This is a genomic window from Niveispirillum sp. KHB5.9 (genome assembly GCF_048066115.1).
Lineage (GTDB): Bacteria > Pseudomonadota > Alphaproteobacteria > Azospirillales > Azospirillaceae > Niveispirillum.
This window is the reverse complement of sequence record NZ_JBLTYX010000017.1, coordinates 1-166110: the sequence shown is the minus strand read 5'-3', so window position 1 is coordinate 166110 and position 166110 is coordinate 1. Positions and strand designations below refer to the sequence as shown.

141 protein-coding genes and 1 tRNA gene are annotated in these 166110 nt (G+C 65.2%); 70 read left to right on the top strand and 72 right to left on the bottom strand.

The genetic code is table 11. From position 1 onward, the window contains the following. Window positions 1-7: 7 nt before the first annotated feature. Complete coding sequence (locus ACM9HJ_RS23520; RefSeq protein WP_416574211.1) at window positions 8-808, bottom strand: DUF2189 domain-containing protein; 801 nt, start codon at window positions 806-808, stop codon at window positions 8-10. A gap of 448 nt (window positions 809-1256) precedes the next feature. Between ACM9HJ_RS23520 and ccoN the strand changes: the two genes are divergently transcribed. The 16 genes from ccoN to ACM9HJ_RS23440 all read left to right on the top strand — a co-directional run bounded on the left by ccoN (window position 1257) and on the right by ACM9HJ_RS23440 (window position 15589). Further along, window positions 1257-2738 (top strand): cytochrome-c oxidase, cbb3-type subunit I, encoded by a 1482-nt coding sequence (ccoN, locus tag ACM9HJ_RS23515; RefSeq protein WP_416574210.1) that lies wholly within the window; start codon window positions 1257-1259, stop codon window positions 2736-2738. Window positions 2739-2752: 14 nt separating this feature from the next. Continuing rightward, window positions 2753-3481, top strand: a complete 729-nt coding sequence (gene ccoO, locus ACM9HJ_RS23510) for a cytochrome-c oxidase, cbb3-type subunit II (protein WP_416574209.1) — start codon at window positions 2753-2755, stop codon at window positions 3479-3481. Window positions 3482-3495: 14 nt separating this feature from the next. Then, complete coding sequence (locus ACM9HJ_RS23505; protein WP_416574208.1) at window positions 3496-3666, top strand: cbb3-type cytochrome oxidase subunit 3; 171 nt, start codon at window positions 3496-3498, stop codon at window positions 3664-3666. A gap of 4 nt (window positions 3667-3670) precedes the next feature. Continuing rightward, window positions 3671-4540 (top strand): cytochrome-c oxidase, cbb3-type subunit III, encoded by an 870-nt coding sequence (ccoP, locus tag ACM9HJ_RS23500; protein WP_416574207.1) that lies wholly within the window; start codon window positions 3671-3673, stop codon window positions 4538-4540. Between the two features lie 119 nt (window positions 4541-4659). Beyond that, window positions 4660-4896: a hypothetical protein gene (locus ACM9HJ_RS23495; protein ID WP_416574206.1), complete on the top strand. Its 237-nt coding sequence runs from the start codon at window positions 4660-4662 to the stop codon at window positions 4894-4896. Continuing rightward, window positions 4893-5219, top strand: a complete 327-nt coding sequence (locus ACM9HJ_RS23490) for a type II toxin-antitoxin system RelE/ParE family toxin (RefSeq protein WP_416574205.1) — start codon at window positions 4893-4895, stop codon at window positions 5217-5219. The genes ACM9HJ_RS23495 and ACM9HJ_RS23490 overlap by 4 nt, the downstream gene beginning before the upstream one ends. A 167-nt stretch (window positions 5220-5386) precedes the next feature. Then, window positions 5387-6922 carry a cytochrome c oxidase accessory protein CcoG gene (gene ccoG / locus ACM9HJ_RS23485; protein ID WP_416574204.1) on the top strand — a complete coding sequence of 512 codons (1536 nt, stop codon included), beginning with the start codon at window positions 5387-5389 and terminating at the stop codon, window positions 6920-6922. Window positions 6923-6925: 3 nt separating this feature from the next. Next, complete coding sequence (locus tag ACM9HJ_RS23480) at window positions 6926-7405, top strand: FixH family protein (protein ID WP_416574203.1); 480 nt, start codon at window positions 6926-6928, stop codon at window positions 7403-7405. Then, the gene (locus tag ACM9HJ_RS23475) at window positions 7402-9792 is read left to right on the top strand and encodes a heavy metal translocating P-type ATPase (RefSeq protein ID WP_416574202.1); all 2391 of its coding nucleotides are present in this window, start codon (window positions 7402-7404) and stop codon (window positions 9790-9792) included. Before ACM9HJ_RS23480 ends, ACM9HJ_RS23475 begins: the two co-directional genes overlap by 4 nt. Continuing rightward, a complete protein-coding gene (ccoS, locus tag ACM9HJ_RS23470) occupies window positions 9789-9974 on the top strand; it encodes a cbb3-type cytochrome oxidase assembly protein CcoS (protein ID WP_416574201.1) in 186 nt (61 codons plus the stop codon). Before ACM9HJ_RS23475 ends, ccoS begins: the two co-directional genes overlap by 4 nt. After that, on the top strand, window positions 9967-10146 hold the full coding sequence (locus tag ACM9HJ_RS23465; RefSeq protein WP_416574200.1) for a hypothetical protein: 180 nt from the start codon (window positions 9967-9969) through the stop codon (window positions 10144-10146). The genes ccoS and ACM9HJ_RS23465 overlap by 8 nt, the downstream gene beginning before the upstream one ends. Before the next feature lie 172 nt (window positions 10147-10318). Further along, complete coding sequence (locus ACM9HJ_RS23460; RefSeq protein WP_416574199.1) at window positions 10319-10957, top strand: helix-turn-helix domain-containing protein; 639 nt, start codon at window positions 10319-10321, stop codon at window positions 10955-10957. Between the two features lie 281 nt (window positions 10958-11238). After that, window positions 11239-12063 carry a ParB/RepB/Spo0J family partition protein gene (locus ACM9HJ_RS23455; protein WP_416574198.1) on the top strand — a complete coding sequence of 275 codons (825 nt, stop codon included), beginning with the start codon at window positions 11239-11241 and terminating at the stop codon, window positions 12061-12063. Between the two features lie 136 nt (window positions 12064-12199). Next, window positions 12200-12709 (top strand): GAF domain-containing protein, encoded by a 510-nt coding sequence (locus tag ACM9HJ_RS23450; RefSeq protein WP_416574197.1) that lies wholly within the window; start codon window positions 12200-12202, stop codon window positions 12707-12709. Window positions 12710-12938: 229 nt separating this feature from the next. Next, complete coding sequence (locus tag ACM9HJ_RS23445; RefSeq protein WP_416574196.1) at window positions 12939-14651, top strand: MFS transporter; 1713 nt, start codon at window positions 12939-12941, stop codon at window positions 14649-14651. Window positions 14652-14923: 272 nt separating this feature from the next. Continuing rightward, on the top strand, window positions 14924-15589 hold the full coding sequence (locus ACM9HJ_RS23440) for a response regulator (RefSeq protein ID WP_416574195.1): 666 nt from the start codon (window positions 14924-14926) through the stop codon (window positions 15587-15589). 232 nt (window positions 15590-15821) lie between these two features. On the opposite strand, the gene ACM9HJ_RS23435 is transcribed toward ACM9HJ_RS23440, so the two are convergent. Both ACM9HJ_RS23435 and ACM9HJ_RS23430 read right to left on the bottom strand, forming a co-directional pair. Next, window positions 15822-17423, bottom strand: a complete 1602-nt coding sequence (locus ACM9HJ_RS23435; RefSeq protein WP_416574194.1) for an alkaline phosphatase D family protein — start codon at window positions 17421-17423, stop codon at window positions 15822-15824. 391 nt (window positions 17424-17814) lie between these two features. Further along, entirely contained in the window at window positions 17815-19860 is a 2046-nt protein-coding gene (locus ACM9HJ_RS23430) for a PhoX family protein (protein WP_416574193.1), read from the bottom strand. 276 nt (window positions 19861-20136) lie between these two features. Here ACM9HJ_RS23430 and ACM9HJ_RS23425 point away from each other — a divergent pair, with 276 nt between their 5' ends. Genes ACM9HJ_RS23425 through ACM9HJ_RS23410 form a run of 4 tightly spaced genes read left to right on the top strand, consistent with a single transcriptional unit; the run spans window position 20137 to window position 24848 of the window. Continuing rightward, complete coding sequence (locus tag ACM9HJ_RS23425) at window positions 20137-21144, top strand: BMP family lipoprotein (RefSeq protein WP_416574192.1); 1008 nt, start codon at window positions 20137-20139, stop codon at window positions 21142-21144. Window positions 21145-21180: 36 nt separating this feature from the next. Continuing rightward, entirely contained in the window at window positions 21181-22752 is a 1572-nt protein-coding gene (locus tag ACM9HJ_RS23420; RefSeq protein ID WP_416574191.1) for an ABC transporter ATP-binding protein, read from the top strand. Further along, window positions 22749-23873, top strand: coding sequence for an ABC transporter permease (locus tag ACM9HJ_RS23415; protein ID WP_416574190.1), 1125 nt, complete (start codon window positions 22749-22751; stop codon window positions 23871-23873). Before ACM9HJ_RS23420 ends, ACM9HJ_RS23415 begins: the two co-directional genes overlap by 4 nt. 3 nt (window positions 23874-23876) lie before the next feature. Next, window positions 23877-24848 carry an ABC transporter permease gene (locus ACM9HJ_RS23410; RefSeq protein ID WP_416574189.1) on the top strand — a complete coding sequence of 324 codons (972 nt, stop codon included), beginning with the start codon at window positions 23877-23879 and terminating at the stop codon, window positions 24846-24848. Between the two features lie 26 nt (window positions 24849-24874). Here ACM9HJ_RS23410 and ACM9HJ_RS23405 read toward each other — a convergent pair whose 3' ends face one another. After that, the gene (locus ACM9HJ_RS23405; RefSeq protein WP_416574188.1) at window positions 24875-26743 is read right to left on the bottom strand and encodes a hypothetical protein; all 1869 of its coding nucleotides are present in this window, start codon (window positions 26741-26743) and stop codon (window positions 24875-24877) included. Here ACM9HJ_RS23405 and ACM9HJ_RS23400 point away from each other — a divergent pair. After that, window positions 26703-30200, top strand: coding sequence for a NahK/ErcS family hybrid sensor histidine kinase/response regulator (locus tag ACM9HJ_RS23400; protein WP_416574187.1), 3498 nt, complete (start codon window positions 26703-26705; stop codon window positions 30198-30200). The genes ACM9HJ_RS23405 and ACM9HJ_RS23400 overlap by 41 nt on opposite strands. A 171-nt stretch (window positions 30201-30371) precedes the next feature. Here the strand turns inward: ACM9HJ_RS23400 and ACM9HJ_RS23395 are convergent, their stop codons facing one another. Continuing rightward, window positions 30372-30821: a hypothetical protein gene (locus tag ACM9HJ_RS23395; RefSeq protein ID WP_416574186.1), complete on the bottom strand. Its 450-nt coding sequence runs from the start codon at window positions 30819-30821 to the stop codon at window positions 30372-30374. Window positions 30822-30916: 95 nt separating this feature from the next. Beyond that, entirely contained in the window at window positions 30917-31393 is a 477-nt protein-coding gene (bfr, locus tag ACM9HJ_RS23390) for a bacterioferritin (protein ID WP_416574185.1), read from the bottom strand. Window positions 31394-31563: 170 nt separating this feature from the next. On the opposite strand from bfr, the gene ACM9HJ_RS23385 reads away from it, so the two are divergent. Together ACM9HJ_RS23385 and ACM9HJ_RS23380 are read left to right on the top strand one after the other, a co-directional pair. Next, complete coding sequence (locus tag ACM9HJ_RS23385; protein ID WP_416574184.1) at window positions 31564-32037, top strand: MaoC family dehydratase; 474 nt, start codon at window positions 31564-31566, stop codon at window positions 32035-32037. Window positions 32038-32183: 146 nt separating this feature from the next. Then, a complete protein-coding gene (locus tag ACM9HJ_RS23380) occupies window positions 32184-32393 on the top strand; it encodes a hypothetical protein (protein WP_416574183.1) in 210 nt (69 codons plus the stop codon). A 19-nt stretch (window positions 32394-32412) separates the two neighbouring features. On the opposite strand, the gene ACM9HJ_RS23375 is transcribed toward ACM9HJ_RS23380, so the two are convergent. Both ACM9HJ_RS23375 and ACM9HJ_RS23370 read right to left on the bottom strand, forming a co-directional pair. Beyond that, window positions 32413-32946: a nucleoside 2-deoxyribosyltransferase gene (locus tag ACM9HJ_RS23375; protein ID WP_416574182.1), complete on the bottom strand. Its 534-nt coding sequence runs from the start codon at window positions 32944-32946 to the stop codon at window positions 32413-32415. Beyond that, window positions 32943-34904 carry a bifunctional 2',3'-cyclic-nucleotide 2'-phosphodiesterase/3'-nucleotidase gene (locus ACM9HJ_RS23370; protein WP_416574181.1) on the bottom strand — a complete coding sequence of 654 codons (1962 nt, stop codon included), beginning with the start codon at window positions 34902-34904 and terminating at the stop codon, window positions 32943-32945. Before ACM9HJ_RS23370 ends, ACM9HJ_RS23375 begins: the two co-directional genes overlap by 4 nt. Window positions 34905-35190: 286 nt before the next feature. On the opposite strand from ACM9HJ_RS23370, the gene ACM9HJ_RS23365 reads away from it, so the two are divergent. The 3 genes from ACM9HJ_RS23365 (at window position 35191) to ACM9HJ_RS23355 (ending at window position 40659) form a co-directional block, all read left to right on the top strand. Next, window positions 35191-38439 carry a TonB-dependent receptor gene (locus ACM9HJ_RS23365; RefSeq protein ID WP_416574180.1) on the top strand — a complete coding sequence of 1083 codons (3249 nt, stop codon included), beginning with the start codon at window positions 35191-35193 and terminating at the stop codon, window positions 38437-38439. Between the two features lie 178 nt (window positions 38440-38617). Continuing rightward, window positions 38618-38950, top strand: a complete 333-nt coding sequence (locus tag ACM9HJ_RS23360; RefSeq protein WP_416574179.1) for a PilZ domain-containing protein — start codon at window positions 38618-38620, stop codon at window positions 38948-38950. Between the two features lie 380 nt (window positions 38951-39330). Then, on the top strand, window positions 39331-40659 hold the full coding sequence (locus ACM9HJ_RS23355) for an MgtC/SapB family protein (RefSeq protein WP_416574178.1): 1329 nt from the start codon (window positions 39331-39333) through the stop codon (window positions 40657-40659). Window positions 40660-40737: 78 nt separating this feature from the next. Here the strand turns inward: ACM9HJ_RS23355 and ACM9HJ_RS23350 are convergent, their stop codons facing one another. After that, entirely contained in the window at window positions 40738-40878 is a 141-nt protein-coding gene (locus ACM9HJ_RS23350; RefSeq protein ID WP_416574177.1) for a hypothetical protein, read from the bottom strand. Between the two features lie 406 nt (window positions 40879-41284). Between ACM9HJ_RS23350 and ACM9HJ_RS23345 the strand changes: the two genes are divergently transcribed. Then, complete coding sequence (locus ACM9HJ_RS23345) at window positions 41285-41893, top strand: DedA family protein (protein WP_416574176.1); 609 nt, start codon at window positions 41285-41287, stop codon at window positions 41891-41893. A gap of 44 nt (window positions 41894-41937) precedes the next feature. Here ACM9HJ_RS23345 and ACM9HJ_RS23340 read toward each other — a convergent pair whose 3' ends face one another. The 4 genes from ACM9HJ_RS23340 to ACM9HJ_RS23325 all read right to left on the bottom strand — a co-directional run bounded on the left by ACM9HJ_RS23340 (window position 41938) and on the right by ACM9HJ_RS23325 (window position 47783). After that, window positions 41938-42735 (bottom strand): siderophore-interacting protein, encoded by a 798-nt coding sequence (locus ACM9HJ_RS23340; protein WP_416574175.1) that lies wholly within the window; start codon window positions 42733-42735, stop codon window positions 41938-41940. A gap of 2 nt (window positions 42736-42737) precedes the next feature. Further along, window positions 42738-43325: a PadR family transcriptional regulator gene (locus ACM9HJ_RS23335; RefSeq protein WP_416574174.1), complete on the bottom strand. Its 588-nt coding sequence runs from the start codon at window positions 43323-43325 to the stop codon at window positions 42738-42740. A gap of 262 nt (window positions 43326-43587) precedes the next feature. After that, window positions 43588-46680, bottom strand: coding sequence for an efflux RND transporter permease subunit (locus tag ACM9HJ_RS23330; protein ID WP_416574173.1), 3093 nt, complete (start codon window positions 46678-46680; stop codon window positions 43588-43590). Beyond that, on the bottom strand, window positions 46677-47783 hold the full coding sequence (locus ACM9HJ_RS23325; RefSeq protein WP_416574172.1) for an efflux RND transporter periplasmic adaptor subunit: 1107 nt from the start codon (window positions 47781-47783) through the stop codon (window positions 46677-46679). The genes ACM9HJ_RS23330 and ACM9HJ_RS23325 overlap by 4 nt, the downstream gene beginning before the upstream one ends. A gap of 127 nt (window positions 47784-47910) precedes the next feature. On the opposite strand from ACM9HJ_RS23325, the gene ACM9HJ_RS23320 reads away from it, so the two are divergent. Then, entirely contained in the window at window positions 47911-48552 is a 642-nt protein-coding gene (locus ACM9HJ_RS23320) for a TetR/AcrR family transcriptional regulator C-terminal domain-containing protein (protein ID WP_416574171.1), read from the top strand. 200 nt (window positions 48553-48752) lie between these two features. On the opposite strand, the gene ACM9HJ_RS23315 is transcribed toward ACM9HJ_RS23320, so the two are convergent. Further along, window positions 48753-49745 carry an aldo/keto reductase gene (locus ACM9HJ_RS23315; RefSeq protein ID WP_416574170.1) on the bottom strand — a complete coding sequence of 331 codons (993 nt, stop codon included), beginning with the start codon at window positions 49743-49745 and terminating at the stop codon, window positions 48753-48755. Between the two features lie 103 nt (window positions 49746-49848). Here ACM9HJ_RS23315 and ACM9HJ_RS23310 point away from each other — a divergent pair, with 103 nt between their 5' ends. Next, window positions 49849-50739, top strand: a complete 891-nt coding sequence (locus tag ACM9HJ_RS23310; RefSeq protein ID WP_416574169.1) for a LysR family transcriptional regulator — start codon at window positions 49849-49851, stop codon at window positions 50737-50739. On the opposite strand, the gene ACM9HJ_RS23305 is transcribed toward ACM9HJ_RS23310, so the two are convergent. The 6 genes from ACM9HJ_RS23305 to ACM9HJ_RS23280 form a co-directional block, all read right to left on the bottom strand. Continuing rightward, window positions 50705-51298, bottom strand: coding sequence for a hypothetical protein (locus tag ACM9HJ_RS23305; protein ID WP_416574168.1), 594 nt, complete (start codon window positions 51296-51298; stop codon window positions 50705-50707). The two genes, ACM9HJ_RS23310 and ACM9HJ_RS23305, sit on opposite strands and share 35 nt — an antisense overlap. Window positions 51299-51303: 5 nt before the next feature. Beyond that, window positions 51304-51849, bottom strand: coding sequence for a hypothetical protein (locus ACM9HJ_RS23300; RefSeq protein ID WP_416574167.1), 546 nt, complete (start codon window positions 51847-51849; stop codon window positions 51304-51306). 124 nt (window positions 51850-51973) lie between these two features. After that, window positions 51974-52558 (bottom strand): hypothetical protein, encoded by a 585-nt coding sequence (locus ACM9HJ_RS23295; RefSeq protein WP_416574166.1) that lies wholly within the window; start codon window positions 52556-52558, stop codon window positions 51974-51976. A gap of 266 nt (window positions 52559-52824) precedes the next feature. Continuing rightward, window positions 52825-54159, bottom strand: a complete 1335-nt coding sequence (locus ACM9HJ_RS23290; RefSeq protein WP_416574165.1) for an amidohydrolase family protein — start codon at window positions 54157-54159, stop codon at window positions 52825-52827. 68 nt (window positions 54160-54227) lie between these two features. Next, complete coding sequence (locus tag ACM9HJ_RS23285; protein ID WP_416574164.1) at window positions 54228-55724, bottom strand: MFS transporter; 1497 nt, start codon at window positions 55722-55724, stop codon at window positions 54228-54230. A 107-nt stretch (window positions 55725-55831) separates the two neighbouring features. Next, complete coding sequence (locus tag ACM9HJ_RS23280; protein ID WP_416574163.1) at window positions 55832-56698, bottom strand: hypothetical protein; 867 nt, start codon at window positions 56696-56698, stop codon at window positions 55832-55834. Between the two features lie 187 nt (window positions 56699-56885). Here ACM9HJ_RS23280 and ACM9HJ_RS23275 point away from each other — a divergent pair, with 187 nt between their 5' ends. Both ACM9HJ_RS23275 and ACM9HJ_RS23270 read left to right on the top strand, forming a co-directional pair. Beyond that, entirely contained in the window at window positions 56886-58070 is a 1185-nt protein-coding gene (locus ACM9HJ_RS23275; protein ID WP_416574162.1) for an FAD-dependent oxidoreductase, read from the top strand. A gap of 78 nt (window positions 58071-58148) precedes the next feature. Next, entirely contained in the window at window positions 58149-58850 is a 702-nt protein-coding gene (locus ACM9HJ_RS23270; RefSeq protein WP_416574161.1) for a sulfite exporter TauE/SafE family protein, read from the top strand. 149 nt (window positions 58851-58999) lie between these two features. Here the strand turns inward: ACM9HJ_RS23270 and ACM9HJ_RS23265 are convergent, their stop codons facing one another. From ACM9HJ_RS23265 to ACM9HJ_RS23240, 6 genes are all read right to left on the bottom strand, one after another. Beyond that, window positions 59000-59734, bottom strand: coding sequence for a DUF6065 family protein (locus tag ACM9HJ_RS23265; protein WP_416574160.1), 735 nt, complete (start codon window positions 59732-59734; stop codon window positions 59000-59002). Window position 59735: 1 nt separating this feature from the next. Next, the gene (locus tag ACM9HJ_RS23260) at window positions 59736-60929 is read right to left on the bottom strand and encodes a DUF2336 domain-containing protein (RefSeq protein WP_416574159.1); all 1194 of its coding nucleotides are present in this window, start codon (window positions 60927-60929) and stop codon (window positions 59736-59738) included. 3 nt (window positions 60930-60932) lie between these two features. After that, window positions 60933-61472 carry a MarR family transcriptional regulator gene (locus ACM9HJ_RS23255; RefSeq protein WP_416574158.1) on the bottom strand — a complete coding sequence of 180 codons (540 nt, stop codon included), beginning with the start codon at window positions 61470-61472 and terminating at the stop codon, window positions 60933-60935. 263 nt (window positions 61473-61735) lie between these two features. Next, window positions 61736-62158: a VOC family protein gene (locus ACM9HJ_RS23250; protein ID WP_416574157.1), complete on the bottom strand. Its 423-nt coding sequence runs from the start codon at window positions 62156-62158 to the stop codon at window positions 61736-61738. A 95-nt stretch (window positions 62159-62253) separates the two neighbouring features. After that, the gene (locus tag ACM9HJ_RS23245; RefSeq protein ID WP_416574156.1) at window positions 62254-62721 is read right to left on the bottom strand and encodes a spore coat protein U domain-containing protein; all 468 of its coding nucleotides are present in this window, start codon (window positions 62719-62721) and stop codon (window positions 62254-62256) included. A 74-nt stretch (window positions 62722-62795) separates the two neighbouring features. After that, entirely contained in the window at window positions 62796-63704 is a 909-nt protein-coding gene (locus tag ACM9HJ_RS23240) for a spore coat protein U domain-containing protein (RefSeq protein WP_416574155.1), read from the bottom strand. A gap of 157 nt (window positions 63705-63861) precedes the next feature. Between ACM9HJ_RS23240 and ACM9HJ_RS23235 the strand changes: the two genes are divergently transcribed. Continuing rightward, window positions 63862-65211 carry an amidase gene (locus tag ACM9HJ_RS23235; RefSeq protein WP_416574154.1) on the top strand — a complete coding sequence of 450 codons (1350 nt, stop codon included), beginning with the start codon at window positions 63862-63864 and terminating at the stop codon, window positions 65209-65211. Here ACM9HJ_RS23235 and ACM9HJ_RS23230 read toward each other — a convergent pair. Next, window positions 65192-67801 (bottom strand): fimbria/pilus outer membrane usher protein, encoded by a 2610-nt coding sequence (locus tag ACM9HJ_RS23230; RefSeq protein WP_416574153.1) that lies wholly within the window; start codon window positions 67799-67801, stop codon window positions 65192-65194. The genes ACM9HJ_RS23235 and ACM9HJ_RS23230 overlap by 20 nt on opposite strands. A 26-nt stretch (window positions 67802-67827) precedes the next feature. Next, entirely contained in the window at window positions 67828-68559 is a 732-nt protein-coding gene (locus tag ACM9HJ_RS23225; RefSeq protein ID WP_416574152.1) for a molecular chaperone, read from the bottom strand. Window positions 68560-68945: 386 nt separating this feature from the next. Between ACM9HJ_RS23225 and ACM9HJ_RS23220 the strand changes: the two genes are divergently transcribed. The 3 genes from ACM9HJ_RS23220 to ACM9HJ_RS23210 all read left to right on the top strand — a co-directional run bounded on the left by ACM9HJ_RS23220 (window position 68946) and on the right by ACM9HJ_RS23210 (window position 72129). Then, window positions 68946-70820, top strand: coding sequence for an ATP-binding protein (locus ACM9HJ_RS23220; RefSeq protein WP_416574151.1), 1875 nt, complete (start codon window positions 68946-68948; stop codon window positions 70818-70820). A gap of 182 nt (window positions 70821-71002) precedes the next feature. After that, window positions 71003-71524, top strand: a complete 522-nt coding sequence (locus ACM9HJ_RS23215; protein WP_416574150.1) for an RNA polymerase sigma factor — start codon at window positions 71003-71005, stop codon at window positions 71522-71524. Beyond that, entirely contained in the window at window positions 71521-72129 is a 609-nt protein-coding gene (locus ACM9HJ_RS23210; protein ID WP_416574149.1) for a hypothetical protein, read from the top strand. Before ACM9HJ_RS23215 ends, ACM9HJ_RS23210 begins: the two co-directional genes overlap by 4 nt. 95 nt (window positions 72130-72224) lie before the next feature. On the opposite strand, the gene ACM9HJ_RS23205 is transcribed toward ACM9HJ_RS23210, so the two are convergent. Then, window positions 72225-73820, bottom strand: coding sequence for a tyrosinase family protein (locus ACM9HJ_RS23205; RefSeq protein ID WP_416574148.1), 1596 nt, complete (start codon window positions 73818-73820; stop codon window positions 72225-72227). 341 nt (window positions 73821-74161) lie between these two features. On the opposite strand from ACM9HJ_RS23205, the gene ACM9HJ_RS23200 reads away from it, so the two are divergent. Then, window positions 74162-76084 (top strand): Calx-beta domain-containing protein, encoded by a 1923-nt coding sequence (locus tag ACM9HJ_RS23200; protein ID WP_416574147.1) that lies wholly within the window; start codon window positions 74162-74164, stop codon window positions 76082-76084. A gap of 177 nt (window positions 76085-76261) precedes the next feature. On the opposite strand, the gene ACM9HJ_RS23195 is transcribed toward ACM9HJ_RS23200, so the two are convergent. Further along, window positions 76262-77248 carry a helix-turn-helix domain-containing protein gene (locus ACM9HJ_RS23195; RefSeq protein ID WP_416574146.1) on the bottom strand — a complete coding sequence of 329 codons (987 nt, stop codon included), beginning with the start codon at window positions 77246-77248 and terminating at the stop codon, window positions 76262-76264. A 170-nt stretch (window positions 77249-77418) separates the two neighbouring features. Here ACM9HJ_RS23195 and ACM9HJ_RS23190 point away from each other — a divergent pair, with 170 nt between their 5' ends. From ACM9HJ_RS23190 to ACM9HJ_RS23180, 3 genes are all read left to right on the top strand, one after another. Next, complete coding sequence (locus tag ACM9HJ_RS23190; protein ID WP_416574145.1) at window positions 77419-77688, top strand: ribbon-helix-helix domain-containing protein; 270 nt, start codon at window positions 77419-77421, stop codon at window positions 77686-77688. After that, window positions 77685-77993, top strand: a complete 309-nt coding sequence (locus ACM9HJ_RS23185; RefSeq protein ID WP_416574144.1) for a type II toxin-antitoxin system RelE/ParE family toxin — start codon at window positions 77685-77687, stop codon at window positions 77991-77993. Before ACM9HJ_RS23190 ends, ACM9HJ_RS23185 begins: the two co-directional genes overlap by 4 nt. A gap of 63 nt (window positions 77994-78056) precedes the next feature. Further along, a complete protein-coding gene (locus ACM9HJ_RS23180) occupies window positions 78057-78500 on the top strand; it encodes a DUF29 domain-containing protein (protein WP_416574143.1) in 444 nt (147 codons plus the stop codon). Window positions 78501-78506: 6 nt separating this feature from the next. Here ACM9HJ_RS23180 and ACM9HJ_RS23175 read toward each other — a convergent pair whose 3' ends face one another. Then, window positions 78507-78689, bottom strand: a complete 183-nt coding sequence (locus tag ACM9HJ_RS23175) for a hypothetical protein (RefSeq protein WP_416574142.1) — start codon at window positions 78687-78689, stop codon at window positions 78507-78509. A gap of 141 nt (window positions 78690-78830) precedes the next feature. On the opposite strand from ACM9HJ_RS23175, the gene ACM9HJ_RS23170 reads away from it, so the two are divergent. From ACM9HJ_RS23170 to ACM9HJ_RS23160, 3 genes are all read left to right on the top strand, one after another. After that, window positions 78831-80600 carry a hypothetical protein gene (locus tag ACM9HJ_RS23170; RefSeq protein ID WP_416574141.1) on the top strand — a complete coding sequence of 590 codons (1770 nt, stop codon included), beginning with the start codon at window positions 78831-78833 and terminating at the stop codon, window positions 80598-80600. Window positions 80601-80718: 118 nt separating this feature from the next. Further along, on the top strand, window positions 80719-80892 hold the full coding sequence (locus tag ACM9HJ_RS23165; protein WP_416574140.1) for a hypothetical protein: 174 nt from the start codon (window positions 80719-80721) through the stop codon (window positions 80890-80892). A 36-nt stretch (window positions 80893-80928) separates the two neighbouring features. Then, the gene (locus ACM9HJ_RS23160) at window positions 80929-81483 is read left to right on the top strand and encodes a Fic/DOC family protein (protein WP_416574139.1); all 555 of its coding nucleotides are present in this window, start codon (window positions 80929-80931) and stop codon (window positions 81481-81483) included. A gap of 82 nt (window positions 81484-81565) precedes the next feature. On the opposite strand, the gene ACM9HJ_RS23155 is transcribed toward ACM9HJ_RS23160, so the two are convergent. Beyond that, window positions 81566-81916, bottom strand: a complete 351-nt coding sequence (locus ACM9HJ_RS23155) for a helix-turn-helix domain-containing protein (protein ID WP_416574138.1) — start codon at window positions 81914-81916, stop codon at window positions 81566-81568. Between the two features lie 161 nt (window positions 81917-82077). Between ACM9HJ_RS23155 and ACM9HJ_RS23150 the strand changes: the two genes are divergently transcribed. Next, on the top strand, window positions 82078-82425 hold the full coding sequence (locus tag ACM9HJ_RS23150; RefSeq protein ID WP_416574137.1) for a hypothetical protein: 348 nt from the start codon (window positions 82078-82080) through the stop codon (window positions 82423-82425). A gap of 532 nt (window positions 82426-82957) precedes the next feature. Here the strand turns inward: ACM9HJ_RS23150 and scpA are convergent. From scpA to ACM9HJ_RS23125, 5 genes are all read right to left on the bottom strand, one after another. After that, complete coding sequence (gene scpA / locus ACM9HJ_RS23145; RefSeq protein ID WP_416574136.1) at window positions 82958-85114, bottom strand: methylmalonyl-CoA mutase; 2157 nt, start codon at window positions 85112-85114, stop codon at window positions 82958-82960. Then, window positions 85111-85596: a hypothetical protein gene (locus ACM9HJ_RS23140; RefSeq protein ID WP_416574135.1), complete on the bottom strand. Its 486-nt coding sequence runs from the start codon at window positions 85594-85596 to the stop codon at window positions 85111-85113. Before ACM9HJ_RS23140 ends, scpA begins: the two co-directional genes overlap by 4 nt. Window positions 85597-85701: 105 nt before the next feature. Beyond that, complete coding sequence (locus ACM9HJ_RS23135) at window positions 85702-87702, bottom strand: acetyl-CoA carboxylase biotin carboxylase subunit (protein ID WP_416574134.1); 2001 nt, start codon at window positions 87700-87702, stop codon at window positions 85702-85704. A gap of 32 nt (window positions 87703-87734) precedes the next feature. Next, window positions 87735-89267, bottom strand: a complete 1533-nt coding sequence (locus tag ACM9HJ_RS23130; protein WP_416574133.1) for an acyl-CoA carboxylase subunit beta — start codon at window positions 89265-89267, stop codon at window positions 87735-87737. A 229-nt stretch (window positions 89268-89496) separates the two neighbouring features. Then, window positions 89497-90024, bottom strand: a complete 528-nt coding sequence (locus tag ACM9HJ_RS23125; protein WP_416574132.1) for a hypothetical protein — start codon at window positions 90022-90024, stop codon at window positions 89497-89499. 425 nt (window positions 90025-90449) lie between these two features. On the opposite strand from ACM9HJ_RS23125, the gene ACM9HJ_RS23120 reads away from it, so the two are divergent. After that, window positions 90450-91871, top strand: coding sequence for a helix-turn-helix domain-containing protein (locus ACM9HJ_RS23120; RefSeq protein ID WP_416574131.1), 1422 nt, complete (start codon window positions 90450-90452; stop codon window positions 91869-91871). Window positions 91872-91990: 119 nt separating this feature from the next. Here the strand turns inward: ACM9HJ_RS23120 and ACM9HJ_RS23115 are convergent, their stop codons facing one another. From ACM9HJ_RS23115 to ACM9HJ_RS23090, 6 genes are all read right to left on the bottom strand, one after another. Further along, entirely contained in the window at window positions 91991-92428 is a 438-nt protein-coding gene (locus tag ACM9HJ_RS23115; protein WP_416574130.1) for a YbjN domain-containing protein, read from the bottom strand. 65 nt (window positions 92429-92493) lie between these two features. Then, entirely contained in the window at window positions 92494-92892 is a 399-nt protein-coding gene (locus ACM9HJ_RS23110; protein ID WP_416574129.1) for a globin family protein, read from the bottom strand. A 108-nt stretch (window positions 92893-93000) separates the two neighbouring features. Further along, window positions 93001-93717: a hypothetical protein gene (locus ACM9HJ_RS23105; protein WP_416574128.1), complete on the bottom strand. Its 717-nt coding sequence runs from the start codon at window positions 93715-93717 to the stop codon at window positions 93001-93003. Between the two features lie 151 nt (window positions 93718-93868). Further along, window positions 93869-94465 (bottom strand): hypothetical protein, encoded by a 597-nt coding sequence (locus ACM9HJ_RS23100; RefSeq protein WP_416574127.1) that lies wholly within the window; start codon window positions 94463-94465, stop codon window positions 93869-93871. Next, window positions 94458-95330, bottom strand: coding sequence for an AAA family ATPase (locus ACM9HJ_RS23095; protein ID WP_416574126.1), 873 nt, complete (start codon window positions 95328-95330; stop codon window positions 94458-94460). Before ACM9HJ_RS23095 ends, ACM9HJ_RS23100 begins: the two co-directional genes overlap by 8 nt. Beyond that, on the bottom strand, window positions 95320-95760 hold the full coding sequence (locus ACM9HJ_RS23090) for a hypothetical protein (protein ID WP_416574125.1): 441 nt from the start codon (window positions 95758-95760) through the stop codon (window positions 95320-95322). Before ACM9HJ_RS23090 ends, ACM9HJ_RS23095 begins: the two co-directional genes overlap by 11 nt. Before the next feature lie 259 nt (window positions 95761-96019). Between ACM9HJ_RS23090 and ACM9HJ_RS23085 the strand changes: the two genes are divergently transcribed. From ACM9HJ_RS23085 to ACM9HJ_RS23075, 3 genes are all read left to right on the top strand, one after another. Further along, window positions 96020-99130 (top strand): efflux RND transporter permease subunit, encoded by a 3111-nt coding sequence (locus ACM9HJ_RS23085; RefSeq protein WP_416574124.1) that lies wholly within the window; start codon window positions 96020-96022, stop codon window positions 99128-99130. 214 nt (window positions 99131-99344) lie between these two features. Then, window positions 99345-100409 (top strand): efflux RND transporter periplasmic adaptor subunit, encoded by a 1065-nt coding sequence (locus ACM9HJ_RS23080; RefSeq protein ID WP_416574123.1) that lies wholly within the window; start codon window positions 99345-99347, stop codon window positions 100407-100409. 197 nt (window positions 100410-100606) lie between these two features. Further along, complete coding sequence (locus ACM9HJ_RS23075; protein ID WP_416574122.1) at window positions 100607-101827, top strand: DUF3667 domain-containing protein; 1221 nt, start codon at window positions 100607-100609, stop codon at window positions 101825-101827. A 154-nt stretch (window positions 101828-101981) separates the two neighbouring features. On the opposite strand, the gene ACM9HJ_RS23070 is transcribed toward ACM9HJ_RS23075, so the two are convergent. From ACM9HJ_RS23070 to ACM9HJ_RS23060, 3 genes are all read right to left on the bottom strand, one after another. Then, complete coding sequence (locus tag ACM9HJ_RS23070; protein WP_416574121.1) at window positions 101982-102950, bottom strand: glucokinase; 969 nt, start codon at window positions 102948-102950, stop codon at window positions 101982-101984. Window positions 102951-102992: 42 nt separating this feature from the next. Next, window positions 102993-104072 carry a LacI family DNA-binding transcriptional regulator gene (locus tag ACM9HJ_RS23065; protein WP_416574120.1) on the bottom strand — a complete coding sequence of 360 codons (1080 nt, stop codon included), beginning with the start codon at window positions 104070-104072 and terminating at the stop codon, window positions 102993-102995. Between the two features lie 113 nt (window positions 104073-104185). Next, window positions 104186-105463, bottom strand: a complete 1278-nt coding sequence (locus ACM9HJ_RS23060; protein WP_416574119.1) for a sugar MFS transporter — start codon at window positions 105461-105463, stop codon at window positions 104186-104188. A gap of 251 nt (window positions 105464-105714) precedes the next feature. Between ACM9HJ_RS23060 and ACM9HJ_RS23055 the strand changes: the two genes are divergently transcribed. From ACM9HJ_RS23055 to ACM9HJ_RS23035, 5 genes are all read left to right on the top strand, one after another. After that, window positions 105715-107067, top strand: coding sequence for an MFS transporter (locus ACM9HJ_RS23055; protein ID WP_416574118.1), 1353 nt, complete (start codon window positions 105715-105717; stop codon window positions 107065-107067). Window positions 107068-107447: 380 nt separating this feature from the next. Then, window positions 107448-108566 (top strand): hypothetical protein, encoded by a 1119-nt coding sequence (locus ACM9HJ_RS23050; RefSeq protein WP_416574117.1) that lies wholly within the window; start codon window positions 107448-107450, stop codon window positions 108564-108566. A 151-nt stretch (window positions 108567-108717) separates the two neighbouring features. Then, complete coding sequence (locus tag ACM9HJ_RS23045; RefSeq protein WP_416574116.1) at window positions 108718-111102, top strand: glucan 1,4-alpha-glucosidase; 2385 nt, start codon at window positions 108718-108720, stop codon at window positions 111100-111102. Between the two features lie 78 nt (window positions 111103-111180). Further along, window positions 111181-111432, top strand: coding sequence for a hypothetical protein (locus ACM9HJ_RS23040; RefSeq protein WP_416574115.1), 252 nt, complete (start codon window positions 111181-111183; stop codon window positions 111430-111432). Window positions 111433-111443: 11 nt separating this feature from the next. After that, window positions 111444-111878: a putative toxin-antitoxin system toxin component, PIN family gene (locus tag ACM9HJ_RS23035; RefSeq protein WP_416574114.1), complete on the top strand. Its 435-nt coding sequence runs from the start codon at window positions 111444-111446 to the stop codon at window positions 111876-111878. Window positions 111879-111885: 7 nt separating this feature from the next. Here the strand turns inward: ACM9HJ_RS23035 and ACM9HJ_RS23030 are convergent, their stop codons facing one another. After that, a complete protein-coding gene (locus ACM9HJ_RS23030; protein WP_416574113.1) occupies window positions 111886-113073 on the bottom strand; it encodes a HupE/UreJ family protein in 1188 nt (395 codons plus the stop codon). 240 nt (window positions 113074-113313) lie between these two features. On the opposite strand from ACM9HJ_RS23030, the gene ACM9HJ_RS23025 reads away from it, so the two are divergent. Further along, window positions 113314-114429, top strand: a complete 1116-nt coding sequence (locus ACM9HJ_RS23025) for a diguanylate cyclase domain-containing protein (RefSeq protein WP_416574112.1) — start codon at window positions 113314-113316, stop codon at window positions 114427-114429. A gap of 17 nt (window positions 114430-114446) precedes the next feature. Here the strand turns inward: ACM9HJ_RS23025 and ACM9HJ_RS23020 are convergent, their stop codons facing one another. The 4 genes from ACM9HJ_RS23020 to ACM9HJ_RS23005 are packed head-to-tail and all read right to left on the bottom strand — an operon-like array spanning window position 114447 to window position 117731. After that, on the bottom strand, window positions 114447-115817 hold the full coding sequence (locus ACM9HJ_RS23020) for a CAP domain-containing protein (protein ID WP_416574111.1): 1371 nt from the start codon (window positions 115815-115817) through the stop codon (window positions 114447-114449). A 4-nt stretch (window positions 115818-115821) separates the two neighbouring features. Then, window positions 115822-116970 (bottom strand): hypothetical protein, encoded by a 1149-nt coding sequence (locus tag ACM9HJ_RS23015; protein ID WP_416574110.1) that lies wholly within the window; start codon window positions 116968-116970, stop codon window positions 115822-115824. Next, window positions 116967-117338 (bottom strand): helix-turn-helix domain-containing protein, encoded by a 372-nt coding sequence (locus tag ACM9HJ_RS23010; protein WP_416574109.1) that lies wholly within the window; start codon window positions 117336-117338, stop codon window positions 116967-116969. Before ACM9HJ_RS23010 ends, ACM9HJ_RS23015 begins: the two co-directional genes overlap by 4 nt. Window positions 117339-117374: 36 nt before the next feature. After that, window positions 117375-117731 carry a helix-turn-helix domain-containing protein gene (locus ACM9HJ_RS23005; protein WP_416574108.1) on the bottom strand — a complete coding sequence of 119 codons (357 nt, stop codon included), beginning with the start codon at window positions 117729-117731 and terminating at the stop codon, window positions 117375-117377. 398 nt (window positions 117732-118129) lie between these two features. Here ACM9HJ_RS23005 and ACM9HJ_RS23000 point away from each other — a divergent pair, with 398 nt between their 5' ends. After that, a complete protein-coding gene (locus ACM9HJ_RS23000; protein ID WP_416574107.1) occupies window positions 118130-119425 on the top strand; it encodes a hypothetical protein in 1296 nt (431 codons plus the stop codon). Between the two features lie 557 nt (window positions 119426-119982). Here ACM9HJ_RS23000 and ACM9HJ_RS22995 read toward each other — a convergent pair. From ACM9HJ_RS22995 to ACM9HJ_RS22985, 3 genes are all read right to left on the bottom strand, one after another. Then, window positions 119983-121233, bottom strand: a complete 1251-nt coding sequence (locus ACM9HJ_RS22995) for an MFS transporter (RefSeq protein ID WP_416574106.1) — start codon at window positions 121231-121233, stop codon at window positions 119983-119985. Between the two features lie 315 nt (window positions 121234-121548). After that, window positions 121549-123525 carry a glycoside hydrolase family 97 protein gene (locus ACM9HJ_RS22990; RefSeq protein WP_416574105.1) on the bottom strand — a complete coding sequence of 659 codons (1977 nt, stop codon included), beginning with the start codon at window positions 123523-123525 and terminating at the stop codon, window positions 121549-121551. Window positions 123526-123543: 18 nt separating this feature from the next. Further along, a complete protein-coding gene (locus ACM9HJ_RS22985) occupies window positions 123544-125154 on the bottom strand; it encodes an alpha-L-fucosidase (RefSeq protein WP_416574104.1) in 1611 nt (536 codons plus the stop codon). Window positions 125155-125396: 242 nt separating this feature from the next. Here ACM9HJ_RS22985 and ACM9HJ_RS22980 point away from each other — a divergent pair, with 242 nt between their 5' ends. The 10 genes from ACM9HJ_RS22980 (at window position 125397) to ACM9HJ_RS22935 (ending at window position 142727) form a co-directional block, all read left to right on the top strand. Further along, window positions 125397-127949: a glycoside hydrolase family 3 protein gene (locus tag ACM9HJ_RS22980; protein WP_416574103.1), complete on the top strand. Its 2553-nt coding sequence runs from the start codon at window positions 125397-125399 to the stop codon at window positions 127947-127949. Window positions 127950-127994: 45 nt separating this feature from the next. Continuing rightward, complete coding sequence (locus tag ACM9HJ_RS22975) at window positions 127995-130961, top strand: TonB-dependent receptor (RefSeq protein WP_416574102.1); 2967 nt, start codon at window positions 127995-127997, stop codon at window positions 130959-130961. Window positions 130962-131211: 250 nt separating this feature from the next. Beyond that, a complete protein-coding gene (locus ACM9HJ_RS22970; RefSeq protein WP_416574101.1) occupies window positions 131212-132723 on the top strand; it encodes a tryptophan halogenase family protein in 1512 nt (503 codons plus the stop codon). A gap of 17 nt (window positions 132724-132740) precedes the next feature. Continuing rightward, complete coding sequence (locus ACM9HJ_RS22965) at window positions 132741-134363, top strand: DUF5597 domain-containing protein (RefSeq protein ID WP_416574100.1); 1623 nt, start codon at window positions 132741-132743, stop codon at window positions 134361-134363. A gap of 187 nt (window positions 134364-134550) precedes the next feature. Next, on the top strand, window positions 134551-137457 hold the full coding sequence (locus ACM9HJ_RS22960) for a TIM-barrel domain-containing protein (RefSeq protein WP_416574099.1): 2907 nt from the start codon (window positions 134551-134553) through the stop codon (window positions 137455-137457). Between the two features lie 188 nt (window positions 137458-137645). Next, on the top strand, window positions 137646-138359 hold the full coding sequence (locus tag ACM9HJ_RS22955; RefSeq protein ID WP_416574098.1) for a GDSL-type esterase/lipase family protein: 714 nt from the start codon (window positions 137646-137648) through the stop codon (window positions 138357-138359). Between the two features lie 29 nt (window positions 138360-138388). Then, a complete protein-coding gene (locus ACM9HJ_RS22950) occupies window positions 138389-139924 on the top strand; it encodes a carboxylesterase/lipase family protein (RefSeq protein WP_416574097.1) in 1536 nt (511 codons plus the stop codon). A gap of 396 nt (window positions 139925-140320) precedes the next feature. Then, window positions 140321-141241: a 2-dehydro-3-deoxygalactonokinase gene (locus ACM9HJ_RS22945; protein WP_416574096.1), complete on the top strand. Its 921-nt coding sequence runs from the start codon at window positions 140321-140323 to the stop codon at window positions 141239-141241. Between the two features lie 4 nt (window positions 141242-141245). Beyond that, window positions 141246-141878: a 2-dehydro-3-deoxy-6-phosphogalactonate aldolase gene (locus ACM9HJ_RS22940; RefSeq protein WP_416574095.1), complete on the top strand. Its 633-nt coding sequence runs from the start codon at window positions 141246-141248 to the stop codon at window positions 141876-141878. A gap of 105 nt (window positions 141879-141983) precedes the next feature. Beyond that, window positions 141984-142727, top strand: coding sequence for a FadR/GntR family transcriptional regulator (locus ACM9HJ_RS22935; protein ID WP_416574094.1), 744 nt, complete (start codon window positions 141984-141986; stop codon window positions 142725-142727). Between the two features lie 219 nt (window positions 142728-142946). On the opposite strand, the gene ACM9HJ_RS22930 is transcribed toward ACM9HJ_RS22935, so the two are convergent. The 6 genes from ACM9HJ_RS22930 to ACM9HJ_RS22905 form a co-directional block, all read right to left on the bottom strand. Continuing rightward, window positions 142947-145013 (bottom strand): prolyl oligopeptidase family serine peptidase, encoded by a 2067-nt coding sequence (locus tag ACM9HJ_RS22930; RefSeq protein WP_416574093.1) that lies wholly within the window; start codon window positions 145011-145013, stop codon window positions 142947-142949. Between the two features lie 218 nt (window positions 145014-145231). Further along, a complete protein-coding gene (locus tag ACM9HJ_RS22925; RefSeq protein ID WP_416574092.1) occupies window positions 145232-146011 on the bottom strand; it encodes a MetQ/NlpA family ABC transporter substrate-binding protein in 780 nt (259 codons plus the stop codon). Between the two features lie 11 nt (window positions 146012-146022). Then, window positions 146023-146688 carry a methionine ABC transporter permease gene (locus tag ACM9HJ_RS22920; RefSeq protein ID WP_416574091.1) on the bottom strand — a complete coding sequence of 222 codons (666 nt, stop codon included), beginning with the start codon at window positions 146686-146688 and terminating at the stop codon, window positions 146023-146025. Continuing rightward, window positions 146657-147712: a methionine ABC transporter ATP-binding protein gene (locus tag ACM9HJ_RS22915; protein ID WP_416574214.1), complete on the bottom strand. Its 1056-nt coding sequence runs from the start codon at window positions 147710-147712 to the stop codon at window positions 146657-146659. The genes ACM9HJ_RS22920 and ACM9HJ_RS22915 overlap by 32 nt, the downstream gene beginning before the upstream one ends. A 190-nt stretch (window positions 147713-147902) precedes the next feature. After that, a complete protein-coding gene (locus ACM9HJ_RS22910; protein ID WP_416574213.1) occupies window positions 147903-150143 on the bottom strand; it encodes an LPS-assembly protein LptD in 2241 nt (746 codons plus the stop codon). 155 nt (window positions 150144-150298) lie between these two features. Continuing rightward, window positions 150299-151402 (bottom strand): serine hydrolase domain-containing protein, encoded by a 1104-nt coding sequence (locus ACM9HJ_RS22905; protein WP_416574090.1) that lies wholly within the window; start codon window positions 151400-151402, stop codon window positions 150299-150301. Between the two features lie 91 nt (window positions 151403-151493). Between ACM9HJ_RS22905 and ACM9HJ_RS22900 the strand changes: the two genes are divergently transcribed. Next, window positions 151494-152153, top strand: coding sequence for a GntR family transcriptional regulator (locus ACM9HJ_RS22900; protein WP_416574089.1), 660 nt, complete (start codon window positions 151494-151496; stop codon window positions 152151-152153). Between the two features lie 171 nt (window positions 152154-152324). Here the strand turns inward: ACM9HJ_RS22900 and groL are convergent, their stop codons facing one another. Both groL and groES read right to left on the bottom strand, forming a co-directional pair. Next, window positions 152325-153971 carry a chaperonin GroEL gene (gene groL / locus ACM9HJ_RS22895; RefSeq protein ID WP_416574088.1) on the bottom strand — a complete coding sequence of 549 codons (1647 nt, stop codon included), beginning with the start codon at window positions 153969-153971 and terminating at the stop codon, window positions 152325-152327. A gap of 50 nt (window positions 153972-154021) precedes the next feature. Continuing rightward, a complete protein-coding gene (gene groES, locus ACM9HJ_RS22890) occupies window positions 154022-154312 on the bottom strand; it encodes a co-chaperone GroES (RefSeq protein WP_094458166.1) in 291 nt (96 codons plus the stop codon). Between the two features lie 205 nt (window positions 154313-154517). Here groES and ACM9HJ_RS22885 point away from each other — a divergent pair, with 205 nt between their 5' ends. Then, window positions 154518-155441 carry a methyltransferase domain-containing protein gene (locus ACM9HJ_RS22885; protein ID WP_416574087.1) on the top strand — a complete coding sequence of 308 codons (924 nt, stop codon included), beginning with the start codon at window positions 154518-154520 and terminating at the stop codon, window positions 155439-155441. A gap of 124 nt (window positions 155442-155565) precedes the next feature. Here ACM9HJ_RS22885 and ACM9HJ_RS22880 read toward each other — a convergent pair whose 3' ends face one another. Next, window positions 155566-155967: a hypothetical protein gene (locus tag ACM9HJ_RS22880; RefSeq protein ID WP_416574086.1), complete on the bottom strand. Its 402-nt coding sequence runs from the start codon at window positions 155965-155967 to the stop codon at window positions 155566-155568. Between the two features lie 208 nt (window positions 155968-156175). Here ACM9HJ_RS22880 and ACM9HJ_RS22875 point away from each other — a divergent pair, with 208 nt between their 5' ends. From ACM9HJ_RS22875 to ACM9HJ_RS22860, 4 genes are all read left to right on the top strand, one after another. After that, entirely contained in the window at window positions 156176-156379 is a 204-nt protein-coding gene (locus ACM9HJ_RS22875; protein WP_416574085.1) for a hypothetical protein, read from the top strand. A gap of 119 nt (window positions 156380-156498) precedes the next feature. Then, a tRNA-Arg gene (locus tag ACM9HJ_RS22870) sits at window positions 156499-156575 on the top strand. Window positions 156576-156841: 266 nt separating this feature from the next. Then, window positions 156842-157060 (top strand): hypothetical protein, encoded by a 219-nt coding sequence (locus tag ACM9HJ_RS22865; RefSeq protein ID WP_416574084.1) that lies wholly within the window; start codon window positions 156842-156844, stop codon window positions 157058-157060. A gap of 88 nt (window positions 157061-157148) precedes the next feature. Continuing rightward, window positions 157149-157631: a transposase gene (locus ACM9HJ_RS22860; protein ID WP_416574083.1), complete on the top strand. Its 483-nt coding sequence runs from the start codon at window positions 157149-157151 to the stop codon at window positions 157629-157631. A 22-nt stretch (window positions 157632-157653) separates the two neighbouring features. On the opposite strand, the gene ACM9HJ_RS22855 is transcribed toward ACM9HJ_RS22860, so the two are convergent. The 9 genes from ACM9HJ_RS22855 to ACM9HJ_RS22815 all read right to left on the bottom strand — a co-directional run bounded on the left by ACM9HJ_RS22855 (window position 157654) and on the right by ACM9HJ_RS22815 (window position 166068). Further along, window positions 157654-158418 carry an SDR family NAD(P)-dependent oxidoreductase gene (locus tag ACM9HJ_RS22855; protein WP_416574082.1) on the bottom strand — a complete coding sequence of 255 codons (765 nt, stop codon included), beginning with the start codon at window positions 158416-158418 and terminating at the stop codon, window positions 157654-157656. Then, a complete protein-coding gene (locus tag ACM9HJ_RS22850) occupies window positions 158415-158906 on the bottom strand; it encodes a DUF3833 domain-containing protein (RefSeq protein WP_416574081.1) in 492 nt (163 codons plus the stop codon). The genes ACM9HJ_RS22855 and ACM9HJ_RS22850 overlap by 4 nt, the downstream gene beginning before the upstream one ends. Beyond that, window positions 158899-160224 carry an MFS transporter gene (locus tag ACM9HJ_RS22845; RefSeq protein WP_416574080.1) on the bottom strand — a complete coding sequence of 442 codons (1326 nt, stop codon included), beginning with the start codon at window positions 160222-160224 and terminating at the stop codon, window positions 158899-158901. The genes ACM9HJ_RS22850 and ACM9HJ_RS22845 overlap by 8 nt, the downstream gene beginning before the upstream one ends. After that, on the bottom strand, window positions 160221-160736 hold the full coding sequence (locus ACM9HJ_RS22840) for a chalcone isomerase family protein (RefSeq protein ID WP_416574079.1): 516 nt from the start codon (window positions 160734-160736) through the stop codon (window positions 160221-160223). The genes ACM9HJ_RS22845 and ACM9HJ_RS22840 overlap by 4 nt, the downstream gene beginning before the upstream one ends. Continuing rightward, entirely contained in the window at window positions 160726-161817 is a 1092-nt protein-coding gene (locus ACM9HJ_RS22835; protein WP_416574078.1) for a class I SAM-dependent methyltransferase, read from the bottom strand. The genes ACM9HJ_RS22840 and ACM9HJ_RS22835 overlap by 11 nt, the downstream gene beginning before the upstream one ends. Window positions 161818-161878: 61 nt before the next feature. Continuing rightward, entirely contained in the window at window positions 161879-162715 is an 837-nt protein-coding gene (locus tag ACM9HJ_RS22830) for a DUF1365 domain-containing protein (RefSeq protein ID WP_416574077.1), read from the bottom strand. Further along, entirely contained in the window at window positions 162709-163977 is a 1269-nt protein-coding gene (locus ACM9HJ_RS22825; protein WP_416574076.1) for an NAD(P)/FAD-dependent oxidoreductase, read from the bottom strand. The genes ACM9HJ_RS22830 and ACM9HJ_RS22825 overlap by 7 nt, the downstream gene beginning before the upstream one ends. A gap of 89 nt (window positions 163978-164066) precedes the next feature. Beyond that, window positions 164067-165419, bottom strand: coding sequence for an ATP-binding protein (locus ACM9HJ_RS22820; protein WP_416574075.1), 1353 nt, complete (start codon window positions 165417-165419; stop codon window positions 164067-164069). Continuing rightward, window positions 165388-166068, bottom strand: a complete 681-nt coding sequence (locus tag ACM9HJ_RS22815; protein WP_416574212.1) for a response regulator transcription factor — start codon at window positions 166066-166068, stop codon at window positions 165388-165390. Before ACM9HJ_RS22815 ends, ACM9HJ_RS22820 begins: the two co-directional genes overlap by 32 nt. Window positions 166069-166110 lie beyond the last annotated feature (42 nt).

The following is a 166110-nucleotide window of genomic DNA, read 5'->3' as shown; positions in this document are numbered from 1 at the left end:
GATGACGTTACCCCTCCACCACCAGTTCCTTATACGCGTGCCAGCTGGCATGGCCGATCAGCGGCAGGGTGATGATCAGGCCCACGAACATCGTGGCGATGCCCAGGCCGGTCAGGAAGACGATGATGAAGGCCCAGAGCGCCATGGCCGGGGCGTTGACGCGCACGGCCATGATGCTGGTGGCCATGGCGGTGAAGGCGTTGGTCTGGCGGTCCATCAGCATGGGGATGGACACGACGGAGACGGCAAACGCCACGCCGGCGAATCCGGCGCCGATGATGGTGCCGGCGATCAGAAAGGGCAGGCTGGCGCCGCTATGCAGGATTGTGGCGGTGAACCCGTCCAGGGTCGGCGCCATGTCGGCGAAGAACAAAGCATACATCAAGGTCGCCACCCGCACCCAGAACAGGTGCAGCATCAGCAGCAGAACGCCCAGGAACCCCACCTGCAGCGGGTTCTCCCGCCAGGCATGCAGGGCCCGGCGCAGGTCGGGCGTGCGACCCTGGCCCAGGTCGCGGCTGGTGGCGTAAAGGCCGACGGCGATCAGGGGCGCGACCAGGGTGAAACCCGACGTCAGGGGCAGCAGCAGCATGATATGCCCGGACCCCACCACCAGCAGGGCCAGCGCCAGGCTGAAGCCCGCGATCAGCGCGCCATAGGCCAGGCTGACCCGCCAGGCGGACAGCATGTCGGCCATGCCCAGTTGCAGCCAGTGCCAGGGCCGGTCCACGGGCACTGGTCTTATATACGGGACCGCCCCGCTGAACACGGGCACGGGACCTGTTTCGCCGCCTTGTTCGGCCATCATCATTTTCCTCCCTGAACCATTGCCTGGCCGCCTTATTTCCCGGCCTTTTCAAGGGAGTATGACAGGTTTTCGGTCCCCGTGAAGGGGTGTGTCCCCTTGCCTTTTGGCCCAGCCCGCCTTGCCTGTGAAAGCTTTGGGCACCCACGATATCGCCCTCACTACCGTCACCCCGGCGAAGGCCGGGGCCCAAGTGACAAGCGCTTCGCTCTACGACCTGGGCCCCGGCCTTCGCCGGGGTGACGGTAGTGAGAGGGAACAATCCTCTCAGCCCAAGCTCTCGCGGGGGCCAAGTCAGTCCTTATGGCCCACATACCGGCGTCCAACCCCCCGGCCGCTTGATGCATGTCAATGCGCGTTCCCCGGATCGGGCCCATGAAGGCACGGTCGGGGATCGGGCACGGGTCCGGTCCCCTTAGAGGATTTGTTCCGCCGATACCGGGGGTTAGTCATGGGTGTAGCAATCGCCGACGGGGCGTATGGGGGAACGGCAAGGGCCGTGCCCGTCGAGGCGTATCACGAGGATGTCATCCGCGCCTTCGTGGTCGCCGCCATGTTCTGGGGCATCGCGGCCTTCGCCGCGGGTGTCTATATCGCTTTCCAGCTGGCCTTTCCCGACCTTAACCTGGGTCTGGAATGGACCAGCTTCGGTCGGCTGCGGCCGCTGCACACATCGGCCGCCATCTTCGCCTTCGGCGGCAACGCGCTGATCGGCTCCTCGCTGTACGTGGTCCAGCGCACCTGCCGCGCGCCCCTGTTCGGCGGGCGCGAATGGGGCTGGTTCGTGTTCTTCGGCTACAATCTGTTCATCGTGATGGCCGCCACCGGCTATCTGCTGGGCATCACCCAGGGCAAGGAATATGCCGAGCCGGAATGGTATGTCGATCTGTGGCTGACCATCGTCTGGGTGGTCTATCTGGTCGTCTTCGGCGGCACGATCATCAAGCGCCGCGAGCCGCATATCTATGTGGCCAACTGGTTCTATCTGGCCTTCATCCTGACCATCGCGCTGCTGCACATCGTCAACAACACGGCCGTGCCGGTCAGCCTGACGGGCACCAAGTCCTATGTGGCCTGGGCCGGCGTGCAGGACGCGATGATCCAGTGGTGGTACGGGCACAATGCCGTCGGCTTCTTCCTGACGGCCGGCTTCCTGGGCATGATGTATTATTTCATCCCCAAGGCGGCGGGGCGCCCGGTCTATAGCTACCGCCTGTCGATCATCCATTTCTGGGCGCTGATCTTCCTCTATATCTGGGCCGGCCCGCACCACCTGCATTATACGGCGCTGCCCGACTGGACGCAGACGCTGGGCATGGTGTTCTCGGTCATCCTATGGATGCCCAGCTGGGGCGGCATGATCAACGGCATCATGACCCTGTCGGGCGCCTGGGACAAACTGCGCACCGATCCCAGCCTGCGCTTCTCCGTCACTGCCGTCGGCTTCTATGGGATGAGCACGTTCGAGGGCCCGGTGATGTCGGTGAAGGCGGTCAACGGCCTGTCGCACTATACCGACTGGACCATCGGCCATGTGCATTCCGGGGCCTTGGGCTGGGTCGCCTTCATCTGCTTCGGCATGATCTATTACCTGGTGCCGGTGCTGTGGAAGAAGCAGCGCCTCTATTCAACCAGGCTGGCGGAATGGCACTTCTGGACGGCGACGCTGGGCATCGTCTTCTACATCACCGCCATGTGGGTCAGCGGCATCATGCAGGGCCTGATGTGGCGCGCCTATGACGAGTACGGGTTCCTCCAGTACTCGTTCGTGGAGACGGTGCAGGCCATGCATCCCTACTACGTGATCCGTGGCATCGGCGGCCTGCTGTTCCTGGCCGGCGCCATCCTGATGGTCATCAACCTGATCCGCACCGTGCGCAGCGCCCCGGCCCTGGAGCCGGTGGTCGATGGCGCGGCCGTGGCGGCCGAATAAGGAGGGCCGTCCCCATGAAATTCTCCCACGCGATCATCGAAAAGAACGTGCTGCTGATGGCGGTGCTGACGCTGATCACGGTGTCCATCGGCGGGCTGGTGCAGATCGTGCCGCTGTTCACGGTGGAAACCACGATCGAGCGGGTGGACGGCATGCGTCCCTACAGCCCGCTGGAGCTGGCCGGTCGCAACATCTATGTCCGCGAAGGCTGCTACACCTGCCACAGCCAGCAGATCCGCACCTTCAAGGATGAGGTCGAGCGCTACGGCCATTACTCCCTGGCGGCGGAAAGCATGTTCGACCACCCGTTCCAGTGGGGGTCCAAGCGCACGGGTCCCGATCTGGCCCGTGTCGGCGGCAAATATTCCAACGACTGGCATGTGGCGCATCTGAACAATCCGCGCGCCCTGGTGCCGGAATCCATCATGCCCACCTACGCCTTCCTGAACCGGCCGTTGCAGTTCGACGATGCGGCCGAGCATCTGAAGACCAACCGCATCGTCGGCGTGCCCTACACGGACGAGATGGTGGCCGAGGCGCTGAAGGACCTGAAGATCCAGGCGGGGGCTTTGCCCGACGAGGACAATGCCGCCTTCCTGGCCCGCTATCCCAAGGCGCATCTGGGCGATTTCGACGGCAAGCCGGAGCAGGTGACGGAGATGGACGCGCTGGTCGCCTACCTCCAGATGCTGGGCACGCTGGTCGATTTCACCAAGATCAATCCCGAAGACCTGAAGCAGTGAGGAGGATTTGAGCCATGCATGAAGTTCTCCCGCTGCTGAAACAGCTCTGGCTGGTCTGGTTCCTGGTGCTGTTCGTGGGGATCGTCATCTGGGCCTTCCGCCCCGGCGCCAGGCGCCGGTTCGAGGCCGACGCCATGATCCCGCTGAACGACGATGCCGGGCCTGCCGCCCGAAACAACAGGTGATCCCATGCCGACCAAGATCGAAAAGGACGCCGCCACGGGCACGGACACGACGGGCCATGAGTGGGACGGCATCAAGGAACTGAACACGCCGCTACCCAAATGGTGGCTCTACACCTTCTATGCCTGCATCGCCTGGGGCCTGGTCTACACCGTACTCTATCCATCCTGGCCCACGCTCAGCAGCCATTTCGGCGGCACGTCGGGCTGGACCCAGCGCGCGGAGGTGGCCGAGGCGCTGGCCAGGCAGAAAGAAGGCCAGGCCGAGCTGCGCGAGAAGATCGTGGCGCTGGATATCGACAGCATCCGCAAGGACCCGGCCTTGATGGGCTATGTCCAGGCGGCGGGCCGCGTGGCCTTCGCCGATAATTGCGCGGGCTGTCATGGCGCGGGCGGTGCCGGTGCCACGGGCTTCCCGGTGCTGGCCGATGATGACTGGATCTGGGGTGGCAAGCCGGACCAGATCCTGCAAACCATCACCTACGGCATCCGCAACAGCAACGAGAACAGCCGTATCTCCGACATGCCGCGCTTCGGCGCCGACGGCATGCTGACCAAGGAACAGATCGGCGACGTGGCCGACTATGTCCTGTCGCTGTCGGGCCAGGGTGGTGGTGCGGCGGCGGTGGAGCGTGGCTCGGTGATCTTCGCCGAGAACTGTGCGGCCTGCCATGGCGAGAAGGGTGAAGGCGTCCAGGACATGGGCGGCCCCCGCCTGTCGGACGGCATCTGGCTCTATGGCGGCGACCGCAAGAATGTGATCGAAACCATCACCTACGCCCGCCGCGGCAACATGCCGGCCTGGATCGAACGCCTGGACCCGGCGACGGTGAAGGTGCTGGCCACATATGTTCACGCCCTGGGTGGCGGGCAGTAACCCTCCCTGTCCTTCGAAGTGCCCCCACCTTGAAACTTCCACCCGTCCGGCGCGATCCGGGCGGGTGTTTTGTTGGGGGGTGGCTTCAAAAGTCGCGGCCGGCAGTGTAGGATGGGACTATGGCGGATACGATCATCCATATGACTGCCGAACGTCTGGCCCATGAGCAACTTCCCATCGCCGGTGAGCGGCGGGTGGAGGTGCGGATCATCGACGCCACCGCCGAGGAAGAACGGGCCCTGCTGATCCGTGCGCTGGAAGAAGCGGCGGCCGATCCCGTCCGTCTCAGCGAGGAAGATGTTTTCGGCGGCCTTTATGCCATGTTGGAAGCCAAATATGGCGTCCGTAACGGATGACGAAGGTTCGGTTCGCGCCATCGGCCAATGTCGATCTGATGCGGATCACCGAACATATCGCTGAAGACAATCCGATTGCGGCCCTGGATTTCGTCAATCGCCTGCGTGCGGCCTGTCAGGCCAAAGCCCGATTTCCTGCCATCGGCAAACGCGAACCCGACCTGCCGGCGGACATGTACTGGTTTCCGTTCACCCGCTATGTGATCTATTACAAATTCTCGACGGATCGCGGCAGACTGGACATCCTTCGCGTCATCCACTCTGCCCGGGATCATCATGCGGTTATCCGTGGCACGGTTCCATCCGTGCGGGACGATGATTGAACAGGCTTGTCCCCAATGTCCGCACCCCCTGCGACCTTTCATCCATCCCCCAACCATTCCCCGATCATTTGATTTAGCGCAAAGCGCACCCCGTGGCGGGGGCCTAGGGTACGGTCAGGGTGGCTTGGCTACCGAACTGTTTCAGACTGTTCCCAAGGGGTGCGCCCATGTCCGGGCCGTCGACATTGCTGGAGAAGGCGGCCGCCGCCGATGCGCAGCAGGCTTCGTTCGAGAGGGCGCGAAAGCCGGCCCCGCCGCCGCGTGAGCCTTCGCCGCCGTCGCTCTATGCGAGCCGCGTCAAGGTGCAGCCCAAGTCGGTGAGCGGCAAGTACCGCACCATCAAATGGGCGGTGCTGACCTTCTGCCTGACGCTCTATTACCTGGCGCCCTGGATCCGGTGGGACCGCGGGCCGGACGCGCCGGGCCAGGCGCTGCTGATCGATGTGGTGGCGCCGCGGGCGTATTTCTTCGGGATCGAGATCTGGCCGCAGGAGGTCTATTTCATCACCGGGCTGCTGGTGCTGGGCTCGCTGGCCCTGTTCCTGGTCACGGCCCTGTTCGGCCGGCTCTGGTGCGGTTATGCCTGTCCGCAGACGGTGTGGACCGACCTGTTCATGCTGGTGGAGCGCTGGATCGAGGGTGACCGGGGTGCCCGCATGCGCCTGGACAAGGCGCCGATGAGCCTGGAGAAGGCGGCCAAGCGGGCGGCCAAGCATGTTTCCTGGCTGGTGATCTCGCTGGCCACGGGCGGTGCCTGGGCGCTCTATTTCAATGATGCGCCGAGTTTCGTGGTGGCGTTTTTCACCGGCGACGCCTCCCTGGTCCAGTATTTCTTCGTGGGCTTGTTCACGGCCACCACATATCTCCTGGCCGGCTGGGCGCGCGAGCAGGTCTGCACCTATATGTGCCCCTGGCCGCGCTTCCAGGCGGCCATGCTGGACGACCAGTCCAAGGTCGTCACCTATCAGGGCTGGCGTGGGGAGAAGCGGGGGCCGCACAAGGCCGGCACCGGCTGGGAAGGGCGCGGCGATTGCATTGATTGCGCCCAGTGCGTGGCCGTCTGCCCCACGGGCATCGATATCCGCGACGGCTTGCAGCTGGAATGCATCGGCTGCGGCCTGTGCATCGACAGCTGCAACCAGATCATGGACAAGGTCGGCCGCCCCCGCGACCTGATCACCTTCGATACCGAGGCGCGGCAGCGGGCCAAGGCCGTGGGCCGGCGCGCCGGGTGGAAGATCGTGCGTCCGCGCACCATCATCTATGCCGCATTGCTGGTCATCGTCTCGGCCATCATGGCCATCGCCCTGATGCTGCGCACCACCGTGGAAGTGAATGTGCAGCGTGACCGGGCACCCCTGTTCGTGACACTTTCCGATGGCGGCGTGCGCAACGGCTATACGCTGAAGGTGCTGAACAAGCGCCGCGAGGATGTGGATTTCCTGCTGGCGCTGAAGGGCCTGCCCCAGGGCCAGCTTCTGGTGCAGGATGTGGGCGAGGCGGGCGATGGCCAGTCGGTGATCCTGCATGCCAAGCCCGACAAGGTGGCCACCTTCCGCGTCTTCGTGACGGCCCCACCCGACAGGAAGCGCGACGAGCGGGTAGAGATCGAGTTCGTGCTGACCAACCCGGTGCGCGGGGAGGGCGACGCCTATGACGCTGTGTTCGTCGGTCCCCATATCGCCGGCCGTGAGAGGGATTGAGCCATGACCATGATCGCCGAACAACCGCGCAAGAGCGCCTGGATCCCCTGGGTGTTCGTGGGCTGCATGCTGGTCGTCATCGCCGTCAATGCCGTGATGGTGACCTATGCCCTGAAATCCTTCTCCGGCCTGGCGGTGGACAAGCCCTATGAGCGGGGTGTGAACTATAATGCCGTGCTGGCCGCCCAGAAGGGCCAGGACGCGCTGGGCTGGCGGGTGTCGGTGAATGTCGAGGGGGGACAGGTGGTGCTGCGCCTACAGGACCGCGACGGCCAGCCGCTGAACGGTGCCGGCATCACGGGCAGGCTGGAACGCCCGGTCAGCAACGAGGCGGCACTGCCGCTTTCCTTCACCAATATGGGCGGGGGGCGCTATGTGGCGCAGATGCACGCCACCCATCCCGGGCAATGGGATGTGAAGGCCGCCATCCGCCGGGGGGAGGACCATTACCTGCTGGTCCACCGGGTGATGGTGGCGAAATGAGCCAGGTGATCGCCTTCACGCCCGCCACGCCGGAGGGCTGCGTCCATTGCGGCCAGCCCGTGGCGGGCGGGGAGCGCTTCTGCTGCACCGGCTGCGCCGGGGCCTATGCCTTGATCCATGATCTGGGGCTGGATGCCTATTACGCCCGCCGCGATGCCAATGCCCCGGTGCCGGCGGGGGAGGAGGCGGTGCCGCTGGACCTGTCGTCCGCCATCGAGACGGGGGCCGACGGGGCGCATTGCCTGCGGCTGGTCGTGGATGGGGTGACCTGCGGGGCCTGCGTCTGGCTGATCGAGAGCGCCTTGCGGCGCGAGGCGGGCGTGACGGCGGCGCGGGTGAACCTGACGACACGGCGCCTTTCGGTGACCTGGACGGGCGAAGCGGGGATGGCCGAACGGCTGGCCGGCATCGTCCGCCGTCTGGGCTATCGCCCCGCCGTGGCCGGGACCGAACAGGCCGACGATCCGCAGAAGAAATCCGAGCGCGAGCTGGTGCGCGCCATGGCGGTAGCCGGGTTCGGCATGATGAACATCATGCTGCTCTCCGTCTCCGTCTGGTCCGGCCATGCCGGCAGCATGGGGGAGGCGACACGCACCCTGATGCATTGGCTGTCGGCGCTGATCGCCGTGCCCATCGTCGCCTATTGCGCCCGGCCCTTCTTCCGGTCCGCCATCACGGCGCTGCGGGCCGGGCGGACCAACATGGATGTGCCGATCTCCCTGGGCGTGACGCTGGCGACGACCGTCAGCCTGTGGGAAACGGCGCGGCACGGGCCACACGCCTATTTCGACGGCGCGGTCATGCTGCTGTTCTTCCTGCTGATCGGGCGGTTCCTGGATGCCCGCGCGCGCGGCCGCGCCCGGTCGGCGGCGGAGCATCTGCTGGCCCTGGGCCGTGCACCGGTGATGATGCTGAACGAGGCCGGGATGGCCGTGCCCATGGCCCCGGCGCAGGTGCCGGTGGGGGCCACGGTGCTGGTGGCGGCGGGGGAACGGATCGGCGTGGATGGTGCCGTGGCCGATGGCGTGTCGGATATCGACACCTCCGTCGTGACCGGCGAAAGCCATCCGCAGCCGGCGCGGCCCGGCGACAAGCTGTTTGCCGGCATGGTCAATCTGACCGCACCCTTGCGCCTGAGGGTGACGGCGCGCGGCGAGGGCACCTTGCTGGCGGAGATCGTGCGCCTGATGGAGGCGGCCGAACAGGGCCGCGCCCGGTTCGTGGCCCTGGCCGACCGGGTGGCGCGGTCCTATACGCCGGTGGTGCATACCGCCGCCCTGGGCACTTTCCTGGTCTGGGTGCTGTGGGTGGGCATCGCCTGGCAGCAGGCCCTGTTCATCGCGGTTGCCGTGCTGATCATCACCTGCCCCTGCGCGCTGGCCTTGGCCGTGCCGGCGGTGCAGGTGGTGGCGACGGGAAGATTGTTGCGTAGCGGCATATTGCTGAAATCCGCCACGGCGCTGGAGCGGCTGGCCAAGGTCGATACGATCGTGTTCGACAAGACCGGTACCCTGACCCTGGGCCGGCCCGACCTGCTGCCCGATGCGACCCTTGATCCGGCCGATCTGGAACTGGCCGCGACGCTGGCCCGGTCCAGCCGCCACCCCCTGTCGCGCGCCATCGCGCGGGCCGCGGGGCCGGGTCCAGTGGTGGAAGGCGTGCGGGAGGTGCCGGGGGCGGGCCTGGAATGGCAGGGGTCGGACGGCGTGGTCCGTCTGGGAAGGCGTGGCTTCGTCGGGCCGGTCAGCCTGCCCGGTGGCCTGATCGAGGGTCCGGAATTGTGGCTGGCCCGGCCGGGGCGGCAGCCGCGGCGCTTCACCTTCGCCGACGCGCCCCGCGCCGATGCGGCGGACGTGGTGGCGGGCCTGCGCGACAAGGGCTATCGCCTGGCGCTGATTTCCGGCGACCGGGAACCGGTGGTGGCCGCCATGGCGCGGCGCCTGGGCATCGCGGATTGGCGGGCCGGCGTGGATCCGGCCGGCAAGGCCGCAGCATTGGCCGCCATGAAGGCCGAGGGCCATTGCGTGCTGATGGTCGGCGACGGGTTGAACGATGCGGCGGCGCTGTCGGCGGCGGATGTCTCCGCGTCGCCCGGCAGTGCCGTGGATGTGGCGCAGACGGCGGCGGATGCCGTGTTCCAGGGTGAAAGGCTGGCGCCGCTGGCCGAATTACTGGCGGTGTCGGTCAAGGCCGACCGGCTGGTCATCCAGAATCTGGGCTTCTCGCTGTTCTACAATCTCTGCGCGGTCCCCATCGCCATGCTGGGCCATGCCACGCCGCTGATCGCCGCATTGGCCATGTCCAGCTCGTCGCTGGTGGTGCTGGGCAATGCGCTGCGCCTGTCGCGGGGCGGCAAAGGGGGATCGCCCAAAGGGGGGGTACGATGACCAGCCTGCTGTTCCTTATTCCCATCGCGCTGGGCATGGGCCTGATCGGCCTTCTGGCCTTTCTCTGGTCGGTGCGCAGCGGACAGTTCGAAGACCTGGACGGGGCGGGTGCCCGCGTCCTGTTCGATGACGGGCGGCCGCTGCCGCCGCCCACCAATCCTGAGGAGAAGAAGCATGAGTAACGTTGTTCTGCGCCTGCTGGGCGTTCTGATGGGCTTCCTGGGCCTGTTCCTGGCGGCGGGCGCCAAGGATCAGGGCATGTTCCTGGGCGGCATGTTGTTCTGCCTGTTCGGTGTGGCGCTGAATTTCTGGTTGATCGCCCAGGATTACCCGCACCACCCGAAAGGTGCCTGAAGGCAAGGACGGGGATGGCGGATGCCGCTATTCCCGTCTTCCTGAACATTGATTCAGCAGCTTTTTCATTTTTTATTTACCTTGCCCATTTCCCGCTTCATGCGAACTCTGGAATCAGTGTAAAGAAACAATAGCAATCAGCGACGGCATGTTGGGGCACATGGACGGGCAGGTGGTTGGGGGCGATCGGGTCTGTTGGCCGGACATGCTGCGCATGGTGCGCGGCACGCGCTTCTGGACGCTTGCCCAGATGGCGGCGCAGCTGAAGGTCTCGCCCACCGCCCTGCGCAGCTGGGAGACCGGCGCCGACCTGCCCGACCCCGCGGTGCAGCGCCTGGTGCGCGATCTGCTGGGGCAGCCGGTGGGTGATGCGCAGCTGGCCTCCCTGGTCCGCGACAGCAAGGCATCCCGCTATCTTTTCCGCACCGACCGCGATCCGCAGGTGGGCAGGCCCAGCCGTATTCTGGAACTCAGCAACGCGCTGATCGCCGAACAGCCGCTGGGGCGGGACGTTTTCTTCACGCCGCGCACCTATCAGCAGGTGGAACTGACGGCGGAAGCCGACGCCATGCTGAACAGCCAGGGCAGTTTCTTCGGCGGCGAGATGGTGATGGCCACCATGCGCCTGATCTGGCTGCAATATGTACAGGGCGGCATGACGGTGCGCCATGCGCTGACCCGCTGGGTGCCGATGCGCCTGCCCGACGGCACGCCGGTCTGCCTCTATGAGCGACGCACGGTGACGCCGTCGGCCTATCTGTCGCTGCCGGCCGTGCCCACCTTCACGCCGCTGGACGCCATGGTGGCGTGAGGCTGTTATTGCTTTAAGAACCCGGTTCCGCTGGGTGCTTTCGTTCCAGCCTTCTTTACCGTCATTCCCGCGAACGCGGGAATCCAGCGTGAGGCGCGATCAGCGCCGGTATAGCTTATATCGCGGCAGACGCCGCTCTTGCTGGATCCCCGCGTTCGCGAGGATGACTGTGGAGAGCGCCAGTGCCCGGATCGGTCCGGAATTTTGCATGCGCCCCTTCGTTGACGGCGGGGGCCGATTGATCTAAGGGCATCGCAGCGATTCTGCCGTGGTGTCTGCCCATGCTGCCGACCTCCCCCCTTCCCGCCGATCCGGATGATGCCGAATTCCAGGCCCCCCAGGTCCTGACCCTGGAACTGGACCGGCTGCGCCCGCGCCCGGACCAGCCGCGCCGGTATTTCGACCTGGATGCGCTGGACGAGCTGGCGGCCAGCATGGCGCGGGTGGGGGTGCTGCATCCGCTGCTGGTGCGCCCGGCCGGGGATGGGGACGATATTTTCGAGATCGTGTCGGGGGAGCGGCGCTGGCGGGCGGCCCGCCGGCTGGGCTGGGACTGGCTGCCGGCCCTGGTGACGCGCGGCGACGTGGACGAGATCGCGCTGATCGAGAACCTGCAACGCCAGGATCTGAACGCGCTGGAGGAGGCGGCCGCCCTGCAGCGCCTGATGGACAAGCATCATTACACCCAGGATGCGCTGGGCCGGGCCATCGGCCGCACCCAGGGCCAGATCAGTTCCACCCTGCGGCTGCTGACCCTGCATCCCGACATTCTGCAGGGCTTCCCGCAGCATGAGCGGCTGGTGTCGCGGTCCATGCTGGTGGAACTGGCCACCATCGATGAACCGGAGCGCCAGTTGGCCCTGTGGGAGCGCGCCTGCCAGGGGTCGCTGACCGTGCGGGCGATTCGCGCCGAAAAGGCGGGCGATGCGCCCGCCAATCCGGCCACGGCCGGGCTGTCCAACGACAAGGTGACGGTGGCCCTGCGCCATGTCGATCGCACCGTCACGGCGCTGGAGCAGTTGCAGGTGGGGCCGTCCGGCCTGACCGATGGCCAGCGTGCGCATCTGTCGGCCCTTTCCCGCCGGATCACCGCCTTGATGGGGTGAAACCCGGCCTGGACCAAGGTCCACCCGATGCGGTCCCGCATAATGTTGCATTGCGATACCGGGTTGCGGTCTCCCCCGCGGCGATGAATACTCAATCACGCAGCCGGAGGGCTGTGGGGATGGGACGGGGGCGTGCATGCGGCATGTGCGGACGGCCCTGGCGGCGTTTCGCGGACGGGCGGAGGATTTGCCGCCGGTCTTCGATGCGGCCTGCCGGGACATCGTGGAGGATCTGGGCGTCAGCAGCGGCAGCGTCTGGTTCTTCGATGATGACGCAACCGCCATCGAATGCGCCGCCCTTTACGATGGGCGCGATGCCCGCCTGCTGCGCGGGACAAGGCTGCGGGAGGCGGATTCGGGCGCCTATTTCCAGGCATTGCGCCGCGACAGCCGGGTGATGGCCGATGACGCGGCTGCCCATCCCGCCACATCCTGCCTTGCCAATTATCTGCTTTATCGCGACGTGCGCTCGCTGCTGGACCATGTGGTCTGCACCGACGGGCGGGCGGTGGCCGTGTTGTGCTGCGAACAGGGCGGGCGGGCGCGCACATGGTCGGAAGAGGATGCGGCCTATCTGGAGCAGATGGCCATCCTGCTGGGCGTGGCTTTCGACCTGCACCGCGATATGCGAAAGCGCACGTCATAACAATTATTAACAACCGATTATATTGCGGCGCACAAATTTCATAATGGTTTCAAGCCTCTGGACCAAGGTCGCAGCGACCAAGGTCGGGGCTGCGTTAACCTTCCGCCTGTCCCATCGTGCAAGCCTCAAGACCGACCCGGACGCCTAAGAAAGGCCGCCCGGCGGGGTGGCGCATAACAACGCCAGGGCCGGTTCCGTCTGACGCGACGTGCGAATAAAGGGAGGGCACATGGCTAATGTGGCAGTGGGCGGGGCGACCCCGGCCCCGATGACCAAGGAAGAGCGTAAGGTTATCTTCGCCTCTTCGCTTGGCACCGTGTTCGAATGGTACGACTTCTACCTGTACGGCTCGCTCGCGGCCGTCATCGCCAAGCAGTTCTTCTCCGGCGTGAACCCCACCGCCGGGCTGATCTTCGCCCTGCTGGCCTTTGCCGCCGGTTTCTTCGTGCGCCCGTTCGGTGCGCTGGTCTTCGGCCGTCTGGGCGACATGATCGGCCGCAAATACACCTTCCTGGTCACCATCCTGATCATGGGCGCGTCGACCTTCATCGTCGGTGTCCTGCCCAACTATGCCTCCATCGGCATCGCCGCCCCGATCATCCTGATCATCCTGCGCCTGCTGCAGGGCCTGGCGCTGGGCGGTGAATATGGCGGTGCGGCGACATATGTGGCCGAGCACGCGCCCCATGGCCGTCGCGGCAACTACACGGCCTGGATCCAGACCACGGCGACGCTGGGCCTGTTCATGTCGCTGCTGGTCATCCTGGCCTGCCGCTCCAACATGTCGGTCGAGGATTTCGAGACCTGGGGCTGGCGCATTCCGTTCCTGATCTCGATCCTGCTGCTGGGCATCTCGGTCTGGATCCGCCTGATGCTGAATGAAAGCCCGGCTTTCGTGAAGATGAAGGCGGAGGGCAAGCATTCCAAGGCGCCGCTGACCGAGGCCTTCGGCCAGTGGAAGAATCTGAAGGTGGTCATTCTGGCGCTGCTGGGCCTGGTCGCCGGTCAGGCCGTGGTCTGGTACACGGGCCAGTTCTACGCCCTGTTCTTCCTGACCTCGATCCTGAAGGTCGATGCCTTCACGGCCAACATCCTGATCGCCATCGCGCTGGCCATCGGCACGCCGTTCTTCATCTTCTTCGGCTCGCTCTCCGACAAGATCGGCCGCAAGCCGATCATCATGGCGGGTCTGGCGCTGGCCATCGTCACCTACTTCCCGCTGTTCAAGGGCATCACCCACTTCGCCAACCCGGCCCTGGAAACGGCCGTCGCCACCTCCCCGGTGGTGGTGATCGCCGACCCGAACGAATGCTCGTTCCAGTTCAACCCGACGGCGACGGCGAAGTTCACGTCGAGCTGCGACATCGCCAAGTCGGCCCTGGTGGCCAAGGGCGTGCCCTACAGCAACGAGGCGGCCCCCGCCGGCACCATCGCCCAGATCAAGGTCGGCGACACCGTCATCGACAGCTATGATGGCAGCGGTATCGCCACCAAGACCGAGGTGAACCTGGGCCATACCCCGTCGGCCGCCCCGGTCGACACCAAAGCCGCCGGCGCCGCCTTCACCAAGTCGGTGGGCGATGCGCTGGTCGCCGCCGGCTTCCCGGCCAAGGCCGACAATGCGGCCATGAACAAGCCCATGGTCGTGCTGCTGCTGACCATCCTGGTCATCTATGTGACCATGGTGTACGGCCCGATCGCCGCCATGCTGGTGGAAATGTTCCCCACCCGCATCCGCTACACCTCGATGTCGCTGCCCTACCATATCGGCAATGGCTGGTTCGGCGGGTTCCTGCCGACCACCAGCCTGGCCATCGTGGCGGCCACCGGCGACATCTATTCCGGTCTCTGGTACCCGATCATCATCGCGGCCGGCACGCTGGTCATCGGCCTGCTGTTCGTGAAGGAAACCAAGGACGTGGATATCTACGCCGACGATTGATCCTTGTTCCCGGTGGTCGCCAAGGCGATCACCGGGCCTGGAGGTGCCGCGGGGCCAAATCCCGACAAATCATACTTATCGGGATCGGGTACAGGCACCAGTTCTGTCGATTTCCCCCTAAACAACTTGGCGGGTGGTGCAAAACCACCCGCCATATTCTTTTTGGGCAAATGCGTGCTTGCGTCCGTGTCCGGATGCGCATTCAATCCTTCATAAAGACAGTGGCGAAAAACAGCCACGGCGGTAATGGGATTTCGGGAGGGGCAAAGGGAATGGCGATCCGGGTTCTGGTGGCCGATGATCATCCATTGATGCGTGCCGCCCTGTGCCAGTCGGTGACGGGCAATGTGCCCGACCTGTCCACCGTGGAAGCCTCCTGCTTTTCAGAGGTGGAGGACGCGCTGAAGCGCGAGCCGGGGATAGACACGATCCTGCTGGACCTGCACATGCCGGGGATGAACGGCCTGATCGGCCTGGCATTGCTGCGCAACGAATATCCCTCCATCCCCATCATCGTGGTCTCGGCATCCGAAGACGCGGCCACCATCCACCGCGCCATGGAATATGGGGCCGCCGGCTTCGTGCCGAAATCCGCCCCCATCACCCATATCGGGGAGGCGATCCGCGCCGTGCTGGACGGGGCCGTCTGGTTGCCGCGCGTCGGCACCGGGTCCGGCACCGTGGCGCCGGCGCCCGACGCCGACATGGCCGCCCGCGTGGCAGGATTGACGCCGCAGCAGCTGCGCGTGCTGGCCGGCATCGCCGAGGGCAAGCTGAACAAGCAGATCGCCTATGAGATGGGCGTGGTGGAAACCACGGTGAAGGCCCATGTCACGGTGATCCTGCGCCGCCTGGGCGTCGTCAGCCGCACCCAGGCCGCCATCGTGGCCAGCAAGCTGGCCCTGACGCCGGTGGAGGCGCAGGCGGAGGCGTCTTGATATTTTGTTCCCTCACGCGCCGGGCGCCGCCTCCGGCGGCTTGGCTTGCGCGGGCACGTGCCCGCGGGCGCTCAACGCGCCAACCAACCTGTCAATACAGGTTGGTATAGCGGGTTCAAGGTACCAGCCGTAGGTCAGGTCGAGGCGTCAGCCGAGCCCTGACAGCATTGCTTTCAATCCGTTTCTGTCAGGGCTCGCCTTCGGCTCGACCTAACCTACGGCCGTCCGCCCCTCACCCCTTCTGCACGCCCGGCTTGTTGGGATCGACCGCGAACTTGGCGCGGCTCGACAGCTTGCCGCCCGGCGTGGTCACCTGGTCCAGGACCTTCAGATCCATGGTCAGCTGCTTAGGTGTGACCTCGCAGATGCCATAGCCGCGCTGGTCGTTGATCATCTTGATATGGGGGTTCTCGGCCAGCATGCCCTTGGCCGCCGGCCGTTCCAGCCCGCCATCGCCGCCGGAAGAGATGGAGGTGATGACGAACTCGCTGGCCACGACCTTGCTGGCCGGGTCCTTGTCGTCATAGATGACATTGCCGATGATGTTCTGATGCTCGTCGCCGGTCAGGACCACGGCATTGCGGATATTGTTGCCCTCGATCTGGCGCAGCAGGCGGTTGCGGGCGACGCGGTACGGGTCCCAGGTGTCGAGGTTGCGGATATTGGCCTCGCCCGGCTCCCGGTCGCACGGCATCAGCATCACCTGCTGGGCCAGCAGGTTGAACCGCGCCTTGCCGTTGGCCAGACCGTCGAACAGCCATTTCTCCTGCGCCTCGCCCAGCACGGTGAGCGCCGGGTTGTCGACATCGGGGCAGGCGGGGCGGAAGCCGTCGCGGCAGGGCTGGTCGCTGCGATACTGGCGGGTGTCCAGCACATGCATGTCGATCAGGTCGCCGAAGGCGAACTTCCGGTAAAGCTGCATGCGCGCCCCGTCGGGCAAGGAGGCGCGGCGGAAGGGCAGATGTTCGTAATAGGCCTGGGCGGCCGCCGCCCGGCGCAGGCGGAAGATGTCCGGCGGGGTGGCATCCCAGTTGAAGTCGCTGGCCCAGTTGTCGACGATCTCATGATCGTCCCAGACGGCGATCCAGGGGGCCGCGGCGTGCGCCTTCTGCAGGTCGGTGTCCAGCTTGTACTTGGCGTAGCGGCGGCGATATTCGTCCAGCGACACCGGGTCGGGCAGGTCGGCCCGGCGCGGCGTGGGCACGGTATCGTCCAGATGCCGGCTGAAGAAGAACGGCCGGGACACGCCCTCATAGATGTAGTCGCCGTAATGATAGACGAAATCCACCTCCTCCCGCGACAGATGGTCGAAGGCGGTGTAGAGGCCCTGGTCGTAATTCTGACAACCGGCGATGGCGAAGCGCACCTTCTGCGCCGATGAACCTGCTGCCGGCGCCGTCACGGCGCGGCCTTGCAGGGACCGGTGGTCGCCGCAGCGGAAGCGGTACCAGTAGGGCCGGCCGGGCAGCAGCCCCGCCACCTCCACATGCACGGCATGGCCCAGCTCGGGATGGGCGAGCGCGGTGCCCTTGGCGGCGATCTTGCGGAACTGCCGGTCCTCCGCCACTTCCCAATCCACGGGCACGATGTCGCTGGACATGCCATAGCCGGGGTCCAGCGGCTTGGGCGCCAGACGCGTCCAGATCACGAACCCGTCGGGCCAGGGTTCGCCCGAGGCCACACCCAGCTGGAACGGATAGTCGATGAAATTGACCGCACCGAAGGCCAGGCGCGGGTCCGCCGGGATCGCCAATGCCGTCACCGCCAGGGCGCCGGCCCCGCGCAGCAATTGGCGGCGGGACAAGGCGAGCGTGGACGGCAGCACGGATTTCATCAAGGCGACCCATGAAAAACGCCCCGGCCAGGCCGCCGCCACGGCGGGCCGGTCAGAGGGCGCATGTGCAAAGGGGGACGACCCGGCCGGCCGGTTTCGTCACCTTTGCTTGTGACAGAGGTCGGGGCGGATTTGCAAGTGTCCGATGCGTTGCAGCATGATGACGGAATGGGGCGGTGGCGGGTGGAGCACAGGGGGGATGGGCTGAGGCTACGTGCGTGTCGCTGACGTCGTGGAAGTTGGGCTGTAAGGTTCCAGCAATATCTACCGTCACCCCGGCGAAGGCCGGGGCCCAAGTGACAAGCGCCCTGCTCTACGACATGGGCCCCGGCCTTCGCCGGGGTGACGGTAGAGCGACGGAAATGAAGGTGCCCAAAGTTCGCGGGTACCCTCACGCCCCGATCACACCCCCGCCCTTCTTGGTGATGGCGACCACCGATGGGCGGGCCGGCATGCTGTCCTTGAAGTCGGGCCAGCGGGTGCCGGGGTCGGCGAAGGTACCCTGCTTGTTGCCGGATCTGGTGAACCGGTCCACCGCGTCCGATCCCGGGTGCTGGACGGAGATGAACAGGCTCTGGTCGTCGGGCGTGAAGCTGGGGCCGGTCAGTTCCGCCCCCACCGGCACGCGGAAGAACAGCCGGGCGGTACCGCGCAGCGGTCCGTCGGTTTCCACCGCCCAGATGCCGTCGGACGAGCCCGAGGTCCATTGCCATTTGCTGCCCTGGTCGGTGCCCACCCACAGGCGGCCCATGCTGTCGAAGGCGCAATTGTCGGGGCAGGAGAACCAGCCATTTTCTGTGGTCGCCTTGTTGAAATTGGCACCGGTCCTGGGATCGGCCGGGTTGCCGGCCTTCACCAGGATCTCCCACTTGAACTTCTGTGCAGCGTGGTCGCCGCCGGGCGGGTGCATCTCGATGATATGACCCCAGCTGTTGGCCGGGCGCGGGTTGGCGACATTGGGGCGGGCCTGGGCCGGGTGGATCGGATCGTCGGGCAGCCGGTCGTCATTGTTGGTCAGCATGACATAGACCAGCCCGGTTTTGGGATTGACCTCCACATCTTCCGGCCGGTCCATGCGGGTGGCCCCCAGCAGGGTGGCGGCGATGCGGGCGGAGATGACGACGTCGCCCTGGTCCTTGAAGCCGTTGGCGGCGGTTAGCGGCCCCTGGCCATGGACCAGCGGCAGCCAGCTGACGGTGCCATCGGCATCGAAGCGCGCCACGGACAAGGTGCCCTCGTCCAGCAGCTTCATGTTGGCCTTGCGGTCGGCCGGGTTGAAGGTGCCCTTGGAGATGAAGCGGTACACATGCTCGAACCGCTGATCATCGCCCATATAGACGACGGCGCGGCCATCCCTGTTGAGCGTGACGCCGGCCCCTTCATGCTTGAAGCGGCCCAGGGCGGTCAGCTTGCGCGGCGTGCTGGTCGGATCGTACGGGTCGATCTCCACGATCCAGCCATAGCGATTCGCGGCGTAGATTTCCTTGTTGATATGGAACCGGTCATGGAACCGGCCCCACTGGTACCAGGGGGACGGCACCGTCATGCGGTCATAGTTGCGCTGTTCGGGATGGGACTGGTCGATCGTGCCCATGAAATAGCCGTCGATATTCTCCTCACCCGACAGGACCGTGCCCCAGGGGGTGACGCCGCCGGCGCAATTGTTCAGCATGCCGATGACGGTGCGGCCTTCCGGATCGTCCCTGGTCTTCATCCGCGCATGGCCGGCAGCCGGACCGGTCACGGTCATCTTCGTGTTCAGCGCGTTGATGCGGCGGTTGAACTTGCCGCCCTTCACGTAGGTCCACTTGCCGTCGGCGCCGCGCTTGACCTCCACGATGGTGCCGCTATGGGCCGCCATCTCGATATCCACCATCTCCTTGGTGACGGATTCGGGCGGGTACTTGTCCTGGCCCTCGGGCGCCAGGCCGGGGAACATCATCTCCGCCTGGGTATATTCATGGTTCACCCACAGCAAGCCATGATCGGCGCTCTTGGAGCCCTGGGGCAGCGGGTAGAAGGCGGTGAAGTCGCAATTATAGCCGAACTGCTTCAGCTGGGCCTCGGCTGTCTGCTTCATCGGGTCGAATTCCGGGCTGTCGGCGAACAGGGGATCGCCCCAACGGATCAGCACGTCGGCATCATAGCCGGGGGCCACATGGTGCTTGCCATCCACACCGCGGGCCAGTTCCTCGAACTTGAAGCCGAATCCGGCGCTGCCGGCCGTTTGGGCCTGGGCCTCACCGGTCAGGAAAGGCGCCGAGATGGCCGGCGCGAAGGCGGCGATGGCGCTGGTGCCCAGCATGCCGCGCAGGATGTCGCGCCGCCCCAGCCGCTGCTGCACCACCTCACCAAAGGTGGGCTCGGTTTCCGGAGAAGAGCCCCGGTCCTGGATGGCCTCGAACTCTTCATGGGTCAGGAAACGATTATCGGCCATGGGCGGGGGCTCCAGTGCGAAGAAGGGTATGACTTGTCAGGTTTCATACGCCCCGGATGCTACAGTTATTTGACAGTGGCAAGCGATGTGGCCACGGCGGCGATGTGACACAGGACAGAGATTCCGCATCGCGAAGGAAGCGGATGGGCTTTGTCACCTTGCCGTGCGCCTGCGAACTGGCTAGCTTCACAGGCTGGTATGATTGCTGGGACCCTTTCCCGGTGGTGCCCTGGAACCGGGGTGCCGCCCGCGGGCCCGCTGTTCGGAACGGAGCCGATGAAGTTTACCCGTCGTGCCGCCTGTGCGGCCCTTGCCCTGTTCATGTCCACCGCCGCCACGGCCATTCCGGCGGCGGCGTTCGAACCCGCCATCGTTTTCGACATGGGCGGTCGTTTCGACAAGTCCTTCAACGAGGGCGCCAATAACGGGGCCGAGAAGTTCAAGAAGGATACCGGCGTCAATTTCCGCTGGTTCGAGGTGACGAACGAGGCGCAGCGCGAGCAGTTCCTGCGCCGCCTGGCCAGCCGCAACGCCGACATCATCGTCTCCGTCGGTTTCTCCATGGCGCCCTCGGTGGAGAAGGTGGCCAAGGAGTTCCCGAACGTCCGCTTCACCCTGATCGACGGCAATGTCGACCTGCCCAACGTGCAGTCGATCGAATTTGCCGAGCATGAGGGTTCCTACCTGGTCGGCGTGCTGGCCGCCATGGCCAGCAAGACCGGCACCGTCGGTTTCGTCGGCGGCATGGACATCCCGCTGATCCGCCGCTTCGCCTGCGGGTATGAGCAGGGCGTGAAGGCCACCAATGCCAAGGCCAATGTCGTCGCCAACATGGCTGGCAGCACGCCCGCCGCATGGGCCGATCCCACCCGCGGGTCGGAGCTGGCCAAGAGCCAGTTCGACCGCGGGGCGGACGTGATCTTCGCCGCCGCCGGCCAGACCGGCATGGGCGTTCTGCAGGCGGCATCGGATGCCGGCAAGCTGTCCATCGGCGTGGACAGCAACCAGAACCACCTGTTCCCCGGCAAGGTGCTGACCAGCATGGTCAAGCGCGTGGACGTAGCCGCGTACGAGGCGTTCAAGACCGCGCAGGACGGCACCTGGAAGGCCGGCCATCGCCGCCTGGGCCTGAAGGAGGACGGCGTGGGCTGGGCTTCCGACGAGAATAACAAGGCCCTGATCACGCCCGCCATGCAGGCGGCCGTGGACAAGGCCACGGCGGAGATCAAGGCCGGCACCCGCACCGTCGCCAATTACGACGATGCCAAGGGCTGCAAATACTGATCGCCTCGTTCCGATCTCCGCGTTTGAGCAGGTACCATGTCGGCCGCCCATAACCATGTTTCCCCCGCCTGGGCGGTCGAGCTTGTCGGCATCGACAAGCGATTCGGCCCCGTCCATGCCAATCGCGACGTGACGCTCCGCTTCGCACCCGCCAGCATCCATGGGCTGGTGGGCGAGAACGGGGCCGGCAAGTCGACGCTGATGAGCATCTTGTACGGTTTCTATGAGGCCGATGCCGGCGACATCCTGGTGCGCGGCAAACAGGTTTCCATCCGCACGCCGCAGGACGCGATCAAGCTGGGCATCGGCATGGTCCATCAGCATTTCATGCTGGTGGAGACCTTCACCGTGCTGGAGAACCTGCTGCTGGGCCATGAGGGCGGGCCGGTCCTGGGCCCGGCCATGCAGCGTGCCCGCGCCGAGGTGCGGGCGCTGGAACAGCAGTTCGGCCTGGAAGTGCCGCTGGACGCGCTGGTCTCCGACTTGCCGGTGGGTGTGCAGCAGCGGGTGGAGATCCTGAAGGCGCTGTATCGCGGGGCCGAAGTGCTGATCCTGGACGAGCCGACGGCCGTGCTGTCGCCGCCGGAGGTGGAGCAGTTGTTCCGCATCCTGGAACGGCTGCGCCAGCAGGGCCGCACCGTGCTGCTGATCACCCATAAGCTGAAGGAAATCATGGCCATCACCGACCGCGTGTCGGTGCTGCGCCGGGGCCAGGTGGTGGCGGAGTTCATCACGGCGGAAACCGACCGCCAGGCCCTGGCCGACGCCATGGTCGGCCGCAAGACCTCGCTTTCCGTGGACAAGGCGCCGGCCACGCCGGGCGCGGTGCTGCTGTCGGCGCGGAATGTCAACGTGGTGGACGGGCGCGGCGTCACCACCCTGAAGGATGCCTGCCTGAGCGTGCGGGCGGGAGAGATCGTCGGCATCGCCGGCGTGGCCGGCAACGGCCAGTCGGAATTGTTGGAAGTCCTGTCTGGCATGTCCCGTTTCGAAAGCGGAACGGTCACGCTGAAGGGCGGGGAAATCACCCCTTCCACCAAGTATGATGCAGCCGAGGCCCGCCGCCGTGGCCTGGCCCATGTGCCCGAAGACCGGCTGAAGCTGGCCGTGATCAAGGAATTCCCGGCACATGAGAGCGCCATCCTGGGTTATCACCAGGACAAGAGCCTGTCCAAGGGCTGGCGGCTGGACTGGAAGCGGGTGGTTGCAAAGACCGTTTCGTTGATGGAGCGGTTCGACGTGCGCCCCGGCAACCCCAATCTGCGCACCGCCCTGTTCTCCGGCGGCAACCAGCAGAAGCTGGTGATGGCGCGCGAGATGGAGCGGGAGCCGGATATATTGCTGGTGGGGCAGCCGACCAGGGGCGTGGATATCGGCGCCATCGCCTTCATCCACCGCCAGCTGGTGGGTCTGCGCGACCGGGGCAAGGCCATCCTGCTGGTTTCGGCCGAACTGGACGAGATCCTGGCCCTGTCCGACCGCATCCTGGTGATGTGCGACGGGGAGATCGTGGGTGAGCTGTCAGCGGCCGAGGCCAATGAAAGCCGGATCGGCACGATGATGGCGGGCATCAAGGACGTCCCCGTCACGGAAGGGGTTTCGGCATGAGTGCGGGCGGTTCCGACAATCTTCCCTGGTGGGTGACGGGCCTGCTGCTGCCGGTGATCAATGTCACCCTGGCGCTGCTGGTCTCCGCCCTGGTCATCCTGGCCATCGGCGAGGACCCGGTGGGGGCGCTCGGCACCATGCTGCGGGGTGCCTTGGGTACCGGTGAGGGCATCGGCTATACGCTGTATTACGCGACCAGCCTGATCTTCACGGCACTCGCCGTGGCCATCGCCTTCCATGGCGGGCTGTTCAATATCGGCGGTGAGGGGCAGGCCTATATCGGGGGCCTGGGCGTCGGCCTGGTCTGTCTGGCGCTGCCCGGCTGGCCCTGGTGGGCGGCCTTGCCGCTGTCGGTGCTGGGCGGGGCGGCGTTCGGGGCGCTGTGGGCGGCGATCCCCGGCTGGCTGCAGGCCTATCGCGGCAGCCACATCGTCATCACCACCATCATGTTCAATTTCATCGCGTCCTCGCTGATGGTCTATCTGATGGTCAATGTGCTGATCAAGCCGGGCCAGATGTCGCCGGAAAGCGAGGCGTTCAGCGCCTCGATGTTCCTGCCGATGATGGCCGACATGCTGGCCGCCATCGGTATCGAGATGGACAGCTCGCCGCTGAATTTCTCGCTGTTCCTGGCGCTCTTGGCCTGCCTGGCCGTCTGGGGCTTCATCTGGCACACGCGCTGGGGCTTCGCGCTGCGCGCCACGGGGGCGAACGAGAATGCGGCCCTTTATGCCGGCATCGACCCCAAGAAGATCATCGTCGTCACCATGGCCCTGTCGGGTGCGCTCGCCGGCCTGCTGGGCGTGAACGAGCTGCATGGGGTGCAGCACCGGCTGATGCTGAATTTCCCGGCCGGGCTGGGCTTCACCGGCATCGCGGTCGCCTTGATGGGCCGCAACCATCCGGCCGGCATCATCCCCGCCGCCATCCTGTTCGGCGCGCTGTACCAGGGCGGTACCGAACTGGTCTTCGATTATCCCAACATCAGCCGGGAGCTGGTGGTGGTGATCCAGGGCACGGTGATCCTGTTCGCCGGCGCCCTGGAGCATATGTTTCGCCCGGCGCTGGTGCGCCTGTTCACGCGGCGCGCGCCCGTCGCGGCCAAGCCGGCGGGGGCCTGAGCCATGGATACGCTTCTGGGCCTTCTGTCGCTGCTGGACAGCACCGTCCGCCTGGCCACGCCGCTGCTGCTGGCGGCCTTGGCCGGCTTCTATTCCGAACGGGCCGGCGTGGTGGATATCGGGCTGGAGGGCAAGATGCTGGTGGCGGCGTTCGCGTCCGCCGCCGCCGCCGCCATTTACGGTTCCGCCTGGGCGGGCTTGGGTGCGGGTATCCTGGCCTCGCTGGTCCTGGCCCTGCTGCACGGCTTCGCCTGCATCACGCACAAGGGCAACCAGGTCGTCTCCGGCGTGGCGCTGAACATCGTGGCCCTGGGCCTGACAGCGGTGCTGGGCCAGGCCTGGTTCGAGATGGGGGGCCGCACCCCCAACCTGCCGGCCGATGCACGGTTCGGGGAGATCACCCTGCCGCTGGCGGAAACGCTGCGCGGCGTGCCCCTGATCGGCCCGCTCTATTACGAACTGATCAGCGGCCATAATGTGCTGGTCTATCTGGCCCTGGCCATCGTACCGCTGACCTGGTGGATCGCCTACCGCACCCGTTTCGGCTTGCGCCTGCGCGCGGTGGGGGAGAACCCGGCCGCCGTGGATACGGCCGGCATCCCGGTCACCGCACTGCGCTATCAGGCGGTGCTGATCGCCGGCCTGTTGTGCGGCATCGCCGGCAGCTATCTGTCCACCGCGCAAGGGGCGGGGTTCCAGACCAACATGACGGCCGGCAAGGGCTTCCTGGCGCTGGCCGCCTTGATCCTGGGCAAGTGGAAACCGGTGCCGACCCTGTTCGCCTGCCTGCTGTTCGCCTTTGCCGACGCGCTTCAGACAAGGTTGCAGGGCGTGTCCCTGCCCGGCATCGGCGAAGTGCCGGTGCAGCTGATCGAGGCGCTGCCCTATCTCTTGACCGTGCTGCTGCTGGCCGGCTTCGTGGGCAAGGCCATCCCGCCCAAGGCCAGCGGCCGGCCCTATGTGAAGGACCGGTGAGGGTTTCTCACCCGTCCGGCGGGTCTTTACTGGCAGGAAATGGGCTTCGCTTCCGTTTCGAACCTCTCCCCGCGCAGCAGGGCTGTCAGCATGGCGAAGCTGGCATTGGCAGTGTGCGACATCGGCTGTGCCTGCTTGCGGGTATAAATCTGCGCCAGCGATCGCGCGAGGACCAGCCGCTCCAGTTCCGTAAGCTGCTGTGAGGCGCCGATGCGTTCGGCGAGATAAAGTACGCGCAGATCGCTTCCAAGCGCCGTGAGCAGAAGCAGACGGGCGCCGTTGCCCTGGCAGTAAAGCTCGAACAGTTCGGGTGAAGCGGAATCCTGGTAGTAAGACGCAACCAGAACCTGGATGGGCAGCAAGGCCGGGTTCGGCTTTCCGGCGTCATCAGTCACCGGCTGGCTGAACCAGTTCCGGGCGCGGGCCTTGTCCGACAATTCCGACTTCGCCCAGGCCTGGACGGCGGGTTCGAACATGGCGGCCAAAAGGCGCGTCTTTTCACCGTCCCGGCGATAATCCGCGACCTGAATGGCACTGGCCGCATCCGTAAAGGCCCGTCCCCATTCATCGCCCAAGTCCTTTCGAAACCGAAAAGCCAGTTCCGGCCAGCGGGCGGCCAGCACGGGATCATCGCGCCACGCCGGTGCCTCATCCTTCTCGCGGCCCGGGGGACCATCCATGGCCCTGGCCAGCACACCCAGCTGGTAGGTTTCCGCCGGCCTTGTGTCGAGGAGGGCGAAATAATACCGGTACATCAGATCGGTTGCTTCAACCCGCTTCCCATGCCACGCCAGGAAGGCCAGAGCCTCTATCAGGGCGCTACCGTGGGGACGCTCGGCCAGGATCTGGCGAAAGAAGGGTTCCGCATCGTCATGGCCCGGCCGGGCCAGCTTCTCCAGCACCATGCGCTGCATCGCCTCCCAATCGTCCTTTTCGGGAAAACTCGGGTCGTCGATGATCGGGGACGGGTCACGCACCACCTGCGCCCACGGGCGGTCATCCCATTTCTCGTGATACCCACCCGTTGTACGCAGACCCCAGGATGGTATGCGGTGTGCTGCCAAGTCGTGGTAGAGCGCTATCAGTCGGCCCGTTGTATGATGGGCCGAGATGGAGCGGAGATGATCCAGGATATGCCTTGCTTCCGCCTGTTCCTGCGGGCTCGCGCCGATATGCAGACGCTGTTTCAGCATATCCTCCAGTGACCGCCACTGCTGATCGCCATCGCCCTCCTGCTGCAGCCGCGCGAAGGTTCGCACCAGCGACAGCGGCGTCTGGATACCGGCAAGCCATATCGATGTCCCGCTGGCCTTGGCATAGCCGCGAGCCATGAAATGATCGCCGCGATCCTCCAGGACCAGCAGATAGGTTTCGACCCTTTCGAAGGAATGGGACTTGCACATGCCGGGGCCATCCGTCCAGAGCCCCTCGATCCGCCCGCTGACGCCGACGAAGGCCGGTACCTTTCCCTTCAGCACCTCAAGTGGTTTGAAGGCGACAAGCCCATCCGCGAGGGGCTGCTTTCCCCAATCCGGGCGTGCGGGAAGGCTGTCCTGCACCCGGCCGACAATGATCGCATCGGCTTGAGAGACGATGTCGAAAGCGGAAGGCCGTTCGGGGTCCGTGTGGATGGAGCAGGCCAGAGCTGGCATCATCGGCAGCCAAGGCAGCAGCATGGCGAACAGAAGGCGACGCACGGCAAGGTTCATGATGGCTCCGGCGGCGTGGGCAATTGCCAGACTGGGGCAGCCGGTGCCGGTTTTGCAACCACTCTCCGTCCCCCCGACCATCGCCGCCATGACGTTTTCCCCTGAACCGGCGTAGACTGCCCGCAAAACAGGCGAAGGGGCATCCATGTCGAACTGGCCGGTTCTGGGGTTGGCGCTGGGGTACATCGCCGCGCTGTTCGCCATCGCCTGGTGGGGTGACCGCCATGCGGCGCGCCAGCCGCAGGTGCAGGAACGCCGCGCCCCCCTGCTCTACGCCATGTCGCTGGCCGTCTATTGCACCTCCTGGACCTTCTACGGCGCCATCGGGCGGGCGGCGTCCAGCGGCTGGGACTTCCTGTCGATCTATGTCGGGCCCATCCTGCTGTTCGGGCTGGGCTGGCCGATCCTGGCCAAGATGGTGCGGGTGGCCAAGGCGGAGAACACCGTTTCCATCTCCGACTTCATCTCCGCCCGCTATGGCAAGAGCCGGGCGCTGGCCGCCATCATCACCATCATGGCCGTCACCGTGGTGCTGCCCTATTTCGCGCTTCAGCTGAAGGCCATCACCATCAGCCTGGAGGCGCTGGCCGGCGATCCGTTTGCCAACCGGGTGATGGATATTCCCGGTGAGACCACCTTCATCATCACCTGCGCCATGGCCCTGTTCGCCATCCTGTTCGGCGTGCGCAACATCCATGCGAACGAGCATCATCGCGGCCTGATGATGGCCATTTCCACCGAAAGCTTCGTGAAGCTGGCCGCCGCCATGCTGGTGGGGGCGGGGATCGTCTTCGCGGTGGCGGGCGGGCCGGCCGGCATTTTCGAACGCGCGGCGGGCGATCCGCGGCTGGCCCACCTGCTGACCCCGCATTTCGGCCTCAGCTGGTGGTCCATCACCCTGCTGGCGGCCTTGGCCATCCTGTGCCTGCCGCGGCAGTTCCATGTGACGGTGGTGGAGAATACCCATGTCGGTGATATCCGCACCGCCAGCTGGCTGTTCCCGCTGTATCTGGTGGCCATCAACATCTTCGTGCTGCCGGTGGCGCTGGCCGGGCTGATGATGTACCCGGATGGCAGCGTCAATGCCGACACGTTCCTGGTCACCCTGCCGATGGAGCTGGGGATGGACTGGATGGCGGTGCTGGCCTTCCTGGGCGGGCTGTCGGCGGCGACCAGCATGATCATCGTGGGCGCCGTGGCCCTGTCCACCATGGTCTGCAACGACCTGATCGTGCCGATCCTGATGGCCTATCCGCCGGCCATGCGCCGCTGGCACGATGATCCCAAACCGATGCTGCTCACCGTGCGGCGGCTGGCCGTGGTGGCGCTGCTGGGCATGGCCTATCTCTATTACCTGCTGATCGGCACCACCTTTCCGCTGGCCACCATCGGCACGGTCAGTTTCGCGGGCGTGGCGCAGTTCGCGCCGGCCCTGCTGATGGGCCTGTTCTTCCGGCGGGTCACGAAAGCGGGCGCGATTACCGGTCTGGTCACGGGTTTCGGCGCCTGGGTCTATACGGTGCTGATCCCGTCCTTCGCGGTGGCCGGCCTGATCCCGGCGCATCTGATGGACCAGGGGCTGTTCGGGCTGGACTGGCTGATGCCCACCGGGCTGGGCGGCATCCACGACCTGGACACGCTGGCGCATGGTGCGCTGACCAGCCTGATGCTGAACCTGTTCATGATCGCCCTGGTATCGGGCATCACCGGACAGTCGGAGCTGGAGAAGCAGCAGGCCCGCCGCTTCGTCTCCATGCGCCATGATGCGCATGACGGGGTGGCGCCGACGCGCGGCGCCACCCTGGCCGACCTGTATGAACTGGCCGCCCGCTATGTCGGAAGGACCCGCGCCGACCCGGTCTTCCGCGAACTGGCCGCCACCCGGACGCCCGGTGAGGAGGATTTCGAGGAAGGGCTGAAGCTGCGCATCGATGAGGAGGCGGTTGCCGCCACCGAATGGCTGCTGGCCGGCGCCATCGGGTCGGCCTCGGCCCGCGTGGTGGTGGCCAGCCTGCTGTCCGACCGGCGCCTGTCGCGGTCCGACGCGCGGTCGATCATCGACGAGGCCTCACGCGCCATCCTGGACAGCCATGTCCTGATGCGCTCCACCCTGGAGAATGTCGGCAAGGGCATCTGCGCGGTGGACAAGGATTTCCGACTGCGCCTGTGGAACCGCCGCTTCCTGGAGATGCTGGAGGTGCCGGACGGGCTGATCAAGGTGGGCACGCCCATGGGCGAACTGGTCAATTACCTGCAGGGCCAGGGCGAGTTCGGGGAAGGGGGGGAGGTGGAGACCCTGTTTGCCCGCCGTCTGGACCCCAGGCGCCGTGACCAGCCCGACAGTTTCCACCGCGTGCGGCCCGACGGGTCGGTGCTGGAAATCATCTCCAACCCGCTGCCCGACGGGGGCTTCGTGGCCGTCTATACCGACGTCACCGAGCGCCACCGCGCGGCCGAGGATCTGCGCGCCGCCAATGAAGGGCTGGAGCGCGGCATCGCGGAGCGCACCATCGACCTGGCCGTCGCCAAGTTGGAGGCCGACCGCGCCAACCAGTCCAAGACCCGTCTGCTGGCCGCCGTCAGCCATGACCTGCTGCAGCCGCTGCACGCTGCCCGCCTGTTCATCTCCGCCGCATTGGACCGGGGGCCCGACGCGCTGGTCAACCAGGCGGATGCCGCCCTGCGCTCGGTGGAACAGCTGTTGGGCGACCTGCTGGACATCACCAAGCTGGATACGGGCGTGGTCAAGCCCAACCGCACGGCGGTGGCCATCGATGATGTGCTGCGTCCCCTGACCGACGAGCTGGCGGTGGTGGCGCAGCGCCATGGCTTGCGGCTGGACTGGGTGCCGTCGAAGGTCACGGTGGATACCGACGCCGTGCTGCTGCGCCGCATCGTGCAGAACCTGCTGGCCAATGCGCTGCGCTATACCCCGCGCGGACGCATCCTGGTGGGCTGCCGCCGGCTGGCCGGCGCCGTGCGGGTGGAGGTGTGGGATACGGGGCCCGGCATTCCGGAGGAGAAGCGGCTGGAGATCTTCCAGGAGTTCCGCCAGCTGGGCAACGGACAGGGCGACCGCGACAAGGGGCTGGGGCTGGGCCTTTCCATCGTCGAACGCTTCGCCGCCATCCTGGGGCACAAGGTGTCCTTGCGGTCGGAAGTGGGCAAGGGCTCCTGCTTCGCGGTGGAGGTGCCGCTGTCGGCGCGCGCCGCCGATCCGGCCCGGCCCGTGGTCGGGGCCAGCGTCACCGGGCTGGAAGGCACGCTGGTCCTGTGCGTGGAGAATGAGCCGGCCATCGCCCAGGCCACCATGGCGCTCTTGTCCGGCTGGTCGTGCGAGGTGGTGTGGGGGGCGACGGGGGTGGAGGCGCTGGCGGCCCTGGGGGACAAGGTACCCGATGTGGTGCTGACCGATTACCACCTGGACCATGGCTTGAGCGGGCTGGAGGCCCTGGCCCTGATCCGGGCGACGTTCGGTGCCGACCTGCCGGCGGCCGTGATTACCGCCGACCGCACCGACGCGGTCAAGGACAGCGTGGCCCATGCCGGCTGCCGCATCCTCTACAAGCCGGTGAAGCCGGGGGCACTGCGGGCGCTGTTGTCGCACATGCTGGCGGAGAAGCGGCGGGGCAGGGCAGCATAGGTCGGTTTGGGCACTTTCCCAACCGTCATCCCGGCGCATGCCGGGACCCAGGGGCCACAGGAACAAACCTTAACGCAGCGTCAATCAACGCTGCCGACAGGTCGGGCACGCCGCCCCTGGGTCCCGGCTTTCGCCGGGATGACGGGAGAGGGGTGCTGAAAGGTACCTGCCTCAAACCCCCCGCCATTTCGCCACGGCGGCGATGGCCATGGCCACACCGATATGGGCGGCGATGTCGGTGACGGAGAACAGGCCGGTCCAGCGCGGGAAAACCTCCGGCCAGCGCAGCGGCAGCACCACAAGATACATGAATGCGTAGAGCCCCAGCCCATAGGCGGTGGCCGCCGCCCAGCGGTGGCGCCGCAACGGTTCCAGCCGCGCCAGCGCCAGCACGAAAACCGCCGCCATCACCTGGGCGATGGCGATATGGGTGGCCACGCCCAGCAGGGCGGTGGCGATCCCGCCCTCGCGCGCGGCCGGACCGATCCAGCCGCCGGCCACGCCCTGCCAGACGCGCATCACCCCGATGTCGCGGATGATACCCAGGGAAGAGGCATAGGCCCCGTCGATGGCGGCACCGGCCAGACCGGCCAGGATGATCGTCGGTGCCAGTCGTGCCATCGCCCATTCCCCCGATTGATTTGGAGGAAGCTTAACCCAGGCCCCCCTGTTCGATGGACCCAATTCGGGACCCGTCAGGGGGGCCTGGAAAGGGATTATTCATCCCGGCCGATCTGTTCCTGCAGATAGTTCTGGATGCCGACGCTCTTGATCAGGCTCAGCTGCGTCTCCAGCCAGTCGATATGCTCCTCCGTATCCTCCAGGATGCGGCGGAAAATCTCCTTGGACTGATAGTCGCGCACCGTCTCGCAATACTGCATGGCTTCGATCAGCTCGGTGCGGTTGCGGGTCTCGATGGACAGGTCGCCCTCGAAACATTCCGGCACATCCTCGCCGATCTTCAGCTTGTGCAGGTCCTGGAGGTTCGGCAGCCCTTCCAGGAACAGCACGCGTTCGATCAGCAGGTCGGCATGCTTCATCTCACCGATGCTTTCCTCGTACACCTTCTTGCCAAGGCGCAGGAAGCCCCAGTTCTTCAGCATGCGGGCATGCAGGAAATACTGATTGATCGCCGTCAGCTCGTTGACCAGGATGGTGTTGAGATGGCGGATGACGGTAGCGTCGCCTTGCATGGGAACCTTCACTGAGTTCGGTTTGGAATTTGTTCGGATCGGGTGCGCAGCCCGTTTCCATGCCCCGATACTGGCACGCCCAAACGGCTTTGTCTTCTGATAACGTCTTGCAATTGAAGGGAAAAGCGACTGATAACCAATCGCGTGCATCCCGATCTGAAAGGAGTAGCATGAGCCCGCCAGCCCGTTATCTGGAGGATTTCGTCCCCGGTATGGTATTCGAATTCGGTGACCGTCTGGTCACCGCCGAGGAGATTGTGACCTTCGCGCGTGAGTACGATCCGCAGCCCTTCCACCTGGATGATGATGCTGGCAAGCAGACCCATTTCGGCGGGCTGGTGGCCAGTGGCTGGCAGACGGCGGGCTTCATGATGCGCATGCTGGTCGATCATATGCTGTCGCCGGAAACTTCGCTGGGCTCTCCCGGCCTGGACCAGCTGCGTTGGCTGAAGCCGGTGCGGCCGGGTGACCGTCTGCGCGCACGGGTCAGCATCCGGGAAGTGAAGCGCTCGCGCTCGCGTCCCGACATGGGCACCATCCACCAGACGACGGAAGTGCTGAACCAGAAGGATGAAGTCGTCATGTCGACGATTTCCATCGGCATGGTCCGCGCCCGTGCCAGTGCTGAAAATTCGCCAGGTTAACTTGTTAAAATCGGATCACAGGGGTGTTTTGACATGGGTCTGTCCTCGGGTTACTCCGATTGGACTAGCCCATCTTTCTAGCACTCTTCCCAAAAGGTTGGGAAATCGCGTATGATGTCCCCAAGAACGGTGCAATGGGAGCCATCATGGCGCGGGAAGTGATTGATTTTTCTCCGGGGGAATGGGTGGAAGAACTGATGCCGCCCAAGCGGCGGTTCCAGATCATGGCCGTCCATGTCAAGCCGGGCACCCCGGCCCCGAATGTCGAGCTGGCGGTCGACGGCAATCCCGTCCACCGGCTCAGCCTGTCGATCTTCGCCCTGGCCGACTTGCAGCGCTTCCGCCGCGTGCGGTGAGGGGGGCGCTGCTCCCCCTTTAAGCCGCCTTGAACCACGCCGCCGCGGCGCGGGCGGCCTGGGTGAAGCTGGGATGCACCGGCCCCGTGGCCGGGTCGACCAGCATCAAATTCACCGGCAGGCCGAATTCCTCCACCTCCATCTGGTCGGCATCGCGCCAGACGCGGCCATCATGGGCCAGATACTGGCGCGACTGCGTGCGCTGCAACAGCGGGCGGATGTCGCCCGACCAGGGGAAGACGGGTTTGTTCAGGGCGGCCGCATAGCCCATCTCATAGGCCGTACCGTCATCCACCGAGGGCCCGCGAAAGGGCATGCAATTGGCGATGACCCCGTCGGCGCCCCGGATCAGGTCCAGGTTGGCCTGGCGGATGCGGGCGGCGAAGGCCGCCCCGCCCTCACCCCCGGCGGGGGACAGGGCATTGTCCATGGGGAACACGCCCTCCAGCCCCAGCTCATCACAGATGGCCTTCATCGCCTGGGAAGCGGCCAGCGGATCGGGCAGGAACACGTCGGGGCCGGCCAGATAGAGCCGGGGGCGGGCCGCCGTCACTTGGCCCCCCCGATCTTCACCGGATCGACGCGGAAGCGGGCGAAGCCGTTCTCGCCAGGCCCCTCATAGGTCAGGGCCGGCTGCTCGGCGATCAGTTCCTGGGCGAGCGGCGAGCTTTCATAAAGCAGGTTCACATTGGACGGCATCGGCGCCAGACGGAAGCTGTGGTCGGTGGACGGATCGATCACGCCCTTGGCGCGGATATAGTCGATGACCGCTGACTGCACCGTGTCGGGCGACTGATAGATGACGGTGGTGCCATCCAGGCCGGGATAGGAGCCGCCGCCATTGGCGCGGTAATTGTTGGTGACGACGATGAAGACTTGGCTGTCGTCGATGGGCTTGCCCTGGAACATCACATCCTTGATGCGGTGGGCCTGGTCATTGGCCAGCTTGCCGTCGCGATCGAACCGTTCCGGCTGGGTCAGGTCGATCGTGTAGGTGATGCCGTCCATGATGTCGAACACATAGGCCGGCACGCGCGTGTTGACCAGGGGCTGCTGCATCGTGCTTTTCGGGTCGATCACTGACAGGGCCCTCGAGGCCATTTCCAGCCAGTCCTTGACCTGGGCGCCAGTCAGCTTCACCGCCGCGATCTGGTTGGGATAGACATAGAGATCGGCGACATTGCGGATGGCGATCTCACCCGCCGCGATGTCGGTATAGAATTTCGGCCCCGGACGGCCGCCCGACTTGAACGGGGCCACGGCCGACAGGAGGGGCAGGCTGGCATCCGGCGTGCCGGCCAGCGCCTTGGCCACATAGGCGCGCTGGGCTTCCGCCACCAGTTCCACCCCGGCGCTGTCGCCCAGGAAGCTGAAGAAGGAATGGATGCGGCCCGTGGTCTTGCCCACCGGGCGGCGAACATAGGCCAGCGTGCCCTCATGGCTGGGCGCCAGCAGGGTCGCGACCTCGGCATCGGGGTCGGTGGCCACCGTGCGGCCATCCTGGCGGTCCTGGATGGGCCGCACCTCGCCCTTGCCGCCGGTGACGGTCCAGCCCTTGCCCTTGGTTTCCAGCGACAGGGTGATCACGCCCAGATGGGAACCGTAATAACCGGCCATCACCACCGGCTTGCCATTGACCGTGCCCTGCTTCAGGTCGGACTTGGGCAGGCCCTCATATTCCCGGCTCGGGAAGACGCGGTGGCTGTGGCCGGTGACCAGGGCATCGATGCCGGGGACTTCCACCAGATAATTGGCGGCATTCTCTTCCCCGCCCTCGCGGTTCAGGAAGGTCAGGCCGGTATGGGCGACGGCGATGACGATGTCGGCTCCTTCCTTCTTCATCTGCGGCACATGGATCTTCGCCATGTCCACCATGTCGCGGGTGGTGACGCGGCCTTCCAGCTTGTCCTTGTCCCAGATCATGATCTGGGGCGGCAGCAGGCCCAGGATGCCGACCTTGATCTTGTGCTTGGCACCCTTGGCGTCCACGACCTCGCGATCCAGGATCGCATAGGGCTTGAACATCAGCTGGTCGCTCTTGCCACCCTCGACCTTGAACACATTGCCCGACAGGACGGGGAACTTGGCGGTGGCATAGACATTGTGCAGCACCTCCAGCCCGAAATTGAATTCGTGGTTGCCCAGGATGGCCGCGTCATATTTCAGCAGGTTCATGGCCGCCATGGCCGGATGGGCCGGCTTGTCCTTCGTCACCCCGCGCTCGCGCACCACCCAGTCGCCCATGGGCGTGCCCTGGATCAGGTCGCCATTATCGACCAGCAGCGTGTTGGGATTGGCCGCGCGCGCCGCCCGGATCAGCGGTGCCACTCGGACCAGGCCGACGCCCGCATCCGTATGGTCGGCATAGTAATCATAGTCTTCCAAATACATATGCAAGTCGGTGGTCGACAGGACTTGCAGTTCGACCTTCTCCTGGGCAGCTGCATTGCCCGCCAGGGCCAGGAACAGGGCACCCGCCATCAGGGTGCTTGCAGGGAAGCTACGAATCACGGGACACGCTCCATCGGGCTCTGTTGCCGCCAAGCAGCAGGTGCATCGCAGCAATCACGGTTAAAAAATGCAGGGGCTGCGGGTCGAGACCCCCGGAACCGGCATGCTGCGCCGCAAAACTGTGGCGGTAATGATACGCTGGTCGAGATATAGCCGCTCAGGCCTCCCAAGGCATAGCTCGGGAGGTGCTTGTCATGGAACTGTAATTTATTCGTTACCTAAGCGTCATGGGCATCTGGTGTTGTCCGCGCAATCCGATCCGGTCCGGCTTATTGGGGGCTTTCGTATGACCATTGAAAACAAGAAGGCGGCGGCAATCCTCCGCCGTCAGCTGTCCGCTTTGAACATCGGCACGGGCGCCCTGGCGCTGGCCGTCGCCTCTTCCTGGGCCATTCCGGCCATCGCGCAGCAGACGACCTCGTCCATGACGGGTCAGATCACGACCGCCGCCGGCGCGCCCGCCACAGGCGCCGAGGTGACGATCGTCCATACGCCGTCGGGCACGCGCTCCGTCACCACCGTCAACGACCAGGGCCGTTTCCAGGCCGGCGGTCTGCGCGTCGGTGGCCCCTACACCGTCACCATCACCTCCTCCGGCTCCGAGCCGCAGGTGCTGGAAGGCATCTTCGTGTCCCTGGGCGAGCCGTTCGCCCTGGATCTGGCGCTGGGCGCCAAGATGGAAGAGATCGTGGTGACCGGTGAGCGCACCGCGACGACCACGACGGTGGGTATCGGCACGAATTTCAACCAGCAGCAGATCAACAATGCACCGTCGATCAGCCGCGACCTGAAGGACATCGTCCGCAACGATCCGAAGGTCTTCATCGACGTCACCAATTCGTCGGCCATCCAGATCGCTGGTTCCAGCAACCGCTTCAACAGCCTGACCATCGACGGCGTGAAGCAGAACGACGATTTCGGCCTGAACGCCGGTGGCTACCCGACCCAGCGCTCGCCGCTGTCGATCGACGCCATCGAAGGCCTGTCGGTGCTGACCGCGCCCTATGATGTGGAATATTCCGGCTTCCAGGGCGGCACGATCAACATCGTCACCAAGTCCGGTGAGAACACGCCGCACGGTTCGTTCTTCTACTATTATGGCGATGACAGCCTGTCGGGCACCCGCTCCGGCAACAATCGCAACCTGATCAGCCCCTATAAGGAAAAGACCTGGGGCGGTTCGCTGGGCGGCGCGCTGATCGAAGACAAGCTGTTCTTCTATACCAGCTACGAGAAGTTCAAGAGCCAGGCCCCGGTGGTGTTCGGCACTTCCGACAGCGGCCTGGGCAACCCCGTCGCCGGCATCACCTCGGCCCAGGTCGCGCAGATCCGCGCTATCGCCCAGTCTGTCTATGGCTATGACACGCTGGGTCTGGCCGATGGCAGCCTGCCGGAAGAGGATGAGAAGATCCTCGCCAAGCTGGACTGGAACATCAGCGACGCGCACCGCGCTTCGTTCGCCTATCAGCGCAACGAGGGCAACAACATCCGCGACGCTTCGTCCAGCACCAGCGCCACGCCGCGCACGCTGTCGTTGCAGTCGAACATGTACAATTACACCCAGATCATGGACAGCTACTCGTTCCAGCTGTTCTCTGACTGGTCGTCCGACTTCTCCACCGAGGTCAAGCTGGCCCGCAAGGAAGTGGACAGCCTGCGTCTGCCGCTGAACGGCATGGGCTTTGGCGAAATGCGCATCAGCACGCTGGCCACCGGCCTGACGCCGAACAACACCAATAACGGCCAGGTCGTTATCGGTCCCGACATCTCGTCGCACAGCAACGTCCTGAACACCAAGACCGACAGCGCCAAGCTGAAGGGCACGTACCTGCTGGGCGATCACAAGATCACCGGCGGTTACGAGTACGAGAACGTCGACTATTACAACCTGTTCCTGCAGCGCAGCCTGGGCTACTGGGAATTCGCCTCCATCGAGGCCTTCCAGAACCGTCAGGCCCAGCGCTTCCGCTATGCCAACGCCGTTTCGGGCAACCCGGAAGACGCGGCGGCGAAGTGGGACTACACGGTCCATTCATTCTACCTGCAGGATACGTGGGACATCAACCCGGACTTCCAGCTCCAGGGCGGCCTGCGTTACGAGCTGTACAAGACCAACGACGAGCCGCTGGCCAATGCCAACTTCCTGACGCGCTACGGCTTCTCCAACAACGCGACGATCGATGGCATCGACCTGTGGCTGCCGCGCCTGGGCTTCAGCTATGACGCCACGGAAAGCACGGTTGTCCGCGGTGGCGCCGGCCTGTTCTCCGGTACCGGTGCGGCCGTGTGGCTGTCCAACGGCTACAGCAATGACGGCGTGACACAGCGTTCGCTGGACATCACCCGCTCCGGCACGCTGACCGCCGCCAACGCCCTGCTGCTGAACGGTGTCACCGGTCAGGTGCCCAGCGCTGCGACCACCCGCCTGACGACCGTCGGCGAGGGCTTCGTCAACGCGCTCGACCCGAACTACAAGATGCCGTCCTCCTGGAAGTTCAGCATGGCTGTCGACCAGAAGGTGGACATCCCGGGCCTGGGTGACGACTGGCTGTTCACGGCCGAGGCGATCTATACCCGCGTGAAGGACGCCAACTTCTATCGCGACCTGCGTCTGGTGAAGACCGGTACGGCCCCCGATGGCCGCCCGATCTATACCCAGAACATCCAGGCCGGCGATACGCGCGGCAACGGCTCCGACCTGCTGCTGACCAACACCGACAAGGGCAAGAGCCTGATCCTGACCCTGTACGGCTCCAAGTACTGGGAGACGGAGTACGGTGATGTCGATTTCGGCGCCGGCTACGCCTATCAGGACAGCGACGATGCCAGCCAGGGCACCAGCTCGGTGGCCGGTTCCAACTACGAGCAGTTCGTGACCACCGATCCGAACTCGGATCTGCTGGGCACTTCGTCCTACGAGACGAAACATCGCTTCACGATGAACACGAGCTACAGCGTCGAGTATTTCGATGGGTTCAAGTCGTCGCTGAGCCTGTTCGGCCAGGCCTATTCGGGCAAGCCTTACACGTTCAGCTTCACCTGCTCGTCCACGGCCAACCCGTTCGGCGATCCGGCCTGCCGGTCCAACCGTTCGCGTGAAGCCATGTATGTGCCGACCGGCGCCAGCGATCCGCTGGTCAACTGGACGGCCAGCACGGTCAAGGCCGACGTGATGGATGCCTACATCTCCCGCAACGGCCTGGACAAGTACCGTGGCGGCATCGTTCCGCGCGGCGCGTTCGAGAGCTCCTGGACCTACTCGGTCGATGCCAAGCTGGCCCAGGAAATCCCGGCGCCGATCGAAGGCCACAAGGCCATCATCACCATGGACATCATCAATCTGACCAACCTCCTGAACAAGGATTGGGGCCGTCAGGAAGCCGTTCCGTTCTTCCAGTCGATCGCCGGCCCGACCGCGACGATCGGCACCGACGGCAAGTACGTGTTCACCGCCGCCGGTCGCGATGTGACCGAGCAGCTGAGCAACCGCGCTTCGGTGTGGAAGATCCAGCTGGGTGTGAAGTACGAGTTCTGATCCGCGTTCCAAACGGGATCAAAGCGTTGGGAAAGGGCGGCCTCCGGGCCGCCCTTTTTCATTAGGGCAGCTTATTCAAGGCAGCTTTGCATTGCGCGCGGCCGGTAATGATCTTTCTATATCCTCCGGGCAGTATCGGATTTGGGCACATTTTGATAAATTTGTATCCATGATCGCCATGTCCGATACCCCGGCCGAACGCCGGATTCATCCGCGCAACCCGACGGAGCCCATCTATCTGATGGTGGCCGGCCGTCCCGCACGCCTGCTCGACTGGTCGTTCGGGGGCCTGCGCGTGCGGACGGAGGAAGCGTCGGGCGGCTTCGTCATCGGCCAGCGCGTGGATGTCACGGTGCTGCGGCCCGATGGGCACAGCTGGGCCCGGCTGCCCGTCACCATCCGCCATATCGACCATGAGGATCGTGGTGCGCTGGGTGTGATGCTGGTCGATCGCCTGTCGGCCTTCCCGCTGCTGCTGGAACTGTTCAACCATTCCCTGGCGCGGGCTTGAGTGGCTCTTTCCTCCCGCGAAGGGACCGGTTTGCCAGAGATTTCATCTCTCTACCGTCACCCATGCTGCGGCCGGGGCCCATGTCGTAGGGCGAAGCGCTTGTCACTTGGGCCCCGGCCTTCGTTCGCCGGGGTGACGGTGGAAGGGGCTTCTACGGAAGTGCAAATCCCTTAAGTTAGTGCCTCCGCCGGGGTGACGGTAGGGAGAGTGGCAACGGTAGTGCCCAACAGTTTCGCGGAAGCTTCGTGTTCGCACCGGAACAACCGCCCCACCGCCTTGTTCCCCATGCTCAAATTGACAAGGCGCAAGGCGGCATGCACGCCAATGCGCTCCTATGGCAGTTGGGCGGGACCGGCCAAGGTTTCCGCGGGGGAAGCGACGTGACCGATCTTGAGATATTGATGCGCCTGGGCGTGGCCCTGGCCATCGGCCTGCTTGTGGGGCTGGAACGCGGCTGGCAGCAGCGCGAGGTGCCGGAAGGCCAGCGCGCGGCCGGCCTGCGCACCTTCGCCATTTCCGGCCTGCTGGGCGGCGTGGCCGGCGCCTTGGCCCATGGGCTGGACAATCTGCCCTTCCTGGGCATGGCCTTCCTGGGCTTCACCGGCGCCTTCACAATGTTCCACTGGATGGAATCGCGGGAGGAGGGGCGGAATTCCGTCACCGGGGTCGTTTCCGGCCTGCTGGTCTTCCTGCTGGGCGCCTATGCCGTGCTGGGCGAGGTGCGGGTGGCGGTGGCCGCGGGCGTGGCCGCCACCTTGCTGCTGCTGCTGCGCGACCAGCTGCATGGCTGGCTGAAACGGCTGAAATGGGTGGAGATCCGCGCCGTCCTGATCCTGGCGGTGATGAGCTTCCTGGCCCTGCCCGTGCTGCCCAACCGGCCGCTGGACCCGTGGGGCGTGCTGAACCCGGCGGAGATCTGGTTCCTGGCCATCCTGATCGCCGCCATCTCCTTCGGCGGCTATGTTGCCGTGCGCCTGTTCGGGGAAAAGGCCGGCATCCTGGTGGCGGCCACGGCGGGCGGGCTGGCATCGTCCACCGCCACGACCCTGACCCTGTCGCGGCTGGCCCGGCAGCAGGAGGGCGGTACCGGCCTGCTGGCGGCAGGTGTGCTGATCGCCGGCATGGTGATGATGGGGCGCGTCGTGCTGGTGGCCGGCATCCTGAACCGGTCGCTGCTGCTGCCCCTGGCCGGGCCGGCGGGGGCCATGCTGGTGGTGCTGGGTCTGGCCGTCGGCCTGCTGATGTGGCGGGGCGACAAGGAAGGCGGCCTGCCGGGCGGCAAGCAGGATGGGGAGGAGGACAAGGAGGGCAATGGCCTGACCCTGTCCAATCCACTGGAACTGGCCACGGCGCTGAAGCTGGCGGCCTTCATCGCCATCGTGCTGATCGGGGCGGAGCTGTTGCGCCGTTTCGTGGGTGATGCCGGCCTGCTGCTGGGGGCGGCCGTGTCGGGCATCGCCGATGTGGATGCCATCACCATCGCCATGGCGCGACAGGGCGGCGGGCCGGTCGAAGGGGCTGCCTTCCACCTGCCGACGGCGGCCATCCTGCTGGCCGTTGCGGTCAACACGATGTCAAAGGCGGTGATGGCCGGGTCGGTGGGCGGCGGGCGGCTGGGCCTCTATGTCGGGCTGCCCAGCCTGCTGGCCGTGCTGGCGGGTGGGGCCGCCTGGTGGCTGCTGGCGTTTCAGGTGCAGGCAGCCGGGTAAACCTCGCCCCCCAATCAAAACGCCGCCACGGCCCCGCAGGGTCTGGCGGCGTCCATCATTCCGGGATCGCTTCCGTTGTCAGGCCGCGTGCTGGCTGTGCCCCAGGCGGCGGAAGCGGGTGGCGTCCAGCACCACTTCCAGCGCCAGCGACAACCGGTCGCTGTTGCGGCCCTCGACCAGGAACTCCACATGCGTCGGGCGGGCGGTGTGCTGATGCACGGCGTGCACCAACAACCGGCGCCGCGGCATCTTCAGCTCTTCCAACCATTCCCCGGCCTTTGGGGGCTCCGCCACACGCCTGGACAATACCATAGCCACTCTCCTGAACGACGCGCCGCCGTTTCCAAACCGGAACGGCGGGTGAAACCGGTTACCACCGCCAACCGGCCGCCAGACCATATCAGGTCGGCGCCATTGAACGGGGATCACGCAAGGATACCTTACCCACGTCCTTATGATAGCCGAAATTTGCCCCTAAGGAATAGACCATCCGGCTTAGGTCATGGGGAGAAGCATGCGTGAACCTGTGCCGAACGGGTAGAGGGGCTGAAACCACCTTTGCCATGGCGGCGGATGCGGCGATGCGCTACAGGGACGATAAGCAGGGCGCCGACTGGAAAGACAGATGTTCGACAATCTTTTGAACCTGGTGGATCAGATGGGCTATTGGGGCCTGCTGTTCCTGATGTTCCTTGAAAACCTGTTCCCGCCCATCCCCTCGGAACTGATCATGCCGCTGGGCGGCTTCCTGGCCGCGCAAGGCAAGATGGACCCGATCCTGGTGGTGCTGGTCGGCACGGCCGGGTCGGTGCTGGGGGCGCTGCCCTGGTATTATCTGGGCCGGTTCTTCGGCCATGACCGGCTGATCGCCCTGTCGGAGCGGTTCGGCTTCATCATGACCATGGACCCGCCGGATGTGGAGATGGCCTTCGGCTGGTTTCAGAAGCATGGGCGCAAGGCCGTGCTGCTGGGCCGCATCGTGCCGGCCATCCGCACCCTGATCTCCGTGCCGGCCGGCATGGCCCGCATGTCGATGCCGCTGTTCCTGGCGCTGACCACCATCGGGTCGCTGGTCTGGACCGGCTTCCTGACGGCGGCGGGCTATCTGCTGGAGAACCATTACGACCGGGTGGAAGGCTGGGTCGACCCGGTGTCCAAGGTCGTGGTCTATGGCTGTATCGCGATCTATCTGGGCCGCATGGCCTGGCGGCTGGTGCGTGGCAAGCGCTCATAACAACAGGGGCCCGGTGATCGTCAAATCACCGGGCCGTTTCGTTTCTACTCGATCTTGCTATGGGCCCCGGCTTCGCCCTTGTGCCAATAGCCGGCGGCCTTCATGTGGCGCGGGTCCAGCCCCTGTCGGCCCACCAGTTCCTCGCGGATCAGGCGGGCCTGTGCCGCCTCCGTCGCCACCCAGGCGAAGACATCGCGCTCCGTCAGGCACAGGCCGGCGACGGCCGCCGCCAGATCGTGGCCGCCATGGGCCGGGTCGCGGAACACCCAATGGATGCTGGCATCGGCCCTGGTGTTGAAGGACAGCCGGTCGTCGGGACTGTCCACGGCGGCCAGCACGATGGCCCGGGCCCCCGCCGGCAATTCCGCCAGCCGGCGGGCGATGGCGGGCAGGGCCGTGTCATCGCCGATCAGCAGATGCAGGGCGAAATCCAGCGGCCAGACGGAAGACCCGCGCGGGCCGCCCAGCACCAGCCGGTCGCCGGGCCCGGCACCATGCGCCCAGCGCGTGGCCGGGCCGGCGGTCCCTTCCTCGATCCCGTGCAGGGCGAAATCCAGCACTAGGGTGCCGGCGGCCACGTCGAAGAAACGGGGAGTGTAATCCCGCCCGACGGGCTTGGCCTCGCCGCCGGGCAGGGCGACCTCGCCGGTTTCCGGATCGGGGAAGAACAGCTTGATATGATCGTCGAAGCCCAGCGACTGGAACCCCTCCATATCGCCCGACAGCGCGATGCGCTTCATATGCGGGGACAGCAGGCTGGTGGCGGTGACGGTCAGGTCGCGGCGGCGCGTGTCGTAGCGCACACGGCGCGGCTCCCGCGCCGGAATGATGGTATCGGGCATGCTTATTGCCTTTCGATCTTGCGGGCCAACTCGTCGATCCAATCGACGATGGTCTCCACCTCTGTCTTGGAAAACGGGCGCAGGCCGCGGGTGCGCAAAGCGGCCTTCAGGTTATGCATGGCGCGGAACAGGGCGGCGTATTCATGGATGCCGCCCCGCCCCTCCTCCTCGCCGCCCTGCATCATGGCGGCCAGACGGTCGACCTCACCGGCCTGTTCGGCCAGGAACGTCTCTCCGGCCGGCGTGATGCGGGCCAGCTTGCGGCCATCCTCCCCCGCCTCGATGGTGATGAAGCCGCCATCCTCCAGCCAGCTCAGCGCCGGGTAGACCACGCCGGGTGAGGGGACGTAGCGGCCCTGCGACCGTTCCTCGATCGCCTTGATCAATTCATAGCCGTGGCTGGGCTTCTCACCGATCAGCTTCAGCAGCACCAACCGCAGCCCGCCATGACCGAAGCCGCGCCCGTGCCGGCCGCGCCCGCCGCCATGATGACCGCCGCGGCCGAAACCGCGCATATCGTCATCATCATCTCCACCGCCGAAGCCCCCGCCCCGGCCGAACCCGCCACCGCGTCCAAAGAAACCGCGCATGTCGTGTCTCCCTATCAGATCGTAATTCGATATATCTGATATGAGGTCGCGCGACGGTAAAGTCGATAGGGATTCGATGCATATCAGATATATCTAGTTATGACGGAGATGCATGCGCGCTGCCTAAGGGCTGCCAGGGTTCCCTCAATATAAACCGTCACCCCGGCGGAAGCCGGGGCCCAGTTCGTAGAGCAAAGCGCTCGTCACTTGGGCCCCGGCTTCCGCCGGGGTGACGGTGGAGAAGGTTGGAGGGCGTGGCGCCCTACTCCGCCGCACCCCATCCGCCCGGCGCCGTCGGGCCGGTCTCGTCCGCCTTCACGCGGAACCAGGCGGCATACATGGCGGGCAGGGAATAGATGGTCAGCGCCGTGGCCACGATCAGGCCGCCCATGATGGAGATGGCCATGGGACCCCAGAAATTACTGCGCGACAGCGGGATCATGGCCAGCACGGCCGCCGCCGCCGTCAGGGCGATGGGCCGGGCGCGGCGCACCGTGGCATCGACCACGGCGTCGAAGCGGCCATGGCCGGCGGCGATGTCCTGTTCGATCTGGTCGACCAGGATCACCGAATTGCGCATGATCATCCCGGCCAGCGCGATCACGCCCAGCTGCGCCACGAAACCGAAGGGCTGGTTGAACAGCAGGAGCGCCAGGGTCACCCCGATCAGGCCCAGCGGTGCGGTCAGGAACACCAGCACCACCCGCTGGAAGCTTTGCAACTGCACCATCAGCACGGTCAGCATCAGGACGATCATCACCGGCACCACGGCCATGATGGACGCCTGGCCCTTGGCGCTTTCCTCCACGGCCCCACCGACCTCGATCCGGTACCCGGTGGGCAGCTTGGCGCGCATCGGGCCCAGCACCGCCTCGATCTCCGCCACCACGGTCGGGGCCTGGACATTGCCCTTCAGGTCGGCACGCACGGTCAGCGTCAGATCGCGCGACCGGGTCCAGAGGATGCCATCCTCCAGCCCATATTCCAGCCGAGCGACCTGCGACAGCGGCACCGGCCCGTTGGGGCCGCGCAGGCGCAGTTCGGCCAGCCGGTCGGACGCCACCCGCTCATCCTGCCCGGCGCGCAGGACCACGTCGATCAGCTCGATCCCCTCGCGATACTGCGTGGCGGTATAGCCGGTCATCACCGTCTGCAGCGACTGGGCCAGATCCTGGCTGGTCACGCCCAGCGCGCGGGCGCGGTCCTGGTCCACCACCAGCCGCACGGATTTCACCTTCTCCGTCCAGTCCAGGTTGACGTCGGTCGTGTGCTTGTTGGTGCGCATCAGGTCGCGCAGCTCGCCAGCGATGCTGCGCAGCAATTCCGGATCGCGGCCCATGACGCGGAACTGCACCGGATAGCCCACGGGCGGGCCATTCTCCAGCCGCGCCACGCGGGTGCGCACGTCGGGGAAGCGGGCCTCCAGTTCGCCGGGCAGGCTTCTGGCCATCTCGATGGTGCGTTCCAGCGACTTGGTGACGACGATGAACTGCGCGAAGTTCGGCCGCCTCAGCTCCTGGTTCAGCGGCAGGTAGAAGCGCGGGGCGCCGGTGCCGACAAAGGCGCTGTAGCTTTCGATGCCCTGGTCCTTGGCGAACAAGGCCTCCAGCTCATGCACGCGGGCCGCCGTGACGCCGATGGAGGTGCCTTCCGGCAGTTCCAGATCGACCACCAGTTCCAGGCGCGCGGAATTGGGGAAGAATTGCTGCTGCACGAAGCCGAAGCCGACGATGGACAGCACGAACGCCCCCACCGTCGCCGCGATCACGATGAAACGGTGGCGCACGGTCCAGACCAGGCTGGCGCGCAGCTTGCGGTACATGGGCTTGTCGTACGCGGCATTATGGTCCACCGCATGCGCGCTCTCATGCGCCTGCGGCAGCATCTTGAAGCCCAGATAGGGGGTGAAGATCACCGCCACGAACCAGGAAACCAGCAGTGCGGTGGCCACCACCCAGAAGATGGCGCCGGTATATTCACCCGCCGCCGAATGGGCGAAGCCCACGGGCACGAAGCCGGCCGCGGTGACCAGCGTGCCCGACAGCATGGGAAACGCCGTGGAGGTCCAGGCGAAGGCCGCCGCCTTGGCCCGGTCCCAGCCCTGTTCCAGCTTCACCATCATCATCTCCACCGCGATGATGGCGTCGTCGACCAGCAGGCCCAGCGCGATGATCAGGGCGCCGATGGAAATCTTGTGCAGGTCGATGCCCACGCCCTTCATCACCGCGAAGGTGACGGCCAGCACCAGCGGCACCGACAGGGCCACGACGATGCCGGTGCGCAGGCCCAGCGACAGGAAGGTGACGACCAGCACGATGGCCAGGGCTTCGGCCAGGGCCGAGGCGAACTCATCGATGCTTTCGCGCACCACCGTGGGCTGGTCGGCGACCAGGGAGATGTCGATGCCCTGCGGCAGGGCCGCCTGGATCACCGCCATTTCCGCCTTCACGGCGTCGCCCAGCTTCAGGATGTCGCCACCGGCGGCCATGGCGATGGCCAGGCCCGTCACCGGCTGGCCATTATGGCGCATCAGCGTGTCGGCCGGGTCCTGCGACGTGCGCCGCACATCGGCGATATCGCCCAGGCGCAGCAGGCGCCCGCCCGCCTGGATGGGCAGGTTGCGGACCTGGTCCTCGGTCTTCAGCGCCCCGGTCACCCGCACGCGGATACGGTCGGTGCCGGTATCGATGGTGCCGGTGGGGCTGACGGCGTTCTGGGCGGCGAGCGCCTGACCGATCTGCTGGACACTGATGCCCAGGGAGGCGAGGCGACCGGTGTCGAACTCGACATAGATCTTCTCCTCCTGCACGCCCAGCAGGTCGACCTTGCCGATGGACGGCAGCATCAGCAGCCGCTGGCGCGCGGCCAGCAGCACCTGGCGCATTTCCGTCTGGCTGAACCCGTCGCCGGTGAAGGCATAGATGATGCCGAACGTGTCGCCGAACTCGTCATTGAACTGGGGCCCGATGACCCCGGCGGGCAGCGTATGGGCCATGTCGCCCACCCGCTTGCGCACCTGGTACCAGATGTCGGGCAGGGTGTCGGAGCGGGTGTAATCATGCAGGTTGATGAAGATCACCGTCTCCCCCGGCCGCGCATAGGACCGGGTGAAGTGGTAATTGGGCACCTGCTGCAGGGTCTGTTCGATGCGGTCGGTGACCTGTTCCTGCACCTCGCGCGCCGTCGCCCCCGGCCACTGGGCCGTGACCACCATGGTGCGGATGGCGAATTGCGGGTCTTCGGCGCGGCCCAAGGTCACGAAGGCATAGGCGCCGACGGCCAGCGACATGACGATCATGAACAGCACAAGTGCCTGGTGCCGGATGGCCCAGGCGGAAAGGTTCAGTCCGCTCACGGCAGGCCCCCATCCCAGACGCGCACGGGCAGGTTGGCGTCAAGCCGGTGGGCGCCGGCGGTGACCACCAACTCACCCTCCTTCACGCCCCCCGTCACCGCCACCCCGTCGGGGCGGTAGGATGCGACCTCCACGGGGCGCAGTTGCACCCGGTCGCGCGAGGGGGCCAGGACCCAGACGGCCGGCTTGTCCCCCTGCTGGAACAGGGCGGACGAGGGCAGCAGCGCCAGCGACGGCGCGCCGGCATCGGGGAAGCGGACATTGGCGGTCATGCCCAGGCGCACGGCCTCGGGCGCATCGGCCGGCAGGGTGACGCGCAGGCGGAAGGTGCGGCTGGCGGCATCGGCCACCGGCGTGATCTCCCGGATCGTGCCGGCCAAGGTCAGGTCGCGGTCGGCCCACAGGGCGATATGCGCGGCCCCGCCCACCGACAGGCGGGCCAGATCAGCCTCCGCCACGTCGATCGCCACTTCCTTGCCCAGGTCGGTGGCCATGCGCAGCACGGTCTGCCCGTCGCCCACCATCTGCCCGGCATCGGCCAGCACGGCGGTGACGACCCCGCCCTGGTCCAGGGTCAGCGACCCATAGGCCCGCTGGTTGCGCGCGATCTCCAGCCCCGACTGCGCCTCGCGCCGCTGGGCCGATGCCGCATCGGCGGCGGCCTTCACCCGGTCGAACTGCGCCTGGGAAACCGTGCCGCTGGCCAGCAGCGGGGTATAGCGCTTCAGGTCGGCGGCCGCCTGGCGCGACTGGGCGTCCGCCTGGGCCAGCCGTGCCTCGGCGGCCTGCAACGACAAAGCAAGGTCGGTCGGGTCCAGCCGCGCCAGCACCTGGCCGGGCTTCACCCGGTCGCCCACCTCCACCAGACGGGCGGCGATGCGCCCGCCGACGCGGAAGCCGGCCTGCACCTCCGTCCGGGGCACGATGGTGCCGGTGAAGCCGCGATCGGCATGGCTGTCCTTGAAGCTGACCGGCGCCACGCGCACGGGCCGGACCTGGGCGGTCTCCGCCTCCTTGCCCCCGCAGCCGGCCAGGACCAAAGGCAAAAGCACGGCCAGAACCGCCCCCCGCCGCACGCCGCCGGCGCCCCGAACCCAAGCCATGTCACGATCCCCCGGAAAGCACTATGATGATGCGCAGGATAATGTAACCTACATTACACTTCGCCAGTGACGGCGATCACGCCCCGCACCATTGCGGTGCCGGAACCGGAAATGCCATGATCCGCCGATGACGACCGAACACGCCGCCGACAGCGCCGACCACTCTCCCCGTATGGTTGCGCGGCGCCAAGCCATGATCGACGCCGCCGCCGCCATCTTTTTCGAGCACGGGTTCGAGCGCGCCAGCCTTTCCGCCATTGTCCGGCGGTCGGGCGGCTCGCTGTCCACACTCTATCAACTTTTCGGCAGCAAGGAGGGGTTGTTCGAGGCCATGATGACGCAGCGCTGCGGGGAGATCATGGAGCCGTTATCGGCCCCCGATCTCTCGGCCCTGTGTCCGCGCGAGACGCTGACCCGCATCGCGCGCGCCTTGCTGGATCTGCTGATGGACCCGGAGGCGCAGGGCCTGTGGCGCATGGTGATGGGGGAGGGGATCAAGTTCCCCGGCCTGGCGGAGATTTATTTCCGCTGCGGCCCGGACATCCTGCTGGCCGCACTGCGCAATTATCTGGCGGGGCTGCATGAACGCGGCGCGGTCTATTGCCCCGACGCGATGGCCGGGGCGCAGTCCTTCTGCATGATGGTGCATGGCGAACAATTCTTCCGCATCGCCACAGGTTTGTGCCCACCGCTGGATGATGGGGAGCGGGAACGGCATGTGCGGACGATGGTGGAGATGTTCATGCGGATGGTGGGACCGGAGCGGTAGCGTAACTCTGGGCACCTCGCATGCCGCCAACTCTACCGTCACCCCGGCGAAAGCCGGGGCCCAGGCGCAGAGCGGCGTCAGCCGCGACATGAGTCATATCGGCGCTGACCGCGCCTCACGCTGGGCACCGGCTTGTCACCGGGGTGACGGTGGATATTAATGGGGCTCTGGCACCCAAACGTCCCCGCCTTACACCCCCTTCACCGCTCACTATCCAGATGCGCCATCTGCACCGTCGGGTATCGGTCGCCCGCCGCCGCATCGGCCGGGATCGCCGCCTCGATGGCGGCCAGCTCATCCGCCGACAGCACCAGCGCCGCAGCACCCAGGCTCTCCGCCAGCCGATCCCGCCGCCGCGCGCCCACCAGCGGCACGATGTCGGCCCCGCGCGAGGCGACCCAGGCGATGGCCACTTGGGCCACGCTGGCGCCGATGCGCTGGGCCACGCCGCGCAGCACTTCCACCAGCGCCAGATTATGGTCCAGGTTCTCCCCCTGGAAGCGCGGGCTCATGGCGCGGAAGCCGGCGCTGCTCTTGTCCCTGGTCCAATGCCCGCTGATCAGGCCGCGTGACAGCACACCGTACGCCGTGATGCCGATGCCCAGTTCGCGGCAGGTGGGCAGGATCGCATCCTCGATCCCGCGGCTGATCAGCGAATATTCGATCTGCAGATCGCTGATCGGATGCACCGCGGCGGCGCGGCGGATGGTGTCCGCGCCCATTTCCGACAGGCCGATATGGCGGACATGGCCTTCCTTGACCAGATCGGCGACCGCACCCACCGTATCCTCGATCGGCACGTCGGGGTCCAGGCGGGCGGGGCGGTAGATGTCGATATGGTCGGTGCCCAGCCGCTTCAGGCTGTAGGCGACGAAATTGCGGATGGCCTTGGGCCGCGCGTCATAGCCCTGGAAGGCGCCTTCCGGTCCGCGCAGGGCGCCGAACTTGACGCTGATCACCACATCTTCGCGCCGCCGATCCTTCAGCGCCTCGGCGATCAGCATCTCGTTATGGCCCATGCCATAGAAATCGCCGGTATCCAGCAGGTTGATGCCGGCATCCAAGGCGGCATGGATGGTGGCGATGCTTTCGGCCCGGTCGGCGGGGCCGTACATGTCGGACATGCCCATGCAGCCAAGGGCCAGCGGGGCGGTGGCGGGCCCATGGGCCCAGAGGGTGCGTTGGTTCAGCATGGTTGCGGCTCCGGCAATCGAATTGCGATGGGGCCATTCTGCCAGGGGTGAGATTATGCGATAATCCGGCTATATCTGAATGACCTGTTCGGAAATCCGTACAATGAAGCCGCATTCCCTGTCCGATCTCGACGCCTTTCTTGCTGTGGCGCGGCACCGCAATTTCCGCCGTGCGGCACGTGAACGCGGTGTTTCCGCCTCCACCCTGTCGCAGGCCGTGCGCGATCTGGAGGAGGCGACGGGCATGCGTTTGCTGCACCGCACAACGCGCAGCGTGACGCCGACGGAGGCCGGCCAACGGCTGGTGGACAGCCTGACCCCGGCCATGGCGGCGGTGACCCAGGCGCTGGACGGGCTGGACCAATATCGCGGTACGGCGTTCGGCACCCTGCGCCTGAACGTGCCCGGCATCGTGGCGCGGGTGGTGCTGCCGGATATATTGGGGCCGTTCCTGGCGGCGCATCCCGGTGTGCGGGTGGAGGTGGAGGAGGAGAACGCCTTCGTCGATGTCTTCGCCGCCGGCTTCGATGCCGGTGTGCGCTATGAGGAGGCGCTGGCCCAGGATGTGGTGGCGGTACCGATGGGGCCGCGGGTGCAGCGCTATCTTCTGGCTGCGTCACCGGCCCATATTGCGCAGCATGGATTGCCGCAGCATCCCACCGACCTGCTGTCGCGCCCCTGCCTGCGCCAGTCCTTCCCCGGCGGCGCGCTGCTGCCCTGGGAGTTCGAGTGCGACGGGGAGGGGGTGAAGCTGAACCCGTCCGGCCCGCTGGTCGCCTCCAACAGCCACCTGCTGACCGGTGCGGCGATGGACGGGCTGGGCTGGATCTACACCTTCGCGGAATTGCTGGCCCCGCATATCGCGGCGGGGGAACTGGTGGAGGCGCTGCCCGACTGGTCGCTGCGTTTTTCGGGTCCGTACCTCTATTACAGCAGCCGCCGGCATGTGCCGGGGCCGCTCAGGGCGCTGGTGGAGTGGCTGCGGAACCGGTGAGGCCTGTCACCGCCAGCTTTATCGCCTTGCGTTCCCGTCTCCAGCGCCACGCCTGCCGCCAGACCAGCCAGGCCAGCAGCAGCAGGACGAACACCGACCGCCCGGCTCCGCCCATGACATCCAGCCCCGGCGCCCAGAACAGGGCATGGGCCGGCCCGGCCATGGACAGGACCAGACCCAGTCGCAGCAGGCCCGGTGCCCAGGGCTGGGTGGGCGCCAGGGTCAGCGGCCGGTCGAACCGCACGCGCTCCGTGCACAGCGTGTCGATGAAGAAGAGTTTGGCAAACGCCGCCACGGCGAAGCCCAGGACGGCCAGCCCCAGTGACAGCGGCCAGTCATGCGACGCCACCGGCATCGACAATGCGGCCAGCACCAGTGCCGCTCCCATCAGCCCCAGGCACCCCCTTTGCAGCCACCGCGCCCGGCCCGGCCGGATGCGGGCGATCTTGGGCCAGATGCCGTGCGCGGCCTGCTGCTCGGACGGCGGCACCGGGGCGAGTGTCGCGGCGATGCGGTCATGCCAGTAGAGATGGCCCTGGTCGTCCTGGTAAAGCGGCATTCAGGTCAATTCCCCTTGCCTTGCGCGCTCCGCAGCGCGCGGCGAAGCCGGTACAGATGCATGAAACTGCTGCGCAGGCATTCGGCAATCATCAGGCCCAGCAATGCGTTGAACCACCAGTCCGGCGGCCTGCCCGCCTCCGGCCTGTGCGCCATCCACAGGATGAACCCCATGAAGAGGGCCCCTCCCAGCAATTGTGCCTGATAGAACAGCACGTAACCCAGTGGCTGTGGTCGCAGCAGGCGCAGGCGTCCCTGGAAGCGCATCGGCCGGCTGCACAGCCAGAGCATGATGATGCAGGTGAGGACCGGCAGGAAACAGGCCCCCAGGGCAGGAACTATACAGCGCGGGTCCCCCATCGCCATCAGCGCCAGTGCCGCACCCGCCATCAGCAGCGACGCCACCCCCAGGACGATGCCTAGGATGTTGCAGGTATCGAACAGATACGCGTTCACCCGGAACAGCCGCACCGGCCGTTTCTCCGCCTGCGTCTCCAGATCCGCGCGGGCCGACCAGTAATGTTGCCTGTCCTTGCCCACGTACAGCGCCATCAGCCGGTTCCGGCTGTCTGGGACCGCCGAGGCGATTCGCGCGATTCGGCCCCGCCCCGCAACGCCACCATGGGCGGCAGCGGGCCCATGGCGACGAAAAGACTGTCGTTCGTCGCCAAAGCCATCAACGTAAGTTGGATGACCAGGATTGCGGCGGGCAGCATCCATGCCCTGCGCGGCGCAGCCCATAGAGCGACAGGGCGACCTGTCCCGCCAGGATCAGGCTGATCACCGCCGCCAGCAGGCCGAAACCCAGGCTCCACAGGCTCTCGGGACTGCCGCGCAGCAGGTTCACGGCCATGATCGTGATGAAGATGGCGCTGCCCAGCTTGTTGGCGATGTCCAGCACCAGCGGGGCCCGGGGCTGGGGCCGCAAGGGATGTAGCGGCGTGGCCGGCAGCAGCGGTTCGCTATGGCGGTTGCGGATGATCGTCGGCGCGATGGTGATCACCAGATAGGCCAGGGCACCCAGCACGCCGGATGTCGGCCGGTCACCGCGAAGCAAGAACAGCAAGGACAAGCTTCCCAGCGCCAGACTGGCCAGGAGGGTGAGCAGACTGGCGCGCACCATCGGGGCCAAATGCCTTGGATGGATCAGCCTAGTCGGCTGCCACCGGCCCCAATCGCCCAGCGTAATCGAGGGGGAGATCACCGGTCCCGGCCGGTCGGTCGTGAACAGGTTGCCGTCATCATCCTGATAGATCGCCATGCTTCCCCTTTGCCGGTTGTGGTTCGGCTTTGATTTGCAGGGATTTTGACAGGCGGGCCGCGGGCTGTCCATGCCGGGGTGCCGGGATCGTTGCCCTGAATGCCGATATCGGGTATAGGTAATATATCCTATCTGCGGATATTCCGGAAATCCGGCTCCCAAGTGAAACCGCAACGCGTTTCATGTTGCATCATGTTTCACTTGGGCGATGTTGAAACGGAAATCCGGAATGATCGCGGTGATCATTCCGGATTTCCGTTTTGACCTCAAGTCTTGGGGATGAAGGCCACCGGGGTCCCGGCTTCCTTATGTACCGTGCCCTGGCGCATGACGAAGCGCACGCGGCGCAGTTCCGTCACATCCTCCAGCGGGCTCTTGGCCACGGCGATGATGTCGGCATCCTTGCCGGCTTCCAGCGTGCCGATGCGGGTGCCGCGATCCAGCAGGTCGGCGGCATTCACCGTGGCGGACTTGATGGCATCGGATGCGGGCATGCCGGCTTCCACCATCAGCTTGAACTCGTATGCGTTCTCGCCATGGTGGGAGACGCCGCTGTCGGTGCCGAAGGCGACCTTGACGCCCTGCTTCACGGCATTGCCGAAGCTGGACTTCATGCGCTCGCCCACCTCCAGCGCCTTCTGCGCCTGGGCGGGCGTCAGGGTGGTGCTGGCCTTGGCCATGCCGACGACCGTATAGCCGGCCAGCAGGGTGGGCACCAGGTAGGCGCCCTTTTCCTTCAGCAGCTTGATGCCCTCGGCATCCAGGTAGGAACCATGCTCGACGCTGTCCACGCCGCTGCGCAGGGCCAGGTTGATGCCGCCGGCCGCATGGGCGTGGCTGGCCACCTTCTTACCCATCAGATGGGCGGTATCGACGATGGCTTTCGCTTCGTCATCGAACATCTGCTGGCCGGTGCCGGCGGCGATGTTGGACAGGACCCCGCCGGTGGTGGCCAGCTTGATGACATCCGCACCCTTGCGGATCTGCTCGCGCACCGCACGGCGGCAATCATCGGCACCATTGCACAGGCTTTCCGGGCGCAGCGCGTGGGTGACCTCCTCGCTGAAGCCGTTGACATCGCCATGGCCGGCGGTGATGGACACCATCATGCCCGCCGCCAGGATGGTGGGGCCCTGCACCTCCCCCTTGTTGATGGCGTCGCGCAGCGCGAAGCCGGTGCGGGCCGGCGCGCCCAGGTCGCGCACGGTGGTGAAGCCGGCCATCAGGGTGCGGTGGGCATAGGCCACGCCGTCCAGCACCGTTTCCTCCGGATCGTCCTGCACCTCGGCCAGCTGCGAGCGGGGGCCCAGCTCACCGGTCAGATGCACATGGCAGTCGATCAGGCCGGGCAGCACGAAACTGTCGCGCAGGTCGATGACGCGCGACCCGGCGGGCGCACCCGCCCCGGCGGCATCCAGATAGCCGGCCTTGACCGCGCCGACCTTGCCGTCGGTGACGACCAGGGTCTGTTGCGACAAGGGCGCCTTGCCCGGCACGGCCAGCAGCGTGCCGGCCTGGATCAGCACGGTTTCGGCACTGGCGGCCCCCGTCAGCAGCGCGATGGCGGCGGCCGCACCGGCCAGTTTGGAATGGAACGACATGGATTGCCTCACCCGATCTTGTTATCCGTTGCGAATGGAATGACCGGGTTGGGCGATGAAGGCAAGCGTCAGCTTTCGTCCCTGACGGCCAGCATCGACAGGGCCGCCAGGATCATCGCCCCGCCGCCCAGCACCAGGGCCCAGATCGCCTCGCCCCCGAAGCCGGCGCGCAGCACCGCACCCAGGATGCTGGCGGCCAGGACCTGGGGCACGACGATGAAGATGTTGAAGATGCCCATATAGACCCCCATCTTCGCCGCCGGCACCGCCGCCGACAGGATGGAATAGGGGGCCGACAGGATCGACGACCAGGCGAAGCCCACCCCGATCATCGGCAGCCACAGCAGGGAAGGGTCGGAAATCAGCGGAAAGCTGATCAGCCCCGCCCCGCCCAGACCCAGGCAGACCATGTGCGCGCCGCGCCGGCCCAGCAGCCGGGCGATGGCGGGCAGCAGGAAGGCGGCGATGGCGGCCACGCCATTATAGACCGCGAACAGCAGCCCCACCCAATCCGCCCCGTCATTATAGGCCTGGGACCCCGTATCGCTGGTCTGGTAATGGAAGCCGGTGACGGCCGAGGTGGTGTAGATCCACATGGCGAACAGGGCGAACCAGCTGAAGAACTGCACCAATGCCAGCCGGCGCATCACGGGCGGCATGGCGAACAGGTCCTCCATCACCTCGCTGAACCCGTTATCGCCCTTGCCCGCCGCCTTCAGTCCGGCATGGACCAGCAACGCGGCACCAAACGCGATCAGCCCGGCGCCCAGGATATAGACCTCCTTCTCCAGCCCCGCGGCCCCCACCGCCAGGGTGACGGCAAGGCCGATGAGGGCGGAGAGCAGGCCCCAGCGCTGGAAGGTACCGGCCGGGCGGTCGATGCGGGTGACCGCGTCCACGCCGCGCCGGGCCAGCCTCGCGGCCTCGAATGCCGCCATCTGGTCGGGCGAATATTCCCTGGTGGTCAGCACCGTCCACAGCACGGTCAGCAGGATGGCGGCGGCACCGACATAGAAGGCGATATGCACGGTCAGCGGCACCATGCCGGGGGCGGCGGTGTTATCCATGCCGAACCAGTGGGTCAGCATCCAGGGCAGGGCCGACGCGCCGACGGCACCGACGCCGATGAAGAAGCTCTGCGCCGCGAAACCGCTCATCCTTTGTTCATCGGGCAGCAGGTCGCCCACGAAGGCGCGGAACGGTTCCATGGTGATGTTGATGCTGGCATCCAGGATCCACAGCATCGACGCCGCGAACCACAAGGCCGGCGACGACGGCATGATCAGCAGCGAGCACGTGACCAGGATGGCGCCCAGCAGGAAATAGGGCCGGCGCCGGCCCAGCCGCCCCCAGGTCTTGTCCGACAGGTGTCCGATGACCGGCTGCACCAGCAGCCCGGTCAGGGGGGCCGCGACCCAGAGGATGGCCAGTTCGTTGATGTCCGCCCCCAGCGTCTGGAAGATGCGGCTGGCATTGGCGTTCTGCAGGCCGAAGGCCACCTGGATGCCCAGGAAGCCGATGGACATGTTCCAGATCTGGATCAGGCTCAGCCTGGGCTTCTGCATGGTCCCGCTCTCCCCCTAAGATTTATGCTTTGTTGCCGGCGACCATGCGGGGGGTGGGGGCACCCGTCAACGGCACGGCCCCTTGAATACGTAGTCAGGTGGCGGGGCTACTCCACCCGTTCATGCCACAGCACGATCTGCTGGCTGGCCTCCAGCCGGACGATGCCCGCCGGCCCTTCCCGCATCACACGCGTCAGATCCACCACCGCCAGGAGGACTGTTTCGGTGAAATCCAGCCGGTAGCATCGATAGGAACCCCGTCCCGGCAAGCCATCGGCGCAGCGCGAGACGGTGTCCAGCGCCACCACCTCGCGCAGCCGGTCGGGGCGGACATCGCGGACGACCTCCTCCAGGCAGCTTGGCCCTTTCCAGTCCTTGGGCTGGCTGCATTCAAGGGTCAATGGCAGCGCCCGGCCCGCGGCCAGTGCTTCCCCCACCCGTGCCGTCAGCCAATGGCCGGCGGCGGCCGTGTCATCATCATCGGCCGTGAACATGTCGAACCCGTTCGATGGCATCCCGGTGCAGTCCGTGCGCCGTCCCTGATATTCTGGCTCCGGCCAGGCCATGGGAGCGGGCGTGGCCAGCATGGCATAGCGCCGCGTGACATTCAGGATGCGGGCCTGGACTGGCGTATCGGCATCCGCGTCAACCGGCACCTGCCCCACCGGTTCGAACCCGACATGCAGCCAGGCCCGGCGGCAAAGACCGGCGAAGGCGGTGGAGACGGGCTTCATGTCGGCGAACCAGCTTTCCAGGACTTGTGTCGGCTGCCTGCCTTTCCGCCGGGCCGGTTCCGGGTCCAGTCGGCCGGTGACCTGCGCCATCACCCGTGCCGCGGCGATGTCGGGGGGCATGTTCCAGAGCTGGCGCTTGCTGAAGGCGGCATCGCACGGCGCCAATCCGCCGGTGCAGCCCGCTAGCAGCGGCAGGCATAGGAGCAGAACCCAGGCCGTCAATGTGCGGGGAACGGGCATCGGGTGCCTCCGGGCCAATGGATATCGACAGTGACCGTTCAGCATGCGGCCACAGGAAAACTTGGTGCAAGGCCCAGCAAATTTCGTGGGCCGGATGGCGGCGGATCGCTCCCAGGCCTTTGTTATTGGCGGTCTTATGGCTTACGCTCCCGCCCTGTTTCGTCCGCCGGAAGCAAAGAGGTCCCGCATGACCCGTCCCGCCCTTGCCCGCCGTTCCCTGCTGACCGGCGGCGGTGCCGCCCTTTCCCTGGCATTCCTGGGCGGTTGCGCTACCGGCCCGGGCAAGGTGCAGGTGGCGGCACCCAAGGGGCCGGTCCTGACCGTGCCGCCGCTGCGGGCCAGCATCGACCGCATCACCCAGATCACCGTCTGCACCCGCCCCTTCCGCCCGCAAGGGCCACGGATCGAGCGGATGAAGCTGGGCGACAAGGATCTGGTGCATCATTACGGCCATGGCGGGTCCGGCTGGTCGCTGTCCTGGGGATCGGCGATGATCGCCACCGACCTGGCCATGGGCACGGGGGCGAAGGACATCGCCGTCATCGGCTGCGGCGCCATTGGCCTGACCACGGCGCTGCAATTGCAGCGGGCGGGGGCGAAGGTCACCATCCATGCCAGGGAACTGCCGCCGCAGACCCGGTCCTCGCTGGCCACCGGCGTCTGGTCGCCCGACAGCCGCATCTGCCTGGAGGCGCACGCCACCCCGGAATTCAAGGCGCAGTGGGCCGGCATGGCGCGGGCCAGCTTCGACCGCTACCAGACCCTGCTGGGCCTGGCGGGCACGCCGGTGGAATGGATCGACAACCATGTCGTCCTGGCCCCCGGCAACGGCGCGGCACCTGCCCATGACGACCGTCCCGCCTTCGCCCATGGCCTGACGCGGGAGATGACGCCGGAACTGCGCAGCCCGCGGGTCAACTACGCCGCCGGCAGCCATCCGTTCGGGGAACGCGAGGTGCTGTCGGTGTCGGGCATGATGTTCAACATCGCCTCATACTCCCACTATCTGCTGTCCAGCTTCCTGGAGCTGGGCGGCAGGATCGAGGTGCGGGAATTCCATAGCCCGGCGGACCTGTCGGCCCTGCCGCAGAAGACCCTGGTCAATTGCACCGGCTATGGCGCCAAGGCGCTGTTCGGCGACAATTCCCTGGTGCCGGTGCGCGGGCAGCTGGCGCGGATGATCCCGGACGGGGATATCCGCTACGGCCTGTTCTTCAACCAGGTCTCCTTTGTGCCGCGCCGCGACGGCTGGGTATTCCAGGTGACGGGGGCGGATGAATATTACGGCTTCGGGATCGAGGATGCCACGCCCGACCGGGCGGAGGCCGAACGCGCCGTCACCACCATCGCCGGCCTGTTCGCGGGCGTATAGATCGCCGGGTGAATGATTGATCCCCGTCAAGGAAAGGCCGCACCGGTCATGCGATAAACGCCTCACCACAAGGGGGTGATGATGGACGGCATGGTCTGGTCGCTGGCGGCCGCTATGTTCACGACGGGGATGCTGGGCGGGCTCTCGCATTGCGTGGGCATGTGCGGGCCCTTCGTGCTGGCCCAGGCCGGCGCCCTGTCGGCGGTGCCCGGCCCCGCCCTGGCGCGGGCGCGGGGATCGATGCTGCTGCCCTATCATCTGGGCCGCATCACCACCTATGCCGCATTGGGCGGGCTGGTCGCGGCGGGCAGCGGCATGGTGACCCGGGCGGCGGGTGTGGCCTGGGTTCTGGCCGCCATCCTGGCGCTGGCCGCACTGTTGTTCCTGCGCCAGGGGCTGGTGGGACTGTTCCCGCGGCTGGCTTCGGGCACCGGTGGCGGCTGGGCGGAAGGGGTGGGCAGGGCGCTGACCCGGCCGCTGCGGCCGCTGTTCGCCAGGCCGGGCGGGATCAACGGCTATCTGCTGGGGCTGGCGCTGGGGCTGCTGCCCTGCGGGCTGGTCTATGCGGGGCTGGCATCGGCCATGGGCACGGGCGATCCCCTGTCGGGCATGGTGATGATGGCGGCCTTCGGGGCGGGGACGGTGCCGGCGCTGATGGCCGTCGGCCTGCTGGGCGGGGCGGCGGCCAACCGCTGGCGCGGGGTGGCGGCGAAGCTGACGCCGCTGCTGATGCTGGTCAATGCCGTGCTGGTGGCGCGGATGGCCTGGCACATGGTGTAGGGGTTACACAAGTTCCCGATGATCGAAATCGATCATCGGGCCTCAGTCGCCGGCACCCACATCCGTGGGCTTGGCTACGCCGCACGTGCGGCGCGGCGGCAGTCGCCGCCGTATCAAATCCCGATGAGTTCACTCATCGGGATTTGATATCACCGCTTATCCGCGAACCCCGGCGGGCGCAGCTTGATCAGGTGGTCGGGGTCGGCCTGGGTGCCGTCGGGCAGCAGGCCCAGATAATAGCTTTTCTGCCATTTCTCGGCCTGGGCCGGTGATCCGGGCTGGGCCAGTTCGGCGTTGAAGCGCATGCGGCCCGACGACCATTCCTGGAACCGCCGCTCCAGCTCCGGATCGTCCTTGATGGAGCGGATTTCCGGCTCGACATCCTCCAGCATGCGGCGGCGCACGGGAAAGATGGCGCAGAACGGTTCGCCGGCCACGAACCTTGCCACGCGGCCGGGGGCGGTGAATTTCCAGTTCATGGTGAAGCTGTAGGGCGCCCAGTCCGTCTCGATGATACCGGTCAGCGGCGCGATGCCGTCCTTGGGCGCGTTCACCGGGCCTTGGGCATAGAGGCTCCAGCCCGGTTCAGTGCGGAACAAAGCCTCGATATGGAAGGTCAGGACGCCGGAGCCGAAATGGCTGATGGCCGGGGCCACCGTGCCGGGATCGGGCGTGATGGCGATGGCGTCCTTGCCCGCCCCCCCATCCCAATGGGCGGTGAAGCCGGTGCGGCAGAGGATTTCCCAGCCATGGGCGTTGGCGATATTCAGCGGCAGGCAGCGATAGGCATAGGCTTGCGGTGTGCCGTCCATCCAATCCCGCGTGGCCGGTGCCGGGCGCAGCAGCGGCGGTTCGTCATGCATGGCGAAGCAGGTGAGCTTCATCTCACGCCCGCATGGGGTTCAGCGCCGCGCCGATATCGATGCCGGGCTGGTCGGAGATCTGCATCAGCAGTTCATCGATCTCCCGTTCCGCCGTGTCGGCGAACTTGTCGAACAGCACCTCCAGCACCGCCTGCTGGAACCGCTCGCGCGTGCACTCGCCGCTGGCATAGTCGGTTTCCAGCGCCACCTGCTGCGCCGTGCGGAACGGGGCCGTCAGGGGGCCGGGGATGTTCGCCGCCTCCATCAGGCAATGCAGGCCCAGGATGCCGTCATCCCAGGCCAGGATGCCGGCGGCCTGCGGCGTGATGTTGGCGCGCGCCGCCATGCCGGCCACGAACAGTTCCAGGTCGCCGGCGCACAGCGCGCGGAACAGCACCTGCGGCGTCAGCCGGCCCTGGCGGTAGAGATGCTTGGCCACCATTTCGGCATCGTCGCGCGACAGCAGCAGCGGCTGCAGCACCCGCAGGGTCGCCGCCTCGCGCCCGCCCTCCGCCAGGCGCTTGGCCAGGGCCGGTTCGATGTTGTGGTCGCGGATCAGCTGCTGGCGCACATCCTCCGACACCAGGGCGATCATGCGTTCCACCACCGCCATGGTCACTTCCGGCCGCGCCGCGACGCTGTCGGCGACGATGCGGAACTGCCCGAAACGCTCGGCCGCGCGGTTCAGGGTGGCCTCGCGCACGGCCGCGCCCTTGTTGCGCAGCAGGTGGACGACGGTGACGACATTGCCGGTTTCCACCAGGGCGGCGGACACGGCGGCCGACACGGTGCGGCGGCCGGCGATGGCCAGCTGCTTCTGCGGGTCGCGCTCCGCCACGACCTCCAGCAGCAGCTTCTCCGGCAGCCCGTCGAAATATTTCAGGATGGGCACGGCCACCTGCGCCACGTCGCGGGCCAGCTTTTCGGCCATCTCGCCGGTCAGGATGGGGCTGTTATGGATCTGCCAGGCCACGGCGGCCCGCACCTCGGTCTCCGCATCGGCGGCGAAGGCGCGCAGGATGTCCAGCGCCAGACGCTTTTCCGCGTCGGTAAGGTCGCCTTCCTCCATCTCCATGACCAGCTTGGTCATGGTGTCGATGCGCGGCCGCGTGCCGGGCTGGTGCAGCAGGCGATCAACGTCGCTGCTGTTCAGCCGGGAGCGCAGGATGGGACGCAGGGGGCCTTCGGGGTCCCCGGTGTTCGGGGGCATCATCATGGATCAGTCCTGGCCACGGCTGTCGTAACGCACGACATCCCCCCACAACCGCTCCAGGCGGCGCAGCATGCGATAGGTGGTGTCCAGGTCATGGGCGTCGGAAGGGGTGCGCAGCAGCTGGCTGGCTTGCCGGCTTTCCAGCTTGCCGATCTCCGTGCACAGCCATTCGCCCTTCTCCGACAGGCGCAGACGGGCGGCGCGGCGATCGCGGGCGGACGCGCCACGATCGACATAACCCTGTTCGACCAGATGCTTCAGATTGTAGCTGGCATTGGAGCCCAGGTAATAGCCGCGCTCCATCAGGTCGCGGACCGTCAGTTCATCATGGCCGATATTCAGCAGCATCAGCACCTGCATCGGGCTGATGTCGTCGACGCCGATACGCCCCAGCTCCACCCGCACCACATCGTGCAAACGGCGTTGCATATGGTCGATGACGCGGGCGATATCCGCATAAAGCGAGACTTCGCTGACCGGCGCTTCGCTGCGGTCGGGCGTGAGATGTTCAATGGGTGCGTCGCCCATGCGGGTCAATCTGATCATCGTTCCAAAGCCCCGCCCTTCGTCACCCATCATGACCGCCCTTTGGCCCTCGTCGGACCAACAAGTAACCGTCCCGCCCAGCGTATAGACTAACGTGTGCGGGAACAGACGCCAAGAGCGTTGCATGTATTTCGCCACGCCCCTGCGACATAGGTCATTTGGGGAATATGTTGAGGAATTCTTGCGTTCCCTCAGGCGCCGGGCGCCCACATCCGTGGGCTTGGCTTACGCCGCACGTGCGGCGGGCCGGCGGTCGCCGGCCTTCAGCGCGCGAAAATCATGCTCTCGTCGCGAAAGGATTTGAATTCCAGCGCATTGCCCGAGGGGTCCAGCAGGAACATGGTGGCCTGTTCGCCCACCTGGCCCTTGAAGCGGATGCCGGGTTCGATGATGAAGCGCTGGTCCGCCGCGCGGAACCGGTCGGCCAGCGCATGCCAGTCGTCCCAATCCAGGATCAGGCCGAAATGACGCACGGGCACGTCATGCCCGTCCACGGGGTTGGTGTCGGCATGGCCACATTCGTCGGGTGCCAGATGGGCCACGACCTGATGGCCGTAAAGGTCGAAATCCACCCATTCCGGGCTGCTGCGCCCCTCCGCACAGCCCAGCAGTTCGCCATAGAAGGCGCGGGCGGCGGCCAGATCATGAACCGGGAAGGCCAGGTGGAACCGAGGACGCGTGGTCATGTTTTTGTTCCCTCAAACGCCGGGCGCCCGCGTCCGCGGGCTTGGCTTGCGGCGCACGTGCGCCGGGCCGGCGGTCGCCAGCCTTAACTATTCTATCACTTCGCGGCGATGGCGATGGTCACCGTATCCTCGTATTGGCCGGCCTGACGCTGGGCCCCGCCGGGGACGGAGACGGACAGCACCGTCTGCCGGCCGGTACCAGTCACGGCTCGGCTGGTGGCCAGGCTGCCGTCGGCGGCACTGTTGCTGTCGCCATAATGCAGCGTATAGGCGATGTTGGCACTGCCCGACGACAGGCTGCCACCATTCTTTGACGAAAGGCTGACCGTATAGCCGTTGGCGGCGTTGCAGCGCTCATCGACCGTGGCCACGGGGATGTTGGTGGTGCCGCCGGTCAGGTCCAGGGTGGCGTTGCCGGTGGACAGGCTGATGCCGCAGGTGGCGGTGACGGTGGCGCGCAGCGTGATGGTGCCCTGGGCGGTCTGACCCCAGGCGGAAGGTGCTGCCAGCAGCAGGCAGAGCGTGAGGGTGCCGCCCGCAAAGAAACTTCCCATCCGCACCATGGCAGATCCTTTCCACCCGTTCTGGGCAACCACGGCGGTTTATCCGCGCCGCGACGGTGTTCTAAGCAACCACCCTAATTGGCGGTGATGGTCAAGAGCAAGTTGTCCTGATAGGTACCGGCCAGAACCTGGCCCGGCGTGCCGGTTTCCACCCGCATCTCATAGCGGCCGGCACCACCCAGATCGACATTGGTTCCCCGGCTCAGCGAGACGGCGCGGCCGGCGACATAAAGCTGGTAATTGATGCCGCCGCCGCCCGACGTGACCAGACGGCCGCCATTTTCCGACGACAGCGACAGCGAATAATCGCCATTGCCGCTGATATCCAGATCGAAGCGCCCGTTGCTGCCGCGCGTCAGGTCGCCCAGGTCCAGCGTGCCCACCGATCCGTTCAGGGGACGGGTGACGCCATTGACGATGACGCTGGCGGTGACCACCGTCCGCACCTTGGTGCGGACCTGGGCGGTGCGCGAAGCGATGGGGCCGACGGGGATCCCATCGATCAGCTGATAGACATTGACCGTCACCCGGTCCGAATAGGTGCCTTTGGGCACCAGTTGCCCGCCGGGGATGTTGGAGAAGACCTGGATCGACGCCTCGTCGTTCTTCTTGTCCATCTGCAGGGCGAACATGTTGCTCTCATTGCCCCTTATGTCCCCCACCCGTTGGCTGAGCCGGCTGTCCTTGTACAGGTCATAGACCAGCCGGTCCTTGGAACTGTCCATGATGCGGCCGCCATTGCCTCCATCGTCGATGCCGACCAGCAGGGCGCAGGCCGGGCCGTCATCATGCTCCAGCTCGATGGTGTGGTAGCCGGTGGCGTTGCCGCCATAAGGGTCGTATTCGGCCGTGGGTTCGATCCGGTCGATGCTGTTGATGTCGATCTCGCAGCGGTCGCTTTCCTTCGCCGGGACCGGTGTGGCCAGCAGCAGGCACGCGGCCATGGCGAGGGTGAAACGGGGCAGGCGGAGGGTGGTCGGCATTTCCATTCCAGCATCATCGGCACCACCGCAGGTGGATGCAATCACAATGCCAGTTCCGGGGGCGGCAATCCAAGCGGTTTGGTGGGAACCAAAAGCATAGATCGGGCCGGCGCAGCCGCTATGATGCCGCACCCCACGCAAAGGCAGCCCATCCGCCATGACCGACTTCGCCCGCATCGCCGAGACCGCCCTGGACCGTATCGCCCGGTTCGACCCGCATCTGCGGGCCTTCGCCCTGGTGGAGCCGGAATGGGTGCGGGAGGAGGCGTGGAAGCAGGACCGGGCGGCAGCCAAGGGACCGCTGGCCGGGCGCACCCTGGCGGTGAAGGATCTGCTGGATTTGCGCGGCCTGCCCACGGGTGGGGGCTGCCGCACGGCCGTGGTGGCCGACGCGCCGGCGCATGCGGCGGCGGCGGCATCGCTGATGGGGGCCGGCATGCTGGCGCTGGGCAAGGCCAACACGGTTGAGCTGGCGTTCGGCACCTGGGGTATCAACCGCGCCACCACCACGCCGCGCAACCCGTGGGATGCGGCGACGGTGCGGGTGCCGGGCGGGTCGTCCAGCGGGTCGGCCGTCGCGGTGGCCGCCGGTCTGGCCGATGCGGCCCTGGGCACCGACACCGGTGGGTCGATCCGCATCCCCTCGGCACTGAACAATATCGTTGGGCTGAAGCCGACGCGCGGGCGGGTGCCGATGGCGGGCTGCCTGCCACTCTGCCCGGAACTGGACACGATCGGGCCCATGGCCCGGACCGTGGAGGAGGTGGCCCGCATGCTGGCGGTGATGCGGGATCCGGCGGCGGGACCGGTGGAGCCGGGGCCCAAGCTGGCCCGGCAGGCGCGGTTCGACGATGGCGAGGCGCTGGCGGCCAGCCCGCGCGGGCTGGTGCTGGCGGTGCTGCCCGACCGGTTCCTGGACGGGGTGGAGGGGGCGGTGGGGGCCGCCTATCTGGCCGCACTCGCCCGGCTGGAGGCGCTGGGGGCTAGGCTGGTGGAGGTCGCACCCGCCATCGATCCGGTGGCCTGCGTGGAACCGTCGGGCCTGCTGATGGCGGGACGGGCCTGGCGGCTGTGGTGGGAACGGATAGAGCGTTACGGTTCCGAAATGGATGGGGGTGTACTGGGGCGGTTACGGGGCGGTCAGGATGTTACGGATACGGAATTGTCCAGGCTGATCCGGGTGCAGGGGCAGGAGCAGACGCGGTTTTATGCCTGGGCCCAGGATTACGACGTCCTCCTGACCCCCACCGTTCCCTTGACGGCCCCGGCCCTGGCCGATGCGGATGAGGGGCGGTTGCCCTTCAGCCGCTATGTGCGCATCGCCAACTGGCTGGACCTGCCGGGGCTGGCGGTGCCGTGCGGGGTGGATGCGGGCGGGATGCCCATATCGTTGCAGCTCCTCTCCACCCCGTGGCGGGAAGGGGTGCTGGTGACGCTGGGCCATGCGTACCAGTGCGACACCGACTGGGCCGACCGGCGGCCTGATATCAACCGCCTGGCAGGGTGATCGGGTCCAGCTTGACGATACCTTCCGCTTCCTTGGGCACGGTTATGGGGAAGGGTTTCTTCTCCATGCCGGTGATGATCAGCTGCCAGTCGCCGGGTCGCACGCTGTCGATGCGGAACAGGCCGGCGCGGTTGGTGAAGAAGGCCAGATCCTTGGCATCCTTGATGCCCACCGGGCGCAGCACGCCCGACAGCAGCGATGCCGGCTTGCCCTCGGCCGTCATCAGCGTGCCGACCAGCGAGGCGATGGCGTCGGTGCCGATGGTGATGATGGTGCCGGAGCGGTAGCCGGGCTGCACCGCCGGCCGATCCTCGCCCAGGTCGTAATTGGCCGGGGCGTCGGGCACGTCCAGCAGGATGGGGCGCACCAGGTAGGCGGAGATGTTGGGCACCACCGGCACGCCCAGCCAGTCCGTCTCCGCGACGTAGCGGTCATCCACCGGATCGACGCCGACATCCTTTCCGGCCAGGCGGGGATGGGGGACGATGATGGCGAAGCTGTTGGTGATGGGCCGCGTGACGCCGACATGACCGTCGGCGAAGGCGAGCGCGGTGGCGGCCGACAGCTGCGTGCGGCTTTCGATGCCCTTGGTGTCGTTCAGGCTGCGCCGCACCGTGTCCTGGCGCAGCTGCGCGTCGAAGCGCTGGTTGGTGTAGTTCAGGTTGCCCTGCACCCGGTCGCCGGACGTGCCCTTCTCGTTCAGCAGCTCCAGCCCGCCGGAAAACGCGTTGACCGTGTAGAGCGACTGAAAGCGCCAATCCAGGCGCTGCTGCCTGGAGATGGTGTCGATGCTGGCGCCCCCGCTCTGCCGCCCGCCATCGAAGATGAAGCGGGTGGTGAGATAGAGGCCGGTTTCCTTCACCCCGAACCCGTCGCGGCCATGGCTGAATGTCAGGTCGATATTGCCCGTCTCGAACAGGCGGCGGCGCAGGGCCAGGTCGGCGCTGTAGCTGTCATCCTCGTTGGGCCCGCGCGTCAGGCGGTAGCGCCCGCCCAGCGAGGCGGTGATGTCGGCGAACAGGGGATGGCTGATGCGGGCGGCGGCATCCAGCTTGGTGTTGGAGACGAAGGTGGAACCGAAGGAGCGGTAGTTCGGATCGTACCAGCTGACCTGGGCGGTGATGGCCTGGCTGTCCAGCACCGAGGCGCCGTTGGTGTAGGACCGGTAGCGCAGGGTGCCGCCGAACCCGTGCTTCTTGTCGGCCGGGGTCTCGTCCGTGCCCCAGTCGGTGCGCCGCAGATAGGCCGCCGGTTCGACGGAGAAGGTGCCGAGTGCCGTGGCCACCAGCGCCTCCGCCGTGACGCTGGTTTCACTCTTGTCGATCTGGGTGCCCAGCGTCAGGGTGAAATTGTCGGTGATGCCCACGCGGTGATAGGCGGAGAGGATCGGGTCCTTCTCGTCATAGGTATATTTGTCATCGACCACCTGCGAGGGCACACCCAGGCTGTAGCCATATTCCTGCACTCCGGCAGCCAGCAGCTGGCTGTCGAAGAAGAAGGGGAAATCGATGGTCTGTTCGCGGCCGAAGGCGTCGGTGATGCGGATCTGCACGTCGTTGGTGCCCGATGCGCCGGGGAAATTGTTCAGGTTGTAGGGGCCGGGTTCCAGGCGGAAGGTACGGGTGGGGCGGCCATTGACGATGACCTCCACCACCGACGGATTGTCCAGGATGAATTCGCGGTTGCCGCCGGGCTGGACCAGATCATAGGGGCGGATGGAGAAGTTCTTGGCCACGGAGATGCCGGCCATGGCGCGCCCCACCTGCGCCCCCGTCACCGGCACCGACAGGTCGCCCAGCTGCGAGCGGATGCCGCGATCGACGAAGTCATGGACCAGGCGCACCGGCCCGCGCGACAAGGTGCGGGTGGCATCCTCCCGGTAATTGATCTCGCCCTCCACCACCCAGCCCTTCCAGTTGATGGCGGGTTCGAAGGAGACGGAGAGCGGGCCCAGACCGTCATCGCCCAGGCCGGTGGGCACCGACAGATATTCCACCGCCGCCCGCATGTTCATCTGCGCCGACAGATCGGCCTGCGGCACGATCGTATAGGCCCGCGCGGCAGCACCGCGTTCCAGCACCGACAGGTCGCGCGGCTTGCGCGCCACCGCTGGCACGATGACCTTCACCAGCTGGTCGCCGCCATCATAGGAGAGCTGGATGCCCGCCTTGGCCATGCGGGCCGGTGCCCCATATCCGTCGGGCCCGGCCTGGGCCAGCAGGGCCTGCAAGGGTTCGTCCTGGGCGATGGGGCGCAGCAGGTCGGCCAGCTTGCGCAGGTCCACCGTGGTGTCATCGGCGCTGAGCGACACCACGGCCGGCACCTGCCCGATTTCGTACCCGTCGAAATAGACGGGGATGTCGGCCTTCTGGCTGGTGGCGGCCTGTTTCATCTGTCCGAACGCCTTCTTGAACAGCTCGTCCGCGGTGATCTTGGATGCTGCCGGCGGCGGGGTGGGTGCGGCTGCCGGCGTTTCCGACCCCGCACCCAGCGCCAGCCGCACCGGCGCCAGGGCCAGCGCCAGGGCCGACGGGCCGGCGATGGCCAGCCGCCGGTACCGCCGGAGAGGGGGGGAGGGGGAGGCGCGCATGGTCAGGGGTGGTGGGCGGCGTCAGGTCAGGGCAGGTTCAGCTTGGCCTGCAGCGGACCCTTGGGCAGGTCGCCCGGCCAGGGCAGCAGGAAATGGCGCGTCACGCCGGGCAGCACATTCTCCCCCGCCAGTCCGCCCAGCCGGTCGGCGGGGACGGTGACCGACTTGCCGCCAGCCGACAGGGTCAGGGTCGGGTCCTTCAGGATCTTGTGGGCGGTGCCGTCATTGCGCACCTGCATCTCCATCACCACGCCGTCGACCAGCTGGCGCGGGCCGGCGCTCAGCACGTTGATCTGCGGCTTGACGCCGGGCGGGGTGACATAGAGCGAGGCCTTGTACTGCACCAGCAGCTTGACCTTGCCGCCCTCCGTCGGGGCCTGGCCGATATCGACATCCAGCTGTTCGGCGATCAGCCGGTAGGCCAGTTCCTTGTCGGGCGCGGCGGTACCGGTCCATTGCACGCGCACCGACTGGCTCTGGTTGGGTTCCAGCACGATCTGCTCGGGGAAGATGATCCAGTCGTCGGAACGCTCGGCCGGCAGATCCTCCCCATCCGGGCCCATCTTGCGGCCGGTGATATGCACCTCGATGGCGATGGGCAGTTGCGTGTCGTTCTCCACGCGGAAGATCTGCGTGGCGCCACGGCCCGACGGCTCGAATTCCATTTCGATGGGGATCAGGCGGAAGGCGGCGGCCGGCGCGCTGCCCAGCAGCAGCGCCCCGATCGTCAGCAGCAGCCCGCGGATGAGATTGTTCATGACCATGTGCCCCGGATTGGCGTTCCCTTGCCGTCGCCCGGACGGCCCCCTCTGGCCCGATGGATTATCCACATCGGACAGACCTTTGAATCATATCGACCAATCATTTGCCAGAACGAAGCGCGGGACAAGATAACCCGATGCGCAGTCCGGTCCGCCGCCATCCTGTCAAGCAGCAGAGCCTTGTGACAAGTCGACAGGAAAAAATCCAGGCAAATCCATGTTAATGTGTTCATGAATGGAGCGGCTATATTAAGCATACACGACTATAGATGATGAAGATCCAGCCATTCCTGTGCTGGAGATTGCGTATTGTGCGGCCTTGTTGCAAGATGGCGCCTCTGCTCAATCTTCTGTTTATCGCCGCCGCTGTCAATTTGACGAACATGAACCTGGAACATGCCCTGCTGCTGGTCAATGTCGCCCCCCTTCTGGGGGCGGGCGGGTTGCTGGCCGTCATCTGGGCATATGGGCGGCGGGAAACCTATGCGCTGTGCTGGGCGCTGGCCTTCGGCACGGCGCTGCTGGCCCTGCCGTTGATCAGCCTGGTGAAGGGGCCCTTCACGCTGGCGACCGGCTCCGTCGCCCTGCTGGGCGATACGCTGTACAATCTGGTGTTCTTCTTCTTCGCGCAGGGTGCCGCCATCTATGCCGGTCGCCGGCTGCGCTGGCGCCGCTGGCTGGCTGGCGGTCTGCTGGTATCGGTGCTGGTGGCGGTTGCCCTGGTCCGCAATGACGGGGTGCTGCGCGAGCTGCTGAATTGCGGCTTTATCGAGGTGGCGCTGGCCGTTGCCCTGGTCTGCCTGGCCGGGGTGCAGCCAAGGCGGATGCCGGAATGGGTGCTGCTGACGGCCATGGCCATCACGGTGCTGGTCAATACCGCCTATGCCGCCGACCTGCTGCTGAACCGGCCGGGCGATGTGTTCGACCCGTCCACCCTGGGCAACCAGCTGTTCTATTATGCGCTGCCCATCGTCGTGGTGGCGGTGGCCATGGGGACGGCGGCGGCGGCATTGCTGCGCATGATGGACCGCATGGCGGCGGAACGGGCGGCGGCCGAGGCGGCGGCGGAGCAGGCGCGCGCCGCCGACCGGGCCAAGTCTGAATTCCTGGCCACCATCAGCCATGAGATCCGCACCCCGATCAACGCCATCCAGGGCTGCCTCCAGATTCTGGAGACCCATAACCTGAATGCCGCCCAGATAAGGCTGCTGGAGGTGATGGGCAGTTCCAGTGCCGCCCTGCTGACCCTGATCGACGATGTGCTGGACATGGCGCGGCTGGAGGCCGGGCGGCTGGAGATGGAGCCGGGGCCCGTCGATCTGGGCCTGCTGCTGGGCGACCTGATGTCCACCGTGGGGCCCAGGGCGGAGCGCAAGAGCCTGGCGTTGAGCCTGCGCACGGGCGACGGGGTGCCGTCGGGCGTGGTCACCGATGCCAAGCGCCTGCGCCAGATATTGCTGTGCCTGCTGGACAATGCCGTCAAGTTCACCGAGCACGGGCGCGTCACCCTGTCGGTCGATCGGGTGGAGGCGCCGGGCGCGGTGCCCGGCCTGACCATCCCGTCGCCCATGCATTGGGTGCGGTTTCAGGTGGTGGATACCGGCATCGGCATTCCGCCCGAAAAGCTGGACCAGATTTTCGAAATGTTCAGCCAGGCCGACAATTCCATCACCCGCCGTTTCGGCGGGGCGGGGCTGGGCCTGTCCATCGCCCGGTCGCTGACCGACATGCTGGGCGGCAGCTTGATGGTGGAAAGCGATCCCGACCAGGGCAGCCAGTTCACCTTGTGCCTGCCGCTGGTGCCGCTGCCCGTGGACCGGCCGCGCCATGACGCCCCCATCCAGGCGGCCCTGCCGGCCGGTGCCGGCGGGCGGCCCGTCATCCTGCTGGTGGAGGATGACGAGGTGAACCGATTCGTCGCCACCGAACTGCTGGTGCAGCGGGGCGCGGAGGTTCTGCAGGCCGGCAACGGCGCCGACGCCATCGCCGTGGTGCGCGAACGGCCGGTGGATGCCATCATCATGGACCTGTCCATGCCCGACATGGACGGGCTGGAGGCCGCCCGCCGGCTGCGTGCCATGGAGGGCCAGGGTGCCAGGGTGCCCATCGTCGCCCTGACCGCCAACCTATCGGCGGAAATCCGCCAGCAATGCCGCGAGGCCGGCATGCAGGCCTTCCTGGCCAAGCCCATCAAGCTTGAGCATCTGATCGGCACCCTTTCGGCGGTTCTTCCCCAAGAGACCAAGCCCGCCGCGTAGGTCAGGTCGAGCCGAAGGCGAGCCCTGACAAGCGACGGTGCCATTGAATGTCAGGGCTCGGGCTTTGCCCTCGACCTGACCTACGGCTGGGCGTCCGATGAATGCCCACAAAGATTTTTCCAAATTCCCTGTAAGGAACCGGGGTCGGCGCCTGTCTAATCCATCGGATCGAACGGGAGCGGATGATGGATGGTGGGCGCGAGGCGATGTTCCGGGAATGGATGCGGTTGCATCTGGACCTGCTGCACCGGGTCGCGCGGGGCTTTGCCCCGCCCGCCGACCAGCCGGACCTTCTCCAGGAACTGATGCTGGCCGTGTGGCGTGCCATGCCGGCCTTTCGCGGCGACAGCCAGCCCATCACCTTCATCTACCGCGTCGCCCATAATTGCGCGCTCACCTGGCGGGGGCGCGAGGGCGGGAGGGTGCGGCGGGATGCCGAGGCGGCGGCGGAGGCCGTGCGGCGCACGGCGCTGGCAGCCGACCCCGACGAGGTACGGATGCTGGACCGGCTTTATGCCGCCATCCGGCAATTACCGGCCCTGGACCGGTCGATCCTGCTGCTGGCGCTGGACGGGGTTCCATACCGCGACATCGCACAGATGCATGAAATGGGCGAAGGCGCCGTCGGTGTCCGGCTGACACGCGCCAGGGTCCGGTTATCAGGAATTATATCCCAGATCGAGGCGGCGGAGGAAGAGATATGAGCATGGATATGGAAATGCTGGAGCGGGCCTGGGCCGGAGCGGCCAACAAGCCGGAAAAGGCGGCGGGCCTTTACCTGATCGACAGCCTGATGGGTGAGGTGGCGCGCCAGCGGCGTGATTTCCGGCTGCGCATGGGGCTGGTCGGGGTGGCGCTGGGCGGATGGAGCCTGGTGGCGCTTTATTCCATCGCCTGGCGCGGGGTGGTCGACCCGGTGCGGGAATGGGGGGCGCTGCTGATGCTGGCGATTGCCTGGGGTGTCTATGGGCTGGTGGTGCGACGTGGATATGACGGGGCGGCGGATGCGCCCGGCCCGTCGCTGCCCGGCAATCTGCGGGCCCTGCTGGCCCAGAACGAGGCGGCGCTGCGGCGGGTGCGGATCATGGCGGTGGCGGTGCCGCTGTTCCTGGCCGCCCTGGCGCTGGCGGTGATGCAGCTGGGGGATGTGGACAAGATGAGTGCGCGCAATATCCGGGATTTCGCCCTGCTGGCAGGGGTGGGCTTCACCATCGCGACCGGCATCCATGCCTGGCGCTATCACCGGATGATGAAGCCGGAGAGCCAGCGCCTGCGCCGGCTGCTGGGGCAGTATGAGGAGGTGGCGTAGGTCAGGTCGAGGGCGAAAGCCCGAGCCCTGACGGCAAAGCTGTTTACCATGCCTGTCAGGGCTCGCTTCGCTCGACCTGACCTACGGTCGGGTGCTTACCCGCCCCGGATTTGCAGATCCTCGATGGCCGGTGCCGGCGCGTTGGGCCAGGAGGGGCCGGGGACCAGGCGCAGGTCCAGATGGCCGCCGGCCTTGGCCACCAGTTCCGGCTTCAAGGTCACGCTGAACCGGTACTGGTGCGGCATGCCGGCCATCGGCCCGCCGAAGAAATCGATGGAGCCCGTGAAATAGGGATTGTCGGGTCCGGCGGTCTTCACATCGTCCGGCGCGTTCAGCAGGACGCTGTAGCTGCGCACGGCCCCGGTCATGGGCCGGGTGAAGGTGATGACGGCCTGCAGCGGGCCGGCGGCCAGACCGATAGACCAGTCGGACAGGGATTCCACCGCCGCATTGTTGGGGGCCGTGGCCAGCAGGCGCTTGCGCGGCGCCGGCTTCTCCTGCGCCAGGGCGGCGACCTGCGTGGTCAGTTCCGTGCCCACGGGCGAACCATAGCGGTAGTCGAACCGGGCGGGGTCGATGAAATCGCCCGCCGTTGCGTTCAGGACCGGCTTGCCCTCGGCGGTCCAGAAGAACAGGAACTGGTCGTTCTTGAATTCCGCCAGCGTCTTGGGATCCTTGGGCAGGGTCTCGCCGCCCTGGGCCCGCTGCTTGTCCTCCCACAGCCACCAGAGCCGGTCCATGTTGGCATGGTGCAGGAAGAAGATCGGGTCCACCGGCGACAGGTTGTTGGTCATGTTGCCGAAGGGGCCATCGCCCGGCCAATTGCCCACACCGCCGATGAAATTATGCACATTGTTGTGCGGCCAGCGCTCCAGCAGGGAGAAGAAGGTCACGCCCTGCCGCGGCATGGCGTTGTGCGAGTCGGTCTTGGAACTGGTGAAGCTGGTATTCTCGTTATCGGCATTGAACAGGACGGGCGCCAGATCCTTGGCGATCTCCGCCGGGCTGCAATATCCCTTGATCGCGGGGCTCAAATCCGGCTTGGCCGCCGTGCAATAGCGGGCCCGGGCCGTTTCGGCAAAGGCGCGGTCGCCGATATCCACGCCGTTGGTGCCGGCCACCCCATCCCACAGCTTGCCGAAATCGGTGTTGCCACGCAGGTTCTGCTGCACCTTCTGCGATGCGTTCAGGCCGTTGAAATAGCTCTGCATCGTCGGCTTGATGAAGGCGGTGAATGTGTCCAGGTCGCGGGCGTACTTCGCATAGGCATCGGCAACCGGGGTCAGCACGCCATTGAACATGCCGGGCGGCAGGAAGGGCTGGTGGCTCCAATCCCAATAGGGGAAGGCGAAATCATCCATGCCGCTATATTTGCGGATGGTCTGTTCGACATAGCCCAGATAGCCCCGGTGCCAGACGAAGAACCACCAATTGCCATGCGGACAGTCCATGTAATGGACGAAGGCGTTGCGGAACCAGTTGTGGGGATCGGTCGCCGGCTTTTCCAGCATGGTGGCCACGGCCTTGGCATAGCCTTGCAGCATGCGCTGCCCCTCCGGGCTGGCCACGTCATGGCGGACATAGCGGGGCAGACGGGTGGTCTTCGCCGCCGCCATGTCCCCCGTCGCCACCACACCCAGGCCGGCCAGGGCGGCACCGCCCGCCAGCAGATCACGCCGCGTTACGCGCATTTCCATATCCTTCCGCTTCCCATCGGTTGCCGGCAGCATAGGCATGGGCGGCGAACAAGTCACGCCAAAATGCGCGCTCCGGTAGTGGATAGGCTATGCCCGGACACTTTCCCGCCCCTCGGTCGCCGGGCGGGCGCATAAGGCGCCCTCGGCTACGTCGCATGGGTGGTATGGCGGCGACGGCCTGTGACCTCGCGTCCTATCGCTTTTGCCTGCCTATGTTCAAGCGGCAGCGGCATGATAGGTTTCAGGCTCCGGGGGCGGAAATGCCGGCGATATCGCGCGCAAGGGGATGGGGTTCCCCGTACCCGTGCGGACACCGGTTTCCTGACGAGGAAAAAATGGCAACCATCAATATTACCCAAGATACGGTCTGGACCGCCGGCACGGTGATCCGGGACAGCGAGGTCGTGCTTTCCAACGGCGCGAAGCTGACCATCCAGGGTGGCGTGACCGTCGAGAATTCCAATTTCACCAGCGCTTTCGACCTGGTCCTGGCCGGCACGGCGGGCAATCCGGTGCGTTTCACCAACAGCACCATTTCGGGCTGGAGCTTCAACGAGGGGTCGATCCGCATCGACCATGCCATCTTCACCGGCGGCAGTATCAACATGCCGGTGCCGGCATCGGGCGGGGTCTTTTCCATCCGGAACTCGACCTTCACCGATACCGCCTTTGCCGCCTATAACGCCCCCTATCTGCGGGCCGGAACCGGGGCCGGCATCGAGGGGAACGTCTTCATCCGCTCGGGGTCGATCTTCAGCCTGGGCAATGTCATCTTCCGCGACAATGCCTATTTCGATTACAGCGACCCGCTGGGCCCCATCCAGGGCTACGGCTTCACGGCCACCGGCAACAGCTTCTTCTCCAACGGCCAGACGGCGATGAGCCTTTATGGCGATGCCGGCCAGATACAGTTGGGCGGCAACTGGTGGGGCAGCGGCGATCAGGCGGCCATCCGCGCCACGATCAACAACAGCCATGCCACGGGCATCGTGAATATCACCGGGGCCCTGACCGCACCCAGCACGACGGCCCCCACCTATACGCCGCCGACCCTGACCGTGGCGGCCGGTACCGCGGCGGAAGGGACGGGCATCACCTATGTCCCCGTCACCATCACCCTGTCGGCGGCGCAGGCCCAGGATGTCAGCTTCACCTACCACATGGCCGGCGTGGACGCGACCGACCGGGTTGACTTCCTGCCGCTGGGCGGGCGCGGCGTGATCGCCGCCGGGCAGACGCAGCTGGTGCTGCAGGTGCCGGTCTATCCCGACAATATCCCGGAAGGGCCGGAAGGTTTCTTCGTGCAGCTGTCGTCGGCCGACAATGCCATCTTCAATGGCGGGCTGACCACGCGCATCGACATCGTCATCGCCGATGATGACGCGGCACGGCGGATCGTCGGCACCGGCCTGGCGGACACGCTGACCGGAACGGGCCTGCCGGAGCGGTTGCTGGGCCTGGCCGGCAATGACACGATCAATGCCGGTGCCGGGGCCGATATCCTGTCGGGCGGGGCGGGCAATGACCGGCTGGATGGCGGGGCCGGGGTGGACACCGCCCTCTATGGCGGGGCCAAGACCGACTACACAATGACGACGCTGGCCGACGGCACGCTGGAGGTGCGGGACAACCGGGCCAATTCGCCCGACGGCACCGATATCGTCAGCAATGTCGAGGTGCTGGTCTTCAACAAGTCGGCGCATTTCCTCCAGACCCTGCCGGCCACGGCGGCGTTCGACGAGAAGGCCTATCTGCTGTTCAACCCGGATGTCGCGGCGGCGGTGAAGGCCGGCACCTATGCGTCGGGCCATGATCACTGGGTCAAGTTCGGCTATGCCGAGAAGGGCCGGCTGGAGATGAACCTGGTGGATGAGGCGTTCTACCTGCGCCAGAATCCCGACGTGGCGGCGGCCGTGCAGGCCGGCAATTTCGCCAGCGGTCGCCAGCATTGGGAGATGTATGGCCGCCTGGAGGGCCGCGCGCCCGACATCTTCTTCGACGCCAATTACTATCTGTCGAAATATCAGGATCTGGGGTCGGCATTCGGCACCGATGCCAAGGCGGCGCTGTCGCACTGGCTGAATTTCGGCATCCATGAGGGGCGCAGCGCCAGCCCCTATTTCAATGTCGCCGCCTATATCGCCGCCAATCCCGACCTGGCCAATATCCAGTCGTCAGGCCTGGAGCATTTCCTGGTCTTCGGTTATGGCGAGGGACGGGCGGCACCGGTGGATGCGGACTGGTTCGGTATCGCCTGATCGGGGCCTCCGGAAGGTTCGTGCAACCAAATGCAACAGATCATGGGGGCGTGTTGCATTTCCTTTGGCCTCAATCGCCGGCGCCCACATCCGTGGGCTTGGGCGCAGCGGCACGTGCCGCGCGGCGGCGGTCGCCGCCGTGCCGGATCGTGATCGGATGATCACGATCCGGGCCCGTCACGGCCAGCGGTAGTTACGCAAGGGGCGATACGGGTCCAGCGGTTCGGCGGCGGTGCAGGTCGGGCGCGCCCGGGCCCGGTTTTCCGTGTTGGCCAGCATCGCATCTGTCTCCAGCCAGTCCACATCGTCGACCAGTTGCGGGATCGGTGGCCGCCGCTTCCTGCCCTTGGTCAGCAGGCGCCGCACCGGTTCACGTGCCCGGCGGGGGACGAGGGTGATGGGGGACAGCGGGGCCGTGGCTTCGGCGGTGTCGATGGGGGCATCGGCGGGAGGGGCGGTTGCCGTTGCCGCTATCGGCGCATCTTCCGGGATGGGGGGTAAGGGGTCGGGGGCAGTCACGGTTATCATCCCCGTCGCCGGTTCTTCGGCCGGTACCGGGATGACGGGCGTGACCTGTTCGCGCGCTGCCGCCAGGATTTCCCGCACGGCGGCCGGCGCGCGCTGTGGGCGCGGACGCGGGGTGGGGCGGCGGATGGGCAACCGTTCCTCTTCCGGCAGGATGGTGCCACCCAGGTCCAGCCGCTGGGCGGCCCAGAGCAGGACGCGGACATTGCCGGCGCTGATCGCCTGCTGCAACCCGGTCACCACGGCCTGGCGCAGGGCCACGAACCGGTTGTCGCTTTCCCGCTGGAACATCTTGCGTTCATGCAGGATGCGATAGCGCAGGCCCGACGAACGCTGCATCCCGCGCCAGATGGTGGTGCGGGACACCCCGAAATATTTCGCCACCTCCATCACCGAAACGCCGGACGCGATGAAATAGGCCACGCGAGCCCATTGTTCATCATTCAGGCGCGAGCGGCCCAGGCCGGAGGGGAAATATTCCTCATGCGCCCATTCGACATCATCGCCGGCCCGCACCGCCTCGGCATCGTCCGACCCACGCCACCAGGATTGCGCCTGCTCGGTCGGGGTCAGGTCGTCATAGGCCGGGTCCAGGGAATATTCCTTGGGCGGGGGATCGGTGAGGTGGGGCTGTGCCATGGCAGGGCTCCGGGGTTTGGGAGGTTGCTCTGGACTATATTCCTATATTAAGTTCAAGGGGAGAGCAAGAGTGGTGGGGTGTGGGCATGTGGACATGCCTACACGTGGGCATGGACCGGGCGGCACGCTGGTCGTACTATCTACTACCAACTCCTACTTTGGAGGGCGTCATGCCCGACATCCAGAAGATCAGTGTCGCCGTGACGGGCAATCAGTTGACCGCCATGCGCGACGCCGTCGAGACGGGCGATTACGCCACGACCAGCGAGATCGTGCGCGAAGCCGTGCGTGACTGGCAGGTCAAGCGGGCGCAGCGGCAGGATGAGTTGGCCCGCCTGCGCCAGGCCTGGAACGAGGGCAAGGCGGGTGGTGGGCGAGAACCGTTCGATGTGGAGCAGGTACTTGCCCGGGCCAAGGCACGGCGGGCGGGCGGCGAGTGATACGGGTATTCCGCACGCATGTGGCGGAGCGGGACCTGGAGGATATCTGGCTTGCCATTGCGCGAGACAATCCAGCGGCGGCCACACGGGTGATCCAGGCCATTGGCGCCCAGATCGAACGATTATCCAGCTTTCCCCGCCTGGGATCGAGACGTCCCGACATCGCACCGTCGGCGCGTGCATTGGTGGAGGGGCCTTACCTGATCCTGTTCGAGACGCAGCCGGACACCGATGATGGGCCGGTGGAATGGGTGGAGATCGTGCGCGTGGTGGATGGGCGACGGGATTTGCGCGATCTGGGGTGAGGGTGGACGGCGCGGGATTTTCGCGCCACATTATCGAGATCGGGACCGGCGGAGGGCGATGCCATGGATGGCGGCCTCTATGACCTTTACGAAAAGGACTTTTACGCCTGGACGCAGCGGCAGGCGGCCCTTCTGCGCGCCGGCAATCTGTCGGAAGCCGACATCGCCCATATCGCCGAGGAAATCGAAAGCATGGGACGCAGTGAGAAGCGGGAGTTGATCAGTCGCCTGACCATCCTGCTTCTGCACCTGCTGAAATGGCAGTATCAGCCCGAGCGGCGTGGCACCAGTTGGGAGGCCACCATCCTGGTGCAACGCGACGACCTTGAGGATCATCTGGCCGACAATCCCAGCCTGCGGGCGGGGTTGGATGCGGCGCTGGTGGATGCGTACCGGAAGGCGGCGTTGCTGGCGGTGGCGGAAACGGGGTTGGCGCGGGGGCGGTTTCCGGAAGCGTGTCCGTGGAGTGTGGGGGAGGTGTTGGGCATGGGGTTTTGGCCGGGGTAAGCTAATTTACAGTGACAAGATAAGCTTATCTATCAGGGTCTTTGCGTCCATTGCCTCTGCGTCGAGCTGCCGCGCGGTGGTCAGCAGGCGGGTTTTCAGGCGCCGGCACCGCATCCGCGGCTTGGCTTCACGCCGCATGTGCGCGGCGCGGCGGCAGTCGCCGCCGAACCAGATCCCGATGAGTTCCACTCACCGGGATCTGGTATAAATCGCCCCTGCGCCCCCGAACCGGGCTTGTCGAAACCCGAAAGTAGGCGCAGAGTTCGGGATATTACCAGAACAAATCAAAGCGAGAATCCATCCCGAGAATATCGTCTGGAGGGGCGCGCCATGACCTGCGATATTTCGATCACGTCCTTTGCGGGCGTCGGCACCTCGCAGAACGGGGGATTCCAGTCGGTCACCGTGACCGCCTCGGTTTCCGGTTGCGACGAGGTTTCCATCGAAATCTTCGAGGTCGGGGCCGCCACCCCCTTGCTATCGACCACCGCCTTCACGTCCGGCGGCACGGTGACGGCGACCTTGACGGCACCGCCTGGCCGTCCGCTGCCCTGTGGTCGCGACTATCGCGTGCGTGTCACCTGTCTTTCAGTCAAGGATTGCTTTGCCGACCAGCAGATCAAGCTGCCCTGCGGGGGCGATTGCTGCGTTGATTTCACCATCACGCCCACGATCGGACCTTGCGTGAATGGTGAACGGCAGGTGGATTTCCTCGTCTCCTTCACGCTGAATGATCCGAGATGCCTGCCCTATGTTCTGGCCATCGATTATGGACATAATAACAGTTTCAGCGGATCGAACGTATACACCACCCTTGGTTCGTTCTCGTTTCAGGAAAGCAGGATATACCCATCGGCGGTTGCGACGGACTATATAGTCAGCATCGAAGACAGCCTGCATGGGTCCTGTCCCGCATCCGCGATCACGCTGCATCTCGACGCCTGCGCGCCGCCGGATTGCTGTGCGATCACAGGTCCGCTATCGGCCCAGGTCGGCGATTGCGGGGACAATTGCGGGCGCCTCGTCGTTCTGAGCGCCGGTTTCGCCCCGCCGTCGCCGCCCTGCGGTCCCGCGACGCTGCAATGGCAGATCAAGGATCAGGCGGGCAACATCGTCGCCTGGAATTCCGTGGCGTTTTCGACCGCGTCGGCATCCCCGAACGTGCAATTGCCGGTCGAATTGAGCGCCGCGGGATCGCCCTATGTCGCCACGCTGATGGCGATCCATCCTACGCCCTGCACCTATGGAAGTGTCACGATCATCGTTCCGGCCTGCAACAGTCCGGCAAAATGCCCGGACAATCTTTCACTCTCGGCGACGGATCTCGGCTGCCAGAAGGATGGCAACGGGGTGTGCGCGCGCAAATACGTATTCTATGTCGATGCGATGACATATGCGGGATGCGGACAGGGCGCCACGGCGACGCAGTTCAACCTGTCGTTCGGCGACGGCGCCAATGTGCAGTTCGGTTCCGGTGGGGGTGGTCCGCAGAGCTTCACCTTCCACCATTTCTATACGAGCGGCGGTTCGCCCACGGCGACGCTGAGCGTGACGGCCCCAAGCGGCTGCCAGCAGACGACAAGCCTCGCAATCAATGTGCAGAAATGCGCCGCCACCGATTGCGCCACTTCCGGTACGGGGGGTGGGCCCCCTGCGATCGAATGCGTGATGTGCAGGACGTGTCAGGATTATCTGGCCAAGATCGGGGCGTCCTTCTGGCGGACGGTCGGCTGTAAATTGCTCATGCTGATGATGGTGCTGGGACTGGGGGTGACCTTTGCCATCATGGCCACGGCCGCCCCAAGCAGCGCGCCCCTGGTTTTGGCGGAACTCAGCACCGTTGCGGGCGTGCTGATCGCCATCGGCGCATTTGCCGGAATGGTCGCCGGCTTCATTTCGCTTCCCAATCTCTGCGGCAATTGTTGTCTATATTGCGCCATCCTGGCGGCGCTGGTGCTGGCGGTTATCCTCATCATCATAGAGGCGATATTTGGATTGGTCACGGGAGCCGTCATACCCGCGATATTCTTTATAATCTTCCTGTTTTACATCAATGAAACGTCGATCAAGCCGAGATGCCAGGCCGAGCTGAATTCCTGAGGATACGGGTCCCGGCTTGACGGCGGGGTCGAGGGGCGGCGCTTCGGGCAGGGTGGCGGTTGTCGAACCATCGTGATAGGCTTTGGTCATGAAAGCCCATCACCTTGAACTTCGACAGATGGCCAGGACGGGCCGGTTCATTCTCACCAGCGAACGGGGTGAGAAGATCAGTGCTGTCGAGGGGCTGGCGCTGTCACCCCGGATGGCGGCCACGCTGCGTCAAGGGGCGGCGCAGGGGTTGTCCGGAGATGAGCGCCGGGCGATGGTGCTGGAAACACTGCGCCGGAAGTAGAACCCCTTTGCTCTATAGCGCCGATGACGATCCGCTGTGGGTTCCTGGAACGACGGTGCTTCGCAACCTGCTGGGCGTCAGGAAACCCTCGACGAGGCGGAACTCGCGCTTTTCCTCATTCGGGCCGACGAGCCGTTTCCTGCCGGCAAGTTTGATGTCGCGCATTATCTGAGCATCCACCGTCACCTGTTCCAGGATGTGTATGACTGGGCAGGGCAGGTCCGGTCGATCCGTGTCGGCAAGGCCGGCAACTGGTTCTGCTTTCCGGAATATATACAAGGCGAACTGGCGCGGGCATTCCGGGAATATGGCGATCCGGACAAGGTCGCCAAACTGCCGGCTGTCGAGTTCGCAACGCGCACGGCTCATCTGCTGGCCGAGATCAATGCCGTGCATCCATTCCGTGAGGGAAACGGTCGCACCCAGCTGGCCTTCCTGACGCTGCTTGCAGCGAACGCGGGCTATGCCGTGAATGACGGCGCCCTTGACCCCGTGCAAGTCATGTCTGCCATGATCGAAAGCTTCGCGGGCAGTGAGGACAAGCTGTCCCGGCTTATCCTCGCCTATATTGGCGGACCGCACGGGATATAAAGCCTGAAGCCGGGGATTGTCGGGGTTCGATTGGGCTTACCCCGACCTACGGCGGGTTTTGAGGTGCGAGGACCTGCGTCCTTTACTCCCCGCGCTTGGCATATTTCAGCAGACTCTCCGCCTGCTCCACAGCCGTTTCCAGCAAATCCCGATCAAGTTGCCGCACGGTGGTCAGTAGGCGGGTTTCCAGCCGCTGTCGAGCCGGATCGGGAGCCGGAGCCGTGCCCATATAGTCCAGCAATTCCCAGACCTGCACGTCGAGCGCCGTGCGCAGGACATCGACCGTGTCCAGGCCGGGCAGGTTGATGCCGCGTTCCAGGTTGGAGATGGCATCGGAAGACAAACCGGTCAGTTCGGCCAGCCGATCCTGGCTGTGGCCCCGTAGGTTTCGCAGCTGCTTTAATCTGAGTCCGAAGCGATTATCTGTGGTCATGTCTGACCATACTACGACATGCCGGGCGTTGAAATCTGATGATAATACGATTAGTATTTGAATATCGTATTATGTAAGGATAATTTGAGCCGCAAAGAGGGCGGGCCGAACCGCGCTCGCGCTGGGCAACTGTCTGCGGGGCCGGATATGGGAGGGGGGCGATGATGAAGGAACCGCGAGGGGGCGATACGCCGGTTCGTCGCCTCCATCAAAAATTGATCGATCTCAGTTGTCCCCTGCCGGGATTGAGCGAGGATGCGCGGGTTGAACGCAACCAGCAGCAGGCGGTTACGGTGACCGCGCTGGCACAGATGCCCGCCGTGGGGCCGGCGGATGTCTGGCGCAAGGTGGCGGTTGTCGGTGACCGGCTGCGCACGGAAGGCCATGCGCGCAGTTCGGCCTTTGGCGCGCTGACCCTGATGCTGCTGGACAGTGCCTGCGATGATCTGGCCGCGATGGCCGCCTATTCCGCCAGTGCCGGGGATCGGCGCGGGCAGGAGACGATCTGACGGTGCCGCGGCGGTCCAATGCTTGACGAGATGCGAGACCTTTGCGGTGATCCGATCCCGGTTTCCGTGCGGGAATGGCACTGGCATGGGGTTTGTCCGCACTGCTTCTGGCATGCGCCCGCCCTGGCCGGGACGGTTGGGTCGCTGCGCGCCGCCCTATGTGGGCGGTGCGGGACGCCGGTGTCGGCGGGGTGGGGGATGGCGCGGATGCGCTGGGTCAGTGCTGCGCGGTGGTGGGCGCCGTGGCGCTGGGGACGGGGACGGTGGGAGATGGAGGAGCCGTCGATGCGGGGCCAGCGGGGATATGAGTCATATCGGCGCTGACCGCGCCTCACGCTGGGTCCCCGCTTTCGCCCATGGGCGCTACCTTAAGGCCAGAAGCATCACTTTTCGTCATCCCGGCGAACGCCGGGACCCAGGGGCCACAGTCTCTACGGCGCGGTTTGCCTTGCCAAACGCGGCTGAGGGGTCGGGCATCTGGCCCCTGGGTCCCGGCTTTCGCCGGGATGACGGGAGAGAGCGTGAGAAGCCCTCACGCCCCCCGCTTGCCCCGCACCATCCCCATGATCTCCGCCGCCGCCTTGGGGATGTTGGTGCCGGGGCCGTAGATGGCGGCGGCACCGGCGTTCAGCAGGAAATCGTAATCCTGGGGCGGGATGACGCCGCCGCAGACGATCAGGATGTCGCCGGCACCCTGTTCCCTCAGGGCCGCGGCCAGTTGCGGGACCAGGGTCTTGTGGCCGGCGGCGAGGCTGGAGACGCCGACGACATGCACGTCGTTCTCGATGGCCTGGCGGGCGGCCTCCTCCGGCGTCTGGAACAAAGCCCCCACGTCCACGTCGAAGCCGATATCGGCGAAGGCGGTGGCGATGACCTTGGCACCCCGGTCATGGCCGTCCTGGCCCATCTTCACCACCAGCATGCGGGGGCGGCGGCCCTCGGTCTCGGCGAAGTCGGCGACATCCTTCTGGATCTGCTGGAAACCGGCATCGCCCTCATACGCCGCGCCATAGACGCCGGAGACGGAGCGGATGGTGGCTCGATGCCTTGTGAAGACCTCTTCCATGGCGTCGGAAATCTCCCCAACGGTGGCGCGGGCGCGGGCGGCATCCACCGCCAGGGCCAGCAGGTTGCCGGATTTGGCCTGGGCGGCTTCGGTGAGGGCGGAAAGGGTCTCGCGGACCTTGGCTTCATCGCGGCTGGCGCGGATGGTCTTCAGGAGGGCGACCTGGGCCTCGCGCACGGCGGTATTGTCGATGTCGAGGACGTCGACGGTCTCGGGGTTCTGCGGGCGGTATTTGTTGACGCCGACGATCACCTCCTCCCCCCGGTCGATGCGGGCCTGGCGGCGGGCGGCCGCCTCCTCGATCATCAGCTTGGGCAGGCCGCTCTCCACGGCCTTGGTCATGCCGCCCATGTCCTCCACCTGGTCGATCAGCTTTTCGGCGGCTTCGGCCAAGCTGGCCGTCAGGTGTTCGACATAGTAGCTGCCGCCCAGGGGATCGACGACGTGGGGGATGCGGGTTTCCTCGGCGATGATCAACTGGGTATTGCGGGCGATGCGGGCGCTGAACGGGGTCGGCAGGCCCAGGGCCTCGTCAAAGCTGTTGGTGTGCAGGCTCTGCGTGCCGCCCATGATGGCGGCCATGGCCTCGATCGTCGTGCGGATGACGTTGTTGTAGGGGTCCTGCTCGGTGAGCGACACGCCGGAGGTCTGGCAGTGGGTGCGCAGCGCCAGGGAGCGGGCATCCTTGGGCTGGAAATGCTTGTCCATCAGCTTGGCCCAGAGCAGGCGGGCGGCGCGCAGCTTCGCCACCTCCATGAAGAAATCCATGCCGATGGCGAAGAAGAAGCTGAGGCGCGGGGCGAACTTGTCGACGTTCAGGCCCTTGGCCAGGGCGGCGCGGACATATTCCATGCCGTCGGCCAGGGTGAAGGCCAGTTCCTGCACCGCCGTGGCCCCGGCCTCCTGCATATGATAGCCGGAGATGGAGATGGAGTTGAACTTGGGCATGAAATTCGCCGTGTATTCGATGATGTCGGCGATGATCCGCATGCTGGGTTCGGGCGGATAGATATAGGTGTTGCGGACCATGAACTCCTTCAGAATGTCATTCTGAATGGTCCCGGACAGCTTGGCCGTGTCGACACCCTGTTCCTCACCGGCCACGATATACATGGCCAGGATGGGCAGGACCGCGCCGTTCATGGTCATGGAGACGGACATCTTGTCGAGCGGGATGCCGTCGAACAGGATCTTCATATCCTCCACGCTGTCGATGGCCACGCCGGCCTTGCCGACATCGCCCACGACGCGGGGATGGTCGCTGTCATAGCCGCGATGGGTGGCCAGATCGAAGGCCACCGACAGGCCCATCTGTCCGGCGGCGAGGTTCGCGCGGTAGAATTTGTTGCTGGCCTCCGCCGTGGAGAAGCCCGCGTACTGGCGGATGGTCCAGGGCTTGACCGCATACATGGTGGCGCGGGGGCCGCGCACGAAGGGCGCGAAGCCGGGCAGGGTGCCGGTGGTCTCCAGGCCTTCCAGGTCTTCGGCCGTGTAGAGCGGCTTGACGGCCAAGCCCTCGGCCGTGGTGCGGGTCAGGTCGGAGAGCTGGGCATCCTTGCCGGCATCCTTGGCGGCGAGCGCTTCCCAGTCGGCGAGGGTCTTGGTCGGGAACTGGGTGGTCATGGACGGTCTCCGGGGGAGGCAACGGGAGGAGTGGGGTGCTGTGAACGCCAAGTGGCCAGCAACAGGCCGGACGCTGTCGCGGCGAAGTAGAGGATCAGGGCGGGGATGAGGGGGTCAACCGGGACTTCATAGGTGTCGGGTGGTGGCGGTGTTGTTGCCGGGGCCGACCAGAACAGGAATAGGACAAACGCTCCACATCCCAAGGGAAGCAGACACGCGGTCGCCGTCGCTGCCAGGCGTGCCTTGCCGGGGATGGCCAGACGAAACAGATATCCGATGCCGTAGGCGAACGACAGGCTGAGACTGCCGACCATGATGAGGAAAAGCGGTTCGCCATATTCGCGAAGCTGTGCGCTGAGCCGGTCCATCAAGAATGCCAGCGTAATCCAGAATAACGTGGCGTGCGCCGGGACGGCGATAGCGACCGACAAAACCAAGCGCGTCACGGATCTCGCGGGATGCCGCTGTCTGGAAACGGTCATGACACCCTCCGCCACGGCAAGGCCAAGGCCGGAGCGACCGCGAGGATCAGCCTGAGCGTTGCCATTGCCTGCTGCATGGGTGTCATCCCGTCCTTGCCGTTCCGCTCACTCGAACTCGATGATCTTCTCATCCACCGCAAGGCTGGCGCCCTTCACGGCGTGGACCTTTTTCACCGTGCCGTCGGCTTCGGCGCGCAGGATGTTTTCCATCTTCATGGCTTCCACCACGGCCAATTCCTGGCCGGCCTTCACGGCCTCCCCTTCCTTGACCGACACCGAGACCAGCAGGCCCGGCATGGGGCTCAGCAGGTATTTGGACATGTCGGGGGGCAGTTTCACCGGCATCAACTCGGCCAGTTCGGCGGCACGCGGGGTCAGGACATCGACCACGAAGGCAAAGCCGCCATGGGTGAGGATCAGCGACGTGCCCTTGATATCGACCTGCACCGTCATGGCGACACCGGCCACCGTGCCCTGCCACAGGCTCTGGCCGATTTCCCAGTCGCCGATCACGGCGTGCGGGCCGCTGGCCAGCGTGACCAGGGCGGCACCGCCGGCGAAGGACAGGTGGGTCTTGTGGTTCTGGCGGTCGGCGCGCGCCACCCAATCCTGGGCCACGTGGAACCCATGGCCCGCCACCTGACCGGAGATCATGGCGTCGCGGCTGGCGCGGCGATGATGCAGAACGGTGGCCAGCGCCAGCAGGCGGTCGCGCACGGCGGGTTCCGGCGTGAGGCCGTGGAAGCCGTCGGGATATTCCTCCGCGATGAAATTGGTGGTCAGGCGGCCGTCGCGAAAGCGCTGCTTCTGCATCAGCGAGGTCAGGAAGGAGATATTGTGACCCACGCCCCGGATTTGGAACCCGTCCAGCGCGTCGGCCATGGCGTCGGTCGCCTGATCGCGCGTGGGGGCCCAGGTGATCAGCTTGGCGATCATGGGATCGTAATACATGCTGATCTCGCCCCCCTCATACACGCCGGTATCGACGCGGATGATGGCGCCGTCGTCGCGCTTGCCCTCGGTGGGCGGGCGGTAGCGGGTGACGCGGCCGGTGGAGGGAAGGAAGCCACGGGTGGGTTCCTCGGCATAGACGCGCGCTTCCAGCGACCAGCCATTGATGCCGACATCGGCCTGGGTGATAGGCAGCTTTTCACCGGCTGCCACCCGGATCATCAGTTCGACAAGGTCGAGGCCGGTGATCATCTCGGTCACCGGATGTTCGACCTGCAGCCGCGTGTTCATTTCCAGGAAGTAGAAATTGCGGTCCTTGTCGACGATGAATTCCACCGTGCCGGCGCTGCGGTACTGCACCGCCTTGGCCAGGGCGACCGACTGTTCGCCCATGGCCTTGCGGGTGGCCGCGTCCAGGAACGGGCTGGGAGCCTCCTCGATCACCTTCTGGTGGCGGCGCTGGATGGAGCATTCACGCTCGTTCAGATAGACGGCATTGCCATGCGCGTCGGCCAGAAGCTGGATTTCGATGTGGCGCGGCTCGGTGATGTATTTCTCGATGAACACGCGGTCGTCGGCGAAGCTGGACCGGGCCTCATTCGTGGCGGAGCGGAAGCCGTCGCGCGCCTCCGCATCGTTCCAGGCCACCCGCATGCCCTTGCCACCGCCGCCGGCCGACGCCTTGATCATGACGGGGTAGCCGATGTCGCGGGCGATGGCGACCGCTTCCTCATCATCCTTGATGACGCCCAGATATCCCGGAACGGTGGAGACACCGGCGGCCTTGGCCAGCTTCTTACTCTCGATCTTGTCGCCCATGGCGCCGATGGCATGCACATCGGGGCCGATAAAGACGATGCCGTTCTGCTTCAGCGCCTCGCAGAAGGGCGCCTTTTCCGACAGGAAGCCATAGCCGGGGTGGACCGCCTCGGCACCCGTCTGCTTGCAGGCGGCGATGATCTTGTCGGCGATCAGATAGGACTGGGCCGAGGGGGCGGGGCCGATATGCACCGCCTCGTCCGCCATCTCAACGTGAAGCGCGCCGGCATCGGCGTCGGAATAGACGGCCACCGTCTTGATGCCCATGCGGCGGGCGGTCTTGATGACGCGGCAGGCAATTTCGCCACGGTTGGCGATGAGGATCTTCTTGAACATTTTACGGTGCCTCTTCGTGCGGGCGCGTCGGATCAGAGCGGCAGATTATCGTGCTTCTTCCAGGGGTTCTGGAGCTGCTTGTTCTTCAGCATCGACAGCGCCTTGCACAGGCGGCGGCGGGTATTGTGGGGCATGATCACGTCGTCGATATAGCCACGGCCCGCCGCCACGAAGGGATTGGCGAATTTCTGGCGGTATTCCTCGGTCCGCGCCTCGATCTTGGCGGGGTCGCCCATGTCGGCGCGGAAGATGATCTCCACCGCCCCCTTGGGCCCCATGACCGCGATCTCGGCGGTCGGCCAGGCATAGTTGACGTCGCCGCGCAGATGCTTGGACGCCATCACGTCGTAAGCGCCGCCATAGGCCTTGCGGGTGATCAGGGTGACCTTGGGCACGGTGGCCTCGGCATAGGCGAACAGCAGTTTGGCGCCATGCTTGATGATGCCATTATATTCCTGGGACGTGCCGGGCAGGAAGCCGGGGACGTCGACCAGGGTGACGATGGGGATGTTGAAGGCGTCGCAGAATCGTACGAAACGCGCGGCCTTGATGGCGCTGTCGATGTCCAGGCACCCGGCCAGCACCATGGGCTGGTTGGCGACGAAGCCGACGGTAGAACCCTGCATGCGGGCGAAGCCGGTGATGATGTTCTTCGCGTAGTCCGGCTGGATTTCGAAGAAATCGCCCTCATCCACGATCTTCAGAATCAGTTCCTTCATATCGTAGGGCTTGTTGGGATTGGCCGGGATCAGGGTATCCAGGCTCATCTCCGGGCGGTCGGCGATGTCGGGCGTGGGGCGCGAGGGCGGCTTTTCGCGGTTGGACAGCGGCAGGAAATCGACAAGGCGGCGGGTTTCCAGCAGGGCCACGACGTCATTCTCGAACGCCAGGTCGGCCACGCCGGACTTGGCGGTGTGGGTCACGGCCCCGCCCAGTTCCTCCGCCGTCACCACCTCATGCGTCACGGTCTTCACCACGTCGGGGCCGGTGACGAACATGTAGGAGCTGTCCTTCACCATGAAGATGAAGTCGGTCATGGCGGGGGAATAGACCGCACCGCCGGCGCACGGGCCCATGATCAGGGAAATCTGCGGCACGACGCCCGACGCCAGCACGTTGCGCTGGAACACTTCGGCATAGCCGCCGAGCGACGCCACGCCCTCCTGGATGCGGGCACCGCCGCTGTCATTCAGGCCGATGACGGGGGCACCCACCTTCATCGCCTGATCCATGATCTTGCAGATCTTCTCGGCATGCGCCTCCGACAGGGAACCGCCGAAGACGGTGAAATCCTGGGAGAAGACGAAGACCAGGCGGCCATTGATGGTGCCGTGGCCGGTGACGACGCCGTCACCGGGGACCTTCTGCGCCGCCATGCCGAAATCGGCGCAGCGATGCTCGACGAACATGTCCCATTCCTCGAACGAGCCCTCGTCCAGCAGGATCTCGATGCGCTCGCGCGCCGTCAGCTTGCCCTTGGCATGGTGGCCGGCGATGCGCTTCTCCCCGCCGCCCTGCCGGGCAGCGGCCCGCATCTCTTCCAGCTTCAACAGCACGTCCTGCATGGGTTCCGCCCCGGTCGATGGTTATCGGTAGGTTGGGGCGGAGTTTGCAAATTATGCCTTACCGGGGGAAGGCGTGGATGGGTGTGGAATTGCGAAGGCATAGCGCAAGGTTTGCAAATTTTGCGAATTCGCAAATCACCGATTCGGCCGGCAAAAACGGTGAGGACCGCCCGTGTCGCCACGGGCGGCCCCCATCCCTATGCATCCCGGTCTCCGCGCCAGTGGCGGATCAGTAGGGGCAGTTCACCACGGGTGCATTGTTCAGGGTGGCGCTGACCCCCGCCACCACATAGCCGGACGCGATCGGCGTCACCTGGGTCTGGGTGGAGATGATGCCGGTCAGGGTGGCGCCCGCGCCGGACGCGGCCCCGCTGGTCGCGGCGCAGACCCAGGTCGCCGGACCGGGAGACGTGGTCTTGTTCATCGAGGAGACATTGTAGCAGTTGCCGCCGGGCAGGTTGAACTGCCCCATCTGCGTCTTCCATTCGGAACCCGCACCCTTGCCATAGAAGTTGTTGGCGGCGACCACGATGGTGCCCGACGTGTTGGTCAGGCTGTTGCCGACATTGGTGATCACCACCCCGACCTCGGTCGCGACCTGGGCGGAAAGGATCACGGCGGCGTCGGTATTCAGGCAGAAGGCGAAATCCTGCACCGGCAGTGCTGCCAGCGAGAGGGGCTTCGTCTGTGCCTGGACCATTGCCGGGGTGGCAAAAATGATGGCGGCAGATAACCAAGCCGTGAGGATGCGCGACATTTCATTATCTCCACGTGTTAATGTTTAGAAGTGAGAGTCGTATAACGCTGCATTAGTCATATGTCATCAGGAAAGAATCCACCGATGATATATTCAACCAAGGGTGATAGTGTATTAGATAGCACCCACTGGTTCGATTGTTGAGGAACAGACGAAGAAATTTCCCGCCGTTCGGTGTTGAAAGGGCCGATGACGGGCGGCGTGCATGAATAACCGGCGATCACCGCAAATATTGCTGGCCGCACCGAACCGGATATTGATGTCGGTCTTTGGCGTTTCACGGCGGGTCCGGCTGCCTTGCCCGCGCGGGGACAGGGCAGGCACGCGCCCCGGGCCGCGATGCGGGGCATGGAACGGAGATGGGTGCGCGATGTATGCTGATACCGGCGACGGCACATGTCCGTCGAAGGGGAGAGTGCCGAAGCATGACCGCGAAAATCTACGCAGGCGAACGCATCCGCCGTCTTCGAGAGACGCGTGGGATCAGTCAGGCGCAGTTGGCGACGGAAGTCGGGCTTTCAACCTCCTATCTGAACCAGATCGAGAATAACCAGCGGCCGCTGTCGGCCGCGGCCGTGATCCGGCTGTCCACCTATTTCTCGGTCGAGCCCAGCCATTTCGCCGATGACAGCGACACGCGGCTGGCGTCCGAACTGCGCGAGGTGCTGGGCGATCCGTTGTTCGGGGATGCGTCGGTGACGTTCGCCGGCATCCGCGATGCGGTGCGGGCCGCCCCCGCCATCATGGGATCGCTGCTGAAACTGTACCGCGCGTACCAGGGGCTGGACGAGGAATACAAGGCGCTGGTCGACAAGATGGGGGGCGACGAGACCGCCCTCGGGCCGGCCGCCTTCCCCTATGACGAGGTGCGCGATTTCGTGCAGCAGCAGCGCAACCATTTCGCCACGCTGGACCATGCGGCTGAAGACCTGTTCGAGAGCGGGCATTTCTCCAAGGACCGGCTGCTGGAGCATCTGGCCCAGCATCTGGCCGACCGGCACGGGGTGACCATCCGGGTGTCGCCGATGCTGGCGCGTCACGACGTGCTGTGGCGGTACGATCCGGACGACAAGGAATTGCTGGTGTCGGAAGGCACGCGGCGCGAGAGCCGGACATTCTTCGCCGCCCACCAGATCGCGCTGCTGGATTACGGGGTGGAGGTGGAACGGCTGGTGGCCGAGGCCGGGCTGTCATCGATCGAGGCGCGGTCGATATTGCGGGTGGGACTGGCCAATTATTTCGCAGGCGCATTGATCCTGCCTTATCGCCGCTTCCTTACGGAAGCGCAACGAATGCGGTACGATATCGACCGGCTGTCGGCGCATTTCAATGTCAGCTTCGAGCAGGTGTGCCACCGGCTGTCCACCATGCAGCGGCCGGGCATGCCGGGGGTGCCCTTCTATTTCGTCAAGGTCGACATGGCCGGCAACATCGCCAAACGGTCCAGCGCCACGCGGTTCCAGTTCGCGCGGTTCGGCGGGGCCTGTCCGCTGTGGAACGTACACCAGGCCTTCGCCCAGCCGGGACGGATATTGGTGCAGCAGGCGCGGATGCCGGATGGCGCCACATATCTGTGCATCGCGCGCACCGTGGTGGCCAAGGGCAACTCCTACCTGTCGCGGCCGCGAGAGGCGGCGGTGGGGTTGGGGTGCGAGATCGCCTATGCCGACCAGGTGGTCTATTCGGCGGGCCTCGATCTGCGCGATGTGGATGCGGCGGTGCCGATCGGGTCCAACTGCAAGGTCTGCGACCGCGAGGAATGCCGGCACCGGGCCTTCCCGCCCATCGGCAAGGCCCTGCGCGTGGATGCGCATGAGCGCCGCGTGGTGCCGTATAGCGTGAGTTGATTGGTCTTTTCGTGTTCCCTCAGGCGCCGGGCGCCACCATCCGGTGGCTTGGCTCACGCGGCATGAGCCGCGCGGCGGCGGTCGCCGCCGACCAACGGTCATGAATGATGAGCGTTGGTTTACGTATTCCCCGCCGCCCCGCCATGGGCGGTGCGCAGGAAGTTCAGCGCCTCCACCACCAGCCGGCCCCAGAGTTCCAGGCTGGCCAGGATCTGGTCGCCGGCGATGCCGACGGACAGGCAGTCCATCTCCAGCACCAGGAAATCGTCGCGCAAGGACAGGCGGGCGAAGCGCTTGTGGCGGTTCCACTGGTTCAGCAGGGAGGCGTCGAACCGTTCCTGCACCTGGAACATCAGGTTGAAATTATAATCGCCATAGCGCCCGGCCTCCTGGTCGATCAGGGCGCCGGGGCGGATATTGAAGGTCAGGCCGCCGATGGCCGAGCGCAGGACGGGCGATCCGGACGGGGTCAGGTCCTGTTCGGCGGGCAGGCCCAGGCGCTCCATCGCCGCTTCCAGGTCGGCGACGGTCACACCGCGCAGCAGATTGTCCAGCATCGTTCGGTCCTTCAGGGCATCGTTCCGGCCGGACCATGCAACGACGGCGCCCCCGCTGGCAAGGGTCAGGCCGTCTTCATCAGCCCGGCCACCAGCAGATAGACCTCCGTCCAGGATTTGCGGACCTCCGGCGTAAAGTCCGGACCCAGATTCTTCTCCAGCGTCCAGAGCAGGGCGGCGGCGACCGTGTCGTAATCCTTCTCGCGCACGCCATAGGTCTGGTGCCGCTGTCCCATCTTCGCGATGCTGTCGCGGATCAGGTCGGGGGTCTTCAGGTTGCGTACGGCCACGGCCAGGGTCGACATCAGCTTTTCGCCCTGGGCGCGGATGTCGGCCTTGAACAGGGGGCGCAGGCTGCTGTCCAGTTCGAACAGCCGGTCGTAGAATTGGGCGGCCACCGCCTCCTTTTGCAATGCAACCTTGCCGAAGGTGCGCTGAACCCGCTCGATATCGATATTCTGCATGGTGTTTCCCGGTGGCCGTGAGGGGGAGCCGCCAAAGGCGGCGCCGGCGCCCAAGCCCTACATTAGCAAATGCAGCACGGTGACTGTCCCTACCTAGAAGTCATATGCTCAAAAGCTGGTGCGGATGCCGGCAAAGCCGGTGAGCGCCAGGCCGGGGCGCCCCGGCTGTCCGGTGAAGCCGGCGAGCTGGGCATAGAAGCGCAGCACACGGCGCCAGCGGGGGCCGGTGCTGGCCCAGGGCTGGTATGTCGCCTCCACCCAGGGGTTCAATCCGGTGAAACTGTCGGCGGCGGCACCGTCGCCTTTGCGGGTCCAATAGGCCATGGCGACGAGATCGATGATCAGGCGGCCCTGGTCCAGGCGGATATTGCGCTCCGCCGCGATGTGGAAACTGTCATAGGCGCGGTTGAACCGGTTGATGAAGCGCACGCCCTCATAACCCGCGAAGAAGCGTAGATCGTCGGACGCGTAATGGATGATGTCCTGGTACAGCGCCAGGGCCGGATGCCCGTCCTCGATCCGCATGCCGTAATCGGTATAGCCGGCGAGGTCGTCGGTGAGGCGGTAGAAGGTGCCGGCGGTGAGGTTGATGACCCGGCCGGCGGCCTCGTCCGGTTTCGACCGGTCGAGCGAGTGGAAGACGCCCAGATGCAGGCGACCGAGACCGGGGACGTGCTGGCTGTAGACGCCGCCGCAGACGGGGGACGCGGTCAGGATGATGCCGGGACGGTAAAGGTCCGGGCCGCAGCGGAGGTCGGTGGTTTGCGCGGCGGCGGGGAGGGCGAGCGCGGCCAGGGTGGCAAGGAGGGTGAGGAGAAGGCGCAAGGGGGCGGTCCTTGTGGTGGGGCCATAAGGATATTCGCATGGGTTGGGGGAAAGGTTACAATTATGCCTGAAATTCCTTGCAAATCAGGTGCCGGATGGTAGGGCAGTTATGTTGGTCGCTGTAATTTTCTTTGGTGAGTTAGATATAATGCTATGTATTGTGTGTTAATGTTAGTTTTACTTCATCCATTTTCTCTGGTCGAATGGATATTTTAAAATCTGTACTATTATACTCTGAGGTGCGTTTGTTTAGGTCGGCATTTGATTCACCAAATGGCATGCTTGAGTATATTTTTTTGCTATCTTCATCATTTTCCATTTTTCTTTTGAATTTTTCATCGATTCCATATTGAAATTCAACTCGCGTTACATTTAATTTCTTCATTACGTCCCTTGTGTATTGCAGTGTTTTGTTAAGTATCTGCGAAACTTGACCTGCTGGGCTCAGATCTGAATCAACTTCTATGTTTTTATTTGATGATAAGTGAATTTCGTGGCGTTCCCAGTCTATTTCTATTACTAATTTTCCAATAATTTTATTAGATTTATCAGAGTAATATATGTATATATTTGAAATTATTGGATTCTCTAGAACTCCAATTTTAATAATTTCATTAAGCGTATCCATGGAGTGACGTATTAGTGATTTATCTTCAATACAGTTATTAGTAACGTCCTCAACGAACTTAAACAAAACATTTGTCCTGAGCATAACTTGAAGTTTTGTGGCTAAAGATGTTTTAAGCATTTTTATCTCCTAGATAAGATTTCATCTTTACTGAATTAACCTCTTCGGCACACACTAAAAATATGTCAGAGCGTGCACTCTTTAGTTTCCCGTCTATAACGCCCGACACGTTCTGACTGCTGGTTGAGAATAAAGATGTTGTTCCATATTCTTTAATACTATCACGTATATACTCGTCAATTATCTTATCTATATATTTGGAAGATATAGAAAAGAAAAATGACAGCGGGTTTTCATGGTATTTTTCAATAATATCTCGAATTACATCGATAGGTATATTGTACCCCTTTATCGAGTTGGCCCAGATCGCAAATTTTTCTTGCTTTGTGGGAGCCCACTCGAACATCTCCATGCGACCATTTCGAGTAAGTGGCCCGTAAAGACGCGAAAAATCATTACCAGTAACAATTATAGGTACTCTTCCGTGCTTTGATGGTCTAGAATCACATATATGCATTAAGTAATTTGAGAATAACTGTGAATTCACTGTTCCATCAACGCCATTGGATAGACCAGATATGCTTAAGTCAAAATCATCAATTATTATTACAGATCTCTGACCCATGGCAAGCTTTACACTGAGGTCTTTGTATATTTCTTCTAGCTTTGTGTGTGCATCACCCTCATGTTTCCCACTAAACTGTGAGGCAGCTACGTGAGTAATGGTAAAGCCCATGCTCTCCGCTACTAACTTAGACTGGAAGCTCTTACCATCACCGGGGCGCCCTTGAATGCCCAACAGTAATGCTTGGCCGAAGGAGAAATTTACATAACTTTTAACCAAATGAGAGGAAATCCTACTATAAAAGTCAAATGGAATATAGTAATTACCAATGTAAACGCCGTTGTCTTGATTATAATTCAAGTCTCTCTCCTTTGAATTCGATGACGACGGTATCTTTATTCCGTCGATGGATCTCCACATCTGCCGCAAAGCGTGCAATATCTGCTGCACTGATCTTTTCCTTTTCTACAACTTCGACAGGTTCTGGTGAAGGGGTGAAGTCTGGGTACTTCTTGTTTTTTCTTGAGAATAATTTAGATATAATACTAAAAATCCACTTAACTATAAATGCTGGGAACAGTACTATTTTTACAATAATAATCAATGGAATTGTTATTAAATTTTTGAGGAAAAAAGCAAAAAATCTTCCTATGATTAAAATTCTGCGCCTAATTTTTGGTAAATACTTAATGAGAGGCTGTCTAAATATCATTTTTAATAACCACAATAACGCACCAGAAAATGCAGTTATTATGACGGTAAGTATTATATCTTCAAAGGCTCCTCGCATTTCATACTTCCTTTCTACCTGATCGTGGTAATTACCTCTAATTTAAATCTAAAAAATAATATAAAGTCATAATTTTGGTGCAGTCAAGGGCTTCTCTCCCTCCGCCCCAATGTAACGCCCCGTTACAAATCCCTACCATCCATTAACCAAGCCCCACAGACAGGTTACACGCCCCCGCCTATGGTGATGCCATGGGCGGGTCGGTCTTTGGGTGGCCGTAACCGCCATTCCCGCATTATCGGACGGGCAGGGGTCGGTCATGGATGTCATCAAACTGGGTTTGCGCAATCCGGCCGCCTTGGCCGTTTCCGTGCTGATCGTGCTGGGGCTGGGGGTCTGGGCGATCCTGACCTTGCCGGTGCAGCTGTTTCCAGAGGTCAAGCAGCCGACGCTCGGCATCGAGGCTTCCTGGCGCGCGGCGTCGCCGCAGGAGATCGAGAGCGAGATACTGGAGCCCATCGAGGATGTGATGAAGGGGCTGCCCGGCGTCACGGAGATGCAGGGCTTCGCCAATCCCGGCGGGGCCTTCGTCAGTCTGGAGTTCGATGCCAGCACCGACATGCAGCAGACCATGCTGGATGTCATCAGCCGCCTGAACCGCATCCCCTCGCGCCCCGCCGATGCCGATCCGCCGCGCCTGATCATGGGCGGGGGCGACAATGCCAACGAGACCCTGATCTATTATTTCGTGCAGAAGATGCCGGGCACGCCAGGCATCCTGACCGACCATTACCATTACATCATCGAGGATGTGATCCCCCGGATCGAGGCAATCCAGGGCGTGGCGCGGGTGGATTTCGGCGGGCAGGCCGAGGCGCCGCAGCAGGAAGTGCAGATCATCTTCGACCCGTTCAAGATGGCGCAGTACGGCATCACCATCCCCACCGTGTCGGGCCTGGTCGGTCGGGCGCAGGATGTGACGGGCGGGTTCGTCGATGATGGCCGGCGCATCTATACCGTCCGCTACAAGGGCCGGTTCAAGCCGGAACAGTTCAGCGATCTGGTGCTGGAATGGCGCGACGGGCGGCCGGTGAAGCTGGGCGATGTGGCCGAGGTCAAGGTGCAGCTGGGCCGGCAATGGCAGTACAGCTATCAGAACGGCAACGAGGCCATCGGCCTGCGCGTCATCCGGCGCGAGGGGGCCAATGTCCTGGCCACCCTGACCGAGGTCAAGGAGTTGATGGCCGAGCTGCGCGATGGCGAGATGAAGGAAAAGGGCCTGACCAACAACCAGAGCTTCGATCCGTCGGTCTATATCGAGAGCGCCATCGGCCTGCTGACCGGCAATCTGGTGTCGGGCATCGTGCTGGCGGTCGCCGTGCTGTGGCTGTTCCTGCGGCGCACGCAACTGACGCTGCTGGTCGCCATGACCATTCCCATCTCGCTGCTGTCGCTGTTCGCGGTGCTGGCCATCACCGGGCGGTCGATCAATGTCATCTCCCTGGCCGGACTGGCCTTCGCGGTGGGCATGGTGATCGACAGCGCCATCGTGGTGCTGGAGAACATCGTGCGCATGCGCGACCGGGGCATGGGCAATGACGAGGCCAGCCATGAGGGCACGCGGCGGGTCATTTCCGCGCTGTTCGCGTCGGCCGCGACCACGGTCATCACCTTCGTGCCCATCGTGTTCATGCGCGAGGTCGAGGGCCAGATCTTCGCCGATCTGGCGCTGACCATCGCCGTGGGTGTCACCATCAGCCTGATCGTCTGCGCCACGGTGCTGCCGGTGGCGACGGCCAAGCTGATGAAGGTGACGCCGCGCATGGGGGGCGAGGCGCGGTGGGTGGAATGGCTGTCGCTGCGCATCATGGATCTGACCAGCAACAATAAAAAGCGTGCGGCGGTGATCGCCGGGCTGGTCAGCCTGTCGCTGGGCGGGTCATACCTGCTGTTCCCGTCCATGTCGTATCTGCCGCCGGTGAAGCGCGACAGCGTCGATGCCTTCCTGAACTTCCCCGTCGGCACCTCGGTCGATCTGGCGAAGGAGGAGGTGGCCAAGGTCGTGGTCGACCGGTTCATGCCCTATTACACGGGCGAGAAGCAGCCCAAGGCCAAGAATTTCTACTTCATCGGCTGGCCGGGCGGCGGGTCCATCGCCGTGCGTCTGGAGGATCCGGACCGGCTGGACGAGATGATGGGCATCGTCAAGAACGAGATCCTGGCGGGCTTCCCCGATGTGCAGGCCTTCCCCAACCGCGGCAACCTGTTCGGCGGGCTGGGGGCGGAGGGCAACGTCTCCATCCTGCTGCAATCGTCCGATCCGGCGGCTTTGTCGGAGGCGGCAGCCAAGGGTCTGGCGCTGCTGCGCGAGAAGCTGCCCAATGTGCAGTCCTTCTCCAACCCCAATCCGGAAATGGCGCAGCCGCAGCTGACCGTCATGCCCAATGATCGTCGCATCTCTGAAGTGGGCTGGACCCGCGTGCAGGTGGGCCAGGTGGTCCGCGCGCTCGGCGACGGCCTATGGCTGGGCGAGCATTTCGACGGGCAGAACCGGCTGGACATCATCCTGCGCTCGCCGGAATGGACGGGGCCGGAGGAGCTGGAGCAGGTGCCGGTGGCGACACCGTCCGGGACCGTGGTGCCGCTGGGCCAGCTGGTCGATGTGACGCGTGAGGTGGGGCCGTCGGGCATCACCCGTGTCGACGGGCGCCGGACCATCACGCTGAACCTCCAGCCCGGTGAGAATATCGCGCTGGAGGATGTGATGGTGATGCTGAAGCGGGATATCGAGCCGCAATTGCGCGCCTTCCTGCCGGCCGATGGCACGCTGCGCTATGGCGGGTCGGCGGACCGGCTGGACGCCACGGTGGCGGCCATGGGCAAGAATTTCATCATCGCCCTGGGCCTGCTGTTCCTGCTGATGGCGCTGCTGTTCAAGTCGGCCAAGGACAGCGCCATGGTGATGATCTCCATCCCGCTGGCCACGGTGGGCGGTCTGGCGCTGCTGGATTTCACCAACCTGTTCACATTCCAGCCGCTGGACCTGCTGACCATGATCGGCTTCATCATCCTGCTGGGCATCGTGGTCAACAATGCCATCCTGCTGGTCGATGAGACGCGGATGTGCGAGGCGGAGGGCAAGGGTCGTGCCGAGGCCGTGCATATGGCTCTGCGCTCGCGCATCCAGCCGATCTTCATGGGCACGCTGACCACCATCGCCGGCATGGGGCCGATGATCGTGGTGCCGGGCGAGGGCAGTGTCATCTATCGCGGCATCGCCGCCGTGCTGACGGGTGGGCTGGCGGTATCGACGGTGTTCACGCTGCTGCTGCTGCCGGCCCTGCTGCGCATGGGGGAGAAGGACCGCAAGGCGGTGGAAGAGCCGGAGCCGGAGTTCGGGGAGAAGGTGACGCGGCTGGCGGCGGAGTGAGGGGGCTATTCCTTCCCATTCTCTCTCTCCCGTCATCCCGGCGAAAGCCGGGATGACGGGAGATATTGGTGGAAACCGTTACAGCTCAAACTTAGGCAAAATCATCATCCCCGCCTTTTCTCCGCCTTTACACACCCGTTACATATCGAAACCCCCACGTAACCGGGTTTTGATTACAAGGGTGCAAATACTCCCCAGAAAAGGGATCGACATCATGAACCGCATCCATCAGACCCTTGCTGCCGCCCTGCTGATCGGCACCATCGCCCTGCCGGCATCGGCGCAGCAGGCGCCGCCGCCGGCGGCACGTGTGAAGGTGGAGGCGGCCAGCCTGCGGCAGATGGCGCCGGTGCTGCAGGTGCCGGGCAGCGTGATGTCGCGCCAGGATGCCGATGTGGCGGCGGAAGTGTCCGGCCGCGTCACCTGGGTGGCGGAGGCGGGGACCAAGGTGGCGGCGGGCGATGCGCTGGCGCGGGTCGATGACCGGTTGCTGCGCCTGGAACTGCGCCAGTACGAGGCGCAGATCAAGAGCCTGCAAAGCCAGCTGACTTTCCAGGAACGCGAGCTGGACCGCCAGCGCCAGTTGGCCGAGCGCGGCACGGCCACCATCACCAAGCTGGAGGAGGCCAACAGCAAGCGCGACGTGCTGGCCCAGGATCTGGTGCGCGCCCAGGCCAGCCGCGACCGCACGGCGCTGGAGATCGAGCGCACGGTGGTCAAGGCGCCGTTTGCCGGCCAGGTGGCCGACCGCATGCTGGAGCTGGGTGAATATTCGGCACCGGGCGTCAAGGTGGCCCGGCTGGTGGCCGTGGACCAGGTGGAGGTGCGGGCCCAGGCCCCGGTTTCCATCGCCCGCCACCTGACCGAGGGCAGCGAGGTGTCGCTGGAGGTCGAGGGGCTGGCCACGCGCGGCAAGGTGACCCGCATCATCGCCATCGGCGAGGCGCAGTCCCGCACCTTCGAGGTGCGCGTGGCCCTGCCCAAGGGAGAGCAGAACTGGATCGTGGGTTCCGCCGTGCGCGTCGGCCTGCCGTCGGCCACGGCGGAGCAGGTGGTGGCGGTGCATCGCGACGCGCTGGTCCTGCGCGGTGACGGCACCTACCTGTTCAAGGTCAATGCCCAGAACAAGGCCGAGCGTGTGGCGGTGAAGACCGGCACCAGCATCGGCGATTGGGTGCAGGTCACCGGCGACGTGCATGAGGGCGACCGCACCGTGACGCGCGGGGCCGAACGGCTGCGCGAGGGGCAGGATGTCGAGCTGGACCCTAAGGTGAGCTGACCGGTTATGGTCGGGGATGCTGTAGGTCAGGTCGAGGGCGCAAGCCCGATCCCTGACAGAAGAAGCTTGAAGCCTTTGCTGTCAGGGCTCGCCTGCGGCTCGACCTGACCTACGGCGTGGACAGCACTTGATCTCGCACCCGCAACACTGGCAGGCTGCGGCCCAAGGCCGGGGAGGCCAGGGGTCGGGGGACTTTCATGACGGACGGGATTGAGGCGATCGGTGCCGCGGCGACGGCCGGGCTTGCAGCGGCTGCCATCGAGGGGGAAAGCGGCAAGCATGGCCATGGTGCCCATGGCAGCTGCGCCAATTGCGGCACAATGCTGAAGGGCGATTTCTGCCATGCCTGCGGTCAGGCGGGGCATCTGCACCGCTCCATGCTGCATATCGTGGAGGAATTCTTCCACGGCATCCTGCATTTCGACAGCAAGGCGTGGCGCACCCTGCCCATGCTGGTCTTCAAGCCGGGACGGCTGACCTATGATTATATCCATGGCCACCGGGCGCGGTACGTGACGCCCATGGCCATGTTCCTGTTCTCCGTCTTCGTGATGTTCATGTCCTTCTCGCTGCTGGGGGTCAGCACGAATGTGCCGGTGGCTCTGCCCATCGAACAGCAGAAGGAGGCGGTGACCCACGCCCGCGACGGGCTGGCCGAGGCGCAGGCCGACCTTGACGAGGCGGAAAAGGAACTGGCCCAGGCCACGGAGGCCGGGGAGGATGTGAAGAACGAGCAGCGCCGGCGCGACCGGGCACTGCGGCGCCTGCAGACCGCGCAGAAATCGGTCGAGGCCATAGATGCCGCACTGGAAGCCGCCGGCGTGGCCCTCATCCCGCCGACCCCGCCCAAGCCGGGCGAGAAGCCGACGGCGCCGGACATGCCGAAGATCGTCACGGCCGGGCCGGGCGGCCCGGCCGTGACCGAGAACCTGTCGGAAGTGATCGCGCGCAATGTCGGCGACAATCTCAGCATCAATCTGGGCGATGCGGAGCTGGAAGAGAAGATCAAGAAGAAGCTGAAGAACCCGGAACTGCTTCTCTACAAGATGCAGAACACGGCCTATAAGTTCTCCTGGCTGCTGATCCCTATCTCGCTGCCGTTCCTCTGGTTGCTGTTCTTCTGGAAGCGCGGTGTGGCCATGTATGACCATGCCATCTTCTCGCTCTATTCCCTGTCCTTCATGTCGCTGCTGTTCATCCTGATCTCGGTGCTGATCAAGTTCGCGCCGAGCTGGGAGAATGTGATCGGGCCGCTGATCGTGTTCGCGCCGCCGGTGCACATGTTCTTCCAGCTGCGCGGCACCTATCGGCTGAGCAATTTCTCCGCGCTGTGGCGGACGGTGGCGCTGCTGTTCATCACGCTGATGACCAGCCTGACGTTCGTGATCTTCATCATTTCGATGGGGGTGGCGGGGTGAGGGCGAAGCCGTAGGTCAGGGTGACAGGGGTGTGACGTCACACACCTCTGTCACACATGTGCGGTTCCCTCAAGCGACTGCCGGCCCGCGCCCTTGGCTTACGCGCCATGTGGTGCCGTGCCGGCGGTCGTCGGCCTGCATCGGATGTCCGATGCTACTTCCCCCGCCGCACATGCGCCGCCAGCCCCAGGAAGGCCGGGTAGGGGTGGGTCACGACATAGGTGGGGATGGGGCCCAGGAAGGCGCGCATGCGGCCCTTTTCCACGAAGCGCTTGCGGAAGCGGCTGTGCTGGAACCAGGCCATGAAGCGCGGGATGATGCCGCCGGCGATGAAGATGCCGCCGCGGGAGCCCAGCGACAGGGCGAGGTTGCCGGCGACGCTGCCCAGCATGGCGCAGAACATGTCCAAAGCCTCCACACAGACCGCGTCGCGCTTGCCCACGGCGCGGTCGGAGATTTCGGCGGCCGTCAGCTTTTCCGGCTCCACCCCGTCCAGGAAGCACAGGGTCTCGTACAGGTTCACCAGACCGGGGCCGCAGACGAGGCGTTCGGCGGACACATGTTCGAACTGCTTGCGCAGCTGCGCCAGGACGGCACTCTCGCGGTCGGTGATGGGGGCCATTGTGACGTGGCCGCCTTCGGTGGCGAGTGCGGTGAAATGGCCGGCGCTGTCGGGCACCAGGGCCGACACGCCCAGGCCGGAGCCGGGGCCCAGCACGCCGATGGGGGTGCCGGTGACCGGCTCGCCCTCGCCCACCTGCACGTAATCGTCGGGGCCCAGTTCGGGGATGCCCAGGGCCACGGCGGTGAAATCGTTGATCAGGTCGAGGCGCGCCAGACCCAGATCATGGGCCACGGCCTTGATGGAGAATTCCCAGGCCAGATTGGTCATGCGGATCAGGTCGCCGGTGACGGGGGAGGCGACGGCGAAGGTCGCGGCCTGCACCTTGCCCACCAGATCCTGGATCTTCAGATAGGTTAAAGCCGCGTCCTGGAGCGTGGGATAATCCGCACAGCGCAGCACCTGTTCATTATAGGGCGCACCCGTGGGGCCCACCAGGGCGAAGCGGGCATTGGTGCCGCCGATATCGGCGATCAGGAAGGGGGCGGTACCGTCGGTCATGGTCGTTCCAGGCAGGCGGAGGGGCGATAAGGGTGGGGTCGGTCAGGCGCTGCGCACGGGCCGCAGGGCCGCCCCCGGCTGTCCGGGGGCGGGGCCGGTGGACCCGCGGATGATGAGTGAATGGTCGAGTTGGCGATGGGGCATCGGGTTCTCCCACACGCCGGCATCCTTGCGCTTGATCAGTTCCAGCAGGATGTCGGCGGCGGCTTCGGCCATCTGGATCACCGGCTGGCGGATGGTCACCAGCTGCGGCCAGACCATGCTGGCGATGGGCATGTCGTCGAAACCGACGACGGACAGGTCGGCAGGCACGGAGATGCCCAGGCCGTGCGCGACAGCCAGGGTGGCGGCCGCCATCTCGTCATTGCTGGCCAGGATGGCGGTGGGGCGGTCGGCGCGTTCCAGCAGGCGGGTGGCGGCGGGCAGGGCCGAGGCGTAGTTGAATTCACCCACCTCGATCAGGTCGGGCATGGGGGCCAGCCCGTGATCGGCCAAAGCCTCGCAGAAGCCGGCATAGCGCAGGCGGGTGGCCGCATGCTGTGCCTTGCCCTTGATGAAGCCGATGCGGGTATGGCCGTGCGCGATCAGATGTTCGGTCAGGTCGCGCGTCGCCTTCCATTCGTCGATGCGGACGATGGGCGAGGTGTCGATGTCGCGGTCGGGCGCGATGCGCACATAGGGCACGCCGGCACGCTGCAGCACGTTCAGCACGATGGGATTGTCGGTCACCGGCGGGGTCAGCACCACGCCGGCCATGCGCACCTGGTTGACCAGGGCCGCCGCCCGCTCCTCCACATCCGGAGCGTTGTAGGCGATTTCCTCGATCAGCAGATGGTAACCGGCGGCACGGCAGCGGTTCAGCATGCCCAACTGGATATCGTGCGTGTACTGGCCGCCGGTATCGCCATAGAAATGGCCGATCAGGAAGGAACGTTCGCCGGCAAGGCTGCGCGCCGACAAGGAAGGTTGATAGCCCAGCTGGGCAATGGCCTTCTGCACGCGCTCGCGCACCACGTCGCGGACATTGGGTTCCTTGTTCATGACGCGGCTGACGGTCTTGATCGACACCTCGGCCAGGGCCGCGACGTCGTTGATCGTCGGCTTGCGATGCGGCTGCGCCATTTCAGAAGAACTCCCGGTTGGACCGGCGCAATTGTCTGCATAAAAGCGTTCCGGGTCCACCAAAAGCAGCAGGGTTTGCCCTGCGCCCTGATGGACCCGGTATCGCTAACATCTCACCGGATGCGGCCGTAGCCGTTCTCCAGCGTACCCTTGGCGCACATCACGCCGAAGATGACGATGACCAGGTAGAAGGCCACCGGCACGAACATGGAGATATGCAGGTTGGTGAGGTCGGCCAGGAAGCCCGTGACATAGGGCACGATGGCCCCGCCGACGATGGACAGGCAGAGCAGGCCCGAGGCCGCCGGCGTCTGGTCATCCATGTCCTTCACCGACAGGGAGAAGATGGTGGGGAACATGATGGAATTGAACAGGCCGATGGCGATGGCCGCATAGGCCGACAAGGGACCGGTGGTGACGCCCGAGATGGCGGCCAGGATGGTGGTCATGATGGCGCAGAAGGCCAGCACCCGCGACGGCGCGATCTTCAGCATGACGGCCGAACCGATGAAGCGGCCGACCATGGCCCCGCCCCAATAGAAGGCCAGGTAATGGGTGGCCTTTTCTTCCGTAAGGCCCAGGGTGCTTTCCAGGCCCAGATAATTGATCATCAGCGACCCGATGGCCACCTCCGCCCCGACATAGGAGAAGATGCACAGCGCGCCGAAGGCCAGCCGGGGATTCTCCTTCAGCGACGGCATGTGCCAGTGCGCGGTTTCCCGCCGCACCACCTTTTCCTTGCCGCGCAGGGTCCAGAACAGGGCGGCGACGGCGAACATGATGCCGGCCAGCACGATGCAGGGGGTTTCCAGCACGCGCAGCATGGTGGTGGCCGAAGCCTCACCCGCCGGCACCGTCTCCGTCACGCTGTTGAAGATGATCAGGCCGGCCAGCGGCGGGCCGATGGTGGTGGCGACCGAATTGAACGCCTGCGCCAGGGTCAGGCGCTGCGGTGCGGTTTCCGGCCGGCCCAGGCCCGACGTCAGCGGGTTCATCACCACCTGGATCATGGTCACGCCGCTGGCGATGATGAACAGGGCCAGCAGGAACACCCAGTACTGCCCAATCTCGATCGCCGGGACGAACAGCAGGATGCCCAGGCCGACGGTGACGAAGCCGACAATGGCGCCGCGCAGATAGCCCAGCCGGTCAAGCACGCGGCTGGCCGGCAGCGAGATCAGGAAATAGGCCAGGAAGTAGCAGAACTGCGTCAGCATCGCCTCGGCATAGCCCAGGCTGAAGGCCGCCTTGAACTTCGCCACCAGCGGGTCGACCAGCACGGTCACGAAACCCACGACGAAGAACAGCATGAAGGTGAAGGGCAGCATCGAACGGGCCACCGGGAACGTGCCGTCCCCCCCGGATGCGGCGATAGGACCTGACTGCGCCAAGGCGTCCTCCCATGGTTTTGCTTTGTCTCGACATGTCGCAGAAATTGACAACGCTGTCGACATTGATTTGCGTTAACGGCCCTTTTTGTGCCGAATCCCGTAACGATGCAACAGGAAAAGGGGGTGGTTCGGGTAATTTCGTAAACGGTCTTGGCAGGGGTGGGGCGGCCATGTTCAGGTGGCATCCAAGAACAAGTGCCGGGGACAGGTGGAAACCACCGCCACCGGCATGTCCCTGGGAGGACAATGAAGTGGAGCGGAAGGCGGGCACGTTGGGCCTGGGCCGGAAATTCGGCTATGGGCTGGGGGATTTCGGGCTGAACCTGCATTGGCAGGGGATGGCCCTGTTCCTGACCTTTTTCCAGACCGAGATCATGGGGCTGTCGCCGGTCTGGGCCGGCGTCACCTTTTTCGTGGCCGTGCTGTGGGACGGGATCGCCGACCCGATCATGGGCCTGATCGCCGACCGCACGCGCGGGCGCTGGGGCAGTTTCCGGCCCTATCTGCTGTTCGGCGCCCTGCCGCTGGCCGCCAGTTCGGCCCTGGCCTTCACCGCGCCCGGTCTGGTGGGGGCGGCGGCCGTTTCCTATGCGCTGGGCACGCATATGCTGTTGCGCACGGCCTATACGGTGGTGGCCATCCCCTATTCATCGCTGTCGGCGCGGATGACCAGCGACGCGGACGAGCGCACATCGCTGACCGGCTGGCGCATGCTGTTCGCCTTCGGCGGCGGTGCGGCGGTGTCGTGGATGATGCCGTGGCTGGCCCGGGAATTCGCCGGCGGGGACGCGGCGCGCGGCTATGCCATCGCAGCCAGCATCATCGGGGCGCTGTCGGCGGTGGCGTTCGTGGCCTGCTTCCTGATGGTGCGCGAACAGCCGGTGGCGGCGGCGCGGCTGCAACGCGATGTGCGGGTCTGGGACGATCTGAAGGGCTTCCTGGCGCTGGCCCGGCGCGGCGGGCCGACGGTGCAGCTTTACCTCTGCATCCTGATCTCCCAGATCATGGTGCCGTTGCAGGCCCGTAACTATCTGTATTTCTTCAAATACGGTATCGGCGACATGGAACGGGCCCAGCAGGCCATGGCGCTGTTCGGCATCATCAATGTCGCCTGTGTGCCGCTGTGGGTCTGGCTGATCCGGCGGACGGAGAAGCGCACGGGCTTCATGGTCGGCGGCACCCTGTTCGCCATCGGCAGCCTTGGATTCGCGTTGATGCCGGAGTGGGGGTATTGGAGCGCCTTCCTGCCCCTGGCGCTGGCCTGCGCCGGGCACACAGCCTATGCCGTCTGCATCTGGGCCATGCTGCCCGATACTGTCGACTGGAGCGAATGGCGGTTCCGCCGCCGAGACGAGGGCAAGATCTTCGGCCTGGCCGCCTTCCTGCAAAAGGCGGCCCTGGGTATCTCCGGCCTGCTGATGGCCGCGGTTTTCCACGGGTTCGAGGTGACCAAGGCCGGCGGCGGGGGATCGGAGATGGGGTTGCGGGTGGTGATGGGGGTGATCCCGCTGGCCGGCATCCTGGCGGCGATGTTCATCATGCGCGATTACCGCCTGGATGTGCGACGCCATGGCCGCATCGTGGAGCGGCTGGGTAACCGGTGACAATTGTTAGCGTTGTCAGTGGTAGCGGTCACGCGATGGACATGAGGGACAGGAGAGGTGTCAGGATGGGAGTGGCGGCTCATAGTTTTGATTGTTTATTTTAAAAAGTATCAACTTATAGATATTCCCAAAAATGATCGTCATCCCGGCGCACGCCGGGACCCAGGGGCCAGGCACCCGACCTCTCGGCAGCGTTGATCCAAGGCAGCGTGTAGGTTTGATCCTGTGGCCCCTCTCGTCCCGGGTTTCGCCGGGATGACGGCAAGGGGGAGGTGAGTTGCAGATGATAGCGCTCACATTTCCCATTGATCGCAATCATCACCGGCGCTTTACTGTCTCCACCAAAGAACCCGGTGCCAATACCGGGAAAGGGAGGAAACATGTGCGGGAAGGGTTGGGTCCTGCCGGTGGTGGCGGTTGCCCTGCTGGCGGGTGGGATGATTTCTGTGCCGGTACGCGCGGATGAGGCGGCACTGGCGGCGTTGCAGGCGCAATTGCCGGGCAAGCTGATGAATGATCCCACGCGGCTGGATTGGGCCGTCTATGGCCAGGGGCAGAAGAACAAGCGGGTGAAGACGCCGGGTATCGGCGGCGGGGCGGCGTTGCAGGTGACGTCGCCCAGCGCGTCGGATGCTGCGCACAATATCGGGGTCAATGTGCCGCTGACGGCGGGGTTCACGCCGGGGCAGGCGATCACGGTCGCCTTCTGGGCGCGCACGGTGTCGGCCGATACGCCCGACAAGCAGGGCAAGCTGGGCCTGCGTCTGCAACTGGGCGAGGCGCCCTATAGCGGTTTCGGCGACACGATGCTGGCCATCGGTACGGAATGGAAGATGTATGAGGCCAGGGCCCAGGCCAACATGGCGGTGGAGCCGGGCAAGGCGGTGTTGGGCCTGCAGCTGGCGGCGGCCAAACAGGTGCTGGAGATCGGGCAGATCTTCGTTCTGGATATGGGGGTGAAGGCGGCGGTGGCACCGGCGGCAGCGGCGGGCGGTGCGCAGCCGATCCGGCTGCAGGTGCCGGATGTGAAGTTTCCCGGCCGGTTGATCAATGATCCGGGCAGCATCGACTGGGCCGTCTATGGCGCCGGGCAGAGCAATGCCAAGGTGGCCACGCCGGGGGTGGGCGGGGGCTATGCCCTGCGCGTCACGTCGCCGGCGGCATCGGACAAGCCGTACAGCATCGGGGTCAGCGTGCCGCTGACCGAGGGCATCCGGCCCGGCCAGCCGGTCACCGTGGCCTTCTGGGCGCGCACCGTTTCGGCGGAAACACCGGACGGGCTGGGGCGGCTGGGGCTGCGGGTGCAGATGAACGCCGCCCCCTATAGCGGGTTCGGCGACACGATGCTGCCGGTGGGGCCGGACTGGAAGCTGCATCAGGCCCAAGCCGTGTCCAGCCTGGAGATCGCGCCCGGATCGGCGGTGCTGGGCTTTCAGCTGGCGGGTGCCAGGCAGGTGCTGGAGATCGGGCAGGTCTATGTGCTGGATATGAGCAAGTAAGGGCGGGCAAGGCGGGGTGCCGCATACGTATTTCTTCGCGTTGCACAACATACGTATTCAGCCGACAAAATCGGCGCCGATGCCTGACTAATCTCCCCAACGCCCGGTGACAACCAGCCGGGGCCGAACTATCCGGACGTTGGGGAGAGACATGAACAGGACGCTGCGCACGACCGCCATCGCCACGCTGGGCGCCATGCTGATGACGGGGACGGCGCTGGCCGCCACGGCACCGGGCGCGCCGGGGGCCGCCCCCACCCTCTCCTATTCCGGCAAGCAGGGCATCGGTACCTCGTATGAGGCCTATGTCCAGGGGCGTTATGCCGATGGCGGCGTGACCGGTAACGTTTCCAAGGTGTGGTTCTCCCTGGCGCATGGCGTGGTGACGGAAACCATGCAGGGCCTGATCCATGAGGCGCAGCTGCGCGAATTGCAGTTCGCGGTGAAGGGCGACGGGTTCGTCCATACCGAATATGACGACATGGACACCAGTGTCGATTATCTGCACAAGGACGCGGCCGGGCGGCCGCTGTCGCTGGCCTATAAGGTGGTGAACCGCGACAGGGCCGGGCGGTACGAGATCGAGAAGCATATCTTCACCGATCCCGACCGCGACGTGCTGGTGGTGCGGTCGATCTTCCGGGCGCTGAAGGGTGGCATCACCCCGGTGCTGTTGGCCGATCCGCAGATGGCGGGGACGGGCATCGGCGACAAGGCGGATACCAGGGGCGGCAGCCTGAACGCGGCCGAGGGTACGCATCATCTGGTGATCAAGGCCGACAAGCCGTTCGCCAAGGCCAGCGTGGGCTTTGTGGGCAAGTCCGACGGGCTGACCCAGTTGCGGGCCGGCGGGGCGCTGACCGAGTATGATACGACGGGGTCTAAGGCCGGCAATGTGGCGCTGGCAGGCGAACTGGCGGCTGTGGCCGAGGGGCAGAGTGCGACATACGACATCATGGTGGCGTTCGGTGCCGACCATGCGGCGGCGAATGCGGCGGCCGATGCGACCCTGAAGGCGGGCTATGCGGCGGTGCTGGCCAAGTTCAACGGCGAGGGCGACGCCATCGGCTGGGAGGATTACATCAATGGCCTGGCGCCGCTGAAGGATCTGGCGGCGATGGCCACGGATGGCGGCAGCCTGGCCTTTGTCTCCGCCCTGGTGCTGAAGGCGCAGGAGGACAAGACCCATGCCGGCGCCCTGATCGCGTCGCTGTCCGCGCCCTGGGGCGATACGGTGGACGCATCCAAGCTGGCCACCGGGTACAAGGCGGTGTGGCCGCGCGATTTCTATCAATGCGCCATGGCGCTGCTGGCGCTGGGTGACAGCGCCACGCCGCTGGCCGCTTTCAATTATCTGAAGACCATCCAGGTGTCGGCCACCACCAAGGGGGCGAAGGGGGCCACGGGCTGGTTCCTGCAGAAGACCCATGTCGATGGCACCCGCGAATGGGTGGCCGTGCAGCTGGACCAGACGGCAATGCCGATCATGCTGGGCTACAAGCTGTGGCAGGCCGGCGTGCTGGACGAGGCGGCGCTGAAGGCCATGTACGGGTCGCTGCTGAAGCCGGCGGCGGATTTCCTGGTCAAGGGCGGCAAGGTCGGGGTCGATTGGAACAAGGAAACCGTGACCCCGCCGCGCACCCAGCAGGAACGCTGGGAGGAACAGGAAGGCTATTCGCCGTCCAGCACGGCGGCGCTGGTGGCGGGGCTGGTCGCGGCCGGGGAGATGGCGGAGAAGATCGGGCAGGCGGATGACGCCAAGGCCTATCGCGCCGCCGCCGACGCGGTGAATGCCCGGATCGAGGCGCTGATGTTCACCACCAGCGGCCGGTATGGCGACGGGCGTTATTTCCTGCGCATCACCCAGAATGAGAACCCCAACGACAAGGGGCCGCTGCTGGTCCGCAACGGGCAGGAAGCGAGCCAAGAGGATGCGTATCTGGATGCGGGCTTCCTGGAACTGGTGCGCTATGGCGTGCGCAAGGCCGATGCGCCCAGCGTGGTGGAAAGCCTGGCGGAACTGGACGATACCGGGATCAACGACCATTGGCGGGTGAAGTACCTGTTCAAGTTTGAAGGCGATCCGCGCGAATATCCGGGTTGGCGCCGCTATGGCAATGACGGCTATGGCGAGGATGCCTCCAACGGTGCGAACTACGGCATCGGGCCGCTGGAAGGCGGCATGGGTGTGGGGCAGCGCGGCCGGGTCTGGCCGATCTTCACCGGCGAGCGTGGGCATTACGAGCTGGCGCGGGCCAATGCCAAGCCGGGCGGGGTCAGTGCGGCGGATCTGGACGCCATCCGCATGACCTATGTGCGGGGCATGGAGAAGTTCGCCAATGATGGCTTGATGATCCCCGAACAGGTCTGGGACGGGGTGGGGGTGGCGCCCAAGGGCTACAAGGCGGGTGAGGGCACCAACAGCGCCACGCCGCTGGCCTGGAGCCACGCCGAATATGTGAAACTGCTGCGGTCGGTGCGCGACCGCCAGGTCTGGGACCTGTATGCGCCGGTGGTGGCGCGGTACGGGAAGTGAGGGGTGGGGCGCTGCGGCGCCCCTTTCCTTGTGCGGCTTTTGACCTATAGTCGGGAGAGATACGCGGAGGGCGACAGGATGGCGGACGCGCTGTTGATCGATGTGACCCCGGAAAATGTCGGGACCCAGATGATCGGTGCCGGCGTGAAGCCGGGCGAGCGCGTCACGGTGATCGTGCAGCGCCGTTCCAGCGCGTTCAATGAGGCCGCCAAACAGGTGGGTGACGAGGCGGCACAGGCCGGATTGGAGCCGGAGGATATCGCCGAGATCACCGGGATGAAGGACGCGGAGTTCGCGCGGATATTCGGGCGTGCGCGCAAGCGGCCCTGATCCAGAAGCGAATGGACGCCGATCCCCTTCTTGTCCTGTTCGATACCAATATCGTGCTCAGTCATGTGCTTTGGCCGCGCCCAGGGCCTATCCGGGATTGCTTCGACATTGCCGGGCGGCCGGGTGTCGTCATGCTCTATTCGGACGCGATGGTGCGTGAACTGGCCGAGGTTCTGATGCGGGAGAAGTTCGACCGGTACGCCTCCCGGATCACCCGTCAGAATTTTTTGGCGGCTTACCTGGAGACGGGGCTGCGGGTCGTGCCGCCGCGAACCAACCGGGCGTGCCGCGATCCCAAGGACAATCATATCCTGGAGGCGGCGGTTACTGGGCATGCCCATGTGATAGTGACCGGTGACGATGATTTGCTGGTTTTGAATCCTTTTGAAGAGATAAAGGTCCTCTCTCCCGCCGCCTTTGTGGCACTGCACGCGCAGCAAGCGTAGGCGTTGCCTATCCCACCACCCGCTCCACCGTCCAGTAGAGCCCGACCAGGGCGATGGCGGCCGATGTGGGGGTGATGAGGCGGGCGTGGAACCAGGGGCGGTGCTTGAACCAGTGCAGGACAAGGCCATAGGCCAGCGCGATTACCGCCAGCTGGCCGAATTCGATCCCGACATTGAAGGCGATCAGGGCGGCCACGCGGTCCCGGTCGGGCAGGCCCAGGTCGGACAGCACGCCGGCGAAGCCCAAGCCGTGCAGCAGGCCGAAGCAGAAGACCAGTGCCGGGCGCCAGGGGGGCATACCGGGTTCCGATGAGTTCAACTCATCGGAACCCGGTTCGGCGGCGACTGCCGCCGCGCGGCCCATGCCGCGTAAGCCAAGTCGCCGCATGGCGACGCCGGCGCCTGAGGTCCGCATAACTCTTCGGGCAAAGATGTTTTCAATCGCCACATAGGCGATGGACAAGGCGATCAAGGGTTCCACGATGCGGGCCGGCAGTTCCACCACGCCATAGAGCGCCAGGAACAGGGTCAGGCAGTGGGCCAGCGTGAAGGATGTGACCTGCACCAGCAGCGGGCGCAGCCGCGTGGTCAGCAGCACCAGACCCAGCACGAACAGCACATGGTCGGGCCCGTCGGGCACGATATGGATGAAGCCCAGATGCACATATTGCCCGACCACCTGCATCAGCGTCGGCGGCGGGCCGGGGCGCAGGGGCAGGGGGGCGGTCTCGGTACCACCCTCCACCCAATGGGTGCGGCCGGCCAGCAGCAAGGCATGCTGGCCCGACAACAGGTCGAAGCGCCAGGTCAGTGACGTGGCACCAGCGGGCAGCGGGCCTTCGGCGCGCAGCACCAGGAAGGATGGCTGCGACTGGTCGGCCGGCATGTGCAGCTGTTCCACCGCGAGCGTGGTGGGAACCTCCGCCCCGTCGAGGGTGACGTGCAGATGGGCGGGTAGGGACGCGGCCAGCGTGGACAGGCGCCCGGCGGCCTGTTCCTGGGTCAGGTCGCGCGACGGCGGTTGGCCCGCCTGTTCCTCCAGCCGGTTGATCAGCGCCGTGGGCGCGGTGACGATGCGGGCCGTCCAGGTGGTGTCGCCCGGTTCCACCAATATCTGGCTGTCCCCGATCTCATGCGCGAAAGCCGCCGGGACCAGCAGCAACAGGGCCAGCAGGCGGAACAGGGTGGCTTTCATGGCGGCTCCGGTGATGGGGAGGGTTTAATACCAGTTCCCGGTGATCGCAACCGATCACCGGGCCTCAATCGCCGGCGCCCACATCCGTGGGCTTGGCTACGCGCCACGTGGCGCGCGGCGGCGGTCGCCGCCGGACCACGTCCCGATGAGTTGAACTCATCGGGACGTGGTCTAAGCCTGTAGCAGCTTGACCGCTTCAACGAAACAGTGTGTTTGGAAGGGAGGAAACGGGGGCATGGAATGGGGCAGCCGGACGTTGCGACCTTGCGGCTGGTACTGGGTTTCGCGGGTGTGCTGTCGCTGGCGGTGATGGCGGTCCTGCGCCATGCCGGGGGGCGGGGCGATGGGACCGGGCAATGGCTGGCGGCGGCGGTGCTGTCGGTCACCGCTTATCTGCTGCCACCGGCCGTGCGCTGGAGCCGGCCCGACCTGTGCATCGCGGTCAATAGCGGGCTGACCCTGTCATCGATGCTGCTGATGCTGGAAGGGGCGCTGGTGCTGCGCGGGTTCGGCGATGCCGGGCGGCGGCGCGTGCCGGTGACCATGGCCTGTCTGGGCATCCTGGCGCTGATGCTGGTATCGGCGGGGCGGCCCTGGCTGCATGTCGTGCTGCATGATGCGCTGGCCTGCCTGCTGCTGGTGGGAACCGGCATGGTGCTGGCCTGGCGGGCACCGCGCTGGTCATGGGCGGCGGCGGGGGGCATGGGGCTGCTGTTCGCGGGGCTGGGCCTGCTGTACCTGTGGCGGGGCGGCGGATTGCTGCTGGCGGGGCCGGGGGCCGATACGCGCATGCCGGCCTGGCTGCTGGCGGCGACGCTGGTCTGGGCCATGGGCTGGACCGGCCTGTTTCCAGCACTGGCGGTGGCGCGTGAACGGGAGCGGCGGCGCGAAGTGGCCGAACGCGATGCCCTGACGGGGCTGGCCAGTCGCGGGGCCTTCCTGCGTCAGGCCGTGCTGGTGCCGGGGCGGCAGGAAGGGTTGCTGCTGCTGGGGCTGGAAGGGGTGCGGGCGCTGAATGGCAGCCTGGGGCATGAGGAGGGCGACCGGTTGCTGGCCGCGTTCGCGGCCCGGCTGCGCGAGGCGGCGGGGCCGGATATGCTGGCGGGGCGGCTGACGGGGGCGCAGTTCGCCCTGCTGCTGCCGGGCATGAAGGATCGGGCGGATCTGCTGGCCACGGCCGGCCGGCTGCGCGCGGCCCTGTCGGTGCCGCTGGTGATGGGCGACAGGGTGCAGGTGGCCGAATTCAGCTTGGGCACGGCGTTGGCGCCGGAGGATGGCAGGAGCGTGACCGGTCTGCTGGAAGCCGCCGAACGCGCCATGTTCCGGGTGCGGGCCGTGGCGCAGGCGGTGGGATAACCGCCCGCATCCCCGGATCAGCCGATACCGATGCTGATATCAGCGTCGAAGGGCAGGCGGCCCTCGTTCTGGCCGATCAGGCGGTAATGGCTGAGCCCGCTGTCGAACAGGCCCACGGCCACGGCGGCGGCCACGTCGGGATTGTGGGCCAGATAGAAGCTTTCGCTGAACTGGTCGGTGGCCAGACGGCCTTCGTACCGGCCGAAGGTCAGGTAATGGTCGATGGCGGAGCCCACCGCACCGGCGGCGATGGCGGCGGCCACGTCGGGGTTGAGCGCCAGATAGTCGGCACTGTTGAAATAGGCGTTGGGATCGCGCCCTTCGAACTGCCCGAACAGCAGGTAATGTTCGAAGGCGCTGCGCACCGTGCCGGCGGCGATGGCGGCGGCGATGTCGGGATTGTGCGCCAGGTAATAGTCGGTGTCGAAGAAGGAGGCCGGGTCCCGGTCCTCATGCGCGCCGAAGGACCAGAAATGATCCTCCAGCGAGGAAATGGCGCCACCGGTCACGGCCGCGGCCACATCGACATTGCGCACGCCGTAGAAACCATCATCGAAGCGCACCTGGGTGAGATTCTCGCCCCAGTTGCTGCTGTCGACGATGCGGTCGGCGAACTGTACATATTCGACATTATGGATGCTGATCTGCCCCTCCGCCCCGGTGATCACGGCCCAGGTGGTGCCGTTCTCCGCCGCGACGGGGGCGATGGTGTAGCTGGCGGCCGTGCCGGACAGGGTGACGCGGTCCAGACCGGTGCCGCCATCGACGCGGTCGCCGTTGGTCAGGCCATAGATCACGTCATTGCCGCCGCCGGCCTGGATATTGTCGGCCCAGGCGGTGGTGCGGATGCTGTCGCCGCCGCTGGTGCCCAGGATGGGAACCACGGCGGTCTTGGCGGCCCCGTCGGTATAGTTGCCGAAGGAGACATAGACCATGCTGCCCGACATGCCGACGCCGATGGCATCCCAGCTGGTCGACAGGAGATTGCCGGACGTGCCGGGATTGGCCAGCCAGCCGGAAAGCACGTCGGTGTCCGCATGGGCGGCCAGCAGCCCCTCCGCGTTTTCCGCGATGGACTGCGGCATGGCCAGCTTCAGGCCCGATGCCAGCGCCAGCACGCCGGATACGAAGCTTTGCCCGTCGCTCCAATGATGCAGGGAGGGCACGGGGCGCGCGGCGATGCCCGCCTGCGCCCAGCCGGCATAGCCGACATTGACGTCGAAATCGACGGCATGCTGCCCGGACAGGACCGACAGGTCCAGCGACGGCTTCAGGGGCGTCAGGCCCTTGGAGACACGCAGGTCGTTGATGGCGTGGTAAAGCGCCAACTCGCTGATCGACAGGCTGTCGCTTCCCGCGAACAGCGTGGTTTCGGCCGCCAAACTCATGATCTCAACCTCCGCTGACCAGCGCGTGGGTCTGGGTCGACAGGTGGATTTCCACCGTCGCCTGACCGACCACCGTCAACTGTGTTTCACCATTGGCAACCAAAGCCCCCAAATCCGTGATGATGGCGCTGCTCGTGCCATTGTCACCGGATTTTTCGATCACCAGACTGTCATGCCCCTGTTCGAAGTTCCCCAGCTTCGTTGTCAGTTCTTTGTCATCCTTGTCCAGGATGACCATGAATGTGTCCGCCTTGTTCTCCGTCCCCGAGAAGGAGGCGCGTTCGTTGAAGGACACCTGCACATGGTCGCCGCCGACGGCGGTGAAGGCCATGGCGATACCCCCGTCGCGATCGATCACCGCCACGATGGCCTGGGCCTTGGACGTGTCGATGATATCGTCCGCCTGTGCCACGGCCACCTGGATGGCGCTGTCGGTGACATGGGCGGTGGGTGCGGCCTGTGGTGCCGCGACCTCATGGTCGGTTTGCTTGTCCAGCTTCACCGGCTGCACGTCCCGTTCGGCCGGCAGATCGGCTGCCGCCGTGACGGCGGATGTATCCTTGTGCGCCGCCGGCAATGCCGTGTCGACCACTGGCAAATCCAGCGCGGCCTTGATACCATCGGCGAAGTGGTCGCCAGCGTCTGGCGCGCCGGACGGGGGCAGGGGCGATGCCACCGCTTCGTGCGTGACGGCGTTGGCGATCACGTCCGCCGTCAGCACCGCCACCACCGCGCTGACGATGCGCAGGAAGGCATGGGTGCCGTCGCGGTCATCATCGCCATCGGCGGCAGCGCCGGAGACATCGTGATGGCCGAATGCGTCCAGACCCGACAGGGCGGACATGTCGATCTGCGACAGGGCGGTGCGCAGCGTTTCGCCGGACCAGGTCTCCCCATCCAGCACATGCACGATGAAGAAGCCGTCGATGCGCGCGATATGGATCAGCGCGTCACCGGTCGACACATCCTCCACCGCGAACCAGGGATCGCCTTCCTCCGACATGCCGGAAGAGGCTTCCACCGTCAGGCCGTGGCGGGCGAACAGGTCCAGGCAGCGATAGACATCGGCGATGTCCTGGTTGGTCCAGGCGCCGCTGTTGCCGCCGGTCGAACCCCGGCCCGGGAAACGGAATATCTCGGCCGACGCGCTCATGCCGGCCTCCCTTCTTCATGGTTCTGCCGCAGGGCGGCGAAGGCATCGGGTTCGAAGGCGGACAGATAGCCTGCCGCGAAATCGGAAGGTTCCATGGCCAGCGCCCGGGCCCAGCCGGCAAGAACGCCGTCGGGCAGGCGGCCACGGCCGCTTTCGATGGCACTGACCAGCGTGGGGCTGGGCAGGCCGACGGCATCGGCCAGCGTCCGGGTGGTGAAGCCCTTGTCCAAACGCCGCTCACGGATGGAACGTCCCCAGGCGGCCCGGCGTTCCCGCAGGGCCGACATCCGTTCACGCGCCGCCTGCTCGGCCGCCTCGGGGCGGACGGCCTTGGACTGCGCTGTCTGGATGGAAACGATCTCACCCATGCTGGGCTCTACTCTCTTTGGCCTAGGCTTCGGTTATCAGACCACGCGGAATTTCGGTGCGGCATGCCCCGTCCCGTCATCCGGGGTGGCGCTGCCGGCATCGCCGAACAGGATGGAATGGGTAATGGGATCGTAGAATTGCATCAAGGTCCGGACGAACTCCGCGGGCTGCATCTGCAGCGCGGCTGCCCAGGCCAAATAGCTGTCGGGCGGGATGCGACCACGCCCCGCCTCGATCATCGAGACCATCGTGTAATATTCAAGGCCCACGGATTCCGCCAGCGCACGCTGGGTCAATCCGACCTCCGTACGGCGGTTCTTCAGCCAAGCGCCTGCCTGCCGGCGCAGCTCCTTGACCTCTTCCCCGCCACCATGTTGAGGATGTGAGTACATCCGACACCCCGTTGACTCTGCCTGACCCAAACATAAGCGACTTTATAACAGATTACCACTTTTCTCTCGCATGGGGCCGGGCAGGGCTCCCCCCGGACAGGCGCATACAAGGAAATGCCTGGAAATAGGCTTAATTAGGGCGGAAGGGGTAGGCCCAACCGCCTAGTCGGGGGGATAGAGGTAGCCGAATCCGCTGCGACTCCGAAGGGGGTTCGGGGCGGTGGGTTGTGACCTTTTGGGGCGCGGGGGCGGTACTCTCTATCGTCATCCCGGCTTGTCGCCGGGATGACGATTAGAGTGGGTGGAGGGAGTGGAGGGGGCGTGGCCGCCTGCCGAAAAGAAAACTTCCCGTTCCGGTCTCGCTTCTCTACCTTCGCGTCCAGACCCAGGGCCGGCCCGTGAGCATGATCGACGCCTTCTATAACGCGCTGTTCGCGCTGAACCTCGTCTATAATTTCGCGCTGGAACCGCTGTTCCTGCTGTTCTTCGCGCGGCTGCTGGGTATTTCGTACCTCAACCCCTATTCCATCACGGTGTTCGCGCTGCTGCCGGTGCGGCTCTTATGGCTGCTGGCGGGGCCGTCGGTGCATTTCACCGACGGGGTGTTCGACGGCACGTACCAGTATCTGATCCTGCTGGAGAATCTGCATTTCACCCTGCGCACCGGCGTGGCGGGGCTGCTGGTCTTCTATCTTTCGCGTGACGATGTGGCGGGCCGGTTCATCGACCGGTTCCATTTCCAGCCCATGTCGGCGGAACGGCTGCGCCTGTGCGCGCTGCTGTTCTTCGGCGTGTTCGCACTGTCCTTCGTAATCACCGCCAGTTGGAGCTTCGGCCTGCTGAACTGGCTGATGAGCCCGCGCACGGGGTACCAGTTGCACCGGGCGGGGGCGGGGCCGTTCTATGCCATGGCGGTGTCGATGATCGCCGTGTCCTATATCCTGGCCATGCTGGCGGCCAGCAGCCAGCGGCGGATCATCGCCACCTGGCTGGTCTATCTGCCCTTCGTGTTCCTGCTGGGGTCGAAGGGCTATCTGGTGGTCTATACGGTCACCGCCTTCGCCTTCATGCTGATCTACGGGTTCAAGATCCGCATCTCCACCGTCGCGGCGGTGGGGCTGGTGATGTCCGCGGCGGTGCTGCTGAATTTCGGGTCGGCCGACCTGGTCGATATCTTCCTCTATTTCGACTATTACTCCAACAGCGCCTATTTCGTGCGCGCCTATCAGAACGGGTTGACCGACCTGTTCTATGGCGAGATTTCATCGACGGAGATCATCGGGGTGGTGCCGCGTGCCCTGTGGCCGGGCAAGCCCTTCGTCTATGGCGCCACGCTGTTGAACGAGATGTTCTATCCCGGCATGGCGGAGGCCGGGCACACCCCGGCCTTTGGCGGGCCGATCCTGGCCTATGCCGATTTCGGCGTGCCCGGGGTGGTGCTGCACGGGTTGACCGACTGGTCGTATCTGGGCGCGGTGCTGATGGCGTTCATGCTGCTGACGCGGCTGCGCGACCGGGGGCCGCAATTCGTGCGCACCCACCATTTCTACATCTTCCTGACCATGATGATGCTGGCGCCGGGTTACCTGAACTTCTTCCAGTTCCCGCTGAATGTCGGGATCATGGGTTTCGTCGCGGCGACCATCATGGCCTTCAACCTCTTCCCGCGTACAAGGTTCATCCGTTTCGCGTGAAACCCGTTGCGAACGGAACGATGCGGGGGCATAGTTTTCACTCAGGCGCCGGGCGCCCACATCCGTGGGCTTGGCTTACGCGCCACGAGGCGCGGGCCGGCAGTCGCCGGCCTGCAGCGATCATTCCTGATGATCGCTGCTTTGTTTGGCTTCAGCCAAAAAGAAAGCCGGCTGCGGGTGGCAGCCGGCCTAGAGATGAAGGGAGCCTCATAAGGAGGTAAAGTCCCTGACCGTTGCCCTTATGCAACGGTCAAGTCACTTTCTTATAGCCCAAACCGATGGGCTTTGAAAAGTGAAAAATGTGTCCGAAAGGCTACACCCCTCGAAAATTCACAAATCGGCCCTTGCGGCGCGCGCGCGGGTGGGCTGCGCGGGGGGCGTGGGGCCGGTTTGGGGGCGGATATGTTCCCGGCGAAGTCTGGGCTGTAAGCGTTTCAGCAATACGCACCGTCACCCCGGCGAAGGCCGGGGCCCAGGTGATAAGCGCTTCGCTCTACGACTTGGGCCCCGGCCTTCGCCGGGGTGACGGTAGAGAGAGCGGCGACGAAGGTGCCAATTTACGCCGGTGGTGCACCGGGGAAGCGGTCCACCTTGCGCAGGGCCGGGAACAGGGTGCACCAGAGGGCGACGATGACCAGGGTGCCGACGCCGCCGACCACGACGGCGGTGCCGGCCCCCCACCAGGCGGCGGTGACGCCGGATTCGAACTCGCCCAGCTGGTTGGAGGCGCCGATGAACAGGCTGCTGACGGCGCTGACGCGGCCGCGCATGTCGTCGGGGGTTTCCAGCTGCACCAGCGACTGGCGGATGAACACCGACACCATGTCCACCGCCCCCATCACCACCAGGGCCACCCCGGCGATCAGGGCGGAACTGGTCAGGCCGAAGATGATGGTGCCGACGCCGAAGGCCGCCACGCAGATGAACAGCACATGCCCGATGCGCCGGCGCACGGGCCACCATGCCAGGGCCAGGCCGGTGGCCAGCGCCCCCACCGACGGGGCGGCGCGCAGGATGCCGGCCATGACCGGGCCGGCATGGAACTGGTCCTTGGCCAGCACGGGCAGCAGGGCGGTGGCCCCGCCCAGCAGCACGGCGAACAGGTCCAGCGAGATGGCGCCCAGCACGATGGGCTTGCCCCAGATGAAGCGGAAGCCGGCGAACAGGGTTTCCAGGCTGATCTGCTTGGCGGATGGCGCCTGGGTGCGCGGCGGCAGCCGGATGAAGCGCACCAGGATGAAGGCGATGGCGAAGAACAGAGCGCAGACGGCGAAGATCCAGTGCCCCAGCAGCCCATAGCCCACCCCGCCCAGCGCCGGCCCGACGATGGAGGCCGCCTGCCAGGCGGACGAGTTCAGGGCCACGGCGCGCGGGAACAGGGCGGGTGGCACCAGGTTGGGCACCAGGGACGAGGCGGCCGGCATCTCGAACGCCCGCGCCGTGCCCAGGATGGTGACGGCCAGGAAGGCCGGCCACAAGGCCTTGGTATTGTCGTCCCACAGCGCCAGCCACAGGACCAGCATGGCGAGGATTTCCAGCCCCTGGCAGAAATTGATCACCTTGCGCCGGTCGAACCGGTCGGCGACGTGACCGGTCACCAGCACCAGCAGGATCGAGGGCAGGAATTCCGCCAGCCCGATGAAGCCGAGCGCCATGGCGGAGCCCGACACGTCATAGACGCGCCAGCCGGTGGCCACGATCTGCATCTGCAAGGCCAGGATCGCGAAGATGCGCGCGAACCAGAAAAGCCGGTAGGGGACATAGGCGAAGGGGCTGGTCGGTTGATCGACCGGGGAAGCTGCGGACATGGGACCGGGGCAGGTGACGGGCGATGCCCAGAACTATGCGCGGGTGATGGGAAACCGTTAAGGGCAGTTCCTGCAGGGCTGGGGTGTGGTTCGCTCAGCCGTCATCCCGGCACCTCGCGAGAGATCTCTGCGACACTCCTGGGCACCTTCATTGCCGCCCCCTCTACCGTCACCCCGGCGGAGGCCGGGGCCCAGATGACGCGTGCTGTGCTCTACGACTTGGGCCCCGGCCTTCGCCGGGGTGACGGTAGATATTACGAAAACCCTCGCAGCCCGGACTTTCGCGGGGGAAGCCGGGATGGCGGCAAGGCGGGATTACTTTACCGGCCGCAGCACGATCACCGCCCCACCCGACGCCGCCAGCGGCAGGGACAGGCTGTCACCGGCCGTCACCGGCTTGCTGGACCGGGAGAGGTCGGCGGGGGTGGTGCCGTCGGCCAGGATTTCCGCGGTGAAGCGGCCCTTGCCCAGGAAGGACAGGGGCAGGTCGACCTTGCGCGCCTGTTCGTTGCTGATCGCCCCCAGGTACCAGATGTCGCCCTTGCGCCTTGCCAGCGCGATATGGTCGCCGACCTCGCCCGCCACGAACCGCACCTCGTCCCAGGTCGTGGGAACCGCGCGGATGAAATCCAGGCCATCCTGGCCCGCATAGGCGTCGGGACTGTCGGAGACGCAGGCAAACGGGCTGTCATAGACGACATAGAGCGCCAGGCCGTGGGCGCGGGTGGTCTGGACAACGGGCAGGGTGTAGCGGTGCTGGAACGCGCCGGGGGCGGCGTGGCGGAAGCCGCCGGGCGTGTAATCCATCGGGCCGATCAGCAGGCGGGTATAGGCCAGCATGACATTGTGGCCGGCGGTGATGCGGGTGGACCATTTATTGTATTCCGCACCCAGCACCCCTTCCTGCGTCAGGTAGTTGGGGTAGGTGCGGATCAGGCCGGTCGGGTGATAGGCGCCGTGCAGATTGACCAGCAGCCGGTTCCTGGCCGCCACACTCAGCAGGCGATGATAGAAATCCACCATCTTCTGGTCGTCGCGGTCCATGAAATCGACCTTGATGCCTTTGATCCCCAGCTTCGCGTAATGGGCCAGCACCTCCTCCAGCCTGGGTTCCAGCACCTGCCAATGTATCCAGAGCCACAGGCCGATGCCTTTCTTGCGGCCGTAATCGATCATGGCGGGCAGGTCGAGGCCGGGCGTGACCTGCATCAGGTCGGCACCGGGCTTCACGCTGCCCTCGCCGCCGGAATTCAGGTACCAGCCATCATCGATCAGCATGTAATCCAGGCCGAGCGTGGCGGCCTGGTCGATGAAGGCGGTGACGGTGGCGTCATTGGCCTGCACCGCGTTCTGGGCACCCGGCGCGCGCCAGCCGTTCCACCAGTCCCAGGCGGATTTGCCGGGCTTCACCCAGCTTGGGTCGAAGGCGGGATCGGGGTTGAGGGCGGTGATCAGGGTGGATTCGTTCAAGGCACCGGGATGGCGGGCCAGCATGACGACGCGCCAGGGGGTGAGGGCACCATCGGCGGGCAGGGGGCGGCGCACGGCCAGCTTGGGGTGGTCGGGATGGGGCGACAGCACGCTTTCCACTCCCAGCCCGCCATCGCCGGGGCGGGTCAGGTAGAGGCCGGCATAATCGCGCAGATCGGCCTCGGCGATGGCGAAGGCGGGGCCGCCGGGGGCGGTCTGGCAGACCAGGGGGGCATCGTAGAGATGGGTGGGGCGGATGCGGCTGGCGGGGACGGGGTCGAATTCGCCCTCATGCGCGGTCTTGAAATTGCCCAGGTTCAGGCCCCAGCAGGAAAAGTCGCCGGCGAAGCTGAAGCGGGTGCGTTCCTGGCGCAGGGCCAGTTCGGTGAGGCCGGGCTGGGCCGGCAGACGGTAGCGCAGGGCCACGCCGTCGTCATAGGCGCGGATGATCACGTCCAGCCGGCGGCCGGGACCGGTCTTCTCCGTCAGGTTCAGGGTGATTTCATTGTACCGGTCACGGGCGGTGGCGACCTTTCCGGCGGTTAGGCGGTAGGTGCTGTCATTGGCGCGGGGGACGGTGCGGGTGATCTCCATGCCGCCGACCAGCGGTTTGCGTTCGCCGTCGAGGTCCAGACCCAGGATGGAGGGGCTGAGGATGGGGGTGCCGGCGTAGGTGACGGCGTAGGTCAGGCGGGCAGCGGGGTCCTGGTCCAGGCGGATGGTGACCTTGCCGTCGGGTGAGGCGAGGTCGATGGGGGCGGCGCTGGCCGGAAACGCCAGCACCAGGAGCAAGGCGAGGGCGGGGATGCGGGGGGTGGGCATGGGGTCCTCCGGGAGGCGTCAGATGAGGCCGCGGCCGCTGAGCCTGACGGCCAGCATGGGCGTGGTGTTGGGGGCTTCCGGCAGGGTGATCTCCAGGCCGGCGGCGGTCTGTCGCAGGGGCAGCGGGGTGCCATCGCGGCCCAGCAGGTCGGCGCGGTCCACGGCTGTGCCGGCGAGGCTGGTGATGGTCAGTTTGCCGTCGGCGGGCCAGGCCATGGCCAGGGCGTAGAGGTTCCCGCCCCGGGTGGTGAAGCGCAGATCGGCCGATGTGAAGGGGGCCTGCTTCGTCTCGCTCTTGTCGATGCGGGTGGGGCCTTCGCCGTAGCGGCGCCAGGGGCGCGTGCCGAAAATCGCTTCGCCGTTGGTGGCGGTCCAGGCGGCCAGCCCGTCCAGGAAACGGATTTCCAGATCGTCCAGGCTGCCATCGCCGCGCATGGGGATGGAGAGCAGCAGGTTGCCGTTCTTCGACACGATGTCGGACAGGCTCTGCACCACCTGGGTTACGGATTTGTAGCCGCCGCGATCATAGAGCGCACGGTCGTAATGCCACTGGCCGATGCAGGTGCAGGTCTGCCAGGGATCGGGGCGGATCTCGTCGACGAAGCTGCGCTCGTGATCCTCCACAATGGCTTTGCGCTGGCGATCCTCGGCCAGGCGCTTGCCATTGACCACCGCCTCCAATCTGCCGCCATGCCATTGGCGCGACAGGTTGTAATAGCGGGCGGTGATGTCCAGCCCGACTTGGCCGAAGGGCAGGCCGTAATTGTCGAAATAGACCAGATCGGGCCGGTATTTCTCGATCGCGTCCAGGGCGCGCAGGTACCAGGAGCGCACGAAGGCCGGATTGCCGGGCGGCGGGGTCTCCAGCCATTGGCCGGTATGGACGTCGTGCCAGTCATCCATGGCTTTGATGCTGGTCAGGCCGGCGGGCGGGACGCGCATGGGGCCGCCATAGAGGTCCTGCGGGTCCAGCCCGTCCCACCATGTGCCCTTGCCGTCCGCCCTGGTCAGGCGGTTTGCGTCGTAACGGATGCCGGCCTTCGCCCCCTCCGGATCATAGCCATAGGCGGTCTGGAACCAGTGCCAGGCATGGGCGCCATGGTTGGAGATGCCGAAGCGCAGGCCGGCTTGGCGGGCGAGTTTCTCCCAGGTGCCGACAATGTCGCGCTTCGGCCCGACGCGGGTGGAATTCCAGGCATGGTACCGGCTGTCGAAACAGTCGAAATTGTCATGGTGCTGGGCCATGGAAACGACATAGCGGGCACCCGCACTTTTGAAGCGGGCCATCACATCGCGCGGGTCCCATTTTTCCGCCCGCCAGCGGCCGATCAGGTCGATGAAGCCGGTGTCGGACGGGTGGCCATAATGTTTCAGGTGATGGTCGTACATGCGGTGGCCCTGCTTATACATGAAGCGGCCATACCAGTCCCCGGCCTCCGGCACGCATTGCGGGCCCCAATGCGCCCACAGGCCCAGCTTGGCATCGCGGAACCAGTCGGGCGTGCGGTATTGGGCGGCCAGACAGTCCCAGCTGGGCTGGAACGGATTGTCGGCAAAGGCCGGCAAACCGGCGGCGGTGAGCCCGGCGGCGGGCACGGCGCCCAGCACCTGACGGCGGGTCAGAACCATCTTGTCATTTCCTTCCCTGAAAGTTATTTTTCACCTGTCATAGCAGATTCAGCCTATTTATCCGATAAATAATCTATACCCACTTGCGTCAAGCGATTGGTAGCGGTATCATGGTTGCCAACAAGTAAAAGCGACCATCCACCGACAGCGGTCAACCGCGGCGGGGATGTTCAGGGGGGAAATCGCGGGGAAGCATGCTGCCGGCCTATGCGCCGGGGCGCCGATCCGCCTGGAAGGCGTTCATGAAGCTCCGTTCCATTCTTTTGTCCGGTATCACCATGGGCTTGGCGGTCAGTTTCTCACTGGCGTCATTGCCGCCGGGTTCCGATGGCGAGGCCGGCATTGCCGATCCGGCCCGCTGGCCCGCCGTCACGGCGCCCAAGCTGGGCGATGCGGCGACCGAGGCGAAGATCAGTGCGATGCTGGCGCGGATGAGTGTCGAGGAGAAGGTGGGCCAGATGATCCAGGCCGACCTGCCGTCGATCAAGCCCGCCGACCTGCGTGCCTATCCGCTGGGCTCCGTCCTGGCGGGCGGGGACAGTGCGCCGTTCAATGCGCCCGACCGGGCGGGGGTTGCCGCCTGGGTGGAGACGGCGCGTGCGCTGCGCGCCGTGGCGCTGGAACAGCGGTCGGGGCATGAGCCCATTCCCCTGATCTTCGGCATCGATGCCGTGCACGGGAACAGCAATGTCGTCGGCGCCACGCTGTTTCCGCACAATATCGGGCTGGGGGCCGCCAATGATCCCGACCTGATCCGCCGCATCGGCGCGGCCACGGCGCTGGAGACGGCGGCGGCGGGCATCGACTGGGCCTTCGCCCCCACCCTGGCCGTGCCGCGCGATGCGCGCTGGGGCCGGACCTATGAGGGTTATTCCGAAAACCCGGAAATCGTGCGCCGCTATGCCGGCGCCATGGTCACAGGGCTGCAGGGCGCCTTTTTCCAGGCCGGCCATGACAGCGCTGTCCAGCCCAGTAGTGTGCAAGCCGGGCATGTCGCGGCGTCGGCCAAGCATTTCCTGGGCGATGGTGCCACCACGGGCGGCATCGATCAGGGGGATGCGGCGGTCAGCGAAGATGAGCTGATCCGCGTGCATGCGGCAGGCTATCCGCCGGCGATCGAGGCCGGGGCGATGACGGTGATGGTCAGCTTCTCCTCCTGGCAAGGCGTCAAGATGCATGGCAATGGCACGCTGCTGCAGGGTGTGCTGAAGGATCGCTGGGGTTTCGACGGGTTCGTGGTCAGCGACTGGAACGGCCATGAGCAGGTGCCGGGCTGCACGGATGATGATTGCCCGGCATCGGTGCTGGCCGGCATCGACATGCTGATGGCGCCATACGATTGGAAGAAGCTGTTCAAGAAGATGGTGGCGCAGGTCAAGGACGGGACCATTCCCATGGCCCGCCTGGACGATGCCGTGCGCCGTATCCTGCGGGTGAAATTCCGGCTGGGCCTGTTCGAGGCGGGGCGGCCGCTGGAGGGCAGGGGCGATCTGCTGGGCAGCGCACCCCACCGGGCCCTGGCGCGCGAGGCGGCGGCCAAGTCGCTGGTGCTGCTGAAGAACCAGGGCAAGGTGCTGCCGCTGAAGGGCGGGGCGCGGGTGCTGGTGGCGGGCAGCGGGGCCGATGATATCGGCCGGCAGTCGGGCGGCTGGTCGCTGTCCTGGCAGGGCACCGGCAACCGCAACAGCGATTTCCCCAATGCGCAGTCGATCTATGGCGGGCTGAAAGAGGCGCTGGGCGCCCAGGGTGGGCAGGCGATCCTGTCGGTGGATGGCACGGCCGGGGACACGGTGGACGTGGCCATATTGGTGTTCGGCGAGGCGCCCTATGCCGAGGGGCAGGGCGATATCCCCACCCTGGAATACCAGCCGGGCGACAAGGAGGACCTGGCCCTGTTGAAGCGCCTGAAAGCGCGGGGCATTCCGGTGGTGTCGGTCTTCCTGTCGGGGCGGCCGCTCTGGGTCAATCCGGAGATCAATGCGTCGGATGCCTTCGTCGCTGCCTGGCTGCCGGGCAGCGAGGGCGGGGCGGTGGCCGATGTGCTGATCGGCGATCGCGAGGGCAAGCCGCGCCAGGATTTCCAGGGGCGGCTGCCCTTCGCCTGGCCCAATAGCGCCGTCCATGGCGCGGAGCCTTTGTTCAGGCTGGGCTATGGTCTTGATTACGCTGAGCTGACGCCTGTCATGACAGCGCTGTCCAGTTTGCTATCCGAACAGTCAGGCGTGTCGCCGGCGGCGGCAAACACCGACACCTATTTCGTGCGCGGCCGTACCCCCGCACCTTGGCGGTTCAGCCTACGCCAGGGCGGGACCCTGGTGCCCGTCGGCAATGATGGCAGCATCGTGAAGGCGGGCGAGGCCCTGTCATTGCGCCCGATCGATGCCGGCGGGCTGCAAGGGGCGGGTCGGGCGCTGGTCTGGACCGGCAAGGGCGATGCGGCCCTGACCGTCACCGGCGGGCCGGTGCTGGACCTGGCGCGCCTGTCGCTGGGCAACAGCCTGCTGCTGGATTACCGGGTCGATCAGGCGCCGCAGGGCATCGTGCGCGTCGGTGTCGGGCAGGGGGGCGAGTTGGACCTGACGCCCGTGCTGACCGCGGCACCCCTGGGCCAATGGCGGTCGGTGAAGATCCGGCTGTCCTGCTTCAAGCAGGCCGGGGCCGATCTGGCCAAGGCCGCAACACCCTTCACCCTGGCCGCGGGTGCGCCCGCCGGCCTGTCCCTGGCGACGGTCAGGATCGTGTCGGACGTGTCCGACGCGATCTGTCCGGCCGCCATTCCAAACGCCGCCCGATAGGGACGGTTCAACCACAGCAAAAACAGCCAAGACGGGGGGAACGAGATGAGTGGACGCAAGGTACGCACCAAGGGACTGGGCCGGGGCGGCATTTCGCTGCTGGCGTTGACAGCGCTGTTTCCGGCGCACGCGCTGGCCCAGGCGGCGGATGGCGGCGCGCAGCTGGAAGAGATCATCGTCACCGGTATCCGGGCCCAGGTGCAGTCGGCCCAGGCCATCAAGCAGAATGCCGAACAGCTGGTGGACAGCGTGACCGCCGTGGATATCGGCGCCCTGCCCGACCGCAGTGTGACGGAAGTTTTGCAGCGCATTCCCGGCATCACCATCGGCCGCACCGCCGACGGGCGCGATGCCGACCGCCTGTCGATCGAAGGCAGCGGCGTGCAGATCCGCGGCCTGTCGCTGGTGCGCGGCGAATTCAACGGCCGCGACAGTTTCGGCGCCAAGAATGGCCGCGCCCTGGGGTTCGAGGATGTGCCGCCGGAGCTGATGGCCGGGGTCGATGTCTATAAGAACCCGTCGGCCGACATGATCGAGGGCGGCCTGGGCGGCCTGGTCAATCTGCGCACGCGCACGCCGTTCGACGCCAAGGGGCGGATCATCGCCGGGTCGGTGGATTATTCCTATACGGACCTGCGCAAGAAGGGCAAGCCGTCCGGCTCCGTGCTCTATTCCGACCGGTGGGAAAGCAACAAGCTTGGCCAGTTCGGTCTGCTGCTGGACGTCGCCTATTCGGAACTGGCCACGCGGGCCGACACCTTCTCCGTCAATGCCTATCGCGAGCGGTCGGGCACGCCGGGCGCTTCCAACTATATCGCCGGGGTGGCGTCGGGCCGCACGGTCTATGTCCCCGACGGCTGGGGCTATCGCACGCTGGATTTCGAGCGCGAGCGCTTCGGCGTGGCCGGCGTTGTGCAGTGGAGCCCCGATGCCCGCTGGGACATCACGGCGCAATATCTGCGCTCGGCGGCCGAGCAGGCGGCACTGGAGCATGTGGTGGGCCTGAATACCGGGTCGGCCAACGGGCCGGCGGCGGGCACCAGCTTCACCTATGACGCCAACGGCTATTTCGTGAAGGGCACCATCGCCAATGCCGCCGACGGCACCGGCACGACCCAGGATATCGACCTGCTGGACGCCCGCTGGAACCGCCGCTATTCGACCACGGAGGACGCGTCGCTGCGGGTGAAGTTCAACCCCAACGATGCCTGGAGCCTGAGCGGCGACGTGCAATATGTGAAGTCGAAGACCAAGTCGATCGATTTCACCATCTTCGACGCCATGCCGGGCGGCACCGCCATCCCGGCCTCCACCCTGGACCTGACGGGCGGGCTGCCCAAGGTCACGCTGTCGATCACCGACGCCTATCGCAACAACCCGGCCAATTATTATTACAGCGCCGCGATGGACAACCATCAGCGCAACCAGGCCGACCAGTGGGCGGAGCGATTCGATGCCGAATACACGTTCGACGATGACTGGCTATCGTCCGCCCGGTTCGGCGTGCGCCACAACAAGCGCGAGGCGGTGACCCGCGACAGCAACTACAACTGGGGCTGGATCAGCCAGAGCTGGACCGGGGCCGGTCTGGCAACGCTGGATCAGGCGGGCAGCAAGGTGCCCTATCATTCCTATGGCGATGATGATTTCATGCGCGGCGCCATCGACCTGCCGGGCAATTTCCTGGTGCCGGACGGGCGGCTGGCCAAGAACTATGTCCAGGGTGCCAATGCCGTGCGTTCCATCCAGAAGGAACCCGACTGGGGTGGCGGCTGGCGGCCGTTCAACGGCGATTACGAGGCGCAGACCGGTAATGGCGGCGGCGTCAACCGCCAATCGGAAGAGACCTGGGCCGGCTATGGCCTGATCCGCTTCGCCAATCAGCTCAACCTGTTTGGTGAGGATAAGGATGTCGACGGCAATCTGGGCCTGCGTTACGTCCATACCAAGACCAAGGGCGTGGGCTTCTCCGTGGTGCAGGCGGCCAGCTCGCTGAACCTGGGGCCGGGGGCGAATGCCCAGGATCTGGCCTTTCTGAACGGCGCACGCACGACACTGGAGGGCGGGCGTTCCTACGACTACTTCCTGCCCAGCCTGAATGTGCGGGTGAAGCTGACCGATGAGCTGCAATGGCGCTTCGCGGCGGGCAGCTCCATCGTGCGGCCGGATCTGCAGCAGCTGCAGGCCACGGCCAATATCTCGGCCGAAGGCGGGCATCTGGTGGGCACCACCTGCCAGAGTGGGGCGGGGGCCGGCGATGTGCGCAACTGCGTCTATCAGTTCAACGGCAATGCCGGCAATCCGGACCTGCGGCCGTTGCGCTCCAACCAGTTCGACACGTCGCTGGAATGGTATTTCGCGCCCACGGGCAGCGTGACCGGCGTGGTGTTCTACAAGGACATCTACAATTTCATCACCACGACGCTGCAGACGGTGAAATACACCAACAACGGCGTCACCCGCGATGTCTTCGCCAACCGGCCCTACAATGCCGGCAAGGGCAGCATCAAGGGCTTCGAGGCGGCCTATTCGCAGTTCTACGATTTCCTGCCCGGCGCGCTGTCGGGCCTGGGGATGGCGGCCAACATCACCTATATCGAGTCCAAGGGTACGCGCAACGCCGCCGTCAACCCGTTCGACGCCAACCAGCAGGCCAATGTGGCAGGCTCGCGGAACCTGCCGCTGGAGGGCATGTCGAAATGGTCCTACAACGTCCAGGGCCTGTATGAATACGGGCCGGTGGCCCTGCGTCTGGCCTGGAACTGGCGCCAGCGCTATCTGCTGACCACCACGGCGGCCAATATCAACATTCCCGCCTGGGCCGATGATTACGGGCAGCTGGACGCGTCCGCCTTCTTCACCATCAACGAGAATCTGAAGGCCGGCGTGGAAGCGGCCAACCTGTCCAATTCCCGCACCAAGGTGCTGGTCGGGTTCCCGGGCCGTTTGACCATGCACAATTGGGTGGACGCCGACCGGCGCTACACGTTCGTGCTGCGGGCAAACTTTTAAGCGTTCCCTCAGGCGCCGGGCGGGCGCATCCGAGCCCTTGGCTCACGGCGCACGAGCGCCGGGCCGGCAGTCGCCGGCCTCCACCGGTCATCGAAGATGACCGGTGGTACAAGTCCCAGACCCCTCCCAGGGCTGGAAAACTTCCGGACCGGCGGCGACGCCGGTCCGGGCTTTCTTTTCCAACGGGGGATCGGGTGATGTTACCGTTATCGAAGACGCCGCAAAGGCGCAGAAAACCTGGGAGGGAAGGATGATGCCGGAGAAGCAGCATCACATCGTTATCGTCGGTGGCGGGACCGCCGGGTGGATGAGTGCCGCCTTGCTGGCCAAGGCCACCAAGGGGCGGCTGGGGCGGATCACCCTGGTGGAATCCGCCGAGATCGGCACGGTGGGGGTGGGGGAAGCCACCATTCCACCCATCCAGTTCTTCAACCAGCTGCTGGGGCTGGACGAGGCCGACTTTGTCGCCCGCACCCAGGGCAGCTTCAAGCTGGGCATCGAATTCCGCAACTGGACCCGGCAGGGCCACAGTTACATCCATCCGTTCGGTAATTATGGCGGCAATATCGATGCCGTGTCCTTCCATCATTACTGGCTGCGCCTGCGCGCGCTGGGGGATGGCACGGATATCGGCGACTATTGCCCGGCCATCGCCGCGGCGCGGGCCGGCAAGTTCGCGCCGGAGATCCCGCAGGGGCCGACAGGGGCGCCTGTCCTGTCGTTTGCCTATCATTTCGATGCCTCGCTCTATGCCGCGTATCTGCGCGATTTCGCCGTGAAGCTGGGCGTGCGGCGGGTGGAGGGGCGGATCGTGGGCGTTAGGCAGCGTGCCGAGGACGGGTATGTCACGACCCTGGACCTGGCCGACGGGACCATGATCGAGGGCGACCTGTTCCTGGATTGCTCGGGCTTCCGGTCGCTGCTGCTGGGCCAGACGCTGGGCGTGGGATTCCGGGATTGGAGCCGCTGGCTGCCGTGCGATCGCGCGCTGGCCGTGCCGTGCGTGGGAACGGACGAGATCACGCCCTATACGCGGTCCACGGCGCATGCGGCGGGCTGGCAATGGCGCATCCCGCTGCAGCACCGGATCGGCAATGGCCATGTCTATTCATCGGCCTTCATGGATGACGCGGAGGCGGAAGCCATCCTGATGGGCAATCTGGATGGCAAGGTCCTGGCCGACCCGCGCCCCCTGCGCTTCACCGCCGGGCGGCGGGAGAAGGCGTGGGTGCGCAATGTCGTGGGGATCGGGCTGGCCGGCGGGTTCATGGAACCGCTGGAAAGTACGTCGATCCATCTGGTGCAGACGGCCCTGTTCCGGCTGCTGGCCCTGATGCCCACCGATGTGCGCGATCCGGCGACGCGGGACGAGTTCAACCGGCTGTCGGAGATCGAATATGAGCAGATCCGCGACTTCCTGATCCTGCATTACCACGCCACGGAGCGGGACGATTCCGACTTCTGGAACTATTGCCGGACCATGGCCATCCCCGACAGCCTGCGCCACAAGATGGACCTGTTCCGGGCGCGTGGGCGGGTGGCGCGGTTTGACGGGCAATTGTTCTCCGAGGCCAGCTGGGTGGCGGTGTTCCTGGGCCAGGGGGTGCACCCGGTGGCGTACGACCCGATGGCCGATGTGCTGCCCGAGGCGGAGATGCGCCAGCGCCTGGCGCGTAACCTGGACCATGTCAACCGGTCCATCGCCGCGATGCCGGGCCACCGCGCCTTCCTGAACCGCCATTGCCGGGCCGCCGCCGCCTGAGCCCGACAGGAGCAGAGATGTTGATTGTGAGATTCTGCCGCCTGCTGGCGGTTGTCCTTGTCGGCCTGAGTTTGGGGGCGCCAGCCCTTGCCGAGGCGCCGCTGCCGAAGATGGTGACGGAGAAGGGGCGGCATGCCCTGCTGGTCGATGGCAAGCCGTTCCTGATCCTGGGGGCGCAGGTCAATAATTCCAGCAATTATCCCGCCACCCTGCCGATGGTCTGGCCGGCGGTGAAGGAAGTTGGTGCCAACACCGTGCAGGTGCCCATCGCCTGGGAGCAGGTGGAGCCCAAGGAGGGGGAGTTCGATTTCTCCTTCGTCGATACGCTGCTGGAACAGGCCCGCGCCAACAAGGTGCGGCTGATCCCGCTCTGGTTCGCGACCTGGAAGAATAACGGCCCCAATTACGCGCCGTCCTGGGTGAAGCTGGATAATGACCGGTTTCCGCGGGTGGTGGAATCCGGGGGCATCATCCGCAATTCCCTGTCGCCGCATGGCACGGAAACGCTGGCGGCGGACAGCAAGGCGTTTGCCGCCTTCATGCGCCATCTGAAGAAGGTGGACGCCCAGCGTACGGTGATCATGGTGCAGGTGGAGAACGAGGTCGGCACCTATGGCGCCATCCGCGACCATGGCAAGGACGCGGAGAAGCTGTTCCAGGGGGCGGTGCCCGCGGAACTGGTGAAGGCCATGGGCAAGAAGCCGGGCACCTGGGCGAACGTGTTCGGCAAGGATGCCGACGAGTATTTCCATGCCTGGCATATCGGCCGCTTCGTGGATGCGGTGGCGGCGGCGGGCAAGCGGGAATACGACCTGCCCCTGTATGTGAATGCGGCGCTCCGCGACCCGTTCAAGGATCAGGACCCCTACACCTATTCCGCCGGCGGGCCGACTTGGAACGTGCTGGATGTCTGGAAGGCCGCCGCCCCGCATATCGATTTCCTGGCGCCCGACATCTACATGGACGCCTACGCCCCCTATACCAAGACGCTGGAACAATATGGCCGGCCCGACAATGCCCTGATGGTGGCGGAGATGGGCAGCAAAGCGGTCTATGCGCGGTATCTGTTCGCCCTGCTGGGGCGGCAGGGGATCGGGTTCAGCCCGTTCGGGCTGGACTATACCGGCTATGCCAACGCGCCGCTGGGGGCGGAGAAGATCACCCCGGAAACCTTGGCGCCCTTTGCCCTGGCCTATCGCACCGTCGGCCCCATCGCCGGCCTGATCGCCGAACAGAGCCTGAAGGGCAAGGTCTGGGGCGGTGCGGAACCGGAGGCCGCGCATAGCGAGGTGATCGCCCTGGGCGCGGCACCCTGGAAGGTGGAACTGTCCTACGGGCTCGGCCAGTTCGGCATGGACAAGCCGCCCGGCAATCCCACGCCCAAGGGCGGGGCGGTCGTGATCGAGATGGGCAAGGACGATTACCTGATCACCGGCATGCATGCGCGGGTGGATTTCCAGACCACGCGCGACGGTCGCGGCCGCATCTATGACCGGGTGGAGGAAGGGCGATTTGTCGAGGGCGCCTGGGTCGTGGATCGCGTCTGGAACGGCGACCAGACGGATTACGGACTGAACCTGACCGACCGCGCGCAGATCCTGCGGGTCACCTTGGGGACGTATCCGATGAAGGTGGAGTGATCAGATGTCCTTCTCTCTCGTCATCCCGGCGAAAGCCTGTCGGCAGCGTCGATCAACGCAGCTTCGCGGTTCGATCCTTTGGCCCCTGGGTCCCGGCTTTCGCCGGGATGACGGAAAATGCAGTTGAGATGATGAGTTTTGGCAGTTCGATCGGGCGCCAACGCCCGCGACAGGGAGAAAACAACGCATGACTTTCCGATCCATGATGGGGCCCTGCGCGGTCCTGCTGCCGCTGTTGCTGCTGGCCGGTTGCGACGGTGGGGTCCAATCCGGCAACGACGAGGCGATGAAGATCGTGGCGTCGAGAACTGTGATGGGGACCGAGGACGGGCTGGTCGCCACCTTCTCGTCGGGGCCGGTGAGGAAACTGCGCTTGCAAGTGATCAATGACCGGACCATCCGCGTCACGGCAGTGGCCACCGACAGCCTGGACATCCCCGCCAGCCTGATGGTGGTGGCGGGGCCGGTCAAGGGTGGGTTTACGGTGGAGCTGCCGGAGGACGGCAAGGTGGCTCGCCTGAAGACCCCGGCCCTGACCGCTGAACTGACCTTGGTCACGGGCGCGGTCCGTTTCCTGGACAAGAACGGCAAGGAATTGCTGGCGGAGAAGGACCGGGGTGCCATTGCACCGGTGAAGGTGCTGGACCGCGACTATTACACCATCACCCAGAGCTTCAATCCCGGCACGGACGAGGCATTCTATGGGCTGGGGCAGCACCAGAACGGGGTGCTGGACTGGAATGGCGAGGATCTGCGGCTGGCGCAGCATAATATGGACATCGCGGTTCCCTTCGTCGTGTCCAGCCGCAATTACGGACTGCTGTGGGACAATAATTCCATCACCCGGTTCGGCGTGCCGCATGATTATGCCGATCTGGACGGGTCGCTGAAGCTGTTCGATGCGCAGGGCAAGGAAGGGGCGCTGACCGCCACCTATACCAGGGATGGCGAGGCCAAGCTGGTACGCCGGGAGAGCAAGATCGACTGGCGAGACCTGGATGATCTGGCCAACTGGCCGGCGGAGGTAGGGGGGACCCGCCGGCCGGACAAGACCCGCGACACGCCGGGCCAGAAGGTGACCTGGGAGGGCAAGGTCAGCACCGACAAGGCCGGCGTGCACAAGTTCCAGCTCTATTCCAGCGGCTATGCCACCGTGTTCGTGGATGGCAAGGAGGTCATCCATCGCTGGCGCCAGAACTGGAACCCCTGGTTCCATAATTTCGAGGTCGCGCTGGAGGCCGGCAAGCAGCATGACATCCGCGTCGAATGGCAGCCCGATGGCGGCTATATCGGTGTCGGCCATCAGGACCCGCTGCCGGCGGATGAGCGCCACGCTTTGACCCTGTCGTCGGAAGTGGCCAATGCGCTGGATTATTACGTCATCGCCGGGGACGATATCGACGGGGTCATCGCCGGGTACCGGCAGCTGACCGGCAAATCGGTGCTGCTGCCGCGCTGGGCCTATGGGTTCTGGCAGAGCCGGGAACGGTACAAGACCCAGGCCGAGGTGGTGGATACCGTCAAGGAATACCGCAAGCGCGGCATTCCGCTGGATAATATCGTGCTGGACTGGAACTACTGGCCCGAGGATGCCTGGGGCAGCCATGATTTCGACAAGGCGCGCTTCCCCGATCCGGCCGGCATGGTGGAGCAGGTCCACAAGCTGAATGCCCGCTTCATGATCTCCGTCTGGCCGAAATTCTATCCGGAGACGGCGCATTACAAGGAGCTGGACGCCAAGGGCTACATCTATCGCCGCAATGTCGAGAAGGGGGAGCGCGACTGGATCGGCGACGGGTACCTGAACGCCCATTACGACCCGTACAGTCCGGAGGCGCGCGACATCTATTGGCGGCAGATGCGCGACAAGCTGAACGTGCTGAAGGTCGATGCTTGGTGGCTGGACAATAGCGAACCCGATGTCCATTCCAACCTGCCGATCGAGGAGGTGAAGCTGCGCATCGGGCCCACGGCGATGGGGCCGGGGGCGGCGATGTTCAACTCCTACCCCCTGATGCAGACCAAGGCGGTCTATGACGGGGAGCGGCGCGATGATGGCGGGCAGCGCAGCTTCATCCTGACCCGATCGGGCTTTGCCGGGCAGCAGCGCCATGGCATGGCGGTGTGGAGCGGGGACGTGGTGTCGCGCTTCGTCGATCTGGAGCACCAGATCGCGGCGGGGATCAACACGTCGCTGTCGGGTCTGCCTAACTGGACCACGGATATCGGCGGCTTCGCGCTGGAAAAGCGGTTCGAGGCGCAGCCGATGGCGGCCGCCGATCAGGCGGAATGGCGGGAGCTGAACCTGCGCTGGTTCCAGTTCGGGGCGTTTTCGCCGCTGTTCCGCAGCCACGGGCAGTTCCCCTTGCGCGAGATCTGGAACATCGCGCCGGAGGGGTCGGACATCTACAAGTCCATGGTCTGGTACACCAAGCTGCGCTACCGGCTGATGCCCTATATCTACACGCTGGCGGGCGACACCTGGCACAAGGATGGGACGATCATGCGGGCGCTGGCCCAGGATTTCCCCGCCGATGCCAAGGTGAAGGATCTGGGCACGCAGTATCTGTTCGGGCCGTCGCTGCTGGTGGCGCCGGTCTATCAACAGGGGGCGACCAGCCGCACGGTCTATCTGCCGGCCGGCGCCAACTGGGTGGATTTCTATACGGGTGCCAAGGTGGCGGGCGGGCAGGAGGTGGTGGCCGAGGCGCCGCTGTCGCGCATTCCGCTGTTCGTGCGGGAAGGGGCGATCATCCCCACGGGGCCGGAGGTGCAGTCCACGGCGGAAAGCCAGGATGGATCGCTGTTGCTGAATGTCTATGCCGGGGCGGACGGGAGTGTCGACCTCTATGAGGATGAGGGGACGACGTACGGCTATGAGAAGGGCGAGTTCGCGCGGATCAAGTTCACCTGGAACCAGGCGGCGGGCGAGTTGACCATCGGGGAACGGCAGGGGGCATTCCCCGGCATGGCGGCCAAACGCACCATCCGCGTGCGCTGGATCGACGGGGCCGATGCGAAGGCCGCCGATTTCGCGGTGAAGGGGACGCGCGAGGTGGTTTATGAAGGGGGGCAGGTGGTGGTGACGCGGTGAGGCTGCTGTGCCTTTCCGCGAATGTCTTGGGCACCATCGTTACCACTCTCCCCACCGTCACCCCGGCCTCCGCCGGGGTGACGGTGGATATTGCTGAAACCCTCGCAGCCCGGACTTTCGCGGGGGAGGCGAGGAGGGTGTGATGAGTTTAAGATATCCCCCAACCCACGGACATCATCGGAGTCCCCATGCACCCCACCCGCCGTCACCTTCTTGGCCTGCTTCCCGCCGCGACGCTGCTGTCGGCCCTGCCGGTGGGGGCGGCGGAGCCGTTCCAGGCGTCGGACTGGATCAAACGCAGCCGGTATGAGGCCGCGAACACCACCGACAAGGCGCTGCCGGCCGACAGGCGGCGGGTGGTGTTCATAGGGGACAGCATCACCGAGAACTGGGCGCGCGATGAATATGATGGTGGGTTCTTCCCCGCCAACGGCTTCATCGGGCGCGGCATTTCCGGGCAGACGACGTCGCAGATGCTGCTGCGCTTCGTGCCCGACGTGCTGGAGTTGCAGCCGCGCGCCGTGCATATCCTGGCCGGTACCAATGACGTGGCGGAAAATGCCGGGACCTATGATGCCAAGCTGACCCAGGACAATCTGGCCGCCATGGTGGCGCTGGCCCGGGCGGCGGGGATGAAGGTTTTCATGGGCTCAGTGCCGCCGGCCCGTGACATCTATTGGCGCAAGTCGGTGGGCGATCCGACGGAGCGCATCCTGGCGCTGAATGAATGGATCGCCGGGTTCTGCCGGCGCGACGGCCACACTTACATCGATTACTGGCCGGTGCTGGCCGATGTGGACAAGGGGCTGAAGGCGGCGCTGGGCAAGGATGCGGTGCATCCCAACCGCGACGGATACCTGGCCATGGGGCCGGTGGCGCTGAAGGCGCTGGGCAAGGTTTGAGGGTTTAAAAACCAAAAAGGATATCGGGGATGAATGCCAGGGCGCTTTTCCTCTGCCTTTGCCTGCTGGCGACGGGGCCGGTGCTTGCCGGTGATGGGCCGGTCGTGACGACGCAAAGCGGGCCGGTGCGCGGGCTGGTGGCGGACGGGGTGGAGAGCTTCCGGGGCATTCCGTTCGCATCCCCGCCGGTGGGCGATCTGCGCTGGCGACCGCCGGTGCCGGTGCAGCCCTGGATGGAGGTACGGGCGGCGGAGACCTATGGGGCGGATTGCGCGCAGAAGGTGTTCATCGGTGATGATGCGCCGCTGGCCACGGTGCCGACGGAGGATTGCCTTTACCTGAATGTCTGGCGGCCGAAGGGGGCCAGAAAGCTGCCGGTCATGGTCTGGGTCCATGGCGGCGGCTTCGTCAATGGCGGCACGTCGCCCGCCATCTATGATGGGTCGGCGATGGCAGGCGATCGCGTGGTCGTGGTGTCGGCCAACCATCGGCTGGGCCGGTTCGGTTTCTTCGCGCATCCGGCCCTGACGGCGGAAGCGGCGGGGGGGCCGGTGGCGAACTATGGCTTCATGGACCAGATCGCGGCCTTGCGCTGGGTGGCGGCCAATATCGCGGCGTTCGGCGGCGATCCGGGCAATGTCACCATCTTTGGCGAGAGTGCCGGGGGAGAGTCGGTCAATGTGTTGCTGACGGCACCCGAGGCGCGCGGACTGTTCCACAAGGCCATCGCCATGTCGGGCGGCGGGCGGTCGAACATGCTGCCATCGCCGACCCTGGCGCAGGGGGAGGCGATCGGGGTGCGGTTCGCCGCCAACCAGGGGATTGCCGATACGGGGGCGGCCGGGCTGGCGACGCTGCGGGCATTGCCGGCGGAGCGGCTGGTGGGGCGGCTGAACCTGGCGACGCTGGGCGGTACGGATGATTATTCCGGGCCGGTGGAGGATGGAAAGCTGCTGGGTGGTGAATTGCTAGCCCTGTTCCGGGCGGGCAAGGCGGCGAAGGTGCCGGTTATGGTGGGGGCGACCAGTGCCGACGGCTGGTACAGCGGCGGCGACAAGGACAGGATTTTGGGGGCCTTCGGGCCGCTGCGGGCGGAGGCGGTGCGGGCCTATGACCCGACGGGGGGTGATGCCGCGAAGGTTGTCGGCCACCGGGTCAATGGCGATGCCATCTTCATCGAGCCGGCGCGCGCCATGGCCCGTGCCCTGGCGGCGACGGGGCAGCCGGTGTTCCAGTACCGCTTCTCCTATGTCGCCGAAAACATGCGGGCGCGGTGGGCGGGCACCGAACATGCCAAGGAGCTGCCCTTCATCTTCGACCGGGTGCTGCCGCGCTATGGCAGTGTCGCGACGAAGGGGGACCTGGCCATGGCGGGGCTGTGGCGGGAATATTGGACCAGCTTCGCGCGGACGGGCGTGCCCGGTCATGGGATGAAGGTGGTGGCGCCGCGGCTGGTGGCGGGGGATGAATGGCTGGTGGATTTCACCAACCAGGGGCCGAAGGTCAGCCGCGATCCGTTTCAGGCCCGGCTGGATGTAACGGAGCGGTTGATGGACGGGCGTTAGGAGCAAATAGAAGCGCCCACCTCGTCATCCCGGCGAAAGCCGGGACCCAGGGGCCGGGCGCCCGACCTCTCGGCAGCTTTAATAAAGGCAGCTTCGAGGTTTGAGCCTGTGGCCCCTGGGTCCCGGCTTTCGCCGGGATGACGGTGGAGTAGGTGGCAGCGAAGGTGCCCCAGGAAGTTCAGCAAAAAAGACCGGCCCCTGCGAGGCAGGAGCCGGTTCCCTGAAGGATCAAGTCTGTTGGGAGGTGGGCTAACAGGGACCCGTCCCCAAAGGAACGGCATCAGCGCCACACGCCTTCTATTTATCGTATAAATCAGGCCAGTCAAGCCCTGCTGTGCTTTACAGGCTGCGGATTTGTCATATATATCCAGCGCCATCGGATCAGGGGGATCATCCATGGGCACCTTCATCGCCGGCGACTGGGGTACCAGCAATCTGCGGCTCTGGCTGTGCCGCGACGGGCAGGTGCTGGACCGGGCGGAAGGGCCGGGCGTGGCCGCCGTGCCGGGGCGGGTGGAAGCGGCGTTCATGGAGGCCACGGCCGCGTGGCGCGATGCCCATGGCCCGCTGCCGGCCCTGTTCTGCGGCATGGTCGGGTCGTCGATCGGTTGGGTGGAGGCGGTGTATCAGCCGTGTCCGGCCGATGTGCGGTCGCTGGCCTCGGGCCTGACGCGGTTCAAGGCGGCGGGGGCGGAGATGGCGATCATTCCCGGCCTGTCCACCACCAATCCGCAAGGGGCCCCCGACGTGATGCGGGGGGAGGAGACGCAGATCCTGGGCGCGCTGGCCACGAAGCCGGAGCTGCGCCAGGGCCGTCGCCTGCTGTGCCTGCCCGGTACGCACGCCAAATGGGTGCTGCTGGAGGATGGCACGGTCCGGCATTTCCAGACGGGGTTCAGCGGGGAGCTGTTCGCTTTGCTGCGTCAGCATAGCGTGCTGGGCCGCGGCACCGACGGGTTGCAGCCGCAGGCGGGTGCCGCGTTCGACCGGGGGGTGGAACGGGCGCTGACCAAGGCCGCCCTGCCGCATCTGCTGTTCGAGGCGCGGTCGCGCCAGTTGCTGGAAGGGATGACAGCGCAGGATGCGCTGTCCTTCCTGTCGGGGCTGGTGATCGGGGCGGATGTGGCCGGCGGGCTGGCGGGTGTGTCGGGCGATCTGGATGGCCCCGTTACGCTGGTGGCCAGCCCGGTGCTGACCGATGCCTATGCGGCGGCGCTGCGTGTCGCGGGGCAGGACGCGGCCTGCCTGGATGGCGCCGATCTGGCGCTCGCGGGGCTGTTTTCCGTCCATACCAATTCCCTGTCCTCTAAGGCTTGAGACCATGATCGCCAATCTGGAACGCCACCTGACCGATACGCCCCTGGTCGCCATCCTGCGCGGTGTGACGCCGGACGCGGTGGCCGCCATCGGCCAGGCCCTGTTCGATGCCGGCTTCCGCACCATCGAGGTGCCGTTGAACAGCCCGCAGCCGCTGGACAGCATCGCCCGGCTGGCCGCGCATTTCGGTGACGAGTGTCTGGTCGGGGCCGGCACGGTGCTGAGCGCCGAGGCGGTGGATCAGGTGGTGGCGGCTGGCGGCAAGCTGATCGTGACGCCCAACAGCGATCCGGCGGTGATTGCCCACGCCGTGTCCCTGGGGCTGCTGCCCATGCCCGGATTCGCCACGGCGACGGAGGCGTTTGCCGCCATCAAGGCCGGTGCCCGGCATCTGAAGCTGTTTCCCGCCTCCACCTATGGTCATGGCCATCTGAAGGCGCTGTCGGCGGTGATGCCGCGCGATGTGCGCCTTTACGCCGTGGGTGGGGTCGGGGCCGGCAATCTGGGCCCCTGGATTGAGGCCGGCGTGGCTGGGATCGGCGTCGGCGGCGAGGTTTTCAAGCCCGGTATGGAGGCGGCCGAGGTGGGCGAGCGCGCGCGGCAGATTATTTCGGCGTGGCGGAAGGGTACCAGCTGATATCGGTATCTTGCCTTTCGTGCTCGCCTGCTGGATAGCTATCCTGGAGACAGGAAACGGCCAGGCACCCTGGGGCGGGTGCCGGCGATGCGGGAGCGGGAACGCATGAGCGGGAATGAGCGGGGTTTGCGAGCGGAGTCCGGTCGGAACTTCACCTATGGCATCCTCCAGCAACTTGGCGTCGATATTGTTACCGGTACCTATGGCCATTCCAACCCGTTCCCGACGGAGGCGGAGCTGTGCAAGCGCCTGGGTGCCAGCCGGTCGGTGCTGCGCGAGGCGGTGAAGATGCTGACGGCGAAGGGCCTGCTGAAGGCCCGCCCCCGTCAAGGCACCTGGATCGAGCCGGAGCGCAACTGGAACCTGCTGGACCCCGACGTGCTGCGCTGGCTGCTGGAGCGCAAATTCTCGCCCACCCTGCTGCTGGAATTCACCCAGGTGCGCCTGGCGATCGAGCCGGTGGCGGCGTCGCTGGCCGCCAAGCATGCCGACGAGAAGGCCAGGAACGCCATCCAGCTGGCGGTGCGGCGCATGCAGGCGGCGGAGCTGGGCGATGACGATCCGCTGACATCCGACATCGCCTTTCATGTCGCGGTGCTGGAGGCGACGGGCAACCGGTTCTATGCCCAGCTGCGTGACGTCATCGACGCGGCCCTGCGCACCTCCATCCGCCTGACCAACCGCCGCAAGGGCGTGCGGCTGGCCAGCGTGGCCGACCATCAGAAAGTGTCGGACGCCATCATCGCCGGCGATGCGGAAGGGGCCGCCACGGCTATGCGCCACCTGATCCTGGAAGCCATGACCCTGATCGAGAGTGCGGTCACCAAGGGGGATGAGGGGGCGGATTGAGGGGGGCTTCCTGGCCTTTGTTGACGTTTCTCTGCCGTCACCCCGGCGAAAGCCGGGGCCCAGGCGTAGAGCGGCGTCTGCCGCGATATGAGTCATATCGGCGCTGACCGCGCCTCACGCTGGGCCCCGGCTTTCGCCGGGGTGACGGTAGATATAGTTGGCGGCCTTACAGCCCAAACTTAAAAAGGGGTGGGGCCTTTCGGCCCCGCCCTTTTCACGTCACGATGCCGGGGCCGTGGGGCCGGGGGCGACGTGGGCCTTCACCCAGCGTTCGACCTCGCCATACCAGAAGACGCTGTTCTGCGGCTTCAGCACCCAGTGGTTCTCGTCGGGGAAATAAACCAGGCGGCTTTCCACGCCACGGCGCTGCAACGTATTGAACAGCTCGATCCCGTGGTTGATGGGCACGCGCAGATCCTGCTCGCCATGCAGGACCAGGGTCGGGGTCTTGAAATTGCCGGCCTGCATGTGCGGGGAATTGCGGGCGATGTTTTCCTGATCGTCCCAGAATTCCTTGAACCGGCCCTGGCTGCCGCTGAAATCGGCGGCGTACTGGCTGTAGAGGTTATAGACGGCGGCGTGGATCACCAGGGTCTTGAACGGATGTTCGCGGCCCAGGATGAAACTGGTCAGGTAGCCACCGTAAGAGGCACCGGCGGCCAGCATGCGGTCCTTGTCGATGAAGGGCTTGGCGGCCAGCCAGTCGGCGGCCTTCATCGTGTCCTGGTACGGCACCTCGCCCCATTCGGGATTGATGCTGTCGGTGAAGGCCTGGCCGAAGCCGCTGGAGCCATGGAAATTATGCCAGGTGACGACATAGCCCCAGCCGGCGAACACCTGGGCGTTCCAGCGATAGGAGAAGGCGTCGGTGATGGCATTATGCGGGCCGCCATGGACCAGCATCATGGCCGGGTATTTCTTCGACGGGTCGAAGTTCGGCGGATAGACCACCCACATCTGGATGTCGTCGCCATTGGCACCCTTGTAGGTGACGCTTTCCACCTTGCCCATCTGGAAGCCGGCCAGGGCCTGGGCATTGGCGGCGGAGATGTCGCGGATCTTGCCGGACTTGGCATCGATCGAAACCAGCTCTCCCGGCGCGCTGATCGACTGGCGCAGGCCGACCAGGGTCTTGCCCGCCACCTCCACGTCGGTGACGTCGCCATTGGCGCCGTCGGTGACGCGCTGCGGCTTGGCCTTGCCCTTGGCGTCATAGCGGTAGACGCGCTGGACCGAGGCATCGTCCACGGCGCCGTAAAGGGAAGCGCTATCCCCGGTCCAGGCGAAATTGCCCGCCGATCGGTCGAAGCCGGCGGTGATGTCACGCGTGGCACCGGTGGTGCGGTCGCGCACGATCAGCTTGGCATTCTCGCCATAGAAGCCGTAGAGGCTGCGCTGGTTGTAGGCCAGAGACTTGCCGTCGGGCGAATAGAGCGGGTTGCTGTCGGGACCGGTCACGTTGGCCGGCGTGATGTTGGTGGCGGCGCCGCCGGCCACGGCGATGGTGAACAGGTCGGTATTGGGACGGTTGCCCACCTTGTCGACATTCACCGGGAAGGCGATTTCCTTGCCGTCGGGGGAGATGTCGAAGGGGGCGGAACCTTCGTTGTACTGCACCGACACGCCGCTGCCGGGCGTGATGGCGCGGGGCGTGGCGCCGTCGATGTCGGTGGCGTAGAGATGGTTCTCGCGGTCGTCCAGATAATGGTCGAAATAGGCGATGGGCGCCTTGTCCCACACCTTGGCCGACATCTTGCTCTCCTCGCGGTCCTTCAACCGCTTGCCCTGGTCATCCCAGGTGGAGAGATCGGTCCAGACCCGGGTCATGAACACCAGGCCCCTGCCGTCGGGCAGCCATTTCGGCGTGCGCGCGCCGGTGGGCACCGTCGTTACCCGCCGCGCCTCCCCGCCGACGACGGGCAGGACATAGATCTGCGGGGCCTTGTCCTCGTCGCGCTTGGCGGTGAAGGCGATGTAGTGGCCATCGGGGCTCCACACCGCGTCGCTCTCCGCCGCCGGATCGGTGGTCAGCTGGCGCGCCGGCCCGCCATCGACGGGGAACAGCCAGAGATCGGCGGCGCGCTTGTCCGTCTTCAGATCATAGACGGAAACCGACACCACCGCCGACTTGCCGTCGGGCGACAGGGCGGGAGCGGCGATCCGCTTCATCCCCCACATGTCGGTGGCGCTCATCACCTTCTTCTGCTGGGCCAGTACCGGGCCCGAAAAGGCCAGGGTGGCGCCGGTCAGCAACAGGCCCGTCAGGGCCAGGGTCCGCAATCGCATTCTTATATCCTCCGTCCGACAGGATTTGCGGGGGAGGATGCCAGGGGTGGGCGCGGGGGAACAGGCCTGTAACAAAGGTGTTACGAGGCTGTGACAATTGTGTCGGGGGAAGTGGCTCAGCAAGCCGGTCAGGTCGAGGCGTAAGCCGAGCCCTGACAGATATGGCAAATAGCTTTGCCGTCAGGGCTCGGCTTACGCCTCGACCTGACCTACGGATTTCACCAGGCCGGCACCACCGCGCCCTTGAAGGTCGTCTCGATGAAGGCCTTCACCGGGGCGGACTGGTAGATCGCGACCAGCTTCTTCACCCAGGGCTTGTCCTTGTCGGTGGCTTTGATGGCGATGATGTTGGCGTAGGGGCCGTTGGCGGGTTCGCGCGCGATGGCGTCCTTGATCGGGTCCAATCCGGCCTCCAGCGCGTAATTACCATTGATGGCGGCGGCGTCCACGTCACCCAGGCTGCGCGGCAGCTGTGCCGCGTCCAGTTCCACGATCTTGAAATTCTTCGGGTTCTGGGTGATGTCCAGGATCGTGGCCTTCAGCCCCGCCTTTCCATCCACGCCGATCACGCCCTCATGGTTCAGCAGCAAAAGCGCGCGGCCGCCATTGGTGGGGTCGTTGGGGATGGCGATCTTGGCCCCCTTGGGCAGCGTGTCCAGCGACTTGGCTTTATGGGAGAAGATGCCCAGCGGGAAGGTCACGGTCTGGGCCACGGAGACCAGCTTGAAGCCGCGGTCGGTGATCTGGTTGTCCAGATAGGGCTGATGCTGGAAGGAATTGGCATCCAGGTCGCCATCGGCGAGCGCGGTGTTGGGCACGACATAGTCGCTGAATTCCAGCACCTGGAGGTCCAGGCCCTGGGCCTTGGCCTCCTTCTTCACCACTTCCATGATCTGGGCGTGGGGGCCGGGGGTGACGCCGATCCTGATGGTTTCCGCCTGCGCGGCGACGGGGACCAGCAGGGTGGCGGTCAGGGCAAGCAAGGCGGAGATGCGCATGGGTTCAACCTTCAGCTTCCGGGGTGACGTTTGTCCAGGCGGCGGGCCAGGGCCTCGCCACCCGATTGCAGGGCCTGCACGACGATGATCAGGATCAGCACCACGGCCAGCATCATTTCCGGCATGAAGCGCTGATAGCCGTAGCGGATGCCCAGATCGCCCAGGCCACCGCCGCCGACCGCCCCGACCATGGCGGAATAACCCACCAGATTGACGGCGGCCAAGGTCAGGCCGCGGACGATGCCGGCGCGTGCCTCGGGCAGCAGGATCTTGGTCACCACCTGGCCGGGCTTGGCCCCCATGGCGCGGGCGGCGTCCAGCAGGCCGTGATCGACCTCGCGCACCGCGGCTTCGACCACGCGGGCGATGAAGGGGATGGCGGCGAGCGTCAGCGGGACCGTGGCGGCGGCGGTGCCGATGGAGGTGCCGGTCAGCAGGCGGGTCAGCGGCACGATGGCCACGACCAGGATGATGAAGGGGGTGGAGCGGGTGGCGTTCACCACCAGGCCCAGGGTGCGCTGCAGCGCCGGGCGCGGCAGCAGGTCGCCGGCCCCCGACAGCGCCAGGAACAGGCCCAAGGGCACGCCGGCCAGGGTGGCCAGACCACCGGCCACCAGGACCATCAGCAATGTCTGGACCGTGGCGTCAGCCAGCAGCGACAGCATCTGTGGCGACATGGCCCAGAACCTCGATCTCCGCGCCACGGGCGCGCAATTGGTGGATGGCGGTGGTGATGGCGGCCTCGTCACCCGACAGGGCGGCGATCAGGCCGGCGAAGGGCTGGTCGCCCAAAGGCTGCACCCGGCCGGCGATCAGGCGGGCGGCGATGCCCAGGCCGCCCAGGTCGGAGAGGATGGGGGAGGCGGCAAGGGCGCCCACGGCATGCAGGCGGATCAGGGTGGCGCCACCGGCGACGGGGGTGGGCGACAGGCGGGCGGCCAGGCCGGCCGGCAGTTCCGTGCCGGTTTCGCCCAGCAGGAAGCGGCGGGTGGTGGGGTGGGCGGGATGGGCGAACACGTCGGCGACGGCACCCTGTTCGATGATGCGCCCGGCCTCCAGCACCACGACCTGATCCGCCACCTCGCGCACCACGGCCATTTCGTGGGTGATCAGCAGCACGGTCAGGCCCAGATCGCGGTTGATGCGGCGGATCAGGGCCAGGATCTGACGGGTGGTTTCCGGATCCAGCGCCGATGTCGCCTCGTCACACAGCAGCAGCTGCGGGTTCGGCGCCAAGGCGCGGGCGATGCCCACCCGCTGCTTCTGCCCGCCGGACAGGGCGGCGGGATACTGGGTTTCCTTGTCCGTCAGGCCGACCAGTTCCAGCAGTTCGGTCACGCGCGGGCCGATGCGGTCGGCGGACCATCCGGCCAGTTCCAACGACAGGGCGACATTGCCGGCCACGGTGCGGTTGGCCAGCAGGTTGAAATGCTGGAAGATCATGCCGATGGATTGCCGGGCGTGGCGCAAGGCCCCTTCGTCCAGGGCCGTCAGGTCGCGGCCACCGACGATCACCGTGCCGGCATCGGGCCGTTCCAGCAGGTTGACGGCGCGCAGCAGACTGCTCTTGCCCGCACCGCTGGGGCCGACGATGGCGGTGATGCCGCCCCGGGGAATGTCGAGGTCGATCCCGGCCAGGGCGGCGACCGTGCGGCCATCCTTGCCATGGAAAGTCTTGGCGATGCCCGTCAGCCGCACCATAGCGGCGCCGGGCGCATCCGGTCCTGTCACAATCGGGTCCATGTCACTCATCGGGCGGTCGTTGGCCGATCCTGCCCTGGATTGCTGTCAGGACAAAGAGTGAAGTGACGCCGGGCGCTGGACAATCGGTGAATTCACGCGGCTGGTATGTGGTGTGGCGCATAATACACCGCCATTACCGTTGATACCATCACCGCTCCTGCGGACCGAAGACCGCACCCGACAGGGACGGGCTCATGAATTCGCCCAGATTCTTGAAGGCCACACGGAAGAACAGCCGGTCGCCGCGGTCGATGCCGGTGCGCCGCGTATTGTCGCGTTCGGCCACCAGCTGGAAGGTCAGGCAATCCTCCTGATAGGTCAGGGTGGCGCTGGACAGGACGGGGCCGCCGCCGGGCGCCAGGTCGCGGCGGTGGTTGACGCCCACCGACCAGCGGTCGGTCAGCGCCGATGAGATGCCCAGCGTCAGTTCCTCGCGGTTGCGGGTGGCCAGCCCGCCATCCTGGGTCAGCTTGTCCAGATAGACATAGGAGCCGGACACCCGGAACTGCTGCGGTCCGAACACGCCATAGACGTCGTGCAGGCGCTGGGCCATGTTCTCGCTGTCCAGGCGGAAGGAATAGGAGATGTCCATCCAGGGGCTGGGCGTCAGCTCCAGCTTGCCCACCACGTCCGAGGTGCGCCGGCGCAGGCCCGATCCGCTGGGGAAATCCCCATCCCCCTCCAGCCGCTGGCTCTGGCCCAGGAACAGGGTGGAGGAACCGCCGCCGAACCCGAACAGGCCGGCCTTGACGCCATAGGTCAGGCGCTGCCCGCCTTCCAGCCGGTCGATGCCGGGATAGCGCGACGCCCGGAACAGGTTCGTGTAATCGAACTCGATATCCTGGCTGTCCTCGTTGGGAATGTTGGCGTTGTTGTCGTAATTGGGCGCGGCCGACAGCATGACCATGGGTTCCACCAGGGTCTGCACCGTCTCGTCCTGGCGGGCCAGGGGGAAGCTGACGGTCCAGTCGGCATGCGGGAAGGCGCGCAGGCGCACCTTGTCGTCAGGTTCCACCGTGCCGTCGGCGCGGCGCAGGTTGGAAACCCAATAGCCGTCGGCCCGGGCTTCGGCCTTCAACACCGAGACCAGGCCGAAATTGGTGATGTCGTCGCGCCGCCAGCCCGCGGATGAGGAGACGCGGCGGGTGTCGTTGCCGCTTGAGCGCAGCAGAGACAGGAAACCGGCATCGGCCGACCAGCGCCCGCCCAGCAGCCCGCCCGGTTCGCCCAGGGCGCTGTAGGTCACCATGGGCAGGACCACCGGTTCCTCTTCCAGATTGCCGGGACGCAGATCCTGGAAGTCGTAGACATTGAGGGCCAGATAGTCGCGGCCATCGAACCGTTCCGCGAAGCCGCGACTGGCCAGGATATCTTCCCGGCTATAGTCATACCGCAGCAGGTGGGTGTTATCGGTCACGCGCTTGACGTCGAAACCCCAGCGCCAGTTCTCATCGATGTCGAAGCGGCCGGTGCCGAAGATGTGGCCGCGGAAATCCTTCTTCTCCACCACGCCGGCCGCCGTTTCCCGCGCGCGGTCGGTATAGACCGCACTGCCCGACAGGGTGATGGAGCCGCTGGCCAGACGCTGGCGGTATTCGCCGCCCAGCAGCAAGCCGTCCTGGGTGCTGGGCGTCACCTCCAGGGTGAAGTCCTTGCTCTCATCGATATCGTAGAAATAATAGATGCGGGCATAGGTGCCCAGGTCGGAGCTGATGCCGCCGCCCGGCGTCAGGAAGCCGCTGCGCCGTTCGACCGTGGGGTCGGGATGGCCGAAGAAGGGCAGCCACATCACGGGCACGCCCGCCACCTCCAGCGTCGCGTCGCGGTAATTGACGTCGTGGGCCTGCTGGTCATGGGTGATGCGGGCCGCCCGGATCTGCCAGATGGGCGGGCGCGTCGGGTCGGTGGCGCAGAGTTCGCACGGGGAATAGACGGCATTCTCCATGCGGGTATAGCGGCCCTCGCGCCGCTCCCCCTGCAGGGCCGCGAATTTGGAATTGTCGGACATCAGGATGCGGACCTGATCCACGAAGCCCTGCTGCAAATCGTCTGTCAGTTCGGTGTAGTTGGCGAACATCACCTCGCCCGTCGGCTCCAGGATGGAGACATTGCCGGACGCGGTGACGACGTTGGTCTTCTCCGAGAAGCTGACAGAATCCGCCAGCAGCAGGCGCCCGCCCTGGCTCAGTTCCACCTTGCCGCGGGCGGTGATGATGCCGAGGTCTTGGTCGTAATCCACGCTGTCGGCGGAGAGCAGGACGGGCTGACCGGTTTCCTTGGACGGTTTGCCGGCCGGTGCCGGCGCCTCCTGGGCCAGCACCGTGCCGGACAGGCCCAATGCCAGCGCCGTGGACAGGAGCAGGCGACGATAGGTCCGGGCAGAGTGCATGTTCAACAGCGTCTCGGGTTTCGATCGACGGGTGCTAGCTTGTCCCCGACGCTGGGTGCGCTGTCAACTGATGCAGGCGGGTGGGCAGGTGGGACTTCAACGCCCTTGCCCCGGTGCATGCGCGGATGAATGTCGGTTAAAACGCCGATAAGGGGCTATCCCCCGATCGCCGCCAGCACATGATCGGTGAGGATGCGTTCGGACAGGGCGTGGGCGTCCCGGACCCGGAAATTGGTGGTGGTGATGGTCACGACCATGCGTAGCCGGGGGACCACGATCACCTTGTTGCCGCCCATGCCGTTCATCAGCCAGGCCTGCTCCTCGCCCTTGGCCGTCTTCAGGCGCTTGATCCACCAGAGATAGCCGTAATCCGTCTGCTCATCGACCTGGGCCTGGGCGCTGGTCGAGATGCGGACCCAGTCGGCGGAGATCAGGCGCCGGCCGTGCCAGACGCCGCCATCGAGATAGAGCTGCCCCAGCTTCAGCAGATCGCGGCTGCGCAGGCCCAGGCCACCACCGGTCATGGCGGTGCCGGTCGGCGTCACCTGCCATTCCACCGGGCCGAACTCCATGGGGCCGAACAGGCGGGCTTGAGCGAAATCCTGGATATTCTGTTTGGTCGCGCGCTGGATGACGGCGCCCAGGGTCACCGTGCCGGCGGTGCAGTAGCTCCAGCTGCGGCCATGGGGCGATTGATCCGGGGGCGTGGTCCAGGGCGGGAAGCCCTTGATGGGCAGGTCGAGCGTGAACCGCACCCAATCCTCGATCAGATACATCCGCTCCTCATTCCCGCGCGAGAAGGAATTGCTGTCGTCGCATTCCAGCGGGGAACTCATGGTGAGGAAATCCTCCACCGTGATCTTGTCCTTGCGCGGGTCGGGGTTCTGCAGGGGCCGGAGTTCCGGGAAGAAGGGCGTGACGGGTGTCTTGACGCCGGCCAGCGCGCCGTCGGCGATGGCCAGACCGACCAGCATGCCGGTGACGGTCTTGGTCGCGGATCGCGTGTTGCGCGGGGCGTCGCGCCCGCCCTCATCGAAATAATGCTCATAGACCAGACGCCCATCGCGGGCGATGGCGACGCTGGTGATCTTCTGGAAATCGCCCTTCCCGATCGCCGCCGTCATCGCGTCCAGGCGTGTCGGGTCGAAGCCGGCGGATGCCGGATCGGCCGTCTCCCAATCGCGGGGCGGCGATTGCGCCGCGGCCGTCATCACGGCCAGGCAGCTCAAACCGATCGCAAGCCATCCCGCAGCTTTCATCTTCGCATCCTTCCATCCGGCCGGCAGCTTCCGCTGGACCTCCGACCATGTCTGTGTTCTGTATACAGTATATGAATGAAGAGACCAAGTGATGTACGGGGTGGAGCAGATTTCGCGCAGCAGCGTCAGTTCCAGCGTGGCAGCGTCCATCCGCGCCATGATCCTGGATGGGCGGCTTGCCGATGGGGAGCGCATCAACGAGGTCAAGCTGGCGGCCGCGCTGGGCGTGAGCCGCACCCCTCTGCGCGAGGCGCTGAACAGGCTGGCATCGGAGGGTGCGCTGCTAAGCGTGACCGGTCATGGCCATACCGTTGCGCCGCTGAGCGTGGCGGAGTTCGACCAGCTTTATGACATCCGGCCGATCCTGGACCCCGCGGCGCTGGCGATGTGTCCGTTGCCGTCGGATGAGCGTCTGGCGGAATTGGCGGCGGTGAATGCGGAATTCCGCAGGGCGGATGATGGGGAACATGCCATCGACCTGGACAATCAATGGCATCTGCTGCTGCTGGCCGACTGTCCCAACCGGGTTCTGGTGGGCATGATCGAGAGCATCATCGCCAAGACCCGGCGCTATGAACTGGCCCTGTTGCGGGAGCGGCCGCACGTCCAGGCGGCGGGCGATGACCATGACCGCATCATGGATGCGCTGGGGGATGGCGACCGCGATGGTGCGTGCGATCTGCTGCGGCGGAACATGCAGAGTGGGAAGCAGCCGGTGCTGGCGTGGCTGAGGGCGCGGGAGGTGTCGTAGGTCAGGTCGAGGCGGAGCCGAGCCCTGACAAACGACGGTGCCGGTAAATGTCAGGGCTCGGCTCCGCCTCGACCTGACCTACCTGTTGTGCGGCACCAAACAAAAACCCCCGGCGGATCGCTCCGCCGGGGGTCTTCGCATTCATGCCTGTTCGGCTGAACGACCTTGGACTTAGAAGTCCATGTCGCCCATACCGCCCATGCCACCCATGCCGCCGCCGGCGGGAGCGGCCTTGGGGGCCGGCTTCTCAGCGATCATGGCCTCGGTGGTGATCAGCAGGCCGGCGATGGAAGCGGCGTCCTGCAGAGCGGCGCGCACGACCTTGGTCGGGTCGATGACGCCGAACTTGAACATGTCGCCATATTCGCCGGTCTGGGCGTTGAAGCCGTGGTTGGTGTCAGCCTGCTCCAGCAGCTTGCCGACGATCACCGAACCGTCGAAGCCGGCATTCTGGGCGATCTGACGGACCGGGGCCTGCAGGGCCTTGCGGACGATGTCCACACCGAACTTCTGGTCGGCATCGGTCGTCGCCAGGGCTTCCAGGGCCTTGGTTGCGTACAGCAGGGCCACGCCGCCGCCGGCGACGATGCCTTCCTCGACCGCGGCGCGGGTGGCGTGCATCGCGTCGTCAACGCGATCCTTGCGCTCCTTCACCTCGACCTCGGTGGCGCCGCCGACGCGCAGAACCGCAACACCGCCGGCCAGCTTGGCCAGACGTTCCTGCAGCTTTTCACGGTCGTAGTCGCTGGTGGTCTCTTCGATCTGGGCCTTGATCTGGGCGATGCGGGCGGTGATGTCGTCCTTGGCACCCTCGCCGTCGACGATCGTGGTGTTGTCCTTGCTGATCGTCACCTTCTTGGCGCGGCCCAGCATGTCCAGCGTCACGTTCTCCAGCTTGATGCCCAGGTCTTCGCTGATGACCTGGCCGCCCGTCAGGATGGCCATGTCTTCCAGCATAGCCTTGCGACGATCACCGAAGCCCGGAGCCTTCACGGCGGCGATCTTCAGGCCGCCGCGCAGCTTGTTGACGACCAGCGTGGCCAGGGCCTCGCCTTCCACATCCTCGGCCACGATGACCAGCGGACGCGAGGACTGAACGACGGCTTCGAGAACCGGCAGCATGGCCTGCAGGCCCGACAGCTTCTTCTCGAACAGCAGGATGTACGGGCTTTCCAGGTCCGCGATCATCTTGTCGGCGTTGGTCACGAAGTAGGGCGACAGGTAGCCGCGGTCGAACTGCATGCCTTCGACGACGTCCAGCTCGGTCTCCAGGCTCTTGGACTCCTCGACCGTGATCACGCCTTCGTTGCCGACGCGGGCCATGGCCTCGGCGATCTTGGCGCCGATGAAGGCCTCCCCATTGGCGGAGATGGTGCCGACCTGGGCGATCTCGTCGTTGGTCGTGACCTTGCGGCTGCGGGCCTGGATGTCGGAGACGACGGTGGCCACGGCCAGGTCGACGCCGCGCTTCACATCCATCGGGTTCATGCCGGCAGCGATGGCCTTGGCGCCCTCACGGACGATGGCCTGGGCCAGCACGGTGGCGGTGGTGGTGCCGTCGCCGGCCAGATCGGCCGTCTTCTGCGCCACTTCCTTGACCATCTGGGCGCCCATGTTCTCGAACTTGTCGGACAGTTCGATTTCCTTGGCGACCGAGACACCGTCCTTGGTGATGCGGGGAGCGCCGAAGCTCTTCTCGATCACGACGTTGCGGCCCTTCGGGCCCAGGGTCACCTTCACAGCGTCAGCCAGAATGTCCACGCCGCGCAGCATCTTGGCGCGGGCGTCGGAGCCGAACTTAACTTCCTTGGCAGCCATTGCTCTATTCCTTTGAATTCTATGGGTCAGGCAAGATCAGGTGATCCGACTCAGGCGTTCAGGACGCCCATGATGTCGCTTTCCTTCATGATCAGGTATTCGACACCGTCGATCTTCACCTCGGTGCCCGACCACTTGCCGAACAAGACGCGGTCGCCGGCCTTGACGTCGAGCGCCACCAGCTTGCCGGCCTCGTCGCGGGCACCCGGACCCACGGCGACCACCTCGCCCTCCTGGGGCTTCTCCGACGCGGTGTCGGGGATGATGATGCCGCCGGCCGTCTTCTTTTCGGACTCAACGCGCTTGACCACGACGCGGTCGTGCAGCGGACGGAACTTCATGGGGTCTCTCCCTGATAAGGCAAAAGGGGTTGGGCGTGAGCCTGTTGTTAGCACTCATGCCCGGTGAGTGCCAGAGAGCTAATCAACCCGACCCCGACTGTCAAGGATGGTGGTGTCATATTTCGATGACATTGCGGGTGCCCACATCCGTGGGCCTGCCGTTCGGCCGGTTGCCAGCGCCGGCCGGGCGGAGTATGGCAAGGGCATGAGCGACGCCGATACCATGTTCCTGTTCGACCGCCCCCTGATCCGCCAGCGCCGCGACCGCGCGGCCGGTGAGATGGGCACCCATGACTTCCTGCTGCGCGAGGTGGCGGAACGGCTGGGGGAGCGGCTGGACATGATCCGCCGCGATTTCCCCCGCGTCCTGAACCTGGGCTGCCATGGCGGGGAGGTGGAAGGCGTGCTGAAGGGCCGCAACGCCATCACCCGGATGGTGCATGCCGACCTGTCCCCCGCCATGGCCCGGCTGGCCGGGGGCAATACCGGCAGCCCGGCCTTGGCCGCCGACGAGGAGGCGTTGCCCTTCGCGCCCGGCAGCTTCGACATGGTGATATCCAACCTGTCGCTGCATTGGGTGAACGACCTGCCGGGGGCGATGATCCAGGCGCGCCAGGCCTTGCGCCCCGACGGGCTGTTCATCGCCGCCATGCTGGGCGGCGACAGCCTGTTCGAGCTGCGCCGGTCGCTGATGGAGGCGGAGATGGAGGTGACGGGTGGCGTATCGGCCCGGATCAGCCCGATGGCGGGATTGCGCGATGCCGCCGGCCTGCTGCAGCGGGCCGGATTCGCCCTGCCCGTGGCGGACATGGATACGCTGACCGTGTCCTATCCTGACCCGTTCCGCCTGATGCGCGATCTGCGCGGCATGGGTGAGGCCAATGCCGCCCTGTCGCGGCTGAAGCGGCCCACAAGGCGGGAAGTGATCATCCGGGCGGCCGAGCGCTATATGGCGCTGTTCCGGGAAGAGGATGGCACCGTGCCGGCCACGTTCGAGGTGATCTTCCTGGCCGGCTGGTCGCCCGATACGTCGGTGCAGCAGCAGCCGGCCAAGCGCGGCAGCGCCTCGCACCGGCTGGCCGAGGTGCTGAACAGCATAGAGCATCCGACGGGCGTGAAGCCGCACTGAGTGTTTTGTTCCAGAGTGTTTTGTTCCCTCAGGCGCCGGGCGCCGCCATCCGGCGGCTTGGCTTACGCGCCACGTGGCGCGGGCCGGCGGTCGCCGGCCTTTTCGGTTCCCCCGGCTGCTTCGATCAGGGGATCAGGGTCACCGGTTCGCCATTGGCGGGATCGGCCTTGACGATGCTGACCGGGGTGTCGGCGGGCACGGACAGCTGATAGGTGACACCACCCGAGAGATAGGCGAAGCAGGCCAGGCTGACGGTGCCGTCATCCGTGGGCTGGCGCATCAGGGGGCATTGCTGGCCGCCGATCGACAGTTCGCGCAGCTTGCCGGCATGGGAGGCGGGGAGAGCCAGTTGGATGCGGTGCACGCCTTCGCGGCCGGCGGTATAGTAGCAGCGGCCCGCCACGGTGGCGGCGCACCCTTCCTCCGTCCGGTCGGTTGCCGCCTGTGCGGCGGAAGAAAAGGGCGCAAGGGACAGCATCCCGGCAAGTATGGCCAGGAATGCAGACCCGCGGATCACGGAAAACATTGGAAACCTCACGCAATCACATTGATGACCGCCCCAGACCTGAATAGGGCAGGAGGCGGGTGGAAATCAACCCCGAGCGTGTAGAGCAAGTGTCATACCCAAGGTGGGTAGCCCGGACGGGGGAGGGCGCGGGGGCTTCAAGGAAAGGCGTGACGGCGCCGGCCCGGCATGTTTAAAGGGCCGTCGGAACCCAGCCACGGAAGCGACCATGCCGTCAGAAGAAGATATTGTCGAACGCCTGCGCCGCCGCGCGGCCAGGGCCCGCGACCGCTATCCGGAGGACGCAGACGATCCCGCGACCCTGGTCGGCGGTCTGATCCAGGATTACGAAGCGGCGGCGCAGGAGATCCAGCGCATGCGCGATGCGCTGAAAAGCCTGTCGCGCGAGGCGCTGCGGGCCATGCTGGGCTGAAAAGGCCGAATGATTCCCGTGGGTTGATGGTAAAACACATTTTTTGCGACGAAGCATTTGCACAGCCCCGGTCGATGCGCTATGGTCCGCGCCGCCCGGGGATAGCCCGGTGCCGGTATGGACCCGTAGCTCAGCTGGATAGAGCGCTGCCCTCCGAAGGCAGAGGTCGCACGTTCGAATCGTGTCGGGTCCGCCAATTTTATCCAATAAAATCAACGATCTAGAAAATCGCCTCTCTAGACTGGTTGGCGGGTGTCACCACGCTCGGGTAAAACTTAGAAAACCGACATCATCATGTCACCGACCATGTCACCATCACGGTGATGCGGGCGGCGTTCGTGCTGCCTGATCCATGGGTACGAAATCGGAAAATGAGTGCGGTTCCGTACCTTCAGGGATGAGGCGACAGGGCTTACCTTCAGGCCATCAAGTTCGACAACAAACACTTGAAGGTGACATGAAATGAAGAAGTTTCTGCGCACCGAGGCATCGGCGTATCTGGAAAATAACCACAGCATCCGCCGGACTCCGAAGAATCTGGCGAAGCTGGCTACGGTCGGCGGTGGGCCTCTCTACTGCCGCACCACCCGCGAAGTTCTGTACGATACTGCCGATCTGGGTGCATGGGCAAAGTCCACTCTTGGCGAACCCATTGCCTCGACGTCCGATCGCGCCGCCTGATCCACCATGAACACGACATCAACCCGCGACCTCCGCCGCCTGGGACGGCTGAGAGCGTTACCGGCCGGGGGCTGGGTGGGTTCTGCAGATGCAGGACGACACCATGCCCCCTATCCCGCCCCCCGAGCTTCCTGACCGTCTCGCTGCTGCGCTGGATCGCTTGCGCGGCGCCTTGATTGGCAAACACAGCTCCCCGATCATCTGGAGCGTGAAGCGTTCCGGCAAGTGTGGATTGCGCGCCAAAGGAGGATCGACAATGTATGACAAGCTGATCGATCCCGCTGGGTTCGATGGCCTGCAATTCGATGGTTTGATTGCCGACAAGGCCTTCGACAGCAACGCCATTATTGCCGAACTCAACCAACGTGGCGCCAAGGTCGTCATCTCCCAGCATTCCAGGCGGAAGCAGAAGCTCGACATCGATGCCGACATCTACAAATGGCGGCACCTCATCGAGAATTTCTTCTGTAAACTCAAGGAGTTCAAGCGCATCGCCATGCGAGCCGACAAAACCGATACAGGCTTCTCAGCCGCAATCTATCTCGCCGTTGTCGTCATACACAGCCGATGAATCTCAACAGACCCTAGTCTTGTTAAGTTTTCATCCTGTGTGTCAGTCTTAGAGAAAGTGAATAGGGAAGTACCTGAAGGACTTTAAGCAGGGTAGTGAATCTTTTGGGAAAGTGGATTTCAAAGCGGCGAGAAAGCAGGCCATCAGCTATTTCTTTTGCAGCCTGTTCGGGTTCGATGATCATTGGCATGTCGAAATTATTCTTGTCGGTCAGCGGCGTGCGCACAAATCCTGGACTGATCAGCTTGATATCAATCACATCCCTGAATTCGGCATGGAGGCTTTCTGCGAGGTTGGTGATTGCCGCCTTGGTTGCGCTGTAGGGCTGGCCGCCGGGCAGGCCGATGAAACCCGCGACGCTGCCGCAAAGGGCGATCTGGCCTTTTGTTGCCTGTGGTTTTAAGACACGCAGCACGGCTTGAACAAGGTTGAACGCAGCCGTCAGGTTGATATCGACGATGGCCTTGGTGACGGCAAGATCGAGCGCGTCCATTTTCATCGGCACGTAGGCGGCAGCCAGGAAAACGACGCGATCAATGCGGCCGAAGGTGGCGCGTACCGCCTGGGCCGTGCGCAAGGTCGTGTCGGTATCCGTGAGGTCCAGGACGAAAACCTTGTGCTGGGGCCCGACCTCCGCGCGCAGCTTCTCAAGTTCGTCCTTGCGACGTGCCGAAAGCGCCAGAACGGCACCACGCGCGCCAAGCTCCCGGGCCAGGGCCGCTCCGATGCCGCTGCTGGCCCCGACGATCCAGACGACCTGTCCAGCGTAATCGCCTTTGTCTGTCATTTCTGCTTCTGCATGAAGATGGTGAGTTCCGAGACGGTGATGCCGAACTTCTTCAGGTAGGAGCGGTTGATCAGGACGTCGTCATTCATGGCCCACATCCAGTCGTCGAAGCGGATGCGGTAGGTCGTGTCATCGACCGGAAGATCCATGACATAGTCCCATCGCACCGCACTGCCCACGGCCTTGCCGGTGGCCTTGTCGATGATGTCCGACGCCGTTCCCTGATAGGTGCCGTCGGGCAGCTTCGTTATCGTCCAGACACGCTGCTGCTTTTCGCCATCATAATAGTCGAAATTTTCGGTCAGCGTGCCGACATCCCCATCCCACTGTCCAACCATGTGGATGTCGAACCGGCGCACGACGCGGCCCCGCCAGTCCTGGACGATGCCCCAGGCTTTGATGGGACCGTTGAAATATTCCCTGATATCGGCCTGGGGGGTCGTGCCCGCGTAATGGTCGAGATTGTTCCTGGCACAGCCGCTAATCATGAGAACAACCCCCACGGTTGCTATGATCTTGACGATTCTCATCATGTCCTCCTGTTTCGGCCCGGATGAAAAAGACGTACAGCAAACCCGCCGCCATCAGCTTCAACAGGCAGGGAAGGAGTGCATAGGTGGCGGAAAGCGCCATGAGGGCGTTGCCAGAATTGGCCGCCTTCGGTTGGAAGCCAGCAATGTCCAGCACCGGCAGCGCAATGGCGGAGGCGAGCGCGAGGCTGGCTTTCGATATGAAGGCCAGGAACGCGTAATGCGTTGCCGAGAATGCCTGGTTTCCCCGATCATGGACATGGTCGGCCAGTATGGACGGCGGTAGCGTCAGGTCGGCACCCAACGCCAGACCCGACAGGGCGCATACGGCCGCATATCCCCAGATATCCCCTGAACCTAGGAAGAACGCCCCAAGCAACCCTGCCACGGCCAGAAGATGGGAGAGAGCCCAGGCCCCGTACTTGCCGACATGCCCGGTCAGATGCCGCCACAGCGGCATGGTCATCGCACCTGAAAGGAAATAGAGCAGAAGGAACGGGCCTGTCAGGTGTTCTGCGTCAAGCCGGTCGCGTACATAGAAAATCACAAGAACGGCCGGAATGCTGGATGCGAGCATGCCGAGGCCATACACCGCCAGAAGCCGCCGGCTTTCACGGGGCAGGGTCCGCAATGCTTGGAAAGGCGATGCGCCACCATTCCCTATGACAGGCACCGATGCGGCCACGCGGGCCGAGACCTTCGAGAAGCCGGCGATACCCGCCAGCATCAGGATGGTGAGGATGGCGCCATACCACCAATATGCATGGTCGGGTTTCGTGAACTGGGACAGGATCGCCGGCATCGATACGGCAACGACAAGTCCTACCAGTCCAAATCCCTCGCGCGCGCCGGCGATCCTTGTCTGGTCGTCCCTGTCAGCCGTCCATAATGTCGCCTGCGCGCCCAGGACGATGGTCAGGACGCTGTAGGCGCTGACCGCCACGACCATACACAGGGTGAACCACAGCGCCGGCGTCAGAAACGGGCCGTTGAAAAGCCCGAGCACGGAGACACAAAGTACCAAACCGGCCGCCGTGACCAGCCGGTTGAACCGGCCCCGCAACCTGTCCGTCAGCCAGCCTATCACCGGGTCCTGCACCGCATCGACAAGTCGGATCGCCAGCAGCAGCGTGCCCAGCAAGGTCAGCGAAAGGCCATGGCGCGTGGCATAGAGATCCGGGGCGAGGACATAAAGCGGAAAGCCGGCGAAAGCCACGGGCAAAGCGATGAAGCCGTACCGGAGCAGGGATTTCCCGTTAATCGCGCAGGCGGTCATGGCAGCCCCAGCAGGGCGCGGCGCAACCCGGGTTCCGATGTCGCCTCGCCCAGCCAGATGCCAAAGAAGAGGCTGCCGAATTCATCACCCTTGATCGTGCCGATCGCGTCGGTCCCATGATAGAAATTCGTCTGCATGCCGGGCAGGCGAACCGCGGACAGGACCGTGCCATCCCTCACGTCAGGAAGGATGGCCTTCAGCTGCGTGTTCCACGCCGCGAGCTTGACCTCGTCGGTAAAGCCCTGTTTGCGCATCTCCTGCACCGATCTGTCGGCGATGTCCCGGCCGTTGATGGTGCGGAAATAGGTGATCGAAAGGACATGGGGCTTGGTGGAGACCCAGTTTCCCTCCGGCGCATAAAGCCTCGCCTCATACACATCCCAGAAGGCATATGAGAGGACGCCGCGTCCGACCATGGCGGCGTTCGGGACCAGGGCCGCCGCCGGCTCCATGGCAACGGCACCCTGAGCGTAGAGGAGCAGGCCCAGCAATATACCGATCCTATTTCGCATGCTGCAGCTCCCATTGCATCACGTCGATCCTGCCGTGCCGGAAAGCCGCGATGCAGCATGTCAGGTAAAACCGCCACATGCGGATGAATTGCTCATCAAATCCCATGGCCTTTACTTCTGCTACCCTGGCGTCGAAATTCTTCAGCCAGTGCGACAGCGTCAGCGCGTAGTCGCCGCCGAAGGCGAATTCATCGATCACGCGAAGGCCGGCTTTCACGCTTTCGGCGCGGAAACGCGAGGGGGATGGCAACATGCCGCCGGGGAAGATGAAACTGCGGATGGCGTCGCCGCCGCTGCGGTAGCGGTCGAAATGGGCGTCGGCGATGGTGATGGTCTGCACCATGGCCTTGCCCTTGCCGGCCAGCAGGGATTTCAGCTTCGCAAAATAGACGGGCCAGAACTTCTCCCCCACGGCCTCGAACATCTCGATGGAGACGATCTGGTCATAAAGACCGTTCTGATGCCGGTAATCTTCCAGCGCGATGACTGCGTCCCCGCCGATGCGGCTGGTGGCGAACTCATGCTGCGCCTTGGAAATCGTCAGCCCCTTGATGGTATAGTCGCCCCGCCGTAGCGCCCGCTGCGCGAACCCGCCCCAGCCGCAGCCGATTTCCAGAAGGCTGCCGGACTGGCCCAGCCGGTCGATCATCCGGTCGTACTTGCGCATCTGCGCGTCGTACAGATTGTCGCCCCCATCGCTGAAGATCGCCGCCGAATAGGTCATCGAAGGGTCCAGCCACAGCGCGTAGAAATCATTGCCGAGATCGTAATGCGCGTGGATGTTCCTTCTGCTGCCGCGCACGGTGTTGCGGGTGAAGAGATGGCCAACGCGGGCGGCCAGCCGGCCGAAGGCACTTCCATGGATGTAGCGGTCAAGCACGGCCTGGTTCTGCAGGCCGAACAGGAACAGCTGCGTCGGATCGGGAGAATCCCACAATCCGTCGCGGTAGGCTTCCGCCAGTGCGACATCGCCGTGGCGGACCATCATGCCGATCACCCGCCAGTCATGGATGTCCAGCCGGGCATGTGCCCCTTCCCCGGTTCCCTGGGCGGCATGCGTCCGGCCATTGGGCGCGCGCACGGTGACCGATCCATATTCAATATGGTCAAGGGCTGCAAAGAACTGATCCACTATATGTCGGTCAAACATTGTCGATGCCTCTTTGCAGTTCGCTTTCCGGCATCTGTTCCACGATGCGCAGGAGGGGGCCGTCGTTCCGTGTCGGACAAAGACTGCGGGTGGTGGTGACCCTTTGCGGGAATTGTGCTGGCTTTGACATGTGCGGGATGCCCTTCACCACCAGCTTCAGCGCCTGCAGGTGGATGAGCGCCATCGCTTTCAGCGCCACCAGCGGATGCCGCCAGAAGGCCGCGCGCAGGCGCGCGGGGGTTAAAGGCGCGAAGGTGCCGGTCAGCGACGTGACCAACTGCTTCCTGCCGTCCGCGTCATAATGATCGATCCAGATACCAAGCTGGTCGGCCGTCAGATCGAACCGGAAACTGTAGGTCCCGGATCGGTGCAGGAAGGGCGAAACATGGAAAAGCTTTTCCGCCTCCAGCCGGTCGCCAGCGGTGATCGGCGCACGATCCGGATGGGCACAAAGGTAACTATGCTGCTCGCCAAACGTATTGTGGACCTCGCACAGCACGGCCCTCAGGCCCCCAGCCAAGTCAAGGCACAGGTAGAAGCTGACGGGATTGAAAACATAGCCCAGGACACGGGGCATCGTGACCAGGGCGATGCTTTGCGTTATGCCGTTCAAGCCGTAATCTTCCAGGATATTCTGGACCCATTGTGTCGGATCGTCGCCATCGCGCCGGCCCAGGTCGGCGGCGTGAAAACGGACAAGCCGCCCTGGAACGGGTGCGGCCGGCAGGGGCAGGACAAGGTAATAGACACCGTAATGAAAGGCGTTCTCCTTCGGGAAAAGCCTCTTATGCATGACCTTGGCGGTGTAGAGCTGCGGCACGGTCACCATGGCGGATCGATCCCCATGCGCCGCGCCACGCCGACCGCGCTGCCAAGCCCGTCCTCGTGAAAGCCGTAGCGCTGATAGGCACCGCAGAACCAGAGGCGGTTACGCCCCTGGATCTCGTCGATCCGGGCCTGGCTGCCGATCGCGGCGGCATCGAAAACCGGATGCTCGAACAGGTGCTCATTGTGGACGAGGGCCGGATCGGGCTCGCGGCCGGGATTGAGCGTGACGATCAAGGTCTGGTCGGTGGCAAGCGGCTGCAGGTTGTTCATCCAGTAGCTCAACGACATGCCGGGATTATCGACACCCCTGTCTTGTGAAAGATAAACCCAGCTTGCCCAGGCTTGCCGGCGCCGGGGCATGAAGCTGGTGTCGCTGTGCAGGACGGCGCGGTTGGGTTGATAGCGGAAGGCGGACAGGATCTCCCGCTCGCCGGTATCGGCGTCGGCCATCATCGCCAGCGCCTGATCCGCATGGCAGGCGAAAACCACCTCATCATAGATCGCGTGGCCTCCCCGGTCGTCCTGGACAACGACGCCATCGCCGGTCCGCCACGTCCTGGTGACGCCGCGACCCAGGTTGATCCTGTCCATGAACGGGGCCGCCAGGCGGCGGATATATTCGTGGCTGCCGCCCGCCACCGTGTACCATTGCGGATGCTCGTCGATGGTCAGAAGACCGTGATTGTCGAAAAAGCGGACGAAGGTGGAGGCCGGGAATTTCAGCATCTCGTCCAGCGGCGTGCTCCAGATGGCTCCCCCCATGGCCAGCAGGTAATATCGACGGAACCAGAGCCCCATGCCCAGTTCGTCCAGGCATTCGCCCAGCGTGAAGGTGGGGGGCGCGGAAAGATAGGCGCCCGCCTTCTTGTTGAATTTCAGGATGTCGGCGACCATGCCCCAGAAGGCCGGCCGCAGCAGGTTTCTTTTCTGGGCGAAGAAATCGGCGGTCCTGCGGGTGCCATACTCAAGCCAGCCATCCTCAATGCTGGTACCGAACGACATGTCGCTTTCGACAATCGGCACATCCAGATGCTGGAACAGGCGGGTCAACAGCGGGTAGTTGCGCTTGTTGAACACGATGAAGCCGGTATCGACCGGGATGATGCCGTCCCTGGTGGCAACCTTTATCGTCCGGCTATGGCCGCCGATATAATCGTTCTTCTCATAGACCGTGATGTCGTGCCGGGGGTGGAGGAGCGATGCCGCCCCCAGGCCGGAAATCCCCGTCCCGATCACCGCGATCTTCTTGATGTCCGAACCCATTATCCGCCAGCATGCCGGTTGTCGCCTTCGCCAACCTTACGGCACATGCCATCGCCGCCAACTTACCCGTTTCTAAAATATTGGTAAGGTTAGAACGTGATCTTCACGCGCAGGCCGGGTTGCGCATCTTCAAGCGCGATGTGTGCCTGGTGCTGCATCGCCACGGCCCGCACCAGGCTCAGCCCCAGCCCGTTGCCGGGCGTGCTGCGACTGGCGTCCCCGCGATAGAAATGCTTGAAGACCTTCTCCTTCTCCGGTTCCGGAATGCCCGGTCCCCGGTCTTCGACGAAGGCGACAATCCGGCCCGCCTCAGCGCCCGCATGAAGGCGGATGACCGATCCCCCCGGCGCGAACTTGATCGCATTGTCGACGATATTCGCGAAAAGCTGGAACAGCAGGTCCCTGTCACCCCGGATGATGGCCGGGGATGCCGCCATCACCTCAAGTCGGATGTCCGCTTCCTCGGCGACAGGCTCATAAAGCTCGGCGACATCCTGGACGACCTCTCCCAGATCGACATCGCCCATAAAGCTGCTGCGCTTGCCCTTCTCGATATTGGTGATGCGCAACAGGGCGTGGAACACCGCAAGGACGCGGTCGGCATCGGCCAGCAAGGCGTCGATCTGCTGATCGTCGACCGGACGGCCCTTCATTGCCTCGATGTCGCTGCGAAGGCCGCTCAACGGAGTGCGCAGGTCGTGGGCGATATTGTTGCTCACCTCCCGCGCGCCATTCATCAGATCCTCGATCCTGGTCAGGAAGCCGTTGAGCATCTCCGACAGGTTGGAGAGATCGTCCCAGCGGCTGTCGATCGGCAGGCGTTGGGACAGGTCGCCGGTTTCGATGATCCGGCGCGCGGTGAAGGCGATGCGGTTGATGCGGCTGACGACGAAATGGCTGATGCCGAAGCTGACAAGCACGACGCAGAGCATGAGCGACATCATCAGCCCGCTGAGATGTTTCAGGCGCTCGTAGCTGACGATGAGTTCATGCACGTTGCGGGCGACGATGATGCGCGACCCGTCCTGGAACGTATGGATCTTCGCCGCGAATGCCTGCTTGCCATGGCTGGTCTCCAGATCGAAGCGCAGAACGCCCTCAGCGACCTTTCCCACGGCGCCCGGCATCGGATCGATTGTGCCGCCCAGCAGCCTGCCGCCCTCATCCTCGTAACGGAAGCGAACGACCTGGTCGTCCTTGGCGCGGCGCTGGATATAGAGGACCAGCTGGCCCTGGGTGTTTTCAAGGCCGGAGACCATGCTGATCTCGATATCGATGGCGGCTTCCGTCTCTCGCAGGAAATCGCGCCGGCCGGCATCGATCAGGAAATAGCCGAGGATGGAAGCCGACACGGCCATCAGCACCGTGAACAGCATCGCCATCTTGAAGCTGGAGCTGTCAATGTAGCGCCTAGAAACCGTTGTCGATGATATATCCAGCACCGCGCACCGTCTTGATGAGAGTATTGCCCGTATCACCCAGCTTCTTGCGCAGGCGGCTGATATGAACGTCGATCACGCTGGTTTGCGGGTCGAAATGATAATCCCAGACACCCTCCAGCAACATGGTGCGTGTGACGAGTTGGCCTTTGAACTTCAGCAGATATTCCAGCAGGCGGAATTCGCGGGCCTGCAGTTCGATAGGCTTGCCGGCGCGACGGACCTTCCGTGCCAGCAGGTCCATCTCCAGATCACCTGCCTTGAGCAGGGTCGACTGCGCCGACGGCGGGGATGAAGCGCGCCGGCCCAACGCCTCGGCGCGGGCCAGAAGTTCGATGAAGGCGAAAGGCTTGACGAGATAATCGTCGCCACCGGAGCGCAGGCCGGCCACCCTGTCATCGACATCACCCAGGGAGCTCAGGATCAGAACGCCCGTCAGGTTGCCGCTGCCACGCAGGGTCCTTACAATCGAAAGCCCGTCAAGTTTCGGTACCATGCGATCAACGATCAGGACGTCGTATTTTTCGGTCGATGCGAGATGAAGGCCCGTTTCGCCATCTTCGGCAAGGTCGATGGCGTGCCCGGCCTCCTTAAGGCCTTTTCCGATATAGGCGCTTATCTTTGGATCATCCTCGATTATCAGTATCCTCATGCCTTCTCTCATCGGTTCATGTGCGTCACCCATGGCGGGATT

Excerpts from the sequence above, each read along its gene's own strand:
- ACM9HJ_RS23180 (WP_416574143.1), top strand. The coding sequence starts at position 78,057 with ATGGATGGCGGCCTCTATGACCTTTACGAAAAGGACTTTTACGCCTGG.
- ACM9HJ_RS23275 (WP_416574162.1), top strand. The coding sequence starts at position 56,886 with ATGACCCGTCCCGCCCTTGCCCGCCGTTCCCTGCTGACCGGCGGCGGT.
- ACM9HJ_RS22955 (WP_416574098.1), top strand. The coding sequence starts at position 137,646 with ATGCACCCCACCCGCCGTCACCTTCTTGGCCTGCTTCCCGCCGCGACG.
- ACM9HJ_RS23050 (WP_416574117.1), top strand. The coding sequence starts at position 107,448 with ATGTGCGGGAAGGGTTGGGTCCTGCCGGTGGTGGCGGTTGCCCTGCTG.
- ACM9HJ_RS22860 (WP_416574083.1), top strand. The coding sequence starts at position 157,149 with ATGCAGGACGACACCATGCCCCCTATCCCGCCCCCCGAGCTTCCTGAC.
- ACM9HJ_RS23305 (WP_416574168.1), bottom strand. The coding sequence starts at position 51,298 with ATGCCGCTTTACCAGGACGACCAGGGCCATCTCTACTGGCATGACCGC.
- ACM9HJ_RS23150 (WP_416574137.1), top strand. The coding sequence starts at position 82,078 with ATGATGAAGGAACCGCGAGGGGGCGATACGCCGGTTCGTCGCCTCCAT.
- ACM9HJ_RS22925 (WP_416574092.1), bottom strand. The coding sequence starts at position 146,011 with ATGCGCATCTCCGCCTTGCTTGCCCTGACCGCCACCCTGCTGGTCCCC.
- ACM9HJ_RS22885 (WP_416574087.1), top strand. The coding sequence starts at position 154,518 with ATGAGCGACGCCGATACCATGTTCCTGTTCGACCGCCCCCTGATCCGC.
- ACM9HJ_RS23445 (WP_416574196.1), top strand. The coding sequence starts at position 12,939 with ATGGCTAATGTGGCAGTGGGCGGGGCGACCCCGGCCCCGATGACCAAG.
- ACM9HJ_RS23210 (WP_416574149.1), top strand. The coding sequence starts at position 71,521 with ATGAGCATGGATATGGAAATGCTGGAGCGGGCCTGGGCCGGAGCGGCC.
- ACM9HJ_RS23135 (WP_416574134.1), bottom strand. The coding sequence starts at position 87,702 with ATGTTCAAGAAGATCCTCATCGCCAACCGTGGCGAAATTGCCTGCCGC.
- ACM9HJ_RS23325 (WP_416574172.1), bottom strand. The coding sequence starts at position 47,783 with ATGGCTTGGGTTCGGGGCGCCGGCGGCGTGCGGCGGGGGGCGGTTCTG.
- ACM9HJ_RS22935 (WP_416574094.1), top strand. The coding sequence starts at position 141,984 with ATGAGCGGGAATGAGCGGGGTTTGCGAGCGGAGTCCGGTCGGAACTTC.
- ACM9HJ_RS23465 (WP_416574200.1), top strand. The coding sequence starts at position 9,967 with ATGAGTAACGTTGTTCTGCGCCTGCTGGGCGTTCTGATGGGCTTCCTG.
- ACM9HJ_RS23290 (WP_416574165.1), bottom strand. The coding sequence starts at position 54,159 with ATGTCGTTCCATTCCAAACTGGCCGGTGCGGCCGCCGCCATCGCGCTG.
- ACM9HJ_RS23110 (WP_416574129.1), bottom strand. The coding sequence starts at position 92,892 with ATGCAGAATATCGATATCGAGCGGGTTCAGCGCACCTTCGGCAAGGTT.
- ACM9HJ_RS23295 (WP_416574166.1), bottom strand. The coding sequence starts at position 52,558 with ATGGCGATCTATCAGGATGATGACGGCAACCTGTTCACGACCGACCGG.
- ACM9HJ_RS23520 (WP_416574211.1), bottom strand. The coding sequence starts at position 808 with ATGATGGCCGAACAAGGCGGCGAAACAGGTCCCGTGCCCGTGTTCAGC.
- ccoS (WP_416574201.1), top strand. The coding sequence starts at position 9,789 with ATGACCAGCCTGCTGTTCCTTATTCCCATCGCGCTGGGCATGGGCCTG.
- ACM9HJ_RS23035 (WP_416574114.1), top strand. The coding sequence starts at position 111,444 with ATGGACGCCGATCCCCTTCTTGTCCTGTTCGATACCAATATCGTGCTC.
- ACM9HJ_RS23015 (WP_416574110.1), bottom strand. The coding sequence starts at position 116,970 with ATGAGCGCGTCGGCCGAGATATTCCGTTTCCCGGGCCGGGGTTCGACC.
- ACM9HJ_RS23505 (WP_416574208.1), top strand. The coding sequence starts at position 3,496 with ATGCATGAAGTTCTCCCGCTGCTGAAACAGCTCTGGCTGGTCTGGTTC.
- ccoP (WP_416574207.1), top strand. The coding sequence starts at position 3,671 with ATGCCGACCAAGATCGAAAAGGACGCCGCCACGGGCACGGACACGACG.
- ACM9HJ_RS23155 (WP_416574138.1), bottom strand. The coding sequence starts at position 81,916 with ATGACCACAGATAATCGCTTCGGACTCAGATTAAAGCAGCTGCGAAAC.
- ACM9HJ_RS23085 (WP_416574124.1), top strand. The coding sequence starts at position 96,020 with ATGGATGTCATCAAACTGGGTTTGCGCAATCCGGCCGCCTTGGCCGTT.
- ACM9HJ_RS23165 (WP_416574140.1), top strand. The coding sequence starts at position 80,719 with ATGGCCAGGACGGGCCGGTTCATTCTCACCAGCGAACGGGGTGAGAAG.
- ACM9HJ_RS23450 (WP_416574197.1), top strand. The coding sequence starts at position 12,200 with ATGCGGCATGTGCGGACGGCCCTGGCGGCGTTTCGCGGACGGGCGGAG.
- ACM9HJ_RS22995 (WP_416574106.1), bottom strand. The coding sequence starts at position 121,233 with ATGTCCGCAGCTTCCCCGGTCGATCAACCGACCAGCCCCTTCGCCTAT.
- ACM9HJ_RS22855 (WP_416574082.1), bottom strand. The coding sequence starts at position 158,418 with ATGACAGACAAAGGCGATTACGCTGGACAGGTCGTCTGGATCGTCGGG.
- groES (WP_094458166.1), bottom strand. The coding sequence starts at position 154,312 with ATGAAGTTCCGTCCGCTGCACGACCGCGTCGTGGTCAAGCGCGTTGAG.
- ACM9HJ_RS23380 (WP_416574183.1), top strand. The coding sequence starts at position 32,184 with ATGGCGCGGGAAGTGATTGATTTTTCTCCGGGGGAATGGGTGGAAGAA.
- ACM9HJ_RS23280 (WP_416574163.1), bottom strand. The coding sequence starts at position 56,698 with ATGCCCGTTCCCCGCACATTGACGGCCTGGGTTCTGCTCCTATGCCTG.
- ACM9HJ_RS23010 (WP_416574109.1), bottom strand. The coding sequence starts at position 117,338 with ATGGGTGAGATCGTTTCCATCCAGACAGCGCAGTCCAAGGCCGTCCGC.
- ACM9HJ_RS23335 (WP_416574174.1), bottom strand. The coding sequence starts at position 43,325 with ATGCGCGGTTTCTTTGGACGCGGTGGCGGGTTCGGCCGGGGCGGGGGC.
- ACM9HJ_RS23435 (WP_416574194.1), bottom strand. The coding sequence starts at position 17,423 with ATGAAATCCGTGCTGCCGTCCACGCTCGCCTTGTCCCGCCGCCAATTG.
- ACM9HJ_RS23480 (WP_416574203.1), top strand. The coding sequence starts at position 6,926 with ATGACCATGATCGCCGAACAACCGCGCAAGAGCGCCTGGATCCCCTGG.
- ACM9HJ_RS22990 (WP_416574105.1), bottom strand. The coding sequence starts at position 123,525 with ATGCCCACCCCCCGCATCCCCGCCCTCGCCTTGCTCCTGGTGCTGGCG.
- ACM9HJ_RS22950 (WP_416574097.1), top strand. The coding sequence starts at position 138,389 with ATGAATGCCAGGGCGCTTTTCCTCTGCCTTTGCCTGCTGGCGACGGGG.
- ACM9HJ_RS23100 (WP_416574127.1), bottom strand. The coding sequence starts at position 94,465 with ATGCTTAAAACATCTTTAGCCACAAAACTTCAAGTTATGCTCAGGACA.
- ACM9HJ_RS23365 (WP_416574180.1), top strand. The coding sequence starts at position 35,191 with ATGACCATTGAAAACAAGAAGGCGGCGGCAATCCTCCGCCGTCAGCTG.
- ACM9HJ_RS23025 (WP_416574112.1), top strand. The coding sequence starts at position 113,314 with ATGGGGCAGCCGGACGTTGCGACCTTGCGGCTGGTACTGGGTTTCGCG.
- ACM9HJ_RS22940 (WP_416574095.1), top strand. The coding sequence starts at position 141,246 with ATGATCGCCAATCTGGAACGCCACCTGACCGATACGCCCCTGGTCGCC.
- ACM9HJ_RS23140 (WP_416574135.1), bottom strand. The coding sequence starts at position 85,596 with ATGACCGTTTCCAGACAGCGGCATCCCGCGAGATCCGTGACGCGCTTG.
- ACM9HJ_RS23345 (WP_416574176.1), top strand. The coding sequence starts at position 41,285 with ATGTTCGACAATCTTTTGAACCTGGTGGATCAGATGGGCTATTGGGGC.
- ACM9HJ_RS23040 (WP_416574115.1), top strand. The coding sequence starts at position 111,181 with ATGGCGGACGCGCTGTTGATCGATGTGACCCCGGAAAATGTCGGGACC.
- ACM9HJ_RS23200 (WP_416574147.1), top strand. The coding sequence starts at position 74,162 with ATGGCAACCATCAATATTACCCAAGATACGGTCTGGACCGCCGGCACG.
- ACM9HJ_RS23230 (WP_416574153.1), bottom strand. The coding sequence starts at position 67,801 with ATGCGCGCCTCCCCCTCCCCCCCTCTCCGGCGGTACCGGCGGCTGGCC.
- ACM9HJ_RS23265 (WP_416574160.1), bottom strand. The coding sequence starts at position 59,734 with ATGAAGCTCACCTGCTTCGCCATGCATGACGAACCGCCGCTGCTGCGC.
- ACM9HJ_RS23030 (WP_416574113.1), bottom strand. The coding sequence starts at position 113,073 with ATGAAAGCCACCCTGTTCCGCCTGCTGGCCCTGTTGCTGCTGGTCCCG.
- ACM9HJ_RS23245 (WP_416574156.1), bottom strand. The coding sequence starts at position 62,721 with ATGGTGCGGATGGGAAGTTTCTTTGCGGGCGGCACCCTCACGCTCTGC.
- ACM9HJ_RS22845 (WP_416574080.1), bottom strand. The coding sequence starts at position 160,224 with ATGACCGCCTGCGCGATTAACGGGAAATCCCTGCTCCGGTACGGCTTC.
- ACM9HJ_RS22985 (WP_416574104.1), bottom strand. The coding sequence starts at position 125,154 with ATGGTTCTGACCCGCCGTCAGGTGCTGGGCGCCGTGCCCGCCGCCGGG.
- ACM9HJ_RS23425 (WP_416574192.1), top strand. The coding sequence starts at position 20,137 with ATGAAGTTTACCCGTCGTGCCGCCTGTGCGGCCCTTGCCCTGTTCATG.
- bfr (WP_416574185.1), bottom strand. The coding sequence starts at position 31,393 with ATGCAAGGCGACGCTACCGTCATCCGCCATCTCAACACCATCCTGGTC.
- ccoG (WP_416574204.1), top strand. The coding sequence starts at position 5,387 with ATGTCCGGGCCGTCGACATTGCTGGAGAAGGCGGCCGCCGCCGATGCG.
- ACM9HJ_RS22905 (WP_416574090.1), bottom strand. The coding sequence starts at position 151,402 with ATGAAAGCTGCGGGATGGCTTGCGATCGGTTTGAGCTGCCTGGCCGTG.
- ACM9HJ_RS23385 (WP_416574184.1), top strand. The coding sequence starts at position 31,564 with ATGAGCCCGCCAGCCCGTTATCTGGAGGATTTCGTCCCCGGTATGGTA.
- ACM9HJ_RS23090 (WP_416574125.1), bottom strand. The coding sequence starts at position 95,760 with ATGCGAGGAGCCTTTGAAGATATAATACTTACCGTCATAATAACTGCA.
- ACM9HJ_RS23080 (WP_416574123.1), top strand. The coding sequence starts at position 99,345 with ATGAACCGCATCCATCAGACCCTTGCTGCCGCCCTGCTGATCGGCACC.
- ACM9HJ_RS23455 (WP_416574198.1), top strand. The coding sequence starts at position 11,239 with ATGCTGCCGACCTCCCCCCTTCCCGCCGATCCGGATGATGCCGAATTC.
- ACM9HJ_RS23420 (WP_416574191.1), top strand. The coding sequence starts at position 21,181 with ATGTCGGCCGCCCATAACCATGTTTCCCCCGCCTGGGCGGTCGAGCTT.
- ACM9HJ_RS23170 (WP_416574141.1), top strand. The coding sequence starts at position 78,831 with ATGACCTGCGATATTTCGATCACGTCCTTTGCGGGCGTCGGCACCTCG.
- ACM9HJ_RS22880 (WP_416574086.1), bottom strand. The coding sequence starts at position 155,967 with ATGTTTTCCGTGATCCGCGGGTCTGCATTCCTGGCCATACTTGCCGGG.
- scpA (WP_416574136.1), bottom strand. The coding sequence starts at position 85,114 with ATGACCACCCAGTTCCCGACCAAGACCCTCGCCGACTGGGAAGCGCTC.
- ACM9HJ_RS23005 (WP_416574108.1), bottom strand. The coding sequence starts at position 117,731 with ATGTACTCACATCCTCAACATGGTGGCGGGGAAGAGGTCAAGGAGCTG.
- ACM9HJ_RS22825 (WP_416574076.1), bottom strand. The coding sequence starts at position 163,977 with ATGGGTTCGGACATCAAGAAGATCGCGGTGATCGGGACGGGGATTTCC.
- ACM9HJ_RS23125 (WP_416574132.1), bottom strand. The coding sequence starts at position 90,024 with ATGTCGCGCATCCTCACGGCTTGGTTATCTGCCGCCATCATTTTTGCC.
- ACM9HJ_RS23495 (WP_416574206.1), top strand. The coding sequence starts at position 4,660 with ATGGCGGATACGATCATCCATATGACTGCCGAACGTCTGGCCCATGAG.
- ACM9HJ_RS23215 (WP_416574150.1), top strand. The coding sequence starts at position 71,003 with ATGATGGATGGTGGGCGCGAGGCGATGTTCCGGGAATGGATGCGGTTG.
- ACM9HJ_RS23225 (WP_416574152.1), bottom strand. The coding sequence starts at position 68,559 with ATGAACAATCTCATCCGCGGGCTGCTGCTGACGATCGGGGCGCTGCTG.
- ACM9HJ_RS23205 (WP_416574148.1), bottom strand. The coding sequence starts at position 73,820 with ATGCGCGTAACGCGGCGTGATCTGCTGGCGGGCGGTGCCGCCCTGGCC.
- ACM9HJ_RS23300 (WP_416574167.1), bottom strand. The coding sequence starts at position 51,849 with ATGGCGCTGTACGTGGGCAAGGACAGGCAACATTACTGGTCGGCCCGC.
- ACM9HJ_RS22960 (WP_416574099.1), top strand. The coding sequence starts at position 134,551 with ATGACTTTCCGATCCATGATGGGGCCCTGCGCGGTCCTGCTGCCGCTG.
- ccoN (WP_416574210.1), top strand. The coding sequence starts at position 1,257 with ATGGGTGTAGCAATCGCCGACGGGGCGTATGGGGGAACGGCAAGGGCC.
- ACM9HJ_RS23020 (WP_416574111.1), bottom strand. The coding sequence starts at position 115,817 with ATGAGTTTGGCGGCCGAAACCACGCTGTTCGCGGGAAGCGACAGCCTG.
- ACM9HJ_RS22865 (WP_416574084.1), top strand. The coding sequence starts at position 156,842 with ATGAAGAAGTTTCTGCGCACCGAGGCATCGGCGTATCTGGAAAATAAC.
- groL (WP_416574088.1), bottom strand. The coding sequence starts at position 153,971 with ATGGCTGCCAAGGAAGTTAAGTTCGGCTCCGACGCCCGCGCCAAGATG.
- ACM9HJ_RS23310 (WP_416574169.1), top strand. The coding sequence starts at position 49,849 with ATGAAGCCGCATTCCCTGTCCGATCTCGACGCCTTTCTTGCTGTGGCG.
- ACM9HJ_RS23320 (WP_416574171.1), top strand. The coding sequence starts at position 47,911 with ATGACGACCGAACACGCCGCCGACAGCGCCGACCACTCTCCCCGTATG.
- ACM9HJ_RS22920 (WP_416574091.1), bottom strand. The coding sequence starts at position 146,688 with ATGTCGCCACAGATGCTGTCGCTGCTGGCTGACGCCACGGTCCAGACA.
- ACM9HJ_RS23070 (WP_416574121.1), bottom strand. The coding sequence starts at position 102,950 with ATGACCGACGGTACCGCCCCCTTCCTGATCGCCGATATCGGCGGCACC.
- ACM9HJ_RS23240 (WP_416574155.1), bottom strand. The coding sequence starts at position 63,704 with ATGCCGACCACCCTCCGCCTGCCCCGTTTCACCCTCGCCATGGCCGCG.
- ACM9HJ_RS22975 (WP_416574102.1), top strand. The coding sequence starts at position 127,995 with ATGAGTGGACGCAAGGTACGCACCAAGGGACTGGGCCGGGGCGGCATT.
- ACM9HJ_RS22945 (WP_416574096.1), top strand. The coding sequence starts at position 140,321 with ATGGGCACCTTCATCGCCGGCGACTGGGGTACCAGCAATCTGCGGCTC.
- ACM9HJ_RS23065 (WP_416574120.1), bottom strand. The coding sequence starts at position 104,072 with ATGGCGCAGCCGCATCGCAAGCCGACGATCAACGACGTCGCGGCCCTG.
- ccoO (WP_416574209.1), top strand. The coding sequence starts at position 2,753 with ATGAAATTCTCCCACGCGATCATCGAAAAGAACGTGCTGCTGATGGCG.
- ACM9HJ_RS23315 (WP_416574170.1), bottom strand. The coding sequence starts at position 49,745 with ATGCTGAACCAACGCACCCTCTGGGCCCATGGGCCCGCCACCGCCCCG.
- ACM9HJ_RS23115 (WP_416574130.1), bottom strand. The coding sequence starts at position 92,428 with ATGCTGGACAATCTGCTGCGCGGTGTGACCGTCGCCGACCTGGAAGCG.
- ACM9HJ_RS22850 (WP_416574081.1), bottom strand. The coding sequence starts at position 158,906 with ATGATTAGCGGCTGTGCCAGGAACAATCTCGACCATTACGCGGGCACG.
- ACM9HJ_RS22840 (WP_416574079.1), bottom strand. The coding sequence starts at position 160,736 with ATGCGAAATAGGATCGGTATATTGCTGGGCCTGCTCCTCTACGCTCAG.
- ACM9HJ_RS23270 (WP_416574161.1), top strand. The coding sequence starts at position 58,149 with ATGATGGACGGCATGGTCTGGTCGCTGGCGGCCGCTATGTTCACGACG.
- ACM9HJ_RS23490 (WP_416574205.1), top strand. The coding sequence starts at position 4,893 with ATGACGAAGGTTCGGTTCGCGCCATCGGCCAATGTCGATCTGATGCGG.
- ACM9HJ_RS22915 (WP_416574214.1), bottom strand. The coding sequence starts at position 147,712 with ATGGTGCGGCTGACGGGCATCGCCAAGACTTTCCATGGCAAGGATGGC.
- ACM9HJ_RS23190 (WP_416574145.1), top strand. The coding sequence starts at position 77,419 with ATGCCCGACATCCAGAAGATCAGTGTCGCCGTGACGGGCAATCAGTTG.
- ACM9HJ_RS22910 (WP_416574213.1), bottom strand. The coding sequence starts at position 150,143 with ATGCACTCTGCCCGGACCTATCGTCGCCTGCTCCTGTCCACGGCGCTG.
- ACM9HJ_RS22965 (WP_416574100.1), top strand. The coding sequence starts at position 132,741 with ATGTTGATTGTGAGATTCTGCCGCCTGCTGGCGGTTGTCCTTGTCGGC.
- ACM9HJ_RS23415 (WP_416574190.1), top strand. The coding sequence starts at position 22,749 with ATGAGTGCGGGCGGTTCCGACAATCTTCCCTGGTGGGTGACGGGCCTG.
- ACM9HJ_RS22970 (WP_416574101.1), top strand. The coding sequence starts at position 131,212 with ATGATGCCGGAGAAGCAGCATCACATCGTTATCGTCGGTGGCGGGACC.
- ACM9HJ_RS23255 (WP_416574158.1), bottom strand. The coding sequence starts at position 61,472 with ATGATCAGATTGACCCGCATGGGCGACGCACCCATTGAACATCTCACG.
- ACM9HJ_RS23195 (WP_416574146.1), bottom strand. The coding sequence starts at position 77,248 with ATGGCACAGCCCCACCTCACCGATCCCCCGCCCAAGGAATATTCCCTG.
- ACM9HJ_RS23475 (WP_416574202.1), top strand. The coding sequence starts at position 7,402 with ATGAGCCAGGTGATCGCCTTCACGCCCGCCACGCCGGAGGGCTGCGTC.
- ACM9HJ_RS23120 (WP_416574131.1), top strand. The coding sequence starts at position 90,450 with ATGACCGCGAAAATCTACGCAGGCGAACGCATCCGCCGTCTTCGAGAG.
- ACM9HJ_RS23250 (WP_416574157.1), bottom strand. The coding sequence starts at position 62,158 with ATGACCACGCGTCCTCGGTTCCACCTGGCCTTCCCGGTTCATGATCTG.
- ACM9HJ_RS23285 (WP_416574164.1), bottom strand. The coding sequence starts at position 55,724 with ATGCAGAAGCCCAGGCTGAGCCTGATCCAGATCTGGAACATGTCCATC.
- ACM9HJ_RS23440 (WP_416574195.1), top strand. The coding sequence starts at position 14,924 with ATGGCGATCCGGGTTCTGGTGGCCGATGATCATCCATTGATGCGTGCC.
- ACM9HJ_RS23430 (WP_416574193.1), bottom strand. The coding sequence starts at position 19,860 with ATGGCCGATAATCGTTTCCTGACCCATGAAGAGTTCGAGGCCATCCAG.
- ACM9HJ_RS23400 (WP_416574187.1), top strand. The coding sequence starts at position 26,703 with ATGTCGAACTGGCCGGTTCTGGGGTTGGCGCTGGGGTACATCGCCGCG.
- ACM9HJ_RS23130 (WP_416574133.1), bottom strand. The coding sequence starts at position 89,267 with ATGCAGGACGTGCTGTTGAAGCTGGAAGAGATGCGGGCCGCTGCCCGG.
- ACM9HJ_RS23260 (WP_416574159.1), bottom strand. The coding sequence starts at position 60,929 with ATGATGATGCCCCCGAACACCGGGGACCCCGAAGGCCCCCTGCGTCCC.
- ACM9HJ_RS22830 (WP_416574077.1), bottom strand. The coding sequence starts at position 162,715 with ATGGTGACCGTGCCGCAGCTCTACACCGCCAAGGTCATGCATAAGAGG.
- ACM9HJ_RS22815 (WP_416574212.1), bottom strand. The coding sequence starts at position 166,068 with ATGAGGATACTGATAATCGAGGATGATCCAAAGATAAGCGCCTATATC.
- ACM9HJ_RS23340 (WP_416574175.1), bottom strand. The coding sequence starts at position 42,735 with ATGCCCGATACCATCATTCCGGCGCGGGAGCCGCGCCGTGTGCGCTAC.
- ACM9HJ_RS23395 (WP_416574186.1), bottom strand. The coding sequence starts at position 30,821 with ATGGCACGACTGGCACCGACGATCATCCTGGCCGGTCTGGCCGGTGCC.
- ACM9HJ_RS23360 (WP_416574179.1), top strand. The coding sequence starts at position 38,618 with ATGTCCGATACCCCGGCCGAACGCCGGATTCATCCGCGCAACCCGACG.
- ACM9HJ_RS23045 (WP_416574116.1), top strand. The coding sequence starts at position 108,718 with ATGAACAGGACGCTGCGCACGACCGCCATCGCCACGCTGGGCGCCATG.
- ACM9HJ_RS22900 (WP_416574089.1), top strand. The coding sequence starts at position 151,494 with ATGTACGGGGTGGAGCAGATTTCGCGCAGCAGCGTCAGTTCCAGCGTG.
- ACM9HJ_RS22980 (WP_416574103.1), top strand. The coding sequence starts at position 125,397 with ATGAAGCTCCGTTCCATTCTTTTGTCCGGTATCACCATGGGCTTGGCG.
- ACM9HJ_RS23075 (WP_416574122.1), top strand. The coding sequence starts at position 100,607 with ATGACGGACGGGATTGAGGCGATCGGTGCCGCGGCGACGGCCGGGCTT.
- ACM9HJ_RS23220 (WP_416574151.1), top strand. The coding sequence starts at position 68,946 with ATGAACCTGGAACATGCCCTGCTGCTGGTCAATGTCGCCCCCCTTCTG.
- ACM9HJ_RS22875 (WP_416574085.1), top strand. The coding sequence starts at position 156,176 with ATGCCGTCAGAAGAAGATATTGTCGAACGCCTGCGCCGCCGCGCGGCC.
- ACM9HJ_RS23410 (WP_416574189.1), top strand. The coding sequence starts at position 23,877 with ATGGATACGCTTCTGGGCCTTCTGTCGCTGCTGGACAGCACCGTCCGC.
- ACM9HJ_RS22930 (WP_416574093.1), bottom strand. The coding sequence starts at position 145,013 with ATGCGATTGCGGACCCTGGCCCTGACGGGCCTGTTGCTGACCGGCGCC.
- ACM9HJ_RS23405 (WP_416574188.1), bottom strand. The coding sequence starts at position 26,743 with ATGTACCCCAGCGCCAACCCCAGAACCGGCCAGTTCGACATGGATGCC.
- ACM9HJ_RS23235 (WP_416574154.1), top strand. The coding sequence starts at position 63,862 with ATGACCGACTTCGCCCGCATCGCCGAGACCGCCCTGGACCGTATCGCC.